The organism is Arthrobacter sp. MDT2-3 (genome assembly GCF_059090465.1).
On sequence record NZ_JBNHFS010000003.1, the window covers coordinates 342,850 to 573,535 of the forward strand.

The window sequence follows — 230,686 nt, forward strand, 5'->3', positions numbered from 1 at the left end:
GATGGGCCCTGGTGATCATCTGCTGCACGCTCGTGTGGCTGCTGATGCGCAGCCCTTGGGGCCGGGTGCTTAAAGGCATCCGCGAAGACGAGAACGCCGTACGCTCGCTGGGCAAGAACGTCTACGCCTACAAGATGCAGGCCCTTATCATCGGCGGCATACTGGGCGCCCTCGCCGGCATGGTCTTCACCCTTCCCCGTGGAGCGGTGCAGCCGGCAAACTACGGAACGGAACTTACGTTCTTCCTCTATACCTGCCTCCTGCTCGGTGGCATGGCCACGGTCCTCGGACCGGTCATCGGCGCCATGATCTTCTGGGTGGTCCTCTCCTTGACCCAGGGGATCCTCTATGGCCTGATCGAATCAGGCGCCATTACGTGGCTTAACACGGTCCAGGCCGGGCAGCTGCGCTACATCCTGGTTGGCGTCGCCCTCATGCTGCTGATGATTTTCAGGCCGCAGGGCGTCTTCGGAAACAAGAAGGAGCTGGCGTTCGCATGAGCAAGCACAGTGAAGAAATCACCACCCCACGGTCCGGGGAACCGGACTACATGACGGACACCCGTCCCATAGCTGCCGGCGAAACCGCCCCGGGGTGCAAGAAGCGGGACCCTATCGTCGTGGCCGAAAACGTCACCCGAAGCTTCGGCGGCATCAATGCGGTGGACGTTGCGTACCTCGAGATCCCCCGCCACAAGATCACTGCACTCATTGGCCCCAACGGGGCCGGCAAAACCACCCTCTTCAATCTGCTGACAGGTTTTGATACGCCCAACAGCGGCAAATGGCAGTTCGAAGGCCAGAGCCTGGCCGGGGTATCCCCCTACAAGGTGGCGCGGATGGGAATGGTGCGCACGTTCCAGCTCACCAAGGTGATGGGCAAGCTCACGGTGATGGAGAACATGCGCCTCGGCGCGGCAAACCAGCCCGGTGAGAGCCTCGCGAAGGCCCTGTTCAAGGGCATCTGGGGAGGCAGGGAAAAGCAAATTACCGCTGAAGCAGATGTCCTGCTGGAGAAGTTCAAGCTCGACGCCAAAAAGGACGACTACGCGGCTTCCCTTTCAGGCGGGCAGCGCAAGCTCCTGGAGATGGCACGCTCCCTCATGGTCCGGCCCAAGCTTGTGATGCTTGATGAGCCCATGGCAGGCGTGAACCCCGCGCTGACGCAATCCCTGCTGGACCACATCAAGAACCTCAAAGCCGAAGGCATGACGGTCCTCTTCGTCGAACACGACATGCACATGGTCCGGCACATCGCCGACTGGGTAGTGGTCATGGCTGAGGGAAAGGTGGTTGCGGAAGGTCCTCCCGGAGAGGTTATGAAGAACCCCGCAGTCATCGACGCTTATCTGGGCGCCCACCACGACGTTGACCTTGGAGACTCCGAGGGCATCAAGGAGCTGGCAGCAGAACTTGTGGCTGACGAGGAATCCATCGTCGGAACAGAAAATGCGGGCATCATCGCGGTGGACGTAGTGGCCGCAGAGGGCGGCGAACCCGCCCGCGGCGACGACGGCGGGCCACAGCGCGATCAACCCCGTGGCCGCCACGGAAGCACGGAGACCGGCAGCACAGAGAAGGACACTCAATGAGCAGCACCAGCACGGCACCCGCCGCACAGCCAGTCAGCGACAGCGACTCGGTTGTTAAGGTCACTGACCTCGTGGCCGGATACCTTCCCGGGGTCAACATCCTGAACGGCTGCAGCATCGAGGCCCGCAAAGGCGAGCTGATCGGCATCATCGGGCCCAACGGAGCCGGCAAGTCAACACTGCTGAAAGCGATGTTCGGCCTCGTTAAGGTCCATTCCGGAACAATGATTGTGCGGGGGCAGGACATCACCGGGCTGAAGGCGAACAAACTCGTATCCCGGGGCGTGGGATTCGTTCCGCAAACCAACAACGTGTTCGCCACCCTGACCATCGAGGAAAACCTGCAGATGGGCATGTTCCAGCGGCCCAAGGACTTCGCGGAGCGGTTCGACTTCGTCACCGGCCTGTTTCCTGAACTCGGCAAGCGCCGCGCCCAGCGCGCCGGCTCCCTTTCAGGCGGCGAGCGCCAGATGGTGGCCATGGGCAGGGCACTGATGATGGATCCGGCGGTGCTGCTGCTCGACGAGCCGTCCGCCGGCCTTTCCCCCGTCAAGCAGGACGAAACCTTCCTGCGTGTCCACGAGATCAACCGCGCCGGCGTCTCGGTAATCATGGTGGAACAGAACGCCCGGCGGTGCCTCCAGATCTGCGACCGCGGCTATGTCCTGGACCAGGGTAGGGATGCCTACACCGGCACCGGTCGCGAACTCATGAAAGACCCCAAGGTCATTCAGCTGTATCTTGGCACGCTGGCCGATACCGTCGAGTAGACAACAAAAGGCGACATACAAAGAGCCCCTGTCCGGTTGGACAGGGGCTCTTTGGTGTATCGGGAGCGGTGTTACAGCTTGCCGAACTCCGACTGGAGTGGCTTGAGCTTGTTGTCGTTGGTGTACTCGTAGATGCCGATGTAGGCCTCGGTCGGGTCACCGGCGTCAGAGAACGTCACGGGGCCGGACTGGCCGTCGTAATCGATGTCCTTGCCCTCGCGCAGCAGGGTAACGCAGGAGGGGAAGTTGGTGCACTTCTCACCGGACTCCGAGACACCCTTGAGCTGCTTGGCGATTTCAGGGCCGCTGGTGCTGCCGGCAGCCTCAGCCGCCAGCGCGATCAGGTTCACGGCATCGTAGGATTCACCACCGTAGGTGAAGTCCTTCAGGGCGGGGTCCACTTCAAGAAGCTTCTTGGTGAAGGATTCGTTGGCAAAGGTTCCCGGGAAGGTGCCGTGGGCTCCAAGCATGGTGCCGGGCTGGAAGTCCTTGCTGTAATCCGAGGTGTTGCCGTCCACCAGGAACATCTGGGTGGGCTTTACGCCCTTGCCGGTCATCAGCGGAACGATGCTCTTGGCCTGGTCGAAAGTGATCAGGGCGATGGCATCGGGCTTGGCTGCGATGACCTTATCCACCTGGCTGCTGAACTGGGTATCGCCCTCGTTGAAGAGCTCCTCGGCTACGACCTTGCCACCGGCTGACTCAAACGCTGCCTTGATGTTGGTCGCCAGCCCTGTGCCGTAGGCGTCATTCAGGACGATCATGCCGACCGTTTGGGCTCCACAAGTGGCCATGTAGTTGCCCAGGACCTTGCCCTGGAGAACGTCGGAGGGCGCTGTGCGCCAGTAGAGGCCCTTGTCATCCCACGTGGTGAAGTCCGGTGAGGTGTTGGCGGGAGAGAACTGGAGCACGTTGGCGCCCGTGATCTGGTTGATGACCGTCTTGGACACGCCTGAGGAGGCTGCACCGATGATGGCGTTGACGCCCTGGCCGAGCAAAGCTGCTGTGGACTGCGTTGCGATGTCCGTCTTGGTGTCACCCGAGTCGCGGTGTACCACTTCAACAGGCTTACCGAGGACGCCGCCGGCGTCGTTGACTTCCTTGACGCCGAGGTTAACACCGGCGATTTCCGGCGGGCCGAGGTACGCCAGCGAACCGGTGGTGGGCAGGAGGGAGCCGAGCTTCAGCGGAGTCTCGGTTGTGCCCTTGGACGGTGGGACCGCGCCGCCTGCACCAGTGGGCTGGGCGGTGCTTCCGCCGGTGGAGCCGGGGGCAGGGCAGGCAATTCCTGCCGCTGAGCCGGTGGCGGTTTCGGACGCCGTGGGTGTGGACGAACCGCCGCAAGCCGTTGCCATAAAGGCGACGCCGATGCCAAGCACTGTCAGCTTGGCAACGCGGGTTCCCGCCTGGGGGAATAAAGTCATTTACGAGCTCCTCGATCTAAAGGTGCGAACGGCCTTTGACACGAAAAATCAGGTGTTCCTGATTTAGCTTCAAGCTAGTGCATATCCCGGGCGAAGATAAGTGACTGAGGTCACATCCTTATAACAGTCGTTGCATATGTGGAATTAAATGCCGGAAGCCGCCCGCGCTGCGGACGGCTTCCTCTGTCACCCGGCGCTCGCCGCCAGGTTCTGCCAGGTACCCCAGGTGGGACTCGAACCCACAACACGCGGATTTTAAGTCCGCTGCCTCTGCCAATTGGGCTACTGGGGCATCGGCTCAATGGTATCCCGTCAGAGGCGCGTGAACGGTTCGGCATACCGGAAGGTCCCCCGGACCCCGCCATGCCACAGGGCGAGCGGCAGAAGCTGGAAATAATCGCCCCACGCCTCCTCCGGCGGGAGCACACCCATGGTGGCGGCCGGGACGAACCCGAAGCGGGAGTAGTAGTCGGGGCTGCCCAGCAGCGCGATGCCGATCTCCCCTGCAGCGTTGGCCCTCTCAATGCTCTCTTTCATCAGGGCAGAACCGATGCCCTGCCTTTGGAGCCGCGGCGTGACTCCAAGAGGGCCCAGGCCCAAAAGTTCCTGGTCCCCCACCCACCCGCGGGTGCTGATCACGTGCCCCACCACCTGGCCGTCGAGGACCGCGACCACGCTGAACCCGGGGAGGTACTCCTCGGCGTCAAAGAGCTCCCGGAGCACGTTGACTTCAACTGGTTCCCCGTCCGCCGGGAGCCCGGTGGCCGGCGAGATGGCGAAGGCGTCGGCTGTCAGGGCGAGGATCGCGTTCCGGTCGGCTGGAGTCTCGTCACGCAGCACTAGCTTGGGCCGGGGCAGCTGCCCATTATCCTGAACCTGCCCCCGCCCGGAGAGCTCAGCCAGCACCCCAAGGGCGCGTCCGGCGTCGGCCACCGGTACGAGCAGGTGGTCGTGATGGAACCCGGCCAGGACGTTGCAGCTGATCCTGGCATCCGTGAGGGCCTTGCTGACGGCGGCAGTCAATCCGACGGCTTCCAGTGCCGAGTGGATCTGCAACGTGATCCACGCGGCGACGAAGTCGTAGGACAGCCCTTCCTTGTCGGCCTCGGCACGGGGCAGGACCACCGTGAGGCCCTCTGCTTCCCTGACCGCCGCTTCGATGCCGGGCGCCAGCGGCCGTCCATGGGGCCACAGGACGTAAACGTATTCGCCCGGCCGCCGCACCGGGTGCATCCCTGCCAACAGGGCCTGAAGGTTCTTCTCGCCAGTCATGCTGCCCAGTCTAGAAGGCGCGGCAGCCGGCCGCCGGGTAAGCGGCCGCTATCAGGCTGCCGGGCAAACGCAAACGGCGGCCATCCCCGGAAGGGACAGCCGCCGTCGGGCATAAAAGCTGGGCCGGCCTATTTGGCGTTGGCCGTAACCGATTCCTTGGAGTCCACCGCAGTGGAACCGGAACCGCCGGCCACAGGGGCAGGGGCGTCAGCAACGGGCGCGGCGGCCGGCTTGGGAGCCGGGGTAGCGGCAGCGACGAAGGCGCCGCGCGGGTTGTCCAGGTCCATCAGCTGCGTGGTGTCGCGGCCGGCGAAGAAGCTGATGATCCAGTTGAAGATCACCCGGAACTTGCGCTCGAACGTGGGCATGGCCATGCCGTGGTAGCCGCGGTGCGCGAGCCAGGCGAGTCCGCCCTTGAGGCCGATGCTGCCCACCAGGTTGATGTTGGCAACGCCCTTCCACTCACCGAAGCCGGCAACAGCGCCCAGGTTCTTGTGCTTGTAGTCCTTCAGCGGCTTGTCCCAGCGCGAGGCCCAAAGGTTCTTGGCGAGGCGCTTCGCCTGGCGGAGCGCGTGCTGGGCGTTGGGGACGCAGGTACCGTCCGGGAGGCCCTTGCCGGTGAGGTCGGGAACGGCGGCGACGTCGCCGGCTGCCCAGGCGTTGTCGATGATGCCTTCATCGCCGGCAACCCGGAGGTCCGGCAGGACGCGGACGCGCCCGCGCGGCTCGAGCGGGAAGTCGGTGGACCGGACCATGGGGCTGGCCTGCACGCCGGCGGTCCATACGAGGGTGTCCGTTTCGAACTCCTGCGCGGGGGTCTTGTCCGGGAGGTTGATGAGCTTGAGGCTACCCTCAGCGTTGTCCAGGGACGTGTTGAGGAGTACCTCGATGCCGCGGCTGCGGAGGTGCTCCACAACCCATTCCGCCTGCTTGGCGGTGACTTCCGGCATGATCCGGCCCATGGCTTCAACCAGGACGAAGCGCACTTCCTCCTGCTTGATGCGTGGGTTGTTTTTGACGGCGGCCCGGGCAAGGTCCTCCATCTCTGTGATGCATTCGATGCCGGCAAACCCGCCGCCCACCACAACGAAGGTGAGGGCCTTGGCACGCGCAGCGGGGTCGGTCATGGTGGAGGCAACTTCGAGGCGCTCCAGGACCTTGTTGCGGAGGGCTACAGCTTCCTCGATGGTCTTCAGGCCGATGCCCTTGTCCGCGAGGCCCTTGATGGGGAACGTGCGGGTGATGGCACCTGCGGCCATCACAACGTCGAAGTAGGGAACCTCGAAGTGTGCGCCGCCGTCGGCGGGAGCCACCACAGCCGTGCGGTTGGCGTGGTCGATCGAGGTCACGCGGCCCTGGATCAGTTCGGTCTGCTTGAGGTGCTGGCGGTGGGAGACCACAGCGTGGCGCGCCTCGATGTTGCCGCCGGCCACCTCGGGCAGGAACGGCTGGTAGGTCATGTAGGGCAGTGGATCCACGAGGGTGACGATGCCACCGGCATTCGCGATCTTCTTCTGCAGTTTGAGTGCTACGTACAGGCCGACGTACCCGCCGCCGACGACGAGTACCCTGGGACGGTCCTGGAGCTCTGGGGTGGTTGCCATAGTTTAAGGATACAGCAGTTTGTGAAAATCTTCACTAACTGCCGGACAGGCTTCCCGCCTCAGGTTTCCGGCCGGATTCGATGCTGTCCATCACGCCGGTGTCGAGCTCATCCGCCACTGCTCCCGGCCGCCTCGCCGCCCGCCGGAGTTGAATGACGGCTGCCGCGATGATCGCCACGAACAACAGGCTGAACCCGATCACGACGGCGGCGCCGAGGGCGATGTCCCGCTGCGACGGCGGCTCGGCCGCGGGCACGGTGGCCTCCGGCAGGGTAGGCACGGCGCTGGGAATTTCCGACGTAGGCAGCGGGGCTGGGGTGGCGAGGTTGCCCCGCCGGTGAACGCGGATCCATTCCGCAATGGAGCCAAGCGGGTTGGCACTGGCCTCGGGAACGTTGCCCTTCAAAGCGGCCTCGGCATCGAGCACACCGAAGCCGTACAGGGGGTCTTTGCCGGGTGCTCCGGCGTCCTTTGCCGTTGTAACAATCCTGTTGATGACCTGCTTCGCGGACATTTCCGGCCACTTGGAGCGGATCAGCGCCGCAACGCCGGAGACAATCGGCGTCGCCCCCGAAGTGCCTGCCCATTCCGCGTAGCTGCCACCTGGCACACCGCCCAGCAGGTTTTCCGCGGGCGCCGCAACCCCGATGCTGATTCCCTGGGAGGACGCGTCAACGCTGGCTGCGCCCTTGCGGTCCAGGCCGGCGACGGTGAGGACGCCGGGAATGGTGGCAGGAGCGCCCACCTGCATGTTGCCACCCACCCGGTTTCCGGCCGCGGCCACGATCACGACGTCTTTTTGCTCCGCGTAGAGAAAGGCGGCGTCCCAGCTTTGCGGCCATTGTGGCGTGGTGCTGCCCAGGGAAATATTGATGACCTTGGCACCGTTGTCCACCGCCCAGCGGACAGCCTCGGGAATCTGGTCCTGGTCGCTTTTACCTGAGGGATTCGTTGAGCCCAGCCAGGTGGAGACCGCTAGGATCTGGGCCTCCGGGGCCACGCCTATGATTCCGTCGGGGGGAAGGGCTGCGGGGCCGGGTGTTGGACTGGCAGTGGCGTCGGCGGGCTGATGGCCCCGTCCTGCAAGCATGGTGGCCACAAGCGTGCCGTGCTCAGTCTTGGAGCCCACGCCTTTTTGGCCGTTGGGCTGCCCCGAACCGGAGGCGTCGTAGCCGCCGGCAACTGCTCCCTTAAGATCCGGATGCTGGGCGTCCACGCCGCTGTCGATGACGGCAACTTTCACGCCGGCGCCCTTGGAAACCTCCCAGGCCTTGGTGATGCCGGACTCGCCCAGCCAGTACTGCTTGTCGCGCCATTCGTCCGCGTGGGCTGCCGGGGCGGTGAAAAGACCTGTGACGAGGCAGCCGCCGGCCAGGACCAGCGCGAGCAGTGCTGCGCTGGCCCGTCCAAGCGGTTTCATCCCAGTGGTGTGTTTCTCCATGGGCCGTCAGCCGATGCTCAGGGCAATGCCGTCGAGAATGTCGTGTTCGCTGGCGGTGGCTGTTGCAACGCGCCCGCCGGTCAACCCGGCCAGCCGCTCAAGGATGCGCCGCCAGACCAAACCGCCTGCACCGATGACATCCACCCGGCCCGGATGCATGTAGGGCAGCGCGGCGCGGTCTGAACGCGTCATGGTGAGGAGATCGGTGCCGGCAGCCCTGACCGTGTCGAGGGGCAGTTCCGTACCGTGGATCGCGTTGGGCGAATATTCGGTCAGCCGAAGGGCGTGGGCAGTGATGGTGGTAATGGAGCCGGCAACGCCGACGACGGCGGTGGCGCGTTCCAGCGGAACGTCCTGTCCGGCGCGGGCGATGGCGGCGTCGACATCAGCTTCCGCGGCGGCTATCTGTTCGGGAGTGGGCGGGTCCTGGCTCAGATGCCGTTCGGTCAGGCGCACGCAGCCGATATCCACTGATTTTGCTGCTGTCACGCCGGCTGCCGTGCCCAGGACGAATTCGGTACTTCCGCCGCCGAGGTCAACTACCAGTACCTCCTGGCCGTCCAAAATGGGCAGGACGCTGCTCGCGCCGGCGAAAGACAGCGCGGCTTCCTCGTCGCCGGAGATGACCTCAGGTTCCACGCCCAGGAGCTTCCGGATGCCGTCCACGAAGACATCCCTGTTCCGCGCGTCACGGCTGGCAGAGGTGGCAACGAAACGTACCTTGCCGGCACCGTGCTCCTGGATCAGGCGTGCGTAGTCAGCAGTCGCCGCGAAGGTGCGCTCCAGCGCCTCGGGAGCCAGTTCGCCGGTGGCATCCACTCCTTGCCCCAGCCGCACAACACGCATCTCGCGCACCACGTCCCTGAGGCTGGTGGTCCCGTTGCTGCGTTCGATATCGGCGATGAGGAGGCGGATGGAGTTGGTGCCGCAGTCAATGGCGGCGACGCGGGTCATTGCCCGGCCTCTGCAGTGCCGGAGGCCTTCCGAACGGGCGCGGGACGGCCAACGATGTCCGGCAGCCCCTGCGGCCCGTGGCGGCTGAGGTCCCGGGACGGAGCTTCACCCTCGGTGTCCCATGCGCCTTGGCAGTAACACGCGTCTGCGGTCCACCACTCACTGATGGCGGAGATGGCCTGGTCCCCCAGCGGATTGACTCCCGGACCGGCCGCGAGTGAGTGCCCTACCAGGACGTGCAGGCATTTGACGCGGGTGGGCATGCCGCCGGCGGAGATCCCATCGATTTCGGGGACGGCTCCGATGCCGGACCGTTCACCAATGTCCGAGCGTGCCTTTAGGTACGCATTGTGCGCGGAGCGGTAGGCGGCGGCCAGTACGTCGTCGTTGGACAGTTGCTCGTTCATCACGTTCATAACGCCCGCAGCTTCGAGCCGGGAAACCGCAGAGGTAATGACCGGATGCGTCAGGTAGAAGGTGGTGGGGAACGGGGTTCCGTTGCCGAGGCGGGGAGCGGTGGCGGCAACCAGGGGGTTGCCGCAGACGCAGCGTGCAGGAATCTCCACCACATCACGGACCGGCCGTCCCAGCTGGCGGCTCAGTACTTCCAGGTCTCGCGGTGATGGTTGGCGGGAGTCGTCCCGGGCGGCTGCCGTGTTGGGTTCCACTGTCGCGGGCCGTCCTTCCTTTTACGGTTCAGTCTGTGGCCGCGCGCGTGATGGACTCCCACAGGGAATCCACCCACGGCAGATCGGCGGGGTCTTGTGCTGCTGCGCCGGTTTGGCTACTGCTCTCTCCGGCCGGCAAATCGCTGCCGAAGACCCAGTAGCCGGTTTCGCCCGGCATAACCATGTTAATGCGGTCGCGGGCCTGCTGTTTCACGTAGTTGGGATCCTGCCAGCGGGAAACCTGCTGCCGGAGGCTGTCCCCTTCCGCCTCGCGGGCGGCAATGTCAGCGTTCAGGGCCGCTATCTCTGCCCTTTTGTCGAAAAAAATCTTCACCGTGGGGGCCAGCATGATGGTGATGGCAATCATGACCACCGCCAGCGCGAGCATCCGTCCCGAAAACGCCTTGGCCGGGACGGGCTGCTGGTCTTCGGGGGTTCCGGCGCAGGCCGGGGAGGCACCTTGGGAACTGCTCCCCTTTCCTGCACCGGCAGGCGAGGTGGCGCCGTGCGACCCAGGGACGTTCCTGGAGCCGGGCGAGTGGGCACCCGCTGCGTTGGCCGCCGCCGGCGCGGCAGCTTTCCGGCCCGCCCCGTTGGTGCCGGGCTTTTCCTTGCCCGAGCCGAAATCCGCCCTGATGACAGCGGCGTCCCCGTCCGTTTCCTGGCTTGACCGCGTTGTGTCCGAACGGGAAGAGGCGACCTTTGGAACTTTGGGACGGCGGGTAGCCATGACACTCCTGAAACACGCAGCCTGCCTGGGCCGCCACTAGCTGGGCTGGAACTATATTGCCGAAACAACAACGGTGGCTATGGTCTTTCAACCATAGCCACCGCCTCGCCGTTTATGCGGCTACTAGCCCTTGAAACGCGGGAACGCGCTGCGGCCTGCGTAGCGTGCCGCATCGTCGAGTTCCTCTTCGATGCGCAGCAGCTGGTTGTACTTGGCAACGCGCTCGGAGCGGGCCGGTGCGCCGGTCTTGATCTGGCCGGCGTTGGTAGCCACCGAGATGTCGGCGATGGTGGTGTCCTCGGTTTCGCCGGAGCGGTGCGAGGTGATGGTGGTGTAGCCGGCACGCTGGGCCAGGCTCACGGCGTCAAGCGTCTCGGTGAGGGAACCGATCTGGTTGACCTTGACCAGCAGCGAGTTGGCGGTCTTGGTGTCAATGCCACGCTGCAGGATGGCGGGGTTGGTGACGAAGAGGTCATCGCCAACCAGCTGCACCTTGTCGCCGATGGAGTCGGTAAGGGTCTTCCAGCCGTCCCAGTCGTTTTCGTCCAGCGGGTCTTCAATGGAGACCAGCGGGTAGTCAGCGACGAGTTCGGTGTAATACGCGCTCATCTCGGCTGAGGTCAGCGACTTGCCTTCGAACTGGTAAGCACCGTCGGTGAAGAACTCGGAGGAGGCAACGTCCAGGGCCAGCGCGATGTCCTTGCCCGGGGTGTAGCCGGCGTTCTTGATGGCTTCCTGGATCAGGTCCAATGCTGCACGGTTGGACGGCAAATTCGGGGCGAAGCCGCCTTCGTCGCCGAGGCCGGTTGCGAGGCCCTTTTCCTTCAGCACGGACTTCAGGGCGTGGTAAACCTCGACGCCCCAGCGCAGGCCCTCGGAGAAGGTCTCGGCACCCAGCGGGACAACCATGAATTCCTGGATGTCGACGTCGGAATCAGCGTGCGAGCCGCCGTTGAGGATGTTCATCAGCGGAACCGGCAGGACGTGGGCGTTCGGGCCGCCCAGGTACTTGTACAGGGGCAGGTCTGCCGAGGCGGCAGCCGCGTTCGCAACGGCCAGCGAAACGCCCAGGATGGCGTTGGCGCCCAGCTTGCCCTTGTTCGGCGTACCGTCCAGGTCCAGCATGGCCTGGTCGATGCTGCGCTGGTCCGTGGCATCGAAGCCGGTCAGGGCCGGGGCGATCTGGTCGATGATGGCGTCAACAGCCTTCTGGACACCCTTGCCGAGGTAACGGCCCTTGTCGCCGTCACGCAGTTCAACGGCTTCGTGCTCGCCGGTGGAAGCGCCGGAGGGAACTGCAGCGCGGCCGATCTGGCCGTCGGAGAGCAGTACTTCAACTTCTACGGTCGGGTTGCCGCGGGAATCGAGGATCTCGCGGGCGTGGATGGCATCGATAAGCGCCATGAATTTGCTCCTTATGGGCGATTAACGGGGGGATCTTGCAGAAAGACTCGACGTACTCGTCACGGACCAGCGTAGTCGAGAGTGGTCCGGGTTACGGAAACCTATCCAGCCCCCGGACGTCATGATGGTGCGGTTATCTCTGGTGGTACTGCTCGGGGACACGGTGCTGGTAGGCACGGACCGCGCCGCGCAGGGCACGCTCGGCGTCGAGCCCGCTGGCCTGGGCGGATTGCACGACGGCGAGCAGCAGCCCGCCGAGTTCTTCTTCCGACCTGAAGGGGCCAACGTTTGCCGGTGGTTGACGTGGCTCAAACCCCGCCCTGGCCGCCCGGTCAAGGGATTTCTGGGCCCGGGCCAGCGCCGGGAGGGCCAGGGGGATCCCTTCAAACGGATCCCGCCGCTCCGGCCGCTCGGCGCGCTTGACGGCGTCCCACTTCTGGATGATTTCATCAATGGTGGCCGGAAAGCTGTCCTGCAGGGAGCCGTCCGGGCGGAACACATGGGGGTTCCGGCGGACCATCTTGGCACTGAGCCCGCGTGCGACGTCGTCGAACGTGAAGGCGCCGCGCTCCTCGGCAAGCCGGGCGTGCAGCACCACCTGGAGCAGGACGTCGCCCAGCTCGCCCCGGAGTTCGGCGTCGGCTGCTTCAGCCGTAGTGCCGCCAGCGGTTCCGGCCTCGATCGTTTCGGCAACCTCAAAGGCCTCTTCGAGGAGGTACTCCACCAGCGACGCGTGGGTGAGGGCCCCCATCCAGGGGCAGTGCTCGCGCAGGGAAGCGACTATCCCCAGCAGCTCCCCCACCGGGGAGCTGCCGGCCTCCGGCTCGTTAGCCAAGGTTCGCGTAGGCGTCGTTGATGTACTCCACCAGGGCTTCCTTCTCCTCCAGCGGCAGGAAGGATGCCTCGGCGGCGTTCAGGGTCAGCTCCAGCAGGTCATCGAGATCGTAGTCGAAGGTTTCCACCAGGAGGTCGAACTCGTCCGTCAGCGTGACACCGCTCATCAAACGGTTGTCGGTGTTGATGGTGACGTTGAAGCCGAGCTGGTACAACATGTCCAGCGGGTGGCTTTCGATGCCGTCGCCAAACCCGGCAATCGCACCGGTCTGGAGATTTGAGGATGGGCAGATTTCCAGGGCAATGCCGCGGTCGCGGACCCAGCTGGAGAGGTCGCCGAGCGTCACCAGTCCGATGGTGTCCTCGGTCTCGTCATCGTCGTCGAACTCCACCATGATGTCCTCGGCGATCCTGACGCCGTGTCCCAGCCGGAGCGCCCGGCCGTCCACCAGGGCTGACTGGATGCTCTCCAGGCCGGCTGCCTCGCCCGCGTGCACGGTTGCCGGGAAGTTGTTCTGGGCCAGGTAGGTGAAGGCCTCCCTGAAGCGCGAGGGCAGGAATCCGTCTTCGGCTCCGGCGATGTCGAATCCTACGGCGCCCTTGTTGCGGTGGCGGACGGCCAGTTCGGCGATCTCCTGGCCGCGGTCGGCGTGGCGCATGGCCGTGATGAGCTGGCCCACCTGGATTTCGCGTCCGGTCTCCCCTACGGCTTCGACGCCGGCCTCGAGGCCCTCCTGCACTGCCTCCACGGCTTCGTCCAGGGTGAGGCCCTTCTGCAGGTGCTGCTCGGGCGCCCACCGTACTTCGCCGTACACCACGCCGTCGTCAGCCAGGTCCTCGACGAATTCCTTCGCGACGCGGAAGAGGCCTTCGGCGGTCTGCATCACGGCGACAGTGTGGTCGAACGTCTCAAGGTAGCGGACCAGGGAGCCGGAGTCCGCGGACTCGCGGAACCATTGGCCCAGCGCCACCGGATCGGTGGACGGAAGGGTGTGGCCAACTGCCTCGGCCAGTTCGATGATGGTGGCCGGACGGAGTCCTCCGTCCAGGTGGTCGTGAAGTGAAACCTTTGGGAGGTTCTTCAGGTCAAAATCGATGGCAGGGGCAGCGTCAACAATAGGCTCAGTCACGTTCCCACCTTAGGGTGGGCAGGAGTTCAATGCCAGCGGCTAGGTGGCGGCGGGCTTGCCGTCCGCGGCAGCGGGGGCCAGGACGGCGTTGCCGCCGGTTTGGCTGTCCCGTGCGCCGTCCGGGCCGCCGTCGAGCCACTCATCCACTTCCTGGGCGTCGTTGCGGGCAAGGTGCTTGTGCCACCACCGGAGCAGGTGGTCGATGAGGATGCCGAGCACAATCGCGAACACCACCGCTATGCCCGCGCTGAGCAAAGGGTTGTGGTGCAGCCACGGGAAGGAACTGGCCAGCAGTCCGATGCCGATGGAATACCCCACCCACGTGATGCAGGCGAAGGCGTCCAGCAGGAAGAACCGGCGGTGGGCGAAGCCGGTGCTTCCAGCCACGTAGTTCACCGCCACCCGGCCCCAGGGGATGTAGCGGGCAGTGAAGATCAGCACCGCTCCGCGCTTCTCAAGTTCATAGCGGGCCCAGCCGAAAGCCTTCTGGACCTTGGGCCGGCGCATCCATTTCCACCGGTTCAGGCCAATCCGGCGCCCGAGCATAAAAGCCATGTTGTCCCCGGCGATGGCACCGATCAGGGCGGTGATGCCCAGGATCCAGAGATTGGGTTCCCCACCGTGCCGGGAGAACGCTGCAAGGGCCACGATGAGGGTTTCGCTGGGGACCACCATGGCGAAGCCGTCCACAAAGAAGAACAGCAGCAGTACCGGGTAGATCCACCACTGACCCGCTGCATGGAGCACGGCCTCATTAATAAACTCCACGCGGTCTTGCTCCTATGCAAAATGGCACCAGCCAAAAGTGACGCAGCCAAAGCGGAAATCGTTCCTAAGTGTCCCACGGCCGCGGCGCAACACGCTACGCCCCTGCCTGCCCGAACAACGGTTGAACTACGCTTCCGGTTCCTTCATTCGTTCCACCATGGGCGCCTTTCGCCGGACCCTGTTGATGACGAGGTCCACCACGATCCCGAGCGCCACCGCACAGATGATGGCGATGACCGCGCCCAGGAGGTGGTTGTCTTCAAACCACTGGCCAAAGAACAGCCCGATTCCCACCGAGTAGGCCGCCCACAGGCTGGCCGAGAGGACGGTCAGCCCCACGAAACGCAGGTGCGGATAATGCGTGACCCCGGCCGTGAGGTTCACAGCTACCCGGCCGATCGGGACGAACCGCGCCACGAGGATGAGCGAGGCCGGGCGCTTGCGCAGCTCCCGGCCTGCCCACCGGAAGGCGCTTTGCATCCGCGGGCCCCGCATCCACGACCACCTGTTGGTTCCTACCCTGCGGCCGATCAGGTACGCGATGTTGTCGCCGGTAAAGGCGCCAAGGGCCGCCACCAGCATCAGGAGCCAGGGGTTGGGTACATCCGCGGTGGCAGCCACTGCGGAGAGTCCTACCACCACTGATTCACTCGGTACGGGCGGAAAGAAGCCGTCAATGATGCAGCAGGCCAAAACAAGGAACAGCACCCAGGGCTGTCCGGCTGCCGCGAGGATGAAGTCATTGATGGCCTGCATGGGTCCCTATGCTATGCGGTCAATGATCAGGCGCTGCGCCGGCCGCGATCCCTCGGGTGCGATGACTGCCGCGTTCTCCAGGGCTTCCTTGGCCCTGGCAAACCGTTCCGGAGTATCCGTGAGCAGGGTCATCAGGGGCTCTCCCGCCCGGACCACGGCACCGGGCTTGGCATGCATCCGGACGCCCGCGCCTGCCTGCACGATGTCCTCTTTCCGTGCCCGCCCTGCGCCGAGCCGCCAGGCTGCCACCCCCACAGCAAGGGCGTCGAGTTCCACCAGCACTCCATCGGCCGGGGCGTAAACTACCTCGGACTCCCGGGCCACCGGCAGCTTGGCCCGCGGGTCGCCGCCCTGCGCCTGGATCATCCGGTTCCAGACGTCCATGGCACGGCCGTCCTTCAAGGCGGCGGCGGGATCGGCGTCGTGCACTCCTGCAGCGGCGAGCATTTCCTCGGCGAGCCGGACCGTCAACTCCACCACATCGCCGGGGCCGCCGCCCGCCAGCACCTCGACGGATTCCTCCACCTCGATGGCGTTGCCGGCAGTCAGGCCCAGGGGCGTGCTCATGTTGGTGAGCAGAGCCACGGTGTTGACCCCGGCATCCTTACCAAGCGCCACCATGGTCTCCGCCAGCTCGCGGGCCTTGGCCTCATCCTTCATAAAGGCGCCGCTGCCCACCTTGACGTCCAGGACCAGCGAGCCGGTGCCCTCGGCGATCTTCTTGCTCATTATGGACGAGGCAATCAGCGGGATGGCCTCGACGGTGCCCGTAACGTCCCGGAGTGCGTAGAGCTTCTTGTCTGCCGGAGCCAGGCCTGCGCCTGCTGCGCAGATGACGGCGCCCACGTCCTGGAGCTGGGCCAGCATCTCCTCGTTGGTGAGTGAGGCCCGCCAGCCGGGGATGGCCTCCAGCTTGTCCAGCGTGCCGCCGGTGTGGCCCAGTCCCCGGCCGGAGAGCTGGGGAACGGCGACGCCGAACACGGCTACCAATGGCGCCAGCGGCAGGGTGATCTTGTCCCCCACGCCTCCGGTGGAGTGCTTGTCCGAGGTGTACTTCAGCCCGCCGTCCGGACGGCGCAGGCTGGAGAAGTCCATCCGCTCGCCGGAAGCGATCATTGCGGCCGTCCACCGGGCAATTTCGCTGCGGTTCATGCCATTGAGCAGGATGGCCATGTTCAGGGCGGCCATCTGCTCGTCCGCGATGACTCCCCGCGTGTAGGCGTCAATGGTCCAGTCGATCTGTTCCGGGCTCAGTGTGCCCTTGTCCCGCTTAATGCGGATGATATCGACGGCGTCGAACGCTTCGGCCAAGTTGATCGCTGCGGCGGTGTCTGTCATCGGGTTCCCTCCAGGTGTTCGGGACCAAAGGCGTCCGGCAGCACCTGGTCCATGGTCTTGATGCCTTGGGTGGTCATAAGCTCCATGCCGGAGGCACGGAATTCGTACAGCAGCTGGCGGCAGCGCCCGCAGGGCATAAGGATGTTGCCGGCGCCGTCCACGCAGTAGAACGCGCGGAGCAGGCCGCCGCCGGTCATGTGCAGGTTCCCCACCAGCGCGCATTCGGCGCAGAGGGTCAGGCCGTAGCTTGCGTTCTCCACGTTGCAGCCGCTGACGATCCGGCCGTCCTCGGTGAGGGCCGCCGCCCCCACCGGAAACTTGGAGTACGGCGTGTAGGCCTTTCGCATGGCTTCGACGGCGGCGGCCTCCAGTGCGGGCCAGTCCACGTGCCCTTCGCCGGCCACGCCGTCAACCCTTGACATACGGGATGCCGCTGGCAGCCGGCCCTCGTGACCTGCCCACCAGCCCGGCCACGGCCAGAACCGTCACCAGGTAGGGCAGCATGGCCATGAACTGGCTGGGCACCGGGGTGCCAATGATGGTCACGATGCTCTGCAGGTTGTCGGCGAACCCGAACAGCAGGGCGGCGAAGAAAGCACCGATCGGATTCCACCGGCCAAAGATCAGGGCAGCCAGCGCGATGAAGCCGCGGCCGCCGGAGATTTCTTTGGTGAAGCTGTCGATCGCCACCAGGGTGAAGAACGAACCGCCGATGCCGGCTACTGCCCCGCCGAGGGTGACGTTCCAGAACCGGGTGGCATTGACGTTGATGCCCAGGGTGTCAGCCGCCTGCGGATGTTCACCGACGGCGCGTACACGCAGGCCCCAACGGGTTTTGAAGAGGCCTACCCAAACCACCAGGACCGCTACGTACATCAGGTACCCCACCAACGACTGGCGGAAAAGGATGGGCCCGATGATCGGGATGCTGGACAGGACGGGAATCTCGATGATGTCCAGCCCGGGAGGCGAATTGAACTGCGCCTTGTTGGCCTGCATCACCGTGCTGAACAGGAAACCGGTAACGCCGGAGACCAGGACGTTCAGCACCACGCCCACGATGATCTGGTTCACGAGGTACTTGATGCTGAACAGGGCCAGGACCATGGAAACGACTGCCCCGGCCACGGCGGCAGCCAGCAGCCCGATGAAGGGGTTTTGCGTCATGCTGGCAACGATGGCGGCGGTGAATGCGCCGCCGAGGAGCTGGCCCTCGATGGCGATGTTGACCACGCCCACCCGCTCACACAGGACGCCGGAGAGTGAACCGAACACCAGCGGGACAGCAAGGGTGACCGACCCGGCGATGAGCCCGGCCAGTGAGATGCTCGGGGTACGCGCACCGCCCACCACCCAGATGAGGAAAGCGGCCACGAACAGGACAATGAAGGTAACTGACAGCCATCCCGGGGCCGGCCGGTCCTGGGTTTTGAGGTACACCGCATAGGCTGCGAGGCCCAACAGGAGGACGGACAACACGATACCCGCGGCGAATGCGTTCACCTCCAGGGCAGGCAGCTGGAAAAAGTCCTCGCCGGTGGAGATCCCGAAACTGGCGGTCTGGTTGGGTGCCATCAGACCGAAGAAGACCAGGGCGATGAGTCCGAAGGCCGTGAGCAGGACCGGCGTGCGCCAGGTCACCGGCTTCGCTGAGACGGCTGCCGTGCCGGTGCCTGCCAGGGTGTTACCCGGCTGCGGCTTTCCGGAGAGGGGCGACGATACTTTTGTGCTCATGCTGCACCTCCGGTTGTGGCTGCCTGGCGGGACTTGGCCGCGCGGGCAGGCTTCTTGCGGCGGGGGTTCAGGCCGAAGACGGCCCGCACCAGCGGCGGAGCCGCAATGAAGAGGACGATCAGGGACTGGACCACCAACACGATATCGATGGGAGTTCCGGTCTGGATCTGCATCTGGACGGCCCCGGCGCGGAAGGCACCGAACAGAAGGCCGGCAGCGAAGGTACCCCAAGGCGTCGAACGTCCCAGCAGGGCGACGGTGATCGCGTCGAATCCATAGGTGGCAGCCACGCCGTCGGTGAGGACTTTCTCCGTGCCCGCCACCTGGGCGACGCCGGACATGCCTGCGAGTCCGCCGGCAATGGCCATGACCAGGATGGTGGAGCGGGAAACGTTGATGCCCGCGGTCTGTGCTGCCCTTGGGTTGGCACCTACGGCACGGAACTCGAAGCCCACCGTGGAGCGGTTCAGGAGCCACCACACCAGCACGGTGGCTGCAATGGCCAGGAGGAAGCCCAGGTGCAGCCGGTACTGGGTGCCGAAAATCTGCGGGTAGACGGCGGTGGGATCAAGGATGGGCGAAATGGGGTTCGTCTCCCCCGGCCGCTGGAACGCCGGCGTGTTCAACAGGTAGCGCAGGAAGTACAGCGCGATGTAGTTGAACATGATGGTCAGGATGACTTCGTGGGCCCCCGTCCGGGCCTTAAGCAGCCCCACGAGTCCGCCCCAGAAAGCGCCGCCGATGATGCCGGCCACCAGGACCAGCAGCAGGTGCAGCCCCAGCGGCAGGTGCAGCGCGAAGCCAACCCAGGCGGCAAGGATGCCGGCCACAATGATCTGTCCCTGTGCACCGATGTTGAAGAGTCCGGCGCGGAATGCCAATGCTACGCCGAGGCCGGCCGTAATCAGCGGCGTGGCAATGGTGAGCGTCTCCATGAACGGTGCGAACTGGGCCGCGACGCTGTTGCCCCGGGGGTTGAAGACCGAACCCTGGAACAGCGCCACGTAAGAGCGCGTTGCGGCGTTCCACACTGCTGACAGGAAATCAGAGGGACGGGCAAAGAGGTAGGTGGACGTGGTGGCTACCTGTTTGTCGGTGCTGGCAATCAGGAGTCCGCCGATGACGAGTGCAAGCAGCACTGCCAGGACGGAGACCATGCCGCTCCCGGTGAAGATCTTGCGGAGCAGCGTGTCCGGGCCGCCCGGAAGCTGCCCGCTTTGCGCAGTGGCCGGAACGGCGGAGGGTTCCATGGCCCCGCCGGCAGTATCAACGGATACGACGGCGGCCGTCTCCTCCGCAGCGGGCGTTGCCTCGTGCGCTTTGCCGCTGTGTTCGCCGGCCGCGTGCTTGGGGGGATGCCTGTCAGACATGGTCGCCTCCTTCGGCGTCGGAAGTGGAGGCCGTGGCAGCAGAGGGCGCCTGCCCCGTGGGATGGGCGTGTTCCTCGGGCGGAATACCCGCCATCATGAGGCCCAGGACGTCGCGGCTGGTGCCGGCCGGAACGATGCCCACCAGCTTGCCTTTGTAGAGCACCGCGATCCGGTCGGCCAGTTCCATGACCTCGTCCAGCTCGGTGGAAATGATCATCACGGGAGTGCCCTGGTCCCGCTCCGCCACGATCCGGCGGTGCAGGAACTCGATGGACCCCACGTCCACGCCGCGGGTGGGCTGGGAGGCGATGAACAGCCGCAGCGGGCGGGAGAGCTCGCGCGCCATCACCACTTTCTGCTGGTTGCCGCCGGACAGCGTACCTGCCGCGGCTACGGCCGATGGCGTCCGCACGTCGAATTCGCCGATGCGGGCCTTGGCGTTCTCCAGAATTTTCGCCGGGCTCATGCTGATGCCCTTCGCGAAGGGAGGCTTGTCATAGAGATCAAGGACCAAATTCTCGGCCACGGAGAACGTGCCCACCAGCCCGTCCACCTTGCGGTCTTCCGGCACGAATCCGACGCCGGCGTGCAGGACTTCCTTGACGGACCGGTCCAGCAGTTCCTTGCCGTCCAGCGTGATGGAGCCGGAGACCCGGTCCTGGAGGCCAAGGATGGCTTCGGTGAGCTCGGTCTGGCCGTTGCCCTGCACGCCGGCTACTGCCAGGATCTCGCCGCGGGCAATGTCGAAGCTGAGTCCGTCCACCACGTGCTGGCCGTTGGGAGCGATGACTGTGAGGTCCCGGACTTCGAAGGTTTTTTCCTTCGGCTGGGCGGGTGCCTTATCCAGGTTCAGGCTGACGGCGCGCCCCACCATCATGGAGGCGAGTTCCGCAGTGGGGGCAGCAGGGTCCGCCGTGCCCACCACCTTTCCGCGCCTGATCACGGTGATGGTGTCCGAGACTTCCTTTACTTCCCGCAGCTTGTGCGAAATAAACACGATGGACGTGCCGCTGGCCTTGAGCTGGCGCATGATGTCCAGCAGTTCGTCAGTCTCCTGGGGCGTCAGGACGGCAGTGGGCTCGTCCAGGATCAGGACCTTGGCGTTGCGGACCAGTGCCTTGATGATTTCGACGCGCTGCTGGACGCCCACCGGCAGGTCCTCCACCAGGGCGTCCGGATCGACGTCGAAGCCGTATTGATCGGAGATTTCCTTGATCCGGCGGCGCGTCTCTTCCAGGTTGAGGAAGCCGGCGGCCTTGGTGGGTTCTGCGCCCAACGCCACGTTCTCGGCCACCGTAAAGACGGGGACCAGCATAAAATGCTGGTGCACCATTCCGATCCCGGCGGCCATCGCATCGCCGGGGCCGCGGAAGGACACTACTTTGTCATCAACGAGGATTTCGCCCTCGGACGGCTCGTAGAGGCCGTACAGCACGTTCATCAGGGTGGATTTTCCGGCCCCGTTTTCGCCCAGGAGACAGTGTATTTGTCCGGGCTCAACCACCACGTCGATATGGTCGTTGGCTAGCAGGGTCCCGAAGCGTTTAGTGATCCCTCTGAGTTCAAGTTTCACAACTCTGACCAATCTCGAAGCGTCCAGTGATCGACCGGACGGGATATGTGGCTGCAGCACCAGCCTAGTCGGTGCAGTCGGAGGATGAGCGGGCGGTAACCCGAAAGAGGAAGGCAACAGCAAAAAGCGCCACGCCCGGCCAGTCATTGACCAACCGGGGGTGGCGCTTCAAGCGGGAATCAGGCCTTGGGGCTGGCGGCGGACTCCACCTTCAGCTTGCCGTCCACAATGTCCTTCTTAATCTGCTCCAGCTCGCTCTTCAGCTCAGCGGGAACCTGGGATTCGAGGTCGTGGAACGGAGCCAGCTGTACACCTTCGTTGGCCAGCGTTCCCACGTACGGGGTGTTGCTGAACTTGCCGTCCTTGTCGTCCTTCACCACAGCTTCCACGGCCTCACCCATCGTCTTCATGACGGAGGACAGCATGATGTCCTTGTAGTCCGGAGCGGTGAGGTAGCCGTCGGAGTCAACCCAGATCAGCTTGACGTCCTTGCCGGCGGCCTTGGCTTCCTTCAGGGCAGCACCGGCGCCCTTGCCTACGGGCCCGGCGACCGGCATCACGATGTCGGCACCCTGGTCCAGGAAGTTCTGGGTCAGCTGCTTGCCCACGTCCTGCTTCTCGAAGTCGCCGGTGAAGCTGCCGTCCTGCGCCTCCTTGTTCCAGCCAAGGAGCTTAACGTCCTTGCCCTTCTGCTCGTTGTAGTACTTCACGCCGTCGGCATAGCCGTCCATGAAGATGGTCACGGTGGGGATCTTGATGCCGCCGAAGGTGGCCACCGTGCCGGTCTTGGTGGTTCCGGCGGCAAGGTAGCCCGCGAGGAACGCTGCCTGGGCGGTGTCATAGATGATCGGCTTGACGTTGTCGATGGGTGTCTCGTAGCCGAAGTCGACAATCGCGAAGTGGCTGTCCGGGTTGGCCGTTGCCTGTGCTTTGGTTGCGTCGCCCAGCAGGAAGCCAACAGTGACGGTGAGGTCGCAGCCCGCGGTGACCATGGCGCGCAGGTTGGGCTCGAAGTCGTTGTTGGTCTTCGACTCCACCTGGTTCACCTTGATGCCCAGATCGGTTTCAGCCTTTTTCAGTCCCTCGTAGGAGGACTGGTTGAAGGACTGGTCGTCGAATCCGCCGGAGTCGGAAACGATGCAGCCCGTGTAGTCGGTGGCTCCGGCGGACGAGGTGCTTCCGGCTTCGGGGGGTGCGCCGCAGGCGGTCAACAGAAGGGCCGAAGCACTGACGGTAGCCAGGCCGGCCATTGAACCGCGCTTGAAGTGTGCACGCAGTGATGACTTCAATTTTCCTCCAGGATGAAGAGAGTGGCGCTGCGGCTCGAATTCAATGAGTGTCCGTTTCTACACTGAAATTCTGTTTTCACTGAGGTCCCGCAGCACTGCGCCTGAGCGCACTAATGGCAACTACTTTAGTGGCCTGCACCACGTCCCAATAGCACAGCGGGCCCCGTTCCCGGAGATTGTTGACAAGTTGTTACCAACCAGTAGGGGTGCCGCTCCGTGACGCGGCACCCCTCCTTGGTCCGGCTGCTGTTACTGGGACTGGAGGCGGACCAGCATCTTGCCGGTATTGGCTCCGTCCAGCAGATCCATAAAGGCCTGCGGGGCATTTTCAAGCCCATCCACGATGGTCTCGTCATACCGGACGGTGCCGTCAGCCAGCCAGCCGGCCATTGCGGCCGCGAACTCAACGGCGTGTTGCCGCTGGCCGCCCACCAGGAAGCCCCGGAGGGTGAGCTGTTTGCCGATGGCCAGCATCAGGTTGTGCGGTGCCGGCGTCGGCTCCGTTGAGTTGTACTGCGCGATGGCCCCGCACATGGCCACCCGCCCTCCGACGTTCAGGGTGGCCAGGGCTGCCTCGAGGTGCTCGCCGCCCACATTGTCGAAATAGACATCGATGCCGTCCGGACCGGCAGCCTTCTTCAGCTGTTCGCGCACGGGACCGTCGTGGTAATCGAACGCCGCGTCAAAACCCAGCTCAAGGAGCCGGGCAACCTTTGCGGGCGAGCCCGCCGAGCCGATCACGCGGGAGGCGCCCATGGCCTTGGCAATCTGGCCAACCAGGGAACCCACGGCACCTGCCGCGCCCGAAACGAAGACGGCGTCGCCGGGCACAAACGCAGCCACCTTCAGCAGTCCGGCGTATGCCGTCAGGCCGGTCATACCCAGCGCACCCAGGAAAGCCGAAGCGGGGGCAAGGTCAGTCCGCGCGGGCGTGGCGGCGGCCGCATCCACCACGGAATACTCCCGCCACCCGAGGGGATGCACGACGACGTCCCCCTCCTTGTGCGCTTCAGACCGGGACGCGATAACCTCCCCCACAGCACCGCCGTCGAGCGCTTTGTCCAGGGCAAACGGCGCGGAGTACGACTTCGCGTCATTCATCCGTCCGCGCATGTACGGGTCGACGGACATGTAGAGGTTCCGAACCAGGATCTGGCCGTCGGCAAGTTCAGGCAGCGGGGCTTCTGCAAGCCGGAAGTTTCCCGGCGCCGGCCGTCCCACCGGGCGGGAGGCCAGCTGGATTTCGCGGGTGGTGGCGGGAAGGGTTCCGAGGCTCATGCGGCGAACTCCATGATCCTGATGTCCACAGTGATGTTTCCGCGCGTCGCGTTGGAGTAGGGGCAGATCTCGTGGGCCTTGGCGACCAGCGCCTCGGCGGTGGGCAGGTCCAGTGCGGGCAGCGCTATTTCCAGTTCTGCGGCAAGGCCGAAACCTGAATTGTCCAGCTGGCCAAGGTGGACCTTGGCAGCCACGGCCGAGTCCGTAAGGTCGGCACGTTCCCTGCGGCCCACGAGACGGAGCGCGGAATGGAAGCAGGCCGCGTAGCCGGCGGCAAAGAGCTGCTCCGGGTTTGTTCCCTGGCCGTTTCCGCCCAGCTCCACTGGGCTGGACAGGGTGACGTCCAGCTTGCCGTCGTTGGTCCGCGCATTGCCGTCGCGTCCTTCGCCTGAGGCCAGTGCCTGGGCAGTGTAAAGAGGTTTCACGGGGGTGTATCCGTCCTGTAGGTGGATTGAAAACTGCGGACTGATGCAGTCAGCGGGCGTTATGCAGGGCGGCCGTCAGCCGGGCCAGGGTGTTGTGCAGCTGGTCGAGCTCCTCGGTGGTCAGCCCTGCAGCCCGGGCCAGCCGTTTCGGCAGGGCGCCAGCCTTGCTGCTCAGTTCCCCTCCGGCGGCCGTCAGGTGGATGGCGACGCGGCGCTCGTCCTCACCGGACCGGCGGCGCTCCACCAGGCCCAGGGACTCCAGGCGCTTCAGCAGGGGTGACAGCGTGCCGGAATCAAGGCCGAGCTCCTCGCCCAGCTCCTTCACCCCGCGCGGCTCGTCCTCCCAGAGCACCAGCATCACCAGGTACTGGGGATAAGTCAGGCCGAGCTCGTCGAGGACCGGCCGGTAGACCGCAGTCGCGGCACGGGAGGCCGAATAGAGGGCAAAGCACACTTGGCGGTCCAGCCGTGGAGCATCAGTCATAAAAAGACTATAGGGGACAATTGAATTGCACACAACTTAACTGCAAGAGCCTTCCTGGGGACGCTCATATGCAGTGACGCGGCGGCCGTGAAGCCCCACGGCGTCCGCGTCTTTGGGATTACAGGTCGCGGATGGTGCGCAACGCCGCAGCGGTGAGGACCCGGATGCCAAGGCCCAGGGCCCGTTCGTCCAGGATGTAGTCGCCGCGGTGGAGGTCGTATTCCTCGCCGCCTGGGGTCTTGGTGCCGAGCCGCATCATGGCGCCCGGCAGCTCCGCGAGGAACCAGGCGAAGTCCTCCCCGCCCATCGACTGCGGGGTCAGTACTACGGCGCTTTCACCGATTTCGGCGCGGGCGGATGCTTCGATGATGGCTGTTTCGTGCTCGGAGTTCACCACCGGCGGCACTCCCCTGGTGTGCTCAAGGCGGACGTCAACGCCGTAGGGGGCAGCCACCTGGTGCACCACCTCATCGAGCAGTTCACCGGCGGCGTGCCACGCCTCGCGGTCCAGGCAGCGCATGGTCCCTGCCATATAACCGGTGCCGGGAATGGCATTGGGGGCGGAGCCGGCCGAAATCTGGCCCCACACTACGGAAACCCCGCTACGGACGTCCACGCGGCGGGAGAGAACAGCCGGGACGTTGACGGCAATCTGCGCCAATGCGAACACAAGGTCCTCGGTCAGGTGCGGGCGGGACGTGTGGCCGCCGCGGCCGGAAAGTTCGATCCGGATGGTGTCGGAGGCCGAGGTGATGGCACCGATGCGCGTGCCGATCTTGCCCACTTCGATGCGCGGGTCACAATGCAGGGCCAGGATCCGGGGAACCCCGTCCAGGACCCCCTGTTCAATGCACGAGTGCGCGCCGCCCGGCATGGTTTCCTCGGCGGGCTGGAAAATGATGCGTACGGTGGCGCCAAGCGGCTCCTCCTGGTGCATCCTGTGCAGTACCAGGGCGATGCCCAGCATGGTGGTGGTATGCACGTCGTGGCCGCACGCATGGGTCACACCGTGATTTTTGGAGGCAAAGGGCAAGCCCGTTTCCTCGATGATGGGAAGGGCATCGATATCACCGCGAAGGGCAGTGGCGATGGGGCCTTCCCCCACATCCACGGTAAGCCCGGTGCCCTCAAGGCGGCGCGGGCTGAGGCCTGCAGCTTCCAGCCTGTCAGCCAGCTTGTCGGTAGTGCGGAATTCCTTGAAGGACAGTTCCGGATGCGCATGCAGGTCCCGGCGGAAATCAATCAGTTCCGGCAGGAGCGGCTCAAGCCATGGAGCCACCAGGGCGGTGGGCTCTGCTTCCGTAGTGTAATTGCGCACTGCTTCACTCTAGCGAGGGTCGCTGGAATCCGGGCCATCGCGGTCCCCGCGTTACATCCGGGGACCGCGGGGCCTCAGAGAACGTCGGTATCCCCGCTGGCCTTCAGCGCGTCAACTGCTGCTTTGACCCGCTGCGAGTTGGCCATGGTGGTTACCAGCAGCGCATCGGGGGTGTCCACGATGACAACGTCCTGGATTCCGATCAGCGCGATGACGCGCTTGGTGTCCGTCACCACCACGCCGCTGGAGTTCTCGGTGAAGACGCGCGCGCCCTCCCCCAGCACCGTGACGTCATCCACTTCCTTGGCACTGTTGAGCCGGCCCACGGAAGCGAAGTCGCCGACGTCGTCCCAGCGGAAGGAGCCGGGCACGACGGCGACGTCCCCGGCTTCGGCCGCAGGTTCGGCAACGGCGTAATCGATGGCGATCTTTGGCAGCGTGGGCCACACGCGCGCCGTCACTTCGTTGCGGGCGGGGGTGTCCCAGGCGCGCGCGATTTCCTGCAGGCCCTGGAACAGCGCGGGCTGGTTGGCTTCCAGGTGCTTGAGCAGCAGTGCGACGGGCGCCACGAACATGCCCGCGTTCCAGACGTAGTTGCCGCTGTCCACGTACTGCTGGGCAACTTCCTCGTTCGGCTTCTCTACGAACTCCACCACATCCTGGGCACTGGGGGCGCCTTCGATGTGCAGGTCCTGTCCGGAGCGGATGTAGCCGAACCCGGTGGACGGGTGGGTGGGCTTGATGCCGATGGTCACAATCTTGCCGGCAGCGGCTGTGTGGATCGCCTCGCGGACAGCTTTCTGGAAAAGGTCTTCGGGGCTGATCACCTGGTCGGCGGCGAAGGAACCCATGATGGTGTCCGGATCGCGCTCGTGGAGGATGGCGGCTGCAAGGCCGATCGCCGCGGCGGAATCCTTGGGCTCGGACTCCAGGACCAGGTCCGAATCCTGAAGTTCGGGAAGCTGCCGGCACACCGCTTCACGGTGGGCCTTGCCGGTGACCACCAACATCCGGCTTCCGGCGAGCGGGTGCAGCCGGTCGTAGGTGGCGCGCAGCAAGGTGCTGCCCGAACCGGTGAGATCGTGCAGGAACTTGGGAGCCGCGGCTCGCGACAGGGGCCATAGGCGGGTCCCCACTCCGCCTGCCGGGATCACCGCGATAAAGCGGTCAAGGGGTGAAGCCGGGCTTGTCACTTTGTCTGTACTCATCACGGCCTACTTTAGCCGACCCGGTACCGGGCAGCCCTTTCGGCCCGCTTCGGCGCAGCTTAAGCCCCCTCCGGGCCCCGCGGCCGCAACAAAGTCAGCCTGATGCGCAGGAGAGTGTGGTGTTTGTCTCATTAATCGGCAGAATCCTTGCCGCTGCTGGGCACCAAGGAGTTCCTAAATTGAATAAGCTGTTAGCGGCGCCTAGATTTAGGCCCTGAGCTACGAGTGCTCTCGCAGCAGGCGTTCCCCCCGCGTGGATCTCATGCCAGCGCCGCTGTGTTGCAGGGAGGTTTATCAGTGCCGACAAAACCAGCTGGCACCTTGTACCGCGGCCGTGAAGGCATGTGGTCCTGGGTAGGACACCGTATTACCGGTGTAGTGATCTTTTTCTTCTTGTTGGTCCATGTCCTGGACACCTCCTTGGTACGGGTGTCCCCGGAGGCCTACACCGCGGTGATCGGTGCTTACAAGAACCCCCTGATGGCCCTGGGTGAGACCGGACTTGTTGCCGCCATCGTTTTCCACGCCTTCAACGGCCTGCGCATCATTGCGGTGGACTTCTGGAAGAAGGGCGCCAAGTACCAGCGCCAGATGCTCTGGGCAGTCCTGGGCCTCTGGGTGGTCACCATGGTCGCCTTCTCCATCCGCCATCTGTCCCTTGCGCTCGGAGGTCACTAAGCCATGTCTGCAACGATTGAGAGCCCGCGCAGCGGGCGCATCGCCCCCCAGTACCGCCGCACCGGTGGAAGCCGGGGCAACTTCGAAATGATTGCCTGGCTGTTCATGCGGCTCTCCGGCGTGGTGCTGGTGGTCCTCATCTTCGGTCACCTTTTTGTGAATCTCCTGGTGGGCGAAGGCATCCACGCCATCGACTTCGGCTTCGTGGCCGGCAAGTGGGCAGACCCGTTCTGGCAGTTCTGGGACCTCACCATGCTGTGGCTGGCCATGCTGCACGGGACCAACGGCGTACGCACCATCATTAACGACTACGCCGAAAAGGATTCAACCCGCCGCTGGCTGAAGACGGTCTTGTACTCGGCCACCGTCGTCATCATCGTCCTGGGAACCCTGGTGATCTTCACCTTCGATCCGTGCCCCGTGGTGGACGGCGTTCCCCTGCCTGGCGGATTCTGCCCTGCCTAGCACCGGCGGCATCCCGGGCCCGCGGGTACAACCGCGGGCCTTGTTTTGCGGAGCGGGTAACGCCCGCCCGTTGTTTTATTGCGAATTTTGAGAGAAAGAGCGTCTGGTATGCAGGTCCATAAGTACGACGTCGTCATCGTCGGTGCCGGTGGCGCTGGCATGCGCGCCGCGATCGAGTCCGGTCAACGCGCCCGCACAGCAGTACTGACCAAGCTCTACCCCACCCGCTCGCACACGGGTGCGGCGCAGGGCGGCATGTGTGCAGCCCTTGCCAACGTCGAGGAAGACAACTGGGAATGGCACACGTTCGACACCGTCAAGGGCGGCGACTACCTGGTTGACCAGGACGCGGCAGAGGTCATGGCCAAAGAGGCCATCGACGCCGTGCTGGACCTGGAGAAGATGGGCCTGCCGTTCAACCGCACGCCGGAAGGACGGATTGACCAGCGCCGGTTCGGCGGCCACACCCGCGACCACGGCAAAGCTCCCGTCCGCCGTGCATGCTACGCCGCTGACCGCACCGGCCACATGATCCTGCAGACCCTGTACCAAAACTGCGTCAAGCACAACGTCGAGTTCTACAACGAGTACTACGTGCTGGACCTCCTGACGGTCGAAGAGGATGCGGTCCGCGAGGACGGCACCCCGTACAAGCAGAAGCGCGTTGCCGGCGTGGTCTCCTACGACCTCGCGTCAGGCGAGCTCCACGTGTTCCAGGCCAAGTCGGTAGTGTTCGCCTCCGGCGGCGCCGGCAAGGTCTTCAAGACCACCTCCAACGCCCACACCCTCACCGGTGACGGCATGGGCATCGCGTTCCGCCGCGGCATCCCCTTGGAGGACATGGAGTTCTTCCAGTTCCACCCGACCGGCCTGGCCGGCCTGGGCATCCTCCTTTCCGAGGCCGCCCGCGGCGAAGGCGCCATCCTGCGCAACTCCGAGGGTGAGCGGTTCATGGAGCGCTACGCCCCCACCATCAAGGACCTGGCGCCCCGTGACATCGTGGCCCGTTCCATGGCCAACGAGGTCCGCGAAGGCCGCGGCTGCGGCCCGAACAAGGACTACGTCCTCCTGGACCTCACGCACCTGGAGCCCGCACACATCGATGCGAAGCTCCCGGACATCACAGAGTTCGCCCGCACCTACCTGGGCGTTGAGCCCTACACGGAGCCCGTCCCCGTGTTCCCGACCGCGCACTACGCCATGGGCGGCATCCCCACCAACATCACCACCGAAGTCCTGCAGGACAACGACACAGTGGTCCCCGGCCTGTACGCAGCCGGCGAGGTCGCATGCGTCTCCGTCCACGGTTCCAACCGTTTGGGCACCAACTCGCTGCTTGACATCAACGTCTTCGGCAAGCGTGCCGGTATCGCTGCGGCAGAGTACGCCAGGACGGCTGACTTCGTGGAGCTGCCGGAGAACCCCATCGCCTACACCACTGAGTTGCTGGACATTGCCCGCAACGGCACCGGTGATGAAAAGGTGGCTGTGATCCGCAAGGAACTGCAGGACACCATGGACGCCAACATGCAGGTGTTCCGCACCGCGGAGACCCTGAACCAAGTGCTGCGCGACATCGCATCCTTCGAGGAGCGCTACAAGCGCATCAATGTCCAGGACAAGGGCAAGCGTTTCAACCTTGACCTGCTCGAGGCCGTGGAACTCGGCTTCCTGCTGGAACTGGCCAAGGTGATGACCGTGGCGGCCCTGCACCGCGAGGAATCCCGCGGGGGACACTTCCGCGAAGACTTCCCGGAACGCAACGACGAAAAATTTATGAAGCACTCCATGGCGTACAAGGACGACCACGCCCCGGCGGACGGATCGGCAGAATCAATCGCCGGCATCCGCCTGGCCACCAAGCCGGTTGTCTTTACCCGCTACGAGCCGATGGTGAGGAAGTACTAAGATGACCGCTGAAATCGCTGAGCCAGCCTCAAAGATTGAACTGCCTGCCGGTGTCGGCGGGGGCGGCGAAATCCCCACGTTCGATGTGCACCTGCGGGTGCGCCGGTACAACCCGGAAGTTTCCGAGGAGGCCACGTGGGATGACTTCCACCTCACCATGTACGGCACCGACCGTGTCCTCGACGCCCTGCACAAGGTCAAGTGGGAAACCGACGGCAGCCTCTCGTTCCGCCGCTCCTGCGCCCACGGCGTCTGCGGGTCCGATGCCATGCGCATCAACGGCCGCAACCGCCTCGCCTGCAAGACGCTCCTGAAGGACCTGGACACCTCCAAGCCCATCACCGTCGAGCCCATCAAGGGCCTGCCGGTGGAGAAGGACCTCATTGTGGACATGGAGCCGTTCTTCCAGTCCTACCGCGAGGTTATGCCGTTCCTCATCAACAAGGGCCACGAGCCCACCCGGGAACGCCTTCAGTCCGCCGAGGACCGTGAGCGCTTCGACGACACCACGAAGTGCATCCTCTGCGCCGCCTGCACCTCGTCCTGTCCGGTGTTTTGGACGGACGGCCAGTACTTCGGGCCGGCAGCAATCGTCAACGCGCACCGTTTCATCTTCGATTCACGCGACGACGCAGGCGACATGCGCCTGGAGATCCTCAACGACAAGGAAGGCGTGTGGCGCTGCCGCACCACCTTCAACTGCTCCGAAGCATGCCCCCGCGGCATCCAGGTCACCCAGGCCATTCAAGAGGTCAAGCAGGCCATTCTCTCCCGCAAGATCTGACTTAGGATTTAGCGGACGACGGCGCTGTCCCCCACGCGAGGGGGGGACAGCGCCGTCGTCGTTTCTCCCCACCCGCCCCCTGAGCTCGGCCAGGGAACCCGGCGGGCGTGGGCCCACAGCCATTCGTACCAAACGAAAGGGGACGCCGTGTCCCGCTCTGAAAAAGTTTCCTTCGCAGGTTCCACCGGCGAGATGCTCTCCGGCATCATCGACGTCCCGGAGGGCCCGATTAAGGGTTGGGGCGTTTTCTCCCACGGGTTCACGCTCGGAAAGGACGCGCCCTCCGCCTCGCGGATGTGCAAGGCGCTGGCGGACAGCGGCGTCGGCATGCTCCGGTTCGACAATCTGGGCCTGGGCGGCTCCGCCGGTGAGTGGTCCGCGGGTTCCTTCAGCCACAAGGTGGCGGACACGGTGAAGGCGGCGGAGTTTATGCGCAGCGAGGGCAAGCAAATATCCCTGCTGGTGGGCCATTCCTTCGGCGGAGCCGCGGTGCTGGCTGCAGCGCGGGAGATCCCCGAGCTCGACGCCGTCGCTACCGTTGGGGCACCCTTCTCACCCAAGCACGTGGCGCATGTCTTCGACGCTGCGCTGGACAAAATCCTGAGCGAAGGCTCGGCCGAGGTGGACCTCGGCGGAAAACGGGTGGAGATCCGCAAGCATTTTGTTGAGGACCTCGAGAATGCCGACCTGACGGACTGCATCAAGCAACTGCACAAGCCGCTTATGGTGCTTCACTCCCCCACGGACAACACCGTGGGAATCGAGAACGCCAGCACCATCTTCCAGACAGCCCGCCACCCGCGGAACTTCGTGTCCCTCGAAGGCAGCGACCACCTCCTGACCGGAAAGGGCCAAGCCGCGCGTGCCGCCCGGATCATCGCTGCCTGGGCCGACCAGTACCTCGACGCCGGAAACCCTTCCTGACGCCGCCGGCCGCCGCCGCCGGCGGCGTTCCGCCTTTGCGGCTTCCGCCTACTTGCCGATGGCAGCTTTGCTTTCGCTGATCCACTGCTCCGCCGCTTTTTCGGGTGAAAGCCGCTTGAACAGGACATCAGTGTTGATGCGGGCAGTGATTTCCGAAACCGCCGTTGATCCGGTGGGCCCAATGTAGGTAGGGGCAAAGTCCATCTTGCCGATCTGGTCAATGTACTCGGCCTCCACCTTGCCCTGCGGCGTCAGCAGATCCTGGATCGTGGAACGCATGTCGGAGTTGCTGGGTACACCGCGGTCGCTCTGGATGATCTTGGCTGCGGAATCATTGTTCACCAGGAAGTTCACCAGTTTGGCCGCAGCATCGGTGTGCTGGCTGCGTGCGGAGATGGTGTAGAACTGCGAGGACTGGAGCCAAATTCCGGGAGTGGGCGTCTCGCCGGGGAGCTTAAGCAACTTCAGATCAGCGCCTGAGGCCTTACTGAGGGCGGACAAGGAGTTGCTCCACGTAAGCATCATGCCTGCCTGGCCCATCCCCATCAGGGTCTGCTCAGTGCTGACATTGAGCTTCTCCACGGTCTCGGAAGCATTCGGCGCCGCCCCCGACTCGCTCAGCTTCAGCGAGTATTCGAAGTAGTCCTGCACCGTTCCCATGCCCAGGCCGAGCTGGCCGTCCTCGGTGTACAGCGATTCTCCCTGCTGGCGGGCGAAGGCGTCCAGCGAATCGTGCGTGAGGACCGTTGCCGTGCCGTAGGTTCCTTTGGGGCTCTTGGCCGTCACGTCGGCAGCGGTTCTCGCGAAGTCGTCCCAACTCCACTTGCTGTCATCGGGAAGTTCAACGCCGGCCGCCTTGAAGACGGCGGGGTTCGCGACAATAGCGAGTGCATTGGCACCGGTGGACACACCATATTGTGTGCCTTGGACCTGGCCGTTCTCGAGCGCTCCCTGGTCCATGTTTGACAAGTCCAGTGAGCCGCTGACCTTCGACAGATCCAGCAATGCCCCCCGGTTGGCATATTCCGCCGGATGCGCGCCGCCCATGGTGATGACGTCTGGGGCATCATTGGCCGCCACCTGCGTGGCAAGCTTGTCAAAATAGCCACTGATGTCGCCATACTCCGGCTTCACCTTGATGTTCGGGTTGGCGGCCTCAAATTCCGCGATGGCTTTGTTGGTCAGCTGGGCGCGTCCCTCGTTACCCCACCACGAGAAGCGAATTTCAACAGGGCCGTCCTGCGCCTGGTTGGACGGACTGGAACAAGCTGCTGTGAGGCTCAGCATCCCCACGGCTGAGAGCATTGCGACGGATTTGCGAACGTTCCTGAGGACATTACGCGCCATTCGGTAAGCTTCTTTCCCGAGAAGAAAACGGTTTCCTGAAACGTATCAAGACCCGGATCAAGGGTCAATAGGTCACTCCGCCGGGGGCTGCGGCCTCGGGATTGCACGGAATGGACAGCATGGCACTGCAACTCAGCGAGATACCGATCCGGGACACCTTCGTCCTCACACTCCCTGACGCCGGGGAGTATCTTCTGTTCGGCAGCACAGACCAGAACATCTGGTCCGGGCCTGCTACCGGCTTCGACTGCTACCGGAGCACGGACTTGGTCCGTTGGGAGGGGCCCCTTCCAAGCTTCCGGCCGCCACCGCACTTCTGGAGCCAGGAGCAGTACTGGGCGCCGGAAGTGCATGCCTACCAAGGGCAGTACTTTATGTTTGCGACCTTTACGGCGCCAGGCCATTTCCGCGGCACACAGATACTTTCAGCCGACCTCCCGGCGGGGCCCTACACGCCTTGGAGCGACGGCCCCGTCACCCCATCGAACTGGCATTGCCTGGACGGGACGCTCCACGTGGACGGGGAAGGAGTACCTTGGATGGTCTTTTGCCATGAATGGAAGCAGATCCACGACGGCGCGATCATGGCCCAGCGCCTGACGCCCGACCTCCGCAGCGCAGTGGGAACTACAACATTGCTGTTCAACGCGTCGGATGCCCCATGGTCACACCCCTTGGACGTTCCCTCGACAAAGCACCTAGCCCACCCTGCCTACGTCACCGATGGCCCCTACTTGTTCAGGCTCAGCAGCGGCAAGCTGCTCATGCTGTGGTCAAGCTTCGGCGATCACGGATACGCCATGGGCATTGCACGCAGTGCGTCCGGGACAGTACTGGGCCCCTGGACCCAGGAAGCCGAACCGCTCTGGAGCACGGATGGTGGCCATGGCATGATTGCCCGCACCTTGGATGGTGGACTCTTCCTGACTTTGCACCAGCCGAATACCAGCCCCCACGAAAGAGCTTCGTTTTATGCCCTTCGGGAGCTCGAGGACACAGTCGTGCTCGAATCGACACCGGAACTGGCCGACCCGTACCGGCCCGAGGCTTGACAGGGGCTTGAGCCGCTACAAGGATGGAACTCAGAAAACGCTTTCTTACGTCTCTTCCTTCAGGAGGGCGTGCACATTGCACAGCCAAACCACCGATACTCCCCCGGTTCTCCCTTCCCCCGGCGCCGCAACAGGCGGCATGATCAAGAGGGAAGAACTCGTCCGGCGTCACAATGTCCGCCAGCTGGCCTTTGACCCAACAAGCCCCGTGTCCGTGGGCAATGGCGAGTTCGCTTTCACCATGGATCTGACCGGGCTTCAATCGCTGCCGGACGCCTACCCAGTGGGCTCGAGGGAGGATCTTCCGCCAGGAACGCTTCTTGGCACGCAGGCCCAATGGGGGTGGCATGCCACCCTCCCGGCGCAAGAGTATGACGTGGCGGACTCCACGGTCCTCTACGACTCGCCGCGCGGGCCGGTGCCATATGTGGACATGGTGGGCGAAATCGTCAACGACCGGGAAACCGACACCTCCCTTGCAGAAACGTGGCTGCGCGCCAACCCGCACCGCCTGGATCTGGGACGCATCGGCTTCAGTCTGGTCGAGGCCGGGACAGCACGCGCCGTCACCGAAGCTGATGTCACCGACACCGAACAAACGCTCGACCTGTGGACCGGCGTAGTAACCAGCCGCTTCACTCTGGCCGGTCAGCCGGTCACTGTCACCACCGCATGCCACCCCCACCGCGACGAACTCGGGCTTCGCGTGGAGTCGCCCGCTCTCCGTGACGGTTTAGTGATTGGCATCGATTTTCCCTACGGCTCGGAGTCGTGGCACGATGCCGCCGATTGGAACAGCCCGGACGCCCACACCACCAGTCTCGGCGAACCCACGGGCTCCCAACAGCACGCCGGTTCCACCTGCTGGACCGTCCGCCGCGAGTTGGACAACTCCCGCTACCAGGTGCTGATCACCGGACGCCGGATCAAGGTGGAACAGACCGGGCAGCACCACCTCCGGATAACGCCCGACAACGGCGTACGGGACCGTCCGGATGTCCTTGACTGCAGTCTTGCCTTCATCTCGGCCGGGGACGGCGATTGCGTCCCGCGAGGCGACAAGGACGTGACCATGCCGGCAACAAAGCCGGGCAATGCTGCATCAGGCCGGGGCGCCGTCGGCCTTTCGCAGCACAACAGGCTTGAGGCCGGCAGCAGCGTGGCCGCCGCCTCGGAGGCGTATTGGCCTCGGTTCTGGACCTCGGGCGGGGCAATCCAGCTCGATGCGACGGACGATCCGCGAGCCAAGGAACTCGAGCGCCGGATCGTTCTTTCGCAGTACCTGACCGCGGTCAACTGTTCGGGCTCCATGCCCCCACAGGAAACAGGGCTCGTATGCAATTCGTGGCGAGGCCGCTTCCACCTGGAAATGCACTGGTGGCACGCCGCGCACTTTGCGCTCTGGAACCGTGTGGGCCTCCTGCTTCCGTCGTTGCGGTGGTACTCCACAGTGTTGGAGACCTCCCGGCAGACTGCCAGGACGCAGGGTTTCGACGGCGCGCGCTGGCCAAAGCAGGTAGGCCCGGACGGGCGGGAAAGCCCCAGTCCCATCGGGACCTTCCTGATCTGGCAGCAGCCGCATCCCATCTATTTGGCCGAACTCGTATACCGCTCCAATCCCGGCCGGGAGGTACTCGAAGAGTTCGCGGAGATCGTCTTCGAGTCAGCTGCTTTTATGGCCAGCTTCGCGCATTCCACAGCGCGCGGATTTGAACTGGGCCCGCCCCTGATTCCCGCGCAGGAGAGCTACGGCTCCATCCGGGCGTCCGTCACCAATCCCACCTTCGAGTTGGCGTATTGGCAGTGGGCCCTTCGGACTGCATCCGTGTGGCGGGAACGGTTGGGGCTCGAACCTGTCGGAGCCTGGCGGAGGGTGGCCGATGGTCTGGTAAAGCCACGCGCGGCCGGTGGTGTTTACGCCGCCATCGACGTGGAACCGTTCACCATCAGGACGGACCACCCCTCAATGCTCTGTGCCCTCGGCGTCGTGCCCAAGACAGACCTGATCGACGAGGACATTATGCGGGCAACGCTCGCCGATGTCCTTGCTGACTGGGACTGGGGCAGTACCTGGGGCTGGGACTACCCTGTCATGGCAATGACTGCCGCCCGACTTGAGGACCCGGAGGCTGCTGTCAACGCGCTCCTGCTCGACGCCGAGAAGAACCGGGTACTGCCCAACGGACATAACCGCCAAACAGACTCCCTGCCGCTGTACCTGCCCGGCAACGGCGGGCTGCTCGCCGCCGCAGCACTGATGGCGGCGGGGTGGGACAACGGACCGGACCGGAATGCCCCGGGCTTCCCGCCTGACTGGACCGTGAAGTGGGAAGGACTGGTGGCAGCACCCTAAGACCCCAAATGTTGTGGCAGCCCCTGCTTTGGCCGCGCCGACTACTGCTTCTGCCGGCCGGCGCCCCGGCGCCGGGCAATAGCGGCGCGGGCAATGGTCTGGGTGCCCCCCTCTGTGTGCTTTGGCTGGACTGGCACTTTACCCGGCTGGACTTGCCGCGCGCCCCACGTGCCTTTCTCATGACCGCTGGACTGGGTGCCCAAATCTGCCTCACGGATCGCCGCCCAGCCTGCTGCCACGAGGTACACCTGGCTCACCAGGTTGAACCAGATCAGCAGGCCGATGATGATGGCAAAGGGTGCCAGGATCGGGTTGCGGCCAGCGCCGGCGAGTAGCTCAGTGCTGAAGATTTGGAGTACCGTGGTGCCCACTGCGGCCAGGATAGTGCCTTCCAGGAGCGCCCTGCGGGACAGTTTCAACCCGCCCGCCAGCCGGAACATGATGAGGGCCGTGGCCCAGCTCAGCACAAGGGGTACGGCAATCTTGATGGACGTGGTCAACGGGCCCGCCACAGCCTCGTCCAGCCGCAGGAAGTCGGTAACCCAGCCGGCTGCCGTCCCAAAGACAAGGGAAGCTCCCGCGCTGATCACCAAGGCTACCCCCAGAAGAAGCAGGATACCGGCGTCGCGCAACTTCAGCAGGAGGGGATTAACCAATGACGGGGGCAGCTCCAACACGCCTCGAAGCCCGTCCCGCAGGCTGGCAATCCACCGCAGCGACGTAAACACCGTTACAGCCGCAGCGATGGCCGCCGTCCACCCCAGCCCGTCGGGGTCCAACAAATCCTGCGGGTCAACCAGGCCCTCACCCCCATTGACTTTCAGAAGGCCGGGCGCGCTTTGGGAAACGCTGGTGATGATGGTCTCCAGCAGCGCGGGCTGCCCCCTCAGGACAAGGCCGGCGATGGAAAAGCCTGTAGCGAGGAGGCCGGTAATGGAGAAGAACATGTTGAAACCGATGCCGGCACTCATGAGCGGGCCGTGCTGGAGGGTGTAATGCCGAAAGGCACGCATGGGCCGAAGCGAGTTGATGCGGGCCAGCAGCCACTGAACCATGGCCGTCAGGCCGCCCAGCAGCCCGTTTCCGGATCTGCGCGCCTTGTTCCACTCCATCCGCTTCTGGATGACGGCTAACTTCAGGTGCGCATGGTCAGTGGGAAGCGGCTGTTGTCCCGCCCGATCCGGCTGTGTCCGCGGATCGGGTGCCGTCGTTGTCAGTTTCGGTCCCAAAGTCCAGCTCTTCCCGTAGCTGCCAGATGCCGTCAGCATCGTGCTCGTAAAGTCCCATGCTAACCACGGGGAAGGTGGCCCTGTAGTTTTTCAGCACCGATTCGGCTTCATCGAGGCTTTCCGGGGCCACATCGTGGGCGATGGTGACATGCGGGTGGTAAGCGAAAGGCAGCTCCCGCTGGAGCGGACCCTGCTGGAGCTTTTCGTGCAGGTTAACGCAGTCCGTGAAGCCGTCCTCCACATTGATGAACACCACGGGCGAAACCGGACGGAACGTCCCGGTCCCGGCAATGGTGACCATAAACGGTCTCTGGCGGCGGGCCACTTCCCGCACATGCTCCCGGGTGGCTTCCCAGTCCTGGGTTGGGGTGGTGGTCACCAACGTGATATGGGCCGGAACCACATCCGCGAGCGGGTCGCCGAACGAAGCCCGCCAGCGCTGCAGCTCGTCAGCGACTTCCGGCGGAAATCCCAGGATGACGCCCACGCTGACGTTTTCCGTACGGGGCGCAGCGGCATCCTGCCTGCCGGTGGCCACCGCTGGGTCGCCTTGGGGGTTACCGGACATTCCCGCCACCTGAGTGGAGCGGGAGCCTTCCCTCGCGGTGACTTTGCTGGATGGCATGGCGCTAGCGGACTCCTGCGAGGGAGAAGGACGGGAGGAAGCCCATACGCTCGTAAACCTGGCCGAGGGTTACCGACGCGATTTCGCGGGCGCGCTCCGCGCCCTGCGCCAGCAGCCGGTCCAGTTCCGCGGGGTCATCCATCAGCTCGTTGGTGCGGTCACGCAGCGGCGTGACGAACTCCACCACCACCTCTGCAAGGTCCACCTTCAAGTGGCCATACATCTTGCCCTGGTACTCGGCTTCGAGTTCTGCCACCGATTTTCCGGTCAGGGACGAGTAGATGGTCAGCAGGTTCGAAACGCCGGGCTTTTCCTCGGAGTCGAACCGGATTTCGGTGCCGGCATCGGTCACTGCGGACTTGATGCGCTTGGCTGCGATCTTGGGATCCTCCAGCAGCTGGATGGCCCCGTTGGGTGACTCGCCGGTCTTGGACATCTTGGCGCTGGGGTTCTGGAGATCGTAGATCTTTGCGCGTTCCTTGACGATGGTGGCTTCCGGAACGGTGAACGTGGGCCCGAACCTGGTGTTGAAGCGCTGGGCCAGGTTCCGCGTCAGCTCCAGGTGCTGGCGCTGGTCCTCCCCCACCGGCACAAGGTCGGTCTGGTACAGCAGGATGTCCGCGGCCATGAGCGTGGGGTAGGCGAAGAGCCCGAGGGTGGCGGCGTCGGCGCCGGACTTCTGGGTCTTGTCCTTGAACTGGGTCATGCGGGAGGCCTCACCGAATCCAGTGATGCAGTTCAAGGCCCAGGCCAGCTGCGCGTGCTCCGGGACGTGGGACTGGACGAAGAAGATGCTCTTGTCCGGGTCGATGCCGGCGGCAATGTACTGGGCGGCCACGATGCGGGTGCGCCTGGCCAGCTCAGTGGGATCAAAGTCCACGGTGATGGCGTGCAGGTCCGGGATGAAGAAGACGGCGTCGTATTCCGCCTGCATGTCCACCCAGTTGCGGACGGCACCGATGTAGTTGCCCAGATGCAGGGAATCGGCGGTGGGCTTGGCGCCGGAGAGGATGCGCTTCTTGGTTGCCGGGGAAGTCTGGCTAGTCATGGGGAGGAAACCTTCGGGGCTCAGAGCTGGTAGTCCACTACCAGCGGGGCATGGTCGGAAAAGCGGGTGTCCCACGAGGCCGCCCGGTCCACAACCGCCGAGATGGCGGCCGAAGCCAGTGCCGGGGTGGCCAGGTGGTAGTCGATGCGCCAGCCGGTGTCGTTGTCGAACGCCTTCCCGCGCTGGGACCACCACGTATACGGACCGTCAACCTCGCCCGAGAGGTTGCGGTGGACATCCTGCCAGCCAATGTCCTCCCCGAAAAACCGGTCGAAGTAGGCACGTTCCTCCGGCAGGTGGCCCGCTTTCTTGAGGTTGCCCTTTGAGTTCCGGATGTCCAGGGGCGTGTGGGCCACGTTGAGGTCGCCCACCACCAGGGCATGGTCGCTGTGCTTGGTCAGTTCCGGGAGGCGGGTGCTCATGGCATCCAGGAACCGGAACTTGTCGTCCTGCTTGGGTGTGCCTACCTCACCGGAGTGGACGTAGGCGCTCGCCACGGTGAGCTCGACAGGGTGTCCGGCTGCATCGGCAAACCGGAAATCGGCCTCCACCCACCGGCCGGCGGTGGCGAAGTAATCGTCGCCGATGCCGTTCCGGGTTGCCAGGGGTTCTTCGCGCGAAGCAATCGCGACGCCGGCGCGGCCCTTGGCTTCCGCCTCGGCGTGCAGGATGTGCCAGCCTTCGCCCAGCAACTGCCGGACGATGGCGTCGGGGGCGCGGACTTCCTGCAGGCAGAGGATGTCCACTTCGCGCGGTTCAAGCCACGCCGCCATGCCGTTTTTGTAGGCGGCCCGAAGGCCGTTGACATTAACGGATGCGATGCGAAGGTGGTCCTTCTTCAATGCCGAGATCACCCGCTCCACTCTAGTCGATGATGGTTCCGGTGACCGGCTCTCCGCTGCCGCCGGAGGACTTGATCATGTCCCTGGCATTCGTGGCTGTGATCTCGATGGTTTCCAGCGCCCGGTTGATGGTGTCCTGGCTTGCTGCAGCGCCCTTGGCGCGCTCCTCCTCCACCACGCGGATCTGCACCTGGACGATTTTGAAGGAGTGGTCCAGTTTGAGGTCCCGGACTTCGTCCGCCTGGCTGCGCTCTGCAACCACACGGGTGCCGCCTTGGTCGGCGGAAGCGTAGGGGCCGCGTCCCGCAGCTGTGGTGAAGGCATTCTGGGCTTCAGTCAGCTTGGCTCCCGCCTTCTTGGCTGCCTTCTGGATGCTGAAGACAACAAAGCAGGCGAGGGCGAGCCAGAAGGCGGCGATGACGGCAACAACCCAGCCGACGACGTCGTTCTGGTTGGCCGCGAAGATGACGGCCACAACGAACGCGGTAACGAGGACCATCAGTCCCGGCCCGCTGATGCGGAACATGGAGAATCCGCCCCTGGCGGGTTTGGAGGATGACCTGGAGCTGCCCAAAGATTGCATGCACCCATTCTCTCAAACGCCGGAGTATGCTCCCGCCGCCTTCCACCCCGGGCGAACACCCCCTCGCCACCCAACCAGGTAGCGCTAAGGGTCGCTTTGCCCCCTCAAAACGACACTTACTGCTACCTGGTTGGGATGGTGCTACTTCAGGAAGAGCTGCCGCAGCCGCACGGTGGTGAGCAGCATTCCCAACGCCGTCATCACCAGGTAGTAGCCGATGTGGATCGGAGTGGCAGCCGTGAACGTGCCCACGCTGATCTGGCGCAGCAGTTCCACCCCGTGCCACAGCGGCATGGCCTGGATGAGCCACTGAATGGCCTGCGGGTACACGCTGAGCGGGTAGAACGTGGCGCTGAACAGGAACATGGGCAGCATAATGAAGTTGATCCAGTCCATCTGCTGGAAGGTCTTCAGGAAGCTGGTAATCCCCATCCCTATGCTGGCGAACCCGAAGGCGATCAGCACCGACGCCGGGATCATCAGAAGCGCCCAGGGCGTGGTGATCAAACCCATGACACCCATCACTGCCGTGAACCCCATGGCGTAGAGCAGTCCGCGCAGGAGGGCGAGGAAGATCTCCCCCAGGGCAACGTCCAGCGGCCCCAGTGACGTGTACAACATGCCCTGGTACAGCTTCGCGAAGTTCATTTTGAAAAACACGTTCCAGGTGGAGTCGTAAACGGCCCCGTTCATCGCGGAGACAGCCAGCAATGCCGGGGCGATGTAGGCGGCGTAACTGATCTCCCCGCCACCTGGACCCTGCACTGAACCCACAATCGCGCCCAGCCCCACTCCCATGGAGATCAGGAACAGCACCGGTTCAAAGAATCCGGAGAGCATAACCAGCCAGTTGGTGCTCTTCGTGGCGAGCAGCCCACGGGAAATCACAGCCCTGGCGTTGCGCGAATACAGCGGCCCGAAGCTCCTGTTGCGGGCAGCGTCCGTTGCGCTTGTCACGGGCAGCCCGGCACTCATCGGTCCATCCTTGCGGCAAACTGTTTCCGGGTCAGGACCCAGCCCAGCACGGCCAAGCCCACTAACACCACAACGTGCAGGACGGTCAGCAGCGGATGTTCCTGGTATCCGTAGCTGAAGACCCGGCCCAGCTCCGTACCGTGCCAGATGGGTGAGATCCACCCGATCCAGCGCACCGCCAGCGGGAGGCTGTCCAGGGGAAAAAACGTGCCGGAGAACAGGAACAGCGGCATCACGATGAAGCGCATCACCAGGGCAAACTGGCCCTTGTCCTCAGTGATCGACGCGGAGTACGCCATCAACGGCAACCCAAAGGCGAGCCCCGCCAGCGTGGCCACCAGGATGGTCACCCAGCCCCAGCCGCCCGGCGCCGCACCAAAAAGTGCAACAGCCGCAAAATAGACGGCGGACTGCAGCAGGAAGCGCAGGGTCACCGCCATGATGTGGCCGGCCGCGATCTGCTGGGGCGTCAGCGGCGAGGCGTGCGGCCCGTAGTAGGTCCGGCGCCACTTGAAGCCGTCCATCACGGGGAAGGTGAATTCGTTCGCGGCGGTCATAACTGCCGCGGAGACCAGCAGCGCCGGCGCCACGAACGTCACGTAGCCCACTCCCCCGAAGGCTTCAGCGCCCTGCGAGTCAACCAGCGTTGCCAGGCCCACGCCCATGGCAAACAGGTAGGCCACCGGGTGGCCCACGCTGTACATGATGATGGACCAGCTGTACCCCTGCATCACCCGGAGCACCTGCTCGGCATAGTAGAAGGCACCCCAGCGCCTGGCCTTGGCGGCCGCTACTTCGGGGCTGTGCGCCCGTGCAGGCGCCTCCGCCAGGTCCGCCTTCCCAGCGAGGCCCGCGTCCGGGCTCAACCCCGCCTGCTCACTCAACGAGGCTCCTGCCGGTCAGCCGGAGGAACACATCTTCCAGCGAGGACCTCCGTACCAGCGAGGTCAGCGGCCGCAGGCCGCGGGACGCTACCTGCTCAAGGGCCGCCTCGCCGTCGTGCGCGTAAATCAGCACCCGGTCCGGCAGGACCTCCAGGCGCTCCCCGATGCCCTCCAGTTCCGCGGCGATGGTGGTGTTTCGGTCGGAGCCGAAGCGCAGCTCAACCACCTCCCGCGTGGAATGCTCGCGGATCAGTTGCGCCGGGGACCCCTCGGCCATGATCCGGCCCTTGTCCACCACGATTAGCCTGTCGCACAACTGCTCGGCCTCGTCCATGTAGTGCGTGGTCAGGATCAGTGTGACGCCTTGCTCCTTGAGCCGGAAAAGGCGGTCCCAGAGGATGTGCCTCGCCTGGGGATCAAGCCCGGTGGTGGGTTCGTCCAGCAGCAGGATCCGGGGTTCGTTGATCAGCGAACGGGCGATGGTCAACCGCCGCTTCATGCCGCCGGACAGCGCATCCACCTTGGACTTTGCCTTGTCCGTCAGCTGGGCGAACTCCAGCAGTTCGTCAGCCTTTGGCTTCAGGTAGCTCACGGGCAGGCCGAAGTACCGGCCGTACACGAGGAGGTTGTCGCGGACCCGCAGTTCCTCGTCCAGGTTGTCCTGCTGCGGCACCACCCCCAGGTGTGCCCGCACCTCCGGCCCGTGCAGGTCCGGGTCCAGGCCCATGATGTGCAGCTCGCCGGAAGTACGCCTGGTAACTCCGCCGATCATCTTCATGGTGGTGGACTTGCCGGCACCATTGGGCCCCAGCAGGCCGAAGGATTCTCCGGCAGGGACGCTGAAGGAAATGCCGTCCACGGCGGCAACGTCGCCGTAGGTCTTGGTCAGGTTTTCTGCCGTGATGACGATCCGGCGGGGTTCGGTGTGGGGCTCTTCGGCGGGCTGGACGGCGCCCGCAGCGGCGCCGGAGGACGCGGTGGCTTTGTTATGCACCCTCCGCAGACTAGTAGAGCTGGCCGGCAGGTGGAAGGGAACTTTCAGTTAAGTGCTTAAAGTCCGACGGCGGCCCGCTCCTCGTGCGCAAGGGGCGGGCCGCCGTCGGGCTCCAAGAAAGAAAGAAACTACCGGGCGATTCCCGCCTGGCGTTCAGCGGCTTCGACAACGTTGGTCATCAGCAGCGCCACGGTCATGGGACCCACACCCCCGGGGTTCGGCGAGATCCAGCCGGCTACCTCGGCAGCGGCGGGTTCAATGTCACCGTGGACCTTGCTCTTGCCCGTCTCGGGGTCGGTCTCGCGGGTGACGCCGACGTCGAGCACGGCCGCGCCCGGCTTCACGTCCGCAGCCTTGACGATGTGCTTGGCACCCGCCGCGCCCACGATGACGTCCGCCTGCCGCAACAGGTCCGAAAGATTCTCGGTACCGGTGTGCGTCAGGGTCACTGTGGCGTTCACGGCCCGCCGGGTGAGCAGCAGCCCGATGGAGCGGCCGATCGTCACGCCGCGGCCAACCACCACGACATGCTTGCCGGCGAGGCTGTAACCGTTGCGCTCCAAGAGCTCGATGACGCCGCGGGGCGTGCACGGCAGCGGTGAGGTGATCTCCCCGCTGACGTTGAGCACCAGCCGGCCAAGGTTAGTGGGGTGCAGGCCGTCGGCATCCTTGGCGGGGTCAATGCGCTCAAGGATGGCATCGGTGTCCAGATGCTTGGGCAGCGGCAGCTGAACAATGTAGCCGTGGCAGGCGGGGTCCGCATTAAGTTCATCAATGAGGGCCTCCACCTGGGCCTGGGTGGCATCCGCCGGGAGCTCGTGCTGGATCGAGTTCATCCCGATCTCCACAGACTGCTTGTGCTTCATGGACACATACAGCTGCGAGGCAGGATCCGCGCCAACGAGCACGGTGGCAATGCCGGGGGTAACACCCTGGGATTTCAGTTCCGCGACCCGCTCGGTGAGCTCGGACTTGATGGCCGCAGCGGCCGCCCTGCCATCAAGGATCTTCGCGGTCTGTTTGGTCTCAGTCATGGGTCACCACTGCTCGTGCTGCGGGTACAGCGGGAAGTCGGCGGCGAGCTTGTCCACGCGGGCCTGCAGGGCCTCGACGTCTGCGGCGTTGCCGGCCTTCAGCGCGGTGGCGATGATCTCTGCCACCTCGGTGAACTCGCCGGCGCCGAAGCCGCGGGTGGCCAGGGCCGGGGTGCCGATGCGCAGGCCGGAGGTGACCATCGGCGGGCGGGGGTCGAACGGAACAGCGTTCCGGTTGACCGTGATGCCCACGGAGTGCAGGAGGTCTTCGGCCTGCTGGCCGTCCAGCTGGGAGTTGCGCAGGTCAACGAGGACCAGGTGCACGTCGGTGCCGCCGGTGAGGACGGAGACGCCGGCTTCGGCGACGTCGGCCTGGTTGAGGCGGTCGGCGATGATCTTCGCACCTTCGAGGACGCGCTCCTGGCGCTCCTTGAATTCCTCGGTGCCGGCGATCTTGAAGGCCACGGCCTTGGCTGCGATGACGTGCATCAGCGGGCCGCCCTGCTGGCCCGGGAAGACGTTGGAGTTCAGCTTCTTGGCCCACTCCTGCTTCGCCAGGATTACACCGGAGCGCGGACCGGCGAGGGTCTTGTGCACGGTGGAGGTGACGACGTCGGAGTACGGCACCGGGCTCGGGTGCAGTCCGGCGGCAACCAGGCCGGCGAAGTGCGCCATGTCGGTCCAGAGCAGCGCGCCCACCTCATCGGCGATGGAGCGGAAGGCAGCGAAGTCCAGGTGGCGCGGGTAGGCGGACCAGCCGGCGATGATCACCTGGGGCTTCTCGGCGATGGCCTGCTCGCGGAGCTTGTCCATGTCCACGCGGAAGTTGTCTTCCTCCACCTGGTAGGCAGCCACGTTGTAGAGCTTGCCGGAGAAGTTCAGCTTCATGCCGTGGGTGAGGTGGCCCCCGTGGGCCAGGGACAGGCCGAGGATTTTGTCGCCGGGAGTGATCATCGCGGACAGGGCGGCTGCGTTGGCCTGGGCACCGGAGTGCGGCTGGACGTTGGCGTACTCGGCGCCGAAGAGGGCCTTGACCCGGTCGATGGCCAGCTGCTCTGCGACGTCAACGTATTCGCAGCCGCCGTAGTAGCGGCGGCCCGGGTAGCCCTCGGCGTACTTGTTGGTCAGGACGGAGCCCTGGGCTTCCATCACGGCGCGGGGGGCGAAGTTTTCGGAGGCAATCATCTCCAGGGTGCCGCGCTGGCGGCCGAGTTCCTGGTCCAGGACTGCTGCGATTTCGGGGTCGAGCTCAGCCAGCGGCTGATTGCTGACGGCGGTTGTTGAGGTGGCTGTAGTAGTCACGAAGAACTCCTGGCTAGGGATACGGGCACTGCTTAGGTCAGGCTACCGGCTGGCGCACTTTCACACACTTGATGACAGGGCGTGAAAGCGCAGGATGATGGCGCTGCAGTACTGACGCAGGTGCAGCCCCAATTCCGGCAAGACATGACCCTCGGCCCAGGCGTACGATCCGTGGTCTTCGTGATTGCCGCTCCCTGGTGGTTAGCCACCCAACGCCAGTTGCGACGCTCCCAGCCTACCAAATCCGGGCGCCGCTGCGCGGGTAGGCTTGTAGGCGTGATTGAAGAGCAGCTGAACCAAGCGTACGTAGTAACCCTGTCCTGCCCGGACCGCCCGGGAATCGTTCATGCGGTGACCGGAGCCCTGCTGGTGGCGGGATGCAATATTACGGATTCGCAGCAGTACGGCAGCCCGGCCACAGGCAACTTCTTTATGCGGGTTGAGGTGACGACGCCGGCTGCTGCGTCGGAACTCCGGGCAGCTTTGGAGCCCGTAACGGAGGCCTTCGGCATGCAGTGGAGCCTCAACGGCGTGGGGCAGAAGGTACGGACCCTGGTGATGGCCAGCACCTCGGCCCACTGCCTTAACGACCTGCTGTTCCAGCAGCGGTCCGGAACGCTGCCCATCGAGATCCCCGCCATTGTGTCCAACCACCAGGACCTGGCGGGATTGGCCGAATTTTACGGAATTCCGTTCCACCACATTCCCGTCACTAAGGACACCAAGGCGCAGGCGGAAGACAAGCTGCGCGCCATCATGGCTGAGCACGATATCGAACTGACGGTTTTGGCCCGCTACATGCAGATCCTTTCCGACGAGCTCTGCACCGAGCTCACCGGCAAGGCCATCAACATCCACCACTCGTTCCTGCCGTCGTTCAAGGGCGCCAAGCCGTACCACCAGGCCCATGCACGCGGTGTGAAGCTGATCGGCGCCACTGCCCATTACGTGACGGCGGCACTGGATGAGGGCCCCATCATCGAGCAGGAAGTCATCCGGGTGGACCATGCCCGGACGCCGGAGCAGTTCGTTCAGATGGGCCGGGACGTGGAAGGCCGCACCCTGGTCCAGGCGGTGCAGTGGCACGCGGAGCACCGGGTCCTGCTGGACGGCAACCGGACTGTGGTCTTTAACTGACCGTGTTTAACTGACCGGGCTGAGCCTCGGGGAGGCGCGATGGAAGCGGGGGCGGAGGACGGCGAGCGCCGCCTTGCCGATTTCTATAACCGATGGGCCGCGTCCGGCGCCGATCATCCGCCGTCGCGCCACCGGGTTGAGCAGCGCCGCCGATTCATCGCACTGCTGAAGTCCGAAGGGCGGCACTCAGTCCTGGAGATTGGAGCCGGAACCGGTCTGGACGGGTTGCAGTTCGTGCAGGCGGGCATCCATTACACGAGCGTGGACCTCGCGGAGGGGCAGGTCCGGGGTGCCCGGGCCAGGGGCCTGGATGTATCGGTTGCGAGCGCCCGGAGCCTGCCGTTCCCAAACGGCTCATTCCCGGCAATGTGGTGCATGAGTACTTTGCTGCACATTCCCGCCAGGGACCTGGACGCGGTCCTGGCAGAGCTGGTGCGGGTGTGCGCGCCGGGCGCGTTGATCGCCGTCGGCCTGTGGTCCGGAAACGATGAAGAGGAACTGAGCCCGGAGGACGACGTCGTGCCCCGCTTTTTCTGCAGGCGCACCGACGCAACGGTCCGGGAAGTCCTTGGGCGCCACGGTGCCGTCGAAGACTTTCTCACCTGGCCCAAGGGTACCGGCACCGATTCCGGACCCGGCGGCGGCGACTGGACGCAGCACTACCAGTTCCTGGCCCTCCGCACCCCCTGATGTCCTAGGCTTGGCCCATGGCTCCTCTTTATCCCTTCGCCGGGAACACCCCTGCCGTCCATGAATCCGCGTTTGTTGCACCCACGGCCTCCATCATCGGCAGCGCCACCATGGCCGAGGACTCCAGCGCCTTCTACGGTGTCTCCGTCCGTGCTGACACCGCCGCCATCTCGGTGGGGGCGGGCAGCAACCTGCAGGACAACGTAGTACTGCACGCGGACCCCGGCTTTCCCTGCACGGTGGGCGAACGGGTCAGCGTGGGGCACGCCGCCGTCGTGCATGGCTGCACTGTGGAAGACGACTGCCTGGTCGGCATGGGCGCCACCATCCTTAACGGGGCGGTGATCGGCGCCGGCTCGCTTGTGGCTGCCGGCGCCGTGGTCCTGGAGGGTACCGTTGTCCCGCCGCGCTCACTGGTGGCGGGCGTCCCGGGCAAGGTCCGCCGCGAACTCACCGATGAGGAGTACGACGGCGTTCGGGCCAACGCCGCCCGCTACATCGAGCTGGCCCAGGCGCACCGGGCAATGCACGGCTAATCCAGGCTTATCGGGCCGATCTCGTCCAGGAGGTCACCCGGCCCGGGGTTGCCCGGGGCCGAGGAGCCGCCCAGGTGGTTGACCACGCCCCACACCGCGTTCAGCCCGGTGGTGACGGCGCCTTCGGCCCAGCCGGCGGTGAATGAGACGTCGTCGCCGGCCAGGAAGATCCCCCGCTGCGATTCCGGCAGGGCATCCTGCCTGAAGTGCGTGAACAGCCGCTGCTGGTAGCGGTAGTGCCCCGGCAGGTTGGCCTTGAAGGCGCCCATGAAGTTGGGATCGGCCTCCCAGGACACGGTGATGGGCTGGCCCACGATGTGGCCGGCGATGTCCACTCCGGGGTAGATCTGCTCGAGCGAATGCAGCATCAGCTCCACGCGCTCGTCCGCGTCCAGCGCCAGCCATTTCAGTGCGTCGTCGTTCCAGGTGTAGGAGAGCAGGATGACGGCGGGCTGGTCCGGCCCGTTGTCCAGCAGGTACGTGGCGCGGTTGAGCCGGTCCGTGAGCGTCATCGAGAGGACCTCGTTGCCGGTGTCCGGATCGATGTCCTTCCAGAAGGGCCGGTCCACCATCACAAACGTCTTGGAGGACTGCATATAGTGCGAGCGCTCGATGGCCGTCCACAGTTCGGCCGGGAACAGGGCCTCCTCGGTGTGGATCCGGGTGGACAGCAGCCAGGACTGGCAGGTGGTGACCACGGCCGGGTAACTGGCTTCGCGCCCCCAGCGTTCGCGGATCCGCAGGTTTCCGTCCGGATCGCGGCTGATCCTGCCCACCGCGCCCCGCGGCGAACCGGAGTGCAGTGACGACAGTGAGGTTCCTTCCGGCCAGTGCGCCATGCCCGACGGCGCGTGCTGCCAGAGTGCCTCGGGCAGCCGCTGGGCTCCCCCGCGGATAAGCCGGTGCTGGTCATCCGCGTCCGTGTAGACCACCCGGAGGATCTCCAGGATGGAGTTGGGGAAGTCGGTGTCCCAGCCACCGGTGCCGAAGCCCACCTGGCCAAAGGCTTCCCGGTGGGCGAACCCGGCCTTCTTAAACGACTCGCTGGCCGCGATGAAACCGTAGAAGGTCTGCTCGTCCATCAGTGGCAGCAGTTCGTTCCACAGCTCCTTGATCCGGCCTGTGTCCCGGGACCGGATTGCAGCCTGCATCTCAGCGAACGCGGCACCGTCGTTAACGGCTGCCTTCCACGCGTCCGCCACTTCCCGGAAGAACGGCGGAAGGTCGCCCGGTTTTTCCGCGTAGTGTTTCTGGCCCGCCAGCTCGATCACGGTACTGGAGGTGGCCGGGGACAGTGGGTTGGGGAACTCATCGGTTTCCAGGCCCAGCAGGTCCACGTAGTGGTAGAACGCCTTGCCGGATTCCGGGAAGCGCATCCCCCCGAGGTCCGCCACCACGCCGGGCGCCGCGGGGAACGAGGCGGTGCGCAGGCGGCCGCCGATCCGGTCAGCCTCGTAAACCACGGGCCGCAACCCCAGCTTCATCAGCTCATAGGCGGTGACCAGGCCGGAAAGGCCTGCTCCGATGACGGCAACTTCCGTCCCCAGCAGTTCGGGCGGCACAGTCCCCAGGCCGTCCGGGTGGGCGAGGTAGTGGTCGTAACTGAACGGGAAGTCCGGGTTCAGCATGGTGATGGGACCTGCGGCCGCGCCGCCTGGCGCTGCATCGGAAGTGGCTGAGGTGCTGGACGGGTCTGAGGCCGGCAGTTCGGTGGCGATGGTCATGGAAGTTCTGCCTTCGTCGGTTAGGGGGTTTGCTGGGGTGAGAGTTGTGGTCCGGACAGCTCGCGGTATTCCTCGTTGCTGAGGGCGGCCACCCGTGAGTTCCGGCGTCCGTAGCCGAAGTAGGCGGCCACGCCCACGAGCATCCAGAGGGCGAAGACCACCCAGGTGTCGGTCCCGAGGTTGGCCATGAGGTAGGCGCACATTGCCGCGCCGAGGATGGGCGTGAGCGGGAAGAGGGGCACACGGAAGGTCCGCTCCAGCTCCGGCCGGGTGCGGCGGAGGTAGATGACGGCGACGTTCACCAAAGCGAACGCAAACAGGGTGCCGATGCTGGTGGCGTCGGCGAGCGCACCCAACGGAACCAGCCCTGCAGTCAGCGCGACGGCGACCCCTACCAGGAGCGTCCCGGCGACCGGGGTGCCGGTGCGGCGGGAAACGCGGCCGAAGACCTTGGGGATGAGTCCGTCCCGGGACATCGACAGCAGGATCCGCGTCTGCCCGTAGAGAACGGTCAGGACGATGCTGGCGATGGCCAGGACTGCGCCCACCGCGAAGACAAGTGCGATCCAGGGCTGGCCGGTGGTTTCCTCAAGAATCTTGACCAGGGCGGCCTCGGTTCCGTCGAACCAGCCCCACGGCCTGGCGCCGATGGCGGCGACGGCCACCAGGACGTAGATGGTGGTGACAATCAGCATGGACAACATGATCGCCTTGGGCAGGTCGCGCTTCGGGTTCCGCGCTTCCTCACCCGCCGTGGAGGCGGCGTCGAAGCCGATGTAGGAGAAGAAGACGCGGGAGGCTGCGGCCGAGACGCCTGCGGCGCCCATGGGCAGCAGGGGTTCAAAGTTGCCCGCATTGAAGGCGGTGAAGGCCACGGCGCAGAAGAACAGCAGGATGCCCACCTTCACCACCACGATGGAGGTGTTGATCCAGGCGCTCTCCTTGGCACCGCGCACCAGCAGGATGGTTGCAAGCACCACGATGACCATGGCCGGGACATTGACCACACCGCCGTCGCCGGGCGGTTGGGACACTGCATCGGGGAGGACGGAGCCGAAAACGGCCAGCGATTCATTGACGTATTGTCCGGCCCCCACGGCCACAGCCGCCACAGACACTGCGTACTCCAGCACCAGGCACCAGCCGCAGATCCAGGCCATCCCCTCGCCCATGGTGGCGTACGTGTAGGAATAGCTGGAGCCGGCGACGGGCACCAATCCGGCCATCTCCGCGTAGGACACCGCGGACAGCAGCGCTGCCAGGCCTGCGATCGCGAACGAAATCCAGATGGCGGGCCCGGCGAGCGGAACGGATTCGCCCAGGATCACCAGGATACCTGTGCCGAGGGTTGCCCCAACGGAGATCATGGTCAGCTGCAGGACACCGAAACTGCGGACCAGGCGGGGACCACCATTGTTGGTTTCTGCCTCGTTGACCATCTGGGAGATGGGCTTGCGGCGCAGCAGCTGGGCGCCCAGGGCGGGACGGGCCGCTGTTCCGGTCGCGCCGTCCGGGGCCTGGCCGGAGAGTGTAGGCACAGTCATCGTTGACGTCCGTTCGTGTCGTTGGCTGGTTGAACTGGTTTTCCCCTCACCAACAGTAGGCGTGTGAGCCGCATCTCAAGGAGGTGCAAAGTGACCTATAGTGTTCATCCATGAGACGTAATGCACCAGCTAGCGCTGGCAGCCACGACCAGCTGGACGCGGTCACGCTGGGGCAGTTCCTCGCAGCATTGCCCGCCGAAGTAAGGATGGTGCACGACGCGGGGAATGGCCAGGTGCCCCTGCGCTGGGTGGAGCCGAGCGAGCTGGAAGACCCTACCCCCTATCTGCTGGACGGCGAATTTGTCCTTACCGCCGGCCTGCCGTTCCGTGACGGCGGCTCCGACGACGCCGGCCGGGATGGGAGCCACAGCGTCCCCAGGGTTGAGGAGTATGTCCGCCGGCTGGTTGATGCAGGAGTGGCTGCCCTGGGCTTTGGCCTGCAGCCTTATTACGACGCCGTTCCGAACCATGTGGCTGCCGCCTGCCGGCGTTATGGGCTCACCTTGGTGGAGGTGCCCGCCAGCGTGCCGTTTGCCGCCCTGGGCCTGGAATTTTCCAAGCTGCTTGAGTCCGGCAATGCACAGGTGTTCCGGCAGCTGGCGGAAACCAACCGCCACCTCATGCGCGCAGTGCTTTCGGCCCGGCCGGAACACGAGCTGCTGGCGGCACTGATCCAACGCGTTCCGGTGTGGGCGGTCCTCTTTGGCGCCGACGGCCGCGTCCGTGCCCGAGGGGGCGCCGCCGTTGACACCGCCCAACTTCAGCCCCTCCTCAAGAAACTTCTCACCGGGAGCGGCCCCCGCGTGGAAACGGAAACTTTCGACGCCCCAGGCTCGGCGCTGGTGTTCGGCCACCCGCTCCGCAGCACCAAGGACGCCACCCTGGGCAGCCTGGTGCTGGGCGCGGACAAGGCACTGACCCCCGCGCAGAACAGTGTGGTTTCGTCTGTCGTGGGGCTTCTTGAACTGTTGGTCCGCCAACGCACCAGCGGGTCCCTGGCGCCCAGCCAGCTGGCCACCGCCCTGCTCCTGCACCCCGAGAGCCTGGCCGCCGGCGACACCCGGCAGCTAGACGTGCTGAAGGACCTGTTGGCGCAAAGCGTCGCGGGAACGCGGTCCGGCCCGGTCCGGGTGGTCCAGGGCCTCCGGGGGGCCGGTGCCCCCGCCGCTGAGGACGGGCCGGTGCGGGAGCTGCTGCAGTGGCGCCGGATTTTCGACAGCAAAATGGTGGAGCTGACCGATTACGGATTCGCCGCAGTCACCCGGCTGAAGGTGGATGACCAGTTGATGGCCGAGGTGGAGCAGCTGGGCTGGCGCCTGGTGGTGGGTGAGCCGACTGAACTGTCCGGGTTGCCGGGAACCTACCGGCGGGCCACGTCGCTTCGGCCTCGCGTACTGGCCACGGGGAAAAGCGCGCGGGTGGAAGACGTGACCTGGTCGGTGACCGGACTGCTGGGCAGTGAGGCCGGGACCATCCTTGCGGGAAAGCTCCTGGCCCCGGTCCTGGAACAGGAGCCCGAACGCCGTGATGTCCAGCTCCGCGTACTCCGGTCCTGGCTGGCCGCGAACGGAAGCTGGGACGCCACGGCCAAGGATTTGGGCCTGCACCGGAACAGCGTGCGGCGGCAGGTGAATGCCATCGCGGAACTGTTGGAGCTGGACCTTGGCCAGGCCCAGTCCCGGGCGGAGCTTTGGATTGCGCTGCAGTATGCGGACGCCCTGGTAGCGGAAAACCCTCAGCCGCCCCAGGAGCGGTAGAGATCAGGCCGGCGTTCGTCGAGGTACGGCACGTCGCTGCGCGCCCTGGTTGCGGCGCCTTCGTCCAGTTCCGCGAAAATGAGCTGCGGTTCCTCGCCGGCCGCGGCCAGCAACTTGCCGTCCGGCCCGGTGACGACGCTGCCGCCGAGGAACCTGCAGTCCTCCTCGACGCCCGAGTGGTTGGCGTAGGCAATGGACAGCTGGCTTTCCAGTGCGCGCGCCCGCAGCAACACCTGCGGGACGTCGTCATACCCGTGCGCCAGCGCAGTAGGCACCAGGAGCAGTTCGGCTCCGGCCACGGCGGCAGCCCGGACCGCTTCGGGGAATTCGACGTCGTAGCAAATCACCATGGAGGTGCGAACACCATTGAAATCCACGACGGCGGGAGGCTGGGCCGCCGGGCTGAAGGCAGCACGCTCGTCGGGGCCGAAAAGGTGCACCTTTGAGTAGCTGAGCAGGGTATTGCCGCCGGCGTCAAGAAGCGTGGCACTGATGTGCCACTCCCCTTGCCCGGTGAGCTGGGGAAGGCTGTACACCAGGCCGATGTGGTGCCGGCGTGCGATGGTGGCAAGCTTCGCGTGCAGCCCGGGCAGGGAGCCGGGATCCAGCTCTGCGCGGACCCGGCGGGGTGCGTAACCCACGGGAAAGAGTTCGGGCGTCACCAGTACTGCAGCACCGGCAGCAGCAGCAGCCTCTGCCGCTGCGTCAATGGCGGCACAGTTGGCATCCACATCCATCACAACAGCGTTCGCCTGCAGGAGTGCCAGTAACACAGTGGCCACCTTCCATCGTCGGAACCGGCCCTCGAGGGAAGGCCTTAGTTCAGACTAGCGACGGCCCATGCTGGACAAACGGGGTCTTTTGCACCTCCTTCCCCACTTCAGCGGGCAGATCATCCCGTTCGATTCAAGGTCTTCTGAAGGTCCTGTTGCGTTAACTTCTTGACTACAAGAGTTTGAATGAGGCAATCTTCTAAGCATGCCCGCAACTTCGCGCTCAACGAGGAGCAAACCTAAAAATCCCGGCTCGCAATCCGCCCTCAGGCAACTGAACCAGCAACGGATCATCGAGTCGCTGATGGGCGGGCCCTCCACCCAGGCAGAACTGGCGCGGCAAACAGGTCTCTCCACCGCAACGGTCTCCAACATCGTCAAGATCATGCTCGATTCAGGCCTGGCATCGACGGAGCCAATCACCAGTTCCGGCCGGCGGGCGCTCAACGTCAGGCTCAACAGCAATGGCGCGGTGGCAGTGGGGATTGACTTTGGCCGCCGGCATCTGCGGGTGGTCCTGGCCTCGCTGAGCTATCACGTCATTGCCGAGGAATCCGTCACCCTGCCGCTGGGCCACCAGGCCGAGGAGGGCATTCAGGCGGCAGTGGTCCTGCTCGAGAAACTCCTGGACGAAAACGGGATTGCTCGTACCGCAGTGGTGGGTGCCGGCGTCGGAATTCCAGGACCGATTGACCGGCGCACCGGTACTGTGGCCCAAGGGGCAATCCTCCCCGAGTGGGTGGGCATCAGCATCCTCCAGCACATGGAGGAAAGGCTCAAAATCCCCGTCTTCGTTGACAATGACGCTAACCTGGGCGCCTGGTCCGAAGTGACATGGGGGCAGCACACCGGCGTCAGCAACCTGCTGTTCCTCAAGATCGGATCCGGCATTGGGGCGGGCCTGATCCTCAATGGGGCACCCTACTACGGCAACGTGGGGATCACGGGCGAAATCGGCCATGCCACCATCCACGAACAAGGACTCGTGTGCCGCTGCGGCAACCGCGGCTGCCTGGAGACGATCGCTTCCACCACCACCATGATCGAGCTCCTCAGCCGTGGTGAGGACCGCCCTCTCACGCCCGCGGACATCGTGCGAAAGGCGCTGGCCCGCGACTCGGCAACCCTTCGGGTGCTCGACGACGCCGGGCTCGCCGTCGGCCGCGCGCTCGGCAACGTCGCCAACCTGATCAACCCTGAAGTGATCGTCGTCGGGGGGCCCTTGGCGGGCCTCGGCAACCTCCTCCTGGACCCCATCAAGAGGGGCCTGGTCAGGCATGCCGTTCCTGTCATCGGGGAAACTACAGAATTGGCCATGTCCTCCCTGGGTGACCGTGCCGAGGCCCTGGGAGCGGCAGCGCTGGTGTTCCAACACGCCGGAATCCGGAAGACCTAGACCGTTTCGTTACCTGGCATATGCGTTAAAGACTTGACGACAACCGGCGTGATCCAGTTTACTTTTGCATCAGACGGCCCTGCGCTTTGCCGGCCGGACAAAGAAGTCATTGCATTGGAGGGTTAGGGCAATATGACGTCCCAGACCACGCAAAACGAGCCGATCATCCTCGAGATGCGGTCCATTACCAAGGAATTCCCCGGCGTTAAAGCGTTGGATAACGTGAGTCTGCGGGTGAAGGCCGGTGAGATCCACGCCATCTGCGGCGAGAACGGTGCCGGCAAGTCCACCCTGATGAAGGTTCTCTCGGGCGTTTACCCCTACGGGAGCTACGACGGCGACATCGTCTACCAGGGCCAGGTCCAGCAGTTCAAGGACATCCGGGCCAGCGAGCACGCCGGCATCGTGATCATCCACCAGGAACTCGCGCTGATCCCGGAGCTCTCCATCATGGAGAACATCTTCCTGGGCAACGAGCCCACCAAGCGCGGCGTCATCGACTGGGCGGAGGCCCGGCTGCGCTCCCTGGACCTTCTGGCCCGCGTTGGGCTGCAAGAGGACCCGGACACGCCCATCAAGGAAATCGGCGTCGGCAAGCAGCAGCTGGTGGAAATTGCCAAGGCACTGAACAAGTCCGTGAAGATCCTCATTTTGGATGAGCCCACGGCGGCACTGAATGAGTCCGATTCCCAGCACCTGCTGGACCTGATGCTCGGCCTGAAGGCCAAGGGCATCACGTCCATCATCATTTCGCACAAGCTCAACGAAATTGAGCAGATCGCCGATTCCATCACCATCATCCGCGACGGCAAATCCATCGAGACGCTGAATGTAAAGGCGGACGGCGTCGACGAGGACCGCATCATCAAAGGCATGGTGGGCCGGACGTTGGAATCCCGCTTCCCGGACCACACGCCGAAAATTGGTGAAGTCTTCTTCGAGGTCAAGGACTGGACGGTGGGCCACCCCCAGGTCCAGGACCGCCTGGTGTGCAAGAACTCCAACTTCTTTGTCCGCCGCGGAGAGATCGTGGGCTTCGCCGGGCTCATGGGAGCCGGCCGCACCGAGTTGGCCCGGTCTGTGTTCGGCAGGTCCTATGGCCGGTTCATCAACGGGCATATCTACAAGGACGGCAAGGAAGTTGTCCTCAAAAACGTCCGCCAGGCCATTGATGCCGGTCTGGGCTACGTCACCGAGGACCGCAAATCCCTGGGGTTGAACCTGCTGGACGACATCAAAACCACCACTGTGGCCGCAAACCTGCGGAAGATCAGCCGCAATTCGGTGGTGGACCCGAACCAGGAGTTCACGGTGGCGGAGCAGTACCGCAAGTCGCTGCGGACCAAGACTCCATCAGTGGAGGAGGGCGTGGCCAAACTCTCCGGCGGCAACCAGCAAAAGGTGGTCCTCGCGAAGTGGATGTTCACCGATCCTGACCTGCTGATCCTGGATGAACCGACCCGCGGAATCGATGTCGGTGCCAAGTACGAGATCTACGGAATCATCCAGCAGCTCGCCAACCAGGGCAAGGGAGTAATCGTCATCTCCTCGGAGCTCCCCGAACTCCTGGGCCTGTCCGACCGTATCTACACCATCTTCGAAGGCGCCATCACCGGTGTCCTGAACAAAGACGAGGCCAGCCAGGAAAGCCTGATGAAACTGATGACCTCCGCCCGCAAAGCCGAAGCCGCCTGACCCTCTGGACTATCCAGAACCTTCCGGACACAAGGACTGACACCATGAACGCCCTCAAGAAGCTGTTTGGCGGCAACACCCGCCAATTCGGCATGATCTTCGCCCTGGTGGCACTGATCATCTTTTTCCAGATCGCCACCGACGGCCGGACCCTCACCCCCGGCAACGTCATCAACCTCTTCAACGGCAACTCCTACATCCTGATCCTGGCCATCGGCATGGTCCTGGTCATTATTGCCGGCCACATCGACCTCTCCGTCGGTTCGGTGGCCGCATTCGTGGGCGTCACCGTTGCCCTGGCCATCCGCGACTGGGGCATTCCCTGGTATGCCGGCGTCCTGCTGGGGCTGGTGCTCGGCGCCGTCATTGGGGCATGGCAAGGGTGGTGGACAGCGTACGTGGGGATACCCGCGTTCATTGTCACCCTGGCCGGCATGCTCCTGTTCCGCGGCTTCAACCAGTTCGTCGGCAAGTCCAACACCATCCCGGTCCCCAACGATTTCCAGTACCTGGGCGCAGGCTACCTCCCCGAAGTGGGGCCGGACACCGGGTTTAACAACCTCACCCTGCTGCTGGGCATTGCTGCTGCCGCGTTCGTGGTGGTCGGCGAGCTCCGCTCCCGGGCACGTGCCAAGGCACTGGGAGCCGATGTCCCGGAAATGTGGGTCACTGTCCTGAAGCTGGTCCTGATCTGCGGCGCCATCCTCTACGCCACGTACCTCTTCGCCACAGGCCGCCCGGGCACTTCCTTCCCGATCCCCGGACTCATCCTGGCCGTCCTGGTGTTGGTCTACGGCTTCATCTCCTCCCGCACCATCCTGGGCCGGCATGTCTATGCAGTCGGCGGAAACCGCCACGCGGCCGAACTGTCCGGTGTCCAGTCCAAAAAGGTCAACTTCCTGGTCATGATGAACATGTCCATCCTGGCCGGCCTGGCGGGGATGATCTTCGTGGGCCGTTCCACCGCATCTGGCCCGTTCGACGGCGTCGGCTGGGAACTGGACGCGATCGCTGCAGTCTTCATCGGTGGTGCTGCGGTTACAGGTGGCGTGGGCACCGTCATCGGCTCCATTATTGGTGGCCTGGTGATGGCTGTACTGAACAACGGCCTGCAGCTCCTCGGCGTCGGCGCCGACCTCACCCAGATCATCAAGGGCCTGGTGCTCCTGATCGCCGTCGCTTTCGACGTTTACAACAAGAGTCAGGGCAAGAGGTCCATCATCGGCATGCTGACCAGCAACTTCAGCCGCCCCTCCGGCGGCGGACCCAACAACCCGCTCCAGCCCGACGAGACCACCTCCACCAAGGAAGCGATCGCCAGGGAAGCCTGAGCCTTGCAGCCTGAATAGCGTTACACCACCACAAAGAAAGAGAACCAACAATGCGAATGATTGGTAAAGCAGGAAAGGCCGCAGCGGTTGCTGCCATCGCAGCACTGGCGCTGACGGGCTGCGGCCGCTCCGAGCCCAGCACGGGCGGCGGAACTGAAGGCGCAGGAGGGTTCGAACAGAACTCCTCCATCGGCGTCGCACTCCCCCAGAAGACCAGTGAAAACTGGGTTCTTGCGGAGAAGCTGTTCAACGAGGGCCTCACCGAGGCTGGCTTCAAGCCCGACGTGCAGTTCGCCAACGGCGGCGTGTCCGAGCAGCAGAACCAGATCAGTGCGATGGTCACCAAGGGCGCCAAGGTCATCATCGTCGGCGCCATTGACGGCTCGCAGCTGGGCACCCAGCTCAAGCAGGCCAAGGATTCCGGTGCCACCGTGATCGCCTATGACCGCTTGCTGCTGAACACCGAGAACGTGGACTACTACGTGGCCTACGACAACTTCAAGGTGGGCGAGCTCCAGGGCCAGGCACTGCTGGAAGGCCTTAAGGCCAAGAAGCCGCAGGGCCCTTACAACGTCGAACTGTTCGCCGGCTCCCCCGATGATGCGAACGCCAAGGTCTTCTTTGACGGCGCCATGAGTGTCCTGAAGCCGAAGATCGACGACGGCACACTGAAGGTCGTGTCCGGACAGACCAGCTTCGAACAGGCCGTAACCCAGGGCTGGAAGGCTGAAAACGCCCAGCGCCGCGCTGACACCCTGCTCACCGGCAGCTACACCAGCGAGTCACTGGACGGCGTCCTCTCCCCGAACGACACCCTTGCCCGCGCAGTCCTGACCTCCGTCAAGGCCGCCGGTAAGCCGACACCGGTCGTGACGGGCCAGGACTCCGAAGTAGAGTCGGTCAAGTCCATCATTGCCGGCGAGCAGTACTCCACCATCAACAAGGACACCCGCAAGCTCGTTGAGCACGCCATCACTATGGCGAAGGACCTCCAGGCCGGCAAGGAACTGGAAATCAACGACAAGGACTCCTACAACAACGGCGTGAAGACCGTCCCGGCCTACCTGCTGGAGCCGGTCATCGTCACCTCTGCAAACGTGAAGACGGCCTACGTGGACGATCCGGTACTCGGACCGATCACCAAGTAAGCATTCTGATCGCTGGAGAAGCCCGGTCCCCATTCGGGGGCCGGGCTTCTCCGTGCCCTGTCCTGGTAGTCCCCGTCCTACTGCTTGACGGTGAGTACCCCAGGTCCCGCGAACTGGAGGGCATGGTTCTTGACCGCCTGGGACGTAGTGAAGGCTTTGTAGCTGTACACCTCCGCCGGGTCCCAGCCGACGTCGGTGGTGAAGTCCCAGCCCGTCCAGTCCGGGGCGGGTGAGCCACTAAGTTCGGCCTCCGCGAGGGCCTCGGCGCGGTTCTGCTCGAAGGACGCACGGGCCACTGAGTTCAGGTCCGTCTCCTCGCCGTTGAACCAGGATCCCGTATCGCTGAAACGATGACCGTTGTAGCTGCTCACCATCACCGACTCGTCCGCACCGGGTCCCGTGTACTCAAAGGCATTATGCTCCGAGAAAATCCGTGACTCGTAGCCCGCGCCAAGGAAATAGCTACTGCCACCCTGGCCCTCGCTGATCATGGGGTACTGCGGGTGGTCGGTGCTTCCCACAAAGTAGTTGTTGACCACGTGGACCTGGCCGAACCGCACTCGCGGTCCGCGCTGCTGAAGGTTTTCGAAGTGATTGCCGATGTAGCTGACCCGCAGCTTTCCGCCGTCCTTGTCCACGTGTTCGTCGCCCGAGCCCAGCAGCATGGTCTTGTCATGGTTGTGGAGCTTGCTGTTGGAGATCGTCACAAAGTCCGTGCCGTCCTTAAGGTCCAGCAGACCGTCATGCCGGTTGGCCGGCTTGCCGTTCGGTCCGAGCGGGGCCTCGCTGTCCGGGTAGCGCCCGTCGGTGAGCCGGACATGGTCGATCCAGAGGTGGTCCGACGTTACGGAGGAGACTGCGTCGAAGCGGGCATTCCAAGCGCCGTCACCGTCGTCCGGCGACCAGGTGCTGAAGAAGTCAACCGGCGCCTCCACGCTCAGGTTGCGCATCACTACGTTTGTTGCGCTCAGGATCACGATGTTGGCACCGACGAACCCTGAATCCGTCCCCAGACCGATCAGGGTGGTGTTGCTGGGCAAGCTCACCTCAATCTGTCGCTTCATGTTGTTGCTGCCGGTCTGCCGCAGCTGGCGTTGCTGTTTGCAGTAAGGAAAGGTCTGGTCGCTCCAGACCTTTCCTTCAGGGCCGAAGCAGGACATGTACTTGTTGATGTCGTATCCGGGGGCATAGTCCTGCTCCCCCAGAATGCGCCCGTCCGGGGTCTGGTTACCGTCGATGGTCCCCTTGATGTAAATGATCTTGGGCGCTTTGGGTTCCCCGTGATTGGTTAGGGCCGCCTTGAGCCCGGCCAAGGTGCTGACTTCGTAGCGGCTTTCGGCAGGAGCGCCGGCACCGCCGTTGGTTCCGCTTCCGACGGCGGCCCAGCCAGCCGGTGCCGCATCGTCCGGGCGGAGAATGCCCCCGCCAGTGGGTGCCGGGCCTGCTGTTGCCGGCATGGCCACCGCCATACCAGCCGCAAGCGCAAAGGCAGATGCCGCGGCGACAACTCCGGCCCCACGGCCGAATCTATTGAAGGTGGACTTGAAAGTTCGGGCTCGCGTTTCGGACGTCATTGGCCTAATTTCCGGCATGCCAAACAGACCACATGCCTTGATGTGCGGATCATGATGAAAAGGATTACCTGCTGAGAAAGCGGTTTCCCATGCGGCCCTCTATTCTTACTCGTCCTGTGACAAGCCTGTCAAGAGGTCTTCCGCCCTGTAGCCCCTTCCCGCGCACCTTCCCTCACTTCCCACAAGTAATATCCGAAACACCCGCGCACTGCAGTGAGAGGATGGGCACCATGAGTGCGCCTATCGCCAAGCCTTGGTTGTCCAGCCAGTCCGATCAGGATCCCCGTTCCGCTACGGGAGCCCCCCTTCGCTGGGGTGTCATCGCCACAGGCGGAATTGCCCGCTCTGTGTCACAGGACCTGGCGCTGCTGGCCGATGCAGAACTGTATGCCGTCAGCTCCCGGGGGCAGGACACAGCAGATGCCTTCGCCGTGGCGTACGACTTTGCCAGGGCCTACGGGGACGACGGCGGCGTCCGCGGCTACGAGCGGCTGCTCGCCGATGATGCGGTGGACGTGGTGTACGTGGCAACGCCGCATGCGCAGCATCATGAAGTTGTGCTGGCGGCGCTCAATGCCGGCAAACACGTCCTGTGCGAAAAGGCGTTCACCGTCAACGCCAGGGAAGCCACCGAGCTCATCGAGCTTGCCCGGTCCCGGAAACTCTTCCTGATGGAGGCGGTCTGGAGCCGGTTCCTGCCGGCAATGCAGCGGGCTTTCGAAATTGCCGCCTCAGGGGAAATTGGCGACGTCCACTGGGTGACCGCAGACCTTGGCTTCCCCGCCCCCTACTCACCCACCGCCAGGCTCTGGGCCAGGCAGGACGGTGGCGGCGCACTTCTCGATCTTTCGGTTTACCCCCTGCTCTGGGCGCTGGGAACCCTTGGTTTTCCCCAGACTGTCAGTGCCACAGGACATGTAAATGACGACGGCGTTGACGCCCAGAATGCGATGACCCTCGGCTACAACCACGGAGCGCAGGTGCAGCTCACCTCGTCACTGCTCGCACACGGCCCCCGCACGGCCACCGTCGCCGGCAGCAAGGGTTTCCTGCAGAGCATCGGATCCATCAACAATCCGCGGGAACTGGTCATTGGAACAGGGTGGGACGGACGCCGGGTCGAATCCTTTGACGTCGTGGGCCGTGGATACACGTACGAGCTGCGCGAGGTGACGCGCTGCATTCAGCAGGGTCTCACGGAGAGCCCTGTGATGCCGCTGGAGGACACGTTGAACACCATGCGCCTCTTTGATGGAGTGCGGGCGCAGCTGGGCGTCAGCTACCCCAATGATGAGCGGCAAGAGACAAAGGTGACACAGCCGTAAACTGCGGCAGTAGAAAGTCAATACCGTGACAAGGCTCCCGCGTGATGTCATGTGAGGGAAGATAAGCAGCGGCATTGAGTCGAATTGTTTGGTGAATTCCTAGACTTTTTGCAACATTCGGTCTTACCCTGTAGGCATCCGTCGACTTCAACGGTACTGGGGGTGGTACGCATGGCTAAGGCTCGTTCTCCGTGGCGTGCCCTGCGTCCTGTGCTCCTCGCCGGCGCGGCGACCCTGACGTGGCTGACGTTTTCATCTCCTGCAGCTTCAGCAGATGCGCTTTCTGATAGCACGTCCTTGTTGGGCGGCGTCACGAGTTCGGTGTCGTCGGTAACGGAAAAACTTGCCGGGCCTGCACCCGCCGCCCCATCTGCACCTCCTGCTGCTGTGTCCTCGACAGGGCTGCTTCAGCCAGTGGTGGGCCAGCTGTCGGGGCTATCGGACAATATCGTTTCTGCGGTACCGGTTGTGAACCAGGTGGTTTCGGCTGGTGCCGTTACGGCTGTCTCCGCTCCTATCGCTGGAGTTGCGGACGGGGCCACTGCGGCCGTTGTTGACGTTGTCGTTCCACCCGTTGCCGCGGCCGTTCCGGTTCTTGAACCCGTTCTGCAGCCTGTCTCTGACCTGGTGACGGGCACCGCTCCCCTACCCGTGGCGGTTCCTGAATTGCCCGTCCTGGTCGATGCAGATACCTCCGAGGGCGCCACGGTCGTGCCAACAGGTGACCCCGCTGCTGCCGGGGATTCGGGCGCAGCTTTCGAAAGCCCAACCCCTTCCGGCGTGCCCGTTGTTGACGCTGTGGGAGGATCGGGTCTCGCCGTCTCCCCTGTCGGTACGGTTGCCCTTACGGGTACCGCACCGGTTCTTTGGGTTGCAGACGCAGCATCTGGCATTGAGGCAGAGCAGCAGGATAATGCGGGCCCTTCGCCCGTCCATGTCCAGGTTCCTGCCGCTCCCGGTTCGGGGGCGGGAAGTGGGGCCTCCATATCCGGCTCCTCGGGTTCCGCGGCATGGTTAAGCACTTTCACGTTTGATCTTCCTATTGCCGGTGCCGTCCGCGCCGGCGAGACCTCTGAGCACGTCCCTGCGCCGGTGTCTTACGACCCCGGCTCCTCTCCTGACTAGTTGAGACCCGTCTGCCCACGTCGGGCAGAACGCGGCATTACGGGTTGCTGATAAGCACCCTTACCTCAACTTTTCAGGAGACATCATCATGAGTTCCAACCTTCGCAGGGGGATGCTCGGCACCCTCTTTGCCGGCGGGCTACTGGCCTTCGGCTGCACCGCGGCGAACGCCGCGGACATCACCAGCGGATCGGATCTTTCCGCATCTGCCCTCATCTCGGCGGCGGCGTCCGCTGACACGGCGTCGTTGGGCCTGCTGGGTGGCCCAACGCCGTCGGAGTCCACGGGCGTCGCCGCCGTAGTCGACCTCGGCCTCGGCCTCGGCAACGCCGTTACAGCCGAAACCGCCCCAACCACGACCGATCTCGCAGTCGCGGCAGATGTGGTGGTCGAGCTCGGGAACGCAACCGGCCAGACCAGCAGCCCCGACCTCGCCGCGGCAGCCGCCGTAGACCTCGGTCTCGGCAACGCCGTTACAGCCGAAACCGCCCCAAGCACGACCGATCTCGCGGTCGCGGCAGATGTGGTGGTGGACCTCGGGACAGTCGCAGGGGACGGCACCACCGGCGTACCCAACGCAGCTGTGGATGCAATCGTGGACGTCAACCTCGGCGGCACCAACGGCACCGGCACCGGCACCACCACCGGCGTACCCAACGCAGCTGTGGATGCAATCGTGGACGTCAACCTCGGCGGCACCAACGGCACCGGCACCACCACCGGCGTACCCAACGCAGCTGTGGATGCAATCGTGGACGTCAACCTCGGCGGCACCAACGGCACCGGCACCACCAACGGCGGACTCGACGCCGCCGCGGACGCAGCAATCGGCATCGGCACCGGCGCCACCGGCGTACCCAGCGCAGCTGTGGATACAGTCGTGGTCGTCAACCTCGGCGGCACCAACGGCACCGGCACCAACGGCGGACTCGACGCAGCTGTGGATGCAATCGTGGACGTCAACCTCGGCGGCACCAACGGCACCGATAACAGCACCAACGGCGGACTCGACGCCGCCGCGGACGCAGCAATCGGTATCGGCACCGGCACCACCACCGGCGGACTCGACGCCCTGGTAGACGCCGCCGTCGGCATCAACCTCGGCGGCACCAACGGAACCGACGGCACCACCGGCGGACTCGATGCCGGCGTGGACGCAGCAATCGGTATCGGCACCGGCAGTACCGGTAGCACGGGTGGACTGGCTGCAGTCGTTGACTTGGGGCTGGACCTGGGCCTCGGGCTGGGCAGTGGCGGCAATGGCGCGGAAAACCCGGGCACAGGAAACCCGGGAACCGGGACCCCGGGTGACGGCAACACGGGAGGCACCGGCACCGTTGACCCCGGGACTAACGCTCCGGGCACGAACACACCCGGCACCGACAATGGCACCGACAATGGCACCGGAAACGGCACTACGGGTTCGAACAACGGTTCTGACACCGGCACGGCAGGTGCCGGCGGCTTCTCTGCGGCCCCGGCAGGTTCCACCGCAGTTGGCGGTGCCATCGCCGTCGACACCACCCCTCGCAGCACCCCTGCGCAGGGTGGTGCAGGCGAGGGTGCCAACGCCCTGGCCAAGACGGGCGTGGACGTTTCCCTGGTCCCGCTGGCCCTGCTGCTTCTGGTGGCAGGAATCCTCCTGATGCTCCGCAAGCGCAAGGTGTCCTAGGACAACCAAGGTTTGCTGACAGTACCTGCACCATGCGCCTGAAGCGGCAGCAGCAAGCAGGCTAAGCGGAAGGAGGACCCCGCAAAACACAAAACGCAACCACACAAATTAACGCAAACATGTCATCAGCACGCATGTCCTTGTGGCCGGTGGTCCGGCGGCGAAAAGTTGCAAGGTTCGCCGCCGGACCGTCGGCGTGTCACAGAACGGAAGCCGAGGCCAATCGTCCGTTTACTCCACCGCCCGTATAATTTGTTGTACGACAGTGCCGCAGCGCACCGGGAGGAACGGGTCATGGTGGCGGAATCGCCTAGCTCCATCAAGAATGAAGTGGTCGGCGGACGTTATCGGTTGGGTGAGGTTATTGGCCGCGGTGGAATGTCGTCCGTTTACTGTGCCCGGGACGAGAATCTGGGCCGCGACGTTGCCCTGAAGCTCTTTGCCCCGCAGGCACCGGACGCCGACGAATTGAAGCGGCAGGAAGCGGAGATCCAGCTGCTGGCGACGCTGAACCATCCGGGCCTGGTGACGCTGTTCGACGCCGGGATTGACACCCGCGTCCCCGATGAGCCGAGACCATTCCTCACCATGGAGCTCGTGGACGGGCAGGACCTGCGCACCAGGATCCGGCACAGCCGTGTCCCGCTTGAGGAACTCGCAGTGATTGGTGCAGGTATCGCCGATGCCCTGGCTTATGTTCATGGTCTTGGGATCATCCACCGGGACATCAAGCCGGCGAACATCCTGCTGGTACAGATCCGCCCCGGCGAGCCACTGCGCCCGAAGCTCACGGACTTCGGCATTGCCCGTATCGCGGACTCGACCCGGCTGACGGCTACGGGAACCATGGTTGGTACTGCCGCCTATCTCAGCCCTGAACAGGCCCTGGGCCAGCCCCTGTCTTCGGCTTCAGACATCTACTCCTTTGGCCTTGTACTGCTTGAATGCATCAAGGGCACTATCGAGTATCCCGGCGGCGCTGTGGAATCTGCCGTGGCCCGCCTTCATCGTGCTCCGGAGATTCCAGAGGACCTGCCGTCTGAATGGGCTGACCTGATCCGCTCCATGACGGCCATCGAACCGCTGGAGCGTCCCGCCGCCGCGGACATCGAAACCTCCCTCAGGCAGGCATTGGTTTCGCCGGCGTCAACGCCGGGAGAACTCGTTCCGGAGACCACGAGGGTCCTGCCGGCAATGCCGTTCCACCCGCCTTCCATCACTGCTGAGGAATCGGTGGATGAACTGCGCGAGGCGGCAGGACCAGTGGCTGATGCTTCACCGGTTGCCCCTGAGCACGGGACCAAGGGCCGACCGCCCGGGAAGGAGCGGCCCACAGGGTCCCGGCGCAGGCGCCTTTGGCTGGCAGTGCTTCTCGCGGTGGTGCTGATAGCTGCCGCCACAGCGGCCGTGCTGGCGAGCCTGTCCACCCAGTCCACGCCCGACGTCGTGCCTTACCCAACGGTGACCGGCATCCTTGGCGACCACCTCGAGGAACTCCAAAAGAGCGTGGAGCCGTGAGGTTGACCCTGAGGCACACCCCGAGTGACAGGCAGAAGCGGGTTGTGATCTGGACGGCGGCCGTACTTATGGTCGGGTTGCTGGCTGGCTGCGCTCCCAGCGACCCAGGCCTGCAGCCCGCCACTGCGCGTCAGCTCCAGGCGCGGGTCCTGGAAGTGAGCGAGGCGTCCTCGCGGAATGATCCCGCCACAGCCATGAAAGCCCTCGAAGGTCTTGAAGCGGAGCTGGCCGCGGCACAGGGCAAGGGTCAGATTTCCGAGGAGCGGCGCCAGACCATCACGACCATCGCAGCGGCCGTCCGCGCCGACCTGGAACAAGCTATCGCGGCGGCCGCGAAGGCAGCAGAAGACGCGAAAACCGCAGCGGACCAAGCGCCCGCCGAGACGCTGGCACCATCCACCGGGACGCCGGCACCAGCTCCCGAGCCCGCTCCGGCCCCCGCGCCCGCCTCCGCCTCCGTATCCGAGTCCGGAAATGATGACGATAAGAGGGACAACGAGGGCAAAGGGAAAGGCAAAGACTAAACTCTGGCCATCAACGTACGACGGCGATCGCTTGAGCAGCGAGCGACGCCGACGTTCCAGCCCCCAAGCAAGGAGGCGGCGCCCCAGGAATTAACCCGGGGCGCCGCCTCCTTCGCGTTGCCTGGCCAGCTGCGGCCGCAGCCCTCCCCTAGCTCAGGGTGGCCAGAACCTTGTTCAGCGTCGCGGACGGGCGCATCACGGCGGAAGCCTTGGCGTCGTCCGGGTTGTAGTAGCCCCCAATGTCCACCGGCGAGCCCTGTACCTCGGCCAGCTCGCCCACAATCGTCTCCTCCTTGGAGGAGAGCTCCCCGGCGATGGAACTGAACGAGGCGGCCAGTTCGGCGTCGTCTGCCTGCTTGGCCAGTTCCTCTGCCCAGTAGCGGGCCAGGAAGTAGTGGCTACCACGGTTGTCCAGCTCACCGGCACGGCGGCTGGGCGACTTGTTTTCCAGCAGGAAGGTGCCGGTGGCCCGGTCCAGGGTATCGGCGAGGACCTGGGCGCGGGCGTTGCCCGTGGTGGTGGCCAGGTGCTCGAAGCTGACGGCCAGGGCCAGGAACTCACCCAGGCTGTCCCAGCGCAGGTGGTTTTCCTTGAGCAGCTGCTGGACGTGCTTCGGGGCGGAACCGCCGGCGCCGGTCTCGAACAGCCCGCCGCCGTTCATCAGCGGAACAACCGAGAGCATCTTGGCGCTGGTGCCCAGCTCCAGGATGGGGAACAGGTCCGTGAGGTAGTCGCGGAGGACGTTGCCGGACACGGAGATGGTGTCCTCGCCCTTGCGAATACGGTCCAGGGTAAAGGCGATGGCCTTCACCGGGGACATGATCCGGATGTCCAGGCCCTCGGTGTCGTGGTCCTTCAGGTACTCGTTGACCTTGGCGATGAGGTTGGCGTCGTGGGCGCGTTCCTCGTCCAGCCAGAACACGGCGGGGGTCTGGGACGCCCGGGCACGGGTCACGGCCAGCTTGACCCAGTCGCGGATGGGCAGGTCCTTGGTCTGGCAGGCACGCCAGATGTCGCCCTCGGATACCTGGTGTTCGATCAGGACGTTGCCGGAGCCGTCCACGATCTGGACGGTGCCGGCTTCCTGGAGTTCGAAGGTCTTGTCGTGGCTGCCGTATTCCTCGGCCGCCTGCGCCATAAGGCCCACGTTCGGCACAGTTCCCATGGTGGTGGGGTCGTAGGCGCCGTTGGCGCGGCAATCATCGATGACCACCTGGTAGATGCCGGCGTAGGAGCTGTCGGGCAGCACAGCCAGGGTGTCAGCTTCCTTGCCGTCCGGGCCCCACATGTGGCCTGAGCTGCGGATCATGGCGGGCATGGACGCATCCACGATGACGTCGCTGGGAACGTTCAGGGTGGTGATGCCCTTGTCCGAGTCCACCATGGCCAGGGCGGGACCCTCGTCGAGGCCCTTCTTGATAAGGTTCTGCACGCCTTCGCGCACGTCCTCCGGCAGGTCTTCGAGGCTGCTCAGGATGGCGGCAAGACCGTTGTTGGGGCTGATGCCGGCGGCGGCGAGCTGCTTGCCGTAGGTCTCGAAGAGCTCCGAGAAGTAGGCCTTGACCACGTGGCCGAAGATGATGGGGTCAGAGACCTTCATCATGGTGGCCTTGAGGTGGGCCGAGAACAGAACGCCTTCTTCCTTGGCGCGGGCAACCTGTGCCTTCAGGAACTCGTCCAGGGCTCCCGCGCGCATCACGGTGCCGTCGATGACCTCGCCGGCCAGCACGGGGAAGGCCTTCTTCAGGACCTTCACGGAGCCGTCCTCGCGGACCAGCTGGATGGCGATGGTGCCCTCTGACTCGATAACAACCGACTTCTCGTTGGAGCGGAAGTCGTCCTGGCCCATGGTGGCGACGTTGGTCTTTGAATCGGCGGTCCAGGCGCCCATGGAGTGCGGGTTCTGGCGTGCGTAGTTTTTAACGGACAGGGGTGCGCGGCGGTCCGAGTTGCCTTCACGCAGGACCGGGTTCACGGCGGAGCCCTTGATCTTGTCGTAGCGGGAGCGGACTGCCGTCTCCTCGTCCGAGGAGGGGTTGTCCGGGTAGTCCGGCAGCGCGTAGCCCTGGCCCTGCAGCTCTGCAATGGCGGCCTTCAGCTGCGGGATGGAGGCACTGATGTTGGGCAGCTTGATGATGTTGGCTTCCGGCGTCTTCGCCAGTTCACCGAGTTCAGCGAGGGCGTCACCGATCTGCTGCTCGGGGGTCAGGTAGTCACCGAAAACGGCGATGATGCGGCCGGCGAGCGAAATGTCGCGGGTCTCCACCTCCACACCTGCTGTCGAGGCGAACGCCTCGATGATTGGCAGGAACGAATAGGTAGCCAGCATCGGCGCTTCGTCGGTGTGGGTGTAGATAATCTTGGACATGCGCGGGCGTCTCCCTGTGGGTCGGCTTGGTTGTGAAAATTCGGTCTATTTCACCATCTACAACTTACCCGAGGACGCCGGTTTGAACCCTACTGAGGCGTCAGGATTACCCTGCCGGTGGGCAGGATTACAGCGATGGAGAACGCTCGACGGCGTCACGCGTGCGGGAGCCGCGCCATGCCGTCGAATTCTCGTGTCAAGGCAGGCGCAGGGCCCTCCCGGGCCGCTACATGATACGTCACTACTATTTACAAACGTGTCATATCCATATACATTCGGGACGTCACTTCCGGCCCTATCCCCGGGGCAACCGTTAGACAGGACAACAATGACACGCACCAGGCCTCTGGCTACCGGTCTTCTGAGCCTCTCAGCCGCAGCCGTTCTGGCACTCACCGCAGCCGGCGGAGTGGCCGCTGCACCGGCCGATTCCGGGGACAAAAAGTACCCGTCTGTAGTCAGTGAAGTCCTGGACGGCACAGGGGTTGCGGAATACTGGACGTCCGAGCGCATGCGCAGTGCCATTCCCGGGGACGTCCTGGCGGACAAGGCCTTGGAGAGGGGCAACCGCGCGAGCGCGCTGCTTGTGGAAAAGGGCAAGAAGAGCGAGGCCAAGGCAGCCAAGGGGAAGCCGATCATCGCCCAAAGCGAAGCCCCCGTCAAGCACGTCGGCAAGGTCTTCTTCACGCTCGGCCGCACCAACTATGTCTGCTCGGGCAACGCCGTCGCCTCCGGCAACGAAAGCACAGTGGCCACAGCCGGGCACTGCCTCAACGAGGGACCCGGCGAATTCGCCACTAACTTCCTTTTCGTGCCAGCCTACGAAAACGGCACCGCCCCCTACGGAGAGTGGACCGCCACATCATTGCACGCACCCACGCAGTGGAGCTCCAAAGGTGACATGGCCTATGACACCGGCTTCGCCGTGATGGGCCCCAATGACAGCGGCCAGACGCTGACCGACGTCGTTGGCGGATCCGGAGTGCTCTTCAACCAGCCGTACGGCCTGAACTACAAGGCGTTTGGCTACCCCGCCGGATCACCGTTCGACGGCCAGACCCTCAAGAGCTGCACCGGAACTGCCGGAAGCGACAAGCGCAATCCCCAGTTTGGTTCGCAGGGTATTCCGTGCGATATGACAGGCGGATCCTCCGGTGGCCCCTGGTTCATCCAGACGAGCACGGATACCGGTGCAACCGGATACCAGAACTCAATCAACAGCTACGGCTATAACAAAGGCTCAGCTGTCATGTACGGCCCCTATTGGGGCTTCGTCATCAAGGAGGCCTACGACTTTGCCTCAACACGCTGAGGAAACTCCAGCCGGCGGGGATTCCGTCAGCCACAGCGATGTCACTCAGTCCCGCGAGGAGATCCTCGAGTACTGGACACAGCAGCGCATGGCGGAAGCCAGGCCCCGGGAGCTCCGGCTTCCGCAGGAGGGTGCGGACTCCGGCACCACTGACCAGGACTAACGAAGGCTGCAGATAACGACGGCGCCTGTCCCCTAAGCAGGGGACAGGCGCCGTCGTTCGTTTTGCTGGGCCCACGCCGCCAGGGTTCCCTGGCAGTGGAGCCGCCCGGCGAGGGCCCCGGCCCGGAGCTTGCGAGGGCTGGGAGCCGATGCGGACTTGCGAGGTTAGGGAGCCGGTTGGGCCCACGCCGGCAGGGTTCCCTGGCAGTGGAGCCGCCCGGCGAGGGCCCCGGCCCGGAGCTTGCGAGGGCTGGGAGCCGGTGTGGACTTGCGAGGTTAGGGAGCCGGTGGGGATTAGTGGAAGAAGTGCCGCGCTCCGGTGAAGTACATGGTGACGCCAGCCGCATTCGCTGCCGCAATGACTTCCTCATCCCGCACGGAACCGCCGGGCTGGACCACCGCGCGGACACCGGCGTCGACCAGGATCTGCAGGCCGTCCGCGAACGGGAAGAAGGCGTCGGAAGCTGCCACTGCACCGCGGGCGCGCTGGGGCGCCCCGCTCGCGTCGGCGTTCGAGGCACCGCCGGGGGCATCGCCCCCACTAGCACCGTCGGACTCCACCTTCACGCCAAGCGTGTTGGCCCGTTCCACCGCCAGCCGGCAGGAATCGAGGCGGTTGACCTGGCCCATGCCAATGCCCACGGCGGCGCCGTCCTGGGCAAGGAGGATGGCGTTGGACTTTGCCGCGCGGCAGGCGGTCCAGGCGAAGGCCAAGTCCGCGAGAGTCTTTTCGTCAGCCGCTTCGCCGGCAGCGAGGGTCCAGTTGGCTGGGTTGTCACCGTCGGCATCAACCTTGTCGCTGACCTGGACCAGGACGCCGCCGGATACCTGGCGGATCTCCGACGGGTAGCGGCCGTAGCCCTCGGGCAGGGCGAGAAGCCGGATGTTCTTCTTTTTGGACAGGATCTCCACGGCCTCAGGTTCGAAGCCCGGGGCGATGACAACTTCAGTGAAGATGTCCTTGACGGTGTTTGCCATGCCCGCGGTCACGGTGCGGTTGGCTGCGATGACGCCACCAAACGCGGAGACGGGATCGCAGGCGTGGGCCTTGGCATGGGCGTCGGCGATGGGATCGGCGGCGTCCGCGGATCCCACGGCTACGCCGCAGGGGTTGGCGTGCTTGATGATGGCAACGGCAGGTTCGCTGAAGTCGTAGGCGGCGCGAAGGGCGGCGTCGGCGTCCACGAAGTTGTTGTAGCTCATGGCCTTGCCGTGCAGCTGGTCAGCCTGCGCGATGCCGGCCGGAGCGGCCTTGTCCACGTAGAGGGCTGCCTGCTGGTGCGGGTTCTCGCCGTAGCGAAGCACCTCGGAGCGTTCCAGCGAGAGGCCGGCATAGGCGGGCCAGTCGATGACGCCGTCGCCGTCTTCATCCAGGAACTGGCTCGCGGTCCACGTTGCCACGGCGTTGTCGTAGGACGCCGTGTGGGCGAAGGCCTTGGCGGCCAGACGCCGTCGGGTGTTCAGGTCAAAGCCGCCCTCGGCGGCTGCGGTGACCACCTGGCCGTAGAAGGAAGGATCCACCACAATGGCGACGGCGGCATGGTTCTTCGCGGCGGAGCGCACCATGGCGGGGCCACCGATGTCGATCTGTTCGACGACGTCGTCCTGCGCAGCACCGGACTTGACGGTTTCCACGAACGGGTAGAGGTTCACCACCACCAGATCGAAAGGTTCGATCTCCATCTTGGTGAGCGTCTCCATATGCGCCGGGACCCGGCGGTCGGCAAGGATGCCGCCGTGAACCCGCGGGTGCAGGGTCTTGACGCGGCCGTCCAGCATTTCCGGGGAACCGGTGACTTCCTCGACTTCCTGTACAGGGATGCCGGCGGCGGCGATCTTCTTGGCCGTGGAACCGGTGGATACCAGCTTCACTCCTGCTGCATGCAGGCCCTGGGCGAGCTCCTCCAGACCGGTCTTGTCGTACACCGAGATCAAGGCCCGGCGGATGGGAACACGGTCAATGGTTACGCGCTCATGCTGCGTGAAGCTCACAAATGTCTCCGTCTTATGTCGCGGAACAGTGCCGCGGTTGGTGGGGATAGGGCCAGTTTATCGCGAAGTGCAGCTGGCCCCCGGTGCAGGCGGAAGTGTGAAGGTCAGCGGGCCCGGCTAGAGTTCTTTCAGGAGGCTGCGATGAATACTTACACCACTGTGCCGAGCGGCGAGCAGGTGGTCCAGGAACTGCCCTGGCGATGGAAAGTCCAGGGCAGGATCTTTTTGATCGGCGGCCTTGGTTTTATGTTTGATGCCTGGGACGTGACCCTGAACGGCATACTCATTCCGCTGCTGTCCACGCACTGGGCCCTTACCCCGGGTGAAGTAGCCTGGGTGGGCACGTCAAACCTCATCGGGATGGCCCTTGGCGCTTTTATCTGGGGCACCATTGCGGACACCATCGGACGCAAGAAAGCGTTCACGGCCACGCTGCTGATCTTCTCCCTCTTCACCGTGCTCGGGGCCTTCTCCCCCGACTTCATCTGGTTCTGTGTGTTCCGGTTTATGGCGGGCTTCGGCCTGGGCGGCTGTATCCCCGTGGATTACGCCCTGGTAGGTGAGTTCACTCCCCGCAAGCAGCGCGGCAGGGTTCTCACCGCGATGGATGGCTGGTGGCCGGTGGGGGCAGCCCTGGCAGGTTTTGTGTCCGCCGGGCTGGTGGCCGTGTACGGAGACTGGCGGCTAACCATGCTGGTGATGGTCTTGCCGGCGCTGCTGGTGTTCTGGGTCCGCCGGAGCGTCCCGGAGTCCCCGCTGTTCCTGATCCGCAAGGGCCGGCGCGAGGAAGCGGCCAAAGTCATTGATGGCCTGGTGGCAGCAACGGGGGCGGAAGCCCGCGCCTACAGCCTGCCCGACGCGAAGGAAGTGCCTCGCCTGTCCGCCGGCAGCGCCTGGCATCAGCTGCGCCTGGTATGGGAGTTCAACTGGAAGATCACGGCCGCGGCCTGGTCCCTGTTCTTCTCGATCCTGCTTGTCTACTACCTGTCCCTGACCTGGATGCCGCGGATCCTGATTGGTGCCGGCTTTGCCGAGTACAAGGCGTTCGTCACCACCGCGTCCATGGCCGCCGTTGGGCTGTTGGGCGTTGTTGTGGCGGCCCTTCTGGTGGAGCGGCTGGGCCGCAAATGGATCCTTGCCGTCACCGGACCGTTGTCAGCCCTGACTCTGGTGATCGTGGCGATTGTGGTGGACATCCCCACGGCGGCCGTGTTCTGGCTCCTGGTGTTCGGGTTTGTGGTCCAGGTGGCCATCCCGGTGCTGTACGCCTACGTGTCAGAGTTGTACCCCACCGAGCTGCGCGGAACCGGCTTCGGGTGGGCATCCACGTTCTCCCGCCTCGGTGCAGGCTTCGGGCCGCTGATCTTCGCGAACTACTTCTGGCCCGAGCTGGGCTTGGCAACGTCCTTCGCCCTGGCCGGCGGGCTGGTGCTGATCGCCGTGCTGTGGATGGCGTTCTTCTCCCCCGAAACCAAGCAGCGCCGCCTCGAGTAGCCCGCCCGGTTCGCTCAACGCACGACGGCGCCCCTCAGCTTTGTTGCTGAGGGGCGCCGTCGGTGTGTGGCTGTCAGGAACTACTGGATGCAGGTGACGTAAACCGTCATCGTCCCCGGATTCTGTCGCGTAACGGTCCAGCCCGTGGGCGTCGTCCCACTCATCACCGGCAGGCTAGACAGCACACCGTTGTTGCCGCCCGCAATCAGGCTGTAGCCGCCCGAGACTGCGGTCTTGCCTCCGGTGCACGACGCCGTCACCGAAGGGCCGGGTCCGGTCGCCGTGACCACAGAAACACTCGTCGAAGCGGCCGCACCGGTTGCCCCGGTGGCGCCGGTGGCCCCGGCAGGACCCGCCGGTCCGACGGCGCCGTCTGCGCCCGTTGCACCGGTTTCGCCCTGCGGGCCCGTTGCACCGGTTTCGCCCTGCGGGCCCGTTGCACCGGTTTCGCCCTGCGGGCCCGTTGCACCGGTTTCGCCCTGGATCCCCTGGGCCCCGGTCTCTCCGGTGTCGCCCTTCTCGCCCTGGGCCCCGGTCTCTCCGGTGTCGCCCTTCTCGCCCTGGACCCCGGTCTCTCCGGTGGCGCCGGTTTCGCCCTGGGCCCCGGTCTCTCCGGTGTCGCCCTTCTCGCCCTGGACCCCCTGGGTGCCCTGGGCCCCGGTCTCTCCGGTGGCGCCCCTCTCGCCCGTGGCACCGGTGTCGCCCTTGTCACCTTTCTCGCCCTGGATCCCTTGGATGTTCCAGGAGATTGCGGTCTCCTTCTTGAGGTCGCAGGAGGCCCCGGCGGCAAGGACGCGCAGTTGTCCGCCATTGCTGTTGTTGTAGCAGCCCTTGATCTCGCTGGCAGACGCCGTCGACGACGCGAAGGCGGCAGTTACGGCCCCGGTTCCGAGGAGGAGCACACCAGTGAGACAAAGGACTTTCGGACTGGTCTTAGCAAGGTTGAATCGAGACATTGGAGCCCCCAGAGTTAAAAGAACGGATGTGATGGCGTCAGATTATGGCCTGCACCACTCCTGGAACCAGCGATATAGCGCTAGCTGTATACCTGTCTTTTCCCCGTTGCTACCCGTCTTTTTGCCCCAGTACTCGCTTTTGGGGACCGACTACTTGGTTTTCGCCCGGAAAGCCGCCGCTCAGGTCGCCCGACTGACTGGCAGCGATTTGTGAGCTATTTGGGGGACTTTACAGTGGCGGCGAGCGTGGCCAGGGTGGACACCAGGAGCCGGCGTTCCACCACCTTGATGCGCTCGTGCAGGGTTTCCTCGGTGTCGGACTCCTCGATGGCGACGGCCTCCTGGGCGATGATGGGCCCGGTGTCCACGCCGGCGTCGGCCCAGTGCACGGTGCAGCCGGTGACCTTCACGCCGTACGCCATCGCGTCCCGCACGCCGTGGGCGCCCGGGAAGGCCGGGAGCAGTGCAGGATGGGTGTTGAGGTATTTGCCGTTGAAGGCGTCAATAAACTCAGGGCTGACAATCCGCATGAAACCGGAGGAGACCACCACATCCGGTTCGAATGCCGCCACGGCCTCGGTCAGCGCAGCATTCCACTCTGCCCGGTCCGGGTAGGCCTTGAAGTCGACCACAAACGTGGGAATCCCTGCTGCTGCGGACCGTTCCACCCCGAAGGTACCCGGCCGGTCGGCCCCCACTGCGGCGATTTCAACGTCCAGTTCCCCTGCTTGAACCGCGTCTATAACTGCCTGAAGATTGGACCCGGTTCCGGAAACGAGGACTACGATGCGCATGGCACAAGCTTATGGGCAGGCTCGCGTAGGCTGGAAAACATGAACAGCACACCGGAACCGGCGGGGCGGCAGCGCACAAGACAGCCGCTCAGCGAGGCAGCAAAGGCCTCGCTCGGCAAAACCCACACCCTGTTCCGGATCTTCGTGGTGACGGTGCTGGGCGCCTTCTTTGTTTACCAGCTGGACGTCAGCTACCTCTGGCTCACCGCAGTCCTCACAGCAGCCAGCATTGCCCTCGGTGTGGTGCTGCTCGTCCGGGCCGCCCGGCTGAAGGAGTCCCGCCTTGTCCTCATCGGCACCATTTCGGGGCTGGTGGTGTCAGCGATCATGGTGCTGCTGATCCTGGTCACAGCACTGTTCTTCAATGAAGTGCGCGAGTACCAGGCGTGTGTTGGCCGGGCGCTGACGGACCAGGCACAGTCGGCATGCCGGGTGCAGCTGGAGGGATCGCTGCCCTCGCAGCTCCCCTAGAGCCGGCCCCTCCCCTGCGGGCGGCCGCTCCCGAAACTACCGGACCAGTTCGGCGTCTGCTTCCTTTGCCGCCTGCTCCCGTTCCAGCCATGGCCCCGCTGCGTAGCCAATCACGACGCCGGTGCCCACCTCCGCCGCCACCCAGACTCCCGTCCAGAACGGGTCGGGACCGATGTCCGTGAGGCGCCCGATTCCTGCCGAGCCCCGTGCCAGCCACGCCAGACCGGCGGTCAGGAGCCCTGCAGCCAGCCCGCACAGCACGCCCAGCACCAGCGTTGACACGGTAGCTGTGAACCAGCGTGCGCGGACCTTGATGGCAAGCCACTCGTCGAAATGGTTTTCCCCTTCCCGGAGGAACCACCAGCCCGCCAGCACCCCGGCTAGAACCGGAACGATCAGGGCAACGAAGGCGTAATCCAGGGGTCCGGACGGGATGGCAGCCAGCACCGGAATGGAAGGCAGCGGGCCGACAGCAGTGCCGAGCGGGCCCGCGTGGGAACCGAGGCCCATCGCAAAGCCGGAGCCGGATGACCAGGCCAACGCAAAGACGACCAGGTTGGGCAGGAACCCCAGTTGCGCAACGGTGAGGGCGGCACCTCCCACCGCGCCCGCGTCGAGCGCTTCATAAACCGCAACCACCACGTTCCAGTGGATGAACAGGTCTACAGCCAGCAGCAACGCGGCCAGCGCCAGTGCTGACAGCACCGCCACAAAACCGGCTGTCGCGGCGGAGGCGAGGTAGGACCCTGCCCAGCGCGAATGCTGGCTCGTGCGGGAAATCCAGTCCACGGCGTCGACGCCGATCAGCCGGCTCCAGGACCCTGCCTCACGGCGGGCGCCGATCACCATGCCGAGGGCATAGGGGATGAGCGGGATGAACATCGCGTGCCAGGGATTAATGGCGACGTCGGGCGTGCGGCAGATGAAGCCTGTTGCAGCTCCGAAGGCGGAATACACCAGCCAGGAACCGAGGAGTGCTTGCCACAGCTGGTCCGTGTAGGAGGCCCGGGCCAGCCGGCGCCCGGCGCGCCAGGCGAGCAGGAACGGGATCATGGTCAAGCCAAGCGGAAAGAGCGTGAGCAGCCCGGAGCCGGAGTTGGCGGCGTCGGGCCCGACAGCAATGAGTTCCAGTGGCACCCCGTGGACCAGCAGCCAGGACTGCCCGGCCAGGCGCGCAAGAAAATCAGCGGCACCGTCCTGGAATCCGGCCGTAGCCCAGACCGCAATGATCGGAGCAAGCACCACCAGTGCCGAGATGATGGCTGCCTGGGCCGTTTCGAGGGCACCCTGCAGCCACAAGGGCATGGGAAGGCCACGGTCTCCGGTCTGATCAGCGCGCAGTTTCATCGTTTTCCATGGTGTCACGGCGGCGCCGCCCGGCCCGGGACCGACAGGCGCCAACCCGGAGCCATACCTTCGATGAGTCTTGCACCGGCGCTTTTCACCTGCGGCCGCCGTAAAATTTAACCGTCCACAATTAGTGGTTGGAGGCAAGTATGACTACCGCATCCCACCATGCACACGGAGTTCACTTTGGACGGGCAGACGTCCAGAACGTGGGCATGGGTGTGGGAATTGTTCTTATGCTGGTGGGAGTCCTGGGCTTCATCCCCGGCGTCACCACACAATACAGCGAACTGATGTTCCTCGGACCGGCTTCGCACGCGATGTTCCTTGGGCTGTTCCAGGTGTCCATGCTGCTGAACATTGTGCAACTGGCCATCGGCGCCACCGGCTGGGCTATGTCCCGCACAGAACATGGAGCCCGGAACTTCCTCCTGGGAGCAGGCGCGCTGTACATCGTCCTGGCTATCTTCGGGCTCATTGTCGGAGTGGATTCAGCGGCGAATTTCCTGTCGCTGAACATGATGGACAACTGGACGCACCTGGTGCTGGGCATCGTGATGATTGTTGCTGGCTGGCTGTTCTCGCGGAATACAACCGCGGACAGGACATAACCCGGAATCCGTAAACCCGGGAAACAGGAGCCGCGAATGAGAGAAGAACCCTAAGTTCTGAAGATATTCGTCCTACTGGCTGGTGCAGTCGCCGCTTTCAGTGCGGCTGCACCAGCATCTCCGCGGCCGGCTTGCACCAGCAGCAGGCCGGCCCGGCAAAATGAGAAAGTTCCGCATGCACAACGACGCCGGGAGCCCCCAAGTGGACTCCCGGCGTCGGTCGCTGTGCGGGTGCGTCAGCGCCGGTCCGTTCAACGGCGCTTCAACAGAAGGCCAGCGGCATGTGTCAGCGGCGCTGGCCGCGGTCGATGCCGTCGCCGTCGGCCTCGATGTGTTCCTTGCGGACTTCCTCGTTGACCGTCACGTTTTCCTGGACAACGTCCTTGTCCAGGCGTACGCGTTCCACCGGAACCGCTTCCTTCTGCACCACGGGGCGTTCCTCATGCAGGATCACCTCGTGTTCTTCTTCACTGATGTCCGGGCCATCAAGGGCGGCGCCGCGGTTGGCGTCGGTGATGGGCTCCCGCTCCAGGCGGACCTCTTCACGCTGCACGGGTACCGTCTTGGTGACATTTTCCGTGGTGACGTACTTGCGGAGCCTGGCCCGGCCGGCAGCTTCACGCTCGGTGCCGACGCGAAGCTGTTCCTCGGAGCGGGTCATGGCGTCATCGGTGGTCGGACCAGAGGTATCGTGGCCCACGGTGTCGCGGTCAGAAGCGTAGCCCGCGGTGCCGGTGCCGGATGCGTAGCCGGCGGTACCGGCATTGGGGGTGCCGGCGTTCAGGTCGGCGTCGCCCTGCAGGTCTACATCGCCGCGCGTGTCATAATCCCCGGCGTCACCGCGGGTATCGGAGTACGTGCGCGCGCCGCGGTCGTAGTAGGTGTACAGGCGGTCCTCTTCCTCAGGCGTGAGGTGTCCGTCGACGTCGACTCGCGGGGCGTCCTTGACGTGGTCCTTGCTGTACGGCACCACCAGGTCGTCGCCCTGGGTGTGGGCGCCCTCAACGGGGACAAAGGACTGGGACGTGCCAAAAAGGCCCGTTTTGACGGTAACCCACGTGGGCTCACCTGTGTCGTCGTCTGCGTACAGCTGACCAATCGAGCCGATCTTCTCGCCATCGGAACCGACGACGTTGCCGCCCTTGTTGAGCAGGCTTTCAATATTTTCCCGGTTGAGCATGACGTCTCCTTGGATGTGTCGTTGCGCTGGGCATTAGCTAGCAATTGGATGTCCCGGCACCGGTTGAACCGGCACTCGGCCTCCGCCCCCTCTGCTGAAGGCTCTCCGCTAGCTCCCCCATACCGTAAGCATGCTTAGCATCAAAAGGGAAGTCTACTTAGTAATTTTTCTCATGCCGGATCCCCGGAACATGCGTTGACGAGCCACTTTGTCCGGAAAAAATTTTGCCTCTAGAGGAGGGACACGTGCCGGTGCTCGACGCCCAGAAGGGAGGCGGCAGCCTTGATGTCGGCAGCCCGGCGGCCAAGGCACAAGGCCCAGTGGTGGCCGGTTCCGGTCTGGCTCCACCGGTCGACCCAGAGGCCGGGGTCGCCACCAAAATCCACGCGCGAAGTGGTGTTGCCAATGGCCAGCAGCGGGCCCGGCACCACTGTCCCTTCCGACGTCACGAAGACGTAGCTGCCGTCGGGGTCCTGGCCAAGACCCAGAGTGGTGACCGGTCCGGGCTGGACGTCGAACTCCACTGAAACTCCCCAACCGCGCTTGCCGTGATAGACGCCAAGGCCGCGCAAAAGTGGATCTTTGGAAGAGACGGCCAGGTGGGCCGGGCCGTCATGCCCCATCTCCACCACGTTGTCGAAAAAGTTCAGCGCCTGGATTTCCGTAAACGAACCGCCGGCGCCGATGGCCTGGGCAGCAAGCATGGCGATTGAAGTCCGCAGCTCGTACTCCCCCGCCATGGGAATGCCGCGCGCCGTAAGGATGGAGGAGCCCAGGATCATCCCGGCGCCCAGCCGCTCGTGCTGTTCTCCTGCCAGCCCGCGGTGGTAGTACGCCACCGAGTCCAGGTCGAAGTCCTCCACCAACCGGTCCAGGCCCACGGAAACCCTGGCGCCCCAGGCGAAGTCGTCGTCGTTGACCGACTCATCGAGCACAAACAGCTCCCGCGCCAGGTCAAGCCGTTCGGACACCTCGGCGTCGGTGACAGCCTTCACGCGCTCACGCAGGTCATCGAACTCGAGCACTTCAACGTGGGAACCGAATGTAGTGGAAACCGTGGTCAGGTCGGTAGCGACGTCCAGCATGCCCGGATAGAGGTGGCCCATCAGGCCGTGCCGCGCGTTCCGGAGCCTCGCGCGAACACCGGCGGCGTGCACCCACTGTTCAATCCGTTCCCAGGCGGATTCCTGCTTCAAATGCCCGGAGACGGACCGGAAGTCGATTCCCGCCCGGCGGAAGACGTTCGCTACCTCCGGGACCGGGCATTGGCCGCAGTAGGCGAGCCAGGCGCCCGTATCGAAGTTCGCGTGGTCCATCGCTTCCGTGGGCTGGAGGTCGACCACCAGTACCGGACTTCCGGAGCGCTGGGCCACCGGCAGAACCATCGAGGAAGTCAGGTAGGTGGCGAGGAAGATGACGATCAGGTCGCAGTCAGCCTGGCGAAGCTTTTCCCCTGCCGTAACGGCCTGGGTGGCATCGGAGATGAAGCCTGCGTCCACCACCTCCGCGTCCAGCTCCTTGAAGCGCGCCGTGACGTAGCGGGCTGACTCCTCCAGCTGCGGCAGGAGCCCGGGGAACTGGGGCCAGTAGGCTCCCAGTCCTCCCGAGACCAGTCCGATCCGCGTGGCCCGCCGCCGATGGGGCTCCAGTAAGGCAGCAACGTTCTTATTGGTGGGCGGCATAACAACCTTCGATTCCGCTGGCTGAGAGCAGCGCGGGGCACGGAAGACCGGGCGGCTGGAGGAGCCCGCCCGGGCTGCGCACCAACACGCTAGAAGTTGTACTGGTCGATGTTCTGTGCGTTGAAGACGGTTGGCGGACCAACAATGACCACGCCGCCTTCTTCGATGGTCCGGTCCCCCAACTCCCCTGCAGTGAACGTGTCACCGGGAGCGCCGGTGATCTTTCCCTCCACAAGTGCCTTACCGGCGAACGCAGCGACGTATCCGAGCTGGGCGGGATCCCAGAGGGCGAACTCCTTTACGGTGCCGTCCTTGACGAACGGCCGCATCTCGTTGGGCAATCCCAGTCCGGTCAGCGCAACCTTGCCCTTGTAGGCCGAGGTGGAGAGGTACCGGGCGGTCGCGGCGATACCCACTGTTGTGGGCGAAATGATGCCCTTCAGGTTCGGGTGCGCCTGCAGCAGGCCCTGGGCTTCCTGGAACGACTTGGTGTCATCGTCGTCGCCGTAGACCTTCGCCACCAGCTTGATGTCCTTGTAGGCCGGGTTCGACGCCAGGTCCTCCTCCATGAACTTGATCCATTCGTTCTGGTTGGTGGCGTTTGCCGTGGCGGACAGGATGGCGATCTCACCCGAACCGCCGATCTGGTCCGCGATCAGCTTCGTCTGGATCAGGGCCACTTCCTTGGCCACCACCTGGCTGATGAACACATCACGGCAGTCTGGGTTGGCGTCCGAGTCGAAAGCAACGATCTTGGCACCGGCGGAACGGGCCTCGCCCAAAGCCGTGCAGACGGCGTCGGGATCGTTGGCGGCGATGACGATGACGTTGGTCCCCGCCTGGGTTTCGGCGTTGATGAATGAGACCTGGCTGGACGCCGACGCTTCGAGGGGGCCAACCACCTGGGAGGAGGCGAACCCGGCTTCCTGGGCGCCGTCCTTTCCGCCGCCGAGGACAACGTCGGTGTAGGGGTTGTTCAGCTGTTTGGGGATAAACGTGATTTTCTGTTCTTCAACGGCGGCGGAGGTCTCGCCCGTTGTTCCCGTTCCGCCGCTGCACGCCGTCAGGGCCAGCGCCGAGGCTGCCGTGATGGCCACCAGTGGAGCGAAGTGTGCGCGCCTGCCGGTGCTTTTTCGGTTCAACATCATTGTTTTTCCTTTTCCCTTGGGTGGTCGGTTTAGGCTGCGCTCCGGTTGAAGCTCTGCCGGACCCGCCGGGTGTGCCGCCATTCCCGGACGGCAGCGCCGATGCTGGGTGCCACCACCGAAAAAATGAGCAGCAGGCCAGTCACGGTAATGAGGACGACGTCGGACACCCTCCCCAGGCGCAGGGCATAGTTCAGGCTGCCGATCAGCAGCACGCCGGCAACCACACCCGGAATGGTGCCCTTGCCGCCGAAGATCGAAACACCGCCGAGGAGCACAGCAGCAATGACGGCCAACTCCAGGCCGGAGGCGTTATCGCTCCGGGCACTGGTGTAGCGCAGCGTCCAGTAGATGCCGGCCAAGGCTGACACCGCGCCGGAGGCCACATAGAGCCAGAATTTGCTCCGCGCCACGTTGATGCCCACGAAGTTGGCTGCCTCCTTGCTGTAGCCCATCGCGTACAGCCCGCGGCCAAAAGGCGTGAAATGAAGCAGCACGCCGAAGAACACCATGATGAGTACGACGCCGATCATCACCGTGGGGATGCCGGTGCCGCCAAGCTTGGAGGTAAAGAAGGCCGTCAGCGGCTTGGGGAAGTTGGCTACCGCGTTGTCCCCGATGACCACCAGGGCAAGGCCCCGGAAAAGGGCCAGTGTTCCGATGGTGACCGCCAACGAGGGCAAGCCAAGGACAGCAATGAGGAAGCCGTTGAACATGCCGGCCCCTATTCCCGCCAGCAGGCAAAGGGCCAGCACCAGCCAGATGTCCAGCCCGGCCGCCCAGAGCACGCCCATCAACGCGCTGGTCAACCCGGCGATGCTCGCCACCGACAGGTCGATTTCTCCGGTGACGATGATGAGCGTCATTGGCATCGCTATCAGCAGGACGGGGATGACGTCCAGGAGCAGGAAGCCCGTAGTCACCGGTGAAGCAAAGCGCGGGATGGCGATAGCGGCGTACATCAGGAACGCCAGCAGGACGTAGATGGTGATGGCGTCACGGCTGGCCAGGATGCGGGCAGCACCCGTTTTTCCTTTTGGCTCCGTGGCCAGCGGCTTGGTGCTGTCGGCGACCGGCACGGCTGTGGGAGTGCTGCTGGGAGTGGTGGTCTCAGACATTCCGGGCCTCGCTTATCCGCAGTTTCCGGGCCGTCCGCAGGCTGGCCAGGCGGTCGATGACGATGGCCGTCAGGATCAGGATGCCCACGATGGCCTGCTGCCAGAACTTGTCCACCCGAAGAGCGGTCAGGGAACTGGTGATGGTGGTCAGGAGCAGGGCTCCGAGGGCTGCACCGGCCACCGTCCCGCTGCCGCCGAAGATCGCCACTCCGCCTACCACCGCCGCAGCCACCACGTCGAGTTCCATCCCGGTCCCGGTGGTGGCGCCGACTGAGTTGAAGCGGCTGGCGTAGAGCACTCCGGCCAGGCCGGCGAGGGCTCCGTTGGCGAGGAAGGCAAGGAACACGCGTTTGGACACTTTGATGCCCAGGACCTTCGCCGCTTCCGGGTCCGATCCGATGGCATACAGGTCCCGGCCGGGGCGGGTGCCCGCCATATAGACCGCAACCGCCGCGACCACCGCAATGGCCAGCAGGGTGATGATGGGGAAGCCCAGAACCGTGTCCACGGACAGCGCGCCGAATGCCTCCGGCCGGTCCCCGGCGAAGTACTGCTTGCCGCCGGCCCACGCGTTGTTCAGTCCGCGGAACACGTAGAGGGTGCCCAGGGTGATGACCAGCGCCGGCACCTTGGCCACAGTGACCAGGAACCCGTTCACCATTCCGAGCACGGCGCCGAAGGCCATGCCAACGAGCAGGACCGCAAGGATGGGAAGGTCAGGCATTGCGGCGAAAATCGAGCCGGTGCCGAAGGCAACCAGCCCCAGCATGGAGCCGACGGACAGATCGATGTTCCGCGTGATGATGAGCAGGGTTTGCCCGGCCGCAAGGATAACGATGATGGTGGCGTTGAGGAGCAGGTCCTTGACTCCCTGCGGTGACAGGAACAGCGGATTGTTGAGGAAGGTGATGAGCACCAGCAGTGCCAGTGCAATCAGGACGGGAAGTTCACGCAGGCGCAGCAGCGAACCGAACCCACCGCTGCCGCCGCCGGCGCGGGCCGCCGTCGTGCTTTTTTCCCCGTGTCTCAGGGTGGAACTCATTCCATAACTCCTGTCGAGGAGGTGGCCGCGTGCATCACGGATTCCGGATCCGCATCCGCCCTGTCCAGCTGGGCGGTAATGCGGCCCTCGCGCATCACGAGGACACGGTCTGCCATGCCCAGGACCTCGGGGAGCTCGGAGGAGATCATCAGGATGGCGATGCCACGGCCGGCCAGGTCGGAGATAAGGCGGTGGACCTCACTCTTGGTGCCCACGTCGATGCCGCGGGTGGGTTCGTCGATGATGAGCAGCTTCGGGTCGGTGGCCAGCCACTTGGCCAGCACCACCTTTTGCTGGTTGCCGCCGGAGAGCGTGGATACGGCGTGCTCCTGGGAGCCGGCCTTCACCTGCAGCCGTTTGCTCCACTCCTTCGCGGCAGCACGCTCCTTGCCGCCGTTGATGAGCCCGGCGGTCACGAATTTGTTCCGCAGAGTGAGCGTTACGTTCCGCGCCACCGACAAGTTCATCACCAGGCCCTGCTTGCGCCGGTCCTCCGGCACAAAGCCCAGGCCGGCGGCGATGGCGGCCTGCGGGCTCCGGGCCTTCAGTGGCTTTCCCTCCACCGAGACCTGTCCCGAATCGTAGGGGTCGATGCCAAACACGGCCCGGGCAACCTCGGTCCGGCCTGCACCCACCAGGCCGGCGAGGGCAACGATTTCACCGGCCCGGACGTCGAAGCTGATGTCACGGAAAACTCCGGACCTGCTGAGCCCGTCAACCTTGAGGACGGTGTGCCCGATGTCCGCCTCGGCCTTGGGGAAGAGGGTTCCGATGTCCCGGCCCACCATTTCCCGCACGATCTTTTCCACGGTGACCTCGGCGGTCCGGTGGGTTGCAATGTAGCGTCCGTCCCGCATCACCGTGATCCGGTCGCAGAGATCGAACACCTCATCGAAGCGGTGGGAAATGAACAGGATTCCGGTCCCTTTGTCCCGCAAGGCGCGGGCTACGGCAAAGAGCCGCTCCACTTCCACACCGCTGAGCGCGGCAGTGGGCTCGTCCATGACCAGCACCCTGGCGTCCAGCGAAATGGCCTTGGCGATCTCGATGATCTGCTGGTCCGCGATGGAAAGCCCCTCCGCCGCGCGGGACGGATCAATGGGGACTCCCAGCCGGCCGAACAGTTCACTGGCCTGCCGCCGCATCTCCGCACGGCTGATCAGCCGCGACCGCCCCTTGGGCTGCCGGCCGATGAAGATGTTTTCTGCCACTGTGAGGTCCGGGAACAGGGTGGGTTCCTGGTAGATCACGGAAATGCCGGCAGCCTTGCTCTCTGCCACACTGCGAAAGTGGACAGGCTCGCCGCTGAGCCGGAAATCCCCGGAGTCGGGGTGATAAAGGCCGGCGAGGATTTTCACGAGGGTAGACTTGCCGGCGCCGTTCTCCCCCACCAGCGCGTGGATCTCCCCGGCGCGGATCTCAACCGTGCCGTCTGCCAGGGCCACCACCGGGCCAAAGGTCTTGGCAGCGCCGGTCAGTGAGAGCACCGGCTCGCCCTGCCTGGTGCCTTGACCGGGCTGCGGCATTTCACTGCGATCTTGCTGCATAAAGGAACCGCGTCTCTGAGGTTTATGCTTCGCCAATGAATCGTTTCACACCATTCACGTGATCTGAATCATAATTCCCGCTGAACAGCACGGTCAATAGAATTGGCGGGCGCCGGAGTATTCGTGATTGATCCGTGTTCAAAAGGTGCGGACCGGCGTCCTGATGTTTCCCAAACCTTTCCCCCGGCGTCACATCCAGTCCCCCGCGCGGCAACGCCGCCCGCCCACCGTGGAAAGGTGAGGATCGCAATTGTCGCTGAATCATTCCTGCCGCTGATGAACGGCGTAACGCATTCCATCCTGCGTGTGCTGGAGCACCTTGAGGACCGGGGCGACGACGTCCTGGTCATCGCGCCCTCCACGCTGGACGGGGAAGCGCCGGACCGCGTCAAGGGCGCGGAGATCCACCGGCTGCCTGCGGTGCCGTTGGCGGGCTATACGAACGTCAGGATAGCGATGGGCGGTGTGTACCGGGTCAAGCGAATCCTTGCCGACTACGCACCGGACGTCGTCCACCTGGCCTCGCCATTCGTCCTCGGCTGGCGGGCTGCCCAGGCGGCCCACCAGTTGGGCATACCCACCGTTGCCATCTACCAGACCGAAGTTCCCAGCTACGCGGCCCGGTACGGTGTGCCGTTCCTGGAGAACTGGGCCTGGAACCGGGTGGAAAACATCCACCTGCTCGCCACCCGCACCCTGGTGCCGTCCACGTTCGCGCTGAACCAGTTGCGCGGCCGCGGCATCCCTCGAGTGGAGATGTGGCGCCGGGGCGTGGACACGGCCCGGTTTTCGCCGGAAAAGCGCGACGACGGGTGGCGGGCCGCCGTCGCTCCCGGGGATGAGCGGATCATCGGCTACGTCGGCCGGCTGGCGGTGGAGAAGCAGGTGGAGGACCTGGCTGCCCTGGCAGGGGTTCCCAACACCAAACTGGTGATTGTGGGCGACGGGCCGCAGCGGGCGGCACTGGAGGAAGCCTTGCCCGCCGCAGTTTTCACCGGGTTCCTGGGCGGCGAGGAACTGGCACGTGCTGTTGCATCCTTTGACCTGTTCGTCCATCCCGGCGAATTCGAGACGTTCTGCCAGACCATCCAGGAGGCCATGGCCTGCGGTGTGCCGGTGGTGGCCACGGGCCGCGGCGGGCCCCTGGACCTGGTGGAGAACTCCCGGACTGGCTGGCTGTATGAACCCGGGGACTTGTCCGGCATGCGCGCCCGCGTCCTGGACCTGATGGGCGATGACGCCAAGCGCCGCGCGTTCGCGGCAGCGGCCCACGCCTCAGTGCAGGACAGGACGTGGCCCACGCTTTGCAGCGAACTGATCCGGCATTACCAATCAGTCATCAGTGGTGGGCCGGTGGTTGCGCCGGGCCCACGCCCACCGGGTTCCCTGGCCGAGCCTGCGAGGTTGGGGCCCGGGTGGGGACAGTGAAAATTTCCGTGATCGGGTGCGGCTACCTCGGTGCAGTGCACGCCGCCACGCTGGCGTCCATGGGCCACACTGTGGTGGGCGTCGACGTCGACCCCGGCAAGGTGGAGCAGTTGGCACGCGGCGCGGCCCCCTTCCACGAACCCGGGCTGGACGAACTGCTGCAGGACGGGCTGGCCAACGGCAGGCTCACCTTTGCCACAACTGCGGCTGCCGCCAAGGGCGCGCAGGTGCACTTCCTGTGCGTGGGCACGCCCCAACACAAAACGTCCGACGCCGCCGACCTCACCTACCTGGTCTCCGCCGCGGAGGCGCTGCTGCCGCACCTCGCGGCGGGCGCCGTCGTCGTCGGAGAATCCACGGTGCCGGTGGGCACTGTGGACATGCTTCGCGGCCTGCTGGCCGCCCGGCCCGATGTGCTGCTGGGCTGGAACCCCGAGTTCCTGAGGCAAGGCACCGCGGTGAAGGACTCGTTGGTGCCGGACCGGCTCGTTTACGGCGTTGAAGGCGGACGTACCGCCGCGTTCAACCTCCGGACCGGGGCGCCGCTGGGCGTGACGGCCGCCCTGGACGCCGTGTACGAGCCGCTGCTCGCCGCCGGGATTCCGCGCATGGTCTGCAACTTCGCCACCGCGGAACTCATCAAGTCGGCGGCGAACGCCTACCTGGCCACCAAAGTCAGCTTCATCAACGCCATGGCCGAGCTATGCGACGCTTCGGGAGCGGACGTGGCGGAACTTAGCGAGGCAATGGGGATGGACCCGCGGATCGGCGGGCGGTACCTGCACGCCGGGCTGGGTTTCGGCGGCGGCTGCCTGCCCAAGGACATCCGCAGCTTCCGGTCCCAGGCATCAGCCCTCGGCGTCGCTGCCGTGGACGACTGGATGCGGCTGGTTGATACGGTGAACCTGGGCCAGCGCGGGCGTGCCGTCTCCCTTGCCGCTGAGCTTTGCGGCGGCAACCTTCCAGGGCGCTCCCTTACCGTGCTGGGTGCGTCCTTCAAACCGGACACGGACGACATCCGGGATTCCCCCGCCCTTGACGTTGCCGACCGTCTCGCGGCTGCCGGTGCGCATGTGACGGTCACGGATCCCAAGGCAGTGAACCACGCCTGGCGCCGCTATCCCCGCCTCCGGTTTGAGGCCTCCACGGAACGGGCGCTCGAGGGCGCCGAGCTGGTACTGCTCCTCACCGAGTGGGACGAATACCGCCGCCTTTCCCCGGCCGTCGCGGGCGGGCTGGTACGACGGCGGGTGGTGCTGGACGCGCGGAACGCCTTGGACGCTAACGCCTGGCAGGCGGAAGGCTGGCTGGTACGCGGCCTTGGGACAGGAAGCACGGAAGATCAGGCGTTGGAGAGGGCACTCCCCCGGGCCTAGCTCAGAAAGGAGGCACGTCTCAGGGGGGAGGCTCAGTTCAGGAGGCCGAGCTCGGCGAAGGCGAGCGCCACGCCGTTTCCGGATGGACCGGCGGTAATGCGGTCAGCAACCGCCAGCACAGCCGGGTGCCCGCCTTCCACTGCGATTCCCACAGCGGCGTACTCAAGCATCTCAATGTCGTTGGCGCTGTCTCCGATGGCCACGATGTCCGCACGGTCCAGGCCGAGGTGCGCCTCCACCACCTGGATGCCTACCGCTTTGTGCGTTCCGGCCATAAAGATCTCCCCGGCCCTGTCGCCCAGGGCGGAAAGGGAACTGGGGATCAGTCCAACCTGAGGCCCCAGCCCGTCCACCAGCTGCTGCAGCGGCACCGGCGAATCGAAGCAGGATATTTTAGCGTACGACGTGGTGCGCAGGTTGTCGCTGTACTGCATGGGGCCCAGGATGTCCTCAAGGGGATCCACATCAGTGCTAAGGATTCCGTCGTGCTGTGGGCGTCCGGCGAAGATAGGTCCAAGCACCTCCCTCAGCCTCTGGTCCACGCCGGTGCGGCCGTGCAAGGCCTCGGGTGCTTCCAGGATGTAGGCGGCGTCATGGGCGTCCAGCGCCTCCACAATCCTGGCGGCCAGCTCCGGTTCGAACCGCGTGTCCTTCAGAACTTCTCCCCCGCACTCCACCCGCGCGCCGGCTCCGGTGATGCTGCCGTCGAAACCGGCTTCCAGGATATGGCCGGGGACCATGGACAGCGGCCGCCCGGTGCAGACAAAGACCAGGTGTCCGAGCCGACGGGCGGTGCGGACGGCCTCCACATGGGCTTCCGGGGCCAAACCGTGGTCAGCGTAAGTGCCGTCGATATCGAGGAAGATGGCGCGTGGGCGGACGGTCTGCTGGCTGGACATGCCGGAACTCCTAGCTGGGTGGCGGGACAGTCAACTCTATCGAAGAGCGTTCACGCCCGCGGGATCGCTGATTTCGCTGCTGCCCCCACAGCCCTGCCAAGAAGCTGCGTTCCCACCGCCCAAACTGACAGCCATCCCGTAATAAACAAGCCTTGAAGTGTAGTAAGCACACTGCTTGAATTATGGAACCGGAAATGGGGGCCCGGCACAACTTAACTGATTAAGGAGTGACAACATGGGTATTCTAGGATTTCTCATTTTGGGCCTGATTGCCGGAGCTATTGCAAAGGCCATCCTGCCGGGCCGTCAGGGCGGAGGATGGGTGATGACCCTGGTCCTCGGGGTTGTCGGCGCTATTCTGGGCGGCTGGATCGGCTCCCTGATTTTCGGTGGCGGACTGGCTGAATTCTTCGATATCCGCACATGGCTGCTGGCCATTCTTGGGTCGATTATCGTGCTGCTTGTTTACGGTGCAGTCACCAACCGCAGCCATCGCCGGGTGTAGCCGCCAACCAAATTCTGTAAGGGCAAGCGCCGTTCTCCGCATGCGGAGGGCGGCGCTTTTGCTTGCCCGCTCGCCCCGACCGGTTCCCGGTTCCCGGAAACTGCTTCCGCTGGACCCATCAATTTTCTGCATCCGCACTTTATGATGTGCGAGGGGGTGGTGACATGGCTGATTCTCGAAGCCACAGCAAGAGTTTCACAGCACAACGGTTTGGGGCAGTGCTGGACGCCAGCCCCGACGCACTCCTCGCATTGGCACCCGACGGCACCATTACCATGGCCAACGCCGCCGCCGAGAGGCTTTTCGGGGCCAGTTGCGAAGAATTGACGGGCCGGAACCACCAGGCGCTGCTTGCGGAGGGCTTCCGCGACGAGGTGGACCAACTCTTCCAGCAGCTCCTCACGCAGCCCGGGAAATACCCCCAGCCGCGGGAGGTTTACGGGGTGCACAGCAGCGGGACCGAGTTTTCGGCGGAGGTAGCCGCATCACTGGTCCCGGACCTCGCCGCCAATGGCCGCGGCGGCAGCCAAACGGCACCACAGCTGCTGTTGTCCGTCCGCGGTACGGCGCACCGGAAGGCAGCGAACGAGGACCTGCGCGAGGCTATGTCCCTGCTCGCTGCAACCCTGGAGTCCACGGCAGACGGCATTTTGGTTATGAGTGCCGAGGGCCGCGTGGCCGGTTTCAATGACCAGTTCCTCCGAATGTGGGGCATCCCGCCGGAACTGCTGGACGGTGACAGTGAACAACCGATTATGCGGCTCGTTGTTGCCCAGGTAGTAGATCCCATCGCTTTTATGGGCCGGGTCAACGAGTTGGAGGACAACCCTGCAGCTGAAAGCCACGACGTGGTGGACTTTAAGGACGGCCGCACCTTCGAGCGGTATTCGCGCCCGCAGCGCGTGGGCGACAACATCGTTGGCCGGGTGTGGAGTTTCCGGGACGTTACTCCGCGACGGAAGGCCCAGGAGCAGGCGCACCAGGCGATGCTCGACCTCGCCGCCCAGGCGGAGAAACTGCGCACCATGGCATTCCAGGATCCGTTGACCGGACTCGCCAACAGGGCCGTCTTTAATGACGGACTGGTGGACGCACTGACAGAGCCGCGGTTGAAGGCAGTGGATGTCCTCCTTCTGGACCTGGACGATTTCAAGGAAGTCAACGACATTCTGGGGCACCAGGCCGGCGACGACATGCTGATCGAGGTGGCCCGCCGGCTGCGTGGTTGCGTGCCCACCGCCGATGTGGTGGCCCGGCTCGGGGGCGATGAGTTTGTGGTGCTGCTGACTGCCTGCCCGGACGCGGATGCGATTGCTGCCTGCATTGTCCGGTGCCTGCACGTGCCCGTGACCATCAACGGCACTGTGCTTCGGCCCAGCCTTAGCCTGGGGCTGGCGTCACTGGGCCGGGAAAGCGTAGGCGCGTCCGAGCTGCTGCGGCACGCGGATATCGCGATGTACGCTGCCAAGGCTGCCGGCAAAAACCGCTTCCTGAGGTTCCACCCGGACATGATGGCGGCCCTGGTGCAAAGGACGGACATGGAAAGCGGGTTGCAGTTGGCCGTCGCACGGGGGGAAATCTCGGTGGACTTCCAGCCGATTGTCTCGCACCGCATGGGCCAGGTTGTTAAGTTCGAGGCGCTGGCCAGGTGGAACCGGGGCGGCGAGCGCGTCCCGCCGTCGGTATTCATCCCCTTGGCTGAACGCACCGGGCTGATCAGCGAGATCGGGGCGGAGGTGATGGCCCTCGGCATGGTGCAGTTGGCGTCCTGGCTCAGCGAGGACCCGTCCCGCTCCCTGTCCGTGAACGTTTCAGGCGTCCAACTGCAGGAACCGGATTTCGCCGAGCATGTGCTCCGCCTCGCCGAAGCCAGCGGAGTGGCCCCATACCAGCTGGTGCTGGAGGTAACTGAGAGTGTGTTTTTTGACGCCGACTGCAGCCTGATTAAACAGCTCAGCACACTGCGGGATGCCGGAACCCGGGTTGCTTTGGACGACTTCGGGACCGGTTATTCCTCGCTGGGCAGGCTGCAGGACCTGCCGGTGGACACGGTGAAAATCGACAAGACGTTTATCTCGATGGTCCGCACGGGCGCCGAACGGCTGCCCATCCTCAGTTCGATGATCAATATGGCGCACAGCCTGGGGCTGACAGTGACGGCCGAAGGCGTGGAGACGCCTGCCCAGGCTGACTACCTGGCCGCGCTGGAGTGCGATTCGATGCAGGGGTACCTGTTCTCATTGCCGGAACCCGGCGAGCGGCTGGAGTATGCCCTGCACCACGCGGAAGAGGCACTCAACGCTCTCAAGGCCCGGTAGGGCGCATCAACCGAAGTACGGCGTTACGCGGCCTGCTTGCGTCCCGCCTGCTTGACGCTCTTCTTCGGTCCAGCGGGTGCCGTATTCTGGCCGGGCCGCGGCGCGGCGGCGGGTGCCGCCTGCTGGGGTGCCGCCTGCTGGGATGCTGCCCGATGGTCCGGCATCGGCTCACTGTGCGCTGCTTCCGCGGTGTGGGCTTCTTCAACTGCATAAGTTTTTTCAACGGCGTACGCTTCTTCAGCCGCGTAGGCTGCTTCGGCGGCCCGGTTGCGCTTCCACCGCCGGACCAAATCGGTCGCGGCCAGGACGCCTGCCAGCGGGGTGAGCACTGCCGCCCCGTAGACGAACAAAATCCAGGTCAGGGTGGTCAGCGGGGGCTGGTTGTTGTGCAGGAGCGACAGGCCGCCCAAGAGCCCAACGGCCCAGAAAAGGACCACTGCGGCAAGTACCGCGGCGGCCGGGAAATACTGGTTGGACACGATTTTTTTCAGGGTTTCCATGCACTTCCTCCTGCCTGGCCGGGGCACGGCAACAGCCGCTCAACACCAGTATGAGGCTGCCGGGCCGTGGATTCCGGCAACACGCAGGCGGTGGTGATGAACCTAACGCCGGGGCCGCCTTAGAGTTCCGCCGGCGGTTCAGCGGGCAGCCCCCCTTCCCTGCTGCGGATGCAGCTAATACGGTGGACCTGTCCGGCCACCTGGAGCCGGCTTGCCCATACCAATGGTGCCAACATGGAGGTTCCCATGCGTAAAGTCACAGCCGGTCTGTTCCATTCCGTGGACGGCGTGGTGTCGGATCCTTACAAGTTCCAGTTCGACAGCTTTGATGATGAACTCGGCGTGGGCCTGACCCGGATGATGGAAACTGTGGACTCCGTGGTGCTGGGCCGTGTGAGCTACCAGGAATGGGCGGGCTACTGGCCCAACGCCTCCGTGGACGAGGACTTTGCAGGCTTCATCAATCCCGTGGAGAAGTTTGTGGCTTCCCGGACGCTGAAGGAACCGCTGGAGTGGCAGAATTCGCAGCTGATGGACACCCCGCTGGAAGAGTTCGTGGCCAAGTTAAAGGCGCGCGACGGCGGTGAGATCGCCGTGTGCGGCAGCATCTCGGTCACGCGGCAGCTGTTATTCGCCGGGCTGCTGGATTCCCTCACACTGATGACGCACCCCGTGGTGGCCGGCAGCGGCCGCCGCCTCTTCGAGGACGGCGACCCGATGACCCGGTTGGTGCTGCAGGACCAGTACCGGACCAGCAAGGGCAACGTGATCAGCGTTTACGGGCGGCTTGAGGGCTAAGCGCCCCGGATGGCAGCTGCGACGGCGGCAATATCGCCGGGCGTCGTCCGGCAGCAACCACCGATGATGCGGGCACCGGCTCCACGCCAGGCTGCGGTCCCCGCCGCGATGCTGCGTGGCTGGGCAACGTTGCCTGCGGCGGGACCGGACCCGGTGCTTCCCGTTGTTGCGGCAGGTGCCCAGGTTTTCGTGACGGCATCGTAGGTCTCGCCGGAGTTGGGATACGCCAGCAACGGCTTGTCAGTGGCCTGGCGCAGCGCTGCGAGCGCGGGCGTCACAAGCTGCAGCGGCACGCAGTTCACGCCGATCGCGGCAACCAAGGGCTGCGCGCCCAGGAGTCCGGCCACGGCTGTCAGCGAGGTGCCGTCACTGATGTGCCTGCCATCCCGTAGCGAGAAGGAGAACCAGGACTCGACGTCGTACTCCCGGGTGAGTGCAAGCAGCGCCTCAGCCTCGGGAAATGACGGCAGGGTTTCGCATGCGAGGAAGTCCACGCCGGCTTCCACCAGGGCGGCAATGCGGGGACGATGGAAGTCCCGGAATTCACCCGGCGTCAGGGCGTAGTCCCCGCGGTATTCGGAGCCGTCGGCAAGGTACGCACCGTACGGGCCGACGGAGCCGGCAATGAGCAATGGTCCGGCGTCGGGGGTAGCGGCAAGGTGCTCCTGGCGGGCTTCGTCCGCCAGCCGCACCGACAACGCCACGAGCTCCAGCGCCTCCTGCTCCCCCATCCCCCGCGCGGCAAACCCCTGGGGCGTGGCCTGGTAGCTGGCGGTCGTTGCAATCCTGGCACCGGCAGCAAAATAGTCGCGGTGGACATCCTTGATCAGGTGCGGCTGCTCGAGCAGGACCTTGGCCGACCACAAGGGGTCATCCAGGTTGCAGCCGCGGGCCTCGAGCTCGGTGGCCAGGGCGCCGTCCGCGGGCAGGGACCCGTCGGTTTCCAGCAGGGATGACAGGACCGCATTTGAAGGCATATCAATCATAATACGCATTTCTTTATGCTTGTAATGATTATTTCTTTCTGTCACGATGGCAGGCAACCGTCAGCCCGGCGGGAGGAAAGAGGACAGGCCTTGAACGTTCAACTGCACCCGGTACGCAAGCTGCGCGTGCACTGGCCCATCAGCGGCACCACCTTTGCACAGCTCGCCAAAGGCAAGGCGAGTGCCTTCCGGGACGATCCGGGCATCGCCCATCTGCTCCAGGCCCTGACGCAGTTCCGGGAGCTGGGCGACTTTGGCAACTACAAGCACGTGTTCGAATCCGGCCTGGGTTTCGAAGGGTTCACGACGGCCGAGGGCGCCAACCCCACGCTGGGACGCGTGGGCGAGCAGACCCTGTCGCCAACCTTCGTATTCACCACCTACTTTGATGCCTCGCTGGAGGACGCCGCCGTCGAACGCTTTATGCGCCAGATCGTGGAGATCCACCCTTGGGAAGTGCCTGTCATCGAACTCACCGGACCCATCAGCGTTTCCAGCAGTGCACTGGTGCCCCAAGGAGCTGCTGCATCATGACAGACGCCGCCACCGTTTCCCTCTGGGAGAGCCTGCACTCAGTCCTCGCGGGCAGGCAATTTGTCGACCTGACGCACGCCTTCCACCCCGGCCAGCCACACTTCGCGGCCTTCCCGGATGAGGAACGCGAAGCACTCTTCGACCTCGAGAAGGGTGACGGGTTCACCGCCCACCGGTACACGATCGTTGGCCAGTGGGGAACACACGTGGACCCGCCCTCCCATTTCATCCGCGCCGGCAGGACCCTGGACCAGATCCCGGTGGAAGAGATGATCCTTCCGCTGGTGGTCCTGGACATCACCTCGCGGGTGGCCGGCAACCCTGATGCCACCCCCACCCTGCAGGACGTGCAGGACTGGGAAAGCCGGAACGGTACCATCCCGGCGGGCGCTTTCGTGGCCCTGCGCACCGGCTGGAGCAACCGCTGGCCGGACCCGGAGGCCATGGCCAACCGGGACAAGGACGGGTTGAGCCACACGCCAGGCTGGTCCTTCGAGGTGCTGTCCTTCCTGGTCAACGAGCGGTCAGTTGCAGCCGTAGGCCACGAGCAGACGGATACAGACCCCGGCCTAGCCACCTCCCGCCAGGACTTCAGCCTGGAAACCTACGTCCTGGAGCAGGACCGCTGGCAGATTGAACTGTTGGCCAACCTGGACGGGCTTCCGGAATCCGGGGCCGCCGTCATCGCAACCTGGGCCAAGCCGCTGGGCGGCAGCGGTTTCCCGGCTCGGGTGTTTGCCATCTGCTGAACCGGCACGGCACGAGTGCCGGCGCAGTGCCAGGAAAGCCGTCCACTAGACTCGACTCCATGCCTAAAACCTCCAGCATGGGCCGCGGCATCATGGCCGTCCTTGCTGTTGGCGCACGCCACGCAGCAGGACACCTCGGCGGAACAGTGGCTGACGTCGCCTTGGAGCTGGGCAAGGACCGCAGCCAAGTGTCACGCAACCTGCGCAGCGGCGAGCAGGAGGGCTTCCTCAGCCGGACCAGCCAGCGCACCTACACCCTGGACTGGTCCATCTTCACCGACGCGCAACTGCTGACGGAACGCCGCTTACACTCCGACGGCGGCACCGCCCTGGACACGCTGGCCCGTGAAAGCGACGAGGCGTGCTTCCTCGGGGTCCTCCATGGCGACAGCACAGTGACCATCGGCGAAAGCGTTCCCCCCAGCAGCAACCTCGTTGGCTCCTGGCTGGGCCGGCCCTACCCCGCCTACTGCAGCGACGCCGGCCAGGCAGTCCTGTGGGAGGCGTCGGAGGCAGAAGTGCGCACCGTGTTCGCGGATGTGGATTTCGTCCGCCACGGCCCGAACACGCCAACCGGCGTGAACGACTTCCTGGCACGCCGCGAAGCCGCCCGCGCACGGGGTTACACAATCGTGGACGAGGAGGCCGAACCGGGCCTCTACTCGCTGGCCGTCCCCATCAGGGACTTCAAGGGCGACGTGGTGGCGGCGCTGCAGATTGTCGGCATCAAGGAGCGGCTGGAGCCTCGCCGGGACGCGTGCGCGGCCGCGCTGGTGGCACAGGGCAAGTGGCTCGAACAAAGGCTCGGCTACCAGCTGCAGGACTAGGCCCGGACGGCGCCGAGCCGTTCCGCAGCCTGGCCAAGCACGGCCGCGAAAGAGCGTGCATTGGACCCGATCTGGGCACGGCTTCCCAGCACGCTGAGTGAAGCAAGGATTGCGCCGCCCGCGTCCCGCACAGGCACCGCGAGTTCCGCCACCTCGTGCTCAAATTCCTCGATGGCGGCAATGAACCCTGCGGCGTGGTCCCGCGTCATCAGGTCCCACACCTCCCCGGTGGAGTGGGCAGCACCCGGGCCCCCGATGCCGACGTAGTTCACACCGGCCAACAGGGCATCGAGGGCTGAGCGGTCGTGGTCCCACAGCAGGGCCCGGCCGGCACCGGTGCACCAGACGGGAGTCACCATGCCCGGTTTCACAAAGCTTCCGGGAACGGCGTCGTTGCTCGAGCTCCGGAGCATGACCACGCGGTAGCCGTCGCGGACCGAGAGCCGCGCCCGCAGTCCGAGGGAGGCCACCAGCGCCTCGAGTTCGATTCCAGCGTCCCGGACCCAGCCGGTGTTCAAGGACGCGGCGAGGCTGAAGAAGCGATTACCGGTCCGGAACGGGCCGCGGTCCACCCGCTCCAGCAGCCCGAGGTCGCACAGTTCCTGGGTCAGCCGGGAGACGCGGCTTTGGTCCATCTCCAGCTCGGCAGCCAGCTGCGAAACACCCAGCAGCTGCCGGCCCCGTTTTTCCCGGTCGGCCACCAGCCGCACAATCCGCAGGCCCTGCGCCATTGATGACGCCTCAGCGGACGAATCCACGCTCATTGCCCCTCCCCGCCGGAAACCTCGCCCTATTCTTCCACGGCACCCACCCCGCAAAGGCGCGGCAGGAAGGGCCCGAATAAGAACGACGGCGGCCGTCCGGGAAGCTGCGTGACGCCGCCAACCCCGGCTGGCGCCGTCGTCCGCTCCCGTTACTTGGCGGACAGTTACGTGGCGGACAGCTACTTGGCAGGCACAGCCTTGCGGCCGTGCCGGAAGTGGAACCAGATGTAGCAGGCAACCACAAACGGGATGCCGAAGTAGAGCGCGGCGGCCTGGGCGGGGTCCAGGGCGATGCCGATCAGGGAGACCACGCAGAGCGAGAACGCCAGGATGGGCACCAGCGGGAACAGCGGTGCTTTGTAGGCGAGGGCAGACACATCGCCGCCGTTGCGGACGAAGGCGCGGCGGTGGAAGAAGTGCGAGGCGGTGATGGACATCCACACACCCACCACGGCGAAGCCGGCCACCGAGACCAGCACCAGGTAGACCGTTTCCGGGGCAACCACGCTGCTGATCAGCGACGCGACGCCGCCCACCATGCTCACCGAGAGCGCGATCAACGGGATGCCGCGGCGGGTCAGTTTTTTTAAGGCGCGGGGTGCGTGGCCTTCGTCGGCCAAGGAGTAGAGCATCCGGGCGCAGGAGAAGAGGCCGCTGTTTCCGGCGGACAGGAGGGCGGTGATGATCACGAAGTTCATGATGTCGGCGGCGAACGGGAGGCCGATGGCGGAGAAAACTGTCACGAACGGGCTCTCGTCCAGGCCCACTTCGCTGTACGGGATGGTGGCGGCGATGACGGCAATAGCGCCGACGAAGAAGATGAGCAGGCGGATCACGGTGGTGCGCATGGCTTTGGGGATGCTGGTGGCGGGGTCCTTGGTTTCGCCTGCCGCGACGCCGATCAGTTCGGAGCCGGAGAAAGCGTAGAAGACCGCGAGGACGGTGACCAGGACGCCGGTGAAGCCGTTGGGGAACAGGCCGGCCTCGGTGGCGAAGTTCTCGAACAGGAACGGGTGCTCTCCCCCGCCGCTGAGCGGGCGGAAACCGAACAGGGCAGCGCCGCCCAGGACGATAAGGCCGATAATGGCTGCCACCTTCACGATGGCGAACCAAAACTCGGACTCGCCGAAGAACTTGGAGGAGACGGCGTTGAAGCCAAAGAGCACCGCGGCGAAGACCAGGCACCAGACCCAGACGTCGACGTCCGGGAACCACCGCTGCATCAACAATCCGGAGGCGGTGAATTCCGAGCCGATGGCCACCGCCCAGCAGAGCCAGTACAGCCAGGCGGTGGCGAAACCGGTGGCGGGGCCGATGGAACGGGCGGCGTAGATGTGGAACGCGCCGGACACCGGGTATGCGATGGCCAGTTCACCCAGGCAGGCCATCACCAGGTACACCACGAAGGCGCCCACCAGGTAGGCGATCACGGCGCCGAGCGGGCCGGCCTGCGAGATGGTGTAGCCGGAGCTCAGGAACAGGCCGGAGCCGATGACGCCGCCCATGGCGATCATCACCAGGTGGCGCGGGCCCATGGAACGGCGAAGTCCGGACTCTACTTGTTGCGTTGCCGGGCTGGCCGACTGCTCATCCAGCGTGAGCGGTGCTGAGGGTTCCACGGGCGTCTCCAATGTGGGGGTCGATCGGTGCGATGGGGCGCGTGCAGTCCCCCTGGTCCCGCTCCCGGGAAACGAAGAAATGCACGTCGGCAGTGCCGAAATTAGCACGCCCGCCGAATTTCCAGTCATCAAAGACATAAAGCCATGCTTATATTGCACGCTGTTACGTGGGGTGGAGCGAGGATCGCACGCGTGGTCTTCTCGATATTTACGCCCAGGGGGCAGAATTTTCGTCGCTTGCTGCGGTGGGAGGAGCTGATGGGGTTGTATTCCCGGAGGTGCTGGAGACGTTGTGCGGGCGCGCGCCTTGGAGCACCTCGTTGGCTGCCTGCGTCACGTTGAGTGCACTTCCGCCAGCCCAGGCAAGGCCAAACCGGATGGGGCCGGCTTCCGCCCGGGCCCTATTGATGATGGCATCCACTCGTCGTCGTTCTTCCTGGTCCAGCGACAGACCGTGGCTTATGCGGTATGAGTCCGCCGCGGCGAGGAGCCGGATGGCAGGCTCGTAGCGATTCTGCGAAGTGTAAACGCCGGCCAATGAGTCGAGGACACCGACCATGGTGCCCTGCACCCCAAGCTGGTTGGCAGTACCAACCGCTTCGAGCAGCAGGCGCTCGGCGCTGTCATAGTCCCCGGCCTGCTCCATGCTCTCCGCAAGGTTGGTGAGCACCATGCCGAGGAGCCAACGATCCCCAAGCGGCCGGGTTAGCTCGACACACAGTTGCGAAAGTTCAAGTGCCCGCGGGTAATTGCCCGCAAAGTAGGCCGAGCGCGAAAGCACCACTAGCGCGCCAACCCTGACCCGGCGGCTGACGCCCGAATAGGACAGGGCTTCCTCCGCGAGCCGCTCGGCACTAGTGAAATCACCACTTTGTGCGGCCTGCACGGCCAGGCACGCCGTGCTCCAAGCCATGCCTTGGCCGTTACCGGATTCTTCGAACGCTTCGAGGGCCCGGCGGTGAAGGTGGGCCGCCTGGTCAAACCGGCCCAGCGTCCAGGTCAGGGTAGCCGCGCCGCTCAGCGCCGGCGCCCGAAGCTCAGGTGCTGCATTCGGCGTGGCCTCCACGAGCGTTGCTGCTGTTTGCTGCTGTTCGCTGACGTCTCCCGTGAGCTCCCAGTAGTGCCAGAGTTCTCCGACCAGGCGAAGAGCAAGTTCCGTTGAACCATCGGGTCCCGCCGCCCAACGCAGTGCCGCCCGGAGGTCGAGGGCGTCGGTGTGAAGTGTCCGGAAAGCGTCGACCTGATCCTCTCCCCACAACTGCGGGCCGACTTCCTCCGCGAGGGCAAGGTAGTGCTCGGCATGCCGGCGCCTGATTTTGGATTCCTCCGGGAGCAGTGCGAGCCGGTCCCGCGCAAATTCGCGGATCGACTGGAGCAGGGACACACGTTCCCGCCCTGCGTCGTCGGTGTAGCGCCGCAGCAGGCTGTGACCCGCGAGCGCAGACAAAAGGACTTCTGTGGACGTTTTGTCAGGTGCGGTTAGGCCACAAACTGCGTGAATCGCCGTCACCGTGGGATCCCCGGCGAAAACGCCGAGTCGGTCGAAGACCAGGCGTTCAGGGTTCGGGAGCAGTCCGTAACTCCATTCCATCGTGGCGGTGAGCGTCCGCTGCCGGTCCGGAAGGTCCCGGAAGGTGTCGGGCAACGCGGCCAGGCTGACCTCCAAATCGTCCAGGAGGTCGCGCTCAGTGAGGCGGCGCAGTTGGGCTGCGGCCAGTTCGAGAGCCAGGGGAAGGCCGTCTAAACGCTGGCACAGCCGAGTTATTACGGTGGCATTGTCATCGTTGACGTCGAACTGGGGGCGAACTGCCCGTCCACGGTTCAGGAATAGCTTCACCGCCGGCACGGCGCGTAGTAGGCGCGGTGGCAGCGGCGGGTCGACTGGCGGCACTTCAAGCGGTGCCAGCTCAAATTCGTACTCGGGACGGAGCCCGAGGCGCCGCCGGCTGGTGGTCAGGATCCGCAAATCAGGAGCGGCGGTCAGCATGTCCAGCACCACCGGCCACGCGTCCTCCAGATGCTCGAAATTGTCCAGAACCAGAAGCAGCCGGCGTGTCTGCAGGAAGCGGGAAGCTACTTTCAGCGGATCCTCGCCGGCACTCGCCTCAAGTCCGAGTGTCGCCACGATAGCGCCGGGCACTTGCTGAACCCGGGTGAGTGGGGCCAGATTAACCCAGCCCACGCCGTCGGCCATGCGCTCGCCCAGCCGGGCAGCGGCTGCCAAAGCCAAGCGGGTCTTCCCCGTTCCTCCTGCACCCGTCACCGTCACCAGCCGGCAGCCCTCCGAGCGGTACAGCGAACACACCTCCCCCAGTTCGGCCTCCCGCCCTACCAGCGGAGTAAGGGCAGCAGGCAGGTTGTCGATGCGCTGCCGGGTCCGGTGATGTCCGTTAGCGGCCGGAGCACCGAGTGACGGGTCCTGTTGGAGCACCAGTCTTTCAAGCTCCTGCAGATGATCGCCGGGATCAATACCAAGTTCCCTCGCGAAAGTTTTCCGCGCCTCCCGGCACGCTGCCAGGGCATCTGCTTGCCGGTCTGCACGGTACAGCGCGAGCGCGAGCGATGCCCATAGCCGTTCCCGGAAGGGATGCTCCGCGACCAGCCGCTGCACCTCCCCCACCACAGCGGTATGCCTGCCCAACGCGAGTTCGATGTCGAAGAGATCCTGGTACGCGTCCAGCCGTGCTTCTTCCAGCGCGTCCAGGTCCGGTGCCAGCAGCTCGATGTCGGCAAGGTCAGGGAAGGCCGGCCCTTTGAACAGGTCCAGTGCCTGACGCAGCCGGCCCGCACCTTCAGCCAGCTTGCCGTCCTGCACCGCCTGTTCACCGGTCGCAACGTACTGGCGGAACTGGAGCAGGTCGAGTTCATCGTCCGCAACTGCCAGCAGATAGCCGCCCGGCCTGCTTGCAAGTCGATGGGAGGCGGAGCCTTTAGGCCGGCCCGGTTCCAGCAAGCCCCGCAAATTGGCCGCATAAACCTGCAGCTGCGGTAGCGGATGCGCGGGCGGCTGCCCGGCCCAAACAGCCTCGGCCAGGAAGTCGGTGCTGACAATGGCGTTCGGCCGGAGCGCCAGGCATTCGAGGACGATCCGCAGTTTCCTGCTGGTCACGGGAACCGATGCGCCGTCGGCTATGACCTCCAACGGACCCAGAGCCCTGATCCACAGTGCGCCCATCCCCGAGCACCCCTCACCGACCGGCTGCCGAAGCAGGCCATGCCCGCCCCGCAGAACCCTCGACCAGCGACCCCTAGCGCCCGCCCTTCACCCGCAATGTGCCCTTGGGGGCAACATCAACCCCATCATGCTCCTGGCTCCAAGGATGGTCCAGAGTTCCGGCGCAAATTAAGGGCGGATTAAGCCCCGGGAGTCAATCTTGAGCCACTCATCCGAGTACATCTGAAAGGAAGATCCCATGAAAACCAGCAGCATCACCCGTGCACTCGCCCCGGCTGCCTTGGCTGCAGCCGCCCTCGTCGCCCCCGCGCCAGCGGCCGTTGCGGACGACTTTTTTATCCTGCCGGCAGGCACTGGATGCGAGTTCAACCTGGGGTTCCAGTCAACAGGAGGGAACCTCCATACAAAAGAATTCACGGACGAAAACGGCAACGTGGTTCGTCTTTTCACGTCAGGAAAAGGTGTGCTCCTGACCTACACGAACTACGGGTTTCGGCCAAAGAAGCCGGTGGCGGGCGAATCCATCACCATCCGAACCGATGGATCAGTCTCGCACACCGTTACCAACCCCGATGGGACTTTGACGGTGACCGCGACCGGACACAATGGCCTGATCATGTTCCCCACAGACATACCTTCGGGGCCCACGACCACGCACTATATCGGAAAGATCGTGTACAACATCGACCCCGCTACCGGTGTCTTTACTTTGGTAAGCACCTCCGGCCAATCACTGGACGTCTGCGCCGAACTTGCCAACTGACACCTAAGCCAGGTTCCGCTCCAACATCTGGCCGATAATCCGGGCGCCCTCGGGGAAGGCGCCCGGATTCGTGCCCGAGTAGTTGAGCCGGATGAAGAGACCAGCCGGTTCGGCGGGAAACCACTCGTTTCCCGCAGCGATGATTACCCCCGCGGTTTCACAATCCCGGGTGAGCCGCTCAAGGTTGGTTCCGTCGGGCAGACGTACCCACAGGTTCAGGCCGCCCTTCGGCACCTGCACGATGTGCGCTGCCGGGGCGTGCTCGCGCAGGCTGGTGACCAGCAGGTCGCGGCGGGACTCCAGCTGGTGCCGCAGGCTGCGCAGGTGCGTCTGCCAGCCGGGCTGCGTGACGACGTCGAGCGCTGCCGCCTGCAGCAGCCCGCTGACGTACATCGATTCGGCTGCGCGGTCGGCAAGAATGCGCTCACGGGCCGGACCCCGGGCGATCAGTGCGGCCACCCTGATGGACGTGGACACACTCTTGGTCAGCGAGCGCAGGTACACCACGTGCCCGGAGTCGTCGCGGGAAGCGACAGGAACGGGGTTGGAGCTGATGCCGAAATCGTGCGCCCAGTCGTCCTCCACCAGGAAAGCTCCCTGCGCACGCACCACGTCGAGGACTTGGTCGCGCTTCTCAGCCGACCACTGCGCGCCCGTTGGATTGGCGTAGTTGGGCTGGGCATAGAACACCCTTGCTCCGGTCTCCTCAAACGCACGTGTCAATTCCGCCGGGTCCGGCCCGTCCGGGCCCGTGGGCACCGGGACAACGTGCACGCCCACCTGCGCCGCGGCGAGGATCGCTCCCCAGTAGGTGGGCGATTCCAGCAGGAGCGGCTGGCCCCTGCCCACCAAGGCACTGAAGATCGAGCTCAGTCCGCTTTGGCTTCCGGGGAGTACGACGACGTCGCTTGGGTTGGGCGGTGTGGTGCCGGCGGGCGTCGACGCGCCAAGTTCGTGGGCGAACCACGACTGCAGTTCCGGCATGCCCGCGGCCGGCGGCCGCGACAGCGCTGCGTCCCCCCGGGCGGCCCGGGTAAGGGCGGCGCGCACGAGCCGCTCGGGCAGCAGGTCACGCGCCGGGTAGCCGGAATGGAACGAGATGGCATTGAGCGGCACGTCCCGCATGGTTGATGAAGCGGGCGGGAGCGCCGCCAGCGGTGAGCGCAGGGCCGCCGTTTGCCAGCCGTAATCCGACGGCTTCGCAGTCCTGGCGGCACGCACGAACGTCCCCACACCGGGCCTGCTCTCGATGAGGCCCTGAGCGGTGAGTGTCTGCAGCGCCTTCTGCACCGTCACGGGGCTGGCCTGGTATTCGGCCACCAGGGAACGGGTGGACGGCAGCTTCGCGCCGGGCGCGGCTGCAGCCATCCACAATTTCAGGTGCGCCACGATCCGGGAACTGCTATCGTTGTTCATGAAAGACAATAGTAGCGCTACTCATTCGAAGCGCACAGTGATACCGCTTTCGCAGTCCTCCGGATGGTGGCTGGGCTTTCTTGGCGTCGCGGCATTCTCCTTCACGGTTCCGTTCACCAAGGTGGCTGTTGCCGGCCTGTCGCCGCTGTTCATCGGCTCGGGCCGGGCGGTAGTAGCGGGAGTGCTGGCGGGCGCCGCCCTGGCACTTACCAGGCAGCGGCTCCCCTGCGGGATGCACTGGGCACGTCTCGCCGTGGTGGCGGGCGGCGTCGTCGTCGGGTTTCCGCTACTGACGTCCTTTGCCCTGACCAGCACGCCGGCAAGCCACGGCGCCGTGGTCATAGCGCTGCTCCCCGCCGCAACGGCTACCGCGGCTTTTCTCCGCGGGCGCGAGCGTCCCCCGTTCGCGTTCTGGCTTATCACCGCCGTGGGCGCCGTTGCGGCGATCGTCTTCGGTTCCCTGCAGTCCGGCGGCCTCGGCAAGCTCCACTGGGCGGACCTGTTGCTGCTGGGTTCCGTACTGGCAGCGGCGATCGGCTATGCGGAGGGCGGCCTGCTGGCCCGTGAGCTCGGCGCCTGGCAGACCATTGCCTGGGCCCTGGTCCTGGCTTCGCCGTTGATGCTGGTCCTGGCCGCGCTCTCCGTCGCCCTGCAGCCACCGTCCGCCTCCCCGGCGCAGTGGGCGGCCTTCGCCTATCTCGGCGTGGTGAGCATGTTCCTGGGTTTCTTCGCCTGGTACCGCGGCCTGGCGATTGGCCCTATCGCCCAGGTCAGCCAGATCCAGCTCGTCCAGCCAGTGCTCAGCCTCTGCTGGGCCGCCCTCCTGCTAGGCGAAACGCTGACGTGGGCCACCATCGTCGGCGGCCTCGCTATCATCCTCTGCGCAGGCGCCGCAGTTCGGGTGCGTCTCAAGCCTGCCCCGGCGCCGCCAATCCAGCTTCTTCATTCCACCGCATCCCTTCAGCCCGCAAAGGACTAGCACCATGTACACCCCAGCCCATTTCGCAGCCGACCCTGAAACTGTCGGCGGCCTGCTTACCCGGCCCGGCGCCCTTAACCTGGTCACCATGACGGAGCAGGGCCTGCTGGCAACGCTTCTGCCGTTTGTCTTCGACCCCGACGCCGGCGAGCACGGCGCGCTGCAGGGGCACCTCGCCCGGAACAACATCCAGTGGTCCGAACCGGCCGTCGGGGAAGCACTGGCCATCATTCAGGGCGCAGACGCGTACGTGTCACCCTCCTGGTACGCCTCGAAAGCTGAGCACGGCCGCGTTGTGCCAACGTGGAACTACACCACCGCCCACGTCTACGGGCGGCTGGTGATCCATGACGATCCTGCATGGCTGGCGCGGCAGGTACGGCGGCTCACCGGCGTGCACGAAAGCGAATTTGAGCACCCGTGGAGCGTGGACGATGCACCTGAGCGCTTTATCGCCGGCCAACTGCGGGCAATCGTGGGCGTTGAACTGGTGATCACCAGGATCGAAGCGAAGGCCAAGTTGAGCCAGAACCGGCCCGAAGCGGACGTTGACGGGGTGGTTGCCGGGTTGTCAGCCCGGGGCCACGCGGAGGTTGCCGCCGACATCGAGCGCGTCCGCTGACGGAAATGCGTAACTCTTAGGCGCCGGCTCACACGCGAACGCCCGGTATGGAGCGGGTTGTGCGGGCAAGGAAGTCTAGGAGTTACGCATTCCGGTCAGCCTAGCAGGGTCAGGAAGAAGCCCGGACCAGCTCTTCGCTCTTCTCCCACAACCCGCGCGCCAGTTCGGCATCGTAGGCCTGGGGGTTGGCTTTGGACATGGCGCGCTTGGCGTAGAAGGCCCCGGAGAACCAGTCCCTGCCCGGGGTGCCGTTGATAAGCCACAGCATTGTGTCGGCGCCCTCGTCCGGGGTGAGCATGAACCTGTTGAGCAGGGTCTTGTACGCGTGGCGGAAGGGGCTGGTGGACTCCGCGGCAAAGTTGGTGCGGACCACGCCCGGGTGGAACGCCGCCGTCGTAATGCCCTGGTCCCTGTAACGGCGGTCCAGCTCGGCGGTGAACAGGATGTTGGCCAGCTTGCCGGTGCCATAGGCGCGGTTGGTGGAGTAGCTGCGTTCGGCGGCGAGGTCCGAGAGGTCCAGCCGGCCAAAGCCGTTGGCGGCGCTGGACGTGTTGATCACCTTCGCGTGGCTGGCAACGAGCGTGTCCATCAGCAGGCTGGTGAGCAGGAACGGCGCCAGGTGGTTGATCTGGAACGTGGATTCGTTGCCGTCCACAGTGAGGGCGCGCTTGCCCATGATGCCGCCGGCGTTGTTGGCCAGGACGTCGATGCGCGGGTAGTCGGACTTCAGCTGGGCGGCAAGGGTGCGAACTTGCGCGAGCTCCGAGAAGTCGCTGACGAAGTAGTCGGCGTTGAGCTCCTTGGCGACGGCGCGGGTCTTCTCTTCGGAACGGCCGACGACGACCACCTGCTCCCCTGCCTTAACCAGTGTCCGCGCGGCTGCTGCGCCGATGCCGTCGCTGGCGCCGGTGATCACGATGGTGCGAGAGGTCAAGGAGTGTCCTTTGGTCGATGGAACGTCAGGCGTGAAGCTGGAGCACGCCGCCTCTGGCACAACGACGCCGGCAGGCCAAGTGTTCCCTGCCGCCCCTGCCACGGCATATCCTGCAGACACCAGCCGAGCCGAGGGAGGACCGTCATGGAGATGCCAAAAGCGACGGACGGGGACAAAGAACGCTTCAGGTCCCTGGTTCCGGACCGCCCGGACGTTGTGGTCAAGCCAATGTTCGGGAACCTCGGCGCCTTTGTGAACGGCAACATGTTCGCCGGACTTTTCGGGCCTACCATCGGCGTCAAACTGTCTCCCGGGGACCGGCAGGAACTCGAAAGCGCGGAGCGGACGGTCCCTTTCGGCCCAGCGGAGCGCCCGATGGGCGGCTACACCGGGCTCCCGGAGATGTGGAACGAGGAGGGCGACGGCGACGACGCCCGGGCGAAAGCCTGGATCCACAAAGCCTTGGAGTACGTGGCGGGGCTGCCGCCAAAGGAACCTAAGGCTCCGAAAGCCCGGGCAGCGAAGTAGTAGCGCAAGACAACTGCTGTCACGCAGTTTACCGCTCATTCATATCTTGGTCAGAGCCTGTCCAACCGGCCTCCCTACGGTCGAGGGCATGGACAACATCTCACGCAGATCCCTGATTTCCGCCGGCCTCGGGGCCGGCTTGGTCGCCGCCCTGCCGGGTGCCGCCGTCGCCACCTCCATCGCGGACGACGCCGGCCTCCGCACTGATCCGTTCCTGCTCGGCATCGCGTCCGGTGAGCCGTGGCCGGACGGCTTCGTGATCTGGACCCGCCTTGCCTTGGATCCTTTGGCCGATGACGGCCTGGGCGGCATGCCCTCGCGGCAGGTACCCGTCGCCTGGGAAGTCGCAGAAGACGCCACCATGCGCACCGTAGTAGCCCGCGGCGTCGAACACGCCCGGATCGAAACCGCCCACTCCGTGCACGTTGAGCTGAAGGGCCTGAAGCCCGGCCGCGAATATTTCTACCGGTTCCGCAGCGGCCGCCACATCAGCCAGGTGGGCCGCACGCTGACCGCCCCGGCACCGCACGAGACGCCGGCCGCGCTGGCCATGGCGTTCGCCAGCTGCTCCCAGTACGAGCACGGCTACTTCACGGCCTACAGCCGTCTGGCCCAGGACCACCCGGACCTGGTCCTGCACCTGGGCGACTACCTCTATGAATACAAGAAGGACAGCTATGTGATCGGCGGCGGCAACCCGCGCGACCACCAGGGCCCGGAGACCAGCACGCTGCAGGGCTACCGGCAGCGGCACGCCCAGTACAAGTCCGACGCCGACCTGCAGGCGGCGCACGCGATCGCGCCGTGGCTGGTGGTCTGGGATGACCACGAGGTGGACAACAACTGGGCGGACGAGGTCCCGGAGAACCGGGACGCCGGCCAGCTCAATGACACCACGGAGCGCTTCCGGCAGCGCCGGGCGGCCGCGTTCCAGGCGTACTACGAGAACATGCCGCTGCGTGCCTCGTCAGTTCCCGCCGGGTTCGACATGAAGATCTACCGCACCATCCAGTGGGGCCAGCTGGCCAACTTCCACATGATGGACACCCGGCAGTACCGCGACGACCAGCTCGCCGGCGACGGCTGGAAGAAGAACGTGGCGGACCGCCTCGCTGAGAACCGCACCATCACCGGCGCCGAGCAGGAGAAGTGGCTGCTGGACGGGTTCAAGAACTCCACCCAGCGCTGGGACATCCTGGGCCAGCAGGTGTTCTTCGCTGAGCGGGACCGCGCCCAGGCCCTGGACGTGGACGACGTCTCGATGGACGGCTGGGACGGGTACGCCGCCTCCCGCCGCCGCATCACCCAGGGCTGGCTGGACGCGAAGGTGCGCAACGCCGTCGTACTGACCGGCGACGTACACCGCAACTGGGCAAATGACCTCAAGGTGGACTACAAGGACCCCGCGTCGCCGGTGGTGGGTTCGGAGCTGGTGTGCACGTCCATCACGTCCACCGGCAACGGCACGGGCGCCACCACGGACCCGACCATGGCCTGGAACCCGCACCTGAAGTTCTACAACGATTCGCGCGGGTACGTGAACACCAGGATCACCAAGGATGCGATGACCGCGGACTTCCGGGTGCTTGACTACGTCACGACGCCGGGCTCCCCGGTCAGCTCAAAGGCCTCGTTCCGGATCCAGGACGGAGTGCCCGGCCTGCAGCCGTAACTGGCCCGCCCTCTTAAAATAAGTAGCGCCAGGTGTCGTTTTGGAGGTTCCAAACGACACCTGGCGCTACCTAGTTGGGGGAAGCTAACCCGCCAGGCCGGCGAGCAGGAAGATCACGGCGGCGATGGCAAAGCCCATCACGCCGATGAGGGTTTCCATCACGGTCCATGTCTTCAGTGTGGTCTTGACGTCCATACCGAAGAAGCGGCCCACCAGCCAGAAGCCGGAGTCGTTGACGTGGGAAACCACCACGGAGCCGGCGGCCACGGCGATGACCAGCGCGGCGACCTGCATGCCGTTCAGGCCTGCCAGCGCTACGGCCGGAGCGATCAGTCCAGCGGTGGTGGTGAGGGCCACTGTGGCGGAGCCTTGGGCGATGCGCAGGATGGCCGAGATCAGGAAGCCGGCCAGGATGAGCGGGATGCCCAGGTTGCCCAGGACGTCGGCCAGTGCGGCGCCGATTCCGGAAGCGCGCAGGACGCCGCCGAACATGCCGCCCGCACCGGTGATCAGGATGACCGAACAAACCGGGCCCAGGGAGGATTCGAGCAGTTTCTCCAGCGCGCCGGCGTCCTTGCCACGCTTGGCGCCCAGGACGAATATGGCCACGATCACCGCGATCAGCAGCGCCACCGGCGTTTCACCGATAGTGCGCAGGACCTGGAACCACTGCTCATCCTTGACGGCCTCGCTCAGCACGCCGGAGGAGGCCAGCGTGTTCAGTCCGGTGTTCATGAAGATCAGGACCAGCGGCAGGAGCAGCAGCCCCACGATGGTGCGGAAGCGCGGCGGGTGGGACTCGGCGTCGGCCGTTGCATGGCCCAGAAGCTCCGGCACGGGCAGGACGAGCTTCCTGCCGGTGTAGAGGCCGAAGAGGTAGGCGGTGACGTACCAGGTGGGGATGGCGACGATGAGGCCGGCGATGGTTACGAGGCCAACGTTGGCTTCAAAAAAGGCGGACGCGGATACCGGGCCCGGGTGCGGCGGCAGGAAGATGTGCATCACGGAGAAGGCGCCGGCGGCGGGCAGGCCGTAGCGGAGCACTCCCCCGCCCAGGCGGTGGGCGACGGCGAAGACGACGGGCAGCATGACCACCAGGCCGGCGTCGAAGAAGATGGGGAAGCCGAAGATCAGCGAGGCAAGGCCCAGGGCAAAGGGGGCGCGCTTCTCACCGAAGATGCCGATGAGGTAGTCGGCCAGGACCTTGGCGCCGCCGCTGGTTTCGACGATGCGGCCAAGCATGGCGCCAAGACCCACGAGGAGTGCCACGGTGCCCAGGGTTGTGCCGAAGCCGTTAATCAGTACGGGCACCACCTGGTTGGCGGGGATGCCGGTGGCGAAGGCGGTTGCGAGGCTGATGACGATCAGGGCGAGCAATGCGTGCATGCGCAGCTTGATGATCAGGAACAGCAGCGCGACGATCGCGGCCGCAGCGATGAGCAGCAGTGGGCCTGCACCCATCGTTTGAGTCCATCCTTCGATGGTCATGGTTCTCCTTTGAAACAGAGTTTTGTTGGGGCTTGGTGAGTCGTAAGTGTTTAGGACGCCTGGCCGGCGGAAAGCTTCAGCGAGGCGATGATGGTTCTAACCAGCTCTTCCGGGGACTTGGAGATGTCCAGGCGGAGGCTTCCGGCCGCCAGTTCGTCGTCGCTGAGCGGTTCCAGGGTTGCCAGCTGGCTGGGCAGGAGCGTGGGCGGCATAAAGTGGCCCTCGCGGCCCTGCATGCGCTGGCCAATCAGGTCCGCTTCGCCGTGGAGGTGCAGGAACAGGACGCGGCCCTCCGCCTGGGCAAGCAGCTGCCGGTAGCTCTGCTTGAGGGCGGAGCAGGTCAGCACGGTGCTCTTGCCGGCCTTGGCCTGGGCGGTCATCCAGTTCTGGATCTCTTGAAGCCAGGGCCAACGGTCCTCGTCCTCCAAGGGAATGCCCTCGCTCATCTTCTGGATGTTGGACTGCGGGTGGAACTCGTCGGCTTCGGCACAGGCCCAGCCCAGCTGCTGGGAAAGAGCTGCCGCAATGGTGGACTTGCCGGACCCGGCAACCCCCATCACCACCAGGTGAGTGGCTGGATACTGCATGTTTTACCTCCGAAGAAGACGCCGTTGGCTTAGTGAAGAAAGCTCATCGCGCATCCCACAAGGAGGTGCGCTTGGAATAAGGTAGCACCTTTTAGCACCATAGATACTATCTTTAGGTGTCACAAGTCATACCAATTGCTTCTTTTCGATAAGCTGGGGGCGCGTGCAGGCGCAGAGGAAGGCAGGAAAAGATGTCGACGGCGACACCACAGGACGCGGACAACGCGCACGACGGCGGGGCCTCCCCTGCCATGCATGAACGCGTTTTGGAGGCGGTCGGCGTCGCCATTGCTTCCGGCGAATTACCTCCCGGAAGCCGGCTCACCCTGGAGGGGATCCAGCAGGAGTACGGCATTTCCCGGACCGTGGCCCGTGACACTATGAAGGTCCTCGAGTCCATGAACCTGGTGTACTCGCGCAGGCGGGTGGGCATCGTGGTGCAGGAGCGCCGGCTCTGGAATGTCTTTGACCCCAAGCTCGTGCGCTGGCGGCTCGCCTCGGACCGGCGCGAGATCCAGTACAGCAGCCTCACGGAGCTGCGCATCGCCGTCGAACCTATTGCTGCTGCCGGCGCCGCGCGCCGGGCGAGCGCCGCTGAACGGGCCAAGCTCACCTCGCTCGCTGCCGACCTGCGCCGGCTCGGCGAGGCCGGGGAGCTTGAGGCATTCCTGGCGGCGGACATCGAATTCCATTGCCTGCTGCTGGAAAGCTGCGGCAATGAAATGTTCCTTGCGCTGGAAGGCATGGTGGCCGAGGTGCTCACCAGCCGCACCAAGCAGGGGCTGATGCCCTTCAAGCCGCGGAACGAGGCACTGCAGGCGCACGAGGATGTTGCCGCTGCGGTCGCTGGCGGGGACGCTGTTGCTGCCGAGAACGCGATGCACCACATCCTCGATGAGGTGCGGAACGCGATGGGGCTGCACTAGCCAACGCAAGAAACAGGGCCGGTCGGTGACCGGCCCTGCTTCTTGCCAGGTGCTTGGCTGCAGCCGGCAGATGAGCCGGCTACCCGCCGTCGTACGCGCGATGCCTAGACCTGCCGAACACAACATTCACAGCAGCGATGCGTAGGGCTCACTGGGAAGGTTGCCTGCCGACCACGGCTTGGTGGAGCGGAGGTCGTGCGTGTGTGCCCGGTGTTTCCGGCCGTCAGTCAGGACGGTGCAAACGGTAAAGATGAGAACCCAGAGAACAAATAGCAGCAAGCCGATCAGTTCCATTGTTGTGCCTCTTGTGAGTGTGGCGGATTTGGTGATTTGAGTGTGTGCGGCCGGCGTGTGAACAAGCGTGTGAACGCCGCAGACGCCGGGAGCGGCCGGCGGTACCATGAGCCGTATGGCCGAGAATTGGATTCGGCTCCTCGGTCCCCCTGCCATCGAGTCACCCGGCACAACCCACCTGCAGCCCAGAGGCCGCAAGGCCTGGGCAGTGCTTGCGTACCTCGCGTTGCAGGCCGATGGCACCGGCAGGTCCCGCACGGCGTCGCTGCTGTTTCCGGATGCCGCCGATCCCCTCGGTGCCTTGCGCTGGAATTTGTCCGAGCTGCGGCGCGCCCTCGACGGTGTAAGGGTGGCCGGCGATCCTTTGCGGCTGGAGCTGCCGCCGCCATGGCGCTGCGATGCCCTGGAAATGGTGGACTCAGCCGCGAATCCCGCCCTGGAGCCCCGCAGCTTCACCGGCCAGTTGCTTGAGGGCTTGTCCTTCGCAGACTGCCCCGTCTTCGATTCGTGGCTGGCTGACCAGCGTTACCGCCTCGATAACGTGGTCCAGTCACTGCTCTACGAGGCAGCGCTGGCAGCTCTTGCTTCCGGCGCTCCCGGGGAGGCCGCGGAACTGGCAACCCTGGCGTTGGAGAGAAATCCCTTCCACGCAGACAGCAACGCCGTCCTGGTCAAGGCGCTCGTGGCTTTGGGAGAGCACCGCCGGGCCCGTGAGCACGTCATCAGGTCCGGCGACCTCTACCGGCAGGAGCTCGGCCTGCCGCTGCCCTCGGAAATCCGCCGGGCACTCTCCGCAGCGGCCCCGGAAGCAGATCCGGGAGTGCCGGCCACCGAAGCCACCGTGCGCTCCTATCTCGATGCCGGCGGTTCGTCGCTGTGGGCGGGGGCCGTGGACCGGGGGCTGGAACAGCTGCGGCTCGCAGTGGTGCTGGCCCAGCGCACCGGCAACAGCCATCTGCTGGCCGAGGCCCTGGTGACGTTGTCCGCGGCGCTGATCCACCAGGCGGGCGGCCGCGGCGCCGAGGTGGCGGATTTCCTGCACCGCGCGCTGCAGGCGGAAGGGCCCGACGGCGCCTCCCGGACTGCCGCTGCCGCATACCGCGAACTGGGCTACCTGTCCGTGCAGCGGGGTGTGCCGGACCGCGCTGCCGGCTGGCTGGACCGGGCGATGCTGGCGGCGGAGGGATTCCCCGATGAACAGGCAAGAGTCCTGGCGATCCAGGGCATGTTGGCCTCAGACACCGCACGGTACGGGAACGCCGTGACCGCGCTGACGGAGTCCGGAAACCTGGCCAGGGCTCTGGGAAACCGCCGGCAGCAGGCGTTCAGCGAGGCGCTGCTGGGCCGCGTTCGGTTGCTCCGCGGGGAGCTGGAGCAGGCGGCCGACTCCCTGGACCGGGCACTGGTCTGGATCGCGGAGGAACACTGGACAGCTTTCGAGCCGTTTGTGGCGGGGGTGCGGGGAGAGACCTACCTGGCCGCCGGGCAGCTGGAGCAGGCAGCGGCCATGATTGACCGGTCCTGGGTGATGGCTGATTTGGCCGGGGACCACTGCTACATGGCCTTGGCAGCCGGCGCCGAGGCGCGGCTGTTCATGGAGCACGGCGATCTCACCGCTGCCGAGCACTGGATAGACCGGGGCCTCGAACCCAAGCCGTGGTACCTCTGGTATTCCGCCCGGCTGTTGGATACGGCGGCGGAAGTGTCCATTGCCAGCCGGTCACCGCGAGCCGCTGCTTTCGTGGAGCGGCTGGCAGAGCTCGCGAGCCGGAGCGGGATGCGGGAGTTCGTGGTGCGGGGGCAGTCCCATCGGGCCATGCTCGGTGACGAAGCGGCAGCACAGGCAGTTCCCTGGCTGGCGAAGGAGATTGATAACCCTGCGCTGGCGGCGTTCCTGGCGCAACGGCACCACGGCTGAGCCGGAAGCGGCACACTCGGGTTAACAAAAAGCAGGGCCGGTCAGTGACCGGCCCTGCTTTCAAAAATTGAAACCCTTAGGCCCCAGTTTCTCTAGAAATTAGAGGGACTGGATGTTTACGGCCTGGGGACCCTTGGGGCCCTGCTCGGTTTCGAAGGAGACCTTCTGGTTCTCTTCGAGTGAGCGGAAGCCGGAGGAAGCGATCGCAGAGTAGTGTGCGAAAACGTCCTGTGAGGAGTCATCGGGGGAAATGAAGCCGAAGCCCTTTTCAGCGTTAAACCATTTGACGGTACCAGTAGCCATTATTTTTGTCCTTCGTGAAGGTGGAGGAAAAGTCCCGACTTTCGGGTCCTCCGGTGTGGGGTGTTCAAAACCGCTACTTCAGAAGAACGGGGACTTTCGACCCCGCGTACTGCCTGAACTACCAACTGCATAAACACAACAACAGGATCAACTCTACAGGAGATTTGGAGCACCAATTACCACCGGCTTCAGCCGGCACATCCTGCCACAAGATTCAGCCTGTCATTCCCCGGGCGAAGTGCGGAACAGACCGTTCCTTTCGGGGGCTCAGGCGGCCTCACCACGGGGCTGTCAGGAATAACCGGACCGGGCGTATGGTTCGTCTATGGATCGGATTCGAACCATTCTGCTTCCGGGCTCTATTCTCCCCGCCCAGCCAGCGTATGAGGCCCTGATTGAAGCCCTGGGACCCGAGGTACGGGCCGTCGCCAAGGACCTGGAGCTCTATGCGGGCGACGAGCCTCCGCCGGGCTGGAGCCTGGACACAGAGATTGACGGCGTACTGCGCCAAGCCGACGCCCTCGGGTGGGAGACATTCCACCTGGTGGGATACTCCGGTGGCGGCTCAGCCGCCCTGGCATTCGCCGCCAAGCACCCTGACAGGCTGCTCAGCCTGGCGCTGCTTGAGCCCGCCTGGGCCGGGAACTGGGACTGGAGCCCCGGGCACACGGAGCTCTGGAAGAAGTACGAGCAGCTCGAAGCACTCCCTCCGGACCAGTTCCTGCCCGCCTTCATAAGGCTGGGAGTCAAGCCCGACGCCGTCCTTCCGCCACCGCCGCCCGGCCCCCCGCCGCCGTGGATGGCGAAACGGCCCGCGGGCATCAAAGCCTTCCTGCGGTCCTTCAAGGACTACGACTTGGAGAGGGAGCGGCTGGCAGCGTTTCCGCGGCCCGTGTTCTACGCTCTGGGCGGCCTGAGCAACCCGGATGCCTACGGCGAGATTGCCAGCCGGCTGGCAAGGGTGTTCTTCCCGGACTTCCATCTGGAGGTGTTCCCCAAGCGCCACCACTTCGACCCCCCGCACAGGATCGAGCCTGGGCGGCTGGCGGAGTTGCTCCGGCGGCACTGGGAGCAAGCGGAAGCCGGCAAGGCGGCCGGCCCTGCCGCGGTCCCCCTGCAAGGGTCGCAGTGAGCCGTCGCAGTCCAAGTCCGGGCTGGGGCGGCTGACGGCGGACGAGGCAAGACTTACGGCGGCACGTTCCGTATGCCGCCGGCCCGCTCTTCAAATTGCTTCAGAAATTACCCATCCGAAGTGCGATATCGCCCGAATAGCTGGCATAACCCCTTGGGGTTGGCAGGCATACCCACCTGACCCAGACACACATATCGCATTCAGGAGATCACCATGGCAACACACACAAACACCGGCATGGCCACCCGCACCAACGTGCAAAAGGCATCGATGGCAGTGGGCGCAGTGTTCCTGCTGGTCGGCGTCCTGGGCTTCATTCCAGGCATCACAGCCAACTTTGACCAACTGCACTTCGCCGGCCACCACTCCGAGGCCCTGCTGCTGGGCCTCTTCCAGGTCTCGGCCCTGCACAACATTGTCCACCTGCTCTTCGGCGTGGCCGGCATCGTCCTGGCCAAGACCGCTGGCGGCGCCCGGTCCTTCCTGCTCTACGGCGGCATCATTTACCTGGTCCTCTTCGTCTATGGCCTGGTGATCCCGCAGGATTCTGCCGGAAACTTTGTCCCGCTGAACGGCTTCGACAACATCCTGCACCTGCTGCTCGGTGTCGGCATGGTGGCACTGGCACTCGTCCTCACCAAGGGGCACACCAAGGCACGCGTCTAAGCGCCCCCATCGGCGCTAACAGCCGCCGGACCAGCGCAATGGCCCCGAACCACAGCTTCGGCTGTGGTCGGGGCCATTGTCACGTCCCGGGAAACCGTGACGCGTGGCCGGTTACAGCGGTTTCGACGGGCCCTTCCGGCTCACCGCTCGCTGACCGCATCGTCTGCGTCCACGCGGCCGTGCTCCCAGTAAGTGCCGGTGCCTTCGACAGGCTCGGCGGTTGATTCGATATCTTCCCGGACTGACTCGTTGGTGGTGCCGGGATGGGAGCTCCAGACAAGTGCAGCAACACCGGCAACGATCGGTGAAGCCATGGACGTTCCACTGGCAAGGTCATAACCGGTCTGGCTGCCGCTCTGGATGCCCAGCACAAACGGATGGTTGGGGAACGTTGAATAGACGTCGACGCCCGGCGCCGCCACGTCCACCCACTCTCCGTGGGTTGAGAAGGGTGCTTTCAGATCATTATTGTCGGTTGCCGCCACGGCCATGACCTTGGGATATGCGGCCGGATAGATCTGGGCCTGGGTACCGGCATTTCCCGCTGCGGCCACGAGGACCACGCCCTTGTCCCATGCGTTCTGGATCGCGGTTTCGAGGGTGCGTGACGGAACGGACTGCCCCAGGCTCATGTTGATTACCTTCGCCCCGTTTGCCACCGCCCAGTCGATGCCCTCGGCAACGGCTGAGCTGGAACCGGCCCCGTTGTCGTCGAGCACTTTGACATCCAGGATGGTGCAGTCAGGGCATACGCCGGCGACGCCGGCGGAGTTGTGTTCGGCGGCAACGATTCCGGCAACATGGGTGCCGTGACCGTACCTGTCGTGGTCCGCCGGTTCATCGATGATCGTGCTGCTGAAGTTGGCCCGCGCAACCACCTTGTGCGAGATGTCCTCGTGGTCTATCGCCACCCCTGAATCGATGATGGCCACCTTGGTACCGCTTCCCCTGGTGATGTTCCACGCTGCGACAGCGTCCACGTCGGCGTCCCTGGTGCCTGCCGGCACAGTCAGCGTGTTGGCGGTATCCGTGAACGACTGCCCAACGTTGTGAAGAGCGTACTGGCGTTCGAAATAGGGATCGGCCGTGGTGGCAGTAACCACCTCATCCGGCTCGGCGTACTCAACGTCCGGATTGCTGCTCAACTCCTGGATGAGTTGTGCTTTTTTCCCACGGGGCGCTTTTACTAGGACGGCGCCGGTGCTTCCGATGGTCGCGCTCGAGTTAAGGCCTTTCTGGCGAAGCAGGCCTGGTGCAGCAGCATCGTCACGGAATTTGACCATAATTTGCCCCGCGTCTGGGGATGAATCAGGCGCTGCATTGCCGGGGGATGCCAGTGCGATTCCACCAAGCGACATCATTGCCGCTGCGAAACTAGCCACTATACGTCGTTTCATTTCGCAATTTTGCCCCTACCCGCACCGGCCGGGGTAGGGGAGTTCGGCTACTCCCCTACCTAATCCCGCCCTAACCAGGTGCCATTGTGCGGCACAAGGGCAAACGCTACGATGCTGCCGGGGAGAGGGTCCTGGTCTCGCATAACGACCATGAGGTGCCCATGACCGACTTCTTCACCATGCAGCCCGGCGAGAGCGCGGCCCCTGTCCCACCGGGGCCCGTCCTGTGCACCGGGACGGCGGGCATGCGGCGCATTCACCGCGTCTTCCTTTGGGCCTATGACGAGGCGCCCGGCCTGGTGCGTTCCGCCGCTCCTGGCGACACCGCCCGCGCCGCCTACGTGGGCGAAGTGCTGGGCAACTTCGACAAGCTGCTCCACCTCCACCATGAGAGCGAGGACGAGCTCATGTACCCGCAGCTGGCCGAACGGGCACCAGCGTGCGCCCTTCACGTGGGCCAGATGCTCGAGCAACACCGCCAGGTCACCCAACGGCTGGAGACCATCGAACCCGTCCGCCTGCGCTGGATGGAAACGGCAGACGCAGCCACCGGCCAGGAACTGGCTGAGCGCTACGAGGTCCTGAGGGCTGTCCTCAACGTGCATCTGCGCCGGGAGGTCACCGAAGTGATGCCCGCCGTGGACAAGGTGATGACCCAGAAGGAGATGAAGGCAGCCGCGGAGCACGGGAGCAGCCAGGTCAGCAACAAGTTCCTGGTCGGTTACCTCGGGATGGTGCTCGCCACGAATCCGCCCGCAGACCGGAAGGAACTGTTCAAAGAGATCCCCGCGCCGGTCCGCGTGGCCTACCGTCTCGTCGGGCGCAGGATGTACCGGAAGCAGTATTCGACGCTCTTCCCGGGACGCCCGGTTCCCGAGACGCTTTAGTCCGCGCTGCCTCTTCGACAAGGCGCATGAACAGGCGGGCGCCGCCGCGCCCTTGGACATAAAGGACGACGGCGGCGCCGCCTTGCTGTCTACGTCACCGATGCCTCGTCCGAAGCTGGGCGGTGGGTCTTGATTACGGTGCGGAACGCGTACCCGAGTCCGTGCCCTCCCCCGACGTTGGAACGAAGTTCCAGTCAAAGGACCCGTCCTCCCGCAGTGTCATCCGAAGGAACCCGTGGGTATCGCTCAACCGCTCCTCGATGTACGACGGATCGCTGAGAAAGGAGCGGAGACCGATACCTCCCGTGGAAACCTGGAACGCTGTCATCCCGTCTTCCACACACTCGTCCTCGTTGTTCACCGGACATGACCGTTCGTAGTTGTGTTGTGACCCTGAGAGGGTCAGACGGACCCGGTGCTTCCACATCACATCGATCCAGGGCTTATGGTTTTTGGCCCGCTCATGTTCGTTCGTGTCCGACGTGAAGTACGGTTCGTGGTGCACCACTGCCAGGTGCTTTCCGGCCGCCTTGGCAGCAGCAAGGTCATCGTCCAGCCACTTCGTGGTCTCCATAGCCTTCGCGGTGTCGTACCGCCACTGCGCGGAGGACAGGAACGCGAAGTGCCAGTTCCCGAAGTCTTTGGAGTACGGTTGCCCGTTCTCGATGAATCCACGCTCCTGGTTGATCGCAGCTTTCGCCTCAGACCCCGGGCATTCGCCATTCATGAAGTTGTCGAGGTCTTCGTTCCGGCCAGGCCTCCAGTCATGGCTAGGGCCGGACACCCAGTACAGCTTGGGCATCGTGCCGCCCCACAGCTTCGTCCAGTACTCCACGTAGTCCTCGCATTGCGCGATGTCGTACTGGAAGTCCCCTAGCCCGAGGAAAGCGTCAATTTCGTTGTTTTGCACGAGCCGCGTGATTGCCGCACCGTTCTTTCCGGACGGGCTGTCAGTCTTAGTGGTCTTGGGACCGTTCATGTCACCGACAGCAGCGATCCGAACATCACCAGGGGCCGGTGGCGGACTGGTCGTAGTGGCCGTTGGGGACGGCGGCTCAGGCGGCTCCGGAGGGCTGGTGCAGCCGGCGACAGAGAGCGCCAGGAGGGCAGCGGCGGCTGCGGCCACACTGCGGAAGGATCTGTGACGAGGGAGTGCTGCATGCATCCGATACCCCTTCGAGAAGCCGGGCCGCGAGCCGGCTTCCAAGACAGCCAAGCTCAGCGGCACCTTGATAGTCCTTCAGGCCGAGACTGGCTGTCAAGGGCGTGCGGCGCGCTGACCTGCGCAAGCAAGACGTAGGGGCGCTTTGCAGCAGAATCCAACCCTGACCCCAAGGTTTTTACAGGGTGCAGTCCTACCCTTTAAGAAGCGTGTACTTCGTCTCCGGTGAAGAAGGCGGGCCCTATGCGGGTGCTGATGGTCGAGGATGAACAGATGCTGGGCGAAACGGTGCGCCGAGGCCTGTCCAACGAGGGATTCGTCGTGGAGGTCGCCCATGACGGCGTCAGCGGGCTGTGGGCTGCGACGGAGAACATCTACGACGTCATCCTGCTGGACGTCATGCTGCCGTTGAAAAACGGTTACGAAGTCTTGAAGGAGATCCGGGAACGGAGAATCTGGACTCCGGTGCTGATGCTGACGGCGAAGGACGGGGAATACGACCAGGCCGATGCCTTCGACCTCGGGGCTGATGACTACCTTACGAAGCCGTTCAGTTTCCTGATCCTGGTGGCCCGCATCCGCGCCCTGATTCGCCGCGGCGCCCCCGAACGGCCGGCTGTGCTGTCGTTGGGGTCGCTGGTCCTGGACCCGGCCCGGCGCACGGTCTGCCGGGGTGACCGCGCCATAGTATTGACCGCCCGTGAATACGGACTGCTGCAATACCTGATGCGGCGCCACGACCAGGTGGTGTCCAAGGCAGAGATCCTGGACAACGTGTGGGATCCGGCTTTCGAAGGCGGCGATAACGTTGTGGAGGTGTACATCGGCTACCTCCGGCGGAAGATCGACATTCCGTTCAATCTGCATACCCTGACCACAGTTCGGGGTATGGGCTACGTCCTCACCGCGGACGCAGCTTCACGGCGGACTTAGCTTTGGAAGCGGAGACCGCAGCCGGTCATCGCGATCACTGTCTTGGAGCTCGACGGGGTTGGCCCACGGGAAGACGAGCTCGAACCGGCACTCGCCGTCCGGGCTTTCGGTCGCACTGATGGTGCCGTGATGCGCGGCCATAATGCTTTCCGCGATGGCCAGTCCCAGGCCGCTGCCCCCGCTTCCGCGCGTCCGGCTTTCATCCAGCCGGACGAAGCGGCCGAAGATCCGGAGACGGTCGCCTTCCGGCACGGGGTCGCCGTCGTTGTCGACGGCGAGGACGGCCTCGCCGTCGACGGTGTCGAGGGTGATCCTAATGCGCGAGCGGGCATGCTTGTCCGCGTTGTCCAGCACGTTCCGCAGCACCTGCCCAAGCCGCATCGGGTCACCCTGGATCCGCACCGGCCGGAGGTCCGCCTCAATGCGGTGCGCGCTCGTGGCCCGCAGGCGGCGAATCTCATCCTGCACCACATGGTCCAAGTCGACGTCCGCCACGTCGATGCGCAGCCCGCCGTCGTCGGATTTGGCCAGGGTCAGCAGGTTTTCGACGAGGTAGCGCATCCGGGCTGTTTCATCGGCGAGGACATCCTTCAACTCGTTCCATGTTGCCCCGGTGGGGTCCGCGGAAGCAACCTCAACCGCAGCACTGAGGGTTGCCAGCGGACTCCGGAGCTCGTGGCTTGCGTCGGAGACAAACCGCCGCTGTTCCTGTTCGGAGGCCTGGAGCCTGTCCAGCATGCTGTTCATCGTCAAGGCCAGTGCCATAATTTCATCACCCGTCGGCGGCACGTCCACCCGTCCGCTGAGCCTGTGAACGTTGATACGCGATACCTGGTGCCGGATCCGCTGCACCTGTTGCAGGGAACGCCCCACCAGCTCCCACACCAGCAGTCCAACAGCCACGAGCAGCACCGGCGTCAAACCCAGCATGAACCACGCGACGGTTGAGACGGTATCTGTCTGGACCTGGACGGTGGACGCAACCGCCACCGTGTAAGTCTTCCCGCGTACAGGGACGCCCTTGGCGACGACAAGGAAATCCTCGCTGTCGCCCAGTTCGGGCAGTCCGGGCACTTTCTGTGTCAGGATCTCGCCCGCTGATGGCCGCAAGGAAGTCACGGGCTGTGCAGCTCCGGCGGAATCAGAGGATGCGAAAACAGTTCCGGCAGGCGCCAGGATCTGCACGTATTGTCCGGCATGAGCGGTGGTCATGATGTATTCGGCGGCTTCCTCCACGTCATGATCCGCCATCTGGGCAATCACGTCGTCAGCCTTGCGTAGGGCGGCCGTCTCAGTGGATGCGCTGAGATACGTCTGCAACAGGATCAGCAGGATGGACCCGGCGACGAGGAGCGCGACTGCCACCACCACCACCGCGCTGGCCGTGGCACGCTTGCGGACGCCCCAGCGTGTCCTGCCGGAACGGAAGCGCGCCGCAAGGGAGCGGGGACCCGTGCTTTCGGGATCCATGCCTTAAGAATGGTCCGTTCCGGGGCAAGGGACAAACCCCCTTCTGCAGGGTGCGGGAAAGCCCGGTTTCGGAGGTGAATTCTCAGCTTCCTCTTATCCAGCACGGCGTACCGTCCTCTTCATGACGGACATGGCGATTCAAACCACCGGACTGGTCAAGCAGTACGGCGGGAAAACAGCGCTCGACCAGCTAACGCTCTCCGTCCGCCGGGGTGAGATCTTCGGGCTGCTCGGACACAACGGGGCAGGCAAAACGACTACGGTGAACATCCTGACGACGCTACTGCCGCCCAGCTCGGGAACGGCATCGGTAGCCGGGCGGGACATTCGGACGCAGCCGGCAGAGGTCCGCCGGGTGATCGGATACCTTCCCGAGAACGTCCAGTTCTATGACAACCTCACACTGGCTGAGAATTTAATGTTCTTCGCCCAGCTTTCCGGTGTGCAGCATCCAGCCGCCAGGATCCGTGTGGTGCTGGACATTGTCGATTTCCCCGGCCACGAACGTGAGCGCATGGGCACCTTCAGCAAAGGTATGCGCCAGCGTGCCGGCATAGCCCAGGCCATCCTGCATGAGCCGGAGGTCCTGTTCCTTGATGAACCGACGTCCGGCCTGGACCCGCAGGGCGTGGCCACCCTGAGGAGCATCATCATCCGGCTCAACCGGGAGCTGGGGATGACAGTCTTTATGAACACCCATCTCCTGGGGGAAGTGACGCGCACCTGCACGAGCATCGGCATCCTCAGTGCGGGCCGGCTCATCTACCAGGAATCCATCGCCGCGACTTTGAATTCCTTCCCTGGGCAGGACTCCCTTGAGGAGATCTACCTGTCGATTGCAGCCGGAACGCCATCATGAGCGTCTGGGTTGCCACCATCCGGCAGGAGACCGTCGCAGCCAGGCGGGAACGGCTTCCCCAGTTCCTGCTGGTGGTTTTTATGGCCATGGTCGCAGCGTCGGCATTTATCGGTTCCGCCGCAAAGGGCACCGTCACGGCGGTGTATGAGGAGGCCGTGAGGGAGGGACTGACGTCGGCTCCGAATCCGTTCACAACAATCTCGCCGTTGTACTATGCCAGGAATACGGTGATCTACATCATCCTGATCGCCGCCCTGCTGGCCATCGTCATTGGCGCTCAGTCCACCCTGCGTGACCGCCGGGCCCGGACCATTGACCTGGTGCTTTCCCGGGACGTACCCCCCGCCAAATACCTTGCGGCCAAGCTGGCCGGGACCGGCTTGCTGCTGCTGTTCATCCTTGGTGTTGCCGCCCTTGTGAACCTTGCCTGCATTGCCGTCGCCACCGGCTCCTTTCCCACACCAGCCCAAGGCGCCCGCATCCTGGCCCTGTTCGGGGTCGCGTGGCTGTTCCTGATCCCCTTCATCACCCTCGGAATGCTCAACGGCATCCGCTGCGCCACCGCAACCTCCGGGCTCCTGGTCCCGATCGTGGTCTGGAGCATCGTCATCTTTATCCTGCCCCTGCTGGGCACCGCGGCCCATCCCGTCTCGCTGCTGAACCCGGTTTCCAAAGCTGCACCCGCGGAGTCAGGTTTTTTCGAACTAACCAGCGCATTGACGGGGCCGTTGTCCCTGGGCGAACAGTTCAAAAGCACCACGGCGCTGATCCTCGAAGATCCCCAGTCAGCTGGCACTGCGGATGGCGGCCTGCTGGTGCTTCTCGGCTTCTTCTTCGCAGCTTGGCTTGCCCTGCTGGTGGCGGGCCCGAGCCATATGAGGAGGGAACTCCATGGCTGAGGTCGGAGTCCTGTGCCGGAAGGAGCTGAAGGACCTTTCCCGCAGCAGGGCAATTGCGATGCTCCTTGTTTTCCTGAGCGCGGTCATCCTCCTCTCCGTGCTGGTCGCGGCCGCGGACTACCGCGTGAAACTCGCGGAGTACACCGCCTATGCTGACGCCCTGAAGGCCGCAGGTGGCTCTCCCACCCCTCCGCCGAACCTCTTCCCCCTGCAGATGCTTCGGGCAGGCATCGAATACCTGGAAATTGTTGGCAGCCTTTTCGCGGTAATCCTCGGCTATGGGCTCGTGGCTAAGGAGAAAGGCAGCAACACACTCCAACTCCTCTTTACCCGGCCGCTTGGCAGGCACGCCTTTGCGGGTGGGAAAATCCTCGCAACGGTCGTCGTCTGGCTCGTGGTGGTGGTGGCATTGTTTGCCGTGATCGCCCTGGCCGTCCTGCTGGCCGGCAGGGCACAGCTGGGGGGCCAGGACTTCCTCCGCCTGGCCATCGCCGCAGCGCACACCTGGGTCTACTTCATCATGTGGTCACTCCTGGCCCTTACTCTGGCCTCGCTCACCCGGCAGCCAGCCAGCGGGCTGGTCCTGGCCCTCGTGCTCTGGCTCGTTATCGTCCTGGTCATCCCGCAGATCGGAGACACCATGGACCCGGACAACCAGATCCCCGGCGGCCTCTTCGCCAGCCTGCAAATCGACAGGACGAACGAGAAGGCGCTCCTCACACACTTCGCCAGCTATGAAACCGGGCGCGATTTCGTGGAGCAGACGTCCACCACCAAGCAGTACGAGCGTGCTGTCTTTGCCTACCTGGGAGTCAAAACCCAGTACAACCAGGTGCCCCTCGGCGCCGTCTGGGACGCCACCTCCCACAACAGCCTCTGGCTGTTGGCCACCTCCGTCTTTACAGTGGCCGCAGCTTTCCTTTCCACCACCCGCGAGACCCTACTGAGAAAGCTCCCCTGATATGAAAAAGCTCCTTTCCCTGGTATTCATCGTTGCTGCGGCCCTCATCGGCCTCGTAGCCTGCGAGGCGTCGCAGGGCACCGGCAGCGCGCCGCGCACGGAATCTCCCGCCGCCTCCGGTCCCGCATCCGGCCCGGCTGTCCTGCCCGTTACGAAGAACCCGATCACCAATACCGGCACAAAAACGGGCCTGGCCATCAGCGAGACCATGGTGGAGAACAACGTGGACAAGGCGTCAGGCAAGGAGATCAGCGACAGGCTGCAGTTCACCCTTAAGAACTCCTCTGCCGAAGAGATCACCGGGGTGGAGGTCTACTACACGATGACCGAGACGCCGAGCGGAAAGACCGAGTCCTACTACCAGAAGCTTGATGGGCTGACCATCGCACCCAACAAGGAAGCAACGGTCTACTTCGACAACGAGTCGGGAGAAGGCCACTACCCGGAAAACAAGTTCAGCATCTACCGGACTTCGCCCGAAGAAGTGAAGTTCGATATCGAGGCCAGCGCCCCGGGATTCGCGGCGGCACGGGGAACGGCCGTCAAGGAGGCAGGCCTGGAGGAAGCGGACTAGAACTGAGCCGCCGCCGGGCCCCTGGTTGCTGATGAAGCTCGCCTGCCTGTCTGCCCGACGGCGGGCGGCAGCTTCACGCCGCCCCACCGGTGCCTGTCATCGAAAGTCGACGCTACTGTCTTTCGCTACCTCAAGCAGCTCCTGCTGGCGCTGATCAAAGTCAAGGAGCACCAGACTTTTATTGGCGGCATCTCCTGGTCAACGTCCTGCTGGTAGCCGGCATGATCACCTACATATCGCTGCTCCAGCATGTGGGCGTCATCGACACGCTCGCCGAGAAGGCCCTCGCCCTCGGGGCTCCGCTGCTCATCGCTTCTATCCCGCTGGCCGGACCCCTTCTTGCCACCAGCAGCCTCAGTGCCTCCGGAACCGTCGCCGCCCTGGCCATCGCCGCGACCGTCCCGGCTTTGGTGCCCGCCGCCCGCCGTCGGGCTTTAAGACAGGGCCTTTCCCGCTGCTAGAGGCAGACGGGCTGGTAGGCGGGGTCTGCCGGGCCGGAGGAATTGCCGAGGGCATGGGCTACGATCTGGTGCACTACGGGATCGTTCGGCGTCTGGTCGTGTTCAAAGACATCTGCCGGGCACTTGTCCTGGATGGTGATGTTGGTGACCTGCCGGGCCGGACCTGCCAGGAACTGGCTGTTGTAGGGAATGACCACTTCGTCATAGACCGTGGAGATGACCGTGTAGGACGGTCCCCTCACTGTGTCGCCGATGGAGTTGAGCTTCTGCATGAAAACAGAACCTGCCTGCTGGTCGGCACAGGCAGCACAGCCCAGTCCGGTGAAATCGGGATCCTCGACAAAACTCGGGGGCGGGACGATCAGGCCTTCCGTACCGTGATTGGAAGGGGCGATGCCGACGAGCTGATTGACGTACTTCGCGCCGCCGAGGAAGCCCATGTAGTAGCGGGGCATCATGCCGCCTTGGCTGTGGCCAACCAGGTTTACCTTCTTGGCGCCGGTCGCGGTACGGACCGCATCCACGAATGGGGCCAGCTCCTTGGCTGATTCTGCCACTGGCGCGGTGGCGTACACACCGTTCGTCTCACCGTAATTGAGGGCGAAAACGCAGTAACCGGCGCTCTTGAGGTACGGAGACAAAGTTGACCAGTTCTTTTCCATACTCTCGAAGGTTCCCGGCACAAGGATGACCGGATGAGGATGCTCGGCGCTGGGTTTGCAGGACCAGTCGTTGGCTCCCGGCGGGGAAATCTCGATGGCCTGGGCGGGAGCCGCAACCACGGACGTGGCAAGGACGGCGGCGGCGGCAGCGGACAGGACCCGGGTAAGCAGTGACATGGAAACCTCTTTGTTTATGTGCCAACAGGGGTGGCCGGTGCTGGTGGACTTGTAACGCCGTAGCAGCACCGGCCGGGTTTTCCATACTGGCAGCGCCGCCTCCGCAGCGGACGTGGACTGCACGAACGTGCGGCGAAATTTGTCCTCGGGGCGGGAGCCTCCCCCTCTGGTACTCATAGCGATCGCGCGCATTGTTACTGGTGAGTAGCCGGATGCGCGCTGAAGCACCATGAACGGCCATTCATGATCACCTGCACAAACGTGCACAACTTTATACCCGGCCTTCGCGCCGGGTATCACCGTGCCTGTTGCACGGCGGGTGAATCAACATTGGGTGATGGGGCGTTCCGCGAAAGGCCGCGTCAGGTGATGGGGCGTCCCGGGAAATGACGCATTAAGTGAGAGAGCGTCAGATGGGGCGTGGGGCTAGAGGGAGGCGCCTCCGCAGATGACGTAGTTCTGGCCCGTGATCGACTTGCCGTGCGGGCCCAGGAGGAACGCAGCCAGGGCGGCGACATCCTCCGGGTCCACCAGGGCACCCAACGCCGGCATCCGCACCGGGGTTGCTGCCCGGCCGGGGTCGTTCAGCATCGGGGTATCCGTCGGACCCGGGGACAGCACGTTGACCGTGATCCCCCGCGGCGCCAGCTCCTGCGCCCAGGTTCGTCCCAGCCCCATCAGCGCAGCCTTGGTCGCCGCATACTGGCTCTTGCCCGGCGACCCCGTGGAGGTGCGGCTGCCCAGCAGGACGATCCGGCCGCCGTCGGGCATGGATGGCACCAAGGCATTGGCGAGCACTGAAGCCGCCGCTACGTGCACAGCGAACATCCCCGCAAACGCCGCGGGATCCAGCTCCCCCAGCGGCGCGGTCCGCTGGAACCCGGCGGCGTGCACCAGGGCGTCGGCCGGCGCAACGGCCTCAACAACACTATCCAGCGATTCCGGCTCGGAGAGGTCGGCCTGCAGCCACTCGAACTTTCCGTCCAGCGACGACTCGGTCCGGCTCAGGCCGGTCACCCGCCACCCGTCTGCGAGCAACCGTTCAGCGATCGCCTTGCCGATACCCGAGCTCGTGCCGGTGACAACGGCGTGCTTGGCGCCTGTCATTCGTCCCCACCAGGAGTAGCGGTGCCCTCGTACGCCCACTGCGGGTCAACCCGGACGAACTTGATGGCCTGCCGGAAGTAGGTGTACGCGATGTTCAGCGCACCGTCCGGACCCTGGTGGATTGACGGGTAGGAGTACTCGCGGTTAAGTCCGTCGCGGGAGTTGTTGGACAGGCAGTATCCGTCCCCTACATCCAGGTTGCGCCGGATGGGCCACGTGCGGCCTGAGTCCTCGGAGATCGCCAGGGTCATCGGCGAGCGCGGCGTCCCCCAGAAGGCGCGCCGCTCGTCACCGTCTGAGGAAGCGGCACCGGGCACCGGCTCAGCGAGCTGCCCCTGCTCCTCGGCCAGGCCGTCGTCGTCAATTTCGTCGTAGAGGGACAGCCGGCGCTCGGTGTTCTCTTCCGCACGGCTGTGGTTGTACACCAGGGCCAGCCGGCCGTCGGCGAGCGCGGTGAACTGGATGGAGGAGTTGTTGTTGGGCAGTTCGGTGGGCACCGGCTCGCTCCAGGTGGAGCCGTCGTCGGTGGAGCGGGATTCGTAGATCGAGTCCGCCCAGCGGCTGCGGAACAGGGCCAGCAGCGAGCCGTCCGCCACGGGCTGGATGTTCATGTGGACGCAGCCCAGGCTGCCCGGCAGGACGGTTTCGGTCCAGGTGGCGCCGGCGTCGTCGGAAATCATCACGGCGCTGTCGTCGCTGTTCCCCACCCACTTCTCCCCCGGGACCGTAATGCAGCGGAAGATCGGGACGATCAGGCGGCCGGACGGCAGCACCACCGGCAACTGGCGGACGAACACGCCGCCGGTTTCGTTGGCGGGGAACAGCGTTTCCACCTCGCCCCAGGTGCGGCCGCTGTCCGTGGATATACGACGGCGGACCTCGGCGGTGTCCTGGTTGCCCGCCTTCTGCGCCGTGTACAGCAGCCAGAGCGTCTGGTCTGGTGCGGTGAACAAGATGGGGTTCTGCTCGGAGCGGGTCGAGTCGTCAGACAGCTGCTGCGGTTCGGACCACTGGCTGCTGCCCGGTTCCAGGGCGGAGAACCAGATGGAGATGTCCGGCACGCCTTCCTGGGTGCCGCCGAACCAGACGCAGCCCAGCCGGCCGTCCGGCAGGGTGAGCAGGTTGGCGGCGTGGCTCTGCACAGTGGGTGCGGGCAGGTATGCGAAGTCGGCGCCGTCGGCCCGCTTCACCTGCCCGTCCGGGGTGATGGTGCTGTAGGCGTCGGTGGAGGTGTTCGTCATGGTTACTGGTCTTCCTTGGTTCCGGCAGCTGAGCGAGCGGCGTCGAGGTGGGACTTGGCGATCTGTTCCAGGTGCGTCAGGTCCGAGGCGATGGTGGTGAAGGTGTAGCCCTGCTTCAGGCGCTGGTTTGCAACAGTGCCGGCGGGAGTGTGGATGCCGGCGGCGATGCCTGCGGAGGCGGCTGCCTCGGCGATGGTCTCAAGCGCGGCGTTGAATTCGGCGTCGACGGCGGGGTCCCCGGGAAAGGCCCCGCCCACAGCGATGGCGAGGTCGGACGGGCCAACGTAGATCCCGTCCAGGCCCGGGGTGGCGCAGATTTCCTTGACGTTGGCCAGCCCCTCCGGCGTCTCGATCATGGCGAACACCAGCGTGGTGGCATTGGCGTCCGCAGGCTTGGGCCCGATCCGCAGCGCCGAGCGCATCGGCCCGTAGGAGCGTCCGCCCAGCGGCGGGTACTTCGCTGCGGCCACGGCAGCGGCGGCGTCTGCGGCGTTGTTGATGAGCGGGACGATGACCCCCACGGCGCCGGCGTCGAGTGCCTTGCCGATCGCGGTGAAGTCGTTGGCCTCCACCCGGACCACGCCGACGGCGGTGTGCCCGGCGTCGATGGCCATCAGCCCGTTGAGCACGCCCGAGTAGCCAAGCAGTCCGTGCTGCGCGTCAAGGGCCACGTAGTCGTAGCCGACCCGGCCGATGCGTTCAGTGGCCACGGGCGCGTCCAGCACCGCCCAGTAGCCCACCGCCTGCTCACGGGCGCGGATCTTGCGGGCGAATTCGAGGGCCAGTTCGGAGGTCATCAGAGTCCTTCAGTCAGTGTCGGTCAGAAAAGAAGTCGGTTCAGTCGGTAAGGAGAAAGTCAGCGGTTGTAGGCGGGCATCGGCCCACGCAGTGAGGTGCCCACCGCGTCGCAGGCTTCCACGACGTCGGCCGGAAGCGGCCCGTTGGCCACGGCGGCGATGTTGGCGCGGAGCTGCTCCACCTTGGACCCGCCCAGCAGCATCGACCCAACCCCGGGACGGTAGGCGAGCCAGCGCAGCGACAGCTCGGCCAGGGAAACCCCGGCGCCGTCGGCGATGCGGGACAGCTCGCCGATCGCGTCGAACAGCTGCTTGTCCCAGTAGCGCTGCGTGTACATGGCGGCGAGCTTTGAGTCGCCGTAGCGGCCTTCGGTGGGCTTGGCGTCGAAGCTGTGTTTGCCGGTGAGCAGCCCGCCGCCCAGCGGGTTGTAAACCATGGTGTGCACGTTGTGGGTGGAAGCGAACTCCAGGTATTCCTCCTCCAGCCGGCGGGCCACCAGGTTGTACAGCTGCTGTGCGACGACGGGCTGCGGCGCCCCCACTTCGCGCGCCGTGTGGATGACGTCGGCGATCTGCCAGGCGGCGAAGTTGGAGACGCCCAGGGCGCCGATCTTCCCCTCCGCGACCAGGTCACGAACGGTGGACAGGGTGTCAGAGAGAGGCGTGGAACGGTCCGGCTGGTGCAGGTAGAACAAGTCGATGCTGTCCGTTCCCAGACGGCGCAGGCTCCCCTCCACGCTGGCGCGCAGCCCGGAGGGCGAGAGCGGCGTGTTGGAGCCGTGGTCCGCGTGCGGCATGCCCGCCTTGGAAGCCAGGATGACGCCGTCGCGCTTTCCCTTCAAAAGCCGCGCAAGCATCTCCTCGGTCACACCTCCCACGTAGGCGTTGGCGGTGTCGATGGTGGTGATGCCGGCGTCGAGCGCTTCCTCCAGCATCCGGCCGGCGGTGGCCTCGTCGACGGTGTCGCCGAACGTCATGGTTCCCAGGACCAGCCGGGAGATGGGAAGTTTCAGGCCGTCCACCTGGGCGCCTTCGGGCTGCGTGCTCATGCGTTGATTCCTCGTGGTTGCGTAATTCAATAGGGACTAAGCCTGGTTAGCCAGTGCCAGGGAACGGACCAGGTGGCGCGGCTTCAGGCCCGTCATGGTGGAGGGGTCCAGCGCCGCGCGGCGGAGTTTGCGGGTGTAGTCCTCCTTGGGGGCGGTCAGGACGGACGCGGTGGTGCCGTGTTCCACCAGCTTGCCTTTCTGCATCACCATGACGCTATCGCTGATCTCCTGCACCACGCCGAGGTTGTGCGAGATAAACACGTAGGTGATGCCGGTTTCGTCCTGGATGGACTTCAGCAGCCGCAGAACCTGTGCCTGCACGGAGACGTCCAGGGCACTGGTGGCTTCGTCGCAGACCAGCAGTTCGGGCTTGGACGCGAGCGCCCGGGCGATCCCGATGCGCTGGCGCTGCCCGCCGGAGAACTCCCCCGGGTGCTTCTCCAGGGACCGGACGGGCAGGCCCACCTGGTCAATCAGCGTGGCGGCGGCCTTGTGGCGTTCGGCCTTGGACCGGACGCCCTGCAGCTTCAGCGGCTCGGCCACGATCTCCTGCGCGGTCATGTGCGGGTCCAGCGAGCCGTACGGGTCTTGGAACACCATCTGGAACTTGGAGCGCATCGGCCGCAACTTCGCCTCGCTCATGGACGCGATGTCCGTGCCGTCCAGGTCGATCCGCCCGCTGGTGGGGGTCACCAGCCGCATGAGTGCCTTGGCGATGGTGGACTTGCCGCAGCCGGATTCACCCACGACGGCGATCGTCTTGCCTTTGTCCACGGAGAAGGACACGTCGTCAACGGCCCTGAAGGTTCCGCCCGGCACGTGGTAGTCCACCACCAGGTTTTCGACGGCGAGGAACGGCTTACTCATGGGTTGCTCCGGTCTGGGTCAGGGCTGGGTCAGTGGTGGTGGAGGAGCCGCCCGTGGCGGAGGATCCGGCGGCGTGCGCAGCGTGGCGGCCGGAAGCAGGGGCGGGCGTCTCGTCCCACGGCCCCAGCACCGGCACCGCGGCCAGCAGGTCCCGCGTGTACTGGGTGGCGGGGTGGTCCACTATCTGCTGGACCTCTCCGGACTCCACAAACGAGCCGTCCTTCATCACGTGGATGCGGTCCGAGATCAGCCGGGCCACACCGAGATCGTGCGTGATCATCAGGATGCCGATGCCGCGCTGCTCCTGGAGTTCCAGCAGCAGGTCCAGGATGCCGCCCTGCACGGTGACGTCCAGGGCCGACGTCGGCTCATCCGCCACCAGCAGCTGCGGTTCGGAAGCCAGCGCGATGGCGATGAGCACACGCTGCAGCATGCCGCCGGAGAGCTGGTGCGGGTACTTCTTCAGCTGCTTCTCCGGGGTGGGGATGTGCACCTGCTCCAGGAGCCGGATGGCACGGGCCTGCAGGGCGCCCTTGTCCTTGGCGGAGGCGGCGCCGGCAATCCGGATGGCCTCGAAGAGCTGGTTTCCGATCGAGTGGACCGGGCTCAGCGCCGTCATGGGGTCCTGCGGGATCAGGGCGAGGGTCTTGCCGCGCACCTTGTTGATGGCCTTGGGATCAGCGCTGATGTCGACGCCGTCAATCTTCACGGTGCCGGACAGTACCGCCAGGTCCTCGGGCAGCAGGCGGAGGATGCCCATCGCCGTCGTGGACTTGCCGGAGCCGGACTCACCGATGATGGTGACCGTCTCGCCCCGGTGGATGCTGAAGCTGACGGAATCCACGGCGCGGATGATGCCGGCGTCAGTGATCAGTTCCACCTGGAAGTCGCGGACCTCGAGGAGCGGCTGCTCCTCGAAAGAGGTAGCAATAGTCATGTCAGGCACCCTTCTTCTTGCGGCGGGGACGGTCGCGGAGGCCGTCGCCCAGCAGGTTGACGCCCACCACCATGAGCACGATCACCAGGCCGGGCAGGGTGACCATCCACCAGGAGGTGGTGATGTAGTCCTGGCCGTCTGAGATGATGCGGCCCCAGGTGGCGAAGGGGCGCTGCGGGCCGGCACCCAGAAAGGACAAAGCGGACTCGAGCAGCACGGCCTGGGCCAGCAGCAGCAGGACCACCAGGGTTGCCTGCTTGATCACGTTGGGGATGATGTGCTGGATCAGGATCTGGATCTTGTGCAGGCCCAGGATCCGGGCGGCGGAGACGTATGGCTTTTCGCGTTCCACCAGCACCATGGAGCGGGTGAGGCGGGCAACTTCGGGCCATTGGGCGATGGCGATCACGAAGGTGATCACGGGGATGGAGGGGCCGAACAGGGCCACCACCAGCAGCAGCATCATCAGCAGCGGCAGGGACATCTGCGCTTCGAGGACGCGGGAGACGATGGTGTCCACCCAGCCGCCGTAATAGCCGGCGGCCGCGCCCAGGATGATGCCGATGGCGCCGGAGACCAGCACGGCCAGCAGGCCGATGGTCAGCGAGACCTGGCCGCCGTGCAGCACCCGGGACAGGAGGTCGCGGCCCAGCTGGTCGGTGCCGAACAGGTGCCCGTCGGTGAGCGGCGGCAGGCGCCGGGCGCCGAGGTCCTGGAAGTTGGCGTCCGGGAGGGGCAGCACCTGGGCCAGGATGATGGGGATGATCACCAGCAGGGTGCAGATGGTGCCCACGATGAGTTTCCACTTGGCGGCATTACGACGGCGGGTGGCACCTGCCTTGGCGATATCCGCCTTGGTGACGGCGCTGGGGCTGGGCTGCCGGGCCGGCTGGCTGGCCGCTGCGGGGGTTGCGGTGTCGAGGCTCATGCTGTGGCCGCCTTTCCAAGACGAACGCGGGGATCAAGGAGCGGGTAGGCGAGGTCGATGAGCAGCTGGACGCCCACCGCGAGCAGCGCGGTGAGGAGGACCGTGGCCTGGATGAGGGGGTAGTCGCGGGTTTCGAGGGCCCGCACAATCAGGGAACCGACGCCGGGCCAGGCGAAGACCACCTCCACCACCACCACGCCGTTGAGCATCGCGGCGAAGCGGGTGCCCAGGGCCGTGAACACGGGGATGGCGGAGTTGCCCATGGCGTAGCGCCAGGTGAGCACGGAGTTCTTGACGCCGCGGGAGCGTGCCACCGTGAGGAACGGGGCGGCGAAGTTGGCCGTCATTTCCCGCCGGACCATGCGGGAGATCAGGGCGATCTGCAGGATGGCGATGGTGATGGTGGGAAGGACCAGTCCGCCCCAGGTGGCGAAGCCGGAGGCCGGGAAAATGGGGATCAGCACGGCGAAGCCGGTGAGGAGCATGATGCCGGTCCAGAAGTCGGGCATGGACTGCCCGGCGATAGTCAGCACGTTCACGCCGAGTTCCTTGCCGGTGTCCGGGCGGCGGGACATCCACACACCCAGCGGGATGGCGACGACGGCGGTCAGCAGGATCGCGGCGGTGGCGAGGGTCAGCGTGTAGGGCATCCGCTCGGCCACCACCTGCATGGCCGGTGCCTGGAAGGAGTAGGACTGGCCCAGGTTGCCGGTGAACAGCTGCTGCAGGAAGATCCAGTACTGCTCCAGCACCGGCCGGCCCAGGCCGAACTGCTCCCGCACCGCGGCGAGCTGTTCATTGCTGGCCAGCGGGCCGGCGTAGGAAACGGCGGGATCGCCCGGGGCCATGCGGATGAGGATGAACACGGTGGACACCGTGAGGAACACGGTCAGCAGGCCCTGTCCCAGGCGCTTGAGGATGTAGTTCGTCATGGCTTAGGCCTCCAGCCGGACATCAACGAGGGGATAGGAGTTGGTGGGTGCCAGGTTGATCCCGGACACCCGCTCCCGGTGGGCGAGGACGGACTTGGGGACGAACGCCCAGGCGCAAGGCCAGGTGTCCCACACGGCCTGCTGTGCGTCGTTCAGCAGTTCTGTCCTGCGGGCCGGGTCCGCTTCGGCGGAGGCGGCCTGAATCTTGGCGGTGACCTCGGGGATCACGTAGCCCTGGTAGGTATCGCGGGTGGCTTCCTTTTCCGGGGTGCCGGAGTACATGCCCTGGAGCATGGTGATGGCCAGGCCGGTGGGGCTGGGGTAGCCGTTGCCCAGGAGGTCCCAGTCGCCCTGCTTGCCCTGGCGCCAGGCCAGGATGTTGCCGCCGGGTTCGAACTGCTGCAGCTCGGCCTTGACGCCGATCTTGCCGAACATCTCCACCAGGGCCTCCATCACGGAGGTGTCGGAGGCGAACTCGCCGGTTTCCCAGATGATCTTCAGGGTGAGGTCCTTGACGCCGAGCTCGGCGAGGGTGGCCTTGGCCTTCTCGGGATCGTAAACGTACTCGCCGGTCTTGTAGTAGCCGGTCAGGCTGGAGGGTGTGACGCCCTCGGCCTGGGTGACGGAGTCCACCAGCACGTCCCGCACCAGCGCCTCGCCGTCGATCGCCATGCTCAATGCCTGGCGGACGCGGGGATCGGCCAGAGGATGACCGGCGGGCTTGCGGAAGTTGAAGAAGATCTGGTTCAGGCGGAGGCTGGACGCTTCCTGGAGTTCGACGCCGGGAAGTCCGGCGAGCTGTTCCCGGGAGTCGGGCGTGATGGAGTCGATGACATCCACCTCGCCGCTGCGCAGGGCGATGACGCGGCTGGATTCCTCGGGGAGGAACCGGACTTCCACGTTGTCCACCTGCGGCGCCGGGCCCCAGTAGTTCTTGTTGCGTTCCAGGCTGTAGGTGCCGGCACCGCGGTTGAACTTGGTGACCACGTACGGGCCGGTGCCCAGGCCTTCCTGCAGTTCCTCCGGCTTGTTCTGCGCGGCCGGGGTTATCAGGATCATGCTCATGAGCGAGTCCAGGATGGGGACGGGCTTCTTGGAGACCATCTTGAAGGTGCGGTCATCCACGGGCACCACTTCGGGGAATTCGGGGAAGAAGCCGGCCACAAAGGAGCCCTGCACCTGCTGGTACATCTTCAGGGCGGTGGAAACGTCCTCCACCTGCACGGGGCTGTTGTCCGAGTAGCGGATGCCTTCGCGGAGGGTGACGGTCCATTCGGTGGGCCCGGTCATCTCGAAGCGTTCGGCCAGGACCAGGATGGGCTTGGTTTCGGGGCCGATGGCGGTGAGGCCCTGGCGGACTGCGCGCTGGACGGTGACGGCAGCGTCGAACTGGTTGAGCTTGTTGTCCAGGCTGACCAGGGAGCGGTTGAGGGCCAGGGTCAGGGTGCTGGGTCCCGGGAGGCCGGTGGGGCCCGCGCAGCTGGCGAGGCCGCCGGTGCCCAGCAGAAAACCGGCCGCGGCGCCGAACTGCAGCAGGCGGCGGCGGGAAATCTCACTTCCTTGAGGAAGAACGGTCATCGTTGACCTCTCGGTAGATCGGGGACGGCTGCCGGCCGGATGGCTGCGCCGAATGTTGTGTCCATCACTTTGCCACTCCTGCGCAGATTACGCAACCCCTCTAGCGTGATTCGCGCAACCATGTCATGATGAATGCATCCCGCCACAGCGCGGGCCCCAGCCGACGACGAGAGGAGCAACGTGGCTTCCGTATTTGTGCAGGCCGACGATTTCTCCGGCGCCGCCGAGGTTGGCTCCTGCTTTGTCCAGCACGGGCTGAGTGCGCAGGTCCTGCTGGGCACCCACAGTGTTCCGGGAACGCACGACGGCGACGCCTCCTTCCCGGAGCCTGTCGCCGACGTTGTGGTCACCGATACGCACTCCCGTGGGCTTGCCGAATCTGCTGCCGAGGCTCTGGTCAAGGAAACGTTTGCCGCCCCCGACGCTGCCGGTGCGCGGGTGCTGTTCAAGAAGATGGACTCCTTGTGGCGCGGCAATGTGCGCGCGGAAGTTTCCGCACTGACAGGACTTGGTTTCCATGCCGTTGTTGCGGGGGCCCTCCCCCAGCTGCAGCGGTCCGTAGTTGACGGCCGTCCCCTTGTTGCCGGTACTCCCCTGGTGGAGACGGACCTTTGGCAGGCCGAGCTTTCGGCCCCGCCAGCGGACATTCCGTCCCTCCTCCGCCCGGAGGATCCGGCCTCGGTCCATACCCTTGACCTGACCCAGGTCCGGTCGGGCTCGCTGACCGGCACACTGTCAGCGCTACTGGACTCCGAGCAGCCCGCTTTGATAGTGGCTGACGGTGAAACAGCCGAGGACCTGGAGTCACTGGTGGACGCCCTGCTGGAACTCGACTTTACGGCCGGCAACCGCCGCATCGCTCTCGTGGGTACCGGGGGAACAGCGGACGTCCTCGCGCAGCACTGGGCTGCACAAGTTGCGCGAAACGCGCAGATTGAGGATAAAGCTGAAGCAGGCACCGCAAAACCGCAAGAAACCACAAGGCCGGTGCTCGCCGTCGTCGGCTCCGCGTCCAAAACTGCGCAGGCGCAGCTGGCCGGGCTGGAGGGCCGCGGCTTCGAAGTCATCAGGCTTCACCCGCAGTACGCCGGCGCCACTGGTGCCTACGGACCCCAGCTGCAGGAAGCAAGGGTGGCTCTGGCCGCGGGCACCGACGTGGCCGTCACCCTGGCGGCAGGAAAAGTGGACCCGGCACGCGCCGCCAGCATCGTGCAGGCCCTCTCCTCCTTCGCCGCCAAGGCAGCAGCTGGACTGGAGGCAGACCTGATCCTCACCGGCGGTGAGACGGCCCGGGAAGTCCTGGACGCCGTCGGCCACCAAAGCCTGGTGCCGCTCGCAGCGGTGCAGCACGGCGCGGTGCTGAGCCGTGCCGATGACGGAACGCTGGTGGGCACCAAGCCCGGCAGCTTCGGTGATGACCTCGCCCTCCTACAGCTTTACGACGAAATCCGGGAGCGCCGCGGCCGGTCCGCGCCGGCTCCCGCCAACACCCTTCCCAGCAAGACTTCCGAACGATCTGGAGCAGAAATGACAACCGCCGCAGTGAGCAAGACCGAGCAGAACGAACTCCCCTACGTGGCCGTGACCATGGGCGACGGCGCCGGGGTGGGGCCGGAGGTGGTGGTGGCCGCCGTGCTGGATCCCCAGAGCAACGCCGAGTGCAGGCCCGTGGTGATCGGCGACGCGCTGCGCCTGCGCCAGGCCGCGGACGTCCTGGGGATCGAGGCGGACATCCAGAGCATTGAAAACGTTGAGGACGCGGTGTTCACGCCGGGCCGGGTGAACGTGATCGACCTGGCGCTGCTGCCGGAGGACCTGCCGTGGGGCCAGCTCTCCCCCGTGGCCGGGCACGCCGCGTACGAATACATCCGGGTGGCCAGCGAGTTGGCGATGGCCGGGAAGGTGCAGGCCATCTGCACCGCACCGCTGAACAAGGAGGCGCTGCACTCGGCCGGGCACATCTTCCCCGGACACACCGAGCTGCTGGCGCACCTGACGGGCACGGAGGAAGTGTCCATGATGCTCTCCACCCCCAAGATCCGGGTGATCCACGTGACCACGCACATCGGGCTGATGGATGCGATCCGCAAGATCAACCCGGACCTGGTGGAGCGCACCATCCGCCGCGGCCACGAAGCGCTGGTCCGGGCGGGCATTCCGAATCCGAAGATCGGCGTGTGCGCCATCAACCCGCACGCCGGCGAGAACGGCCTGTTCGGGCAGGGTGAGGAAGCGGAGAAGATCGAACCGGGCGTGAAGGCCGCGCAGGCTGCGGGCATCAACGCGGTGGGCCCGCTGCCGGCAGACACACTGTTCTTCCTGGCCGGCCGGGGCGATTACGACCTGGTGGTGGCCATGTACCACGACCAGGGGCACGGGCCGGTGAAGGTGCTGGGCATCGAGGCCGGCGTGAACATCACGGTGGGCCTGCCGGTGATCCGGACGTCCGTGGACCACGGCACCGCCTTCGACATTGCCGGCAAGGCTATCGCTGATTCGCGTTCCATGGTGGAGGCGCTGCACCAGGCGGCGGAGATGGCCACCCGGCCTGCCATCGCCGTGTAGGCGTTGCTGCCGGTACTTGCCGGGGGCCGGAACTAGCATGGTTACCACTGCCACAGCCACTGCCACGGGAAGGAGACCGGAAATGCTGAGCGCAAACGCGCGGCGCGAGGAGATCTACCACCTTGCCGTGACCACCGGTCTGGCCTCCGTGGAGGAGCTTTCCGCCCGGTTCGAGGTGACCGCGTCCACCATCCGCCGCGACCTGGCGCTGCTGAACGGGCAGGGCCGGCTGGCCCGCACCTACGGCGGCGCCATGGCGCTGGGCGCGCACCCGGAAGCGTCGTTGCGGCAGCGCACGGGCGAGGCGTTCGAGCAGAAACACGCGATCGCCCGCTGGGCTGCAGCCGTGATCAGGCCCGGGGAGAACATCCTGCTCGACGCCGGCTCCACCGTGGGTGCCCTGGCCCATGAACTGCGCGGCTTCGAGAAGCTGTCCGTGACCACCCCGGGCATCAACACCATGCAGGAACTGGCCGAGTCCGAGGGCATCGAGGTGGACTGCCTGGGCGGCCGGCTGCGCAGCCTTTCGCAGAGTTTTGTGGGACCGCTGGCCGAGGCCGCGCTGGAGCGGATGAGCTTCGACCGGGTCTTCCTCGGCGCCGACGCCGTCACCGCCGAGGACGGCATCTGCGAAGCCGACCACGCCCAGACCCGCCTCAAAGAACTCATGGCCCGGCGGGGCCAGGAAGTTTACGTGCTCGCGGACTCGTCCAAGCTCGGCCAGCGGCCGTTCCACGCATGGGCACGGCTGGCGCTGCCCTGGACGTTGGTAACGGACGACGGCGCGAACCCGGAGCAGGTGCAGAAGTTCCGGGACGCGGGGGTCCAGGTTGAGGTGGCGAATGTTGTGCCATAAATCGCCTTCGTGGCGAAGGAGCTAGCCGCGAGCAGGGCCACCAAGAGGCCAGTAAAGGGGATCTCAAAATGAGTCGCAATTGCTAGGACGGCCGTTGTCAGTCACTGCCCAACTCAAAGTTGCTGCAGTCAGGGACCTATCCCGTTTTTCTGGGGCTTTTACGGAAGCGACAACCGTGTATTTGAGTGAAACGCTGGCTCAGTCGCATCACTATGTCCATCACCATCACGGCAGCAGCGGCCCTCGAGACAGGGCTGCCGGCTTTAGGCAGGAGGAATCTGATGAAGATGAGGCTGGGCGGTCCGTAAGGCTGCTTATTACCTGGAATGGGGCCAAACGATGTCGGGGGGTAGTTCTGCGGCTTTGGCGCCGGCGGGATGATTTCGGTAAAGGCACCCATCAGTGATGGCCTTGTTGTCGGTTTTACATGTGCCTCCGGTCCGACTCCTCGGCACCACCAGCGTAATGCAGGTCTAGGCCTGTTCTCGCATAAGTAGCTATAGTCATCTCGTGCGCGGTGGCACGCGGCAATCTATTCCTTCATCTGTAGTCTCGGGGGGGGGCAGCTGTGAACAACGAAGTAATTTGCAAGGCAGGCAAGTATGTTTGACGGCCGGGAGCAGCGCGCGTTACGTGCAGAGGAGAAACGCAGCAAAAAGCTGGCCTCACAGCGGGAAGCCCGACTCGCAGCTGCCCTCCGTCGACCTGATGGCTCTTACGCAGCTATGCCTTCGGCGTCTTTCATTGGTGCACGGGAGAGCCTCATTGCTTACCCTGATTCCATAGTGATTCAGAAAGCAACAGATCAGGGCTGGGTGCGCGAAAAGCGCTATTTGATTCAGGATATAGACAGGTTCCTGCGGTCCGATGGCGCGGAAGAAGCAGTGGCGGTTATTCCGAAGCACTCCAGCATTATCGTTCTAGATGTTTCTGCAAACCCCTGGGCTGTTTCCGCCTATTCTGAAGAGAATCCACGTTCTGGCATGCTATGCAGGAGTTAGCCCCATCGGTGCCGGTGGAAACGGTGACAAGCCCCAAAGCTGCCATTGCCGGGCTTTGCCGTGGCGTCCGCGACCCCGCCAGGCTAGCGGAACTTCCATTTGAAATTGGTTTTTCAAAGTTTCCCGAATTTTCCGCTTCGCGTCTATTGCATAACGACTATGATTCAATTGCCCTCGATACCACAAGGAAGAAGATAGGGATCCTCAACAAGGAACTCATGGCGGGAAGGATATTCCAAGCGGCGGACGTCATGTCAGTTGAAGTCTACGAAGATGGTCGTACGATCTCCCAGGCGAGTCGTGGGCGACAGGTCGGCGGAGCGCTGGTTGGAAACATCATCGCGGGCGGACCTGGCGCCTTAATCGGAGGCCTCGGGGCCAGAGTAAGAAGCCGTGACGAGATTCATGATCTGACTTTGAGGCTCACTGTAAACGATGAAGAATTCCCGATCTTTGACCTGCGACTAAACAAAGCCGTTGTGCTCAAGGGCTCTGTTTTGCACTCAAAACTCAGCACTGCAGCTAGAGGTTGGGCGTCTATGGTCGAGGCGATGATGAGTAACGCTGGACCCAGTCTCCAAGCGTCCGAGGCTTCACGCGAAGAAGAGTCTCATCATTCTGCGCCGAGTATGCATGGACTGGCAGATGAATTGGCCAAGCTGTCAGCCTTGCGGGCAAGCGGCGTGCTTACCGAGGAGGAATTCAACAGACTGAAGCAGCGCCTCTTGTCTTGAAACGGTGAATTCAGATTACCGCGGTATGCCGTTTGGAAAGCTTGGCTGGTATCTGCCCCTTACCACCCATCTTAGAGATACAAATAACGTACTCCAGTTGTCCCGTCGCATATCCACCTGAGCTCGGAATTCTGGTGGTGGCCGGAAAGGTGTCGGCCACCTCTTCGCACCGATGAACATGGAGTCACTGCATTCAATTGGATATATCTCGTTGCAGGCGCATTGACGGGCAGGGCGGACCAGCCGCACCTACGGCGCAGCCATGGCGCTGGGCGTCGCACCCGGAGGCGTCGCTGCGGCAGGGCATCGGCGAGGCATCCGAGCAGAAACACGCCATCGCCAGGTGGGCCCCATCTGTGATCCGGCCCGGAGAAACCATCCTGCTCCATGCCGGCTCCGCCGTAGGCACCCTGCCCCACGAACTGTGCGGGTTCCAGAAGCTCTCCGTGACGCCGGGCATCAACACCATGCAGAAACTGTCAGACGCGAAAGGCATCGAGTGAACTGACTGGGCGGCCGGTTCCGCAGCGTGAGCCAAAGCTTCGTCGGGCCATTGCGGGGGTGCGCCTTGGCTGGCTTCTAAGCGTTTGTACCGCCTGGTTCCTCTACGTGGCGTTCCTGGGGATCCTAACGATCGCCGGGAAGCCCGGTAGAAACCCCGGTGCCATCGCACTGGCCACCACCACCGTGGCGGTTCTTTACGCCATCATCTGGATGAGGTGTGAAAGGTGGTAAAAGTGACCCGGCATGAGGAAGGCGGACGCGAGATGACCCGCGCCCGCCTTCCTGCTATTGGTCCTAGCCGATCTTGGTCCAAGTGCCGCAGCGAGATGACTCGAAGCCTTCCCCCGCGTAGACCGTTACGGTGACCCCGTCGGGCGCGAACCCGACGAAGTCGTTTGCGATGATGTCTCCGCCGCCAGTGTTTCGTGACCAGTAGCAGTCCTTGATGGCAGGCTTGGTTTTCCAGGTGCCCGGCTCCATGGTCTGACCGACGATTTTGTTGCCGTCCGTCATCTTTATCGCAGTGACAGCTTCTTGCAGGACGGCGGCGTGCGGGGCGTCAGGGCAGACCCACAGCGCGGCTTCAGCTTCTGCTTTGCGTGCTGGCGTCGTCACTTCGTCAGCGTAGGAGCTTGTGACCTTGGCGCAGAGCTTCATGATGTTGCCGACCAGGTAGCCGGGAGCGCTTACGTCGACGCCCTTGGCAGCAACGAAGTCCACGACCTTCTGTTCGCTCGGAATCAGCGTGGGCTTATCGCTCGGATACTTGCCCCCGATCTTCACGGAGCATTCGCTTCCGAACCTGTAGTCAGAGCTTGCCCATACTTCCTTGTAGGACTTGTAGGTGGGCTGGGTGCTGCTCCACGTGCCGCACGTGTAGGTGTAGCGAGTGGCGATCTTCGCTTCCTCGGCCGCGACCTTGGCCGCCTCTTCCTTAGCCTTGACGGCTGTGAGGAATTCCTGCTCCGTCATGTTAACGGTGACGTCGATGTAGTCCTCCTTGGATGCCTTGCCCGCTGCAGGGTTCATGGAAACGGCGATTACGGACTCGTTGGGCACGATGTTGGTGGTCCACTTCTTGCCGTCGCTACCAACGAGGCGGGCGTAGTAGTCGCTCTTGTTCAATGTGGATCGAGCGGCCAAGTATGTTTGGCCGACGACGTCCGGGACAGGCCGAGCAGCCGGGGTCGGCTTGGCGCTTGCCGAAGTTGAGGCGGGCGAGGAGTCGCTGGCTTGTTGCCCTCCCCCACAAGCGGTCAGTGTGATAGTTACAGCTGCCAACAGGGCAAGTATGCGAAGCTTCATGTCCTCTAATTTTCGTTCAAGTGCGGTGATTGTTCGACTGCGTGGGCGGCGAAGGGGTTTGTGGCCAGGTCGTGCTGGCCTAGATGTTGAAGGTTCCCAGGGCGGCGGAACTACCCGATCTTGGTCCAGGTTCCACAGCGGGACGATTTGAAACCTTCCCCCGTATGAACGGTTACAGTTACGCCCTCGGGAGCGAAATCTATGATGTCGTTGTCGATGATTTCGCCGCCGCCGGTGCTGCGGGACCAGTAGCAGTCCTTCACGCCGGGCTTGGTTTTCCAGGTTCCTGGCTCCATCGTTGTGCCGACCGTCATATTTCCATCGACAACCTTGCTTTGAGTGACGACGCCATGGAGGTCTGCCGCGTGCGGGGCATCCGGGCAAACTGTCAGCGCCGCCTCAGCTTCGCCCTTACGTTCAGGAATCGTGGGCAGGTCGGTGTAGTTGAGTTCGAGCTTCGCGCAGAGGGCCATGATCCGCTCGATGGTGTGGTTCGCGTCCGTGACCTTCACGCCTTTGGACGTTACTAAATCGACGAGTTTCTGCTCGCTGGGGAGCAGGTCGTAACTGCCATCGGCCCTGCAGGTGCCCCCATGCGTGTAGTCGCCGCTGGCCCAGAGTTCCTTTAGGGATTTGTGCTTGGTGCTGCCGCATGTATACGTGTAGCGCGTTGTGATACTGGCTTCAGCTTCTGCCACAGCAACTGCCTCGTCCTTCGCCTTCGCCCCCGCCAGGAAGTCCTTTTCGGTTACGTTCACCTTGACGTTAACTGTCGCGTTCGCGGAGACGCCGCCCGCCCCAGGTGCTGTTGAAACCGTCAGGACTGTTTCGTCCGGAACAGTTTCACTGGCCCACTTCAAACCGTCCGGGCCGTAGATGCTGGCGTAGTAGCTAACCTTGCCCAACTCCGATTTGGCTTCCAGGATGGTCTTTCCTACAACATCAGGGACCTTCGCCCTGGCAGGCACCGTGGATGCGGGTTTGGTCGCCGCAGCGGAGGACGTCTGCTTCTCCCCTCCCCCACAGCCGGTAAGCGAGATAGCGATGGCTGCCAAAACGGCAGGGATAGAGAGCTTCATGTCCCCCAATTTCCGGTTTCGAGGTGCGGTGATGGTGCCCCGCCTGGGTAGGGCGGAACGTGGTGATGGCATAACGGTAATGGCCGGAACGGCAGTGTCCGTCAGTGATGCGGCCACTTGATCTTTTGTCCTGACGCCGCAACCGTTCAGAATTGAACCCCTCGCCGGACCGCATCGTTCCTCTAAAGATGACTCAGAGGCCGGGGAAGTGCATCCTCCGCGCGAGGCAGGACATTTCGGCCCAACCAGAACGGTCCAAGTCCTTGCCTACATAGACACGGACTTGGACCGCCGAGACCCCGAGAATCCGATTAGAGAACTTCGCAAGCTTTCAGCTCGACGCCGAGGTCCCCGCCATCCTGGAACGTGCCCCGGACGGTGATCGTGCTTTCGGGCACAACAGTGGCTGCCTTCGCCGCCGTTACATCACTGCAGTTGACGGTCAAAAAGCTGTACTGGTCACCGTTGTCGAGCCTCACGATGTACTGATCCTTGTCAAGGAATTCAGTGTCGACCTTATCGACGCTGCCGGTGACCTGCAGAACTTTCCCCTTATACTTCGCATCGGCAGCGGCCTCGTTGCCCTTGAAGTCTGCGAGTAGTGTAGCGGCATCAACCGCCACAGCTTCCGGAGCCGCTGCCTGGGCAGGGGGCGCAGCCGGCTCAGGCGCCGCCGGCGCTGCTGCTGGAGCAGCCGGTGCTGGAGCCGCAGCAGATGCCGCTGCCGGTGCTTCCGTGACCGGAGCGACAGTAGCTTCAGAATCCTTTTTGCCCGCGTTTGCCATGGACGAAATGATCATTAACGCGACAAGGATCAGCGGGAGAATGAAGCGCTTCTTCTTGAACCAAGGGCGTGATGCCTTGCGGTATGCCTTGTCCGCTGCCGCTTGTGCCTTGGCGTCACCTTTGGCCTCTTGGACGGTTGCATTTTCTGTCATGTCATTCCCCTCTAATTTTTTGATTCATTGAGTGACACCCGGATTACTGCTTCCGGAGGTGCAATTTCTTTCACCACATCAGTAGCCGGCGTACGGCTTACGGCCAGCGGTAAAGTCAGTTCGTCGTTTCCTTGAGATTGACGTGGAGACCGCTATCCGGGTGGTAGTTCCACGAAACGCTGAAATCATCCCAGCTGTCCCTCTGCGTGCCATCGAGCGCCCTCGTGGTGCCCATCTGGTCGTTGATGGAGTCGGGCATGTTGAGTGCTTCCAAGACGCAGTCCACCTGCGTCATGGAAAGCCCCGAATAGTCATCCTTACCCTCGCTGTCCAAGGACAAGCTATGGCCATCGTCGCCGAGCTTCGCCGACGTTCCCTCGGACGTTAGTTTGCACTTTTCAACGGCTTCCGGCAGTGGCCGAGGCTTCTGGGCTTCGGCTTCAGCGGCGGCTCTTACACGGGCGTCGTTTACTGCAGCCGTGGCAATAGATGTTCCTGCGATGCCAATCAGTACCCCGAGAATAAGGCCAGCAACACCGAATTTGAGCCCCGCCGGTGTGGGCTTTCTTTGAACATTGCGCGGAGGCTTACCGGCACTAAGCGTGTGTGGGTGGTTGCCCTGCTCGGCGTCCGGTTGGAATGAGTAGGGACGACCTGCCTGTGGCTGGTTCTGTCCCTGCTGAAGGCTCGGATAGGGCTGATCTTGAGGGGCCGGCGTGTACGGTTGCCCTCCTGATTCGGGTGCTGTCAACGGGTCCCCCGTAGAAGTTTTGCGTTGGACCCGCAACCGTTGAGCGCCTTCAGCAGCATGACTGGTGCGACAGTAGTGAATTTAGACTTCATTTTCCCCCGATACAACAAGAACGCGGCATAAGCACTTGAAGATGTGCTTCCTAGATTTGCCTTCGTCAACCTTACATTTCGGGTTTCAGCAAACACCCAGCAAGGGGCCAGGTTACGCTCAGGTTTGGCTCAAGAATTGATCAAGTATTCCGCATGGCTACGACCGGCACGAAGAGGAGCCCTGGAATGCTGAGCGCAAGCGCACGGCGCGAGGAGATCTACCACCTTGCCGTGACCACCCGCCTGCCGGGACCGCAACTCCGCCAGAACGCTCTCCGCGGAGGCTTCACCGGTGCGCACGGCAGAGGCGAGCGCGGTGGCTTCGCGGAGTGCAGTCTTCATAACGGAACGTATCAGGACGATGTCCACCCGAAATCATTCACCCGTCTGACTGTACGATCTTGCTAGCCCAGTAGGGGCGGCAGATTTACGAGCTGAAGGATTATGGGGGAAGTCTTAATGCCGGAATTGAGACGCATCTATTGGACCCGCACAGGTTTGCGGCTGGCATACCTGGCCGTCATGCTGTGGCTGGTGTCTGCAGCACTAGTGTCGCTCACGTCCAACATGCAGCCCGGTGCGGCGCCGCGCCAATCCTCCAGCTCAGGTGTAGGTGTGGTCCGCGAGGTGTTCAGCGACATGTTCGACGGCGTCCTGGCCGCGGTAATACCACCGGGCCTGTTTGCCGTCGCACTTGTCATCGTCGCCGCCGTCGTGAACGCCCGGGACATCCGCCGCCGGGATCCGGTGCGCCGTTTCAGCAGCCAGCAGCGCCGGAAGGGCATGGCCCGCGCGGACGGCCAATGCGAGATGGAGGCAGGTTTCCGGGGGCGTTGTTCCCGGCCCGCTGAGCACGGCGACCACTTCTATCCCTGGTCAAAGGGCGGGTCCACCAGCCTGCAGAACTTTGTCGCCGCCTGCGCCAGGTGCAACCGCGCCAAGGGCGCCCGCATCCCCTCACCGGGCCAGCAGGGGAGGCTGGAACGACGACGGCGGGACTACCTACCGCCGGAGTCTTCCGTCAGCGTTGGTGAACGGCAGCCCCTCCCCTGACTTCGGTCTGGCTCGGGAAACCTGGCGGAGTGCGTCCGGTGGGCGGCGCCCGGTCAGGGGTCAAGCCGCCTGCGCAGGAGGCAGAATTCGTTGCCCTCAGGGTCGGCCAGGACGTGCCACTGCTCGTCACCCGTCTGCCCGACGTCGGCCGGCCGTGCCCCAAGGCCAAGCAGCCGTTCCAGCTCGGCGTCCTGGTCCCGGTCCACAGGGTTGATGTCGATGTGCAGGGGAAGGCGCCCGGGCCGCGGGTTGCTGCTCGGGCTCAGGATGATGGTCGGCTGCAGACCGCCGAACCCCGCGTCCGGCGGGCCGATCTCGATGGCCCCGTCTTCCCTGTCGAGCTCGACATATCCGAGGACCCCGCTCCAGAACCCCGCCAGGAGTTCCGGATCGGCGCAGTTGAGGACCAGTTCGCTAATACGGGAGACCATGGACCCCAGTGTACGGAGGCCCTACCCCAACAGCCAGCAATCCGAACGGTCAGCAAACGGCGGCTTGTCCAACAAACCCGTCACACCGGTAGGCTGGAACTCCCAAGACCCACAAAGCGAGGCATAACGTGCACCAGGACGCCGCCCGGTTCCTGTCCCAGCCGGTGGCCGCCCAGCCCGGCTCACCCCTCCGCGTCGCGGTGTACTCCCGGATCGCCGAAGCCATCCGCAACGGCCTCCTCACGCCCGGCTCCATGCTCCCCACCGAAACCGAACTCGGCGCCGACATGAAAGTCAGCCGCACGGTGGTCCGCGAAGCCCTCATGCTGCTCGAGGAGGACGGGCTCATCAGGGCAAGGCGCGGCGTCGGACGCTTCGTCTCGGACACACTTCCCCGCATCGGCATCGAACGCATCCGCCCCTTCGAGGAAGTCCTCGGCAGCCCCGGGCAGCAGCTCGAGGTCAAGCGCATCCAGGTGGTGCGCCAGCCCGCGTCCGAGTTCGCCGCCCCCGGCGTCGGCGTCGAGCCGGGCACCGACTGCTGGCTCTGGGAATCCGTCCTGATCCGCGACGGCGAAGCCATCGCCCACCTGCAGGAAAACATCTCCGCCCAGCCGGTCAGCCTCGGCAAAAGTGCCGCCGCGCCCCTTGACATAAAGGACGACGGCGGTGCCACCTTGCTTGCCGCGCTCAACAACCAGCTGGGCCGGCTGCCCGGGCCCGGCGAGTGCCAGATCAGCCTCAGCCAGGTGGGGCCCAGCCGTGCGAAGCTGCTGGACCTGCGCCCGTCCGATCCCGTGCTGGTCCTCACCCAGTACGTTCGATACGGCAACCAGCCCTTCTACCTGGCCAAGTGCCTGATCGCCGCCAGGGCCGGGCACCTCTCCGTGATGCAGTCGTTGCAGTCTTAGGGCGTGTTCGGCTTGGTCCCTGCTGTGGTGTTTCTCCGGCTGACCTCAGTGGCGCCCGTATAGGTCAGCTCCGCGGCATTCCTATAATCAGGGAATGAGGCCTCATCCGCAGGTATTGATTGAGCGCGCGGTGCAAGAGTACGGGGAGGCCGAAGTCGTTGACTGGGCGGCGTCGCTGCTTTCCGGACAGGTCGTTCAGGAGCTTCTTGATATCGGCCTGCTTGGCGGATCGACGGGTTGGGCGCCGTACTGGAGCAGGGTGTGGGGTGCGAGAGCCTTCCTTTATGTGTGGAACGAATCAGCAGCCCCATCTGTCATTGGCGGTCTCAGTGATGAGCACTGGCGAGTCCGGGAGATGTGCGCCAAAGTCTGCCGCCACCGGGAGCTGACACAGGGATCGGCCGCACTGGTCGAACTGGCCACAGATGAGAACGAGCGCGTGCGATTGTCAGCGCTGCGGGCTATCGGCGACATTTGTGAGGCGGATTCGGCGGGCCCCCTGCTAGCCAAGCAATTTCCGCATCACCGCGAAGCGGCTGTTGCGGAAGCTGCACTGCGCCGCATGGAGCAGAGGCTGGATCGGCGGCTGCATTGACTCTGCCCTCGGCGAGCGTGCAAGACTGCTCCTGGCAGCTGCGGGCAGCACTGTCATCTTTGTGAATACTCCTAAATCCAGAGGAGGCACCGTTGAACGACGAAACGGGCCAAAGCGACCAGATCAACCCTGAGCCGCCTGCGGCTGGTGACGAAACTGCCACGCTGCTGGGGTTTCTGGAGCGACAGAGGTCCACCTTTGCGTGGAAAACCGATGGGCTTGACGAGGTCGGCTTGCGGGCGACCCTGGCCCCCTCGTCGATGACTTTGGGCGGCCTGCTTAAGCACTTGGCCCGTTTCGAGGACGACATGTCCACGGAATGGTTGCATGGCCGGAGGCAACTGCCGCCGTGGAACGCCGTGGACTGGGATGCCGATCCTGACTGGGACTGGAACTCGGCCAGCGAGGATTCTCCCCAAGAGCTCTATGCAAGGTGGCGCGACGCAGTGATCCGCTCCCGTGCCTTATTCGCGGAGGCGCTTGCAGACGGCGGTCCGGGCCGCCAGGGCACAGTTGCTTCCAACCCCGACGTCGAGCTTCCTAGTCTGCGCTACATCCTCCTCAACATGATTGAGGAATACGCACGGCACAACGGCCATGCTGACCTCCTCCGGGAGTCGGTAGACGGCCTCGTGGGACAAGACCCGCCGGCGTGAAGCCATGCTTCCCCCAGCAGCCACCCAACGGCCTTTCGTACCCCTTCTGGCCACAGACCGTCCCCGGAGTTTTTGTCCAGCTATGCCGACTTCGAGCTTCCGGAACCCTGCATAGCTGGACAAAAACTCCTTAGTGGGTGGGCCGGGCGTTAGGCGGCCGACCCTGCTGAGGCGAGCGCCGCCGTCGTACGCTGCTCGAAGCCAAGCAGCGTCTCCACCAGGTGCGGGACGAAGTCCTCCTCGAGCGAAAGCACCACCCTGCACCGCGCGCCCGCCACCGGAGGGTAGCCCGAATACAGCCCCCGGAGGTCGCAGATGGTCTGCCCGCGCCCCGGCCCGTCAGTGGTGTCGACGGCGGCCCGCACCACGGGCGCAACGGCAGCCTTAACAGCACCAACCGCGAGCGCCGCCGCCAGCGGATCGTGCATGGCGGAGCAGGGCCGGCCGTAAATGTCCTCGTAGAACCGGAAGTAGTAGCCCAGCATCTCCCCCAGTACCTGCGGCACCGGCGAAGAGGACGCAAGCAGCTGCTGCCGGTGCGTCTCCTCCAAGACAGAGTTCATGGTCACGTCCAGCGGCACCAGGGTCACGTCCCAGTCGGCGGCCAGCACCAGGGCGGCGGCCTCGGGATCGTTGAAGATGTTGGCCTCGGCCACCGGGGTGATGTTCCCGGGGGCAAGGGCAGCCCCGCCCATCACCGTGACGGACTCCACCAAAGACGGCAAGGCAGGCTCCAGCCGGAGCGCCTCGGCGATGTTGGTCAGCGGCCCGATCGCCAGCACCTTCAACGTCCCCGGGTACGCAAGGGCCAACCGGACCAGCATCTCAGCCGCGGACTCGGACGCAACGGGAGCAGCCGCCGTCGGAAGCGTTACCCCGCCGATCCCGTTCTCGCCGTGCACCCACGGCGCCCCGCCGCCGAAGGAACCGGCAAGGGGGTCATGTGCACCAAGGGCCACGGGCACATCAGTAGAGCCGGCAAGCGCCAGCAGGTCCAGGGTGTTGCGGGCGCCGGCGGCGGCACTGACGTTGCCGCTGACGGTCCCGATCCCGACCACATCAGCAAAAGGAGAGGCCAGCAGGTAGGCCAGGGCGAGGGCGTCGTCGATGCCGGTGTCGCAGTCCAGGTAGAACGGGGAGGGCGTGGTCATGGTGGTTCTCCTACAGTAAAAAGGGTTTAGACGGTCTCGCCCTTCGGGGCGGCGACGAAGAGGCTGACGATGAACGCGGCGGCGGTGATGGCCACCGAGATCCAGAGGGCGGTGGCGTACCCGGCGGCGGTGGCCTGGGCGGCGAACGGCGCCACGAGGACGACGCCGAGGCTCGCCCCGATGCCGAAGGAGGCACCGTTGATGCCGGGCAGGGCGGCCGGGGCTTCCTTGGGTGAGAGGAGCACCGAGAGCCCGTTGATGGCGGTGAGGAAGAAGCCGTTGTAGAAGATGCCGAGGGCCGCGACGGCGATCAGCACCGCCGCCTGGTTGTCCGAGAACGTGGCGGCGGCGATGGCGCACACGAGGCTGAGCCCCGTGCCGAACCGGAGGGTTTTGATCCAGCCGCGGCGGTCGGCCAGCCATCCGGCCAGCGGCGCGGCGAACACGCCGATCAGCGCGGCGGGGGTGAGGAACAGCAGCGCCGAGATGGAGGCGGTAAGCCCGAAGCCGCCGTCGGGATCCTGGCTAAGCAGCACCACGGTGAAGTTGATGATGGCGAAGATCCCGGCCAGGGTGAGGACGGTGGTGGCGATGACCGGCCACACCTGGCGGGAGCGCAGGTGGTGGACGGCGATCAGCGGGTGGCTGCGGCGTTTCTCGATGATCCAGAAGGCGGCGAAGGACGCGACGGTGGCGGCCAGCAGCGCCAGCGTGCTCGGTGCGGTCCAGCCTGCTGCCGAACCGCCGGAGACGAAGTACGTGATGAACACCAGGAACAGCGAGAGGGATCCGGCGCCCCACCAGTCCATGGCGCCGCGCACGCCGTGCGGCCGTCCGGCCGGGACGATTTTGATGATGCAGGCGGCGGCGATGGCGGTGAGGACCAGGACCACGACGAAGATGGACCGGAAGCCGAGGGTCTCGGCCATGAGTCCGCCCACGTAGCCGTCCACGCCGCCCACTCCCCCGTTGATGGCGGCGATGATGCCCACGGAGGTGCCGAAGACTTTGGCGTGCAGGTTTTCGCTGAGCACGATGTAGGCGAGGGCGAAGACGGCGCTGGAGACGCCCTGCAGGAACCGGCCGGTGACCAGCAGTTCCAGGGTGGGGGCGGTGATGCAGAGGACGGTGCCGGCGCCCATGATCCCCAGGACCAGGAGCAGCGCGGCGCGGCGGCCGATGAAGTCGCTCCACCGGCCGATCACGGGCCCGGCGATGGCGCCGGACAGGAAGAACATGGACTGGACGGGGGCGGCGCTGTCGGCGCCCTGGCCGAATTCTGCGGCGATCTGCGGCAGTGCAGGGGTGACCATGCTGGCGTTGAGCTGGAAGGACAGCACGCCGAGCAGCAGGGTGGAGATCAGCAGGGCGGCGCGGCGGCCGGCGAACTTTGTTTCGTCGGGAAGGACGACGGCGGAGGCGGCCTCCGCGGAAGGCGCGGCGGCCGCAGGGGTTGGGGTGTTCACATCAAACTCCTTTGTTCTGCAGGCTGGTCCTGCGCTTGGGATGTGAGTTGTTATACAACCATGTATGACGCACAAGTACAACCGTGGTCTACACTATTTCTCAATCCGGCCGCTTCCGGCCCCTCCCCCGTTAGGACTTCCCATGAGCACTCGACTTCCTGCCGTCACCGTCGTCGGCAGCATCAACCTGGACCTGATCGCCACCGCCGAGCGGCTGCCCACTGCCGGCGAAACCATCGGCGGCGCGGCGCTGTCCGAACAGCCCGGAGGCAAGGGTGCGAACCAGGCCGCCGCAGCAGCGCGGCTGGGCGGCAGTGCCCGGATGGTCGGCGCCGTGGGCAATGATGCGAACGGGCAGCGGATGCTCTCTGCCTTGGCTGGTGCCGGCGTGGACACCGCGGACGTAGCCGTCCTGCCGGAGCCAACCGGGACGGCGCTGATCGTGGTGGACCGCGACGGCGAGAACCAGATCGTTGTTTGCCCGGGCGCCAACTCGCACCTGTCCCTGGACGGCGTGGAGTTCGGTCCGGAGGAGACGGTGCTGTGCCAGCTGGAGGTTGGCCTGCCCGTGGTGCTGGAGGCCGCACGACGTCATGCCGGCTACTTCGTGCTGAACGCGGCGCCGGCCATGGACCTCCCGGCGCAGCTGCTGGAGCGCTGCGACCTGGTGATCGTGAACGAGAGCGAGTACGGCCTGATTCCTGCCCTCGCCTCGGCCAAACTGGTGGCGGTGACGTACGGCGGGGACGGCGCGGCGATGTTCGAGCGCGGACGGAAGGTGGCCGAGGCGCCGTCCGCCGCGGTGACGGTGGCAAACACCATCGGCGCCGGCGATGCCTTCTGCGCGGCCCTGGTCCTGGCGCTGCGGCAGGGGCTGGACTACGCACGCGCGCTTGCTGTGGCCAACGTGGTGGGTGCGGATGCCGTGGGTGATCCGTCCTCGCAGCCGGATTTGGCACAGCTGGGTTTCTACGTTGAGCGCACTGCCGTGTCCGGGGTTGCGCGGTGAGTATTGCGTTCAGGCAGGCGGTGCCGTCGGATTTTCCGGAGGTCCGGCGGATCACCCGCGAGGCTTACCTGCGGGCGGGTCACTTCTCCGCCGACCACCCGTACATGAGCGTGCTGGAGGACGTGGAGCACCGGGCAGAGCATGCACAGGTGTGGGTGGCCGAGGCCGCCGGGCGGGTGGTGGCGGCGGTGACGCTAACATTCGCCGGCCAGCCGTACAGCGAGACCGCCCAGGATGGGGAGATGGAGTTCCGGATGCTGGCGGTGGACCCGGCGTGCCAGGGCGGCGGAGTAGGCCGAGCCGTTGTCCGCAAGATCGTGGAGCACGCCCGGCATCTGCCGGGCGTCGAGGCGATCAGCATCACCAGCGCCACATTCATGGAGCGCGCCCACGGCTTGTATAAGTCGCTCGGCTTCCGGCGGGCGCCGGATCGGGACTGGTACGTGCCCGGCGAGGACGTGCTGCTGTGGGTGTTCACACTCGAGCTAGATGTACAACCTGTCGACGCAGACGGTGATTGAGCCTATCGAAACCTAGCTTGTTGAAACCTGGCTTCCGGTAGTGCCCGCCCCCCACGGGCCGCCGCGACCTGGCGCTGCTGAACGGGCAGGGCCGGCTGGTCCGCACCTACGGCGGCGCCATGGCCCTCGGCACCCACCCGGAAGCATCGCTGCCGGCGGCAGCGCACCGGCGAGGCATTCGAGCAAAAGCACGCCATCGCCCGCTGGGCAGCGTCCGTGATCCACACCGGGAAGAACATACTCCTCGACGCCGGCTTCACCGTAGGTGCCCTGGCCCACGAGCTGCAGGGGTTCGAAAAGCTGTCCGTGACCGCGCTGGATCCGGGAGGCGGGAGGTGCGGGTTGAGGTGGCGAACGTCGGCGGCTGAGACGATTCTGCTTGTCCAGTTGAAGTTTTTTGCTGCTGCCGTGCAGCCGGAACTCCTGAAATGTTCCATCCATTGTTGTCAAATACTCGGAGTTCTTGCTTTCCTGGGCATGCGCTTCGCTGAGCTGCTGGGTGACAGTATTCAAATGAATCTCCGTCCTGTGAGCGGGAGTCTTTAGCGTCGCGGGTCGTGTTGGCGGTGTTGTTCTCGCGCCCGCGCCAGGGCCAGCAGGTGGTGCAACCCCCATCTCATCGGGGTTACTTTGCCTCAACGACTCAGGTCCGAGTTCCAAGAGCCCGACGGCTGGGTACCCTTGCAATATGTGTGCAGAGGGACAAGTCACTCCTGCTGATCTCTCACGTGAGCTCGGTGTGGACCAGATCCGGATTCGCGACTATTTGCGTAGCCAGTACGGCACCTTGCCGGCAGGCGAGTCACGCTGGTGCCTAACCCGCGAGCAAGCGAATGACGTACGACGTTACTTCCGCCGCTGACCTTTCTGGTGCTGGCGGCCGACGCGCAGAAAATGCTCCGCCACGTGCGCGCGCCTTTTGCACTGCGCCTGGGCTACGCCCTCAGTTCCGCGATCTATTCAGGCACGACGCCGGGAACAACCGTGGTGTTCCAGCCAGCCGTGATGCCGGCTGGTGTCCCAACCATGCCGCTCGGAAAATCCGTCCACCGACAAGGACACCATCAAGATTATCTCCCGCATTGAGTACTTCCGGCGCAGGTTAAGCAGTAAACTGCCCGACGCATCCTAGATGAATTTGACTTCAATCCCCACGGAGCCGAAAGTCCCGATCAGCATGGATTTCGTATTCTCAGTCGCCTGTTTCAGAAGCTCCGACTCTTGAGCTGCGGCCGCCATCTTCGTTTCAGCCATCACAAAGAACTGCTTCTGCTTTGGAGTCTCTATCGCATCGGCAATGCGTTCGATGATGCCGCGGTCCTGGTCGTAGATACCGGACCTGTCGTGGTTGAGGTTGGGCTTGTCGAGTTTTGCCTCAGGCAACCGGATCGTCAAGGATTTGCCGTCCGGGGACAGGTTTAGGTCCCCGTCGGCAAAGCCCGAAAAATCAACGTAGGCATTGACTGTTCCGGCCCCGACAAACAGCGTGCGGCGCCCAGCGATGAATCCCGGGACCCAACCCGCCTCGTCTTCGATGTCGAGCAACACCTCAAAGTTCCCTACCGCAGCGTGGAATTGCTTGATGTCCTGTATGGACTTCAGCATTACGGGCTGGCTCCTGTCGACCTGGCTCCCTTGGAACCAGCTGGTGAACATGTTTATGACACCGAATCCGGTCAGCGTCAGCGCGACGAGGGCACCAACCACAACCAGGGCCGTGCCTTTCAAAAGCTTGCCGAGCATGAGTTCCTTCTCCCCTAAAACGCCTCGGGCACTCCGACGCTTACTACTCAAATAGATTTAATTTCGGGCTTCTCACAGCCCAGGACGGCTTCAAACGCGGCTGCAGCGACCATGAAGCTCGGCAATTGTTGCTTTCTCAAGCTTGTTGACGGGACCGTCAACAGCGGCCACCCGATCGGCCACGTCAAGGATGTCACTCAGGTCACCTGACTCGTTGTCTAGGCGTTGCCAAACCTCGGAGGGATCGACATCGACAACGTTGGCTAGCTGTTCATCGACAACCTGATGCTGGTCCCGGACAATCCTTACCAAGTGCCGCATTAGAAGCGTCTCGTCGTCTGCGATCTTTTTGTCCGCCATAATGACGAGCCACGCGACCCACAGCATCAACTGCGGGTGGTGGGTACGCTTGCTCAGCCCCTCGGCAAGTTCGAGCACCCGCGCCTCGTTTCTGAAGACGGCCCGAGCGTGCTGGCCCGCGACCAGAGTCGTGTATCGGTTCAGCAATACCGCGAGCGGAACGCCGACGAGCGGTATTCCAATCTTGATGACATTGCGCTGCAAGAGGTGCTTCCCAACGACGGGCAGGCCTCTGGCGGCATTCAGGACTGCGCCAGAATAGAAGCGCCTGATCAATGGCCGCATGAAGGCGGGGACAGCTCTGCCTACGCTTCCGCGCACAACTTCGCCGCCCTTGATGGTGAATGACACCCGGATAAGCTTCCACATGTCATCGGGGTCGGATAGGTCGAGAGGAACCCGATATAGCACTGCGACATCGTACGCCAGTCGGAGCTGAAGCTGGGTAAGGAAGGCGACATCAACCATGACGGTTGCGACGGCGGCTGGGACAGTCGCCGGGGAGGAACCACCGAGGGTCCCCAGGGTAGCGAGAACTGTTACGGAGTAGGCGCTGGCGGAGAGCCCGCCTTCGAGGGCGGCGTATCGCGCGGCCATCTTGATGCGCTGCTCAACGACGGCGTCCGCTGGAACGCCCTCATACTTTTCCTGAAAGTACTGCCAGTTGACCTTATTCGTATAGGAACTTAAGGCCTGGGCGACGAGTTTAGTGAACCACCCACCAGACTTAATATCGTCTGGGCTCAGGCTCTTGACAAAGTCTCGCAGCTTGGCCTGCTCATCCTCGACAATCTTCCTGTCGGCCTCCTCGACTTCGAGAGCATCCTCCACGTCGACAGCGTCAGTTGGAGCTTCAGGCATGGCAAGTCCTCTCAGGCGGGTTTCGCATCGACCAGGTTACGAACCTTCGACAACCTGGCTGGCGTCTCAAAAGGGTAACCCAACGATCCGAGCATCTTTGGGTGGAGGGCCTGCCAGAGCAATTTGCAGCATCATGCAACGTCCCCAGCAGCCGCGCTACCGTCGTTCCTCGAGAAAAAGCGGATGCTCTGCAGACCGAGCGGCTAAGACACGAGGCGAAGGCACGAGGGCATGCTGCCGGACAGATATTCTTAGTCCACCATGAGCACAGTCATCGCCGCCCCAGCCGCTCCTTACCAGCGCAAGAAGACCCGCAAGTCCATCACAGTTTTGGATCTCTTCGCTGGGGCAGGTGGATTGACTCAAGGCTTCTATGCAGCCTCTCCCCGCGTCGTAACCGAGCGGGCAGTCGAGTTCGAACCTGCTGCGGCAGCTTCGTTTGCTGCGACGTTCGGTGACAAGGTGTATGCAGGGCCAATTCAGGATTGGCTTAAAAGGGAGACGGTCCCAGAAGTGGACGTCGTAATCGGTGGTCCGCCCTGCCAGGGATTTTCCCAACTGGGCAAACAGGATCCTGATGACATCAGAAACACATTGTGGCAGCCCTACGCTGAAGCCCTGGCCCGCGCAAAGCCGAAATACTTCATAGTCGAAAATGTACCTGCTTTTGGCAAATCGCAGCAGCTTCAAGACTTCCGGGACGCCACCGCTTCCGAAGGGCTCATTAAGGACTACGACTTCCAGTGGCACGTTTTGAACTCAGCTGACTACGGAGCTCCCCAGTCCCGCAAGAGAGCGATTCTAATTGGCCATCACAGGGACCTTCCCTTCCCGGGGTTCCCACTGCCGACTCACATTGGACGGCATAGAACCGTGCGGCACGCCCTCAAAGGAATCGACACTCGTGTGAGCGAAACGCTGTTGCCTCACAGGAGAACCGAGTATGCAGGCCGCATCTTCGCCGGCGCTTTCCGCACTTCTGAGCTGCACCTAGGGCGTGATTATGCCACGGAATCCCTGGAACGTTTCGGATGGATCCCAGAGGGCGGAAACCGGTTCAATCTTCCCGACAGACTCAAAGCTCCTTGCTGGTTGAATCACAACTCGGGGTCCGGCGACGTGATGGGACGACTCCATTGGGACAAGCCGTCCGTTACTGTCCGAACAGAGTTCTTCAAGCCAGAAAAAGGGCGCTATCTCCATCCCACGGAGCACCGGGCCATCACACACCTCGAGGCTGCGAAGCTGCAGGGGTTCCCGGATGATCGACTCTGGGTTGGCTCAAAAACGGCGATTGCAAAGCAGATCGGCAACGCTGTTCCCACGGCCCTCGGACAGGCCATAGCGGCCCAGTTGTTGAAAAACTTCTAGGACTTCCGGCTTACTACGCCATGGTCGGCATTAATGTCGCATCTGGATGGTAAATAATGGCGTGAAAGACTTCGGCGGAGGCCGAGAGCATTGATCTCGATGTGGGGGACGGAACCGATGATGGTTCGCGATTCATGGGCGGGTACGACTTCGCCGCTAAGCAGGTTCGTCGCGGTTGAAACGCAGAGCGCACTCAACGCTTACAGGGCTCGTCCCGACCTTGTCCGTGAACACAGCAACATTGAAGCTGCCATCTCGCAAGGGGGGTATGGTCGCAAACAGCTGAACGAGCTCATACAGAATGCGGCCGACGCGATCAAGGAACCGGGTGGCCGCATCAAGGTCGTCTTGACCCGAGACGCGCTTTACTGCGCCAACGAGGGCGAGCCTTTCACTGAGGCTGGCTTCCGGACTCTCATGCTTTCCCATTCATCAGAAAAACGCGATGATGAGATCGGTCGCTTCGGTTTGGGGTTCAAGTCGGTGATCCAGGTGACCACCGAGCCGCAGATCTTCAGTCGAAGCGGCTCAGTGTCCTGGGACCAGGAGCAAAGCCGCGACCTGCTCGGGGATTTGTATCCGGGCCTGGAGACTTACCCCATACTTCGTCTAGCCACGCCGGTGGATCCGGACATCGCGGCAGCGAAGGACAGTGTTCTAGCCGAGCTTTTCCCATGGGCTTCTACCGTCGTGAAACTACCTCTGACGGGCAGCATCACTTGGCTGTCAGAAGAAATGAAAACGTTTCCGGGAGAATTCCTTCTTTTTTCCGAGAAGATCGGGTCGCTGGAGTTCGAGGACCGCCCCCAGAATTCGTCACTTGTCTGGACCGCTGCTCGGGAGGGCAACCGAGTCACCCTAACAGACGGTGCAACCACCAGCGAGTGGCTGATTTTCAGGCAAAAACATGAAGTCAGTACTCAGGCTGCGGTAGAGGCCGGAAGCATAGTTGCTCGGCAGCAAGTCGATGTGACTTGGGCTGTGCCTGTGACCGGCAATCAGCGCGCCAAGCTCGGGCGATTCTGGAACTACTTCCCGACGCAGCACGAGACGTCGCTTCGTGGCATCGTAAACGCCGCTTTCAAAATGAACGAAGACCGCCACAGCATACTGGAGACCCTTTACAACAGGGAGATCCTGACTCGGACTCTTCCCCGGATGGTCGCGGGTGCTCTGAAAGATCTCGGTACGCCAGCCGATCCAGCCCTGTTTCTCGACATTCTGCCGTCGCGTGCAAGGGAATCGTATTCGTGGGCGGACGCTGCCATCAACAAACCCATCTTTGCTATTCTTCCATTCGTTCCATGCCTGCCCGACAGAACAGGTGTGCTCAGGCCTCCCAGCGAAGTCAAAGTCCCGCCCCTTCTTGAAGAGGCCACCCGATTAACCGCACTTTGGGATTCGTGGGTTGCCACGGACCGGCCTTGGATTCACCCATCGGCGTTGAAGGGCCTGGGCCGAGAGCCTCAGGTTATGCGCATTTTGGGGGAAGCCAGCGTCAAGCGAGCTTCCATTGAAGAGTGGTTGGAAGAAGTTGTTGCGGGCGGAGAGCTTCAGGACTACGAAAACGCCCTTCAGCTGGCTGCACTGATTGACAAGTCCTACAGCGACTATCAGCCGGCAATGCGTCGCAGTCGAATTGTGCTGATGTCGGATGGCAGCGTCCAGCCGCCAATCACGTCAAGAGTGTTCCTTCCCATGAACGCCGACGACGAGTCGGCTAGCGTGGTGTCCTACGATTTGATGCATCACGGCAACGCGAACGCTTATCTCCGCGCTCTTGATCTCCAGGCACAAGACGGCCGAGGCATCGTTAGCCGCATCGCGAGCGAGGTGGCTCAGAACTACACGGACCCAGAGCTGGCCCAGTCTCTGTGGAGACTTACTCGATCCCTTACCGTCCCAGAAAGTCTCGATGTCATCAACCAGAGAACGGACGCCACACAAATCCTGGTCCGTTGCCGCGACCACAAATGGCGTCAACTAGCCAACGTATGGCTGGCGGGAAGTCTGATCTCGCAGACCAACATCGGCGATGAGCATCTTCTGGTAGATGATCAGTACCATGCGCACGACATCGCGCTGCTGAAAAACTTAGGCGCCCGGACGTCTCTCGGGGACGCCAGAATGGTCCGTGCCGGAGGCAGCTACGACTTATGGAAAACCTGCGAGGCAAGCCGCTTGTCCGACGAAACCCGGAATGGGCCTAGCCGGCTTTCAGAAGCCGGAATACGTTTCAACCAGGCGCTGACCACGGATGGCCTTCACCTCCTAGTTGATGCCTCAGCCGCAACCAGGGCGAAAGTCACCCGAACCATTTTGGCCCGTCCGCAGTACCCAACCAAGGTTGAATTCAGCAGCGGTTTTCGGGCTCCCGAGACGATCGACGGGCCGGATCTTTGGTGGGTTAAGAACCATGGGGCTTTTGAAACCCCTCTCGGATTGGTGGACACCAAGCATTGTGTCGGCAAAGTTGATGGAATTCCCACCGACTACCTGCCTTTTCCGAGTGAAGAAGAAGCAGCCGCCTTACGTTTGCCTAGTGATCCTGGCCAGATCCAGTGGGGGTTCGTCATTTCTTTGGCCGAACAGCGTCTGCCGATGCTCCAGCTGCACGAACTCTATGGGGCTTTAGCTGTCCTCGATGTGCGTCCACCGAAGGAGCTACTCACCCCTCTTAGCGGAGGTCGAAACACACGCTATCTGGCATCGGATGTACTCCTGGCCGCCAACCTTGCGTCCCGGGACTACCTGGTGGAAACAGCCGATGTCCCAGTCCTTTACACAGGTCACCCCGATTTGGATGAGGCACTGGCCGAGAACTGGGGAGTTGAACCAGTCACAGTTGAATTCTTCACCTCGGCTCGAGCCATACCAGTTGAAGGAGAAGAGCCGAAAAGCATCAAATCGCGATTCCCATATCTCAAGCGTGCGGCCGGTGAAGTTGCCGTTCAGACTTTGTGTGTTCCCTGCGTCTCGGTGGAAGAAGTTCAAACGAACAGCTACGACTCCAGGTCGATGGCCACGCCCAGGGCGTCTTATCTTCAGGATGGGGTTCTCTACTACCGAGCTCCACAGGGCGAACAAGCGTTGCTCACAACCATTCTCGGTGCATTTGGGAGCAAACGGTCCTCGGCGCAGGTCATGCAGGCAATGCGGCAGCTGAAGAAGGACGATGAGGCTCAAGCTCGAATTGGACGTGTGAACAAGCAAAAGACCGATGCAGGCAAAGTGGCGGAGCTCGTGGGTAGGGAAACCCTCCGTGAGTTGATTCCCGAGGCTGTCATGAAGATGCTTGAAGCACGAGACCTGGAACTGACCGATGAACGCATGTTCGATATTGTCAGTAACCTCCATGGCAGCAGCTTGCTCAAGGTTCTCAAACCTGCGCTTGAAGAGGCTGGAATCGAAACGCCTGACCAATTCCGTGGAGGTCGAACGGCTCGAGAGTTTGTAAAGGAACTCGGCTTTTCCCCGGCGCTCGCCGGCGAATCCATCAAGAGGAAACCGGAACGCGAAGAATTTGTCGGACCCGTGGGTCTTAAGCCACTACACGCCTACCAAGAATCTACTAGCCGGAAAATTTGCGATCTTCTGGCTAAGCGAACTCCACATCGGCGCGGCTTGGTGCAGCTTCCGACAGGTGCCGGCAAGACCCGCGTCGCCGTCGAATCAGTGATCCGGGATATTGCCTCGACTCCCAAGGACCAGCGTCGTCTGGTCTTGTGGATTGCGCAGTCTGACGAGCTCTGTGAGCAAGCGATTGAAACCTGGACATATGTTTGGCAAGCTGCAGGTTCTCCTGGCGAACGAATGGCAGTCAGCAGGCTATGGGGCGGAAATAAAGCCGTCCGTGAGGAGACCAAACTTCACCTGGTCGTCGCGACAATCCAGACGCTTTTCAGTATCTACCAGAACAGGCGCCAGATGTACGACTGGATGTCCGATCCGGACCTCGTCATCATTGATGAGGCCCACGGAGCAACGACCACTCAGTACACGCAGGTCCTCACCTGGCTAGGCCGCTCCTACACAGAGAAGTCGCGATCGTTACTTGGGCTCTCGGCCACGCCGTATCGGGGTTCCAACGAGAAAGAGACAGAACGGCTAGTTGCACGTTTTGGCAGGAATCTCATTGAGCCAGACGAGTTCAGTGCGGAAAACGCACATGAGTACCTGCAGGGAATCGAAGTCCTGGCCAAAGTCAACCACGAGGAACTGAAGGGGATCGAACTCAGGCTGAAGGACATGCCTTCCGCTACGGATCAAGAGTCACAAAGTTCGATGCTTGAGGCAAGGATCGACCTCCAGCAAGTAGCGGACAGCACACAGCGTAACGAAGCCATCTTGGATCACATCAAGGCGTCCAAGACGAATGGACCAACGCTCGTCTTTGCCGCCTCGGTAGAGCACGCGGAGGCACTTGCGGCTGTTCTGTCGGTGGAAGGCATTCCGGCGGCCGCTATATCAGGAAAGACGGACCTTGGACACAGACGCTCAATTATCGAGGACTTCCGGAATGAAAAAATCCGGGTCCTCACTAACTTCGACGTGCTCACCCAAGGATTTGACGCGCCCAGGGTCGACGCCGTTTACGTATGCCGCCCAACCTTCTCACCGAATAAATACATCCAGATGATCGGTCGCGGTCTCCGCGGGCCGCGTAACGGCGGCAGCGAAGAAGTCTTGATTGTGAACGTCAAGGACAATCTGGACCAGTATGGACACAAATTGGCGTTCACCCAGTTCGACTATTTGTGGAGGAACGAGGCAATAAGTGCTCGCTGAAATTGAGCTCGACGAGAGTCAGCGGGCGGTAGCAGAAGCGAAGCCCGAGGACAGGCTGTTTGTCACCGCCGCGGCGGGGCAAGGCAAGACCGAGGTGCTTCTGGCCCGAGTGAAAACACTCGTAGAAGACGGTCTGAATCCGGCCGACGAGATTCTTGTGCTGAGTTTCTCAAGAGCCGCCGTCGAAGCAGTACGGAAACGTGCTCGCGTGCATGACCTGGATGGCTTGCAGATCAGGACGTTCGACTCCTTTGCCGCGCAAATACTGATCGACATGGACGAAGATACTCTCGGTGACAGCTTCGATGCGCGGATCAGGAAAGCGACGCATTACATTGCCAGCGAAGAGACGCCCGACCGCATCTTGCACTTAAAGCACATTCTGATTGATGAAGCCCAGGACCTCGTGGGAGACCGGGCGGAACTTGTCTTGGCCTTGTTCGCCGCTATAGGCGAGGACCTAGGCTTCACTGTGCTCGGGGATCCGCTGCAAGGTATATACGATTTCCAGCTGGAAGAGTCAGCCTCGCAGCTGACCTCTGGAGAGCTTATCGAGAAGCTAAAAAACGATTTTGGTGCTGAACACCAGAAACTGGCCAGACATTATCGGGCGGTCACTGACCGTACCCGGGAACTCATTTCTGTGGGTGACGAAATACGGAGCCTCGGTGAGCTCGATGAATCAGGTTCAGAGACAGCACACGGCCTTATTGACGACTTCCGAAGGCAAGTGTCCAGCACCTCGGTATTAAATGAGTCCGGGGCGCTAAGCCCGAATGCCGGCGAGACGACTGCCCTCCTCTGTTCGACAAACTACGAGGTGCTTATCGCGAGCGAACTTCTGTGGCAGAACGGCTATGCGCATCTGGTTCGCCGCAAAGCACAGGACATGAGTGTGGCGCCCTGGGTGCACCAGGTCTTCAAAGACCTCGAAGATCGAACGTACGATGCGGACGACATCAAGTCACGCCTTACCGCTCTCTTTGGCGACTCAGCAGCTGACCTATGGCTTGCGCTAAAGTCAGCTGAAGGGAATTTCACGGCTTACAATTCCTTGAACGTTCCCCAGCTGAGTCAGCGACTCCGCAGCCGTTCAATCCCCTTAACTCTGACAGTGGCAGATACTGCCAGCCTTATAGTCTCCACCGTTCACCGCGCCAAGGGTCTTGAGTTCACCAACGTCCTCTACCTGCAGCCCGAGTTTGGATCGCCGGCCGCTGAGCAGAACGAGGCAACGCTCAAGCAAAAATACGTTGCGCTGACCCGCGCTCGGGAAGAGATCATTTCCACGAAGTTGCCGAAGAAGCTGCTTCAGCGCGCCGACGGATCAACTGGACGCTGGTTGGAAAAGGCCTACGGAAAGTACGGCGCGTACAACGCCCGGATGGAGTTTCTCAACTCGGACATCGATGATGTCTCCCCTTACTACCCCGAAGACGGCGATGCCCAGGCAATCCAGGACAACCTCGTATTGGAGGACCTCTTGGGCCAGGTAGTGTCTGGCTCCCTGCAATCCGAGCCGGAGCCCGGCGAAGTGCCCCGCTATGTATTGACGACCAGTGAAGGCAAGGTTATCGGGCGAACCAGCCCATCCTTCGCGTACGCGCTGAAAAAGAACTTTGCATTCAAGACTCACCGCAGGGACGAGTGGCCCGCAGGGTTCACGGGCGCGCGCGTCACGTCCATCGAATGCGCGACCGGCCATCCGGAAGAGACGAAGCTGACGGGGTTGGGTTCCTCGGGCATGTGGTTGGTCCCCCGGCTAACCGGTTTGATCACGCGGACAAAGAACTAGGAGCAATAAGTGTCGAAATTGGATACCAAATACGCCTTCCGTCGTGAAATGGTGGACCGCCTCGAGACCGACCTTTTCGGACCGGGGGCCCCGGACGAGCTAATTACCGAACGTCCGCTCGAGCGCTATGTGACCGGCGTGCTTTGGCCGGCAGCTGACGATACCTACGTCGAAGCCCCCGATGAGCCGGAATCAGTTGCTGCAGCTTCGGGCGAGGCTTCCGTGGACAGCTCCGTCGCGAACGCCCGCCTGACGTATCCCAGCAGTGTAGGCCTTACTGTCTCCGTGGATACAAACCGTTCCATGTCCCTGACTGTCACCCCAACAGCTGCGCGCTATACGCCAATAGCTACTGTCCGGGAGAGTGGCAGCAAACGGCGTGACACTTATGATTGGCAGCGAACTGCCGCTGATTTGCCCGAGATCGAGGTAGATCTTGCTGCACCTGGACCTCAGCGTCACCTGCTTGAGGGCGGCGCCCTGGAGCTGTATGCCTTGGTGCGTGCCCCGGAAGATGCTGTTGTTACTGTCACCGTTGTTCTTCGAAACACGCAACCCAAGCCGGACCCGACCTCCGACAAGGATGTGGCGTGCTGGTTCCAGGCCGGCGTATCAGTCCACACGCCAGTCCCGGCGTTGGTAGACCGTTCCAAGCTCCGCACTAACGTCCCGTCCGACCCCGACTTGGCGTCCTCGGAGCTTCTCTACCGCAATCACATGGTCTTCGGGGCAGGCCACGGGTGCGCAATCGAAGTACAAGAGGCCGACGTCGACGGGCGGCTTTGTCAACGAGTCTCGTCAACATTTGTCCCCCGGCAAGACGTCCACAGATCCATGGCTGGAGGCAGTGCCGCCAATCTGTCGCTGCCATTCATGGCATCAGCATCTCGCGACGAAGTCGTTGCCGAACTCAACCGCCTCGCACAGGACTACTCGTCCTGGATCGCGGCATCCACTGCATCTGCAACACAGGACGGTCCGGCGTACGTGCCACCCCACCTGCGCGGGGTCGCGGACGAACACATGAAGCAGGCGGGGATCGCCCACAGTCGCATCAAGGCTGGTATCCGATTGCTCGCTGAGGATACAAAAGCCTTCGAGGCGTTTCAGCTGGCGAACAAAGCGATGCACATGCAGCGTTCCCGGCAGGACTGGGTACGAAAAGGAGCCAAGGGCGATTTCAGACTTGGCGAGCAGGGTTGGCGCCCGTTCCAGATCGCTTTCATCCTCATCAATCTGCCGTCGCTAACGGACGACCAACACGAGGAAAGGGACATAGCCGATCTCCTTTGGTTTCCCACCGGTGGTGGAAAAACCGAAGCGTATCTCGGGCTTATCGCCTACCTCCTACTTCTTCGACGGCTTCGGGACAACAACGTTCGCGGCGTTGCTGTGATCATGCGCTACACGCTGCGACTTCTGACCATTCAACAGTTCGAGCGCGCCGCTATGCTCATCTGCTCCCTGGAATCCGTGCGGCTGGGCAACGAGAATCGTCTTGGAGACGCACCATTCAGCATCGGCCTCTGGGTCGGCGGAGGCGCCACCCCGAACGACATTGCGACTGCGAGGACGAACCTCGGAAAGCTCAGGAACAATCAGGAAGTCATCGAGGGCAACCCCAAACAGATAGAAGCATGCCCTTGGTGTGGCACCCGCCTCACAGTCGACGACTACCGGATCACCAAAGTACCGACAGATCGCATGACTGTGACGTGCTCCAATCGCTCATGCGACTTCGCTGGCGGCCTTCCAGTTCATATAGTCGACACGGATGTCTATAGGGAACGCCCAGAGCTCGTGATCGGCACTGTAGACAAGTTCGCCGGCATGTCCTGGCGGGGCGACATTGCAACGCTTTTTGGGCGCCTCTCCCCCACTGATCTGGGCCCGGACCTGATCATCCAGGATGAGCTGCACCTTATTTCCGGACCCCTGGGTTCCACGGTGGGCTTATTTGAAACTGCTGTTGATTTGGCCGCCAGTGGCGTCGGGCGTGAAGGGGGCTCAGAAGCCAGAAAGCCAAAGATCGTTGCCTCCACGGCTACGATTCGAAGGGCTCAGGACCAGATTCGGTCCGTCTTCAACCGTCAATCCAGCCTGTTCCCGCCCCCCGGACTCGATCCTGACGACTCCTTCTTTGCCCAGAAGGCCCCCTCTGACCAATTCGGGACACGCCAATACGTTGGAGTGCTCGCGTCCGGCACCAGTCATGCGACGCTCATGGTCCGCACCTACGCCTCGTTGTTGCACTCGGCCAACCTTATCGAGGCGGTAACAGCGGAAGACCGCGACCCTTACTGGACGCTCATGGGGTACTTCAATAGTCTCCGTGTCCTTGGCTCCGCTTACCTTCAGGTATACGACGACGTCCGGGCCCGCCTCAATCTGTTGGCGAAACGCGACGGCAGGCTGGAGGGGCGTGGAGTTCAATTGAGTGAGCTGACAAGCCGCGTGGAGAACCACAAAATTCCAGAGGCGCTCAAGTCATTGGAGAAGAGCTTGATGAGTAGCCAGGTACCTGAAGACGTCGTATTAGCCACGAACATGATCTCAGTTGGCCTGGACGTCGACCGCCTGGGTCTTATGGCAGTCATGGGACAGCCTCAGTCAAGCGCTGAGTACATTCAGGCCACGAGCCGCGTCGGGCGACAGCACCCGGGCTTGGTGGTAACCATATTCAACGCAGCGCGCACACGGGACCGCTCACACTACGAATCCTTCAACGACTTTCATGGAGCCCTTTATCGAGCCGTTGAAGCGACCAGCGCGACGCCGTTTGCAGCGAGATCGAGGGATCGCGGTCTCCACGCAGTCCTAGTATCCGCCTTGAGGATGCTTGTGCCCGACCTCCGGACTAGTGCTGGGGATGTACGGAACGAATCACAGACAGTTGACCAAATCCTGTCCCTCGTTGGGAACCGAGTCGCAGAAATCGACAAGTGTTTGGACCAGGATGAGGCACCAGCCACGCGCGACGAGCTGGAGCGGCTTCTCAACATATGGCGGAAAGCGGCCCTTGCTGATGCTGATCTGCCTTACGAGGGCAAGCGGAATTCGCCGCGTTCGCTGCTCATCGATTCCAGCAAAGCCCTTGAAGATCCCGATTTCGTCTACAGCACAAGCACCATTCCGTGGCCAACGCCCCGCAGCATGCGCGATGTTGACGCAGAAACCGCTCTCCGGCCGGCCCCAATGAGGAAGGATGCCACCCTTGGCTAAGAAGACCTATGCCGCTCGGCGCAGTCAGTTGATCTCCACGTTCGGAGTCGGCAGCCTGTTCCCTGCCGAAAACAACAGCTTCATGATCACCAGCATTGATCAGTGGGACCGGAAGCATTTGAAGCCAGTCAGTGAGCCACGTCTGGCCAGAAGCTTGAGGGTGTCTGAGCTTCTGCTTCCACCGGCAGGAGCCCGCGGGAAGATCCCGGTAGTTCGTTTCCCGCAGATGCTTGTTTGTCCGAACTGCAACCGCCTCGGGAGGGTCCAGCAGTTGCAGGCGTCCTACGAGGATCCCAAGTGTGGCCTATGTAAGTCGCTGGCACCACTAACTCCATCGCGATTCGTCGTCGCATGCGAGGACGGACACATCGACGACTTTCCCTATTCTTATTGGGTTCACGGCTTCACTCCGACAGAGGATGCCAACCACTTGCTCTCGCTTGCCTCGGAAGGCCGGACATCATCCCTGGCCGACATGGTGGTCCGGTGTTCATGCGGAAAATCCCGGACAATGGCCGACGCCTTCAACTCCATCGCCTTGAAGGAGATGAAATGCCAGGGGAACCGGCCGTGGCTCGGCTGGGGATACCGGGAGCGTGAATGCGGTAAACCTCCAAAGACGGTGCAGCGTGGTGCTTCTAACGTCTGGTTTCCAGTAGTCAGATCTGCAATTTCGATTCCGCCGTATTCGGAGTTTCTGGCGAAGGTCGTGACGTCGAAGGCTTCACAGCTCAGCCAACCACAGGCTCTTGAACCGGCGTCCGCGTGGGTTTTGGAGGGCGTTGTTCAGGAGTTTGATGGGCGGTTCTCTATTGACGAGCTGCGGGCGGAAATCAGACGCCAGTTCCACGGCAGTGAAGAGACAGAGCTCTCCGAAGACCAACTTCGTGAGCAAGAGTTCCTTGCGCTGATGAACGGCCGGAAGGACAGCCCGGACACGGACTTTGTCGCTGAGAAAGTAGCCGTACCGACCGCCCACCAGCACTGGATCAAGGCCACACGAAAAATCACCAGGCTAAGGGAGGTACGGGCACTCTACGGGTTCAGCCGCCTCCAACCGCGAGGCGAGGACAAGCCCGACGCAAAGCTGTCACCGCTCTCCCCTGACGACAACCGGCAGAACTGGCTGCCAGCAATCGAGACGCTCGGCGAGGGACTCTTCGTAGCCCTGGACAGGTCACAGGTTGAAGCGTGGGCAAAAACTGACTTCGCCGCAAGCCGGGAAAATACTTTGTGGATCAACGCCAAGCGTGCAGCGAAGCAGCGGGGATTGGAACCCGCCCCTGTGAGCATCGTGGAGACCCTGGTCCACACGCTGTCCCACATCATCATCGACCAGCTTTCTCTCGACGCAGGCTACCCGGCATCTTCAATCCGGGAACGTCTCTATGTGGGTCAGGATCAGGTCGGAGTGCTTCTTTACACGGCCTCATCGGACTCGGCCGGCAGCCTGGGTGGTATCGCAGCGCAGGCGAGCCCGAAGCGGCTTGGTCCTGCACTGGATGAAGGCTTGTTCCGTACATCGTGGTGCTCGGCCGACCCTGTCTGCATCGAGTCGCGAGGATCAGGAACTGACGCGCGAAACCTTGCAGCCTGCCATTGCTGCGTCCTCGTCCCGGAAACTAGCTGCGAGCTGTTCAATTCCAATTTGGACCGGGGCACACTATTCGGCGTGCACGGGCAGATTGGGCTCGGTTTTCTTGAATGGGCACAGTTGAATCCTCTAGGGACGCTTGGCGTCGAGGCTTCAGGGAAATCCTCCGTTGCCGAAGACTTGGGCATTCCGGAAAGCATCCGGCAGAGCGCCTGGCTGACCGTCTTTGCCGAATCCGGTCACGATTTGAAGGAACTGATCCCCGAACTTGTAGAAGTCGAGGTAGAGCTCGGAGACTGGGGGGCAGACATCGGCCCAGACAATCAGTGGCAGGTAGATCTGTTGTGGCCTTCCTCCCGAGTGGCAGTACTCGTGGACCGCGACGACGAACGGGACGACTGGCTCGCGGAGCAGGGGTGGACCACTTATCACACGAAGGACTTCGCGCCTTCTGATCTCGCGGACAAGCTGGCGGACAAGGTCTATTAGGGCCTGATGGGTGGGGGTCGGGGGTCCGACCCCCCACCCATCTCGCAGTAGTTCTAATCCAGGAAGTACTCATAGCTCAAGGGCACGAGGTTTTCGGGCGACGGCGTCCAGTCGGGATAAACACTCATCAGCCCGTCCGCGGTAGTGATCTTGCCATCCAGATGGCGCTCCCATTGAATCTCCGCAACCACAACTAAGTCTGTTTGGGCGAACTCGTTGGCATTTGTCACCTCATTGCGGGTGAGGATGACCTTCTCAACGTGACCTTGAGAGCCCTTCACTTCGACGCGACGAACTTCGTCCCCGCGCACTGCTTCGAGGTCATAGGACCGAAAGGCTCCGACATCCTCGACGGCGTAACCCGCAGCTTCGTAATGAATGATCGCCTGCCGCACGGCCTGCACCTCGATGGCTTTCTTAAGGACCGGATCCGCGCAGAAGCCAGCGTACCGCTGGCGCACACCGTTTTGCCCACTCACAGGAGGTGCAACGAGAGGCCGGTCAAAGCCACCCCAATCGCTGTCCGGCAGTAGGTCCGGCGCGGCGTGGATGACCTCCGCCGGAAGCTTGAACAGATACCCCTGGTTGGGCTTCAGCCCGCTTGTCGGGTGCTCCTGAAACGGGAAATAGATGGTGAATTTGCCGCGCCCGGAGTAATCACGTTCAAGTTCGCTTTTGATGCCAAGAATGTCGGACTGATGATCTGCACGGAGATCAGTCAGGAGATATGGGCGAGGCAGGGGCGTGTAATCCGTCAGGGGAATCGTGTTTGCAGGTTTTCCATACCAATCGCCCGCGCGGGGCTGAAGCTCCCCCGCTACGATCGACGCGCCGTACATACCGGATTTGAAGCGCATCGGGTTGTTCTTGCCCACCCAATGGAGAACAACATCTCCAACGCGAACATCCCGCATCAAGTCATAACGCGGTGTATCGGGTGCAATGAGCTCGCTCCCCCATGTGTCCACATTGACCAGTTCCATCCAGTACCGCTGTTTAGCGTCTCCGTCCCACCATCGGGACTTCGTCGCTGTCGCTCCTGTCGCCATTTCTCCCCCAATCACCGTTGATGTATTGAAACTACTTTGTACCAAGCAGCTCTGACGGTTTGCCGCTCCACGACACAACAAGCCCGTCCCGCGCCCTGGTAGCAGCCACGTAAAGGAGCGAACGCTCGCGCAGAAGTGCATCCGCTTGTTCGGCTGGAGCGAGATTCTGCAGCTGGTACGCGGCCGGCATCGACTGATCCGACATACCGAACAGAACAACCCGGGTGAACTCCATGCCCTTTGAGCGGTGCATCGTCATTACAGACGGGACGTCTGAGACAGAAGCAGATCCGGCAATACGCGCCTCTAGTCCCCGTTCGTTAAGTCCGTTGATTACCTTGCCGATCTGGAAGTTCGCGCGAACCAGGATGCCAACAGTTTCGAGCGGCACGCCTTCCTCCTGCCATGCCCGCAGCGTCTGGGCGAGGTTGTCCAGCTCCTCCACATAGGACGTTGCCGCGTGCTCCTGCGGCTTCGGTCCCACACGGGAAGAGGTATATCCGTGGACGGATTCATCGGTGCCCTCGATGTCCGTGACCGGAACACCCATCAGCAGTCCGACGGCGTACGCCAGGTTCTGCTGTGTGGTGCGGTAGTTTAGGGTCAGCCGCCGAGACCTGCCGACGATTCCGATGCCAAAACGGGACAGCGGCACCTTCTGTCCGTAGATGCGTTGGTGCGAGTCCTCGGCAATGAACAGGTCGTCAGGACCCTGCTGAACCAGTTCCCGAAGGAAGAGCCAGTGGCCTGCATGCAGGTCCTGGGCCTCGTCGATAAGAACGTGGTCCACCATCCGCGTCATGCCATTCTTACTACGTTGCCGGAGCACCAACGCTGCGAGGTGTGCCATCTCGACAAAGGAGGCATGCATGTCGATCCGGTTGTAGTACCTGTAGCCCTCGATGATCTTCCATACGGCCAGCCTTTTGGCTCGGTTCAGCGCGGTACCGCGACCTGCACGGGGAACCTTAAGATACTCGTCCTTGCCCGTGATGAAGTTCGGCAGCACAACGGTCTCGTACTCCTGCTGGAGGAACGTGGGATTGGCGAGCTCGGGCTCCAGTTCATGTTCCACATCACCTAGCGCGGATTCCCATTGTTGGCGGGCTCGATCGGCATCCAACATCTTTCCGGGAGCTGAAGCCTCAAGGCCAAAAAGATCCTTCATCGACTGCCGCTGCTCTGCCTCAGTGGCGGCGCGAAAGACCTTGTTGACAAGCGAATCCACGCCAGCGACGTGGATACCCGACTCACCAGGTTTGGATGCACGAGGGAGGTCGGCGTCGAGTTTGGCTAGTCCGGTCTCAAGCGACTCAGCAAGGGTGGTGGTATACGTTGTCAGCACTATGCGAGAAGAAGGCTCGGCGAGAGCAAGCGCCCGTGCCCGGTGCAGCAGCACAACAGTTTTGCCTGTGCCGGCGCCGCCCGAGAGCCTGAAGGATCCGCTGTAGCGCCGTTCAGCGTAGATACGCTGTTCAGGGTGAAGGAAGGTACGCCAGGAGTCGAAGTCGCCGCCTTCGATGACCTTCTTCAATTCTTCGGAGTTGTCCCCCACAAAGGTGAACTGCATCTTTGTTGCCGGATGCTCCAGCGCCCGCTTGATCTTGTCCTCTTCAGACTCTTCTGGGTTGTCGACGTAGCGGCTAAGGGCTAGCTTGTCTTGAACATCCGAGACAGACGTACCCGCGGCAAGCTCCAGCAACGCTGTGGCCTGCCACTCCGGGGCATCACCCAGTACATCCAGAAGCTCCTCATCAGATGAAGCAGCGAAGGCTCTGCTCACGAGATCGGCAGCGAGACCAAGGTTTGCCACCAACTCGCCCTGATCCATTCCGCACGCTGCGAGCGGGTTCGTCCAGAGCTGTGGTAATTCGGGCTCTACCTCCTCCTCGGGAGCCTCCGGCTCAACCACCTCGACTGGCTCATCGACGACGGCCTCGGGCGGCGGCCCACCGGCAGCCGGAGTTGATGACCGCACCACTTCGAGGACACCGTTGACAGAGTTCACCTGCAGCACGCTAGACCGGGCGATGTCGATTGCCTGGTCGTGGGGCCATGCACCGTAGTAGAAGTAATGCGGGATGTTCTCGAAAGCAACTTTGAACAGCACGGCGCGGTAGTTCAAATCGATACGGCCCGTGCGGACGCGAGGGTCGGCAGGCGTATGCATCGGTTCGATGTGGAGGCCCGGTGCAGTGTCATCTCTCTGCAACTTTTCAAAGAAGGAGTAGACCTTGGCCTTCATTGCGCCGTCGATCTTGTCCTTCTGCTTGATCCATGTCACCAGTGCCACGTCAAGCCCCCTTTGCCTTCAGCAGTTCACGTATTTCATCAACGTCAATTCCCACGGTGGTCCATCCCGAGGCTTCCAGCCCTTCACGTTCGTCACCGTCGAACACGACAGCAAGGTGATGGTCCGGCCAGGCGATTGAAACTGGCACGCCGTCCACCTCATATCCGAGCTCTGGCAGAATATCCAAACCAGCAGTGGCAAGCTGCAACAGCAGTGTTTTTTCGAATTCAGTTGCCTGATCCAGAAGTGGCCTCCACGCAGGTCCGACCTCGTCCGCCATCTGCTGTCGAGCGACTTCTGCAGTAACGGAACCACCGGTGCTCACGTCGGAAGCCACGGATCCGACGGTCAAACCTATGGGTTTGAATGCCAGGAGGTTCGAGAGCTGCAGCCAAAGGCGCCAAGAGGCTTCGTGCGACGAAGAAGCGAGTGAATCCTGTCGATCATCGAGGCAAAGGCCGACGGCGATTGTGGACAGGCTGTTGGGCGAGCCCGCGGCAGCAAAGCCGACGCTCCCGGATCTGTACGTCCAGGCGGTCACGCTGCCGGTGGGCATCGCGGGCTGCTCTCCCCGGGACAAGGCCACAGCATGCCCGTAAACGGCGTCTGCGTCCGAAGGCTGCGGTTTCTGCTGCATGAGCATCAGAGGCACCAGCTCAGAAAACTTAGCCCAGGCTTCAGCGTCCGGCTTGTTGACCCACTGCCAAAGCATGCTCATGGCATCCCGTCCGAGCACACCCATGATGGACGCGTCCACAGGGAACTTGGCCATCAGCTGTGCGTTCAGCTTGGCGTTTGCCCAGGACGGCAGCGCAATAGGCGCCGTCGGACCCGCCTCAAACGCGTTCACGTCCTCCCATGTGACAGCCCAAGGAACCACGGCCGAAGACAGCTCCGAGGTGTGCCGAAGCTTGTCGCGCTTCTCGGCGTCGTCCGCAATCCGGTTGTGCTCTGGAGATGCGTGGAATGCGAAACCGTCGGTGTAAATCGCCAGCACCGGAAAGTTCGGGTCCGGCGGTCCTTTCAGCAGGAAGTCCGGCCGTGTGCCCGCAACATCCACCTGCGGGAGAAGCTGCCATTGGAAGTTCTGCCCGGGGATGCGGAAGGTAATAGTGTCCGCGAGCGCATCTGGTGTGATCTTGGTGTGCGCGCCCACTGCTTTGAGGCGGTCCATCCAGGCCTTTCGGAACCGCTTTTCCAGCAATGATTCGATGGACGTTCCGGCGCTCGGCGCTTCTTCTGTCACGGTCCAGTCCGTGTACGACGGCGGGGCCTCACCATCGGCGGCCTTCTGCCCGGAGCGCAGCAGGAGACCAAGCAGCCGCTCGGCACTTGCTCGCGCTACCTTATCGACCTGCCATGGCTCGGCGTGTGGCAGGAGGCAGTGGTGGCAGGCGAGCCGCTCCTCGAAACGGCAGCTGCAGTCACGCACTATTTGCCACGCTGCGTACAGCAGCTCCCATACGCGTTTCGCATTGGCAAACTCTGCCAGGTACCCCGTGCCTCCGGGGACCTTGTCGTGGAGCATGAGTGCGATCCGGCCACCGCCATGTGCGGGATCATTGATCTTCAGCACACCGAGGTGGTCAGGTGCGCCGCCCAGGACTTTCTGGAGACCCATGAGCAGCGCGGCCTGAAGACTCGGCACCGAGAAATCGTCGCCGTAGGTGACGTCCAGCGGAAGGTGCAACACCACGCCCTGGGTATTGAGCTCGCGGGCCAGAACCACTTCCTTGATGCTCTCCTGGGTTTCCTTCCGGAACTTGCACCAGAACCGGTGCTCGTTCGGCCGGTTCTCCTTAGCCGACTGGTCCAGCTGGCCACAGTAGGAACACAGCCGGAACATCGGTGTACGCACGTCGTCACCGGCAATCGTCCGGACCCCGCCATTCGACGCGGTCCGCCCGGTGTTGATCCACCGGATGTCTACCCGGTTGAAGTACTCCGCGCCGAACTCATACCCTTCCACGAACCAGCGCTTTTGCAGGTGCTGCTGGTCGATGTCAGCCGCGGCAGCGATCGTAAATCGTTCACGGACACGGTTATCGCGGCGGTCGTTGATGGCGGCCTCGTCGCGTCGTACTTCGGCGGAGACTTTTTTCATGACCACGACGTCAAAGATCTGGCCCATGTCGGCGATTGCCGCCGTCGTACACCTGACGCAGTTAGTGACCGGTGCGCTGGTGCCCACGTCTGTCTTGATCCAGCCACACTGCGGGCACACCTGCCATTTCTGAACGTGGCTCTGCTGCGGCCCGAGATCCACGGCATCGATCAGGATCTCCATGCCCTGGGCGTAAAACGTGGCGCCGGGGGCGAACTCGCTGAGCGCTATGGAGGCGCCGCGGTTGTACGTCAGGGTGTCCGTGACGAACTCCTGTGTGTCGGCGTCCTTCCATGACAGCCCCACGTCGAGGCTGACGGAATCGTCCAGCAGGGTGTAGTTGGGCAGGACTCCGTACGCTTCCAATACCGAGATCCAGTAGTCGCCGCGGAGCTGCTTGAGCTGGTCGCCGATCATGCGGAGAGTCGCTTTGGCCGTGCGGAGGGCCTGAACTGCGTAAGAGGATTTGTCGTCCAACCGCTCTGCTTCTTTGGCCGCGGCTTCCAGCTCCGGGAGGGCCTTGTCGATTTCCTTGCGGCGGCCCTCGAGCTCGTCGACATCGGCTTTCCACTCCCCTGCCGCCCGGATGAGGTGCCGGGCGAGACCGCTGGGCTCGCCGTCGTCGTGCTCGGATGCCCAGGCAATCAGCCGTTGGCGGCTTCCCTCGGAGACCTTTTCGCCGAATTGGCCAAGAAACTCAGCCAGGTACGTCTTTGCATTGGCCGTCGCGTCCTGGATCAGCTCCCCGATGAACGAGCCCGTTGCAACGCTTCCGAGAGCCTGGACCGCGTCGCGGGGGTGCGGGCGGCCGGGGGTCCGGGCGAACAGGTCTGCCACGTGGGCGACATACTGGCGCCCCAGAATCTCTTCTGCGTCCAGATAGGTTGCAGGCGGTCGGACCTCACCGTTGATGACAGACAGCGGGTCATGCAGCTTGGGCAGATGCTCGCCCCGGCCCCGAACGAACGCGAGGACCAGCGAGTTGCCGGTGAGGCGGCCTGCACGGCCGACGCGCTGCAGGTAGGACGCGACTGAAGTGGGCAGCGAGGCAAGCATGACGCAGGAGAGGTCGCCGATGTCAATGCCCATCTCCAGAGTGGGCGTGGCCACCAGGACGTTGGGAGCCTGTGGATTGTCGGATCCCGACTTGAACTGGGTCTCGTAGGTGATACGGGTCTTGTCGTCCAGGAGGGAGGTGTGCTCCCGTGCGACCACACGTTTGCTTTCCCGGGAGGAGTAAAGGTCCCGGTAGAAGTTCCGGGAGTCGCCAGCCTGGCGTTCCAGCCTTCCGCTGCACCGGACCAGAGTGCACGGGGCGCCGTCGAGCTGTTCGATAACAGTCAGGCTCCCCGGAGTCACGGCCTTGCAGACCTTGCACGCAAGGACATGGCGGCCGGACTCGAGGTCGTCAACGGCGGGAACGGAGAGCACGATCTTTGCCGGATCCAGCCAGTAAACGTCGGCTCCGGAGTTGGTGCTCGTCTTGCCCAGCACGCCGTCTTCTTCCAGCGCGGTGATCAGCGCCTTGGAAAGGTAGCCGCTGTCCGACGGCGCAATGCCGAGGCAGCGCGCCGTCCACCGGGAGTACCACGAGGTCGATGGCGTGACGGTATCCAGGTTGTCCGTCGCGGCGTCCGCGCGGCCGATCCGCGGGAATGCCGGCGCGGGACGTCCAGAGGGGAAAGCAGGCATGCCTTCGCCTTTGGGCCGGCCTCCCCAGATCTGCCACCGCTTGCCGTCCGTGGCGATGTACCCTTTGAGCCACTCGTGATGGATGCCGCCCTGAAGGCGGACGCGCTCCACGGTGCCGCGGATCCACTGCAACAACTGCTGGTCTGTAGGCGGAGTGTCTCCCACCATCGTCTGGTGCTGCGCCGAATCGTACGCCCGGCGGGCGACGGCGAGCATGCGCGTGGCACTGCCCGCATCCGTCTCGACGGCGAGAGAACCGGTGAGCTCCAGCGTCCGGCCGGTGCGGGATTGCAGGCCGAGCTCCAGGAGGGCGTCGAACTGCAGGCGTCGCCTTGCGAACCGGCGTCCTCGCGCCTGTTCGGCCGGAGTAGCTTTCGGGTTCCAGAACTGCCGGAAACTTTGGCGGTCCACGTATTCGGGGGCGACCAGCTGATAGCGCTCCGTGGGCGATTTCGCATTGGCGATGGCAGCGTCGACAACCTCTGAGAGTGTCGCTGTGTCCTCGCCCAGGGCACGGCGCAGCGCGGTACGAAGCGTCATGGTGTGGGAACGGGACTGGACATACCCGGCTCGGTGGGCGGCGTCCTGCACGCTGTCGGTGAAGACCAGTGCCTTCTTCTCTCCCTCGTCCAGGCCTTCGGCGCCGAAGAGGTTAGAGATGCTTACGGAGAGCATCGTGGCGATGGCGCTGCCCATGAAGGCGATGCCTTCCTTGGCCAGGCAGGACGGGCAGACGTCCCGCTTGGACTGGTCGTCGGCGTCCTGTCCGGTCAGCATCAGCACCGGGATGACGCGGCCTTCGGCCAGATCTGCGCTGTCAGCCGCGGGAGGAGTTTTAGAAAGTCCCCGGTTGACTGTATGCAGCCAGTGCAGTCCCTGGACCTGCTCCGCACCGTCCTGACGGAATTCGATAATGTCGGCCTCCGCTGCGGCGGAAATGAGAGTTCTGAACCTTGGGTTGTTCGCCAGGCGCGCCTCGCGGATCTTGGAGTCGTCCAGCTCCAGGTCCATGCCGGTCGGTGCCAGGACGGCGCCCCAGCCGGACCGTCCACAGTGCCTGCAGTAGACGGCAGGGAGGAACATGTCATTCGACTGATCAATACCGTCGTCCGACCAGCGAAATCGCGGTACCGTGTCCACGGCGGCATCCACCCTGGACATCTCGCGGATCCAGAGGTGGGTTTCGACGGTCAGAGCTTCGCGACCATGGCGCGCGCGGATGTGGCTGAGCAGCGCGATGACGTGGGATAGAAACTCTTCGGCCCCCGCGGCGTTCACGCCTTCAGGCAGAGCATGCGCCGGGAAGATTGCCTGAGTCAGTTTGGCGAGGTCGACGGCGACGGTTGTGTGGGCCAGCAAGGCTGTGGTGAGCGGATGCGTACGCATCGCATCCAGCAGGTCCATAGGCCGGTGCTCGAAGAGTGCTTGGAGAATGGGTTCAACCACGGTTTCCGGAGCGCCGCCCGCTTCCCGCAGTGCCGCTACGGCCGCGTTCGTTTCGGAGATATTTAATGCAACGGCGTGCAGATCCTTCGCCCGGGCTGTGCCGGAGCCGAGTGCTGACCAGTCTTCAGAGCTCAGCCTGGACTCGGTGACAACGGCCTCATGAGGGAAAACTTCGCCGAAGACAGTCTCGGCGAACCGCAGCATTGTTTCGGGGTCACCCTTGCTGCCGAGGGTGGCGGAAGTGGCGACGGGAGTGACGCGGCCAAGTGGGCGGGTTCGGTCCTCCTCTGTCAGACCCTGCGGGTGGTCGGTGAGGTCTTCAGGCCAGTAGCTCTTGAGCGACAACCCGAGCCGGCGCAGCAGCATAGCCACGTCGGTGCCTTGAGCACCGTCGTAGGTATGGAACTCATCCAGGACCGCGTACTGCAGACTTGTCGCCGATTTTTGCCAGAGAGGCGCGTCCTCCTGGCGGAGCAGGAGCATGTCCAGCATCTTGTAGTTAGTCAGCAGGATGTCCGGCGGGTCTTCGCGGAAGACCTGCCGGTCATTGATGAGACCGTCCCTGGAGACTTTGGTGCGGCTAGTGTCCCGCTGTCCGGTGTAGATGCCGGCGCTGATCCCGGAGAGCTCGGAGTAAGTGGTCAGCATTTCGGCCAAGCGCTTGGCCTGGTCATTGGCTAGGGCGTTCATCGGGTAGAGAATGAGCGCCTTCATGCCCGTGACGCCGTCACGTTTGGCCCGCAGGACGTGATCCAGGATGGGATACAGAAACGCCTCGGTTTTGCCCGAGCCAGTGCCCGTCGTGACGAGTGTCGGCTCCGGGCGGCGGCTTGCTGCAGCACCGCTGCTTTCGGTGGCCTTACTACTCAGTCTATGGAATGCTCGGGCCTGGTGCCCGTAGGGCTCGAACCCCTCGTACCAATCGAGGCAGTCCCGCCAGCCGGGTTCGGCCGCTTCGAAAGGCAAGCGCACCCGAACGTAAGAGCCTCTAAACAAGCCGTTGTCCGGATCAGCGAGGAAGTCCTTAATAGCAGACTGGGCGTTGCCATCAGTGAGTGCGAAGGTTGTGGCCAGGTAATCCGAGAGACCACGACGGAGGTCACCCGCTTGGCTGGTGGGCAGCAGTTCCGACATCAGGAGTTTTCCCCCAGCATGCTCGAGAAGTGCGCGTATGCCTTGCGCATGTCCTCCTCCCGATCGAAACTCTGGAAGGGGAACTCGAAGATGTACTCGACTCCGCTCTGCGGGTGCTTCCAGGTGCGCTCCGCAAGGGTCAAATCATCACCCCGCTTATGGTAGAGCTTATTTAGTTCAACAGGCACCTTCCGGCCGGCGACGTCATAAAGATCGTTCTTTTCATAGGCCACAAGTACTGGGAATTGAGTGCGGTAGATCGTGCACAATTCGTCTATTGTAATGCTCAGGCTGATAGCGGCCAAGACATCGATTTCAATCTCCAACTGACGTCGTACAGCTGAGATTCGCGCTGGCGTCTCCGGATTCCAGGTCTCCTCATTAACCGCATTCCACAGCTCCGCAAGGGGCCTCGTCAAGCATACGAGCCTGGCCGTCCGGAGCGATATTTCCTCGGCAACGCTGTCTTTCGTGTCGATCATGGGCAGAGCGGCAACCGCGCTAGGCCAAAGGTCCGTAACACCTGAGACCTTGACCATGAAATCGACGACAATACTACTCATCCCAGCAAGAATGCACAGGAGTTCCTTGGGACTGCTAAACATTCCTGCCGAACAAACTGTGTTGATATGCATCGGACCGGGTGGTAATACCGAGGAACGCAATGTCCGCTTGTTTGAAAGCGCAGCCATGCGTCGCCAAACAATTCTAAACTCATTTTGCACAGGAACCGAAGTTCCGTTAGGAGTGAGCCACTGCCCATAATCTGCATCAAATCGACTGACACTTGAACCAGCGCTGCGAATCGGCTGATAGCTAGTGCGGGCAATGAAGTTCTCGGATAATGCTTCCAAGTCAATCTCAGTCCAGTCGCCGTGACTTTTCATGGTGGGATTAGGCTGCTTTGCGTACGGCAACAGCTCGATAAAGTGTGGGCCTTGGATAATTGCATTTTTGAGCGAGGTTGGAGTGGCCGATCCTACGTCGAAGTAGCCCTTCTTACGATCAATCGATTCGTCCCAACCTCGCGAGTATTGCAGTGGCAGGTCACGAAGCCTACGAGCTCGACTCAACTTGCTTAGCACATGAGAACTCGCTCTGTTAACCGGATAGGCCATCCTCGCCTGCGTAGCAGGGGTACCAGGTTCGTCAAGAATTTCAGCCCAGACGCTCAAGACCGGTTCCGTAACCCGAATAATACGATCCGCGTGGGGTCGTGTATCCCAATTTCCTTCGTCATCCTTAAGACCCGGAACCTGCCCCATACCGTCGTGCCGGAGCGATCGCTCGACTGTTTCAGGGTGATACGCAGAAGCTGCCATTATGAAGTCCGGGCCTGAGAGACGACTTCCGTAGACATGGACACCGAAGGAAAATGTATGAGCGATGTCGAATAGCTTCAGTTCGTTGACAAAGTGCCAATGCCTGCGCAACCGGAGGTACGATTCAGAGCGAAGAAATGCAGCCTTTTTTTCAGTGAAATGTGATTCCGGGTGAAGGAAGCCAACCGCACCGCTACTGTTAGTCGACCTCCAAGACCGGACCATGAACGCGCGATAGGAGTCGGGCTGAAGCCCGGAGAGAAGAGCGTACTCCGTTTCCGATCCCAAGAATGCCGCCGTGACCGGCGTTGGAGTGGAATTTTCGATGAAAAATTGATGCATACCGTCGTGAGCAAGCGTGGCCTGGCGCTTCTCTTTTAGGACGGTCTGGGTAGGCTTCTCGTTTAGCTGCCACCAGGGATCGCCTTCGGCTAGGAGCGCCGCCTCGTCAGAGCGTGGACGAACCCATGGCGGGTTACCCAATTGAAGATCAAAGCCACCGCGACCGAAGACGGAAGCGAAGTCGAGCTCCCAATGGAAGAAACCTTGGTCCCTCGCGACTTGCTCACATACGTCGAGCCAAGGATGTTCCAACTTGACAATGCTAATCGGCTTAACCAGCGAGGTGCTGACATCGAAGGACTCAATGGCTTCTAGCTCGCCCCACGACGCCATTGAGAGCACCGACGTCTGGCCTTCGATTAGGCCATATTTCCGTGAAGTCTTTCCTGCGGAAGCTTCGATCCCGAGGATACCCTCGAGGGCGGAGATCCACTCCTCGAGCGAGGGAGGGCGAGCTCCGCCTGTCGCGCGTTCCGTCAATGGCCAGAACCACAGTGCGTTCCACGCATCCATGACCCTGCGCAGCCGCTGGTATGATCCGTTTCGATCGTTGAGCGACTGCTCGATCTGCTCCCGGGTGACCGCTGAGGTTTTGACAGGCTCAACCACCGAGTCCTTGGTTTCGACTGGCTCAACCACCGCGGGCCGATTGCCGAAGTAGTCGATCTCCCGGCGCGCCTCGGCCTCAGCGACCTGCAGGCGACGCAGTGTCAACTTCCACATCGATTCCACTCGGCTGCCCAAGGCCACCAGGCGATCGAGCTGGGTCTTGCTCGGCTTTGCCTTGACTCTGGTTCGCCAGGCCTTCAACTCCTTCTGCGCTTCACCCGCCAGATCTTTGACTTCTTTGGCCTCGGCGGCCGCACCCCAGCCTTCGGCTGGCAACAAGAAGTGGTGGATACGACTAGCAACATTCGGATCATCCGTGTCGTCCGCCATAGCCCCAACAAGACCGGTGAGCGGTGCCTCGGCTGGCTCAGACTTCAGCCATGTCTTGTCGTTGACTGACTGACGTGAATATGTGGCTCTTCGCGAACCGATGAGCGAGTTTCCCCGGCGTAACCGTAGCCCGAACCACGGAGCCTGAAGGTCCTTGACCATCGTGTCCAGCCACAGCGAAACTTCGGCAAGCTCCACCGCTGTAGAATTCAGGTCAACACCGTGGACCTGATGCAGGGAGATCTGCGCTTTCACTTTCTGCAGTTCCTGCGAGTATTCATCAGCTGGGATCTGGACGTCGAGTTCCTTTTGCTTGCGCTTTAGATACTCATCCGCGAGCTGACGGACCGCTTCAATGGCGAACGCGCCGGAGCCCAGAGCCGGCTCACACACCGTAAGCTTGAGAATATCGTCGGCCGGAGTGATTCCGCCGTCTTGGTCCAGCAGCTCCTCGAGAGCCTGTGACACGACGAACTTCGTGAGTACCTCCGGGGTGTAGTAGGAGGCAGACTGTTGACGTTCGCGGCCAGCAAGTCGGAACACGAAAGATCCGGTTTCGTGAAGAACAAGTTTTTTCTCGCCCGTCAGCTCGTCCTCATAGCGGACGAAGTGTTTGGCATCGATGGACTCGGAGCGATCAACCGGGACCACCCAGGAACCCTTCTCGGGGTTGCCGTCCTTCGCTACTTCGTAAAGGGGTTCGGAAGCGATGAAGCCGGTGTAGGACATCAGGCCTTCATAGACGGCACCAAGCTGGTTGATGCCCAGCTCGGCGTAAGAGATAAAGCCGCGGTCTTTCCCTCGGGCTTCCTTGCTCAGCAGCAGGTGCTTCAGAACGCGCTGAAGCTCCGAGTTGCTCAGCTTGGCGTCGTTAATAAGAGATGTGGCCTGCTCCTGAAAAAGGTCCGCCTTCAGAGGCTGGAAGGCGAGTCCTTCGTTGTCTCCGGAAGGTTCGTCAGCGGACGATGATTCACGCCAAGGCTTGTGTCCGCCGTCGACAAGCCGGAACAGCCGCTCCAGAGATTCGTAGATGTGGGTGCCGCACTGCGATTCCTGCGACTGGATGTTAACGAGTGTCAGTTCCCGGAGCCGATCCAGGCCGTAGCCTTCGTTGTATTCACCCGCACCAATGGGCAACACACCCATCTCGGGTGAGGCCTCCGCGTACAGCAGGAACAGTATGCGGTAAAGGAACCGCAGGGATTGGCGGGCCAGGTCCTGACCGTCGACGTCGTCCAAGGGGAGCCCGCGTGCGGCTCGCCTCTTGAGCACGTCATTGGCGATAATTTCGATGGAGCGGCGGATGCCCTCCCGCAGGTCCTGGGAGACACCCACCGTGTGTTTTATGGAAGCTGCCAGGATGTCATCCCACCAGATGGACCCGTCGGGAGTTGGCATCAGTGAGTCGCGGCCGAAGATGGCAAGGAACCGATCGGTTTCCGAATGCTTTCTGGTGTCGTTCCGGTCGGCAACCAGCAGGGCGTCGGCGGCGAGATAGCGGCCCTCGGCCCAGCGCTCCTGCTCCGTCACCACCAGCCAGCGCCCCGCCATTACGACGACGTACTTGGGCGAGCGTTCCGCAAGGTAAATTTCGGACACGACCTTGGCCAGCGTCAGGGACGGCATCTCCTTGCCGTCGACGAGCACGCGTCCGAGCGGCTTTACCGATGACAGAACATCTTCAGCAGCGTCGGCTGCACCGGCCTCAAGAAACACGACGTCGGCGTTGTCTGTCTTCCACACGCCAGGAACCAATGTCTCGGTGCCGCTGCGCTCAAAAGTGACTGCCGCCGTCGTACCTTTGAACCCGAGCGCGGTGCGCAGGAGGGCGTACGCCTCGCGAGCGCCCGCAGGGTCCTCGGCCAGTCCGGCGAGGAGGATCTGCAGCCCGCCACGGGCTTCGGAGAAACGAGAGAGCGTGGTGGGGTGGCCTTCCTTGGCTTGCTCATCCCAGGACTTCCGGAGTTTGATGACTTCCGCTTGGAAGGACTCTTTGGTGGAATCCGTGGTGAAGAAGTGTTCGCTGATCCAGTCTTCACCGACAACGATCGAATCAAAGGACGGCATTACTGGTCAGCACCTTCCGGTACGGCGGTAGGAGTATGGCGGGGAACAACGATCAGAAGCGGGCGGACCAGGCGCTGGGCGGGCGCGAGCGACTCGGCGATGAGCTGTTCCTCAGTGACGCGCTCCCGCTGCTTCTTGACCTCGGCCCGCTGCGTGAGCTCGAAGGACAGCTGGGTCCAGCCCGTGGCGCGGTCCGTCCATGACTGCAGCCGCTGCTCGGCTACCTTGGCCGCGGACTCGAACGTCATCTGCATTGTCTGCCTGGCGTTCTCCACTGCGCGTGGGAGGAGGGCCTGCAGACCGTCCAGACTGACGGGCCCAGGGTTTGTTGCCTTATTGTGGACGCCGATGGCTGCTAGGTGGTCCCCCAGGTCCTCCAAGGGCTGGTCCATGCAGAAGTTGGGTTTGTTGGGGTCGGGGAATTCGACGGCGATGAAGGCCTTGGACACGACCTGCCCACGGCGGTTCATAAGGGTGCCCATGAGGAGAACCTGCGGGGCGTCGACGTCACCGCGGACGGCGAGCACTTCGCTGCGGGACATCGACCCTAGTGCCCGGTCGCTGGCCCAGTCTAGGACGGGGTGGAGCGGGCCAAGGTAGTGGGCTTCGGGCCAGCTCATGTCATCAGACTCGCGGGCACGGTCGAGCTCTCGGGTGCCAGCTTCTACTGTGGTGGCCAGCTTGAGTCGCTCCGTGACTCTGCGCTCGGAAAGGTAGTCCTGTGGAAGGTAGCCCAGGCGATGCTGGAGGTCCACCGGCGGGTTCAGCTCTGCGAGGCCATGGCCTGGGTGAATAGTCCAGCCGAGTTTCTTCTGGGGTTCGCCAAAGGCCTCGTTCAGCGCCTCGTCGAGGAAGTCCAAGTCCGTGGCGTAGAGGCCGGACGGCTTTTCGACTGGTACGTCCTCGCTCGGTCCGTCCTGGTTGAGGGCTTCGAAGTCGAGGAAGTCCCAGACGTCGCCTGACTCGGGGTCTGGGTCTGGTTCGCCAACTGTTTCTTCGAACTCCTTCTTGCCAAGGAGGACATCCAGAATGGCGTCTTCCTCCTGCTTGACGCTGTACTTCCCCATGAGGGAGGCGACGTCATTCAGCACAGCGTGCGCCTCGTGCTCGCGCTCGATTAGGCGCGTCAGAACCTTGATGTCGCCGGAGAAGCGGGTGTTGTTCGGGTTCAGCAGAAGAGTGGTGATCTGCGGCTTGTGGCGCTGGCCGAAGCGATCGATACGGCCGTTGCGCTGCTCGATCCGGATAAGGCTCCACGGAATATCGAAATGGATAAGGTGGTGGCATTCGGCATGCAGGTTGACACCTTCGGAGGCCACGTCGCCCGTGACCAGGACCCGGAGCGGACTGTTGCCGCGTTTAAATTGGTCCACGATGCTCTGCTGTTCGACGTCGCTGAGACCGCCGTGCAGGAGACCTACATTTTCGGGCTTGAGGCCGAGGGCCTTGGGCAGGGTCTCCTGCAGCCACTTCAGCGTGGCGACGCGCTCGGCGAAGACTACTGCCCTTGTTGACGATCCCTTGCCGACCCCGATCTTCTTAAGGTAGCTGACGAGTTCGTTGTACTTTCCGGATTCGCCGGTGTTGGCTTGCTGCGCGAGCTGTTTTAGGCGACCCAGCGCCTCGACCTCTTTGGCCTCGGTGGGGGCATCGGCGTCGAGCTTTTTCAGACGCTCCGTTACAGTTTCAAGCAGCGCGGCAGGGCTGGAGAGAAAGGCCTTCGCGAGCGTCCAGGAAAACAAGGAGCCGTTCTGACCCGAATACGGGGACGGCCGGCCCTCGGGATAAAGCCAGGTATCCGAGAGCTCCTCCGCGATGGCATTCTCGGCGGCTGAGGCGGCAACGAGCCGGTTGTCCGGTTCCTCCCGCTCGGCCCAGTCCGCACCTACTTCCTGGGCAACCTCGGGACTGTGCCTGTGCCGGCGGATGATGAGGTTCTCCACCTGCTTGGGATCAAAGGTCCCGTCAGGGCGGACGACCGTGGGGTCAAGGAGACGGAGGAGCTCGGCAAAGGACTCGTTGCGGCCGTTGTGCGGAGTGGCCGAGGCGAGGAGCAAGGCTTCCGTGTTGGGAGCGAGGATGCGGGCGAGCTCATTGTTGAGGGTGCCGGTGTTGGTGAGGTTGTGGGACTCGTCAATGACGACGGCGTCCCAGTTCAGCTTGCCCAGGTGCGCGCGGTAACGGGCGCTCTTTAGGGTGTCTATGGAAATGATGGCGCGCTTGTAATAGGTGAAGGGGTTGCGCGTGGCCGGAAGCTTTTGGCGAACCTTCTGAATGCCGGCGGAGTCGAGGCGAACAAACGGCAGGGCGAAGCGGCACCAGAGTTCGTGCTGCATCTGCTCAAGCACGTGTCTGGGCGTGACTACGAGAATGCGCTCACCACGGCCGCGCTTGACCAGCTCGCTGAGGATCATGCCGATCTCGAGCGTCTTGCCGAGGCCGACGGCGTCGGCGATGAGGATTCGTGGCCTAATGTTCTTCGTGTCTAGGGCTTTCGCGACGGCAATCTGCTGATACTTCAGGTTTCTCGAGAGCATGCGCGTAGAGATCGTGAGGTGTTCCGCGGACTGCGGGGTGGGCGTCTTGCGCAGCGTGGTCTCCAGGAAGAGGCGCGCCTTGCGGTAGTTCGGAGTATCGTCCGCGACGACCTTGGACTTGGCGGGGTCCACGACCTCGATGTCGTCAAGGGCGGAGTAGAAGGCCGCGGTGGTGTCCCTTACTAGCTCGCTGAGGCCTTGGACCCTTATGAGTGTTCCGTCCACGGACTTCTCGAGGCTGGTGACCAACCACTCCTCATCACGGACGTGGACCACCGAACCGGGTGCGACGTTGAGTTCCCGGTTTTCGGCTGTAACTGTCAAGACCTGCTCCTGTGTTTGCTGCTTCCCCATGCACCAGCACTCAAGGGGAGCCTATGACTAGCTGGTGGTCCCCTAAACATACTAGGATCGCGGCCCTGGCTGGGCTTTTGCGAGGAATATCCTGACCGTTAGCGCGATGTCGTAACTCGATGGGACACTTTCCTGAAGTTGTTCAACGAAAGCAGGTTGGGGTGCCTCAGGACGATCACGATCTTGTACCCGGAACACACTCAGTTCCAGTGGAGGATCAAAAATGGCAACTACAGTTCATCAACGGTCCGCGCCCTGAGGAAGGTCTGGAGCTCTTTCTGGTCCGGTACGTTGTTGGGAATTCCGATGAGTGTCAGTACCGGACGGACGGCGAATGGCTGAACACTTCTCAATGTAAAGATGAGGATGCCTGGTTTTTCTCAGCGCCTCCCGATGAGGAGTATTCCCTCTTCGATTATTCTCAAATGGACGAGCGGAGCATAGGTGTAGAAGTTGGTTATCTGGTAGATCAAGCCGTCGAATGGTACGACCATCCGGGCAAGAGATCCGATGTTGCCTATGAGGTGTTCGGCCTTGGAGAACAACAGCTTTTTGTCCGCCGCCCGCCGGGACAAGCTGACCTTAAAATGGAACTCGCTACTAAAGGCCTCTTGTGGAGCCGCAGTTCAGATCACCAATGGAAACTGCTGAGTAACCTCACGTTGCGTGAGCGTGTTCAGCGTGCTGTCCTAATTGATCATGCCGAAAAGTTGATCCGAGAATCCAACGCCGTCCGCTTTTCGCGCTCCGCGCAGGGAGATACCTGTGACCTCACAGTTACAGCCGCTATCGCCCTAGGTTCACCATTTCAGGTGATCCCAACGTTTGATTCAATGCTGTTTGAATTGGTCGACAATAACCTATTGTGCTGGGAATCCGTGCGACATCTACTGACCTGTTCGGCAGAAGCTGTGCTGCTGAATAGCGTAGGCAGTGATGAAATCACGGGGGTTTCAGTCCAGTCGGGCCCACATACCTGGCTCCGTTACAGAGGTTCTTGGCTGCCAGTCGAAAGGAGGCCCGATCATGAAGGAACTATGCTTCCGATTGCCATCGAAGACCTAAGGGAAGCGGTACTCACTTGGGACGTGAACGAGAAAGCCAAGTCTCCGCGGCCCAAACAACAAGATTTTCCCGGCAAATCGATTCATTTTGTCACGCAGGATGATCCCGGAGACGTAAATGACTTCGCCATACAAGGCCTAGTTCGTGGCTCAATGGACACAGGGTACGGGGAATCCCGACGTGCGGGGATTTGGGAGCGCGGATACTGGCCGGTTCTCGACTGTGAAAATCATATGCCTACAGACGATGGCGATATGCGCCCTTGGGGAGGGCGGTATCTGTGCCAAGTCGATAAGTACTTGGAACCTTTCGCCATCGAGTTCTGGGACTCGAACGGCGACTCCGGTTTGGAAGTAGGTGAGGAAGTGTCTTTATCGGATTTCACCACATGGATAGCAACTAAGACATAGTCGTACTGGACCCGGCAGGCAGATCCGTGCGTCAAGGCAAGAAGAAAGGGAAAATCGTGTTATCAATGTTCGTTACTTGGGGAGATATGAAGTCGATACACCGCGATTCTTTCGGTTCAGGTTCTATATTGTCCATAGATCATTTAGTTGATCGGAACATTCTGAGGTCTGGCTACTTCAAGCATGATGACGAGTTCTACTACGACCTGGACCCGGACTCGATAGTCGAAGCACGACTTGAACGGTGGCCCCGTTCTCCACAACCTGAAGACCATGAAGAATACTTCGTGACGATGAGCACCGGCGGTACGGTACTCCTCATACTAGTGCTCGTGAATGACGAAAAATTTCACTACAGAAATAATGCCAAGTGGGTGTATGTAGGTCCCGGAGACAACGTTCCGGGCTTTGACGAGGGATCGCTAATACCCGTTTCCAAGCAGATAGTGGACTTTTTTGACTACGCGGAGTCCAACGAGTTCGGTCTTATTGAGGAAAGTATCGAGAGTCTCAGAATCTGACGGCGGGCTGCGGCGTTGCTAGGCTTCGGCGCAGCTATGGTGGAGTTAGCCTAACGAGCTATTGGTCCGAACTTAATTGGGGGAATGATGAAAGCCGGCGACGTAGCTCTGGGACATGTCTTCGCAGCTTGGTCGTGCCACTGTTTCAGCGCCCTTATGTGTGGTCCCAGACGCAAACTGGGAACCTTTGTGGACTGACGTCCGCACTGCTGCTGAAGAAGTTGAGGCCGAAGTCTTAGACGAAAGTGGCCGACATGATCCCAGAACATACTTTCTTGGCGCCATCGTCATCCAAATCCCGCCGTCATCTCCCACGAAAGCTGTCTTCCTCCAGCTTTCATGCCCGGCCCCAGGAGCCCACCGAGGTAGGTCATGCTGTCCAGCGGGGCGGACCATGTGTAGGATCCGACAGGGGTACGCCAAACCTTCGTGGGCCCATCAGCGAATTCCACCGCTCGCAGCCCTACGTAACCGCCGGACCGTAGGACTTTCTTGGTGGTGTTTGCCACGACACCCGTTGGAAGGGTCTTTGCTGTGCTGAGAGTAACGCCGCGGTCAGCCGACGTCACCAGTTCGGTACTGTTCGCTTACCACATTAGATCATCGACAGGATGATAGCCCTTGGCCTGGTAGCCGTTCAGCGTCCGCGTCGTCTTCGCCAAGGGGGCGATAGAGGTAAGAAACCGGCGGCGGGCAAACGCGGCATTTAGTGCCGTTTCTGCAAAGTGCTCGGGATGGTTTACTTCCCGGACGTTTACGCCGTCGGGGATGTTAAACGCTCGTCAACGGAGATATGTTCTTCGGTTAGTTCTGTGGTTTCTGCCATGAGGTAGAACTGTGGGCGGGGTTTCCAACTATATAAAGCTCCGCGGGTACGGGGTCTAGCGTTCCTTCGGACATGTAATTCCCTGGCCGGTTTTGTGTACGAAAAAAACCGCCAGCTGGCTGCAATTGGTGGTGCTGTATGGGGTTGTCAGTGCGTCAGCTTAGTGATCAGATTGGGAGAACCATTTAGGATCAAGGGGGCAAAATGACCGAAACCGACCAATGCAAGCCGTGGTGCGAGAAGCATGAGGTTGATGAGGACTTATGCACGGCACTTATTCCGCTCTTCACCGCCGATGAGCCTGATTCCGATTCGGAAGAGCAGAATCCCGAGCTTGCCGCGCTGCGGGCAACGTTCGCAGAGAACCCTATGATCCCAGACCAGATCGACACAGTATTCCTGGACATCATGCAGGAAGCCGAAATGGAGCAACCGGAGCTGCTTCTTAGGTTCTGGAAGTCAACGAAGGACGAGGACTCGGCCCAGTTGCAAGTCTCTGTTGAAGACCTCAAGTACCTGCACACCAATCTTGGGGAGGCCATCGGGCTTTTGGACTAGGAGAGGTGCCCCTTGGCTGGAGCGTATTCCAGCCAAGGGGCGTTTCATCAACCCGAACCGTACTCCCCCGTGCACGAACACCACAGGATCGGTGGACGGCCCGGCTTGATGAACGCCGACTCCCCAAAGCCCTGCGCGTCGAACAGGTGGATCTTCCGGTAAAAGGCCAGCCGGGAGAGCAGGTACGCGCAGATGACAGCACTGAAGGACCTCCGGTTGCACAGTGGATTGCTTAGAACACTGCTGAGGCGACCAGGAGGTCCTCATGTCCCACGGCCCACGGCCAAGCGCTGGGCCGGCTGAGCGGTACGCCCGGTGGGCGAGGCGGGCATGATTGACCCGTCCTCGAGCCCGCACCGGGTGGCGAACCGGACCCCGCAGCATCTGGTTCGCAAGGTCGTGCACCTGCGTTGGAAGCAACGGCTGGGGCCCATTGCGATTGGAGCGAAGCTGGCTATGCCTGCCCCCACGGTCCACGCGGTCGGTCTTGGTCCGTTGCCGGCTGAACCGGTTGCATCACGCGGATAAGCGCACCCGAGAGGTCATCCGCCGCTACGAGCACGACAAACCGGGGGGCGATGATCCATGTGGATGTTAAGAAGCTCGGCAACATTCCGGACGGTGGTGGCTGGCGCTACGTTGGCCGGCAGCGGGGCAAGCAGAATCGCAAACGTGTCAGGTAGATAGTCACCTGTGGCTGCTAAATAGCACCACGGCCAGGCGGCAGAGCATCTACGCCACGAACTCTCTCCGCAATTTGCGTGACCCCTTCTTCAAGGTCTTTTTGAAGCTTTTTTAGGAGGAAGGCGTAGAAGTTTGGCTCTCCTTCGCTCACTTCTAAGTATCTGTTGCAGGCGCGGATCATATTTGACAGAGCGTCTACGGTTTCGGTGTCCTGACGAACTTGGTCGCGTACACGGCGAATATGATCCCGGATGTCGATGACGCTAAGGCCCGCGCGTTCAAAGTCTTTTCCTTCTCCGGCGTCCGGAATTTCCTGAGGTCTTGTTACTGCCAAGGCTCGACGGTGGTAAAGGTCATTGATGAGTCCCCTCACGACATGCTTTTCCTGCCGCGCCTGTTGCATCAGAAATGTGCCATAGGCGATCGCTACAGTTAGCAAAGCGCCTACTAGGGCGCCTATAAGTGCAACCACCAAGTCTGGCATAAACGTATCCCACATGACTCCAGTTTGCGGCACTCGCTCTTTCCTCCTTCACTGGACACGAGGGTATGTTCCCCGGCATCCCCATCAGCGTCTGGATCGTGGGCTTCATCGTCATCACCACGCTGCTGAACATCCTGGGCATCAAGGTGGCGGACAAGGCAAACTACGTGCTGATGGCGTTCCAGCTGCTGGTCCTCGTGTTCTTCGTGGCGCTGGCCATCGGCAGCGTGGTCTCCGCCAACGGGGCCGGGGGACTGGCCAGCGCGCAGCCGTTCTTCAACGACACCGCCAGTTTCGCCACCATCTCTGCCGGGGCGGCCATCGCCGCGTACTCGTTCCTGGGGTTCGACGCCGTCACCACCCTCACCGAGGAAACCGTCAACCCTCGCCGGACGGTGCCGCGCGCCATCATGCTGGTGGCCCTGATCGGCGGCGGCATCTTCGTGGCGGTGTCCTACGTGACCCAGCTGGTCCACCCCGGCGGGGTGTTCGAGGACTTGGCGTCCGCAGCGAGTTCCATCGCCCTGCAGATCGGCGGGCAGCTGTTCGGCGCGGTGTTCCTGGCTGGCCTGGTGGTGGCGCAGTTCGCCTCCGGGCTCGCCGCACAGGCCAGCGCCTCCCGCCTGCTCTATGCGATGGGTCGCGACTCCGTCCTGCCCAAGGCGGTCTTCGGCCGGCTCAGCGAGAGGTTCCACACTCCGGTGGCGAACCTGGTGGTCACCGGCATTGTGGGCCTGATCGCGATCTTCCTGGACGTGGCCACCTCGACGTCGTTCATCAACTTTGGTGCCTTCACCGCCTTCACGCTGGTGAACGCCTCGGTGGTGTTCCACTATGTGCGCCAGCGCCGGGCCGGGCAGCAGCTGAACCCGGTGTCCTACGTAGTGGTCCCGGTGATTCACGACTCCAGCGAGTCATCACATTCACCCAACCCACCTCCTTGAGCACTACAACTAGCCCCGGCCAACGAACACTTCCGCAGGTCTCAACCGACCGACCCCGTATCACCTATGACGGGTCTCGTATCCCATTGGGCACCACAACTAGGACAGCTCGGTTGTCAGAATTGCCAGTTGCTTCCACACGGCGCCGAACAGCTGCCCGCCGAGAGGAGCAGCTATGGAGCATCCACGAGCTCGCCTCCGATAGCCAATGACTCAACAAACTCCTGCCGTACATCACTCATGGATCGGTCGCCTTCAACATCGACGAGCCAGAACCACCAACCAGCCTCTGACTGGGCTCCCGTAATGGCCCTCGCGGCCGCGCTTAAAGTGTCGTAACGGCGGTCGCCCACGTACAGTGATCCATCTTCGCTGACCTGGCAGGGCTTCCCTCTGTGGGCCTGAACTCGCGCAAAAAGCGATTGACCTGGATGTACTAGGCCCGCGCTGACCAAGTCCGCGACTTCCACGCGAGGGGTGGCGCGTTCGATGGAGGCTGCCGTCCTGCCGCTGTGTCCTGCCGGGACGGGCCAAATCTCCAGAATGTCGTCGATCATCCTCTCTGTTCGCTCCTTGATGAAGTCTTCAGTCCAGCCGTGCACACCGAGCTCTACAACTTCCCGGGTCAAAAGAAGAGAGGTGTTCTTACGTAGCTCTGCGTGCTTACCTTTGGCTCCCTGCCATGGCCCATTGGAGACCCTGCTGTTGAGGGACTGGGTCAGGAGCGTTAGGTTGCCGAGCGTCTGAACCAACGCGTCGCGCTGCCTGGAGCGGTCTTCCCCATCGGCCCCTGGCCAGTTGAGTGACCATTCTTGAGGCATGATGTGTTCTATGGTCGTTGTGCCTCGGATGACGGGCTGTTCGTGCATCGGCCGCTGCGTAGTCCAACCGCGCCGATGGTCTTCGATTGCTTCAAGGAGCATCCGCAAACGTCCGCGCCGAAAGCGCTTGTAGATAGGCATGTCTGTAAGTTCACGGCGAACTTCAGCATCTCCGGGCCAATAATCGTTGGGCCCATCCTGCTGCAGAAAGTATTTCTCAGTAAAGTCACCGACAGTTTCTCGTGACTTCTCGTTTAGATAATTGAGCAAGTCAACGAAGATCCGGTTGTATGCCTTCGTGCTGGCGCGAACACAAGTCCTCCGGATGAGCCAACTCTCAACCGTCGCCAAGCACTTCTCGCGCTGTTCGGACGGAACAGTCGCCCGATCCGGATCCTCAAGCCAGAGGACTAGAGGCTTTACCACCTCGGATTCGAGTGTTGAGGTGCGGTAAATAAAGAGCTCGAGCCTGCTTAGGATGTTGGTGGAACTCCATGCCCTTTCGGTGAACGAGCGATAGATTTCTGCGTTCCTCCTAATTTTTGGCAACAGCGCATCAATCGGTTCGTTGCTGTCCGCAACGTGGCGTTTGAATTGCCCAAATACCTCCTTCGCCGTCACATCCTTCAAGGACTGTGCGATCAGCCATTGGTTCAGAAAAAGCGAACTCCGACTGTATGTGACTCGCCCAGATGCAATCTCCGTTTCCCAGAACGGAGTTTCAAATGCCTCCCAATAGTCGTGATAAGCCTTTTCTGATTGGGACGGCGCCACATCGAGTCGCTGAAAGACGAAGTTCTTAATTAGGTCTGCCGCGGTGAGGGGTGTACCACGAGCGTTCAGAGTCTCAAATATCTCCTGCGCATCCTCGTCCGCTTGAAGCTCGATGACCACAATTTGGAGCTGATTGCTGATTGTTTCAACGAGCGCATGTGCGCGCTTCTCTTTGTCAGGACCCGCCAGCCATTCTTCGGCGGACTTAGAGAAAAATTGGTGGGCGGCGACCATTCGGCTGCCAGCGTTGGCCAATTTTCCGTGTTCAAAAGGTGCAACCGCCGACATTACCTCGTTAAAGGCAGGACGGTCACGGTTGGTTGGCCAGACCTTGAACCGGTCCTCTGGGTGACTGGTGAAGTGCTCGGGGTTCTCGACCAGGTCCTGAACTTGCCGAGCGATACTTTCAAAACCCACAAGGCGAACTTGTTCATATACGGCGCTCAGCATGAGCTGCATTGTCGTTAGTCGCTGCTGCCCGTCAATGACCGTACGAATGGGGAGCGAGCCAATCGAACCCATCTGCTGCTGCATCACAACTGCCCCTAAAAAGTGCGGCCCTTGCGGCTCAAAGTTGCACCGCCGCTCAGCGAGCCTTTGAACATCGTCCCATAATGGAGCCCACTGCCCTTCCTTGCTCCAGACGTAAGGGCGCTGGAATAACGGGACCATCAGCCGCTGTGGCTGGTAGAAAACGTCACGAGGTGTCTTTACTTGGGTGATCACGCCGAGGCCTTTCAGAGACTTTGAGTCGTCGTTGCGCTGTTCGAAGTCGAGTCTAGAGTCGATTTTCCCAATGCAACGTCACTGAAAGCGTGGGCGATCCGGTGTCGGCAAGGGTGATGAGTAGCAGCGCATGATGGCTGGGCGGATGCCGAATCTTCCTGGACCAATCTGTCCTGGGTCTCATCTAGCATTTGTCACATATCTCATCGCGAGAACTTTGGGCATGGTGGAGGAGAAACCTGAGTGGATGTACTGGTTTGGCTGTTAGTCGGCCTCTTCGTCTACTTCCTACTTCGGAATCCGACTCGCAGACGTCATGAAGAAGAGGCGCGACCTCCCGAGCAGCTGGCGGACATGAGGCGCTCCGGGGCCAGCTGGATCACCTCGGGCCAAACTGGTTCGCTCGCTTCGGCCCCGACATCCGTCGTCGGCCAGGAACAGGAGAGGCCTCGGCTCTCGCTGGTTCAGCCACCTTTGTTTACATCCCCGGCTCCCGCAGAACTGGGTGTCTTCCACGTGACCTATCTGACCAATGAGACGGGTATGCCCGTTGGATCCAAAGATAGGGACGCCTGGCTTCATGCACGTCGTCACGGGGTGACCGCCACTGACCTGAAGAAGATCGTCAAACTAAACGGCGATCCGAGCAAGCAACGGCCTGCACTTTTGCAGCAGAAGCTGACCGGCGAAGAGGGGCCGCGCTTTGCAGCGTTCCAGCACGGTATCGAACGCGAGCCCGTCATCGCCGCGTGGATAGCCGAGGAGTTTGGCATTTTTCCCAACTCTTTCATTTGTGTGGGCTTGAATCCGCGTCACCTCGCAACCCCTGACGGCATTGGTTCGGATGTTGTGGCCGAAATCAAGACATCTGTGAAACCGTTAGGAGCCGCGCTGAGCATGTACCGAGATCAGCTTCAGTGGCAGCTACACGTAACCAGATCTGAGCGCGTGCTCTTCGTTGTGGAAAATCGGTACTCCTTCGAGCGCGAACACCGCTGGATATATCGGGACGAGGCCCGCATTGGCGTTCTTCGGAATCACGCCGACCGTTTCATCGAGGAGCTCGATCGCCTCAGGGATTCTTTCCGGGGAACGGAGGTATCGGCCAACACCCCAGCCTTTCTTGAGTGTGACCTGGCGGATTCACCCGCGTCCACTGTCGGGACTTTGCAGGTAGAGGAGCACCTGGCGCTGCCAGCGACGTCCGTAATGTTGGAGGCTGTTGATTCCGGGACCCCACAGGATGTCCGAGACGAGGACGAGCACCGCCGTTGGACAACCAGCGAAACCTCACGGCTCCTCTTTCTCTACGGCGAAGGCGTCCCACTGTATGAATTAGGAATCGTCATTGGCGCCACGGACCGGGCCGTTGTCTTCGAACTAACCCGCCAATTACTAAATTCAGAGCGGCCTCTCGTAGACCCGTCCGCGGAACAGTTCGGCCGTCTGTGGTCGTCGGATGACATCTCTAATCTAGAGGACGCCTACTATGACGGCGTCTGGCTACCATCCGTCGCCCTCAAACTTGGCAGGGATCAGCTCGGCGTCGCCTTTAGATTGTTCGAGTGCAGGCTTCCGTCCGTTATCCACTTCACCGAAGATCTCGCTTGGCTCGACATGCCCAGCGAGATCGCACAGGAGTTTCCGACTAGCACCGTTGAGCCTCACCACCCTCCCGTCGTTGCAGGGGCCGGCCAGCCGCTGGCGGCATCACTTGACCCTGGAATGATCCGTGATGAGGACGAGGATCGCCTGTGGACCGCCAACGAGACTTCACGGCTCCTCGTCCACTACGACGAAGGCGCCACATTGGATGACTTGTCCCAAATCTGCAGTGCCACATCCCTGGCCGTGGTTTTCGAGCTGGCACGCCTGATGCTCAACACGGAAGGACCACTCAAAGATTCGAGAGTGGGAAAATCGGGCGATCCTTGGTCCGAGGACGACGTTCGGCACCTGGCGTCCGCATATTATGACGGGGTCTGGCTACCAACGGTGGCGCGCCGACTCGGACGAGACCAGCTCGAAGTAGCCGCCAAGTTGTTCGAATGCGGGCTTCCAGCGGTCCAAATTCCATGGCAGGACCGGTAATGGCTCGCGGTTCAAACCCAGACCGGACAACCTTCGCGTGTCTCTCAGATGGGCCCAGCCGGATGACACCGCAGTTGGAGAGGCCCACTCCGGCCGTCAGCTCTATTGTTTTTGGGTTGACCCAGCCACCAGCCAACAATGTCCAAAGCACGCAGTGAAGTGATCGGTGGCTTGGTAGCAAGACCGGCAATCCGTTCCCACGTGTCCGCTTGGTCTCGCAAGTCTTTTTGCACCGCGGGTAGCCAAAGGAGCGAGAACTGTTCCCAGGTCCGAGCATCATCACGGGGCACAGGCGACTCCTGGCCGGAGCCGACGTAGCAACGCCAGATGTTCGGGTCGTATAGCGGAATAAGATCGGGACGCTTACGATGCAAAACCTTCGATAACTTGGTCAATTTCACGCCCGGTGTATTAGATCTATCCAATACTCCGAACAAATCGGCAATAGCGGCGAGCGTTTCGTCACTCGCTTCCGTCAATGTGCCGGTCATCGTCGGATGAGTAACCTTGTCGTTAATCTCATCCAGGAGACCTTCCAGCGTGTAATACGACCGAACCGGGTTATGACCCGCATTCAGCAATGCCGGCGCTAATAAGTCCTGCGCCCCGACGGCATCTGTGCACGAGCCAGGGTAAGCGTCGTACGCCGGATAAGAATACGTCTTATCTTTATTTGCGATGTAGCGACTAGCCCATTCAAATGCGTCGTCGAATGCAGCCGACGCGCCACCTACACTAATGTTTTCTGTCATGCCAGCGATACTAGGGCATCGCGATATATTGCTCCGGATACTAAGTGTGTGTTGGAGTATCTCGGAGAGCCAACGGGCATTATGCAACTGACTCAGTGTCGTCCGGCAACCTCAGGCCTTTTCAAATCAGCACTTCCTAGTGATCCCATGAATAAGGCCCCAGCCGTGCCGTATATCCAGGCGGTGCTTCCTGCGTCGGCGCGAAGCGTGCACCAAAGGCTCATCCGCCGTCACCTCACGCAGCTCCTTAGGGGTTAAGGGCCCGGTCGGCAGCTCTCCCCGGTCGACGCCTCCGATAGGCCCTCGCAGCCGCTCCCCAGCCTTGACGCTCTCAGGTCAGTTTCTTGCTTTCTAGGGCTATCAACGGTCGCTACACGACAGTTGCCCCTTGGTAGCAGTTCACAATCTGACCTTGATTACCTTAAGCGATGTTTTCCTCCCCGCTCCACTGACCAGCCGACTGAAGACTCAGCTACAACCTTCTGTGCCGGAACATCGGGAAGGACTCCCGCACCCGGTGCACCGTCTCCAGCGACACCTCCACCACCCGCACCCCTGCCTCCAGCCCAAGGTCCGCTTCAACAACCCCCATCGGATCCACCAGCACGCTCCGTCCCACGGACACCGGCGGTGCCTGGCACACCCCGGCCACGTACACGCTGTTCTCGATCGCCCGCGCCGCGTTCAAAGCGAGCCACTGCTCCGTCTTGTGCTCGCCCGGCACCCAGGACGAGCAGACCAGCAGAACCTGCGCCCCGGCGTCGGCCAGCGACCTTGCCAGCTCCGGGAACCGCAGGTCGTAACAGGTCATCAGCCCGAACCGCACTCCCCCGTGCTCGAACACCACGGGGCCGTGGACGGGCCCGGGCTTGATGAACGTGGACTCCCCGAAGCCCTGCGCGTCGAAAAGGTGGATCTTCCGGTAGAAAGCCAGCCGGCCGCCGTCGGGCCCGAAAGCCATCAACGTGTTGTACGCCCTGCCCGGCTCCTCTGACATTTCCACGACGCCGGCCACCAGCGCGATGCGGTGGCGGAGGGCGATGGCGGCCAGCTCCCGGCAGACCGGCCCGTCCAGCGGCTCGGCCACCTCGGGAAACGTCGCGTCCACCTTCTTCTTCTCGTAGGTGGCGTACTCCGGGAAGGCGACCAATCCGGCGCCGTCGCGCGCTGCCTGCGCGGCGAACCGGTCAATCGCGGCAAGGTTGGCCCGGATGTCGGCGCCCGACGCCAGCTGCCCCAGCGCAATCCTCACAAGAGTTCCTTCCCTCGGCCATGGGGCCACACTACTAACTGACACGTGTCAGGCGGCGGCCTCGACTGTCGCCTTCTCCGTGGCCGTCATCTCGGGCGGCGCGGCCTTGAACCCGCGGGTGATCAGGGCCAGGACCACCATGCCCAGCACCAGCCAGGACACCCCCAGCGTAATGGCGTTGCCGTCCAGCCGGGAGAGCAGGTAGGCGCAGATGATGGCGCCGATCATCGGGATTACCACGTAGGACACCGGGTTCAGCTGCTGCCCGGCCCGGCGCTGGCGCACATAGTGGAACACCACCGAGGCGTTCACCAGTGTGAAGGCGGTGAAGGCGCCAAAGTTGATGAACGACGTCGACGTGGCCACGTCCAGGAAGATCGCGATCAGGCCCACGATGCCGGTGATCACCAGGTTCGCCACCGGGGTGTGGAACTTCTCGCTGAGCCGGCCGAAGACCGCCTTGGGCAGGACGGAGTCGCGGCCCATCGCGTACAGCAGGCGGGAAGCGCTGGCCTGCGCGGCGAGGCCGGAGGCGAACTGCGCCACCACCAGGCCCGCCAGGAACACGGCGCCGAACAGCTGCCCGCCGATCTGCAGGGCGATGGAGCTGGCCGCGGACGCCGAGTCCTCGAACACGCCGCCGGGGTGGACCAGCTGGGTCACGTAGGACACGGCCACGAAGATGCCGCCGCCGATCAGGGCCACGAGCATGATGGCGCGCGGCGCGGTCCGGCGCGGGTTGATGGTTTCCTCGGTGAGGGTGGTGACGGCGTCGAACCCCAGGAACGAGTATGCGGCGATGGCGGCGCCGGCGGAGATGGTGGCGAAGCTGGCAGTGTCGTTGAAGAACGGCTGCCCGCTGGTCAGTCCCCCGGCACCGTTGGCGGAGACCACGCTGCCGATGGCCAGCGCCACGAAGAACACCAGGACCAGCAGCTGGAACGCCATCAGCACGTAGTTGGCCTTGTCCGCCACCTTGATGCCCAGGATGTTCAGCAGCGTGGTGATGAGGATGAAGCCCACGATCCAGACGCCGATGGGGATGCCGGGGAACTGGGCGCTCAGGTAGGAGCCGCCGATGAGCCAGATCACCATGGGCAGGAAGAGGTAGTCGAGCAGCACGGCCCAGCCCACCAAGAACCCCACCCGGGAATCGATGGAGCGGCGGACGTAGGTGTAGGCGGAGCCGGCCACGGGGTAGGCGATGGCCATCCGGCCGTAGCTGTGGGCGGTGAACAGCATGGCCACGAGCGCCACGAGGTACGCGGCGGGCGCGGCGCCGCCGGTGGTTTCGGCGATGATGCCGAAGATCCCCAGGACGATGATCGGGGTCAGGTACGCCAGCCCGAACAGGACCAGCGAGGGCAGCTTCAGCGTGCGGGTGAGGGTTGTTGTCACGGTATTTCCTTACGGCTTGTAGGACGGCGGTGTCCAGGTGGCCGGGTTGATGCGGCCTTGGTAGACGGAAAGTTCGACGGCGGGCTCCCCCTCGCGGAACTGCGACCAGGGGCGGTTGAGGTTCTCCGTGCCGTGCGTGCGGACGCGGTCGACGGCGGCAAGGTTCAGTTCCGCAGCGAGCAGCTGTGGGGCGTCGTCGGGGGCTTCGGTGAGGGTGTTGCCCTCCGGGTCCACGATGATGCTCTTACCCTGGCCGGTGGGGCCGGCGCAGTTGACGCTGACCATAAAGACCTGGTTGACGATCGCGTTGGCCTTGGCCAGGATCAGTTCCTGTTTGCGGTCCGGGGTGGTGGTTTTGACGACGTTGAGGATCACGTCGGCCCCCATCCAGGCGAGCTGGCGGGACACCTCCGGGTACCAGGCGTCGTAGCAGATGTTCAGGCCCACCCTGCCGATGCCGGGCAGGTCCACGGTGGTGAACTTGTCGCCAGGATCGTACGGCTCGAACGGGCGCCAGGGGAAGATCTTGCGGTAGTAGCCGGCGAGCTCACCTTCCGGGGAGAGGACCAGCTGGGTGTTGAAGAGCTGACCTTCCCGGCCGCGCTCGCAGACGCTGCCGGGAACCAGCCAGATGTTGAGGTCTTTGGCCAGCTGTTTGAGCTCTTTGACTCGTGGCCCGTCCAGGGGCTCGGCACTTGCCTGGAGCATTTCGGTTCTTTGGAGGTCCGGGTTTTCATCGCCGAACAGGTGCAGTTCGGGGAAGACGACCAGTTTGCTGTGCGGCTGGGCTTGGAGGGCTTCTTTGACCTCTTCCGCGAAGGCCGAGACAGATTCGCCGATGAGCCGCGGCTGGGCCTGGGCAGCGATGAGGGGAAGGATGCGTTGCATGGGTTTGTCTCCGCGTTGAGGTGTGATCCGGGTTATATTAGATCAGAATGAACCAATAAATGGAAGGGGGCATGCGTGGGCCGTAAAGTAGCGGATATGACCCGTCAGCTTGAGGACACCGCTGAGCCCGCCCGCCTCGGCGCCGGCAGGATGCCCGGGATGGAGCGCCGCAGCGCGATGGACGCGGTGCGAATGCGGATCGGAATGGCGATTTCACTTGGGCTCTTGAAACCGGGCGAGCGGCTGCCGGACCAGGAGGACGTGGCCCTGGGTCTATCGGTCAGCCCGATTACTGCCCGCCGTGCGCTGGCGAGCCTGGCGGAGCAGGGCGTGGTGGTGCGCCGGCGCGGCCGGGCCGGGGGAACGTTTGTGGCGGAGGCGCCGCCTACGGATGTTTTGGCTTCCCTGTCGGCGTCGCCGGCCGAGTCCCAGGCGGTGAACCGGCTGGTGGACCGGAGGCTTTTGTTTGAGTGCGCGGTCACCCACTATGCGGCGGTCAATGCCACAGCCGAGCAGCTAGACGAGTTGGAACGGCTGACCCGGGAAATGGCGGAGTCGACTGACTGGTCCTACTACCACCGGATGGACGAGCAGTTTCATCAATTGGTGGGTACTGCATCATGCCTGGACTCCGCCGTCGAGGTCTATCACGAGACGCTAGCGGAGCTCTACGACTACTTCATCCCCTACCCCATCGAGAAGCTGCACAAATCCAACCAGGACCACATCGCCCTGGTGGCAGCCCTCCGCGCCGGAGATGTCCAGGACGCCGTGGAAGTTGCCAGGAAGCACGTGGACATCCTGCACCGGACGATGTTTATGGGACTAGCTCAGGGCGAACCCTCAGCCACGATCTCGGACTGATAGTGGCTGCGATGGCCACTATCAGTCGGCTATCGACGTACGAATTTCCAACCAAGGCTTGGAATGAGGGCCCAAAAAAGCATCAATAAATCGTCAAGATTCGCGACTAACAATCAGGATTCGCGCAGTTTTCTCCCAGAAACCAAAAAAGGCGGCATTTTCTCAGATCTAATGAAATGACTTTGACGCTATTGGGGGAAGCGAAAATGTTGTTTCTGTCGGCTGGCTCGGTGTACCGCTTCTGCGGTCCACGCTCCACGCTGGATTTCCTCCATGTGTGTCCATCACCGCACCCAACCCCGCACGCTTTTTACTGCACGTCGGTCAGGTGTCCTATGGAAGGACTCTCATGAGCCAGCAACCCTACACCGCCCCCTATCCTCCGAACTACGGCTATGGTCAACCGCCGGTAAGCAACAAGTCGTTCCTGGCGACCTGGCTGCTCTCGCTGCTCCTTGGCGTCTTCGGCGTTGACCGCTTCTACCTCGGCAAGGTGGGAACCGGCATCCTGAAGCTCGTCACTTTTGGTGGGCTCGGCATCTGGGCATTGATTGACCTCATCTTGGTGCTGGCTAACAAGACACGCGACAAGCGGGGGCTTCCGCTGGAAGGTTATGACAGGCACAAGAAAGTGGCCCTGATCGTCACCGGCGTTGTCATTCTCCTCAGCATCGTCGTCAACTCGGCCCGCGCGGGCTCTGCACCCTCGTCAGCGCCCGTCGCCTCCACTCCCAAGGTCGCCACTGCAGCTCAGACCGCGTCTGCCACTCCAGCTCCCACAAAGGACCCCGCTGTTGCAGCGGCCGAAGCTGAGGCCGCTACGAAAGCGAAGGCTGAGGCTGATGCAGCGGCCAAGGCAAAAGCCGAAGCCGACGCTGCCGCCAAAGCGGAGGCAGATGCAGCGGCCAAGGCAAAAGCCGAAGCCGACGCTGCCGCCAAGGCCCAGGCTGAGGCTGAAGCCGCTGCCAAGAGGGGGACGGTCAGTCAGCAGAACGCTCTGCGTAAAGCTGCTGATTATCTCGACTACACCGCTTTCTCGCGCACGGGCTTAATTGAGCAGCTGGTGTACGAAAAGTATTCGGCCGAGGACTCTACCTGGGCAGTGGACCGCGTAACGGTTGACTGGAACGGGCAGGCGGCCAAGAAAGCCAAAGACTACCTCGACTACACCTCATTCTCTCGCAGCGGCTTGGTCGAACAACTGCTTTACGAGGGTTTCACCCCTGAGCAGGCCGAATATGGAGTGAGCACCACCGGACTCTAGCTGGTCCAAAGACAATCCGTCCCATCGCGGCGTCGCGAAGAGGCTTCGGTGCCGAACTGGACAGCGAGCCGCAACGGGGCATCCAGATTTGCCAATACATTTCGAGGGGAAATTAGGTTTGAAACTCACGACAACACTGGCCAGCGGCGCGCTCCTGTGCTTGGCCCTTTCAAGCTGCGCGGGATCCCCGCAAGCAGCTCCAACCGTCACGCATACCGTTACCCAAACGGCCACGGCAACCGTTACTGCAACGGCAACAGTGACGGCGACCGCCACGGTCACAGCCGACCCTGTTGCTCCTGCCGTTGTGGCAGCCCCGGCACCGGCTCCTGCTGCACCAGCGACCGCCGTGATCCCGGCCAACGCCGCTGGAATGAATGCGGAAGCACTCGACGATGAATTGACCGCGCTTGGCTTCAAAAAGATCGTCTATAACTCTGACACCGGAAAGACCGTGCTGTTGCTCAGCAACTGGACAGTTACTGGAATCGACAACGCAGGAGCGGAACAAGCCGTCGAGAAGGCGGTAGTAGTGCACGTAACCAAATAGATTCGGTCTCACGAGGGGCGCGCCCGGCCAAGCCGGACGCGCCCCTCGTGGGCTCTGAACCCGCAAACCCGGGCACAAGCGGACTCTTCAGTCGATAAGCACCGGCTGCTTGGCGTCGTCCGGCCATTCAACAGCGGCCGGAACCTTTGCCCGAACGGTGGTACAGCCAATTCGCCAGCGCCAGGAGCGCCACATGCGCGGAGGAGCTCAGGAGCTGGGGAATCCTCGCCGATGAAGCCCACCGTGAAGATCGCCGCGAGGATGCCATGCGGGCGGCGAAGGCGACGGTAGCGGACTAGATACATGGTGCGGCTTCACCACCAACTCTTGGTCCCCGCCGCCGTCGTAACGCCCGACGGCGGCCACCGGCCAGGTCCGCGTATCTGCGAGCCTAGCGGCGCACCAGCCGCCACAGGGACGTGACCTCGGCCGCGCGCGCCTCGAACAGGGGATCGTCGCGGTCCGATGCCTTCGGGTGCGTTGGCTTCGTGTCGAGCCGCTCCACCACTTTCAGCCCTGCAGCACCGATGGCGGCCAGCAGATCCTCACGCGAGCGCAGGCCAAGGTGCTCGGCCAGGTCGGAGAGGACCAGCCAGCCCTCGCCGCCCGGCTCCAGATGGTCGGGCAGTCCGTTCAGGAAGCGGAGCAGCATCCTGCTCCCGGGGTCGTAGACCGCGCTGTCCAGGCTGGAATGCGGCGTGGCGGGAATCCACGGCGGGTTGCACACGATCAGCGGCGCCCGGCCCGGCGGGAACATGTCGGTCAGGACCGCCTCGGCACGGTCCGCTACACCGAGGTTCCGGAAGTTCTCGGCGGCGGAGGCGACGGCGCGCGGCTCATTGTCCGTCGCCACCACGCGACGGACGCCGCGGCGGGCAAGGACGGCAGCGAGCACGCCGGTGCCGGTTCCGACGTCGAACGCCAGCGTCTCAGAAGGCAGCGCGGCGGTGGCCACGAGATCCACATACTCGCTCCGTGTGGGGAAGAACGTGCCATAGTGCGGGTGGATGCGGCCCTGCAGGGCCTCGACGTAGACGCCGTTCCGTCGCCACTCGTGGGCGCCAATGGCCCCGACCAGCTCATGCAGGGACACCACGGACGGTTCGCCGATGTCACCGTACGCCTCGGCGGCGGCTTCCCGAATGTCCGGGGCGCGGCGCAGCGGCACCACCGGGCCCGGATCAAGGGGAATCAGCAGCAGACCAAGAATGCGGGCACGGTGCGAGGCGGCCTGGCGATGCCGGTAGAACCTCTCGGCACCGGTTCCGGTGGTCCCCTTCTTCCCGCCGCCTACCCGCCGGTCCAGGGCGTTGAGGAGCTGCCGCCCGTTATGGAAGTCACCGCGCCAGAGCATCGCGATCCCCTGTGACGCCATCCGGTACGCCTCATCGGCCGTAAGAGAATCGTCCACCACATCGGCCCGCGTCGGCGCCGGCCTGCCGTTTGCCGACCGCCAGCGCAGGGACATGCTGGTTCCGGCCTCAGCCCAGGTCACAACGGCATGCTCATCCGCCGCAGCAGCGCGCACGGGATTGCGGACCGGCGTCGGGATTACCGTGGGTACTGGCGGGTCAATGCTGATGAAGGATCCATTCCGAAATTCGGGAGCCACCCGGGGAGACGATTGCGGCGGCGGTTCGACGACGTCCAAGGCTGCGGCCCAGCTTCCAGACCCCTCATCCGGCTGCGCACCGGGCTTGGTCGATGGCCGCTGGGGCCCTTGAACTAGATGCTCAGGATACAGGTGTGCTGTGGCGCCGTCGCTCATCCGGGGCCAGGCCGACGGTACCCCCGCCACGTACGCATTCCCCACATCTCCGATCGGTACAGAAGGGCGCGCCCGGCCAAAGCCGGACGCGCCCTTCGTGGGCTCTGAACCCGCAAACGGGGCCAAGGCGGATAATTTAGTCGATAAGCACCGGCTGCTTGGCGTCCTCCGAAGCTTCAACAACAGGCGCAACCTTCCAGTTCCGGTGGTTCATCCAGCACCCCACCGCCAGCAGCACCACGAGCCCGAAGGTGCTCAGGAGCTGGGGGCGGGAATCCTCACCGATGAAGCCCACCGTGAAGATCGCCGCGAGGATGAGCAGCCCAAAGCACGTGAGCCACGGGAACCCGGGCATCCGCAGCGGAAGCTCCGTTCCCTCCCGGTCGGCGCGGAGGCGCAGCGCGAGCTGGGCCAGGAGCGCGGACGTCCATACCAGCAGGCAGGTGGAGCCCACGATGTTGAGCAGGACCCCAAGGACCATCTCGGGGAACGCCAGCTCCAGCACCACCGTGATAACGCCGAAGGCGACGCTGGCCAGGACTGCGACCACCGGGACCCGCGCCTTGGACACCGAGGCAAGCACCCGTGGTGCTTCACCCCGCTCGGCGAGGGAGTACGCCATCCGGGAGGCGCCGTAGAGGTTGGCGTTGAGCGCGGACAGCAGCGCTGCGACGGCCACCAGTGTGATGGCGGTGGCTGCGCCGGGCATGCCGGCCGCCTCCAAGACCGCGGCGAACGGGCTCTTTAGCCCCGCCGAGCCGACGGGAACCACGGCAGCAATGATGAAGATGGCGCCGATGTAGAACACCAGGATGCGCCACAGCACCGTGCGGACTGCCTTCTTTACGCACCGGGCCGGTTCGGCGGTCTCGGCTGCCGCCACGGACACAATCTCGGTGCCGCCAAACGCGAACGCCACCACAAACAGCGCCGTGGCAATCCCGGCAAAACCGCTCGGGGCGAATCCGTCACCCATGAAGTTGGACAGGCCCGGTGACTGGACGCCCGGCAGCCAGCCGAAGAGAAGGGCAGCGCCCACCGCCAGGAACGCGACGATTGCCGCCACCTTCAGCAGGGCGAACCAGAACTCGAACTCACCGAAGTTCTTCACACTGGTCAGGTTCACGGCGGTGAGCACCACGATGAATACGAAGGCCATCAGCCACACGGGCAGCGCCGGGAAGATGGTGGCCAGCAGGCCCGCCGCACCGAGTGCTTCCGCTGCGATGACCACCACGAGCTGGATCCACCAGAGCCAGCCCACGGTGGCGCCGGCCACGGGTCCGTAGGCTTTGGCGGTGTAGACGGAGAAAGCACCGCTGTCCGGGTTGGCGGCGGCCATTTCACCGAGGGCCCACATCACCAGGATGATGAGGGTCCCGGCCACGAGGTAGGAAATCAGCACGGCCGGGCCGGCCGCCTGGATGCCCGCGCCGGAGCCGATGAACAGGCCAGCACCGATGGCGCTTCCGAGGCCCATCATCGTGAGCTGGCGTGGTTTGAGGGCCGCGCCGAGGGCGCGGGCAGACGTCTTTGTCTGTTGTTCCATGGGGATTCCTCTAGTTAGTAGGTGGAACGGAGTAATAAGGGATCAAAGAATGGTCAGGCCGCGTGGGCTTCAAGGAGCCGGAGCACACGGTCGTTGGAGGCGGCATCGGCAACGGTGATCCGCACGCCGTCGCCCTGGTACGCCCGCACCAGAATGCCCGCGCCGTCGAACGCCTCGACGAGCCTCGCCCGGAGCTCGTCGTCGGCACGGATCCACAGGAAATTGCCCTGGCTCGGCTGCAGCTTCCAGCCCTGGGCTGCCAGCTGCGCGGCCATCCGTGCGCGCTCCTGCTTCACGACGGCGACCCTCGTTTCCATCTCCTCCCCCGCGTCCAAGGAAGCGATGGCCGCCTTCTGGGCCAGCGCGCTCACCGAGAAGGGCAGGGCGGTCCGGCGCAGCCCCTCAGCAATGGCCGGTGCCGCCACGGCGTACCCCACGCGCAGGCCGGCGAGCCCGTAGGCCTTCGAGAAGGTCCGCAGGATGCAGACGTTCGGGTACTCACGGTAGAGCTCCAAGGAATCGGGCCCGCTGCCCGCTTCGGCATATTCCACGTAGGCCTCGTCGATCACCACGAGGACGTCCGAGCGGACGGCGCGCAGGAAGACGTTGATGCGCTCGTGGCTGATCGGCACCCCGGTGGGGTTGTTGGGGGTGCACAGCAGGATCACCTTCGTACGCTCGGTGACGGCCGCGGCCATTGCATCGAGGTCATGGCCCTCAGCATCGTCCAGCGGGATGCGGACCGGCCGGGCGCCTGCCAACTCCACCAGGATGGGGTAGGCCTCGAAGGAGCGCCACGCGAAGATCACCTCATCCCCGGCGTCGCACAAGCCGGTTATGATCTGCTGGAGGACGCCCACGCTGCCCGGTCCCACCGCCACCTCCCCTGCCGTGACGCCCAGGTGCCAAGCGAGCCGTTCGCGGAGTTCGACGGCGGCGGAGTCAGGGTAGCGGTTCATGGTACCTGCCGCTGCGGCCACCGCAGCGGCGGCAGCGGGCAACGGCTCGTAATGGCTTTCGTTGCTGGCGAGGGCTGCGATGTCCGTGCCGGCGCTGCGCCTGCCCGGGACGTAGGAGGGAAGGCCGGTCACCGCGTCGCGAAGGGTGGGCAGCGCTGTGTCCGGCCTTGTCAGGAGTTGTTCAGGGGTCATGGGCACCGATCATGGTTGTGACCCGGCCCACATAGCAAGATACGCTTTTGTGCTTGGGACTTCTGCTCAACTTCTAGTAGCTCTGGTGAAAATATGACCATCACGAATGCTCGCACCCTCGATTCGCTCGACGGCCGGATCATCCTGGCCCTCGATAAGGACCCCGAAGCCAGCGCCCTGGCACTTTCCCGGACGCTCGGCGTCGCACGCAACACCGTCCATGCCCGGCTGGCACGGCTGGAGCGCAGCGGCGCACTCCGCTCCTTCAGCCGGCGGCTGGACCCCGCAGCGCTCGGCTACGAGCTCATGGCCTTCCTCTCCCTGGAAATCAGCCAGACGCGGTTCGGCTCCGTGGAGAGCGGCCTCGCAGCGATCCCGGAAGTCATCGAGGTGCACGCCACCACCGGCGACGCGGACCTCATGGCCAAGGTGGTAGCCCGGGGCACCGGCGACCTCTACCGCATCACCAACCAGATCCTGGAAATCGACGGGATCCAGCGGACCAGCACCGCCATCTCCGTCATGGAACTCATGCCGCCCCGGTACGACGGGCTCATCAGCCGCCTGTCCGAGCAGGAAGGCCGCCCCTCCGACTAGAAACGGGTGACGCCAGCCACAACTTGAGCAAATTGTCACTGGGTGCTTCTTCTACTGCCAAAAGTCCCAGCAGTATCGAGCGCTATTGCAAACGTGAGACGCAGGCCACACGATTCCTCCATGACTTCACTTACCGTCTCCGGCCGCGTGGCACAGGTTCTCAGCAGCTACCTCAGCGACATCTTCGGCGTTATGGGCAACGGAAACGTCTACTTCCTGGACGCCGCCGAAAAGCTGGGCCTCCGCTTCTCCCCCGTCCGCCACGAAGGCGCAGCCATCGCCGCCGCCGACGCCTACTACCGGACCTCGGGACGGCTCGCGGCGGGCACCACCACCTACGGACCCGGCTACACAAACGCCCTCACCGCCCTCGCCGAGGCGGTTCAGGCGCAAATCCCCGTTGTGCTCGTCACCGGAGATGCCCCGAGCAGTGGCGCCCGGCCGCAGGACGTGGACCAGGCGGTCATCGCCGCCGGCCTGGGCGCGGCAACCTTCACCGTCACCCGCGACGCCGCCGGCTCCATCACACAGCAGGCGGTGGAGTACGCACTCACCAAGCGCACCGCCGTCGTTATTGCCATTCCCTACGACCTGGCGGCACTGGAGGCTGCGGACGAGGAACTTCCCGAGCCGCAGGCAGCAAAGGTGACGGACGACGTCGACGGCGGCCTTGGACAGGTGGCCCGCCTGCTCGCCGGGGCCAAGCGGCCGCTGATCCTGGCCGGCCGGGGTGCGCACCTCGCCGGCGCCGGGCCGGAACTCCGCAAACTCGCCGACCGGCTCGGCGCACTGACCGCCGGAACCGCCCTGGCGCTCAATCTCCTCAATGGCGAGGGGTACCTGGGCGTGGCCGGCGGTTTCGGCACCGACACCGCGGCGGGCCTCATGGGCGAGGCCGACGTGGTCCTGGTGGCCGGGGCGAGCCTGAGCCCCTTCACCATGCGCTTCGGGCACCTGCTCGGCCCGGACAGCACCGTCATCCAGATCGACACCGCCCTGCAGCCGACCAACTCCCGGGTGGACCTGTTCGTCAGCGCCGACGCGAAGACCGCCACGGGACGCCTCCTAACACTGCTGGATGGTGAGGCTGCGGCGGAAGGTTGGCGGGCGGAAGCCCGCAAGCGCCTGGCCGAAGGACCTGCCCACCACCCAGGCTCGGACGAGACCCCGGACGGCCGACTGGACCCGCGCTCCCTTGCCACGGCACTGGACGCCGTGCTGCCCGAGCGCCGCACGGTGGTCCAGGACGGTGGGCACTTCATCGGCTGGGCACCCATGTACTGGAACATCCCGCGGCCGCAGGACCTGGTGATGGTGGGGACCGCCTTCCAGTCCATCGGGCTGGGACTCGCGAGCGCCGTTGGGGCGGCCCGTGCCGTGGAGGACGGCCGCACCCTCGTGCTGGCGTCCGGCGACGGTGGTTTCCTGATGGGCCTGTCCGACCTCGAATCGCTCATCGGTATGGCAAGCAGCGCCGTCGTGGTGATCTACAACGACGCCGCCTACGGGGCCGAAATCCACCAGTACGGCTCGCAGGGCCTGACCGAAAAGCCGATGCTGATCCCCGAGGTTGACTTCAGCGGGGTCGCCCGGGCGTTGGGTGCTGATTCTGCTGTTATCCGTTCCCTTGCGGACCTTTCGGCGCTCAAGGACTGGCTCGACGCCGGCGCCAAGGGAACCTTCGTGGCCGACTGCCGGATCACCTCAAGCGTCCGGGCCCCGTGGTTGAGTGAATGGATGAACGCCAAGCAGGCTGCGACGGCGGCGGTGGCAGGATAACAAAGATTGACCTGTCCTCAAAGCTTAGGGATTGCCTCTTTGGACTAGGCTTCCGGTGCGCTCCCCAAACGCACTGCCAGGATCGCGACCCCGAATGCCAATTGATCCAGTTCGGCCTCTTGCCCTTCAGCGCAATTCAGTGACGAGTCTCTTGTTCGTGATAACTCATCCTCGGTCGGTTGCGGCGAACCAAACAAAATCCCATCAAGATCTTTGCAACGTTTCCAGGGGGGCCAAAGCTGACAAGGTGGAGCGGACGTATTACCGACGCGGGGTGTATGCCTACGCTCTTGTCGGGACAGTTGTCCATGACGCTAGTGTTACGTGGTCTTCTCAGGCAGGCCAATCGAGCCGGAGCCCGCCCCAGCTCGAACTGATATCTCCTCAGCGACGGATAAATGTCCATTCGCCCAAGCCTCTGTCTCTGAACCTATGACATCCCAAGCCGCTTCAGAAGCCTTCATCAGCAGAGCCCAACGGGCCCCTTCATCTTGCAAGGCAAGACTGTTCAGTTGGGAATATGCCATGGAAAGCTCACTCGAAGTCTCCTGTAGCTTCAGAGCCGTTCTAAGGTGCGCTGACCATCCAGAAGACAACGAGAACCCCCTATCCAGTAACTGTAGACCTGCTGCCACCCCGAAAAGTACATAGCCGGCAGCTGAGGGGACGTCGGGCCACAAGCTTGCCCCAACAGGTATTAGGCCCCCCAGAACAGCGGTTAAAATGCTTACGAACCGGATGGATCGCGCCAGCCTTCTTTTGGAGGCTTTCTTCATCAAATACCAAGATGTTGCCGAAGCAAGAAACGATTGCATCGCTTCATATGCTTCAGCTGCCGTCATGGCACCCGTTAGAGTCGAGGGCAGCGCAATATCCTTTGGTACACGGCTGCGGCGCATGTATTCTCCCTTAGCGGCTAGTAGATTATGGTCCTCAGCTTCCGAGTAGCCTCGTCTGTCGAGAACCGCGAAAGCCTCATCCACCCTGGAGGTCCCAGGGCGTGGCCCGAAATTGGAAGTATCATTCTTTAGTACCCAGCATATCTTTATTCAACTTGCCAGAATACTTCGGGCCGATACCGTCCAACATCTTGTTTGCCCTTCTAACGGCACTCCTAAAATCAGGAAACTGCTGCCGAAGCTTAGGACCGTACCCCAGGAGGAAACTAGATAGATCACGATCAACAGAAACATTGAGACTTCTCAGACTGGGAGAAACCGATAAATACCAGTCGACTAGGGGATGTGCAAGATTTGGCAGATCCCACGTCTCCTGATAACTCGAACGAACCCGCTTCAACAGTGCCGGACCTTCTTTATAGTCGGCAAAAGACGCGGGCGGATATTGCAATAATCGGGCGTCTGAGTTATCAGCATCCGACGCTTCGAGGATCTCGTAACGACCCCAGCCGAGAGACAAGAAACGAAAATTCAAGTGTATCAAAGCCAAAGCTGTAATATCACTAAAATGCCCAGTACGCGGAATACTAACTACCGGATGCTGCGTTGTCAGCGCGAGGGATAGATCCTTAACGGAAACGCGATGTGCGCACCCTTCCATGACGAACAACTTTTCAGATACCCAACCCGAATCGCTAGTTATCAAGGGATCATCATATATCTCGGCCAGGGTAACTTTCCCACTTAGCCGCTTAAGGTTGTTCAGGACGGACGTATTCCGAAGGATACTGTCGGCAATTCTAGTCTCGCTAGCCGACAATAGGGAGCGCCGTAGTGTCAGTTGGAGAGCAGACACTACCGTGTACGGGAGTGCTCGTACATGATCGCGAGCGACGTTTAAGTCCGGGCGAAGCGAATCTGAAAGCCAGATAGACGCGAGCACATTCCCGGTTGTGTAGTGATGCGTGTCTTTCCACGATACGGCTAGCCATTCCTCATCGGAGTCCAGAAAGTCGATTGGTAGGCGAATTCCATTATGGCTCCAGCTACTAACGTGGGTTCCACCGCTAGCGAGCCATCGCCTATCCCAATACATCGGATCTCCGAAAATGTCATCGGGATGCAGGCCGTGATCGTAGTCGTAGTCATCGTCATCGTCATCGTCATCGTCATCGTCATCTGATGCTGTATACGGCAATAGAAGCCCGACTTCCGAAAAACTAACCCTTGCTTTGAATTCAAACTCGTCGTCGCTATCGTATTTCCCTATGGCGGCGAATCTTTCATGAGCATCCTGCGCGTCAGGATCGATTTGTTCCACATACTCATGAGCTTGGTCACCATAAAGCTTGAGACTGATGTGCGCGGTGTCGCTGCCGTAAAAAGCGAGCTTGACGAAAGGCCCATTTCGGAGCGGTGACGTAGGATCATTCACATCCAGTTGTTCCTCATCCTCCTCATCATCCCACGGGCTTTTATAATCAAAATTAATCCCGGCTACACCTGGAAGCTTTTCAACCGCTAGCGTAGACATAACCGACTTCAGTGCAGACGCATCGACCATAACAAGGTAACCAGCTCCATCTATTTCCTTCCTAGCGCGAGCGGCAGATAGGTTTAGTTTGCGCACGTTAAGAGTGACCTGCTCTAGTGCTCCTGCCACCTCTGGAGCGAGCTGTTTTAGCTTCGGGCCCCAATCGAGCTGATGGCTGGTGCTATTTTCTCCGTCTGGATCGAATAGCGACACTTGCTCGTTGTCAAGAAAAACCTTGACTGGGCTGTTGAGGAGGAAATGATCACAAAGACGCTTGACATCTACGCGTTCGGTCTTTTTATTTTGGTCAATTCGAAGGGCGATGGATGTACCAGGCCTGCCTGGGGGCCGGTACCCATGCTCTATAGAATGTGAATGACTCGGCATACTGCTGGGTGTGCTCTGTTTAGATTCGGTCTGCACCACCAGAAAGTCCGTCTTCTGCGGAAATGAAAGGCGAATTGATTCGGCACGCGCGCCGCCTCCAGTTGCTGAACGAGTCGAGAGTTCAATACGGTCTGCCACTAGGAAAGCTGAAAGCAGTCCCACCCCAAATTTGCCTATAGAAACCATTGGCGAGGAGGTGTCAGTGGTAGCTTGCATGAGAGACGCCTTGAATCCAGCTGTGGAATAATACGAAGCTCCAACTCTAAGCAAAAAGTTTTCGATAACCTCCAAACTCATGCCGCAGCCTTCATCGTCAACACGAATCCATTGATATCCCTCGTCATCTTTCCATTCGGATACGTTGATGACATATCCGGAGGAAGCTACTTCCACACCTTCTAAGCGGCATCGAGCTCGCACGGCGTCAATTGAGTTTTGCAACAACTCGCGTAGGAAAACGTCCGAATTCGGATAAAGGTTCTCACCCATAAAGAGGTCAAGGATAGCGTCCTTGTCAAGCTTGAACCGAAAATCGCCGTAAGTAAAGCCGTCACTGATTATATCTGAACGATCTATAGAATTAGGCAGCGGTAAATTCCGCCACCGATCGGTGCAGTAATTGATGAGACGCTTGCATCCGGCAAGCTCCGTTTCGATAACTTCTAAAAATTCGAGCACATCGTGCTGAACAACAGGGTGGTCGGGGGCGGCGATGAATCCAAGCTCGTAGTCAGCGGCCATGTTAGTGGGAAAAACAAAGCCATCACTTTTCAAGTGTTTTCGCCATTCAACTTCGCTCCGCCGAAGGCGTTCAGTATGTGCTCGCCTTATACCCATATAGCGGTATACCGCTTCTGGAGATCGAGAATTATCAAAGTCAAGTATGTCGGCGAGGCGTAAAATGATTGCACAGAGACGAAGATCGCACTGCTTGATGAAGGGGACGTCAAAAATATCGGTTTTCAGGCTGGTCGTGGGTAAGTTATGGCTCCTGCATAGTTCACCTAAGTGGTGTGCTATGGGTACGCTTCCCCACCGAAGCTTCTCTGCAGGAAGGCTAGCTAAGATTGTTTTGACACGGTCTGCGTGCACCCAACGGCAATAGCCTTCTATGAGTTCACTGTTGGTGGTTTCGTCGTTGCGTTTGTATCGAAGATACTCCGATGGGTGCGTGCGCAAATACGTTTGAAACTCCACCGAATTAGTTATGTTGTTTCGCTCTTCTTCGGTGAAAGCCATCCCTGCGTCGTGGAAATATGCGGCAAGGATAAGCATCGCTGCTTCTAAAGCAGTGAGATCTTCTGTGCGGTGCCCAAGTAAGCTCTCCATGTTCGCTATAACGTTCTTGGCGTGCACGCGGTTATGGAGGGTGTAAGTCGGAAATGTGTCACGAACCATGTCTAACAAATCACCAGCGTAGTTGGTCAGCCATTCTACGTCTGCGTTCTGCTGATGGGTTCCTTTTTTAACAAGTACTTCCTTTAGTGTCGCTGGCATCCCGCCTCCTGTCCAACGATCCCGAAGCTGTGCTCCTTCGGGCCGTCACTTGCAAATACCTCTGTTGGCTAGAACTTGTCGTTTGTACAAAGCGTATCGTCCAGAACCTCCCCTCTGGACGGACGCAGCGCGGCGGCCTCATGGATTCTTGTATCCGCAACTGTCGACGGCTTTATCGGCTCTTCACTATTGAGTCGTGGACCGGTTGGTCTGGCTTCTTGATGGGCTTTCCGGCCTCGGCTTGCTGGACGCAGGATGGTCTGGTGAGGTGGGTCTGGCTCTCGACTCTTCTGACATCACCCCGTGGTGATTGTCCTGACCACGGCGTGTCGGCCGACCTGGCTCATTTTCGAAGTGCAGCCCGGCAGGGCCGTCATGTCCTGATAGGAGTCTGGCGAGTCCCCGATAGTGAACTGACTTACGCCCACCGTCTGCGCACCCCACAACGAGGAAGGGCGCAGTTTCCATAATGAGCGAGAACAGATGAAGGTCTATGGCGGGATCGACACGCATGCCGATACGCATCACGTCGCGGTCATCGACGCAACAGGACAACGGATGGCCGATGTACAGGTGCCGCTACCGCTGCGAATTACCAAGCGGCGTTACGGTTCCTGGGTACGTGGCCGGCATTGGTGAGCGTGGGCATCGAATGCACCGGTTCCTATGGGGCCGCGGTGACCCATGTCGCCGCGAGGGCGGTATCGAGGTGTTGCAAGTCAACCGGCCGAACCCATTCGATCGCAGGCTCCGGGGCAACCACCCCGGCGTCGGAGATGGCGCGTAGCCTTTGGCCATGGCAGCCAACGGCGGTTTGTGCGCACCCTGCCGGGACGCGTGAGAGCGACCTACGAAAATCTTCCGCTGCCGGCACCCGTCGTGGCTGGAATGGCCCTCGGTCTCCTCCTCGCCAGGCTCCGCCCCATTCCGTTTCCCGGATCCCGTTCCGTGCACAAGGTGGTTGGTGCCGGATTGGTGGTCGGTGGCGTCGGACTCAATGTCTGGGCCCTGGCGGAACGTCGGCGGCGCTCCGCGGGCCCCTTCTCGTTGGAGCGGGCTGAGGAGCTGGTGGCTACCGGCACCTACGCCATCACCCGTCACCCGATGTGCGTGGGCTGGTGGCTGATCCAACTCGGTGCGGCAATCCTTACCGGTTCGGGCTGGGTCTTCATGCTGCTGCCGGCCGAGCTGCTGGTGGAGCACCGGTCGGTCCTCGGCGAAGAGGCCGCCCTCGCCGAACTGTTTCCGCAGTCCTACCCGGACTATGCGGAAAAGCTTCCACGCTATCTGGGGCTCCCCCGCGTGTAGGGGTTCTGGCTGGGGCGCAAGTGCCGCCGTCGTACGTCCTGCCCTACATCACCGTCGGGTTCCCGGGCCGCCCCTTGTGCTCCGCCCGCGCGATCTCGAAGCTGCTCTCAAACGGCAGCGAGTCCAGGTCCAGCAGCGGGTTGTTGTCCTGCGCCGCCACCAGCTTCCGGGCGGCGTCCTCTGACTCCACGCTGGGCATCGAACCGGGCAGGTGCCGTCCGGCCGATTCGGGCAGGAACCGGATGGCCACGGCGGCAATGGCGGCCACAGTAATGAGGTAGTACGCAATCGCCATGTCGTCGCCGGTGAACCCGATCAGGGCCGCGATGATAAACGGTGCCGTCCCGCCGAAGATGGCCACCGCCAGGTTGTATGCGATGCCCATGGCGGAGTAGCGGTGCTCGGTGGGAAACAGCGCCGGCAGCGCCGACGCCAGGTTCGGCACCGAAAACGCCACCGGGAAGGCGATCAGGGCCAGGCCCAGCAAGGTCATGGGGACGCTGCCCACCGCTATGGCCAGGAACGCCGGAACCGCGAACACCACGGTACTCAAGGCCCCGATCCACAGCACGCGGCGGCGGCCGATCCGGTCCGAAAGCAGCCCGGTAAACGGGATGCACAGCGCCATGGCCACCAGCACCGGGATAGTCAGCAGCGTCCCCTCCACCTCGCTGTAGCCCATGGTGCTGGTCAGGTAGGTTGGCATGTAGGACGTGAGGGCGTAGGCCACGGTGTTGGCGGCCGCCGCCAGGATCATGGCCAGGACGATGGGCCGCCAGTGTGCCTTCAGGATCCCAATCGGGCCCACGGGGCGGAGCTCCTCCCCGGTCTCGGGATGCTGGGCCGCCACGGCTTCGGCTTCCATCGTGGCCTTGAAGGCGGCCGACTCCTCGATCTTCATCCGGAAGTAGACGGCCACGATGCCCAGTGGACCAGCCACCAGGAACGGGATCCGCCAGCCCCACGCCTCCATCTGCTCCTGCCCCAGCGTCAGCTGCAGGACGGACACCACCAGCCCGCCCGCTGCGAACCCGAGGTAGCTGCCCATGTCCAGGAAACTGACGTAGAAGCCACGCCGGCGGTCCGGTGAATGCTCGCACACGAATGTGGTGGCTCCCGAGTATTCGCCGCCGGTGGAAAAGCCCTGCACCAGCTTGAGGACCACCAGCAGCACCGCCGCCCAGATGCCCAGCACCGCGTACCCGGGAAGCAGGCCGACGGCGAACGTCGCCACGGCCATGAGCATCAGCGTCATGGCCAGCACCTTCTGGCGGCCGATCTTGTCGCCCAGCCAGCCGAAGAAGATCCCGCCCAGCGGCCGGGCGATGAACGTGGCGCCGAAGGTCCCCAGCAGGAACAGGTTCTGCACCGCCCTGTCCGCCTCGGGCAGGAACACCGGCCCCATGGTGGTGATGAGGTAGCCGAATACCCCGACGTCGTACCACTCCATCGTGTTACCCACGATGGTCCCGCCGAGTGCCTTGCGCAGCGTGCGGCGGTTGACGACGTTGACGTCGGATACCTTCAGCCGCCGCTGCTGCCCGCTGTGTTGTGTCATGGCCCGCTCACCGCGCCTCGCTTACCAAGCCGGGCACTCGTCGTCGTTCTTCTTACCCCTTGACCGGCAGCAGCCCAGCATTTCCGTTCATCTTCCCACTGCCGGACCAAGGCAACAACGGTTGCGGTTTAGTCGTTGGATTCCTCGGCCCGTGCCTCAGGCCGCAGGTTTGATGTTCTGGTTGACATGGAACAGGTTGCCCGGATCGTACTTCGCCTTGATCCTGGCCAACCTGGCGTAGTTGCCGCCGTAGTTGTCCTGGATGCTGGACTGGTCGTCGGCGTCAAGGAAGTTAACGTAGCCCCCGCCGGCTCCATAGGGATGCAGGGCCTGGTGGTAGTCCCTGACCCACCTCGTGTTGGCCGCATTGTCCGCCGGGGACTCCCACATTCCGGCGATGGCTACGGAGAAGTTGGCATCCCGGTAAGGAAAGGCAGTCTCCTCCTGTCCCACGCGTTGGGCTGCACCATTGATGGGGTAGTAATGATTGGCGGTTTGGGGACTGGGCACCCCGGCTCCGAATTTCCGGGCAACGCCGATCACGTCGTCGCTCAGCTCCGGCAGGAACTCCGCCTTCCAATATGCTTGAAGGCCCTTCGGGAGCATCGGGTCGAACAAGGTATTGAGCATCGGGTACGGGATCGGGCCGACAAACTGCCCGGCGACTGGAGCGACATCCAGGAACTGCTGCCATTGCCGCTCGCCTTCATCGTGGGGACCGGTCCAGCAGCCCACCACAACCACCACGGGTTTTCCGTGGTGCTCCTCCGGCAGGAAGGGAACCGGTGGGCCCTGGTGGAATCCGAGGAAGATTCCCATGTCTTCGGGAGCTGTGGCGATATAGTCCCGGTACAGCTGCCCAACAGCCTCAACCTGCTCGAGCAGGTAGATCACCACACCGCCGTAGACCACCTCGACGGGATGCAGGGTGAATTCCAGGGAAGTTACCGCGCCGAAGTTTCCTGTGCCGCCGCGTAACGCCCAAAAAAGATCGTCATTCTCGGTGGCGCTGGCCGTGAGGAACTTCCCGTCCGCGGTCACCACATCCGCGGAGATGAGGTTGTCGCAGGACAGGCCGTGCTTACGCGCGAGGTATCCTATGCCGCCGCCGAGCGTCAGTCCGGCCACACCCGTGGATCCGATAATGCCGCCGGTTGTTGCCAGCCCGAACGCGTTTGTTGCGTGGTTGAAGTCGGCCCAGGTGGTGCCTGCCTCAGCCCGGGCGGTCTGGGCAGCAGGATCCACCCGGACGCCCGTGCGGTCGGCGAAGTCCAGCACGAGCCCACCGTCGCAGGTCCCAAACCCCGGGGCACTGTGACCCCCACCCCGAAGCGCGAGGTCCATACCGTTGTCGCGAGCGAAATTTACTCCGGCGATGACGTCCGCGACCTGCGAAACCCGCAGTACGGCGGCGGGACGTTTGTCGATCATGCCGTTATAGACGGACCGCGACGCGTCGTAGCTGGGGTGTTCGGGGGTAATGACGTGGCCCCGGACATTCTCCTGCAGGGCCTGAAATCCATTGTTATCCATGGTGACTTCCATTCGCCCCGAGCATGGCCGATCGGGGACTACGCGCAGCCTTCCCCCCGGCCGTGCGGGGACCTTCATGATGCAGCCGCTGCGGGCCCGGGGAGAACCCGGGAACTGGCCGGACGGCCTGTTCCAGCGGCGGAGACCGGATGCGCCGGTTCTGCATGTGTGGCATGTAGCACCGGCGTGATTCTCGAGTATGCACCTGCCGGCGACGCTGCCGGGCGAAGCTTTGGACACCCTTGGGCCAACCGACTAACCGTAAGGTACGCCTGCCCGTTTTCAAGGTCAAGAACCGGTTGGAAAGGCACGCGGGGCAGCCGGCGGGCCGCCGTCGTAAATTTACGACGGCGGCCGCTCACCAGGTGCCGAACTCCCCTACTGTCCCGGGACTTTACTGTCCCGGAGCCCGGTAGGACGGCGTCTTCTTGGCAGCTTCGTCGAGGTCTTCGACGGTCAGGAGCGGCTTCAGGCGGACGTTGACGCTGCCCGTCGAATTGATGAGCAGCGACAGTGCTGCCGCACTTGCATCGTCTGGCACCTCAAAAACGCCGAGGACGTCGTAGTAGCCAAAAGCGTAGTAGAAACTCTCCAGCGTTCCTCCGACGGATTTCAACGCCTCGGTCAGGGCGTCACGGCGCTTGGTGCCGCCCTCCTGCATGAGCCCCTGGATTCCTTTGCCCACGTAAGTCGCTTCAAACAGATACTTCGGCATGGCCTTTCCTTTCCCTAAATTTCCATTCCATCAGGCGCTCATCAGGCTGTCCCGAGTGCACCCGCGCAACCCGGACACACGGTGCTGAATGGGGCCCACACAGAATCCTCCTCACCTGGCTCCATCGCCGTGCAGGAGCGGCCCAGATCCGGCCCCTCATTCCGTGGAAGCGGGTATTTCACCCCGCTACCGCAGAAACTATTCCTCCGGCTACAGGCAGTCAATAGGCCGGGGAAACCCTCCCGCGCTGGACAAGTGGGGCGCTTATCCCCTGTGCACCGCCGCGCGCGGGGAGTAGCCTGATCCGCACCACTGTCCACCGCCGTCGAGGAGCCGTCATGGCTGGGTTTTTTCAGATCATCGAATTCAGGACCTCCCGAATCAAGGAGATCGAAGAGCTGGGCCGTCCCTCACAAACCGAGGGAAGCAATCAGCCCACTTTCCGCCGCATTGTGGCCACGGCGGACAGGGACCACCCCGGGACCTACGTCACCATCGCCGAGTTCGAATCCTATGACTCGGCAATGGAGAATTCGGGCCGGCCGGAGACGTCCGAGTTCGCCGCAAAAATGGCGGCACTGTGCGACGGACCTGTCACCTTCCGCAACCTGGATGTGATCTGGGAGGACACCGGAAACGGTGCTGGCCGCGGCTAGGATCAGGCGGCCAGGCTAGTCAGTCAGCAGGTTCATCGGCCTGTGCCTCTCCATCGTCTGTACCTGGCTTGTCGTGAACCTTTTTCGGGATCTTTCCCTCAACGTCAGCGGGCACGGGAGGGTCCTTCTCATCATCAGTAGACATAGGCCAAGCCTAAGCCGCGCCCGCTTGTCACCGCCCCGTACGCAAACTGACGGCCACCCCAATCTTCCGGGTGGCCGTCAGTTTTACGTACTTTCGGTTTACCGCTCTTCTTCCGCGGCAGCGGCCTTCACAGCGTCCTTCTCGGCGCGCAGGGCCTCGGCGTCGTGCTGTTCCTCGGCCTTTTCCTGGTGGATGACCTCTGCGAAGAGCTTCTCCATCTCCTTGGCCACGCCGGCAGCAGACGCCGGGTTCTGCCCGGTCACCAGCCGGTCGTCAACCACCACCTTCTCCTCAAAGACACCGGCGGAGACGTGGGTGGCGCCCTGTTCCTCGAGCCGGTCTGCCAGGAAGAACGGGATGACCTTGTCCTTCCCTGCGGCAACTTCCTCGTCGTTGGTGAAGGCGGCCACCCGCCGGCCCTCGACGAGGCGTAGCCCGTTCTCCAGTTCCACGTTCAGCAGTCCGGCCGGTCCATGGCAGACCGCGCCCACCAGTCCCCCGGCGTTGTAGACGCTTGCCACCAGATTCTGCAGGCCTTCGCTGTCCGGGAAGTCCCACATGGTGCCGTGGCCGCCCACGAGGTAGACGCCGTCGTACTGGTCCGGATCCACCACGTCCACCCGGGCAGTGTTGTACAGGCCGGCACGCGTGGTCTCATCCTCGGTGAACGCGACTTGGATGGGATCTTTCGAGTCCACCTCGTCGCGCGGCGGCTGGCCGCCCTGGATGGACGCAAAGTCGACGAAATGCCCGGAATCCTTAAACACCTTCCACGGATGCGCAGCCTCGGCCACGTTGTAGCCGGTCTTCTCTCCCGTATCGCCGATCTCGGAAACGCTGGTCAGTACCATGAGGATTTTCTTCATGAAGTGCTCCTTTCGTCCACCTCCCACCCTACGCGCAGCCTAACTCGGGCCCTCCGCATTCCGGACGGTGAGCTGTCCGGTCACGCCGCTGAAGCTATCGGCACGGAATCTGCGGCGCTGCCCCATCCGGCCAGCAGCGCCGGAGGCACAATCATGCTGCCGGTGTGGGCGTGCCGCAACGTGTCCAGCATGGCTCCCAGTGCGCCGTCTTTCGGAAGGAATCCGCAGATGCCCGTGCGGGCGGCTTCACATAGAGCTTCCTGGGACGGGTTTCCCGTCAGCATGATGATCCTGGTTTCCGGCGCCTCCGAGAGGATGCGCCCGGCAGCTTCGAGTCCGGATCCGTCGGGGAGGTGCAGATCCATAATCACGACGTCGGGCGCAAGGTCCCGGAACATCGTCACCGAAGATGCAACGGACTTCGCCGCTCCTACGCTTTGCAGGTCCGGCTCACGGTCCAGCGCCCCGGCCAACAGGTCGGAAAACGTGGTGTGGTCATCAACAATCAGGATTCGCAGGCGGTCCGTTGGCTCTGTGGCCACCGCGGCAACGGGACGGCTTACGGTCACCGCGGGACGAGGGCCGCCGAACGATGCAGGACCCGACGATGCGGTGCTCCTCAGGAGTCTTGCCTGTGCCTCCCTTAGCGTGGGAGCGGGGGCGCAGCCCAGTTCCTCATCCATGACCCTGCGGCAGCGGTCGTAAGCGCGCAAGGCTTCCGTACTCTCGCCGTTCTGCTCAAGCCCAAGAATCAACGCCGTCCATGCCCGCTCGTTGAGGGGATCCTCCTTGGCCGCCGCGCCACCCCAAGCAATGGCCTTGCCTGTTTCTCCCACGGAGAGCGCGATTTCCGCAGCCGCAACGCGTGCCAGGCCGACGCGCGCTGCGTGCGCGGCACGCTCCTCCTCTGCCCACGCCGGCAGCAGCTCGTCCCCAAGCAGTGGAGCGGAAGCGAGGTCAAGTGCTTCTGTCAGCAGTGCAAGCGCAACGCGGGGCTCTGCCTTGGACGCCGTTTTGGTCAGTGTTTCGAAGCGGTCCAGGTCCAGTTCCACCAGTGACCGGTCGATGGCATAGCCGCCGGTGACCGTCCGCAGGGGTCCGGTTCGCCCGGTGCCGGGCTGCAGGTTGCGCCGGAGGACGCTGACATAGCTTTCAAGGGTGGCCAGCGCAGCGGCCGGGTGGTGGCCGCCCCACAGCAAATCCATCAGCCGGGACTTGGACACTGCCGTGCCAAAATTCATCAGGAGAATTTCGAGTACCTGGCGGGGCTTGGGCCCGCCAAGGTCATTGGCGCTCAGCTCGATGTCGCCCCGGCGGATCGTCAACGGGCCGAAAACCGAAATCGAAAGCGCCGGCGTCGTTGGCGGCATTTCGGGAACGAGGCTCGCCTGGCCGGTGTTGTTTGGCAGTTCCAAGGTAATCACGGTGGTATCCCCCAAGTAGTCCTGTGCTGCGTGGTTCCCATTGAAGTGGCGGGTAAATACACAAACCACAGTGCTCAGTACTCGCTTATTTGTGCCTGCATTCCGTCGAGTACTTGGTTCAGGGCGCAGCTACGCAGAAATTGTTGAGCGGACACTCAGCAAGGAATCGGGGAAAGTGAGCTGCCCGGAAGCCGTTTGCGCTGGTGAGATCCTGGATCATGATCCATGCCGAAGGTTGGAAAAACCCTAGGTAGTGCCACGGAGGCTCCTCCTGACGGGCAGCCAGCCGTTGGCGCTCATTTTTGGGACTAGGAGGGAAAAATTCCGGGTCGAACACCACGGCGCCCTTAAGTTACGGAATCACTGCGCCCGCACGCCTGCATGACTCGACCACCGCTCAGGTGTCGGAGATGCGCTCATCAATCATGCGCTGCAATTCCGCCTCATCCGGACACGGAAGGTTGTCGATGGGGCACTGACGGTTCCCGGAAAGCACACCCATGCCTTCAGCAGCCTCGATGCACCCCGTGCACACGATATCCGAGTCATGCAGCAGTGCCGGCTCGTTCTCAATGTGGCCGCAAAGGGCCCGGCGCCACTCCGGGTCCCGGCAACACACCAGGTGATCCAGTTTCCCTGGTTGCTCAATGAGATTGTACGTAGCTCCCGGAACAGGGCCGCGACCCAAGTCCATAGGCCCGGCTTTTCCGGCTGCCTTCGGATTTACCGCTGATGTCCCAGTCATCGCTCCCCGATGGAAAATATTCAGATATTGCTCGCCCCATTGGACGACATCGGTAAACGATTGTAAACCCTCACTCCTGCTTTTGGATGGGACCGATAGTGCTCGGCCAGCCTTGCCAGCCCCTCATCAATCGAGACGGCGGGCATCCAGTTGAGCAGTTCCCGGGTTTCGCGCTGGTCGAACCAGTGGGCGGTGGAGAGCTGCTCGGCGAGGAATCTGGTCATGGGCGGCTCCTCTTGCCGCCCTGCCCGGGTCCAAAGCTTTTCCACCACCGCTCCTGCCGCCCGCGCCACACCGCCCGGCACAGACCACGACGGCGCCGGGACGCCTCCCGCAGCACAGATGCCCGCCAGCAACTCACCCACCGGCCGCGGCTCGCCGTTGCTCACCACCAGTGCTCTGCCGTGAACGTATTCCATGCGGTGCAGCGCTGCGACGATGGCCGCGGCGGCGTTGTACACGTAGGTGGTGTCGATCAGGGCCGCGCCGGCGTCGAGCAGCGGCAGGCGTCCCTGGCTGGCGCGTGCCAGGACCCGTTCCACCAGCTGGGTGTCCCCCGGACCCCAGACGATATGCGGGCGCACTGCCCCGACCCGGCAATCCGGAGCGTCCGCCGCCAGCGCCAGGAGTTCCGCCTCGGCCTTGGTGCGGGAATAGTTCCCGTGCGCGTGCTGAGGGTCCGCTGGCTCCGCGCCCAGCCCGGCGATGGCCGCGCCGGAGTTCGCCACGGACGGGGAGGAAACCAACACCACGTCCCGCACCCCCGCAGCCCGGGCGCAATGGAGCAGGCGGCGGGTCCCTTCGACGTTCACCTCATCGAACTCCTCGGCCCGGCCTGTAAAGGAAACCTTCGCGGCCAGGTGGATGACTCCTTCTGCGCCTTCCACTGCTCCCCGGAGCGCTTCACCGTCCGTGACGGACCCGCAGAAGTCCGTGGCGCCGTCGACTCCTGACGGACGGCGCTGGAAGGTGGCCACGTCATGGCCCTGGCTCACCAGCAGCCGGGCCACTTCTCCCCCGAGCAGCCCGCTGGCCCCAGTGACGAGGACCCTCATGGTTTTCCCGGCCGGCCGCCGGCCAGCACCCGTGACGCCCAGCGGGACAGGCGGGTCCTGTCGATCTTGGCATTGTGCCGGATGTCGGTGGGCTGGGCTGGGACTTCGAGCACGGCGGAGACCTGCACGCCAGCCTCCCGGGCCGCCTCACGGACATCCCCCGCAAGCTGCGGCGCAGCAGGGCCGGCTTTCCGGGCAGGAGGGACGGTCTCGACGACGGCGACCACGGCCTGGGTGCCCGCCGGTCCGACGCCGGTGATCGCCGCCAGCCGGACAGAGTCCAGCCGTTCGATCGCCTGTTCCGCGCCCACCGGCGTCACAACGACACCGGGCGCCGTCACAACATGGGCGAGGCGGCCCTCCACCCACAGCCGCCCGGCGGCGTCGAAGTGCCCCACATCGCCGGTGTGGTGCCATCCGGGCAGGCTGGCACTCTCCTGCTGGGTCAGCCACAGCCTGTCGTAGGCTTCCTTCACGTGCGGGGCGCTGACCAGTATTTCGCCGGTGACGCCTGCCTCGGTCACCGGAAGAGACCCGGGCGCCGTTCCGTCCGCGGCCAGTGGGACGACGGCTACCCGGGCGCCGTGAACCGGCCAGCCCACGCACACCCCGTTCCCGGCTCCCTCAACAGCACCGGTGGGATTCTCAGCGCCGGCGGCAGCGTCGGCGTCGGCGGCCTGGATTTGTTCGAGGCCGATGTCGGTAACCGGCAGCGCCTCCGTCATCCCGTACGGGGTGTGCAGCGAGGCCCGAGGCAGCAGCCGCTGCACCTCGGCCAGCAGCGGCTCCGGGACAGGCGCGCCGGCAGACAGCAGCAGCTCGACACCTTCCAACGCCTGATGCCCGGCAGCAGTCAAGGCCTCCCGGGTGGCGAGGACATTGCGCAACGCGGCCGGCGAGGCGAAGACCACCGTAGCGTCTATCGCCGCGGCGGCATCGGCGAGCGCGGTCGCCGTCAAGGTGCGGGGCGCAGTGACGTCCATGGCTGGCGTCACCGACACCGCTCCGAGCGCCGGTCCCAGCAGCGCAAACGGTGCGAAACCTGCCACGAGCCGGGCACCAGGACGGATCCCGAAGGTTGCGGCCACCGTGTCCCGCATCGCGGCAAGCTGCCGGTGCGTATAGAGGACCCCTTTGGCGGGGCCGGTGGAACCGGACGTGAAGAGGACGGCGGCAGATGCATCCGGTTCCACCATGTCCACCACCGGCCCCGAACCGCGCCCAGTGCCGGACCGGGCCAGGGCTTCGAGGGAAGCCTCGACGCCCATCATCCGACGGCGGGCAGCCGGGAGCTCCCGCACACTGATCCGCCGCCCCGGCCAGCCCAGCACCGAGGCAGCCGCGAGCGCCTTGTCGATGCCGATGAGGAAATCGGGGGTGGCGCCTTTCACGGCACGGCTGAAGCCCCTGGTTCCCAGTCCGGCGTCGGCAACGACCACCACGGCGCCCAGCCGCAGGCAGGCGTAGAGGGCGACGGTCAGGTCCACCCCGGGCGGAACCATCAGGCTCACCCGGCTGCCGCTTCGCACTCCGGCTTCCCGCAGCCCCGCGGCGAGGTCCAAATTGTTCCGGTCCAGCTGCTGCCAGCTGAGCGAGCGGGCCACAGTACCGTCCGGCGCCATTTCCGCGACGGCGGTATCTCCTCCGGCCGGCCCTGCCGCCTGCTCGCCGAGCAGGTCCCACAGGGGCCGGAAGGCTGGCGGCTCCGGCTCGGCCGCCTCGTCGAGCCCCTGGCTGCCGGGCGTTAGGTTCTCTGCTGCCGGGGATGCGCTTCCGCTGACACCGACGTTTGCGGCGAGCCACTGAAAGACCGGTGCGGCAATGTTCCGGTCTTCCGCCACGAGGTGGCCGGCGCCTTCAAAGCGGTGCACGTCGGCGTGCGGTAGCCGGTTGATGAGGTCCTTGAGGTACCGGTCGGAAAAGATGGGATCCCGCGGGCCCCAGAGCATCAGCGCCGGGACCTTCAGCCCGCGCAGCCCTTCCGCCACGGAGTTGAGCGCTGGGAAGCTGGGGTGGGACTCGTCCACCGGAATGTCCGCCACAAAGTTCCCCACCCCGATTCGGCGGTCGGCTCCGCGGTAGGGAGCCATATAAGCGTTCCGGATATCGGCGGGCAGCGGCGGGTGGGCCAAGGAGTGCGTCACCCGCAGGAACGCGTCCGACGTCGTTGTTCCCCACGTGTGCACGGCGGGGTGCAGGGCAAGCCGCAGGGCGGGCGGGATGGCCGAACCGGCGGGCTGGTGGACGGCGGTGTTGGTCAGCAACACTCCGGTGAGCTGCTGCGGGTGCGCCAAGGCCCAGCCCAGGCTGATCACACCGCCCCAGTCGTGGCCCACCGTCACCACGTTCCCGTCGAGGCCAAGTGCGTCCGTCAGGTCACCGAGGTCGTTGATCCGGTCAGCCAGCCGCCGGAAGGTGCCGGTGCGCTCCGAAAAGCCCATGTCCAGCTGGTCCACCGCCACAACGCGCCACGGATGGTCCGGATCCGATCCGGCAGCCACCAGCGTCCGCCACAGATAAGACCAGGTGGGGTTGCCGTGTACGCACAGCAGGGTACCCCGCGGCGACAGGCCGAGGCGGGAGAGCTGGGCGCCGTTGTCCAGCAGGTGCCAGCGGCGCACTGTGCCGGGCGCATCGGCGTCCGACGTGGACTTAACCTCGACTTCGCGGGACCATTCCGGGTCCACGCCAGGCCAGTCTGCGCCTACCAAACGATTTCCATCATGGCGGTGTTCAGCCCCGATCCGACGCCCATGCAGAGGACCCGGTCCCCCGTTTCAAGGGATTGCGCTTCAGCCGCGAGGGTCATGGGCAAGGAGGCCGGGCCCACGTTGCCCCAGTGCGGGAAGGTGATGGGCACCTTGGCAGGGTCCAGGTCGATGGCGTCGATGATGGCCTGCGTGTAGGCATTGCTCACCTGGTGCGTCACGTACCGGTCCATGTCTGCCCAGTCCCACTCCGGCCGGGCTTCGTGCCAGGCGTCGACGACGAGCTGGAGGCCGCCGTCGAGCAGGCCTTTTGTGTCGGTGGCCATGCCGTCAATGCCGCCCACGCACAGCTCGTGGTGTTCGGTGCCGGCGCGCATCACACCGCCAACGATCCGGTGCGCACCCGGGTGCTGGTCTGCCGGGCCCAGGACGGCGGCGGCGGCTCCGGAGCCCAGGGTGAGGGTGGCGAACTCCCGGTTGAAGTCCTCGCGCGTGGTCTCGGGCCGCTGGAGGCGGGCCAGCGTGGCCTCCTGCGTGGCCTCGGCATCCTCGGCGTTGACGATCATTGCGTACTTGATCTGGCCGGAGTCGATCATGTTGGCCGCCAGGGTCAGGCCGTTCACGAATCCCAGGCAGGCGTTGGCAAGATCGAAGTTCATGGCCGACGACGGCAGGCCGAGTCCGTGGTGGATCTTCACCGCGACGGACGGTTCCAGGTTCCGGCGCGTGACCGACGTGTTGATCAGCAGTCCGACATCGGACGCTTCAACGCCGGCCTCGGCCAGGGCCTTCGCGCCCGCTTCGGCGGCAGCATCATCAAAGGACGTCCCGGCCGCCCACCAGCGGCGGTGCGTGACGCCGGCAACGCGCTCGAGCAACCGGGGCGGGAACTTCAGCCGCTGCAGGGTGGACGCCAGCCTGCGGTCAAAATCCGTGGAGCTCACGATCCTCGGAGCCTCCACACTGCTCACCGAAAGCAGCGCGGTGTTGCTATGCCGGAAGGTTGCATTTCCTGCCAATTCGAGCCCCTGTTCCTGTCCGTCCTGCAGCCATGCGCTGACAGTACGTTAGCCGACTGACCCGAGACGCGATGGTAAGCATGCTTAGGATATGTTACAGGTGCAACCACGGCCCGCCAACCGGAAGAGGGAGCAAA

186 protein-coding genes, 1 tRNA gene, 4 pseudogenes and 1 riboswitch (1 of these 192 cut by a window edge) are annotated in these 230,686 nt (G+C 63.5%); of the genes and pseudogenes, 82 read left to right on the plus strand and 109 right to left on the minus strand.

The window, feature by feature from the left end:
* The 3 genes in view from AC5RUQ_RS11535 to AC5RUQ_RS11545 are tightly spaced (each overlapping or abutting the next) and all read left to right on the plus strand, a layout consistent with a single transcriptional unit that may run on beyond the window.
* On the plus strand, positions 1 to 500 hold the 3' portion of the coding sequence (locus AC5RUQ_RS11535; RefSeq protein ID WP_493947458.1) for a branched-chain amino acid ABC transporter permease. Its footprint begins 469 nt before the window's first position; only the last 500 of its 969 coding nucleotides appear in the window; its start codon lies off the left edge, out of view; its stop codon occupies positions 498 to 500.
* Positions 497 to 1,591 (plus strand): ABC transporter ATP-binding protein, encoded by a 1,095-nt coding sequence (locus AC5RUQ_RS11540; RefSeq protein WP_493947459.1) that lies wholly within the window; start codon positions 497 to 499, stop codon positions 1,589 to 1,591. Before AC5RUQ_RS11535 ends, AC5RUQ_RS11540 begins: the two co-directional genes overlap by 4 nt.
* The gene (locus AC5RUQ_RS11545) at positions 1,588 to 2,361 is read left to right on the plus strand and encodes an ABC transporter ATP-binding protein (RefSeq protein ID WP_493947460.1); all 774 of its coding nucleotides are present in this window, start codon (positions 1,588 to 1,590) and stop codon (positions 2,359 to 2,361) included. The genes AC5RUQ_RS11540 and AC5RUQ_RS11545 overlap by 4 nt, the downstream gene beginning before the upstream one ends.
* Positions 2,362 to 2,432: 71 nt before the next feature.
* Here the strand turns inward: AC5RUQ_RS11545 and AC5RUQ_RS11550 are convergent, their stop codons facing one another.
* From AC5RUQ_RS11550 to AC5RUQ_RS11665, 24 genes are all read right to left on the minus strand, one after another.
* Positions 2,433 to 3,785, minus strand: a complete 1,353-nt coding sequence (locus tag AC5RUQ_RS11550) for an ABC transporter substrate-binding protein (protein WP_493947461.1) — start codon at positions 3,783 to 3,785, stop codon at positions 2,433 to 2,435.
* A gap of 218 nt (positions 3,786 to 4,003) precedes the next feature.
* Positions 4,004 to 4,077 (minus strand) — tRNA-Leu (locus AC5RUQ_RS11555).
* A gap of 20 nt (positions 4,078 to 4,097) precedes the next feature.
* Positions 4,098 to 5,057 carry an N-acetyltransferase gene (locus AC5RUQ_RS11560; RefSeq protein ID WP_493947462.1) on the minus strand — a complete coding sequence of 320 codons (960 nt, stop codon included), beginning with the start codon at positions 5,055 to 5,057 and terminating at the stop codon, positions 4,098 to 4,100.
* A gap of 128 nt (positions 5,058 to 5,185) precedes the next feature.
* A complete protein-coding gene (locus AC5RUQ_RS11565) occupies positions 5,186 to 6,661 on the minus strand; it encodes an NAD(P)/FAD-dependent oxidoreductase (protein ID WP_493947463.1) in 1,476 nt (491 codons plus the stop codon).
* Between the two features lie 34 nt (positions 6,662 to 6,695).
* Entirely contained in the window at positions 6,696 to 8,081 is a 1,386-nt protein-coding gene (locus AC5RUQ_RS11570; RefSeq protein WP_493947464.1) for a S8 family serine peptidase, read from the minus strand.
* Positions 8,082 to 8,108: 27 nt separating this feature from the next.
* Complete coding sequence (locus tag AC5RUQ_RS11575) at positions 8,109 to 9,056, minus strand: Ppx/GppA phosphatase family protein (RefSeq protein ID WP_493947465.1); 948 nt, start codon at positions 9,054 to 9,056, stop codon at positions 8,109 to 8,111.
* A complete protein-coding gene (locus AC5RUQ_RS11580) occupies positions 9,053 to 9,724 on the minus strand; it encodes a DUF501 domain-containing protein (RefSeq protein WP_493947466.1) in 672 nt (223 codons plus the stop codon). The genes AC5RUQ_RS11575 and AC5RUQ_RS11580 overlap by 4 nt, the downstream gene beginning before the upstream one ends.
* A gap of 28 nt (positions 9,725 to 9,752) precedes the next feature.
* Positions 9,753 to 10,454: an FtsB family cell division protein gene (locus tag AC5RUQ_RS11585; protein ID WP_493947467.1), complete on the minus strand. Its 702-nt coding sequence runs from the start codon at positions 10,452 to 10,454 to the stop codon at positions 9,753 to 9,755.
* Between the two features lie 123 nt (positions 10,455 to 10,577).
* Complete coding sequence (eno, locus tag AC5RUQ_RS11590) at positions 10,578 to 11,858, minus strand: phosphopyruvate hydratase (RefSeq protein WP_163164245.1); 1,281 nt, start codon at positions 11,856 to 11,858, stop codon at positions 10,578 to 10,580.
* 133 nt (positions 11,859 to 11,991) lie between these two features.
* The gene (locus AC5RUQ_RS11595; RefSeq protein WP_493947702.1) at positions 11,992 to 12,609 is read right to left on the minus strand and encodes a MazG nucleotide pyrophosphohydrolase domain-containing protein; all 618 of its coding nucleotides are present in this window, start codon (positions 12,607 to 12,609) and stop codon (positions 11,992 to 11,994) included.
* Between the two features lie 76 nt (positions 12,610 to 12,685).
* Positions 12,686 to 13,822: an adenosine deaminase gene (locus AC5RUQ_RS11600; RefSeq protein WP_163164244.1), complete on the minus strand. Its 1,137-nt coding sequence runs from the start codon at positions 13,820 to 13,822 to the stop codon at positions 12,686 to 12,688.
* Positions 13,823 to 13,861: 39 nt separating this feature from the next.
* The gene (locus AC5RUQ_RS11605; RefSeq protein ID WP_493947468.1) at positions 13,862 to 14,590 is read right to left on the minus strand and encodes a DedA family protein; all 729 of its coding nucleotides are present in this window, start codon (positions 14,588 to 14,590) and stop codon (positions 13,862 to 13,864) included.
* Positions 14,591 to 14,716: 126 nt separating this feature from the next.
* The gene (locus AC5RUQ_RS11610) at positions 14,717 to 15,346 is read right to left on the minus strand and encodes a DedA family protein (protein ID WP_163164242.1); all 630 of its coding nucleotides are present in this window, start codon (positions 15,344 to 15,346) and stop codon (positions 14,717 to 14,719) included.
* A 6-nt stretch (positions 15,347 to 15,352) separates the two neighbouring features.
* The gene (locus AC5RUQ_RS11615) at positions 15,353 to 16,684 is read right to left on the minus strand and encodes a thymidine phosphorylase (RefSeq protein WP_493947469.1); all 1,332 of its coding nucleotides are present in this window, start codon (positions 16,682 to 16,684) and stop codon (positions 15,353 to 15,355) included.
* A complete protein-coding gene (locus AC5RUQ_RS11620; protein ID WP_493947470.1) occupies positions 16,681 to 17,106 on the minus strand; it encodes a cytidine deaminase in 426 nt (141 codons plus the stop codon). The genes AC5RUQ_RS11615 and AC5RUQ_RS11620 overlap by 4 nt, the downstream gene beginning before the upstream one ends.
* Positions 17,093 to 18,418, minus strand: a complete 1,326-nt coding sequence (locus AC5RUQ_RS11625) for an ABC transporter permease (RefSeq protein ID WP_493947471.1) — start codon at positions 18,416 to 18,418, stop codon at positions 17,093 to 17,095. Before AC5RUQ_RS11625 ends, AC5RUQ_RS11620 begins: the two co-directional genes overlap by 14 nt.
* Positions 18,415 to 19,788 (minus strand): ABC transporter permease, encoded by a 1,374-nt coding sequence (locus AC5RUQ_RS11630; protein ID WP_493947472.1) that lies wholly within the window; start codon positions 19,786 to 19,788, stop codon positions 18,415 to 18,417. The genes AC5RUQ_RS11625 and AC5RUQ_RS11630 overlap by 4 nt, the downstream gene beginning before the upstream one ends.
* On the minus strand, positions 19,781 to 21,361 hold the full coding sequence (locus tag AC5RUQ_RS11635; RefSeq protein WP_493947473.1) for an ABC transporter ATP-binding protein: 1,581 nt from the start codon (positions 21,359 to 21,361) through the stop codon (positions 19,781 to 19,783). The genes AC5RUQ_RS11630 and AC5RUQ_RS11635 overlap by 8 nt, the downstream gene beginning before the upstream one ends.
* 179 nt (positions 21,362 to 21,540) lie before the next feature.
* The gene (locus tag AC5RUQ_RS11640; RefSeq protein ID WP_493947474.1) at positions 21,541 to 22,650 is read right to left on the minus strand and encodes a BMP family lipoprotein; all 1,110 of its coding nucleotides are present in this window, start codon (positions 22,648 to 22,650) and stop codon (positions 21,541 to 21,543) included.
* Positions 22,651 to 22,899: 249 nt separating this feature from the next.
* Positions 22,900 to 23,928, minus strand: a complete 1,029-nt coding sequence (locus AC5RUQ_RS11645; protein ID WP_493947475.1) for an NADP-dependent oxidoreductase — start codon at positions 23,926 to 23,928, stop codon at positions 22,900 to 22,902.
* Positions 23,925 to 24,353, minus strand: coding sequence for an organic hydroperoxide resistance protein (locus AC5RUQ_RS11650; RefSeq protein ID WP_493947476.1), 429 nt, complete (start codon positions 24,351 to 24,353; stop codon positions 23,925 to 23,927). Before AC5RUQ_RS11650 ends, AC5RUQ_RS11645 begins: the two co-directional genes overlap by 4 nt.
* Positions 24,354 to 24,402: 49 nt before the next feature.
* Entirely contained in the window at positions 24,403 to 24,837 is a 435-nt protein-coding gene (locus tag AC5RUQ_RS11655) for a MarR family winged helix-turn-helix transcriptional regulator (RefSeq protein ID WP_493947477.1), read from the minus strand.
* Between the two features lie 118 nt (positions 24,838 to 24,955).
* Positions 24,956 to 26,155 carry an amidohydrolase gene (locus AC5RUQ_RS11660; RefSeq protein WP_163164233.1) on the minus strand — a complete coding sequence of 400 codons (1,200 nt, stop codon included), beginning with the start codon at positions 26,153 to 26,155 and terminating at the stop codon, positions 24,956 to 24,958.
* A 74-nt stretch (positions 26,156 to 26,229) separates the two neighbouring features.
* A complete protein-coding gene (locus tag AC5RUQ_RS11665; protein ID WP_493947478.1) occupies positions 26,230 to 27,363 on the minus strand; it encodes a mannose-1-phosphate guanylyltransferase in 1,134 nt (377 codons plus the stop codon).
* Positions 27,364 to 27,660: 297 nt separating this feature from the next.
* Between AC5RUQ_RS11665 and sdhC the strand changes: the two genes are divergently transcribed.
* The 5 genes from sdhC (at position 27,661) to AC5RUQ_RS11690 (ending at position 32,122) form a co-directional block, all read left to right on the plus strand.
* Complete coding sequence (gene sdhC, locus AC5RUQ_RS11670; protein WP_015936418.1) at positions 27,661 to 28,041, plus strand: succinate dehydrogenase, cytochrome b556 subunit; 381 nt, start codon at positions 27,661 to 27,663, stop codon at positions 28,039 to 28,041.
* A gap of 3 nt (positions 28,042 to 28,044) precedes the next feature.
* Positions 28,045 to 28,506 (plus strand): succinate dehydrogenase hydrophobic membrane anchor subunit, encoded by a 462-nt coding sequence (locus tag AC5RUQ_RS11675; protein ID WP_050055919.1) that lies wholly within the window; start codon positions 28,045 to 28,047, stop codon positions 28,504 to 28,506.
* Between the two features lie 108 nt (positions 28,507 to 28,614).
* The gene (sdhA, locus tag AC5RUQ_RS11680) at positions 28,615 to 30,414 is read left to right on the plus strand and encodes a succinate dehydrogenase flavoprotein subunit (RefSeq protein ID WP_163164231.1); all 1,800 of its coding nucleotides are present in this window, start codon (positions 28,615 to 28,617) and stop codon (positions 30,412 to 30,414) included.
* A gap of 1 nt (position 30,415) precedes the next feature.
* Positions 30,416 to 31,198 (plus strand): succinate dehydrogenase iron-sulfur subunit, encoded by a 783-nt coding sequence (locus tag AC5RUQ_RS11685; RefSeq protein ID WP_493947479.1) that lies wholly within the window; start codon positions 30,416 to 30,418, stop codon positions 31,196 to 31,198.
* Positions 31,199 to 31,345: 147 nt separating this feature from the next.
* Complete coding sequence (locus tag AC5RUQ_RS11690) at positions 31,346 to 32,122, plus strand: alpha/beta hydrolase family protein (RefSeq protein WP_493947480.1); 777 nt, start codon at positions 31,346 to 31,348, stop codon at positions 32,120 to 32,122.
* Between the two features lie 48 nt (positions 32,123 to 32,170).
* On the opposite strand, the gene AC5RUQ_RS11695 is transcribed toward AC5RUQ_RS11690, so the two are convergent.
* A complete protein-coding gene (locus AC5RUQ_RS11695; RefSeq protein WP_493947481.1) occupies positions 32,171 to 33,469 on the minus strand; it encodes an ABC transporter substrate-binding protein in 1,299 nt (432 codons plus the stop codon).
* A gap of 119 nt (positions 33,470 to 33,588) precedes the next feature.
* Here AC5RUQ_RS11695 and AC5RUQ_RS11700 point away from each other — a divergent pair, with 119 nt between their 5' ends.
* Together AC5RUQ_RS11700 and AC5RUQ_RS11705 are read left to right on the plus strand one after the other, a co-directional pair.
* Positions 33,589 to 34,521, plus strand: coding sequence for a glycoside hydrolase family 43 protein (locus AC5RUQ_RS11700; protein ID WP_493947482.1), 933 nt, complete (start codon positions 33,589 to 33,591; stop codon positions 34,519 to 34,521).
* Positions 34,522 to 34,597: 76 nt separating this feature from the next.
* On the plus strand, positions 34,598 to 36,874 hold the full coding sequence (locus AC5RUQ_RS11705) for a hypothetical protein (RefSeq protein ID WP_493947483.1): 2,277 nt from the start codon (positions 34,598 to 34,600) through the stop codon (positions 36,872 to 36,874).
* A gap of 41 nt (positions 36,875 to 36,915) precedes the next feature.
* Here AC5RUQ_RS11705 and AC5RUQ_RS11710 read toward each other — a convergent pair whose 3' ends face one another.
* The 10 genes from AC5RUQ_RS11710 to glyA form a co-directional block, all read right to left on the minus strand.
* Entirely contained in the window at positions 36,916 to 37,986 is a 1,071-nt protein-coding gene (locus AC5RUQ_RS11710) for a YihY/virulence factor BrkB family protein (protein WP_493947484.1), read from the minus strand.
* Positions 37,987 to 38,023: 37 nt separating this feature from the next.
* Positions 38,024 to 38,728, minus strand: coding sequence for a 2'-5' RNA ligase family protein (locus AC5RUQ_RS11715; protein ID WP_493947485.1), 705 nt, complete (start codon positions 38,726 to 38,728; stop codon positions 38,024 to 38,026).
* Positions 38,729 to 38,732: 4 nt separating this feature from the next.
* Positions 38,733 to 39,776 (minus strand): tryptophan--tRNA ligase, encoded by a 1,044-nt coding sequence (trpS, locus tag AC5RUQ_RS11720; protein WP_430226581.1) that lies wholly within the window; start codon positions 39,774 to 39,776, stop codon positions 38,733 to 38,735.
* 20 nt (positions 39,777 to 39,796) lie between these two features.
* A complete protein-coding gene (locus tag AC5RUQ_RS11725; RefSeq protein WP_493947486.1) occupies positions 39,797 to 40,630 on the minus strand; it encodes an exodeoxyribonuclease III in 834 nt (277 codons plus the stop codon).
* Positions 40,631 to 40,640: 10 nt separating this feature from the next.
* A complete protein-coding gene (locus AC5RUQ_RS11730) occupies positions 40,641 to 41,201 on the minus strand; it encodes a hypothetical protein (RefSeq protein WP_493947487.1) in 561 nt (186 codons plus the stop codon).
* 141 nt (positions 41,202 to 41,342) lie between these two features.
* Complete coding sequence (locus AC5RUQ_RS11735) at positions 41,343 to 42,176, minus strand: ABC transporter permease (RefSeq protein ID WP_493947488.1); 834 nt, start codon at positions 42,174 to 42,176, stop codon at positions 41,343 to 41,345.
* Positions 42,173 to 43,042, minus strand: a complete 870-nt coding sequence (locus AC5RUQ_RS11740; protein ID WP_493947703.1) for an ABC transporter permease — start codon at positions 43,040 to 43,042, stop codon at positions 42,173 to 42,175. The genes AC5RUQ_RS11735 and AC5RUQ_RS11740 overlap by 4 nt, the downstream gene beginning before the upstream one ends.
* A 10-nt stretch (positions 43,043 to 43,052) precedes the next feature.
* On the minus strand, positions 43,053 to 44,054 hold the full coding sequence (locus tag AC5RUQ_RS11745; RefSeq protein WP_493947489.1) for an ABC transporter ATP-binding protein: 1,002 nt from the start codon (positions 44,052 to 44,054) through the stop codon (positions 43,053 to 43,055).
* Positions 44,055 to 44,182: 128 nt separating this feature from the next.
* Positions 44,183 to 45,088 carry a bifunctional methylenetetrahydrofolate dehydrogenase/methenyltetrahydrofolate cyclohydrolase gene (locus tag AC5RUQ_RS11750; protein WP_493947490.1) on the minus strand — a complete coding sequence of 302 codons (906 nt, stop codon included), beginning with the start codon at positions 45,086 to 45,088 and terminating at the stop codon, positions 44,183 to 44,185.
* Positions 45,089 to 45,091: 3 nt separating this feature from the next.
* Positions 45,092 to 46,390, minus strand: a complete 1,299-nt coding sequence (glyA, locus tag AC5RUQ_RS11755) for a serine hydroxymethyltransferase (RefSeq protein ID WP_493947491.1) — start codon at positions 46,388 to 46,390, stop codon at positions 45,092 to 45,094.
* Positions 46,391 to 46,537: 147 nt separating this feature from the next.
* Positions 46,538 to 46,623: riboswitch (ZMP/ZTP riboswitch) on the minus strand.
* Positions 46,624 to 46,666: 43 nt separating this feature from the next.
* Between glyA and purU the strand changes: the two genes are divergently transcribed.
* From purU to AC5RUQ_RS11770, 3 genes are read left to right on the plus strand one after another with little or no spacing between them, the layout of a single operon-like run.
* Positions 46,667 to 47,527, plus strand: a complete 861-nt coding sequence (gene purU / locus AC5RUQ_RS11760) for a formyltetrahydrofolate deformylase (protein WP_493947492.1) — start codon at positions 46,667 to 46,669, stop codon at positions 47,525 to 47,527.
* A gap of 39 nt (positions 47,528 to 47,566) precedes the next feature.
* The gene (locus tag AC5RUQ_RS11765; protein WP_493947493.1) at positions 47,567 to 48,217 is read left to right on the plus strand and encodes a class I SAM-dependent methyltransferase; all 651 of its coding nucleotides are present in this window, start codon (positions 47,567 to 47,569) and stop codon (positions 48,215 to 48,217) included.
* A 17-nt stretch (positions 48,218 to 48,234) separates the two neighbouring features.
* Entirely contained in the window at positions 48,235 to 48,753 is a 519-nt protein-coding gene (locus tag AC5RUQ_RS11770) for a gamma carbonic anhydrase family protein (protein ID WP_493947494.1), read from the plus strand.
* On the opposite strand, the gene AC5RUQ_RS11775 is transcribed toward AC5RUQ_RS11770, so the two are convergent.
* Together AC5RUQ_RS11775 and AC5RUQ_RS11780 are read right to left on the minus strand one after the other, a co-directional pair.
* The gene (locus AC5RUQ_RS11775) at positions 48,750 to 50,477 is read right to left on the minus strand and encodes a flavin monoamine oxidase family protein (protein WP_493947495.1); all 1,728 of its coding nucleotides are present in this window, start codon (positions 50,475 to 50,477) and stop codon (positions 48,750 to 48,752) included. The two genes, AC5RUQ_RS11770 and AC5RUQ_RS11775, sit on opposite strands and share 4 nt — an antisense overlap.
* Positions 50,478 to 50,497: 20 nt before the next feature.
* The gene (locus AC5RUQ_RS11780; RefSeq protein ID WP_493947496.1) at positions 50,498 to 52,021 is read right to left on the minus strand and encodes an amino acid permease; all 1,524 of its coding nucleotides are present in this window, start codon (positions 52,019 to 52,021) and stop codon (positions 50,498 to 50,500) included.
* A 110-nt stretch (positions 52,022 to 52,131) separates the two neighbouring features.
* Between AC5RUQ_RS11780 and AC5RUQ_RS11785 the strand changes: the two genes are divergently transcribed.
* Positions 52,132 to 53,778 (plus strand): PucR family transcriptional regulator, encoded by a 1,647-nt coding sequence (locus AC5RUQ_RS11785; RefSeq protein ID WP_493947497.1) that lies wholly within the window; start codon positions 52,132 to 52,134, stop codon positions 53,776 to 53,778.
* On the opposite strand, the gene AC5RUQ_RS11790 is transcribed toward AC5RUQ_RS11785, so the two are convergent.
* Entirely contained in the window at positions 53,757 to 54,551 is a 795-nt protein-coding gene (locus tag AC5RUQ_RS11790; protein ID WP_493947498.1) for a nitrilase-related carbon-nitrogen hydrolase, read from the minus strand. The genes AC5RUQ_RS11785 and AC5RUQ_RS11790 overlap by 22 nt on opposite strands.
* A gap of 205 nt (positions 54,552 to 54,756) precedes the next feature.
* Between AC5RUQ_RS11790 and AC5RUQ_RS11795 the strand changes: the two genes are divergently transcribed.
* The 4 genes from AC5RUQ_RS11795 (at position 54,757) to AC5RUQ_RS11810 (ending at position 60,121) form a co-directional block, all read left to right on the plus strand.
* Positions 54,757 to 55,947 (plus strand): ROK family transcriptional regulator, encoded by a 1,191-nt coding sequence (locus tag AC5RUQ_RS11795; RefSeq protein ID WP_163164213.1) that lies wholly within the window; start codon positions 54,757 to 54,759, stop codon positions 55,945 to 55,947.
* A gap of 132 nt (positions 55,948 to 56,079) precedes the next feature.
* Positions 56,080 to 57,642, plus strand: a complete 1,563-nt coding sequence (mmsA, locus tag AC5RUQ_RS11800) for a multiple monosaccharide ABC transporter ATP-binding protein (protein WP_493947499.1) — start codon at positions 56,080 to 56,082, stop codon at positions 57,640 to 57,642.
* Positions 57,643 to 57,686: 44 nt separating this feature from the next.
* On the plus strand, positions 57,687 to 58,973 hold the full coding sequence (gene mmsB, locus AC5RUQ_RS11805) for a multiple monosaccharide ABC transporter permease (RefSeq protein WP_493947500.1): 1,287 nt from the start codon (positions 57,687 to 57,689) through the stop codon (positions 58,971 to 58,973).
* Between the two features lie 50 nt (positions 58,974 to 59,023).
* Positions 59,024 to 60,121, plus strand: coding sequence for a substrate-binding domain-containing protein (locus AC5RUQ_RS11810; protein ID WP_493947501.1), 1,098 nt, complete (start codon positions 59,024 to 59,026; stop codon positions 60,119 to 60,121).
* 77 nt (positions 60,122 to 60,198) lie between these two features.
* On the opposite strand, the gene AC5RUQ_RS11815 is transcribed toward AC5RUQ_RS11810, so the two are convergent.
* Entirely contained in the window at positions 60,199 to 61,578 is a 1,380-nt protein-coding gene (locus AC5RUQ_RS11815; protein ID WP_493947502.1) for a pectate lyase family protein, read from the minus strand.
* Between the two features lie 347 nt (positions 61,579 to 61,925).
* On the opposite strand from AC5RUQ_RS11815, the gene AC5RUQ_RS11820 reads away from it, so the two are divergent.
* From AC5RUQ_RS11820 to AC5RUQ_RS11840, 5 genes are all read left to right on the plus strand, one after another.
* Positions 61,926 to 63,020, plus strand: a complete 1,095-nt coding sequence (locus tag AC5RUQ_RS11820) for a Gfo/Idh/MocA family protein (RefSeq protein WP_493947503.1) — start codon at positions 61,926 to 61,928, stop codon at positions 63,018 to 63,020.
* 387 nt (positions 63,021 to 63,407) lie between these two features.
* Positions 63,408 to 64,145 carry a hypothetical protein gene (locus tag AC5RUQ_RS11825; protein WP_493947504.1) on the plus strand — a complete coding sequence of 246 codons (738 nt, stop codon included), beginning with the start codon at positions 63,408 to 63,410 and terminating at the stop codon, positions 64,143 to 64,145.
* Between the two features lie 88 nt (positions 64,146 to 64,233).
* Complete coding sequence (locus tag AC5RUQ_RS11830) at positions 64,234 to 65,817, plus strand: hypothetical protein (protein WP_493947505.1); 1,584 nt, start codon at positions 64,234 to 64,236, stop codon at positions 65,815 to 65,817.
* 294 nt (positions 65,818 to 66,111) lie between these two features.
* Positions 66,112 to 67,335, plus strand: a complete 1,224-nt coding sequence (locus tag AC5RUQ_RS11835; RefSeq protein WP_493947704.1) for a serine/threonine-protein kinase — start codon at positions 66,112 to 66,114, stop codon at positions 67,333 to 67,335.
* A complete protein-coding gene (locus AC5RUQ_RS11840; RefSeq protein WP_493947506.1) occupies positions 67,332 to 67,859 on the plus strand; it encodes an FIMAH domain-containing protein in 528 nt (175 codons plus the stop codon). Before AC5RUQ_RS11835 ends, AC5RUQ_RS11840 begins: the two co-directional genes overlap by 4 nt.
* Positions 67,860 to 68,007: 148 nt before the next feature.
* Here AC5RUQ_RS11840 and AC5RUQ_RS11845 read toward each other — a convergent pair whose 3' ends face one another.
* On the minus strand, positions 68,008 to 70,227 hold the full coding sequence (locus AC5RUQ_RS11845; protein WP_493947507.1) for an NADP-dependent isocitrate dehydrogenase: 2,220 nt from the start codon (positions 70,225 to 70,227) through the stop codon (positions 68,008 to 68,010).
* Positions 70,228 to 70,555: 328 nt separating this feature from the next.
* On the opposite strand from AC5RUQ_RS11845, the gene AC5RUQ_RS11850 reads away from it, so the two are divergent.
* Complete coding sequence (locus AC5RUQ_RS11850) at positions 70,556 to 71,539, plus strand: trypsin-like serine peptidase (RefSeq protein ID WP_493947508.1); 984 nt, start codon at positions 70,556 to 70,558, stop codon at positions 71,537 to 71,539.
* Positions 71,523 to 71,702 carry a hypothetical protein gene (locus tag AC5RUQ_RS11855; protein ID WP_493947509.1) on the plus strand — a complete coding sequence of 60 codons (180 nt, stop codon included), beginning with the start codon at positions 71,523 to 71,525 and terminating at the stop codon, positions 71,700 to 71,702. Before AC5RUQ_RS11850 ends, AC5RUQ_RS11855 begins: the two co-directional genes overlap by 17 nt.
* A 293-nt stretch (positions 71,703 to 71,995) precedes the next feature.
* On the opposite strand, the gene purH is transcribed toward AC5RUQ_RS11855, so the two are convergent.
* Positions 71,996 to 73,693 (minus strand): bifunctional phosphoribosylaminoimidazolecarboxamide formyltransferase/IMP cyclohydrolase, encoded by a 1,698-nt coding sequence (gene purH / locus AC5RUQ_RS11860; RefSeq protein WP_493947510.1) that lies wholly within the window; start codon positions 73,691 to 73,693, stop codon positions 71,996 to 71,998.
* Positions 73,694 to 73,834: 141 nt separating this feature from the next.
* Between purH and AC5RUQ_RS11865 the strand changes: the two genes are divergently transcribed.
* Positions 73,835 to 75,187 carry an MFS transporter gene (locus AC5RUQ_RS11865; protein WP_493947511.1) on the plus strand — a complete coding sequence of 451 codons (1,353 nt, stop codon included), beginning with the start codon at positions 73,835 to 73,837 and terminating at the stop codon, positions 75,185 to 75,187.
* Between the two features lie 80 nt (positions 75,188 to 75,267).
* Here AC5RUQ_RS11865 and AC5RUQ_RS11870 read toward each other — a convergent pair whose 3' ends face one another.
* Positions 75,268 to 76,089 carry a hypothetical protein gene (locus AC5RUQ_RS11870; protein WP_493947512.1) on the minus strand — a complete coding sequence of 274 codons (822 nt, stop codon included), beginning with the start codon at positions 76,087 to 76,089 and terminating at the stop codon, positions 75,268 to 75,270.
* A gap of 269 nt (positions 76,090 to 76,358) precedes the next feature.
* On the minus strand, positions 76,359 to 76,937 hold the full coding sequence (purN, locus tag AC5RUQ_RS11875) for a phosphoribosylglycinamide formyltransferase (RefSeq protein ID WP_493947513.1): 579 nt from the start codon (positions 76,935 to 76,937) through the stop codon (positions 76,359 to 76,361).
* A gap of 39 nt (positions 76,938 to 76,976) precedes the next feature.
* Between purN and AC5RUQ_RS11880 the strand changes: the two genes are divergently transcribed.
* Positions 76,977 to 77,408: a hypothetical protein gene (locus AC5RUQ_RS11880; RefSeq protein WP_493947514.1), complete on the plus strand. Its 432-nt coding sequence runs from the start codon at positions 76,977 to 76,979 to the stop codon at positions 77,406 to 77,408.
* Positions 77,409 to 77,444: 36 nt separating this feature from the next.
* Here AC5RUQ_RS11880 and AC5RUQ_RS11885 read toward each other — a convergent pair whose 3' ends face one another.
* Positions 77,445 to 78,755, minus strand: coding sequence for a cell division protein PerM (locus tag AC5RUQ_RS11885; protein WP_493947515.1), 1,311 nt, complete (start codon positions 78,753 to 78,755; stop codon positions 77,445 to 77,447).
* Between the two features lie 149 nt (positions 78,756 to 78,904).
* Between AC5RUQ_RS11885 and AC5RUQ_RS11890 the strand changes: the two genes are divergently transcribed.
* Positions 78,905 to 79,366: a DUF4383 domain-containing protein gene (locus AC5RUQ_RS11890; RefSeq protein WP_163164196.1), complete on the plus strand. Its 462-nt coding sequence runs from the start codon at positions 78,905 to 78,907 to the stop codon at positions 79,364 to 79,366.
* Between the two features lie 286 nt (positions 79,367 to 79,652).
* Here AC5RUQ_RS11890 and AC5RUQ_RS11895 read toward each other — a convergent pair whose 3' ends face one another.
* The 6 genes from AC5RUQ_RS11895 to AC5RUQ_RS11920 all read right to left on the minus strand — a co-directional run bounded on the left by AC5RUQ_RS11895 (position 79,653) and on the right by AC5RUQ_RS11920 (position 87,059).
* Positions 79,653 to 80,546, minus strand: coding sequence for a DUF2382 domain-containing protein (locus AC5RUQ_RS11895; RefSeq protein ID WP_493947516.1), 894 nt, complete (start codon positions 80,544 to 80,546; stop codon positions 79,653 to 79,655).
* Between the two features lie 230 nt (positions 80,547 to 80,776).
* On the minus strand, positions 80,777 to 82,228 hold the full coding sequence (locus tag AC5RUQ_RS11900; protein ID WP_493947517.1) for an arabinose isomerase: 1,452 nt from the start codon (positions 82,226 to 82,228) through the stop codon (positions 80,777 to 80,779).
* An 89-nt stretch (positions 82,229 to 82,317) separates the two neighbouring features.
* The gene (gene rhaS / locus AC5RUQ_RS11905; RefSeq protein WP_493947518.1) at positions 82,318 to 83,376 is read right to left on the minus strand and encodes a rhamnose ABC transporter substrate-binding protein; all 1,059 of its coding nucleotides are present in this window, start codon (positions 83,374 to 83,376) and stop codon (positions 82,318 to 82,320) included.
* 29 nt (positions 83,377 to 83,405) lie between these two features.
* Positions 83,406 to 84,491 (minus strand): ABC transporter permease, encoded by a 1,086-nt coding sequence (locus AC5RUQ_RS11910; protein WP_493947519.1) that lies wholly within the window; start codon positions 84,489 to 84,491, stop codon positions 83,406 to 83,408.
* Positions 84,484 to 85,533, minus strand: coding sequence for an ABC transporter permease (locus AC5RUQ_RS11915; protein WP_493947520.1), 1,050 nt, complete (start codon positions 85,531 to 85,533; stop codon positions 84,484 to 84,486). The genes AC5RUQ_RS11910 and AC5RUQ_RS11915 overlap by 8 nt, the downstream gene beginning before the upstream one ends.
* The gene (locus AC5RUQ_RS11920; RefSeq protein ID WP_493947521.1) at positions 85,530 to 87,059 is read right to left on the minus strand and encodes a sugar ABC transporter ATP-binding protein; all 1,530 of its coding nucleotides are present in this window, start codon (positions 87,057 to 87,059) and stop codon (positions 85,530 to 85,532) included. The genes AC5RUQ_RS11915 and AC5RUQ_RS11920 overlap by 4 nt, the downstream gene beginning before the upstream one ends.
* A 258-nt stretch (positions 87,060 to 87,317) precedes the next feature.
* Here AC5RUQ_RS11920 and AC5RUQ_RS11925 point away from each other — a divergent pair, with 258 nt between their 5' ends.
* Together AC5RUQ_RS11925 and AC5RUQ_RS11930 are read left to right on the plus strand one after the other, a co-directional pair.
* Complete coding sequence (locus AC5RUQ_RS11925) at positions 87,318 to 88,508, plus strand: glycosyltransferase family 4 protein (RefSeq protein WP_493947522.1); 1,191 nt, start codon at positions 87,318 to 87,320, stop codon at positions 88,506 to 88,508.
* The gene (locus AC5RUQ_RS11930) at positions 88,505 to 89,884 is read left to right on the plus strand and encodes a UDP-glucose dehydrogenase family protein (RefSeq protein ID WP_493947523.1); all 1,380 of its coding nucleotides are present in this window, start codon (positions 88,505 to 88,507) and stop codon (positions 89,882 to 89,884) included. The genes AC5RUQ_RS11925 and AC5RUQ_RS11930 overlap by 4 nt, the downstream gene beginning before the upstream one ends.
* A 32-nt stretch (positions 89,885 to 89,916) precedes the next feature.
* On the opposite strand, the gene AC5RUQ_RS11935 is transcribed toward AC5RUQ_RS11930, so the two are convergent.
* Positions 89,917 to 90,783: an HAD hydrolase family protein gene (locus tag AC5RUQ_RS11935; protein ID WP_493947524.1), complete on the minus strand. Its 867-nt coding sequence runs from the start codon at positions 90,781 to 90,783 to the stop codon at positions 89,917 to 89,919.
* 235 nt (positions 90,784 to 91,018) lie between these two features.
* On the opposite strand from AC5RUQ_RS11935, the gene AC5RUQ_RS11940 reads away from it, so the two are divergent.
* Together AC5RUQ_RS11940 and AC5RUQ_RS11945 are read left to right on the plus strand one after the other, a co-directional pair.
* Positions 91,019 to 91,288 (plus strand): GlsB/YeaQ/YmgE family stress response membrane protein, encoded by a 270-nt coding sequence (locus tag AC5RUQ_RS11940; protein ID WP_163164187.1) that lies wholly within the window; start codon positions 91,019 to 91,021, stop codon positions 91,286 to 91,288.
* A gap of 164 nt (positions 91,289 to 91,452) precedes the next feature.
* Positions 91,453 to 93,606 carry a putative bifunctional diguanylate cyclase/phosphodiesterase gene (locus AC5RUQ_RS11945; protein WP_493947525.1) on the plus strand — a complete coding sequence of 718 codons (2,154 nt, stop codon included), beginning with the start codon at positions 91,453 to 91,455 and terminating at the stop codon, positions 93,604 to 93,606.
* A 23-nt stretch (positions 93,607 to 93,629) separates the two neighbouring features.
* Here the strand turns inward: AC5RUQ_RS11945 and AC5RUQ_RS11950 are convergent, their stop codons facing one another.
* The gene (locus AC5RUQ_RS11950; RefSeq protein ID WP_493947526.1) at positions 93,630 to 94,106 is read right to left on the minus strand and encodes a hypothetical protein; all 477 of its coding nucleotides are present in this window, start codon (positions 94,104 to 94,106) and stop codon (positions 93,630 to 93,632) included.
* 246 nt (positions 94,107 to 94,352) lie between these two features.
* Here AC5RUQ_RS11950 and AC5RUQ_RS11955 point away from each other — a divergent pair, with 246 nt between their 5' ends.
* The gene (locus AC5RUQ_RS11955) at positions 94,353 to 94,904 is read left to right on the plus strand and encodes a dihydrofolate reductase family protein (RefSeq protein WP_493947527.1); all 552 of its coding nucleotides are present in this window, start codon (positions 94,353 to 94,355) and stop codon (positions 94,902 to 94,904) included.
* Here AC5RUQ_RS11955 and mmuM read toward each other — a convergent pair.
* Entirely contained in the window at positions 94,901 to 95,881 is a 981-nt protein-coding gene (mmuM, locus tag AC5RUQ_RS11960; RefSeq protein ID WP_493947528.1) for a homocysteine S-methyltransferase, read from the minus strand. The genes AC5RUQ_RS11955 and mmuM overlap by 4 nt on opposite strands.
* A 99-nt stretch (positions 95,882 to 95,980) precedes the next feature.
* Here mmuM and AC5RUQ_RS11965 point away from each other — a divergent pair, with 99 nt between their 5' ends.
* Genes AC5RUQ_RS11965 through AC5RUQ_RS11975 form a run of 3 tightly spaced genes read left to right on the plus strand, consistent with a single transcriptional unit; the run spans position 95,981 to position 98,000 of the window.
* A complete protein-coding gene (locus AC5RUQ_RS11965) occupies positions 95,981 to 96,424 on the plus strand; it encodes a hypothetical protein (RefSeq protein ID WP_493947529.1) in 444 nt (147 codons plus the stop codon).
* Complete coding sequence (locus tag AC5RUQ_RS11970; RefSeq protein WP_493947530.1) at positions 96,421 to 97,173, plus strand: cyclase family protein; 753 nt, start codon at positions 96,421 to 96,423, stop codon at positions 97,171 to 97,173. Before AC5RUQ_RS11965 ends, AC5RUQ_RS11970 begins: the two co-directional genes overlap by 4 nt.
* Positions 97,174 to 97,232: 59 nt before the next feature.
* A complete protein-coding gene (locus AC5RUQ_RS11975) occupies positions 97,233 to 98,000 on the plus strand; it encodes an IclR family transcriptional regulator (protein ID WP_493947531.1) in 768 nt (255 codons plus the stop codon).
* On the opposite strand, the gene AC5RUQ_RS11980 is transcribed toward AC5RUQ_RS11975, so the two are convergent.
* The 3 genes from AC5RUQ_RS11980 to AC5RUQ_RS11990 all read right to left on the minus strand — a co-directional run bounded on the left by AC5RUQ_RS11980 (position 97,997) and on the right by AC5RUQ_RS11990 (position 103,558).
* Positions 97,997 to 98,758 (minus strand): IclR family transcriptional regulator, encoded by a 762-nt coding sequence (locus AC5RUQ_RS11980; RefSeq protein WP_493947706.1) that lies wholly within the window; start codon positions 98,756 to 98,758, stop codon positions 97,997 to 97,999. The two genes, AC5RUQ_RS11975 and AC5RUQ_RS11980, sit on opposite strands and share 4 nt — an antisense overlap.
* A gap of 185 nt (positions 98,759 to 98,943) precedes the next feature.
* Positions 98,944 to 100,383, minus strand: a complete 1,440-nt coding sequence (locus AC5RUQ_RS11985) for an amino acid permease (protein ID WP_493947532.1) — start codon at positions 100,381 to 100,383, stop codon at positions 98,944 to 98,946.
* Positions 100,384 to 100,591: 208 nt separating this feature from the next.
* Positions 100,592 to 103,558, minus strand: a complete 2,967-nt coding sequence (locus tag AC5RUQ_RS11990) for an AfsR/SARP family transcriptional regulator (RefSeq protein WP_493947533.1) — start codon at positions 103,556 to 103,558, stop codon at positions 100,592 to 100,594.
* Positions 103,559 to 103,796: 238 nt separating this feature from the next.
* Here AC5RUQ_RS11990 and AC5RUQ_RS11995 point away from each other — a divergent pair, with 238 nt between their 5' ends.
* Positions 103,797 to 104,321 (plus strand): hypothetical protein, encoded by a 525-nt coding sequence (locus AC5RUQ_RS11995; RefSeq protein WP_493947534.1) that lies wholly within the window; start codon positions 103,797 to 103,799, stop codon positions 104,319 to 104,321.
* A gap of 3 nt (positions 104,322 to 104,324) precedes the next feature.
* Here the strand turns inward: AC5RUQ_RS11995 and AC5RUQ_RS12000 are convergent, their stop codons facing one another.
* On the minus strand, positions 104,325 to 105,737 hold the full coding sequence (locus AC5RUQ_RS12000) for an aminotransferase-like domain-containing protein (RefSeq protein WP_493947535.1): 1,413 nt from the start codon (positions 105,735 to 105,737) through the stop codon (positions 104,325 to 104,327).
* Here AC5RUQ_RS12000 and AC5RUQ_RS12005 point away from each other — a divergent pair.
* Positions 105,736 to 106,716 (plus strand): DMT family transporter, encoded by a 981-nt coding sequence (locus tag AC5RUQ_RS12005; protein ID WP_493947536.1) that lies wholly within the window; start codon positions 105,736 to 105,738, stop codon positions 106,714 to 106,716. The genes AC5RUQ_RS12000 and AC5RUQ_RS12005 overlap by 2 nt on opposite strands.
* 4 nt (positions 106,717 to 106,720) lie before the next feature.
* A complete protein-coding gene (locus AC5RUQ_RS12010) occupies positions 106,721 to 107,338 on the plus strand; it encodes an FMN-binding negative transcriptional regulator (RefSeq protein WP_493947537.1) in 618 nt (205 codons plus the stop codon).
* 109 nt (positions 107,339 to 107,447) lie between these two features.
* Here AC5RUQ_RS12010 and AC5RUQ_RS12015 read toward each other — a convergent pair whose 3' ends face one another.
* Positions 107,448 to 108,272, minus strand: coding sequence for an SDR family NAD(P)-dependent oxidoreductase (locus AC5RUQ_RS12015; protein ID WP_493947538.1), 825 nt, complete (start codon positions 108,270 to 108,272; stop codon positions 107,448 to 107,450).
* 144 nt (positions 108,273 to 108,416) lie between these two features.
* Between AC5RUQ_RS12015 and AC5RUQ_RS12020 the strand changes: the two genes are divergently transcribed.
* Positions 108,417 to 108,800 carry a TfoX/Sxy family protein gene (locus AC5RUQ_RS12020; RefSeq protein ID WP_493947539.1) on the plus strand — a complete coding sequence of 128 codons (384 nt, stop codon included), beginning with the start codon at positions 108,417 to 108,419 and terminating at the stop codon, positions 108,798 to 108,800.
* Between the two features lie 88 nt (positions 108,801 to 108,888).
* Complete coding sequence (locus AC5RUQ_RS12025) at positions 108,889 to 110,472, plus strand: alkaline phosphatase D family protein (protein ID WP_493947540.1); 1,584 nt, start codon at positions 108,889 to 108,891, stop codon at positions 110,470 to 110,472.
* Between the two features lie 84 nt (positions 110,473 to 110,556).
* On the opposite strand, the gene AC5RUQ_RS12030 is transcribed toward AC5RUQ_RS12025, so the two are convergent.
* Together AC5RUQ_RS12030 and AC5RUQ_RS12035 are read right to left on the minus strand one after the other, a co-directional pair.
* The gene (locus AC5RUQ_RS12030) at positions 110,557 to 111,960 is read right to left on the minus strand and encodes a GntP family permease (protein ID WP_493947541.1); all 1,404 of its coding nucleotides are present in this window, start codon (positions 111,958 to 111,960) and stop codon (positions 110,557 to 110,559) included.
* Positions 111,961 to 112,010: 50 nt separating this feature from the next.
* Positions 112,011 to 112,547: a gluconokinase gene (locus tag AC5RUQ_RS12035; RefSeq protein ID WP_493947542.1), complete on the minus strand. Its 537-nt coding sequence runs from the start codon at positions 112,545 to 112,547 to the stop codon at positions 112,011 to 112,013.
* A 191-nt stretch (positions 112,548 to 112,738) separates the two neighbouring features.
* On the opposite strand from AC5RUQ_RS12035, the gene AC5RUQ_RS12040 reads away from it, so the two are divergent.
* On the plus strand, positions 112,739 to 113,473 hold the full coding sequence (locus AC5RUQ_RS12040) for a FadR/GntR family transcriptional regulator (protein ID WP_256246281.1): 735 nt from the start codon (positions 112,739 to 112,741) through the stop codon (positions 113,471 to 113,473).
* A gap of 126 nt (positions 113,474 to 113,599) precedes the next feature.
* Here the strand turns inward: AC5RUQ_RS12040 and AC5RUQ_RS12045 are convergent, their stop codons facing one another.
* The gene (locus tag AC5RUQ_RS12045) at positions 113,600 to 113,767 is read right to left on the minus strand and encodes a hypothetical protein (protein ID WP_493947543.1); all 168 of its coding nucleotides are present in this window, start codon (positions 113,765 to 113,767) and stop codon (positions 113,600 to 113,602) included.
* A 115-nt stretch (positions 113,768 to 113,882) separates the two neighbouring features.
* Between AC5RUQ_RS12045 and AC5RUQ_RS12050 the strand changes: the two genes are divergently transcribed.
* Positions 113,883 to 115,685 carry an AfsR/SARP family transcriptional regulator gene (locus AC5RUQ_RS12050; protein ID WP_493947544.1) on the plus strand — a complete coding sequence of 601 codons (1,803 nt, stop codon included), beginning with the start codon at positions 113,883 to 113,885 and terminating at the stop codon, positions 115,683 to 115,685.
* A gap of 99 nt (positions 115,686 to 115,784) precedes the next feature.
* On the opposite strand, the gene AC5RUQ_RS12055 is transcribed toward AC5RUQ_RS12050, so the two are convergent.
* Positions 115,785 to 115,988 carry a cold-shock protein gene (locus AC5RUQ_RS12055; RefSeq protein ID WP_066274236.1) on the minus strand — a complete coding sequence of 68 codons (204 nt, stop codon included), beginning with the start codon at positions 115,986 to 115,988 and terminating at the stop codon, positions 115,785 to 115,787.
* Positions 115,989 to 116,313: 325 nt separating this feature from the next.
* Here AC5RUQ_RS12055 and AC5RUQ_RS12060 point away from each other — a divergent pair, with 325 nt between their 5' ends.
* Both AC5RUQ_RS12060 and AC5RUQ_RS12065 read left to right on the plus strand, forming a co-directional pair.
* Positions 116,314 to 117,120 (plus strand): alpha/beta fold hydrolase, encoded by an 807-nt coding sequence (locus AC5RUQ_RS12060; protein WP_493947545.1) that lies wholly within the window; start codon positions 116,314 to 116,316, stop codon positions 117,118 to 117,120.
* 213 nt (positions 117,121 to 117,333) lie between these two features.
* Positions 117,334 to 117,786, plus strand: a complete 453-nt coding sequence (locus AC5RUQ_RS12065; RefSeq protein ID WP_493947546.1) for a DUF4383 domain-containing protein — start codon at positions 117,334 to 117,336, stop codon at positions 117,784 to 117,786.
* A gap of 140 nt (positions 117,787 to 117,926) precedes the next feature.
* On the opposite strand, the gene AC5RUQ_RS12070 is transcribed toward AC5RUQ_RS12065, so the two are convergent.
* A complete protein-coding gene (locus AC5RUQ_RS12070) occupies positions 117,927 to 119,183 on the minus strand; it encodes a S8 family serine peptidase (protein WP_493947547.1) in 1,257 nt (418 codons plus the stop codon).
* An 86-nt stretch (positions 119,184 to 119,269) separates the two neighbouring features.
* Here AC5RUQ_RS12070 and AC5RUQ_RS12075 point away from each other — a divergent pair, with 86 nt between their 5' ends.
* Entirely contained in the window at positions 119,270 to 120,070 is an 801-nt protein-coding gene (locus AC5RUQ_RS12075; protein WP_493947548.1) for a hemerythrin domain-containing protein, read from the plus strand.
* A 133-nt stretch (positions 120,071 to 120,203) separates the two neighbouring features.
* On the opposite strand, the gene AC5RUQ_RS12080 is transcribed toward AC5RUQ_RS12075, so the two are convergent.
* Positions 120,204 to 121,049 carry a hypothetical protein gene (locus AC5RUQ_RS12080; protein WP_493947549.1) on the minus strand — a complete coding sequence of 282 codons (846 nt, stop codon included), beginning with the start codon at positions 121,047 to 121,049 and terminating at the stop codon, positions 120,204 to 120,206.
* 426 nt (positions 121,050 to 121,475) lie between these two features.
* Here AC5RUQ_RS12080 and AC5RUQ_RS12085 point away from each other — a divergent pair, with 426 nt between their 5' ends.
* Positions 121,476 to 122,165 carry a response regulator transcription factor gene (locus AC5RUQ_RS12085; RefSeq protein ID WP_493947550.1) on the plus strand — a complete coding sequence of 230 codons (690 nt, stop codon included), beginning with the start codon at positions 121,476 to 121,478 and terminating at the stop codon, positions 122,163 to 122,165.
* On the opposite strand, the gene AC5RUQ_RS12090 is transcribed toward AC5RUQ_RS12085, so the two are convergent.
* A complete protein-coding gene (locus AC5RUQ_RS12090) occupies positions 122,151 to 123,635 on the minus strand; it encodes a sensor histidine kinase (protein ID WP_493947551.1) in 1,485 nt (494 codons plus the stop codon). The genes AC5RUQ_RS12085 and AC5RUQ_RS12090 overlap by 15 nt on opposite strands.
* A gap of 121 nt (positions 123,636 to 123,756) precedes the next feature.
* Here AC5RUQ_RS12090 and AC5RUQ_RS12095 point away from each other — a divergent pair, with 121 nt between their 5' ends.
* The 5 genes and pseudogenes from AC5RUQ_RS12095 to AC5RUQ_RS12115 all read left to right on the plus strand — a co-directional run.
* Complete coding sequence (locus AC5RUQ_RS12095; RefSeq protein ID WP_493947552.1) at positions 123,757 to 124,494, plus strand: ABC transporter ATP-binding protein; 738 nt, start codon at positions 123,757 to 123,759, stop codon at positions 124,492 to 124,494.
* Positions 124,491 to 125,393 carry an ABC transporter permease subunit gene (locus AC5RUQ_RS12100; RefSeq protein WP_493947553.1) on the plus strand — a complete coding sequence of 301 codons (903 nt, stop codon included), beginning with the start codon at positions 124,491 to 124,493 and terminating at the stop codon, positions 125,391 to 125,393. The genes AC5RUQ_RS12095 and AC5RUQ_RS12100 overlap by 4 nt, the downstream gene beginning before the upstream one ends.
* Positions 125,386 to 126,354, plus strand: coding sequence for an ABC transporter permease (locus AC5RUQ_RS12105; RefSeq protein WP_493947554.1), 969 nt, complete (start codon positions 125,386 to 125,388; stop codon positions 126,352 to 126,354). Before AC5RUQ_RS12100 ends, AC5RUQ_RS12105 begins: the two co-directional genes overlap by 8 nt.
* Before the next feature lies 1 nt (position 126,355).
* Entirely contained in the window at positions 126,356 to 126,928 is a 573-nt protein-coding gene (locus AC5RUQ_RS12110; RefSeq protein ID WP_493947555.1) for a hypothetical protein, read from the plus strand.
* 138 nt (positions 126,929 to 127,066) lie between these two features.
* A pseudogene (locus AC5RUQ_RS12115) lies at positions 127,067 to 127,365 on the plus strand (SLC13 family permease); the annotation flags it as partial.
* 20 nt (positions 127,366 to 127,385) lie between these two features.
* On the opposite strand, the gene AC5RUQ_RS12120 reads toward AC5RUQ_RS12115, so the two are convergent.
* From AC5RUQ_RS12120 to AC5RUQ_RS12165, 10 genes are all read right to left on the minus strand, one after another.
* On the minus strand, positions 127,386 to 128,228 hold the full coding sequence (locus AC5RUQ_RS12120) for an esterase/lipase family protein (protein WP_493947556.1): 843 nt from the start codon (positions 128,226 to 128,228) through the stop codon (positions 127,386 to 127,388).
* A 426-nt stretch (positions 128,229 to 128,654) separates the two neighbouring features.
* Entirely contained in the window at positions 128,655 to 129,335 is a 681-nt protein-coding gene (locus AC5RUQ_RS12125) for an SDR family NAD(P)-dependent oxidoreductase (RefSeq protein WP_493947557.1), read from the minus strand.
* Positions 129,332 to 130,576: a sialidase family protein gene (locus AC5RUQ_RS12130; RefSeq protein ID WP_493947558.1), complete on the minus strand. Its 1,245-nt coding sequence runs from the start codon at positions 130,574 to 130,576 to the stop codon at positions 129,332 to 129,334. Before AC5RUQ_RS12130 ends, AC5RUQ_RS12125 begins: the two co-directional genes overlap by 4 nt.
* Positions 130,577 to 130,578: 2 nt before the next feature.
* Positions 130,579 to 131,373, minus strand: coding sequence for an HpcH/HpaI aldolase family protein (locus AC5RUQ_RS12135; protein WP_493947559.1), 795 nt, complete (start codon positions 131,371 to 131,373; stop codon positions 130,579 to 130,581).
* Between the two features lie 59 nt (positions 131,374 to 131,432).
* The gene (locus AC5RUQ_RS12140; protein WP_493947560.1) at positions 131,433 to 132,422 is read right to left on the minus strand and encodes an aldo/keto reductase; all 990 of its coding nucleotides are present in this window, start codon (positions 132,420 to 132,422) and stop codon (positions 131,433 to 131,435) included.
* Between the two features lie 36 nt (positions 132,423 to 132,458).
* Positions 132,459 to 133,289, minus strand: coding sequence for an ATP-binding cassette domain-containing protein (locus AC5RUQ_RS12145; RefSeq protein ID WP_493947561.1), 831 nt, complete (start codon positions 133,287 to 133,289; stop codon positions 132,459 to 132,461).
* The gene (locus AC5RUQ_RS12150) at positions 133,282 to 134,226 is read right to left on the minus strand and encodes an ABC transporter ATP-binding protein (RefSeq protein ID WP_493947562.1); all 945 of its coding nucleotides are present in this window, start codon (positions 134,224 to 134,226) and stop codon (positions 133,282 to 133,284) included. The genes AC5RUQ_RS12145 and AC5RUQ_RS12150 overlap by 8 nt, the downstream gene beginning before the upstream one ends.
* Before the next feature lies 1 nt (position 134,227).
* A complete protein-coding gene (locus AC5RUQ_RS12155) occupies positions 134,228 to 135,154 on the minus strand; it encodes an ABC transporter permease (RefSeq protein WP_493947563.1) in 927 nt (308 codons plus the stop codon).
* The gene (locus AC5RUQ_RS12160; protein WP_493947564.1) at positions 135,151 to 136,086 is read right to left on the minus strand and encodes an ABC transporter permease; all 936 of its coding nucleotides are present in this window, start codon (positions 136,084 to 136,086) and stop codon (positions 135,151 to 135,153) included. The genes AC5RUQ_RS12155 and AC5RUQ_RS12160 overlap by 4 nt, the downstream gene beginning before the upstream one ends.
* 3 nt (positions 136,087 to 136,089) lie before the next feature.
* Positions 136,090 to 137,664, minus strand: coding sequence for an ABC transporter substrate-binding protein (locus tag AC5RUQ_RS12165; protein ID WP_493947565.1), 1,575 nt, complete (start codon positions 137,662 to 137,664; stop codon positions 136,090 to 136,092).
* Positions 137,665 to 137,844: 180 nt separating this feature from the next.
* On the opposite strand from AC5RUQ_RS12165, the gene pdxA reads away from it, so the two are divergent.
* The 5 genes from pdxA (at position 137,845) to AC5RUQ_RS12190 (ending at position 143,323) form a co-directional block, all read left to right on the plus strand.
* Entirely contained in the window at positions 137,845 to 140,229 is a 2,385-nt protein-coding gene (gene pdxA, locus AC5RUQ_RS12170; RefSeq protein WP_493947566.1) for a 4-hydroxythreonine-4-phosphate dehydrogenase PdxA, read from the plus strand.
* Positions 140,230 to 140,311: 82 nt separating this feature from the next.
* Entirely contained in the window at positions 140,312 to 141,085 is a 774-nt protein-coding gene (locus tag AC5RUQ_RS12175; protein ID WP_493947567.1) for a DeoR/GlpR family DNA-binding transcription regulator, read from the plus strand.
* A gap of 602 nt (positions 141,086 to 141,687) precedes the next feature.
* A complete protein-coding gene (locus tag AC5RUQ_RS12180) occupies positions 141,688 to 142,086 on the plus strand; it encodes a hypothetical protein (protein ID WP_493947568.1) in 399 nt (132 codons plus the stop codon).
* Positions 142,087 to 142,094: 8 nt separating this feature from the next.
* Entirely contained in the window at positions 142,095 to 142,820 is a 726-nt protein-coding gene (locus AC5RUQ_RS12185; protein WP_493947569.1) for an SHOCT domain-containing protein, read from the plus strand.
* 197 nt (positions 142,821 to 143,017) lie between these two features.
* Positions 143,018 to 143,323, plus strand: coding sequence for a hypothetical protein (locus tag AC5RUQ_RS12190; RefSeq protein WP_493947570.1), 306 nt, complete (start codon positions 143,018 to 143,020; stop codon positions 143,321 to 143,323).
* Between the two features lie 295 nt (positions 143,324 to 143,618).
* On the opposite strand, the gene AC5RUQ_RS12195 is transcribed toward AC5RUQ_RS12190, so the two are convergent.
* The 4 genes from AC5RUQ_RS12195 to AC5RUQ_RS12210 all read right to left on the minus strand — a co-directional run bounded on the left by AC5RUQ_RS12195 (position 143,619) and on the right by AC5RUQ_RS12210 (position 147,397).
* Positions 143,619 to 144,467: an Rv1352/Rv1906c domain-containing protein gene (locus AC5RUQ_RS12195; protein ID WP_493947571.1), complete on the minus strand. Its 849-nt coding sequence runs from the start codon at positions 144,465 to 144,467 to the stop codon at positions 143,619 to 143,621.
* 272 nt (positions 144,468 to 144,739) lie between these two features.
* Positions 144,740 to 145,708 carry an Rv1352/Rv1906c domain-containing protein gene (locus tag AC5RUQ_RS12200; RefSeq protein ID WP_493947572.1) on the minus strand — a complete coding sequence of 323 codons (969 nt, stop codon included), beginning with the start codon at positions 145,706 to 145,708 and terminating at the stop codon, positions 144,740 to 144,742.
* A 311-nt stretch (positions 145,709 to 146,019) separates the two neighbouring features.
* Positions 146,020 to 146,646 carry an OB-fold protein gene (locus AC5RUQ_RS12205; protein WP_493947573.1) on the minus strand — a complete coding sequence of 209 codons (627 nt, stop codon included), beginning with the start codon at positions 146,644 to 146,646 and terminating at the stop codon, positions 146,020 to 146,022.
* Positions 146,647 to 146,761: 115 nt separating this feature from the next.
* Positions 146,762 to 147,397, minus strand: coding sequence for a hypothetical protein (locus AC5RUQ_RS12210; protein ID WP_493947574.1), 636 nt, complete (start codon positions 147,395 to 147,397; stop codon positions 146,762 to 146,764).
* A gap of 551 nt (positions 147,398 to 147,948) precedes the next feature.
* Here AC5RUQ_RS12210 and AC5RUQ_RS12215 point away from each other — a divergent pair.
* Entirely contained in the window at positions 147,949 to 148,542 is a 594-nt protein-coding gene (locus tag AC5RUQ_RS12215) for an HNH endonuclease (RefSeq protein ID WP_493947575.1), read from the plus strand.
* Between the two features lie 53 nt (positions 148,543 to 148,595).
* Here AC5RUQ_RS12215 and AC5RUQ_RS12220 read toward each other — a convergent pair whose 3' ends face one another.
* Positions 148,596 to 148,973: a VOC family protein gene (locus tag AC5RUQ_RS12220; protein WP_256246204.1), complete on the minus strand. Its 378-nt coding sequence runs from the start codon at positions 148,971 to 148,973 to the stop codon at positions 148,596 to 148,598.
* Positions 148,974 to 149,101: 128 nt separating this feature from the next.
* On the opposite strand from AC5RUQ_RS12220, the gene AC5RUQ_RS12225 reads away from it, so the two are divergent.
* From AC5RUQ_RS12225 to AC5RUQ_RS12235, 3 genes are all read left to right on the plus strand, one after another.
* Positions 149,102 to 149,884 (plus strand): GntR family transcriptional regulator, encoded by a 783-nt coding sequence (locus AC5RUQ_RS12225; protein WP_493947576.1) that lies wholly within the window; start codon positions 149,102 to 149,104, stop codon positions 149,882 to 149,884.
* A gap of 94 nt (positions 149,885 to 149,978) precedes the next feature.
* A complete protein-coding gene (locus AC5RUQ_RS12230) occupies positions 149,979 to 150,479 on the plus strand; it encodes a HEAT repeat domain-containing protein (protein WP_493947577.1) in 501 nt (166 codons plus the stop codon).
* A gap of 92 nt (positions 150,480 to 150,571) precedes the next feature.
* Positions 150,572 to 151,135 carry a DinB family protein gene (locus AC5RUQ_RS12235; protein WP_493947578.1) on the plus strand — a complete coding sequence of 188 codons (564 nt, stop codon included), beginning with the start codon at positions 150,572 to 150,574 and terminating at the stop codon, positions 151,133 to 151,135.
* 149 nt (positions 151,136 to 151,284) lie between these two features.
* Here AC5RUQ_RS12235 and AC5RUQ_RS12240 read toward each other — a convergent pair whose 3' ends face one another.
* Both AC5RUQ_RS12240 and AC5RUQ_RS12245 read right to left on the minus strand, forming a co-directional pair.
* Positions 151,285 to 152,286, minus strand: coding sequence for a nucleoside hydrolase (locus tag AC5RUQ_RS12240; RefSeq protein WP_493947579.1), 1,002 nt, complete (start codon positions 152,284 to 152,286; stop codon positions 151,285 to 151,287).
* Positions 152,287 to 152,312: 26 nt separating this feature from the next.
* Positions 152,313 to 153,752 (minus strand): MFS transporter, encoded by a 1,440-nt coding sequence (locus tag AC5RUQ_RS12245; protein WP_493947580.1) that lies wholly within the window; start codon positions 153,750 to 153,752, stop codon positions 152,313 to 152,315.
* A gap of 142 nt (positions 153,753 to 153,894) precedes the next feature.
* On the opposite strand from AC5RUQ_RS12245, the gene AC5RUQ_RS12250 reads away from it, so the two are divergent.
* The 3 genes and pseudogenes from AC5RUQ_RS12250 to AC5RUQ_RS12260 all read left to right on the plus strand — a co-directional run.
* Positions 153,895 to 154,761, plus strand: coding sequence for a ribokinase (locus AC5RUQ_RS12250; RefSeq protein ID WP_493947581.1), 867 nt, complete (start codon positions 153,895 to 153,897; stop codon positions 154,759 to 154,761).
* Positions 154,758 to 155,282, plus strand: coding sequence for a GNAT family N-acetyltransferase (locus tag AC5RUQ_RS12255; RefSeq protein WP_493947582.1), 525 nt, complete (start codon positions 154,758 to 154,760; stop codon positions 155,280 to 155,282). The genes AC5RUQ_RS12250 and AC5RUQ_RS12255 overlap by 4 nt, the downstream gene beginning before the upstream one ends.
* Positions 155,283 to 155,335: 53 nt before the next feature.
* A pseudogene (locus AC5RUQ_RS12260) lies at positions 155,336 to 155,594 on the plus strand (DeoR/GlpR family DNA-binding transcription regulator); the annotation flags it as partial.
* A gap of 816 nt (positions 155,595 to 156,410) precedes the next feature.
* Here the strand turns inward: AC5RUQ_RS12260 and AC5RUQ_RS12265 are convergent.
* Positions 156,411 to 157,025: a DUF4230 domain-containing protein gene (locus AC5RUQ_RS12265; RefSeq protein ID WP_493947583.1), complete on the minus strand. Its 615-nt coding sequence runs from the start codon at positions 157,023 to 157,025 to the stop codon at positions 156,411 to 156,413.
* 90 nt (positions 157,026 to 157,115) lie between these two features.
* The gene (locus AC5RUQ_RS12270; protein ID WP_493947584.1) at positions 157,116 to 158,246 is read right to left on the minus strand and encodes a hypothetical protein; all 1,131 of its coding nucleotides are present in this window, start codon (positions 158,244 to 158,246) and stop codon (positions 157,116 to 157,118) included.
* 261 nt (positions 158,247 to 158,507) lie between these two features.
* Between AC5RUQ_RS12270 and AC5RUQ_RS12275 the strand changes: the two genes are divergently transcribed.
* The 5 genes from AC5RUQ_RS12275 to drmB all read left to right on the plus strand — a co-directional run bounded on the left by AC5RUQ_RS12275 (position 158,508) and on the right by drmB (position 171,505).
* Positions 158,508 to 159,617 (plus strand): DNA cytosine methyltransferase, encoded by a 1,110-nt coding sequence (locus tag AC5RUQ_RS12275; protein WP_493947585.1) that lies wholly within the window; start codon positions 158,508 to 158,510, stop codon positions 159,615 to 159,617.
* A 117-nt stretch (positions 159,618 to 159,734) separates the two neighbouring features.
* A complete protein-coding gene (locus AC5RUQ_RS12280) occupies positions 159,735 to 164,405 on the plus strand; it encodes a DEAD/DEAH box helicase (protein WP_493947586.1) in 4,671 nt (1,556 codons plus the stop codon).
* Positions 164,395 to 166,200 (plus strand): UvrD-helicase domain-containing protein, encoded by a 1,806-nt coding sequence (locus AC5RUQ_RS12285; RefSeq protein WP_493947587.1) that lies wholly within the window; start codon positions 164,395 to 164,397, stop codon positions 166,198 to 166,200. Before AC5RUQ_RS12280 ends, AC5RUQ_RS12285 begins: the two co-directional genes overlap by 11 nt.
* Before the next feature lie 9 nt (positions 166,201 to 166,209).
* On the plus strand, positions 166,210 to 169,422 hold the full coding sequence (locus AC5RUQ_RS12290; RefSeq protein ID WP_493947588.1) for a helicase-related protein: 3,213 nt from the start codon (positions 166,210 to 166,212) through the stop codon (positions 169,420 to 169,422).
* The gene (drmB, locus tag AC5RUQ_RS12295) at positions 169,415 to 171,505 is read left to right on the plus strand and encodes a DrmB family protein (RefSeq protein WP_493947589.1); all 2,091 of its coding nucleotides are present in this window, start codon (positions 169,415 to 169,417) and stop codon (positions 171,503 to 171,505) included. Before AC5RUQ_RS12290 ends, drmB begins: the two co-directional genes overlap by 8 nt.
* Before the next feature lie 53 nt (positions 171,506 to 171,558).
* On the opposite strand, the gene AC5RUQ_RS12300 is transcribed toward drmB, so the two are convergent.
* The 5 genes from AC5RUQ_RS12300 to AC5RUQ_RS12320 all read right to left on the minus strand — a co-directional run bounded on the left by AC5RUQ_RS12300 (position 171,559) and on the right by AC5RUQ_RS12320 (position 188,754).
* Positions 171,559 to 172,488 (minus strand): protein NO VEIN domain-containing protein, encoded by a 930-nt coding sequence (locus AC5RUQ_RS12300; RefSeq protein ID WP_493947590.1) that lies wholly within the window; start codon positions 172,486 to 172,488, stop codon positions 171,559 to 171,561.
* A gap of 97 nt (positions 172,489 to 172,585) precedes the next feature.
* Positions 172,586 to 174,847, minus strand: coding sequence for a 3'-5' exonuclease (locus AC5RUQ_RS12305; RefSeq protein ID WP_493947591.1), 2,262 nt, complete (start codon positions 174,845 to 174,847; stop codon positions 172,586 to 172,588).
* Between the two features lies 1 nt (position 174,848).
* Complete coding sequence (locus tag AC5RUQ_RS12310) at positions 174,849 to 181,223, minus strand: DEAD/DEAH box helicase (protein ID WP_493947592.1); 6,375 nt, start codon at positions 181,221 to 181,223, stop codon at positions 174,849 to 174,851.
* Positions 181,223 to 185,893: a DNA methyltransferase gene (locus tag AC5RUQ_RS12315; RefSeq protein ID WP_493947593.1), complete on the minus strand. Its 4,671-nt coding sequence runs from the start codon at positions 185,891 to 185,893 to the stop codon at positions 181,223 to 181,225. The genes AC5RUQ_RS12310 and AC5RUQ_RS12315 overlap by 1 nt, the downstream gene beginning before the upstream one ends.
* Positions 185,893 to 188,754 (minus strand): helicase-related protein, encoded by a 2,862-nt coding sequence (locus tag AC5RUQ_RS12320; RefSeq protein WP_493947595.1) that lies wholly within the window; start codon positions 188,752 to 188,754, stop codon positions 185,893 to 185,895. Before AC5RUQ_RS12320 ends, AC5RUQ_RS12315 begins: the two co-directional genes overlap by 1 nt.
* Positions 188,755 to 188,903: 149 nt before the next feature.
* On the opposite strand from AC5RUQ_RS12320, the gene AC5RUQ_RS12325 reads away from it, so the two are divergent.
* From AC5RUQ_RS12325 to AC5RUQ_RS12340, 4 genes and pseudogenes are all read left to right on the plus strand, one after another.
* Positions 188,904 to 190,259 (plus strand): hypothetical protein, encoded by a 1,356-nt coding sequence (locus tag AC5RUQ_RS12325; RefSeq protein WP_493947596.1) that lies wholly within the window; start codon positions 188,904 to 188,906, stop codon positions 190,257 to 190,259.
* Between the two features lie 56 nt (positions 190,260 to 190,315).
* A complete protein-coding gene (locus AC5RUQ_RS12330; RefSeq protein ID WP_493947598.1) occupies positions 190,316 to 190,780 on the plus strand; it encodes a hypothetical protein in 465 nt (154 codons plus the stop codon).
* 1,030 nt (positions 190,781 to 191,810) lie between these two features.
* The gene (locus AC5RUQ_RS12335; protein WP_493947599.1) at positions 191,811 to 192,164 is read left to right on the plus strand and encodes a hypothetical protein; all 354 of its coding nucleotides are present in this window, start codon (positions 191,811 to 191,813) and stop codon (positions 192,162 to 192,164) included.
* 309 nt (positions 192,165 to 192,473) lie between these two features.
* Positions 192,474 to 192,832, plus strand: a pseudogene (locus AC5RUQ_RS12340) (transposase family protein); the annotation flags it as partial.
* A 32-nt stretch (positions 192,833 to 192,864) separates the two neighbouring features.
* Here the strand turns inward: AC5RUQ_RS12340 and AC5RUQ_RS12345 are convergent.
* Complete coding sequence (locus tag AC5RUQ_RS12345; RefSeq protein WP_493947600.1) at positions 192,865 to 193,347, minus strand: DUF6650 family protein; 483 nt, start codon at positions 193,345 to 193,347, stop codon at positions 192,865 to 192,867.
* 23 nt (positions 193,348 to 193,370) lie between these two features.
* Here AC5RUQ_RS12345 and AC5RUQ_RS12350 point away from each other — a divergent pair.
* A pseudogene (locus AC5RUQ_RS12350) lies at positions 193,371 to 194,276 on the plus strand (APC family permease); the annotation flags it as partial.
* A 173-nt stretch (positions 194,277 to 194,449) separates the two neighbouring features.
* Here AC5RUQ_RS12350 and AC5RUQ_RS12355 read toward each other — a convergent pair.
* Positions 194,450 to 196,597, minus strand: a complete 2,148-nt coding sequence (locus AC5RUQ_RS12355) for a GmrSD restriction endonuclease domain-containing protein (RefSeq protein WP_493947601.1) — start codon at positions 196,595 to 196,597, stop codon at positions 194,450 to 194,452.
* Between the two features lie 243 nt (positions 196,598 to 196,840).
* Between AC5RUQ_RS12355 and AC5RUQ_RS12360 the strand changes: the two genes are divergently transcribed.
* Positions 196,841 to 198,688 (plus strand): YqaJ viral recombinase family protein, encoded by a 1,848-nt coding sequence (locus AC5RUQ_RS12360; protein ID WP_493947602.1) that lies wholly within the window; start codon positions 196,841 to 196,843, stop codon positions 198,686 to 198,688.
* A gap of 44 nt (positions 198,689 to 198,732) precedes the next feature.
* On the opposite strand, the gene AC5RUQ_RS12365 is transcribed toward AC5RUQ_RS12360, so the two are convergent.
* The 4 genes from AC5RUQ_RS12365 to AC5RUQ_RS12380 form a co-directional block, all read right to left on the minus strand.
* Positions 198,733 to 199,440, minus strand: coding sequence for a DUF6308 family protein (locus AC5RUQ_RS12365; RefSeq protein ID WP_493947603.1), 708 nt, complete (start codon positions 199,438 to 199,440; stop codon positions 198,733 to 198,735).
* A gap of 472 nt (positions 199,441 to 199,912) precedes the next feature.
* Entirely contained in the window at positions 199,913 to 200,692 is a 780-nt protein-coding gene (locus tag AC5RUQ_RS12370) for a carbon-nitrogen hydrolase family protein (RefSeq protein ID WP_493947604.1), read from the minus strand.
* Between the two features lie 48 nt (positions 200,693 to 200,740).
* Positions 200,741 to 202,090 carry an APC family permease gene (locus tag AC5RUQ_RS12375; protein ID WP_493947606.1) on the minus strand — a complete coding sequence of 450 codons (1,350 nt, stop codon included), beginning with the start codon at positions 202,088 to 202,090 and terminating at the stop codon, positions 200,741 to 200,743.
* 9 nt (positions 202,091 to 202,099) lie between these two features.
* Complete coding sequence (locus AC5RUQ_RS12380; protein ID WP_493947607.1) at positions 202,100 to 202,978, minus strand: carbon-nitrogen hydrolase family protein; 879 nt, start codon at positions 202,976 to 202,978, stop codon at positions 202,100 to 202,102.
* A gap of 96 nt (positions 202,979 to 203,074) precedes the next feature.
* Here AC5RUQ_RS12380 and AC5RUQ_RS12385 point away from each other — a divergent pair, with 96 nt between their 5' ends.
* The 3 genes from AC5RUQ_RS12385 to AC5RUQ_RS12395 all read left to right on the plus strand — a co-directional run bounded on the left by AC5RUQ_RS12385 (position 203,075) and on the right by AC5RUQ_RS12395 (position 205,656).
* Positions 203,075 to 203,842, plus strand: a complete 768-nt coding sequence (locus AC5RUQ_RS12385; RefSeq protein WP_493947608.1) for a FadR/GntR family transcriptional regulator — start codon at positions 203,075 to 203,077, stop codon at positions 203,840 to 203,842.
* Between the two features lie 277 nt (positions 203,843 to 204,119).
* Positions 204,120 to 205,106, plus strand: a complete 987-nt coding sequence (locus AC5RUQ_RS12390) for an Ltp family lipoprotein (protein WP_493947609.1) — start codon at positions 204,120 to 204,122, stop codon at positions 205,104 to 205,106.
* Positions 205,107 to 205,365: 259 nt separating this feature from the next.
* A complete protein-coding gene (locus tag AC5RUQ_RS12395) occupies positions 205,366 to 205,656 on the plus strand; it encodes a hypothetical protein (protein WP_493947610.1) in 291 nt (96 codons plus the stop codon).
* Positions 205,657 to 206,047: 391 nt separating this feature from the next.
* Here AC5RUQ_RS12395 and AC5RUQ_RS12400 read toward each other — a convergent pair whose 3' ends face one another.
* The 3 genes from AC5RUQ_RS12400 to hisC form a co-directional block, all read right to left on the minus strand.
* A complete protein-coding gene (locus AC5RUQ_RS12400; protein WP_493947707.1) occupies positions 206,048 to 207,124 on the minus strand; it encodes a methyltransferase in 1,077 nt (358 codons plus the stop codon).
* A 436-nt stretch (positions 207,125 to 207,560) separates the two neighbouring features.
* A complete protein-coding gene (locus AC5RUQ_RS12405; RefSeq protein ID WP_493947611.1) occupies positions 207,561 to 208,973 on the minus strand; it encodes an amino acid permease in 1,413 nt (470 codons plus the stop codon).
* Positions 208,974 to 209,026: 53 nt separating this feature from the next.
* On the minus strand, positions 209,027 to 210,124 hold the full coding sequence (gene hisC, locus AC5RUQ_RS12410; protein ID WP_493947612.1) for a histidinol-phosphate transaminase: 1,098 nt from the start codon (positions 210,122 to 210,124) through the stop codon (positions 209,027 to 209,029).
* 93 nt (positions 210,125 to 210,217) lie between these two features.
* Between hisC and AC5RUQ_RS12415 the strand changes: the two genes are divergently transcribed.
* Both AC5RUQ_RS12415 and AC5RUQ_RS12420 read left to right on the plus strand, forming a co-directional pair.
* A complete protein-coding gene (locus tag AC5RUQ_RS12415) occupies positions 210,218 to 210,721 on the plus strand; it encodes an Lrp/AsnC family transcriptional regulator (RefSeq protein WP_493947613.1) in 504 nt (167 codons plus the stop codon).
* Positions 210,722 to 210,841: 120 nt separating this feature from the next.
* Positions 210,842 to 212,500 (plus strand): thiamine pyrophosphate-binding protein, encoded by a 1,659-nt coding sequence (locus AC5RUQ_RS12420; protein ID WP_493947614.1) that lies wholly within the window; start codon positions 210,842 to 210,844, stop codon positions 212,498 to 212,500.
* A gap of 320 nt (positions 212,501 to 212,820) precedes the next feature.
* Here the strand turns inward: AC5RUQ_RS12420 and AC5RUQ_RS12425 are convergent, their stop codons facing one another.
* Positions 212,821 to 213,399: an SLATT domain-containing protein gene (locus tag AC5RUQ_RS12425; RefSeq protein WP_493947616.1), complete on the minus strand. Its 579-nt coding sequence runs from the start codon at positions 213,397 to 213,399 to the stop codon at positions 212,821 to 212,823.
* 121 nt (positions 213,400 to 213,520) lie between these two features.
* Positions 213,521 to 216,817: an HD domain-containing protein gene (locus AC5RUQ_RS12430; RefSeq protein ID WP_493947617.1), complete on the minus strand. Its 3,297-nt coding sequence runs from the start codon at positions 216,815 to 216,817 to the stop codon at positions 213,521 to 213,523.
* A gap of 837 nt (positions 216,818 to 217,654) precedes the next feature.
* Here AC5RUQ_RS12430 and AC5RUQ_RS12435 point away from each other — a divergent pair.
* On the plus strand, positions 217,655 to 218,125 hold the full coding sequence (locus AC5RUQ_RS12435) for a methyltransferase family protein (RefSeq protein WP_493947618.1): 471 nt from the start codon (positions 217,655 to 217,657) through the stop codon (positions 218,123 to 218,125).
* 43 nt (positions 218,126 to 218,168) lie between these two features.
* Here AC5RUQ_RS12435 and AC5RUQ_RS12440 read toward each other — a convergent pair whose 3' ends face one another.
* The 3 genes from AC5RUQ_RS12440 to AC5RUQ_RS12450 form a co-directional block, all read right to left on the minus strand.
* Complete coding sequence (locus AC5RUQ_RS12440; RefSeq protein ID WP_493947620.1) at positions 218,169 to 219,683, minus strand: MFS transporter; 1,515 nt, start codon at positions 219,681 to 219,683, stop codon at positions 218,169 to 218,171.
* Positions 219,684 to 219,839: 156 nt separating this feature from the next.
* The gene (locus AC5RUQ_RS12445) at positions 219,840 to 221,216 is read right to left on the minus strand and encodes an FAD-binding oxidoreductase (RefSeq protein ID WP_493947621.1); all 1,377 of its coding nucleotides are present in this window, start codon (positions 221,214 to 221,216) and stop codon (positions 219,840 to 219,842) included.
* 394 nt (positions 221,217 to 221,610) lie between these two features.
* Entirely contained in the window at positions 221,611 to 221,931 is a 321-nt protein-coding gene (locus AC5RUQ_RS12450) for a GYD domain-containing protein (RefSeq protein WP_493947623.1), read from the minus strand.
* A 338-nt stretch (positions 221,932 to 222,269) separates the two neighbouring features.
* On the opposite strand from AC5RUQ_RS12450, the gene AC5RUQ_RS12455 reads away from it, so the two are divergent.
* Entirely contained in the window at positions 222,270 to 222,587 is a 318-nt protein-coding gene (locus tag AC5RUQ_RS12455; protein WP_493947625.1) for a hypothetical protein, read from the plus strand.
* A gap of 19 nt (positions 222,588 to 222,606) precedes the next feature.
* Here the strand turns inward: AC5RUQ_RS12455 and AC5RUQ_RS12460 are convergent, their stop codons facing one another.
* From AC5RUQ_RS12460 to AC5RUQ_RS12485, 6 genes are all read right to left on the minus strand, one after another.
* The gene (locus tag AC5RUQ_RS12460; RefSeq protein ID WP_493947626.1) at positions 222,607 to 222,732 is read right to left on the minus strand and encodes a hypothetical protein; all 126 of its coding nucleotides are present in this window, start codon (positions 222,730 to 222,732) and stop codon (positions 222,607 to 222,609) included.
* Between the two features lie 98 nt (positions 222,733 to 222,830).
* Positions 222,831 to 223,598, minus strand: a complete 768-nt coding sequence (locus AC5RUQ_RS12465; protein WP_493947628.1) for a type 1 glutamine amidotransferase domain-containing protein — start codon at positions 223,596 to 223,598, stop codon at positions 222,831 to 222,833.
* Between the two features lie 80 nt (positions 223,599 to 223,678).
* Positions 223,679 to 225,022: a BTAD domain-containing putative transcriptional regulator gene (locus tag AC5RUQ_RS12470; protein WP_493947629.1), complete on the minus strand. Its 1,344-nt coding sequence runs from the start codon at positions 225,020 to 225,022 to the stop codon at positions 223,679 to 223,681.
* Between the two features lie 765 nt (positions 225,023 to 225,787).
* A complete protein-coding gene (locus tag AC5RUQ_RS12475; RefSeq protein WP_493947630.1) occupies positions 225,788 to 226,822 on the minus strand; it encodes an NAD-dependent epimerase/dehydratase family protein in 1,035 nt (344 codons plus the stop codon).
* A complete protein-coding gene (locus AC5RUQ_RS12480) occupies positions 226,819 to 229,533 on the minus strand; it encodes an alpha/beta fold hydrolase (RefSeq protein WP_493947631.1) in 2,715 nt (904 codons plus the stop codon). The genes AC5RUQ_RS12475 and AC5RUQ_RS12480 overlap by 4 nt, the downstream gene beginning before the upstream one ends.
* Positions 229,527 to 230,549: a 3-oxoacyl-ACP synthase III gene (locus tag AC5RUQ_RS12485; protein WP_205484401.1), complete on the minus strand. Its 1,023-nt coding sequence runs from the start codon at positions 230,547 to 230,549 to the stop codon at positions 229,527 to 229,529. The genes AC5RUQ_RS12480 and AC5RUQ_RS12485 overlap by 7 nt, the downstream gene beginning before the upstream one ends.
* Between the last annotated feature and the right edge of the window lie 137 nt (positions 230,550 to 230,686).

Bases quoted from the DNA above. Each gene is read 5' to 3' on its own strand.
- AC5RUQ_RS11565 (WP_493947463.1), bottom strand. From the start codon at position 6,661: ATGGCAACCACCCCAGAGCTCCAGGACCGTCCCAGGGTACTCGTCGTC.
- AC5RUQ_RS12040 (WP_256246281.1), top strand. From the start codon at position 112,739: ATGTCGACGGCGACACCACAGGACGCGGACAACGCGCACGACGGCGGG.
- AC5RUQ_RS11820 (WP_493947503.1), top strand. From the start codon at position 61,926: ATGAGTGCGCCTATCGCCAAGCCTTGGTTGTCCAGCCAGTCCGATCAG.
- AC5RUQ_RS11625 (WP_493947471.1), bottom strand. From the start codon at position 18,418: ATGAGCACAAAAGTATCGTCGCCCCTCTCCGGAAAGCCGCAGCCGGGT.
- AC5RUQ_RS11815 (WP_493947502.1), bottom strand. From the start codon at position 61,578: ATGCCGGCAACAGCAGGCCCGGCACCCACTGGCGGGGGCATTCTCCGC.
- AC5RUQ_RS12440 (WP_493947620.1), bottom strand. From the start codon at position 219,683: ATGACACAACACAGCGGGCAGCAGCGGCGGCTGAAGGTATCCGACGTC.
- mmsA (WP_493947499.1), top strand. From the start codon at position 56,080: ATGACGTCCCAGACCACGCAAAACGAGCCGATCATCCTCGAGATGCGG.
- AC5RUQ_RS11710 (WP_493947484.1), bottom strand. From the start codon at position 37,986: ATGGAGTGGAACAAGGCGCGCAGATCCGGAAACGGGCTGCTGGGCGGC.
- AC5RUQ_RS12230 (WP_493947577.1), top strand. From the start codon at position 149,979: ATGAGGCCTCATCCGCAGGTATTGATTGAGCGCGCGGTGCAAGAGTAC.
- AC5RUQ_RS12420 (WP_493947614.1), top strand. From the start codon at position 210,842: ATGACTTCACTTACCGTCTCCGGCCGCGTGGCACAGGTTCTCAGCAGC.
- AC5RUQ_RS11595 (WP_493947702.1), bottom strand. From the start codon at position 12,609: ATGGGGGCCCTCACCCACGCGTCGCTGGTGGAGTACCTCCTCGAAGAG.
- AC5RUQ_RS11770 (WP_493947494.1), top strand. From the start codon at position 48,235: ATGGCTCCTCTTTATCCCTTCGCCGGGAACACCCCTGCCGTCCATGAA.
- AC5RUQ_RS12335 (WP_493947599.1), top strand. From the start codon at position 191,811: ATGACCGAAACCGACCAATGCAAGCCGTGGTGCGAGAAGCATGAGGTT.
- AC5RUQ_RS12155 (WP_493947563.1), bottom strand. From the start codon at position 135,154: ATGAGCCTCGACACCGCAACCCCCGCAGCGGCCAGCCAGCCGGCCCGG.
- AC5RUQ_RS11765 (WP_493947493.1), top strand. From the start codon at position 47,567: ATGGAAGCGGGGGCGGAGGACGGCGAGCGCCGCCTTGCCGATTTCTAT.
- AC5RUQ_RS12010 (WP_493947537.1), top strand. From the start codon at position 106,721: ATGTACACCCCAGCCCATTTCGCAGCCGACCCTGAAACTGTCGGCGGC.
- AC5RUQ_RS12220 (WP_256246204.1), bottom strand. From the start codon at position 148,973: ATGGTCTCCCGTATTAGCGAACTGGTCCTCAACTGCGCCGATCCGGAA.
- AC5RUQ_RS11935 (WP_493947524.1), bottom strand. From the start codon at position 90,783: ATGTCCAGCCAGCAGACCGTCCGCCCACGCGCCATCTTCCTCGATATC.
- AC5RUQ_RS11665 (WP_493947478.1), bottom strand. From the start codon at position 27,363: ATGAGTACAGACAAAGTGACAAGCCCGGCTTCACCCCTTGACCGCTTT.
- AC5RUQ_RS12405 (WP_493947611.1), bottom strand. From the start codon at position 208,973: ATGGAACAACAGACAAAGACGTCTGCCCGCGCCCTCGGCGCGGCCCTC.
- hisC (WP_493947612.1), bottom strand. From the start codon at position 210,124: ATGACCCCTGAACAACTCCTGACAAGGCCGGACACAGCGCTGCCCACC.
- AC5RUQ_RS12380 (WP_493947607.1), bottom strand. From the start codon at position 202,978: ATGCAACGCATCCTTCCCCTCATCGCTGCCCAGGCCCAGCCGCGGCTC.
- AC5RUQ_RS12450 (WP_493947623.1), bottom strand. From the start codon at position 221,931: ATGCCGAAGTATCTGTTTGAAGCGACTTACGTGGGCAAAGGAATCCAG.
- AC5RUQ_RS12135 (WP_493947559.1), bottom strand. From the start codon at position 131,373: ATGACCTCCGAACTGGCCCTCGAATTCGCCCGCAAGATCCGCGCCCGT.
- AC5RUQ_RS12205 (WP_493947573.1), bottom strand. From the start codon at position 146,646: ATGACAGAAAATGCAACCGTCCAAGAGGCCAAAGGTGACGCCAAGGCA.
- AC5RUQ_RS11780 (WP_493947496.1), bottom strand. From the start codon at position 52,021: ATGACTGTGCCTACACTCTCCGGCCAGGCCCCGGACGGCGCGACCGGA.
- AC5RUQ_RS11920 (WP_493947521.1), bottom strand. From the start codon at position 87,059: ATGCCGCAGCCCGGTCAAGGCACCAGGCAGGGCGAGCCGGTGCTCTCA.
- AC5RUQ_RS11560 (WP_493947462.1), bottom strand. From the start codon at position 5,057: ATGACTGGCGAGAAGAACCTTCAGGCCCTGTTGGCAGGGATGCACCCG.
- AC5RUQ_RS12085 (WP_493947550.1), top strand. From the start codon at position 121,476: ATGCGGGTGCTGATGGTCGAGGATGAACAGATGCTGGGCGAAACGGTG.
- AC5RUQ_RS11880 (WP_493947514.1), top strand. From the start codon at position 76,977: ATGAACAGCACACCGGAACCGGCGGGGCGGCAGCGCACAAGACAGCCG.
- AC5RUQ_RS12145 (WP_493947561.1), bottom strand. From the start codon at position 133,289: ATGAGTAAGCCGTTCCTCGCCGTCGAAAACCTGGTGGTGGACTACCAC.
- AC5RUQ_RS12280 (WP_493947586.1), top strand. From the start codon at position 159,735: ATGATGGTTCGCGATTCATGGGCGGGTACGACTTCGCCGCTAAGCAGG.
- AC5RUQ_RS12325 (WP_493947596.1), top strand. From the start codon at position 188,904: ATGGGACACTTTCCTGAAGTTGTTCAACGAAAGCAGGTTGGGGTGCCT.
- AC5RUQ_RS12035 (WP_493947542.1), bottom strand. From the start codon at position 112,547: ATGCAGTATCCAGCCACTCACCTGGTGGTGATGGGGGTTGCCGGGTCC.
- eno (WP_163164245.1), bottom strand. From the start codon at position 11,858: ATGGCGCTTATCGATGCCATCCACGCCCGCGAGATCCTCGATTCCCGC.
- AC5RUQ_RS12175 (WP_493947567.1), top strand. From the start codon at position 140,312: ATGCTGAGCGCAAACGCGCGGCGCGAGGAGATCTACCACCTTGCCGTG.
- AC5RUQ_RS12345 (WP_493947600.1), bottom strand. From the start codon at position 193,347: ATGTGGGATACGTTTATGCCAGACTTGGTGGTTGCACTTATAGGCGCC.
- AC5RUQ_RS12090 (WP_493947551.1), bottom strand. From the start codon at position 123,635: ATGGATCCCGAAAGCACGGGTCCCCGCTCCCTTGCGGCGCGCTTCCGT.
- AC5RUQ_RS11975 (WP_493947531.1), top strand. From the start codon at position 97,233: ATGCCTAAAACCTCCAGCATGGGCCGCGGCATCATGGCCGTCCTTGCT.
- AC5RUQ_RS11655 (WP_493947477.1), bottom strand. From the start codon at position 24,837: ATGACTGATGCTCCACGGCTGGACCGCCAAGTGTGCTTTGCCCTCTAT.
- AC5RUQ_RS11585 (WP_493947467.1), bottom strand. From the start codon at position 10,454: ATGGCTACCCGCCGTCCCAAAGTTCCAAAGGTCGCCTCTTCCCGTTCG.
- sdhA (WP_163164231.1), top strand. From the start codon at position 28,615: ATGCAGGTCCATAAGTACGACGTCGTCATCGTCGGTGCCGGTGGCGCT.
- AC5RUQ_RS12140 (WP_493947560.1), bottom strand. From the start codon at position 132,422: ATGAGCACGCAGCCCGAAGGCGCCCAGGTGGACGGCCTGAAACTTCCC.
- AC5RUQ_RS11645 (WP_493947475.1), bottom strand. From the start codon at position 23,928: ATGAGCCTCGGAACCCTTCCCGCCACCACCCGCGAAATCCAGCTGGCC.
- AC5RUQ_RS12060 (WP_493947545.1), top strand. From the start codon at position 116,314: ATGGATCGGATTCGAACCATTCTGCTTCCGGGCTCTATTCTCCCCGCC.
- AC5RUQ_RS11795 (WP_163164213.1), top strand. From the start codon at position 54,757: ATGCCCGCAACTTCGCGCTCAACGAGGAGCAAACCTAAAAATCCCGGC.
- AC5RUQ_RS12455 (WP_493947625.1), top strand. From the start codon at position 222,270: ATGGCTGGGTTTTTTCAGATCATCGAATTCAGGACCTCCCGAATCAAG.
- AC5RUQ_RS12300 (WP_493947590.1), bottom strand. From the start codon at position 172,488: ATGGAACTGGTCAATGTGGACACATGGGGGAGCGAGCTCATTGCACCC.
- AC5RUQ_RS12400 (WP_493947707.1), bottom strand. From the start codon at position 207,124: ATGTCCCTGCGCTGGCGGTCGGCAAACGGCAGGCCGGCGCCGACGCGG.
- AC5RUQ_RS11885 (WP_493947515.1), bottom strand. From the start codon at position 78,755: ATGAAACTGCGCGCTGATCAGACCGGAGACCGTGGCCTTCCCATGCCC.
- AC5RUQ_RS11995 (WP_493947534.1), top strand. From the start codon at position 103,797: ATGAAAACCAGCAGCATCACCCGTGCACTCGCCCCGGCTGCCTTGGCT.
- AC5RUQ_RS12055 (WP_066274236.1), bottom strand. From the start codon at position 115,988: ATGGCTACTGGTACCGTCAAATGGTTTAACGCTGAAAAGGGCTTCGGC.
- AC5RUQ_RS11915 (WP_493947520.1), bottom strand. From the start codon at position 85,533: ATGAGTTCCACCCTGAGACACGGGGAAAAAAGCACGACGGCGGCCCGC.
- AC5RUQ_RS12025 (WP_493947540.1), top strand. From the start codon at position 108,889: ATGGACAACATCTCACGCAGATCCCTGATTTCCGCCGGCCTCGGGGCC.
- AC5RUQ_RS11845 (WP_493947507.1), bottom strand. From the start codon at position 70,227: ATGTCCAAGATTATCTACACCCACACCGACGAAGCGCCGATGCTGGCT.
- AC5RUQ_RS11945 (WP_493947525.1), top strand. From the start codon at position 91,453: ATGGCTGATTCTCGAAGCCACAGCAAGAGTTTCACAGCACAACGGTTT.
- AC5RUQ_RS11715 (WP_493947485.1), bottom strand. From the start codon at position 38,728: ATGCCATCCAGCAAAGTCACCGCGAGGGAAGGCTCCCGCTCCACTCAG.
- AC5RUQ_RS11615 (WP_493947469.1), bottom strand. From the start codon at position 16,684: ATGACAGACACCGCCGCAGCGATCAACTTGGCCGAAGCGTTCGACGCC.
- AC5RUQ_RS11970 (WP_493947530.1), top strand. From the start codon at position 96,421: ATGACAGACGCCGCCACCGTTTCCCTCTGGGAGAGCCTGCACTCAGTC.
- AC5RUQ_RS12125 (WP_493947557.1), bottom strand. From the start codon at position 129,335: ATGACAGGCGCCAAGCACGCCGTTGTCACCGGCACGAGCTCGGGTATC.
- AC5RUQ_RS12105 (WP_493947554.1), top strand. From the start codon at position 125,386: ATGGCTGAGGTCGGAGTCCTGTGCCGGAAGGAGCTGAAGGACCTTTCC.
- AC5RUQ_RS11730 (WP_493947487.1), bottom strand. From the start codon at position 41,201: ATGCAATCTTTGGGCAGCTCCAGGTCATCCTCCAAACCCGCCAGGGGC.
- AC5RUQ_RS12100 (WP_493947553.1), top strand. From the start codon at position 124,491: ATGAGCGTCTGGGTTGCCACCATCCGGCAGGAGACCGTCGCAGCCAGG.
- AC5RUQ_RS11550 (WP_493947461.1), bottom strand. From the start codon at position 3,785: ATGACTTTATTCCCCCAGGCGGGAACCCGCGTTGCCAAGCTGACAGTG.
- AC5RUQ_RS12095 (WP_493947552.1), top strand. From the start codon at position 123,757: ATGACGGACATGGCGATTCAAACCACCGGACTGGTCAAGCAGTACGGC.
- AC5RUQ_RS12315 (WP_493947593.1), bottom strand. From the start codon at position 185,893: ATGCCGTCCTTTGATTCGATCGTTGTCGGTGAAGACTGGATCAGCGAA.
- AC5RUQ_RS11895 (WP_493947516.1), bottom strand. From the start codon at position 80,546: ATGCTCAACCGGGAAAATATTGAAAGCCTGCTCAACAAGGGCGGCAAC.
- AC5RUQ_RS11910 (WP_493947519.1), bottom strand. From the start codon at position 84,491: ATGTCTGAGACCACCACTCCCAGCAGCACTCCCACAGCCGTGCCGGTC.
- AC5RUQ_RS12240 (WP_493947579.1), bottom strand. From the start codon at position 152,286: ATGACCACGCCCTCCCCGTTCTACCTGGACTGCGACACCGGCATCGAC.
- AC5RUQ_RS12180 (WP_493947568.1), top strand. From the start codon at position 141,688: ATGTTTGACGGCCGGGAGCAGCGCGCGTTACGTGCAGAGGAGAAACGC.
- trpS (WP_430226581.1), bottom strand. From the start codon at position 39,776: ATGACTAGCCAGACTTCCCCGGCAACCAAGAAGCGCATCCTCTCCGGC.
- AC5RUQ_RS11610 (WP_163164242.1), bottom strand. From the start codon at position 15,346: ATGCAGGCCATCAATGACTTCATCCTCGCGGCAGCCGGACAGCCCTGG.
- AC5RUQ_RS11700 (WP_493947482.1), top strand. From the start codon at position 33,589: ATGGCACTGCAACTCAGCGAGATACCGATCCGGGACACCTTCGTCCTC.
- AC5RUQ_RS12130 (WP_493947558.1), bottom strand. From the start codon at position 130,576: ATGACGAACACCTCCACCGACGCCTACAGCACCATCACCCCGGACGGG.
- AC5RUQ_RS12080 (WP_493947549.1), bottom strand. From the start codon at position 121,049: ATGAACGGTCCCAAGACCACTAAGACTGACAGCCCGTCCGGAAAGAAC.
- rhaS (WP_493947518.1), bottom strand. From the start codon at position 83,376: ATGATGTTGAACCGAAAAAGCACCGGCAGGCGCGCACACTTCGCTCCA.
- AC5RUQ_RS11575 (WP_493947465.1), bottom strand. From the start codon at position 9,056: ATGACCCGCGTCGCCGCCATTGACTGCGGCACCAACTCCATCCGCCTC.
- AC5RUQ_RS12050 (WP_493947544.1), top strand. From the start codon at position 113,883: ATGGCCGAGAATTGGATTCGGCTCCTCGGTCCCCCTGCCATCGAGTCA.
- AC5RUQ_RS11865 (WP_493947511.1), top strand. From the start codon at position 73,835: ATGAATACTTACACCACTGTGCCGAGCGGCGAGCAGGTGGTCCAGGAA.
- AC5RUQ_RS12165 (WP_493947565.1), bottom strand. From the start codon at position 137,664: ATGACCGTTCTTCCTCAAGGAAGTGAGATTTCCCGCCGCCGCCTGCTG.
- AC5RUQ_RS11890 (WP_163164196.1), top strand. From the start codon at position 78,905: ATGACTACCGCATCCCACCATGCACACGGAGTTCACTTTGGACGGGCA.
- AC5RUQ_RS11570 (WP_493947464.1), bottom strand. From the start codon at position 8,081: ATGAAACCGCTTGGACGGGCCAGCGCAGCACTGCTCGCGCTGGTCCTG.
- AC5RUQ_RS12310 (WP_493947592.1), bottom strand. From the start codon at position 181,223: ATGTCGGAACTGCTGCCCACCAGCCAAGCGGGTGACCTCCGTCGTGGT.
- AC5RUQ_RS12215 (WP_493947575.1), top strand. From the start codon at position 147,949: ATGCCGGAATTGAGACGCATCTATTGGACCCGCACAGGTTTGCGGCTG.
- AC5RUQ_RS12110 (WP_493947555.1), top strand. From the start codon at position 126,356: ATGAAAAAGCTCCTTTCCCTGGTATTCATCGTTGCTGCGGCCCTCATC.
- AC5RUQ_RS12385 (WP_493947608.1), top strand. From the start codon at position 203,075: ATGACCCGTCAGCTTGAGGACACCGCTGAGCCCGCCCGCCTCGGCGCC.
- mmuM (WP_493947528.1), bottom strand. From the start codon at position 95,881: ATGCCTTCAAATGCGGTCCTGTCATCCCTGCTGGAAACCGACGGGTCC.
- AC5RUQ_RS12200 (WP_493947572.1), bottom strand. From the start codon at position 145,708: ATGAAGCTCTCTATCCCTGCCGTTTTGGCAGCCATCGCTATCTCGCTT.
- AC5RUQ_RS11810 (WP_493947501.1), top strand. From the start codon at position 59,024: ATGCGAATGATTGGTAAAGCAGGAAAGGCCGCAGCGGTTGCTGCCATC.
- AC5RUQ_RS11620 (WP_493947470.1), bottom strand. From the start codon at position 17,106: ATGTCAAGGGTTGACGGCGTGGCCGGCGAAGGGCACGTGGACTGGCCC.
- AC5RUQ_RS12065 (WP_493947546.1), top strand. From the start codon at position 117,334: ATGGCAACACACACAAACACCGGCATGGCCACCCGCACCAACGTGCAA.
- AC5RUQ_RS12365 (WP_493947603.1), bottom strand. From the start codon at position 199,440: ATGACAGAAAACATTAGTGTAGGTGGCGCGTCGGCTGCATTCGACGAC.
- AC5RUQ_RS12070 (WP_493947547.1), bottom strand. From the start codon at position 119,183: ATGAAACGACGTATAGTGGCTAGTTTCGCAGCGGCAATGATGTCGCTT.
- AC5RUQ_RS11950 (WP_493947526.1), bottom strand. From the start codon at position 94,106: ATGGAAACCCTGAAAAAAATCGTGTCCAACCAGTATTTCCCGGCCGCC.
- AC5RUQ_RS12250 (WP_493947581.1), top strand. From the start codon at position 153,895: ATGAGCACTCGACTTCCTGCCGTCACCGTCGTCGGCAGCATCAACCTG.
- mmsB (WP_493947500.1), top strand. From the start codon at position 57,687: ATGAACGCCCTCAAGAAGCTGTTTGGCGGCAACACCCGCCAATTCGGC.
- AC5RUQ_RS11835 (WP_493947704.1), top strand. From the start codon at position 66,112: ATGGTGGCGGAATCGCCTAGCTCCATCAAGAATGAAGTGGTCGGCGGA.
- AC5RUQ_RS12020 (WP_493947539.1), top strand. From the start codon at position 108,417: ATGGAGATGCCAAAAGCGACGGACGGGGACAAAGAACGCTTCAGGTCC.
- AC5RUQ_RS12000 (WP_493947535.1), bottom strand. From the start codon at position 105,737: ATGAACAACGATAGCAGTTCCCGGATCGTGGCGCACCTGAAATTGTGG.
- AC5RUQ_RS11630 (WP_493947472.1), bottom strand. From the start codon at position 19,788: ATGTCTGACAGGCATCCCCCCAAGCACGCGGCCGGCGAACACAGCGGC.
- AC5RUQ_RS12270 (WP_493947584.1), bottom strand. From the start codon at position 158,246: ATGCCTGAAGCTCCAACTGACGCTGTCGACGTGGAGGATGCTCTCGAA.
- AC5RUQ_RS12150 (WP_493947562.1), bottom strand. From the start codon at position 134,226: ATGACTATTGCTACCTCTTTCGAGGAGCAGCCGCTCCTCGAGGTCCGC.
- AC5RUQ_RS12445 (WP_493947621.1), bottom strand. From the start codon at position 221,216: ATGGATAACAATGGATTTCAGGCCCTGCAGGAGAATGTCCGGGGCCAC.
- AC5RUQ_RS11785 (WP_493947497.1), top strand. From the start codon at position 52,132: ATGAGACGTAATGCACCAGCTAGCGCTGGCAGCCACGACCAGCTGGAC.
- AC5RUQ_RS12425 (WP_493947616.1), bottom strand. From the start codon at position 213,399: ATGCGCCGCAGCCGTGTACCAAAGGATATTGCGCTGCCCTCGACTCTA.
- AC5RUQ_RS11850 (WP_493947508.1), top strand. From the start codon at position 70,556: ATGACACGCACCAGGCCTCTGGCTACCGGTCTTCTGAGCCTCTCAGCC.
- AC5RUQ_RS12160 (WP_493947564.1), bottom strand. From the start codon at position 136,086: ATGACGAACTACATCCTCAAGCGCCTGGGACAGGGCCTGCTGACCGTG.
- AC5RUQ_RS12120 (WP_493947556.1), bottom strand. From the start codon at position 128,228: ATGTCACTGCTTACCCGGGTCCTGTCCGCTGCCGCCGCCGCCGTCCTT.
- AC5RUQ_RS11685 (WP_493947479.1), top strand. From the start codon at position 30,416: ATGACCGCTGAAATCGCTGAGCCAGCCTCAAAGATTGAACTGCCTGCC.
- AC5RUQ_RS12415 (WP_493947613.1), top strand. From the start codon at position 210,218: ATGACCATCACGAATGCTCGCACCCTCGATTCGCTCGACGGCCGGATC.
- AC5RUQ_RS12030 (WP_493947541.1), bottom strand. From the start codon at position 111,960: ATGACCATCGAAGGATGGACTCAAACGATGGGTGCAGGCCCACTGCTG.
- AC5RUQ_RS11750 (WP_493947490.1), bottom strand. From the start codon at position 45,088: ATGACTGAGACCAAACAGACCGCGAAGATCCTTGATGGCAGGGCGGCC.
- AC5RUQ_RS11545 (WP_493947460.1), top strand. From the start codon at position 1,588: ATGAGCAGCACCAGCACGGCACCCGCCGCACAGCCAGTCAGCGACAGC.
- AC5RUQ_RS11940 (WP_163164187.1), top strand. From the start codon at position 91,019: ATGGGTATTCTAGGATTTCTCATTTTGGGCCTGATTGCCGGAGCTATT.
- AC5RUQ_RS11540 (WP_493947459.1), top strand. From the start codon at position 497: ATGAGCAAGCACAGTGAAGAAATCACCACCCCACGGTCCGGGGAACCG.
- AC5RUQ_RS11830 (WP_493947505.1), top strand. From the start codon at position 64,234: ATGAGTTCCAACCTTCGCAGGGGGATGCTCGGCACCCTCTTTGCCGGC.
- AC5RUQ_RS12465 (WP_493947628.1), bottom strand. From the start codon at position 223,598: ATGAAGAAAATCCTCATGGTACTGACCAGCGTTTCCGAGATCGGCGAT.
- AC5RUQ_RS12430 (WP_493947617.1), bottom strand. From the start codon at position 216,817: ATGCCAGCGACACTAAAGGAAGTACTTGTTAAAAAAGGAACCCATCAG.
- AC5RUQ_RS11900 (WP_493947517.1), bottom strand. From the start codon at position 82,228: ATGCCGCCCACCAATAAGAACGTTGCTGCCTTACTGGAGCCCCATCGG.
- AC5RUQ_RS11990 (WP_493947533.1), bottom strand. From the start codon at position 103,558: ATGGGCGCACTGTGGATCAGGGCTCTGGGTCCGTTGGAGGTCATAGCC.
- AC5RUQ_RS12275 (WP_493947585.1), top strand. From the start codon at position 158,508: ATGAGCACAGTCATCGCCGCCCCAGCCGCTCCTTACCAGCGCAAGAAG.
- AC5RUQ_RS12005 (WP_493947536.1), top strand. From the start codon at position 105,736: ATGAAAGACAATAGTAGCGCTACTCATTCGAAGCGCACAGTGATACCG.
- AC5RUQ_RS12460 (WP_493947626.1), bottom strand. From the start codon at position 222,732: ATGTCTACTGATGATGAGAAGGACCCTCCCGTGCCCGCTGACGTTGAG.
- AC5RUQ_RS11735 (WP_493947488.1), bottom strand. From the start codon at position 42,176: ATGAGTGCCGGGCTGCCCGTGACAAGCGCAACGGACGCTGCCCGCAAC.
- purN (WP_493947513.1), bottom strand. From the start codon at position 76,937: ATGCGCATCGTAGTCCTCGTTTCCGGAACCGGGTCCAATCTTCAGGCA.
- AC5RUQ_RS11775 (WP_493947495.1), bottom strand. From the start codon at position 50,477: ATGACCATCGCCACCGAACTGCCGGCCTCAGACCCGTCCAGCACCTCA.
- AC5RUQ_RS11695 (WP_493947481.1), bottom strand. From the start codon at position 33,469: ATGGCGCGTAATGTCCTCAGGAACGTTCGCAAATCCGTCGCAATGCTC.
- AC5RUQ_RS12265 (WP_493947583.1), bottom strand. From the start codon at position 157,025: ATGCTCGGCAAGCTTTTGAAAGGCACGGCCCTGGTTGTGGTTGGTGCC.
- AC5RUQ_RS12045 (WP_493947543.1), bottom strand. From the start codon at position 113,767: ATGGAACTGATCGGCTTGCTGCTATTTGTTCTCTGGGTTCTCATCTTT.
- AC5RUQ_RS11675 (WP_050055919.1), top strand. From the start codon at position 28,045: ATGTCTGCAACGATTGAGAGCCCGCGCAGCGGGCGCATCGCCCCCCAG.
- AC5RUQ_RS11955 (WP_493947527.1), top strand. From the start codon at position 94,353: ATGCGTAAAGTCACAGCCGGTCTGTTCCATTCCGTGGACGGCGTGGTG.
- AC5RUQ_RS12475 (WP_493947630.1), bottom strand. From the start codon at position 226,822: ATGAGGGTCCTCGTCACTGGGGCCAGCGGGCTGCTCGGGGGAGAAGTG.